Origin of the sequence: Sphingomicrobium sp. (assembly GCA_036563485.1) — a bacterium.
GTDB lineage: Bacteria > Pseudomonadota > Alphaproteobacteria > Sphingomonadales > Sphingomonadaceae > Sphingomicrobium.
On the sequence record DATCMI010000001.1, the window covers coordinates 54779 to 278407 of the forward strand.

At 65.1% G+C, this 223629-nt stretch carries 224 protein-coding genes, 6 tRNA genes and 2 pseudogenes (2 of these 232 only partly in view); 98 read left to right on the forward strand and 134 right to left on the reverse strand.

Going from position 1 to position 223629, the window contains the following annotated elements; genetic code table 11:
- Both VIL42_00325 and VIL42_00330 read right to left on the reverse strand, forming a co-directional pair.
- Positions 1-1370, reverse strand: the 5' portion of a protein-coding gene (locus tag VIL42_00325; GenBank protein ID HEY8591293.1) for a chemotaxis protein CheW. Its footprint begins 967 nt before the window's first position; the window shows 1370 of its 2337 coding nt (coding positions 1-1370); the start codon lies at positions 1368-1370; the stop codon falls past the left edge of the window.
- Positions 1371-1450: 80 nt separating this feature from the next.
- Entirely contained in the window at positions 1451-2086 is a 636-nt protein-coding gene (locus VIL42_00330) for a histidine phosphotransferase family protein (GenBank protein HEY8591294.1), read from the reverse strand.
- Positions 2087-2172: 86 nt separating this feature from the next.
- Here VIL42_00330 and VIL42_00335 point away from each other — a divergent pair, with 86 nt between their 5' ends.
- From VIL42_00335 to VIL42_00345, 3 genes are all read left to right on the forward strand, one after another.
- Positions 2173-3123, forward strand: coding sequence for an RluA family pseudouridine synthase (locus VIL42_00335; GenBank protein HEY8591295.1), 951 nt, complete (start codon positions 2173-2175; stop codon positions 3121-3123).
- A 47-nt stretch (positions 3124-3170) separates the two neighbouring features.
- On the forward strand, positions 3171-4079 hold the full coding sequence (gene rpoH / locus VIL42_00340) for an RNA polymerase sigma factor RpoH (GenBank protein HEY8591296.1): 909 nt from the start codon (positions 3171-3173) through the stop codon (positions 4077-4079).
- Positions 4080-4407: 328 nt separating this feature from the next.
- Positions 4408-4872, forward strand: coding sequence for an Lrp/AsnC family transcriptional regulator (locus VIL42_00345; GenBank protein ID HEY8591297.1), 465 nt, complete (start codon positions 4408-4410; stop codon positions 4870-4872).
- A 2-nt stretch (positions 4873-4874) separates the two neighbouring features.
- Here the strand turns inward: VIL42_00345 and VIL42_00350 are convergent, their stop codons facing one another.
- A complete protein-coding gene (locus VIL42_00350; protein HEY8591298.1) occupies positions 4875-5921 on the reverse strand; it encodes a YihY/virulence factor BrkB family protein in 1047 nt (348 codons plus the stop codon).
- 18 nt (positions 5922-5939) lie between these two features.
- On the reverse strand, positions 5940-7139 hold the full coding sequence (locus tag VIL42_00355; protein ID HEY8591299.1) for a YihY/virulence factor BrkB family protein: 1200 nt from the start codon (positions 7137-7139) through the stop codon (positions 5940-5942).
- A gap of 174 nt (positions 7140-7313) precedes the next feature.
- Between VIL42_00355 and VIL42_00360 the strand changes: the two genes are divergently transcribed.
- Positions 7314-9347, forward strand: coding sequence for an elongation factor G (locus tag VIL42_00360; protein HEY8591300.1), 2034 nt, complete (start codon positions 7314-7316; stop codon positions 9345-9347).
- Here VIL42_00360 and VIL42_00365 read toward each other — a convergent pair.
- The gene (locus VIL42_00365; protein HEY8591301.1) at positions 9344-10147 is read right to left on the reverse strand and encodes a TIGR01459 family HAD-type hydrolase; all 804 of its coding nucleotides are present in this window, start codon (positions 10145-10147) and stop codon (positions 9344-9346) included. The genes VIL42_00360 and VIL42_00365 overlap by 4 nt on opposite strands.
- Positions 10148-10240: 93 nt before the next feature.
- Between VIL42_00365 and VIL42_00370 the strand changes: the two genes are divergently transcribed.
- On the forward strand, positions 10241-11557 hold the full coding sequence (locus VIL42_00370) for a dicarboxylate/amino acid:cation symporter (GenBank protein HEY8591302.1): 1317 nt from the start codon (positions 10241-10243) through the stop codon (positions 11555-11557).
- Here the strand turns inward: VIL42_00370 and VIL42_00375 are convergent.
- Both VIL42_00375 and VIL42_00380 read right to left on the reverse strand, forming a co-directional pair.
- Positions 11554-12396, reverse strand: coding sequence for a methyltransferase domain-containing protein (locus VIL42_00375; protein HEY8591303.1), 843 nt, complete (start codon positions 12394-12396; stop codon positions 11554-11556). The genes VIL42_00370 and VIL42_00375 overlap by 4 nt on opposite strands.
- Positions 12393-13670 (reverse strand): Xaa-Pro peptidase family protein, encoded by a 1278-nt coding sequence (locus VIL42_00380; protein HEY8591304.1) that lies wholly within the window; start codon positions 13668-13670, stop codon positions 12393-12395. Before VIL42_00380 ends, VIL42_00375 begins: the two co-directional genes overlap by 4 nt.
- A gap of 41 nt (positions 13671-13711) precedes the next feature.
- Here VIL42_00380 and VIL42_00385 point away from each other — a divergent pair, with 41 nt between their 5' ends.
- On the forward strand, positions 13712-14974 hold the full coding sequence (locus tag VIL42_00385) for a multidrug effflux MFS transporter (protein ID HEY8591305.1): 1263 nt from the start codon (positions 13712-13714) through the stop codon (positions 14972-14974).
- A gap of 8 nt (positions 14975-14982) precedes the next feature.
- On the opposite strand, the gene recA is transcribed toward VIL42_00385, so the two are convergent.
- A complete protein-coding gene (gene recA, locus VIL42_00390) occupies positions 14983-16077 on the reverse strand; it encodes a recombinase RecA (protein ID HEY8591306.1) in 1095 nt (364 codons plus the stop codon).
- Between the two features lie 155 nt (positions 16078-16232).
- On the opposite strand from recA, the gene VIL42_00395 reads away from it, so the two are divergent.
- Positions 16233-16364 carry a hypothetical protein gene (locus VIL42_00395; GenBank protein HEY8591307.1) on the forward strand — a complete coding sequence of 44 codons (132 nt, stop codon included), beginning with the start codon at positions 16233-16235 and terminating at the stop codon, positions 16362-16364.
- A gap of 37 nt (positions 16365-16401) precedes the next feature.
- On the opposite strand, the gene VIL42_00400 is transcribed toward VIL42_00395, so the two are convergent.
- On the reverse strand, positions 16402-17682 hold the full coding sequence (locus VIL42_00400) for an amidohydrolase family protein (GenBank protein ID HEY8591308.1): 1281 nt from the start codon (positions 17680-17682) through the stop codon (positions 16402-16404).
- An 89-nt stretch (positions 17683-17771) separates the two neighbouring features.
- Between VIL42_00400 and VIL42_00405 the strand changes: the two genes are divergently transcribed.
- Positions 17772-20024 (forward strand): DPP IV N-terminal domain-containing protein, encoded by a 2253-nt coding sequence (locus VIL42_00405; GenBank protein HEY8591309.1) that lies wholly within the window; start codon positions 17772-17774, stop codon positions 20022-20024.
- A 27-nt stretch (positions 20025-20051) separates the two neighbouring features.
- On the opposite strand, the gene VIL42_00410 is transcribed toward VIL42_00405, so the two are convergent.
- From VIL42_00410 to VIL42_00430, 5 genes are all read right to left on the reverse strand, one after another.
- On the reverse strand, positions 20052-20234 hold the full coding sequence (locus tag VIL42_00410; GenBank protein ID HEY8591310.1) for a hypothetical protein: 183 nt from the start codon (positions 20232-20234) through the stop codon (positions 20052-20054).
- A gap of 189 nt (positions 20235-20423) precedes the next feature.
- Positions 20424-21080, reverse strand: a complete 657-nt coding sequence (gene clpP / locus VIL42_00415) for an ATP-dependent Clp endopeptidase proteolytic subunit ClpP (GenBank protein ID HEY8591311.1) — start codon at positions 21078-21080, stop codon at positions 20424-20426.
- Positions 21081-21136: 56 nt separating this feature from the next.
- Positions 21137-22078, reverse strand: coding sequence for a glycosyltransferase family 2 protein (locus tag VIL42_00420; GenBank protein ID HEY8591312.1), 942 nt, complete (start codon positions 22076-22078; stop codon positions 21137-21139).
- Between the two features lie 23 nt (positions 22079-22101).
- On the reverse strand, positions 22102-23739 hold the full coding sequence (gene tig / locus VIL42_00425) for a trigger factor (GenBank protein HEY8591313.1): 1638 nt from the start codon (positions 23737-23739) through the stop codon (positions 22102-22104).
- Between the two features lie 95 nt (positions 23740-23834).
- Positions 23835-23919 (reverse strand) — tRNA-Leu (locus tag VIL42_00430).
- Between the two features lie 96 nt (positions 23920-24015).
- Between VIL42_00430 and VIL42_00435 the strand changes: the two genes are divergently transcribed.
- Complete coding sequence (locus VIL42_00435) at positions 24016-24195, forward strand: hypothetical protein (protein HEY8591314.1); 180 nt, start codon at positions 24016-24018, stop codon at positions 24193-24195.
- On the opposite strand, the gene VIL42_00440 is transcribed toward VIL42_00435, so the two are convergent.
- The 7 genes from VIL42_00440 to gatC form a co-directional block, all read right to left on the reverse strand.
- Complete coding sequence (locus tag VIL42_00440) at positions 24192-24824, reverse strand: hypothetical protein (GenBank protein HEY8591315.1); 633 nt, start codon at positions 24822-24824, stop codon at positions 24192-24194. The two genes, VIL42_00435 and VIL42_00440, sit on opposite strands and share 4 nt — an antisense overlap.
- Positions 24825-24835: 11 nt before the next feature.
- Positions 24836-26068 (reverse strand): M48 family metalloprotease, encoded by a 1233-nt coding sequence (locus tag VIL42_00445; GenBank protein HEY8591316.1) that lies wholly within the window; start codon positions 26066-26068, stop codon positions 24836-24838.
- A complete protein-coding gene (locus VIL42_00450) occupies positions 26068-26844 on the reverse strand; it encodes a hypothetical protein (protein HEY8591317.1) in 777 nt (258 codons plus the stop codon). The genes VIL42_00445 and VIL42_00450 overlap by 1 nt, the downstream gene beginning before the upstream one ends.
- A 101-nt stretch (positions 26845-26945) precedes the next feature.
- Complete coding sequence (locus VIL42_00455; GenBank protein HEY8591318.1) at positions 26946-28565, reverse strand: alkaline phosphatase family protein; 1620 nt, start codon at positions 28563-28565, stop codon at positions 26946-26948.
- 89 nt (positions 28566-28654) lie between these two features.
- On the reverse strand, positions 28655-30121 hold the full coding sequence (gatB, locus tag VIL42_00460) for an Asp-tRNA(Asn)/Glu-tRNA(Gln) amidotransferase subunit GatB (protein ID HEY8591319.1): 1467 nt from the start codon (positions 30119-30121) through the stop codon (positions 28655-28657).
- Positions 30121-31596 carry an Asp-tRNA(Asn)/Glu-tRNA(Gln) amidotransferase subunit GatA gene (gene gatA / locus VIL42_00465; protein HEY8591320.1) on the reverse strand — a complete coding sequence of 492 codons (1476 nt, stop codon included), beginning with the start codon at positions 31594-31596 and terminating at the stop codon, positions 30121-30123. The genes gatB and gatA overlap by 1 nt, the downstream gene beginning before the upstream one ends.
- Complete coding sequence (gatC, locus tag VIL42_00470; protein ID HEY8591321.1) at positions 31596-31883, reverse strand: Asp-tRNA(Asn)/Glu-tRNA(Gln) amidotransferase subunit GatC; 288 nt, start codon at positions 31881-31883, stop codon at positions 31596-31598. The genes gatA and gatC overlap by 1 nt, the downstream gene beginning before the upstream one ends.
- Positions 31884-32181: 298 nt before the next feature.
- Here gatC and VIL42_00475 point away from each other — a divergent pair, with 298 nt between their 5' ends.
- The 4 genes from VIL42_00475 to VIL42_00490 all read left to right on the forward strand — a co-directional run bounded on the left by VIL42_00475 (position 32182) and on the right by VIL42_00490 (position 35339).
- Positions 32182-32727 carry a DUF4402 domain-containing protein gene (locus VIL42_00475; GenBank protein HEY8591322.1) on the forward strand — a complete coding sequence of 182 codons (546 nt, stop codon included), beginning with the start codon at positions 32182-32184 and terminating at the stop codon, positions 32725-32727.
- Between the two features lie 112 nt (positions 32728-32839).
- On the forward strand, positions 32840-33961 hold the full coding sequence (locus VIL42_00480) for a DUF3089 domain-containing protein (GenBank protein ID HEY8591323.1): 1122 nt from the start codon (positions 32840-32842) through the stop codon (positions 33959-33961).
- Positions 33958-34431, forward strand: coding sequence for a Holliday junction resolvase RuvX (ruvX, locus tag VIL42_00485; GenBank protein ID HEY8591324.1), 474 nt, complete (start codon positions 33958-33960; stop codon positions 34429-34431). Before VIL42_00480 ends, ruvX begins: the two co-directional genes overlap by 4 nt.
- Before the next feature lie 11 nt (positions 34432-34442).
- Positions 34443-35339, forward strand: a complete 897-nt coding sequence (locus VIL42_00490; protein ID HEY8591325.1) for an aspartate carbamoyltransferase catalytic subunit — start codon at positions 34443-34445, stop codon at positions 35337-35339.
- On the opposite strand, the gene VIL42_00495 is transcribed toward VIL42_00490, so the two are convergent.
- The 3 genes from VIL42_00495 to VIL42_00505 are packed head-to-tail and all read right to left on the reverse strand — an operon-like array spanning position 35336 to position 38103.
- On the reverse strand, positions 35336-36709 hold the full coding sequence (locus tag VIL42_00495) for an SPOR domain-containing protein (GenBank protein HEY8591326.1): 1374 nt from the start codon (positions 36707-36709) through the stop codon (positions 35336-35338). The genes VIL42_00490 and VIL42_00495 overlap by 4 nt on opposite strands.
- A gap of 5 nt (positions 36710-36714) precedes the next feature.
- On the reverse strand, positions 36715-37368 hold the full coding sequence (locus tag VIL42_00500) for a hypothetical protein (protein ID HEY8591327.1): 654 nt from the start codon (positions 37366-37368) through the stop codon (positions 36715-36717).
- A gap of 12 nt (positions 37369-37380) precedes the next feature.
- Positions 37381-38103, reverse strand: coding sequence for a ParA family protein (locus VIL42_00505; GenBank protein HEY8591328.1), 723 nt, complete (start codon positions 38101-38103; stop codon positions 37381-37383).
- Between the two features lie 136 nt (positions 38104-38239).
- On the opposite strand from VIL42_00505, the gene VIL42_00510 reads away from it, so the two are divergent.
- Positions 38240-39172, forward strand: a complete 933-nt coding sequence (locus VIL42_00510) for an SPOR domain-containing protein (protein HEY8591329.1) — start codon at positions 38240-38242, stop codon at positions 39170-39172.
- A gap of 1 nt (position 39173) precedes the next feature.
- Here the strand turns inward: VIL42_00510 and serB are convergent, their stop codons facing one another.
- A complete protein-coding gene (gene serB / locus VIL42_00515) occupies positions 39174-40016 on the reverse strand; it encodes a phosphoserine phosphatase SerB (GenBank protein HEY8591330.1) in 843 nt (280 codons plus the stop codon).
- A 31-nt stretch (positions 40017-40047) separates the two neighbouring features.
- Between serB and miaA the strand changes: the two genes are divergently transcribed.
- Together miaA and ilvC are read left to right on the forward strand one after the other, a co-directional pair.
- Positions 40048-40980, forward strand: a complete 933-nt coding sequence (miaA, locus tag VIL42_00520) for a tRNA (adenosine(37)-N6)-dimethylallyltransferase MiaA (protein ID HEY8591331.1) — start codon at positions 40048-40050, stop codon at positions 40978-40980.
- A gap of 9 nt (positions 40981-40989) precedes the next feature.
- Complete coding sequence (gene ilvC, locus VIL42_00525; GenBank protein HEY8591332.1) at positions 40990-41967, forward strand: ketol-acid reductoisomerase; 978 nt, start codon at positions 40990-40992, stop codon at positions 41965-41967.
- Here the strand turns inward: ilvC and ppa are convergent.
- The 3 genes from ppa to mutL are packed head-to-tail and all read right to left on the reverse strand — an operon-like array spanning position 41964 to position 44665.
- A complete protein-coding gene (gene ppa / locus VIL42_00530) occupies positions 41964-42497 on the reverse strand; it encodes an inorganic diphosphatase (protein ID HEY8591333.1) in 534 nt (177 codons plus the stop codon). The genes ilvC and ppa overlap by 4 nt on opposite strands.
- A complete protein-coding gene (gene crcB / locus VIL42_00535; protein HEY8591334.1) occupies positions 42494-42871 on the reverse strand; it encodes a fluoride efflux transporter CrcB in 378 nt (125 codons plus the stop codon). The genes ppa and crcB overlap by 4 nt, the downstream gene beginning before the upstream one ends.
- Positions 42872-42874: 3 nt before the next feature.
- Entirely contained in the window at positions 42875-44665 is a 1791-nt protein-coding gene (gene mutL / locus VIL42_00540) for a DNA mismatch repair endonuclease MutL (GenBank protein HEY8591335.1), read from the reverse strand.
- A gap of 137 nt (positions 44666-44802) precedes the next feature.
- On the opposite strand from mutL, the gene VIL42_00545 reads away from it, so the two are divergent.
- From VIL42_00545 to VIL42_00595, 11 genes are all read left to right on the forward strand, one after another.
- Positions 44803-45846 carry a rod shape-determining protein gene (locus VIL42_00545; GenBank protein ID HEY8591336.1) on the forward strand — a complete coding sequence of 348 codons (1044 nt, stop codon included), beginning with the start codon at positions 44803-44805 and terminating at the stop codon, positions 45844-45846.
- A 12-nt stretch (positions 45847-45858) separates the two neighbouring features.
- A complete protein-coding gene (gene mreC / locus VIL42_00550) occupies positions 45859-46731 on the forward strand; it encodes a rod shape-determining protein MreC (protein HEY8591337.1) in 873 nt (290 codons plus the stop codon).
- Positions 46731-47255, forward strand: a complete 525-nt coding sequence (gene mreD, locus VIL42_00555; GenBank protein HEY8591338.1) for a rod shape-determining protein MreD — start codon at positions 46731-46733, stop codon at positions 47253-47255. The genes mreC and mreD overlap by 1 nt, the downstream gene beginning before the upstream one ends.
- Complete coding sequence (mrdA, locus tag VIL42_00560; protein HEY8591339.1) at positions 47252-49138, forward strand: penicillin-binding protein 2; 1887 nt, start codon at positions 47252-47254, stop codon at positions 49136-49138. Before mreD ends, mrdA begins: the two co-directional genes overlap by 4 nt.
- The gene (gene rodA, locus VIL42_00565) at positions 49135-50247 is read left to right on the forward strand and encodes a rod shape-determining protein RodA (GenBank protein ID HEY8591340.1); all 1113 of its coding nucleotides are present in this window, start codon (positions 49135-49137) and stop codon (positions 50245-50247) included. The genes mrdA and rodA overlap by 4 nt, the downstream gene beginning before the upstream one ends.
- A 100-nt stretch (positions 50248-50347) precedes the next feature.
- Positions 50348-50423 (forward strand) — tRNA-Lys (locus tag VIL42_00570).
- Between the two features lie 1817 nt (positions 50424-52240).
- Positions 52241-54757, forward strand: a complete 2517-nt coding sequence (locus VIL42_00575) for an O-antigen ligase family protein (GenBank protein ID HEY8591341.1) — start codon at positions 52241-52243, stop codon at positions 54755-54757.
- 76 nt (positions 54758-54833) lie between these two features.
- Positions 54834-55541 (forward strand): polysaccharide biosynthesis/export family protein, encoded by a 708-nt coding sequence (locus tag VIL42_00580; protein ID HEY8591342.1) that lies wholly within the window; start codon positions 54834-54836, stop codon positions 55539-55541.
- Positions 55542-55565: 24 nt separating this feature from the next.
- Positions 55566-57818 (forward strand): polysaccharide biosynthesis tyrosine autokinase, encoded by a 2253-nt coding sequence (locus VIL42_00585; protein ID HEY8591343.1) that lies wholly within the window; start codon positions 55566-55568, stop codon positions 57816-57818.
- A gap of 89 nt (positions 57819-57907) precedes the next feature.
- Positions 57908-58699, forward strand: a complete 792-nt coding sequence (locus tag VIL42_00590) for a WecB/TagA/CpsF family glycosyltransferase (protein ID HEY8591344.1) — start codon at positions 57908-57910, stop codon at positions 58697-58699.
- Positions 58700-58781: 82 nt separating this feature from the next.
- Complete coding sequence (locus tag VIL42_00595) at positions 58782-60107, forward strand: hypothetical protein (protein ID HEY8591345.1); 1326 nt, start codon at positions 58782-58784, stop codon at positions 60105-60107.
- Here VIL42_00595 and VIL42_00600 read toward each other — a convergent pair.
- Positions 60059-61387 (reverse strand): hypothetical protein, encoded by a 1329-nt coding sequence (locus VIL42_00600; GenBank protein ID HEY8591346.1) that lies wholly within the window; start codon positions 61385-61387, stop codon positions 60059-60061. The genes VIL42_00595 and VIL42_00600 overlap by 49 nt on opposite strands.
- Before the next feature lie 335 nt (positions 61388-61722).
- Here VIL42_00600 and VIL42_00605 point away from each other — a divergent pair, with 335 nt between their 5' ends.
- Positions 61723-62607, forward strand: a complete 885-nt coding sequence (locus tag VIL42_00605; protein ID HEY8591347.1) for a ParB N-terminal domain-containing protein — start codon at positions 61723-61725, stop codon at positions 62605-62607.
- 40 nt (positions 62608-62647) lie between these two features.
- Here the strand turns inward: VIL42_00605 and VIL42_00610 are convergent, their stop codons facing one another.
- The gene (locus tag VIL42_00610) at positions 62648-63622 is read right to left on the reverse strand and encodes a glycosyltransferase family 2 protein (GenBank protein HEY8591348.1); all 975 of its coding nucleotides are present in this window, start codon (positions 63620-63622) and stop codon (positions 62648-62650) included.
- Positions 63623-63767: 145 nt separating this feature from the next.
- Here VIL42_00610 and VIL42_00615 point away from each other — a divergent pair, with 145 nt between their 5' ends.
- A complete protein-coding gene (locus VIL42_00615; GenBank protein HEY8591349.1) occupies positions 63768-64856 on the forward strand; it encodes a M48 family metallopeptidase in 1089 nt (362 codons plus the stop codon).
- A 376-nt stretch (positions 64857-65232) separates the two neighbouring features.
- Here VIL42_00615 and VIL42_00620 read toward each other — a convergent pair whose 3' ends face one another.
- Together VIL42_00620 and VIL42_00625 are read right to left on the reverse strand one after the other, a co-directional pair.
- The gene (locus VIL42_00620) at positions 65233-66096 is read right to left on the reverse strand and encodes a DnaJ domain-containing protein (protein HEY8591350.1); all 864 of its coding nucleotides are present in this window, start codon (positions 66094-66096) and stop codon (positions 65233-65235) included.
- Between the two features lie 107 nt (positions 66097-66203).
- Entirely contained in the window at positions 66204-67730 is a 1527-nt protein-coding gene (locus VIL42_00625) for an exopolysaccharide biosynthesis polyprenyl glycosylphosphotransferase (GenBank protein ID HEY8591351.1), read from the reverse strand.
- 120 nt (positions 67731-67850) lie between these two features.
- Between VIL42_00625 and VIL42_00630 the strand changes: the two genes are divergently transcribed.
- Positions 67851-68219, forward strand: coding sequence for a hypothetical protein (locus VIL42_00630; protein HEY8591352.1), 369 nt, complete (start codon positions 67851-67853; stop codon positions 68217-68219).
- 288 nt (positions 68220-68507) lie between these two features.
- On the opposite strand, the gene VIL42_00635 is transcribed toward VIL42_00630, so the two are convergent.
- The 4 genes from VIL42_00635 to VIL42_00650 all read right to left on the reverse strand — a co-directional run bounded on the left by VIL42_00635 (position 68508) and on the right by VIL42_00650 (position 72783).
- Entirely contained in the window at positions 68508-68996 is a 489-nt protein-coding gene (locus VIL42_00635) for a hypothetical protein (GenBank protein HEY8591353.1), read from the reverse strand.
- A gap of 357 nt (positions 68997-69353) precedes the next feature.
- Positions 69354-70361 (reverse strand): UDP-glucose 4-epimerase GalE, encoded by a 1008-nt coding sequence (gene galE / locus VIL42_00640; GenBank protein HEY8591354.1) that lies wholly within the window; start codon positions 70359-70361, stop codon positions 69354-69356.
- A gap of 500 nt (positions 70362-70861) precedes the next feature.
- Positions 70862-72163 (reverse strand): O-antigen ligase family protein, encoded by a 1302-nt coding sequence (locus tag VIL42_00645; GenBank protein HEY8591355.1) that lies wholly within the window; start codon positions 72161-72163, stop codon positions 70862-70864.
- 56 nt (positions 72164-72219) lie between these two features.
- On the reverse strand, positions 72220-72783 hold the full coding sequence (locus tag VIL42_00650; protein ID HEY8591356.1) for a hypothetical protein: 564 nt from the start codon (positions 72781-72783) through the stop codon (positions 72220-72222).
- Between the two features lie 735 nt (positions 72784-73518).
- On the opposite strand from VIL42_00650, the gene VIL42_00655 reads away from it, so the two are divergent.
- On the forward strand, positions 73519-74517 hold the full coding sequence (locus VIL42_00655) for an SDR family NAD(P)-dependent oxidoreductase (protein HEY8591357.1): 999 nt from the start codon (positions 73519-73521) through the stop codon (positions 74515-74517).
- The gene (locus VIL42_00660) at positions 74514-75476 is read left to right on the forward strand and encodes a nitronate monooxygenase family protein (GenBank protein ID HEY8591358.1); all 963 of its coding nucleotides are present in this window, start codon (positions 74514-74516) and stop codon (positions 75474-75476) included. The genes VIL42_00655 and VIL42_00660 overlap by 4 nt, the downstream gene beginning before the upstream one ends.
- On the opposite strand, the gene VIL42_00665 is transcribed toward VIL42_00660, so the two are convergent.
- Together VIL42_00665 and VIL42_00670 are read right to left on the reverse strand one after the other, a co-directional pair.
- Complete coding sequence (locus VIL42_00665) at positions 75473-75958, reverse strand: DUF1465 family protein (GenBank protein ID HEY8591359.1); 486 nt, start codon at positions 75956-75958, stop codon at positions 75473-75475. The two genes, VIL42_00660 and VIL42_00665, sit on opposite strands and share 4 nt — an antisense overlap.
- A gap of 98 nt (positions 75959-76056) precedes the next feature.
- Positions 76057-76251 carry a YdcH family protein gene (locus VIL42_00670; protein HEY8591360.1) on the reverse strand — a complete coding sequence of 65 codons (195 nt, stop codon included), beginning with the start codon at positions 76249-76251 and terminating at the stop codon, positions 76057-76059.
- A gap of 162 nt (positions 76252-76413) precedes the next feature.
- Between VIL42_00670 and VIL42_00675 the strand changes: the two genes are divergently transcribed.
- Positions 76414-76578, forward strand: coding sequence for a YdcH family protein (locus VIL42_00675; protein ID HEY8591361.1), 165 nt, complete (start codon positions 76414-76416; stop codon positions 76576-76578).
- Between the two features lie 50 nt (positions 76579-76628).
- On the opposite strand, the gene dksA is transcribed toward VIL42_00675, so the two are convergent.
- The gene (dksA, locus tag VIL42_00680; GenBank protein HEY8591362.1) at positions 76629-77093 is read right to left on the reverse strand and encodes an RNA polymerase-binding protein DksA; all 465 of its coding nucleotides are present in this window, start codon (positions 77091-77093) and stop codon (positions 76629-76631) included.
- 282 nt (positions 77094-77375) lie between these two features.
- Between dksA and surE the strand changes: the two genes are divergently transcribed.
- The 3 genes from surE (at position 77376) to aguB (ending at position 80158) form a co-directional block, all read left to right on the forward strand.
- Positions 77376-78149, forward strand: coding sequence for a 5'/3'-nucleotidase SurE (gene surE / locus VIL42_00685; GenBank protein ID HEY8591363.1), 774 nt, complete (start codon positions 77376-77378; stop codon positions 78147-78149).
- Between the two features lie 177 nt (positions 78150-78326).
- On the forward strand, positions 78327-79310 hold the full coding sequence (locus tag VIL42_00690; GenBank protein HEY8591364.1) for an agmatine deiminase family protein: 984 nt from the start codon (positions 78327-78329) through the stop codon (positions 79308-79310).
- The gene (aguB, locus tag VIL42_00695) at positions 79307-80158 is read left to right on the forward strand and encodes an N-carbamoylputrescine amidase (protein HEY8591365.1); all 852 of its coding nucleotides are present in this window, start codon (positions 79307-79309) and stop codon (positions 80156-80158) included. Before VIL42_00690 ends, aguB begins: the two co-directional genes overlap by 4 nt.
- A 1-nt stretch (position 80159) precedes the next feature.
- Here aguB and VIL42_00700 read toward each other — a convergent pair whose 3' ends face one another.
- Both VIL42_00700 and VIL42_00705 read right to left on the reverse strand, forming a co-directional pair.
- Complete coding sequence (locus VIL42_00700) at positions 80160-80651, reverse strand: GNAT family N-acetyltransferase (protein HEY8591366.1); 492 nt, start codon at positions 80649-80651, stop codon at positions 80160-80162.
- Entirely contained in the window at positions 80644-81318 is a 675-nt protein-coding gene (locus VIL42_00705) for a uracil-DNA glycosylase (GenBank protein ID HEY8591367.1), read from the reverse strand. The genes VIL42_00700 and VIL42_00705 overlap by 8 nt, the downstream gene beginning before the upstream one ends.
- Positions 81319-81341: 23 nt before the next feature.
- Between VIL42_00705 and folK the strand changes: the two genes are divergently transcribed.
- Together folK and VIL42_00715 are read left to right on the forward strand one after the other, a co-directional pair.
- On the forward strand, positions 81342-81830 hold the full coding sequence (gene folK, locus VIL42_00710; protein ID HEY8591368.1) for a 2-amino-4-hydroxy-6-hydroxymethyldihydropteridine diphosphokinase: 489 nt from the start codon (positions 81342-81344) through the stop codon (positions 81828-81830).
- Between the two features lie 15 nt (positions 81831-81845).
- A tRNA-Lys gene (locus tag VIL42_00715) sits at positions 81846-81921 on the forward strand.
- Between the two features lie 345 nt (positions 81922-82266).
- Here the strand turns inward: VIL42_00715 and VIL42_00720 are convergent.
- The 7 genes from VIL42_00720 to uvrC form a co-directional block, all read right to left on the reverse strand.
- Entirely contained in the window at positions 82267-82650 is a 384-nt protein-coding gene (locus tag VIL42_00720; protein HEY8591369.1) for a hypothetical protein, read from the reverse strand.
- A 2148-nt stretch (positions 82651-84798) separates the two neighbouring features.
- Positions 84799-85140 carry a hypothetical protein gene (locus tag VIL42_00725; protein ID HEY8591370.1) on the reverse strand — a complete coding sequence of 114 codons (342 nt, stop codon included), beginning with the start codon at positions 85138-85140 and terminating at the stop codon, positions 84799-84801.
- Between the two features lie 45 nt (positions 85141-85185).
- Positions 85186-85608, reverse strand: coding sequence for a hypothetical protein (locus VIL42_00730; GenBank protein HEY8591371.1), 423 nt, complete (start codon positions 85606-85608; stop codon positions 85186-85188).
- Positions 85518-86405, reverse strand: a complete 888-nt coding sequence (locus tag VIL42_00735; protein ID HEY8591372.1) for a metallophosphoesterase — start codon at positions 86403-86405, stop codon at positions 85518-85520. Before VIL42_00735 ends, VIL42_00730 begins: the two co-directional genes overlap by 91 nt.
- 102 nt (positions 86406-86507) lie before the next feature.
- Positions 86508-86888 carry a Co2+/Mg2+ efflux protein ApaG gene (gene apaG, locus VIL42_00740; protein HEY8591373.1) on the reverse strand — a complete coding sequence of 127 codons (381 nt, stop codon included), beginning with the start codon at positions 86886-86888 and terminating at the stop codon, positions 86508-86510.
- A 30-nt stretch (positions 86889-86918) separates the two neighbouring features.
- Complete coding sequence (recO, locus tag VIL42_00745; GenBank protein HEY8591374.1) at positions 86919-87656, reverse strand: DNA repair protein RecO; 738 nt, start codon at positions 87654-87656, stop codon at positions 86919-86921.
- Positions 87656-89593: an excinuclease ABC subunit UvrC gene (uvrC, locus tag VIL42_00750; protein HEY8591375.1), complete on the reverse strand. Its 1938-nt coding sequence runs from the start codon at positions 89591-89593 to the stop codon at positions 87656-87658. Before uvrC ends, recO begins: the two co-directional genes overlap by 1 nt.
- A 66-nt stretch (positions 89594-89659) precedes the next feature.
- On the opposite strand from uvrC, the gene VIL42_00755 reads away from it, so the two are divergent.
- On the forward strand, positions 89660-90364 hold the full coding sequence (locus tag VIL42_00755) for a hypothetical protein (GenBank protein ID HEY8591376.1): 705 nt from the start codon (positions 89660-89662) through the stop codon (positions 90362-90364).
- Positions 90365-90465: 101 nt separating this feature from the next.
- Positions 90466-90936, forward strand: a complete 471-nt coding sequence (locus VIL42_00760; GenBank protein HEY8591377.1) for a GreA/GreB family elongation factor — start codon at positions 90466-90468, stop codon at positions 90934-90936.
- Positions 90937-90944: 8 nt separating this feature from the next.
- Here VIL42_00760 and VIL42_00765 read toward each other — a convergent pair whose 3' ends face one another.
- Complete coding sequence (locus VIL42_00765; GenBank protein ID HEY8591378.1) at positions 90945-91661, reverse strand: amino acid racemase; 717 nt, start codon at positions 91659-91661, stop codon at positions 90945-90947.
- A 95-nt stretch (positions 91662-91756) separates the two neighbouring features.
- On the opposite strand from VIL42_00765, the gene VIL42_00770 reads away from it, so the two are divergent.
- Complete coding sequence (locus tag VIL42_00770; GenBank protein ID HEY8591379.1) at positions 91757-92701, forward strand: arginine deiminase-related protein; 945 nt, start codon at positions 91757-91759, stop codon at positions 92699-92701.
- Here the strand turns inward: VIL42_00770 and VIL42_00775 are convergent.
- Positions 92698-94128 carry an NAD(P)(+) transhydrogenase (Re/Si-specific) subunit beta gene (locus VIL42_00775; GenBank protein ID HEY8591380.1) on the reverse strand — a complete coding sequence of 477 codons (1431 nt, stop codon included), beginning with the start codon at positions 94126-94128 and terminating at the stop codon, positions 92698-92700. The two genes, VIL42_00770 and VIL42_00775, sit on opposite strands and share 4 nt — an antisense overlap.
- A 1-nt stretch (position 94129) precedes the next feature.
- Complete coding sequence (locus VIL42_00780; GenBank protein HEY8591381.1) at positions 94130-94411, reverse strand: proton-translocating transhydrogenase family protein; 282 nt, start codon at positions 94409-94411, stop codon at positions 94130-94132.
- A 122-nt stretch (positions 94412-94533) separates the two neighbouring features.
- Here VIL42_00780 and VIL42_00785 point away from each other — a divergent pair, with 122 nt between their 5' ends.
- From VIL42_00785 to VIL42_00795, 3 genes are all read left to right on the forward strand, one after another.
- Positions 94534-96822 (forward strand): EAL domain-containing protein, encoded by a 2289-nt coding sequence (locus tag VIL42_00785; GenBank protein HEY8591382.1) that lies wholly within the window; start codon positions 94534-94536, stop codon positions 96820-96822.
- A gap of 350 nt (positions 96823-97172) precedes the next feature.
- Positions 97173-97592, forward strand: coding sequence for a secondary thiamine-phosphate synthase enzyme YjbQ (locus VIL42_00790; GenBank protein HEY8591383.1), 420 nt, complete (start codon positions 97173-97175; stop codon positions 97590-97592).
- Positions 97589-98071 carry a YbaK/EbsC family protein gene (locus tag VIL42_00795; GenBank protein ID HEY8591384.1) on the forward strand — a complete coding sequence of 161 codons (483 nt, stop codon included), beginning with the start codon at positions 97589-97591 and terminating at the stop codon, positions 98069-98071. The genes VIL42_00790 and VIL42_00795 overlap by 4 nt, the downstream gene beginning before the upstream one ends.
- On the opposite strand, the gene VIL42_00800 is transcribed toward VIL42_00795, so the two are convergent.
- From VIL42_00800 to VIL42_00810, 3 genes are read right to left on the reverse strand one after another with little or no spacing between them, the layout of a single operon-like run.
- Positions 98036-99157 carry an FAD-dependent oxidoreductase gene (locus VIL42_00800; GenBank protein ID HEY8591385.1) on the reverse strand — a complete coding sequence of 374 codons (1122 nt, stop codon included), beginning with the start codon at positions 99155-99157 and terminating at the stop codon, positions 98036-98038. The genes VIL42_00795 and VIL42_00800 overlap by 36 nt on opposite strands.
- On the reverse strand, positions 99154-100281 hold the full coding sequence (locus VIL42_00805) for an NAD(P) transhydrogenase subunit alpha (GenBank protein ID HEY8591386.1): 1128 nt from the start codon (positions 100279-100281) through the stop codon (positions 99154-99156). The genes VIL42_00800 and VIL42_00805 overlap by 4 nt, the downstream gene beginning before the upstream one ends.
- A gap of 5 nt (positions 100282-100286) precedes the next feature.
- Entirely contained in the window at positions 100287-100436 is a 150-nt protein-coding gene (locus tag VIL42_00810) for an aa3-type cytochrome c oxidase subunit IV (GenBank protein ID HEY8591387.1), read from the reverse strand.
- Between the two features lie 134 nt (positions 100437-100570).
- On the opposite strand from VIL42_00810, the gene VIL42_00815 reads away from it, so the two are divergent.
- Together VIL42_00815 and VIL42_00820 are read left to right on the forward strand one after the other, a co-directional pair.
- Positions 100571-102007: a sigma-54 dependent transcriptional regulator gene (locus tag VIL42_00815; protein HEY8591388.1), complete on the forward strand. Its 1437-nt coding sequence runs from the start codon at positions 100571-100573 to the stop codon at positions 102005-102007.
- A gap of 59 nt (positions 102008-102066) precedes the next feature.
- Positions 102067-102837: a phosphodiester glycosidase family protein gene (locus tag VIL42_00820; protein HEY8591389.1), complete on the forward strand. Its 771-nt coding sequence runs from the start codon at positions 102067-102069 to the stop codon at positions 102835-102837.
- Between the two features lie 22 nt (positions 102838-102859).
- Here the strand turns inward: VIL42_00820 and VIL42_00825 are convergent, their stop codons facing one another.
- From VIL42_00825 to VIL42_00885, 13 genes are all read right to left on the reverse strand, one after another.
- Complete coding sequence (locus tag VIL42_00825; protein ID HEY8591390.1) at positions 102860-103615, reverse strand: Crp/Fnr family transcriptional regulator; 756 nt, start codon at positions 103613-103615, stop codon at positions 102860-102862.
- Positions 103616-103804: 189 nt separating this feature from the next.
- Positions 103805-104053 carry a hypothetical protein gene (locus VIL42_00830; protein ID HEY8591391.1) on the reverse strand — a complete coding sequence of 83 codons (249 nt, stop codon included), beginning with the start codon at positions 104051-104053 and terminating at the stop codon, positions 103805-103807.
- Positions 104054-104114: 61 nt separating this feature from the next.
- Positions 104115-104306, reverse strand: a complete 192-nt coding sequence (locus VIL42_00835) for a hypothetical protein (protein ID HEY8591392.1) — start codon at positions 104304-104306, stop codon at positions 104115-104117.
- A gap of 12 nt (positions 104307-104318) precedes the next feature.
- A complete protein-coding gene (locus VIL42_00840) occupies positions 104319-104516 on the reverse strand; it encodes a hypothetical protein (GenBank protein ID HEY8591393.1) in 198 nt (65 codons plus the stop codon).
- Between the two features lie 94 nt (positions 104517-104610).
- Positions 104611-105684 (reverse strand): dihydropteroate synthase, encoded by a 1074-nt coding sequence (gene folP / locus VIL42_00845; GenBank protein HEY8591394.1) that lies wholly within the window; start codon positions 105682-105684, stop codon positions 104611-104613.
- Positions 105685-105779: 95 nt separating this feature from the next.
- The gene (locus tag VIL42_00850) at positions 105780-106901 is read right to left on the reverse strand and encodes a site-specific DNA-methyltransferase (protein ID HEY8591395.1); all 1122 of its coding nucleotides are present in this window, start codon (positions 106899-106901) and stop codon (positions 105780-105782) included.
- Positions 106902-107036: 135 nt separating this feature from the next.
- Positions 107037-107732: a ribonuclease HII gene (locus VIL42_00855; protein HEY8591396.1), complete on the reverse strand. Its 696-nt coding sequence runs from the start codon at positions 107730-107732 to the stop codon at positions 107037-107039.
- Between the two features lie 49 nt (positions 107733-107781).
- The gene (gene thiD, locus VIL42_00860; protein ID HEY8591397.1) at positions 107782-109011 is read right to left on the reverse strand and encodes a bifunctional hydroxymethylpyrimidine kinase/phosphomethylpyrimidine kinase; all 1230 of its coding nucleotides are present in this window, start codon (positions 109009-109011) and stop codon (positions 107782-107784) included.
- Between the two features lie 43 nt (positions 109012-109054).
- Positions 109055-110395: a phosphoglucosamine mutase gene (glmM, locus tag VIL42_00865; GenBank protein HEY8591398.1), complete on the reverse strand. Its 1341-nt coding sequence runs from the start codon at positions 110393-110395 to the stop codon at positions 109055-109057.
- A gap of 18 nt (positions 110396-110413) precedes the next feature.
- Positions 110414-111070 carry an NnrU family protein gene (locus VIL42_00870; protein HEY8591399.1) on the reverse strand — a complete coding sequence of 219 codons (657 nt, stop codon included), beginning with the start codon at positions 111068-111070 and terminating at the stop codon, positions 110414-110416.
- Positions 111067-112449 carry an amidohydrolase family protein gene (locus VIL42_00875; protein ID HEY8591400.1) on the reverse strand — a complete coding sequence of 461 codons (1383 nt, stop codon included), beginning with the start codon at positions 112447-112449 and terminating at the stop codon, positions 111067-111069. The genes VIL42_00870 and VIL42_00875 overlap by 4 nt, the downstream gene beginning before the upstream one ends.
- Positions 112446-113843 (reverse strand): amidohydrolase, encoded by a 1398-nt coding sequence (locus VIL42_00880; protein HEY8591401.1) that lies wholly within the window; start codon positions 113841-113843, stop codon positions 112446-112448. The genes VIL42_00875 and VIL42_00880 overlap by 4 nt, the downstream gene beginning before the upstream one ends.
- Positions 113843-115483: a peptide MFS transporter gene (locus VIL42_00885; protein HEY8591402.1), complete on the reverse strand. Its 1641-nt coding sequence runs from the start codon at positions 115481-115483 to the stop codon at positions 113843-113845. The genes VIL42_00880 and VIL42_00885 overlap by 1 nt, the downstream gene beginning before the upstream one ends.
- Positions 115484-115590: 107 nt before the next feature.
- On the opposite strand from VIL42_00885, the gene VIL42_00890 reads away from it, so the two are divergent.
- Genes VIL42_00890 through VIL42_00900 form a run of 3 tightly spaced genes read left to right on the forward strand, consistent with a single transcriptional unit; the run spans position 115591 to position 117529 of the window.
- On the forward strand, positions 115591-116190 hold the full coding sequence (locus VIL42_00890; protein ID HEY8591403.1) for a nitroreductase: 600 nt from the start codon (positions 115591-115593) through the stop codon (positions 116188-116190).
- Positions 116191-116220: 30 nt separating this feature from the next.
- On the forward strand, positions 116221-116577 hold the full coding sequence (locus VIL42_00895; GenBank protein HEY8591404.1) for a GntR family transcriptional regulator: 357 nt from the start codon (positions 116221-116223) through the stop codon (positions 116575-116577).
- Positions 116578-116614: 37 nt separating this feature from the next.
- Positions 116615-117529 carry an L-threonylcarbamoyladenylate synthase gene (locus VIL42_00900; GenBank protein ID HEY8591405.1) on the forward strand — a complete coding sequence of 305 codons (915 nt, stop codon included), beginning with the start codon at positions 116615-116617 and terminating at the stop codon, positions 117527-117529.
- Here VIL42_00900 and msrA read toward each other — a convergent pair.
- Together msrA and VIL42_00910 are read right to left on the reverse strand one after the other, a co-directional pair.
- Positions 117519-118067: a peptide-methionine (S)-S-oxide reductase MsrA gene (gene msrA, locus VIL42_00905; protein HEY8591406.1), complete on the reverse strand. Its 549-nt coding sequence runs from the start codon at positions 118065-118067 to the stop codon at positions 117519-117521. The two genes, VIL42_00900 and msrA, sit on opposite strands and share 11 nt — an antisense overlap.
- Before the next feature lie 43 nt (positions 118068-118110).
- Positions 118111-118815 (reverse strand): PilZ domain-containing protein, encoded by a 705-nt coding sequence (locus VIL42_00910; GenBank protein HEY8591407.1) that lies wholly within the window; start codon positions 118813-118815, stop codon positions 118111-118113.
- A gap of 135 nt (positions 118816-118950) precedes the next feature.
- Between VIL42_00910 and VIL42_00915 the strand changes: the two genes are divergently transcribed.
- Positions 118951-119334: a response regulator gene (locus VIL42_00915; GenBank protein ID HEY8591408.1), complete on the forward strand. Its 384-nt coding sequence runs from the start codon at positions 118951-118953 to the stop codon at positions 119332-119334.
- Between the two features lie 2 nt (positions 119335-119336).
- On the forward strand, positions 119337-120191 hold the full coding sequence (locus VIL42_00920) for an EAL domain-containing protein (protein ID HEY8591409.1): 855 nt from the start codon (positions 119337-119339) through the stop codon (positions 120189-120191).
- Here the strand turns inward: VIL42_00920 and VIL42_00925 are convergent.
- Both VIL42_00925 and VIL42_00930 read right to left on the reverse strand, forming a co-directional pair.
- Positions 120150-121613 (reverse strand): aldehyde dehydrogenase family protein, encoded by a 1464-nt coding sequence (locus VIL42_00925; GenBank protein ID HEY8591410.1) that lies wholly within the window; start codon positions 121611-121613, stop codon positions 120150-120152. The genes VIL42_00920 and VIL42_00925 overlap by 42 nt on opposite strands.
- On the reverse strand, positions 121610-122764 hold the full coding sequence (locus VIL42_00930; protein ID HEY8591411.1) for an aminotransferase: 1155 nt from the start codon (positions 122762-122764) through the stop codon (positions 121610-121612). Before VIL42_00930 ends, VIL42_00925 begins: the two co-directional genes overlap by 4 nt.
- 102 nt (positions 122765-122866) lie before the next feature.
- Between VIL42_00930 and VIL42_00935 the strand changes: the two genes are divergently transcribed.
- Positions 122867-123121: a glutaredoxin domain-containing protein gene (locus VIL42_00935; GenBank protein ID HEY8591412.1), complete on the forward strand. Its 255-nt coding sequence runs from the start codon at positions 122867-122869 to the stop codon at positions 123119-123121.
- Here the strand turns inward: VIL42_00935 and VIL42_00940 are convergent.
- The 8 genes and pseudogenes from VIL42_00940 to VIL42_00975 all read right to left on the reverse strand — a co-directional run bounded on the left by VIL42_00940 (position 123118) and on the right by VIL42_00975 (position 135103).
- Positions 123118-123603 (reverse strand): PilZ domain-containing protein, encoded by a 486-nt coding sequence (locus tag VIL42_00940; GenBank protein HEY8591413.1) that lies wholly within the window; start codon positions 123601-123603, stop codon positions 123118-123120. The genes VIL42_00935 and VIL42_00940 overlap by 4 nt on opposite strands.
- A gap of 177 nt (positions 123604-123780) precedes the next feature.
- A pseudogene (locus VIL42_00945) lies at positions 123781-124191 on the reverse strand (UDP binding domain-containing protein).
- The gene (locus VIL42_00950; GenBank protein ID HEY8591414.1) at positions 124146-124949 is read right to left on the reverse strand and encodes a nucleotide sugar dehydrogenase; all 804 of its coding nucleotides are present in this window, start codon (positions 124947-124949) and stop codon (positions 124146-124148) included. The pseudogene VIL42_00945 and the gene VIL42_00950 overlap by 46 nt, the downstream one beginning before the upstream one ends.
- Positions 124950-125020: 71 nt before the next feature.
- A complete protein-coding gene (locus tag VIL42_00955) occupies positions 125021-127087 on the reverse strand; it encodes a glycoside hydrolase family 97 protein (protein HEY8591415.1) in 2067 nt (688 codons plus the stop codon).
- Positions 127084-128691, reverse strand: a complete 1608-nt coding sequence (locus VIL42_00960) for an alpha-glucosidase (GenBank protein HEY8591416.1) — start codon at positions 128689-128691, stop codon at positions 127084-127086. The genes VIL42_00955 and VIL42_00960 overlap by 4 nt, the downstream gene beginning before the upstream one ends.
- Positions 128681-130432 (reverse strand): alpha-amylase family glycosyl hydrolase, encoded by a 1752-nt coding sequence (locus VIL42_00965; protein ID HEY8591417.1) that lies wholly within the window; start codon positions 130430-130432, stop codon positions 128681-128683. Before VIL42_00965 ends, VIL42_00960 begins: the two co-directional genes overlap by 11 nt.
- A gap of 20 nt (positions 130433-130452) precedes the next feature.
- The gene (locus tag VIL42_00970; protein ID HEY8591418.1) at positions 130453-131979 is read right to left on the reverse strand and encodes a tryptophan halogenase family protein; all 1527 of its coding nucleotides are present in this window, start codon (positions 131977-131979) and stop codon (positions 130453-130455) included.
- Between the two features lie 103 nt (positions 131980-132082).
- The gene (locus tag VIL42_00975; GenBank protein HEY8591419.1) at positions 132083-135103 is read right to left on the reverse strand and encodes a TonB-dependent receptor; all 3021 of its coding nucleotides are present in this window, start codon (positions 135101-135103) and stop codon (positions 132083-132085) included.
- A 153-nt stretch (positions 135104-135256) separates the two neighbouring features.
- On the opposite strand from VIL42_00975, the gene VIL42_00980 reads away from it, so the two are divergent.
- Complete coding sequence (locus tag VIL42_00980) at positions 135257-136273, forward strand: LacI family DNA-binding transcriptional regulator (protein ID HEY8591420.1); 1017 nt, start codon at positions 135257-135259, stop codon at positions 136271-136273.
- Here VIL42_00980 and VIL42_00985 read toward each other — a convergent pair.
- Positions 136270-137595, reverse strand: coding sequence for a sugar MFS transporter (locus tag VIL42_00985; protein HEY8591421.1), 1326 nt, complete (start codon positions 137593-137595; stop codon positions 136270-136272). The two genes, VIL42_00980 and VIL42_00985, sit on opposite strands and share 4 nt — an antisense overlap.
- A 153-nt stretch (positions 137596-137748) precedes the next feature.
- On the opposite strand from VIL42_00985, the gene VIL42_00990 reads away from it, so the two are divergent.
- On the forward strand, positions 137749-139245 hold the full coding sequence (locus VIL42_00990; protein HEY8591422.1) for an MFS transporter: 1497 nt from the start codon (positions 137749-137751) through the stop codon (positions 139243-139245).
- Here the strand turns inward: VIL42_00990 and eda are convergent.
- From eda to VIL42_01065, 15 genes are all read right to left on the reverse strand, one after another.
- Positions 139242-139850 (reverse strand): bifunctional 4-hydroxy-2-oxoglutarate aldolase/2-dehydro-3-deoxy-phosphogluconate aldolase, encoded by a 609-nt coding sequence (eda, locus tag VIL42_00995; GenBank protein ID HEY8591423.1) that lies wholly within the window; start codon positions 139848-139850, stop codon positions 139242-139244. The two genes, VIL42_00990 and eda, sit on opposite strands and share 4 nt — an antisense overlap.
- Positions 139847-140818, reverse strand: a complete 972-nt coding sequence (gene glk / locus VIL42_01000; protein ID HEY8591424.1) for a glucokinase — start codon at positions 140816-140818, stop codon at positions 139847-139849. Before glk ends, eda begins: the two co-directional genes overlap by 4 nt.
- Positions 140815-142629 (reverse strand): phosphogluconate dehydratase, encoded by a 1815-nt coding sequence (gene edd, locus VIL42_01005; protein ID HEY8591425.1) that lies wholly within the window; start codon positions 142627-142629, stop codon positions 140815-140817. Before edd ends, glk begins: the two co-directional genes overlap by 4 nt.
- A gap of 23 nt (positions 142630-142652) precedes the next feature.
- Positions 142653-144110 carry a glucose-6-phosphate dehydrogenase gene (gene zwf / locus VIL42_01010; GenBank protein ID HEY8591426.1) on the reverse strand — a complete coding sequence of 486 codons (1458 nt, stop codon included), beginning with the start codon at positions 144108-144110 and terminating at the stop codon, positions 142653-142655.
- 60 nt (positions 144111-144170) lie between these two features.
- Positions 144171-145739 (reverse strand): MFS transporter, encoded by a 1569-nt coding sequence (locus VIL42_01015; GenBank protein HEY8591427.1) that lies wholly within the window; start codon positions 145737-145739, stop codon positions 144171-144173.
- Positions 145740-145840: 101 nt separating this feature from the next.
- A tRNA-Gln gene (locus tag VIL42_01020) sits at positions 145841-145915 on the reverse strand.
- A 76-nt stretch (positions 145916-145991) separates the two neighbouring features.
- Complete coding sequence (locus VIL42_01025; protein ID HEY8591428.1) at positions 145992-146888, reverse strand: branched-chain amino acid aminotransferase; 897 nt, start codon at positions 146886-146888, stop codon at positions 145992-145994.
- A 9-nt stretch (positions 146889-146897) separates the two neighbouring features.
- Positions 146898-147761, reverse strand: a complete 864-nt coding sequence (locus VIL42_01030; GenBank protein HEY8591429.1) for a pyrroline-5-carboxylate reductase dimerization domain-containing protein — start codon at positions 147759-147761, stop codon at positions 146898-146900.
- A gap of 12 nt (positions 147762-147773) precedes the next feature.
- Positions 147774-148283, reverse strand: a complete 510-nt coding sequence (locus VIL42_01035; protein HEY8591430.1) for a YbjN domain-containing protein — start codon at positions 148281-148283, stop codon at positions 147774-147776.
- A gap of 2 nt (positions 148284-148285) precedes the next feature.
- Positions 148286-148585, reverse strand: coding sequence for an accessory factor UbiK family protein (locus tag VIL42_01040; protein HEY8591431.1), 300 nt, complete (start codon positions 148583-148585; stop codon positions 148286-148288).
- A 100-nt stretch (positions 148586-148685) separates the two neighbouring features.
- Complete coding sequence (locus VIL42_01045) at positions 148686-149207, reverse strand: TspO/MBR family protein (GenBank protein HEY8591432.1); 522 nt, start codon at positions 149205-149207, stop codon at positions 148686-148688.
- On the reverse strand, positions 149200-149937 hold the full coding sequence (locus VIL42_01050; GenBank protein HEY8591433.1) for a TlyA family RNA methyltransferase: 738 nt from the start codon (positions 149935-149937) through the stop codon (positions 149200-149202). The genes VIL42_01045 and VIL42_01050 overlap by 8 nt, the downstream gene beginning before the upstream one ends.
- A complete protein-coding gene (dxs, locus tag VIL42_01055; protein ID HEY8591434.1) occupies positions 149934-151859 on the reverse strand; it encodes a 1-deoxy-D-xylulose-5-phosphate synthase in 1926 nt (641 codons plus the stop codon). The genes VIL42_01050 and dxs overlap by 4 nt, the downstream gene beginning before the upstream one ends.
- A 105-nt stretch (positions 151860-151964) precedes the next feature.
- A complete protein-coding gene (locus VIL42_01060; GenBank protein ID HEY8591435.1) occupies positions 151965-152426 on the reverse strand; it encodes a Fur family transcriptional regulator in 462 nt (153 codons plus the stop codon).
- 48 nt (positions 152427-152474) lie between these two features.
- Positions 152475-152843, reverse strand: a complete 369-nt coding sequence (locus VIL42_01065; GenBank protein HEY8591436.1) for a MerC domain-containing protein — start codon at positions 152841-152843, stop codon at positions 152475-152477.
- A 103-nt stretch (positions 152844-152946) separates the two neighbouring features.
- Here VIL42_01065 and VIL42_01070 point away from each other — a divergent pair, with 103 nt between their 5' ends.
- Positions 152947-154011, forward strand: coding sequence for a COX15/CtaA family protein (locus VIL42_01070; protein HEY8591437.1), 1065 nt, complete (start codon positions 152947-152949; stop codon positions 154009-154011).
- Complete coding sequence (gene cutA / locus VIL42_01075) at positions 154008-154322, forward strand: divalent-cation tolerance protein CutA (GenBank protein ID HEY8591438.1); 315 nt, start codon at positions 154008-154010, stop codon at positions 154320-154322. Before VIL42_01070 ends, cutA begins: the two co-directional genes overlap by 4 nt.
- Here the strand turns inward: cutA and VIL42_01080 are convergent.
- Entirely contained in the window at positions 154319-155038 is a 720-nt protein-coding gene (locus VIL42_01080; GenBank protein ID HEY8591439.1) for a Crp/Fnr family transcriptional regulator, read from the reverse strand. The two genes, cutA and VIL42_01080, sit on opposite strands and share 4 nt — an antisense overlap.
- A 176-nt stretch (positions 155039-155214) precedes the next feature.
- Here VIL42_01080 and VIL42_01085 point away from each other — a divergent pair, with 176 nt between their 5' ends.
- Complete coding sequence (locus tag VIL42_01085; GenBank protein HEY8591440.1) at positions 155215-155394, forward strand: hypothetical protein; 180 nt, start codon at positions 155215-155217, stop codon at positions 155392-155394.
- 6 nt (positions 155395-155400) lie between these two features.
- On the opposite strand, the gene VIL42_01090 is transcribed toward VIL42_01085, so the two are convergent.
- Positions 155401-155700 carry a hypothetical protein gene (locus tag VIL42_01090; protein HEY8591441.1) on the reverse strand — a complete coding sequence of 100 codons (300 nt, stop codon included), beginning with the start codon at positions 155698-155700 and terminating at the stop codon, positions 155401-155403.
- A 128-nt stretch (positions 155701-155828) separates the two neighbouring features.
- Positions 155829-156566 carry a Crp/Fnr family transcriptional regulator gene (locus VIL42_01095; protein ID HEY8591442.1) on the reverse strand — a complete coding sequence of 246 codons (738 nt, stop codon included), beginning with the start codon at positions 156564-156566 and terminating at the stop codon, positions 155829-155831.
- Between the two features lie 541 nt (positions 156567-157107).
- Between VIL42_01095 and rplM the strand changes: the two genes are divergently transcribed.
- The 3 genes from rplM to VIL42_01110 all read left to right on the forward strand — a co-directional run bounded on the left by rplM (position 157108) and on the right by VIL42_01110 (position 158973).
- On the forward strand, positions 157108-157587 hold the full coding sequence (gene rplM, locus VIL42_01100) for a 50S ribosomal protein L13 (protein HEY8591443.1): 480 nt from the start codon (positions 157108-157110) through the stop codon (positions 157585-157587).
- Entirely contained in the window at positions 157587-158165 is a 579-nt protein-coding gene (rpsI, locus tag VIL42_01105) for a 30S ribosomal protein S9 (protein HEY8591444.1), read from the forward strand. Before rplM ends, rpsI begins: the two co-directional genes overlap by 1 nt.
- 121 nt (positions 158166-158286) lie before the next feature.
- Positions 158287-158973, forward strand: a complete 687-nt coding sequence (locus VIL42_01110) for an FkbM family methyltransferase (protein ID HEY8591445.1) — start codon at positions 158287-158289, stop codon at positions 158971-158973.
- Here VIL42_01110 and VIL42_01115 read toward each other — a convergent pair.
- The 3 genes from VIL42_01115 to VIL42_01125 are packed head-to-tail and all read right to left on the reverse strand — an operon-like array spanning position 158955 to position 160307.
- The gene (locus tag VIL42_01115; protein HEY8591446.1) at positions 158955-159422 is read right to left on the reverse strand and encodes a TrmH family RNA methyltransferase; all 468 of its coding nucleotides are present in this window, start codon (positions 159420-159422) and stop codon (positions 158955-158957) included. The two genes, VIL42_01110 and VIL42_01115, sit on opposite strands and share 19 nt — an antisense overlap.
- Before the next feature lie 47 nt (positions 159423-159469).
- The gene (locus VIL42_01120) at positions 159470-159967 is read right to left on the reverse strand and encodes an SRPBCC family protein (protein HEY8591447.1); all 498 of its coding nucleotides are present in this window, start codon (positions 159965-159967) and stop codon (positions 159470-159472) included.
- Complete coding sequence (locus VIL42_01125; protein HEY8591448.1) at positions 159948-160307, reverse strand: helix-turn-helix domain-containing protein; 360 nt, start codon at positions 160305-160307, stop codon at positions 159948-159950. The genes VIL42_01120 and VIL42_01125 overlap by 20 nt, the downstream gene beginning before the upstream one ends.
- 80 nt (positions 160308-160387) lie before the next feature.
- On the opposite strand from VIL42_01125, the gene VIL42_01130 reads away from it, so the two are divergent.
- The gene (locus tag VIL42_01130; GenBank protein ID HEY8591449.1) at positions 160388-161695 is read left to right on the forward strand and encodes an amidohydrolase family protein; all 1308 of its coding nucleotides are present in this window, start codon (positions 160388-160390) and stop codon (positions 161693-161695) included.
- Here the strand turns inward: VIL42_01130 and VIL42_01135 are convergent.
- From VIL42_01135 to VIL42_01160, 6 genes are all read right to left on the reverse strand, one after another.
- The gene (locus VIL42_01135) at positions 161692-162687 is read right to left on the reverse strand and encodes an aldo/keto reductase (GenBank protein ID HEY8591450.1); all 996 of its coding nucleotides are present in this window, start codon (positions 162685-162687) and stop codon (positions 161692-161694) included. The genes VIL42_01130 and VIL42_01135 overlap by 4 nt on opposite strands.
- A 39-nt stretch (positions 162688-162726) precedes the next feature.
- Positions 162727-164277, reverse strand: a complete 1551-nt coding sequence (locus VIL42_01140) for a DHA2 family efflux MFS transporter permease subunit (protein ID HEY8591451.1) — start codon at positions 164275-164277, stop codon at positions 162727-162729.
- 11 nt (positions 164278-164288) lie between these two features.
- A complete protein-coding gene (locus VIL42_01145) occupies positions 164289-165347 on the reverse strand; it encodes an HlyD family secretion protein (GenBank protein HEY8591452.1) in 1059 nt (352 codons plus the stop codon).
- On the reverse strand, positions 165344-165787 hold the full coding sequence (locus VIL42_01150) for a MarR family transcriptional regulator (GenBank protein ID HEY8591453.1): 444 nt from the start codon (positions 165785-165787) through the stop codon (positions 165344-165346). The genes VIL42_01145 and VIL42_01150 overlap by 4 nt, the downstream gene beginning before the upstream one ends.
- 99 nt (positions 165788-165886) lie before the next feature.
- Positions 165887-165960, reverse strand: a tRNA-Gly gene (locus VIL42_01155).
- A gap of 59 nt (positions 165961-166019) precedes the next feature.
- On the reverse strand, positions 166020-166784 hold the full coding sequence (locus tag VIL42_01160) for a molybdopterin-binding protein (protein HEY8591454.1): 765 nt from the start codon (positions 166782-166784) through the stop codon (positions 166020-166022).
- Positions 166785-166829: 45 nt separating this feature from the next.
- Here VIL42_01160 and map point away from each other — a divergent pair, with 45 nt between their 5' ends.
- The gene (gene map / locus VIL42_01165; GenBank protein ID HEY8591455.1) at positions 166830-167660 is read left to right on the forward strand and encodes a type I methionyl aminopeptidase; all 831 of its coding nucleotides are present in this window, start codon (positions 166830-166832) and stop codon (positions 167658-167660) included.
- Here the strand turns inward: map and VIL42_01170 are convergent.
- Positions 167657-168784, reverse strand: coding sequence for a hypothetical protein (locus tag VIL42_01170; GenBank protein HEY8591456.1), 1128 nt, complete (start codon positions 168782-168784; stop codon positions 167657-167659). The two genes, map and VIL42_01170, sit on opposite strands and share 4 nt — an antisense overlap.
- The gene (locus VIL42_01175) at positions 168785-169546 is read right to left on the reverse strand and encodes a phosphocholine cytidylyltransferase family protein (GenBank protein ID HEY8591457.1); all 762 of its coding nucleotides are present in this window, start codon (positions 169544-169546) and stop codon (positions 168785-168787) included.
- 87 nt (positions 169547-169633) lie between these two features.
- Here VIL42_01175 and VIL42_01180 point away from each other — a divergent pair, with 87 nt between their 5' ends.
- The 5 genes from VIL42_01180 to VIL42_01200 all read left to right on the forward strand — a co-directional run bounded on the left by VIL42_01180 (position 169634) and on the right by VIL42_01200 (position 172138).
- On the forward strand, positions 169634-169972 hold the full coding sequence (locus tag VIL42_01180; protein HEY8591458.1) for a P-II family nitrogen regulator: 339 nt from the start codon (positions 169634-169636) through the stop codon (positions 169970-169972).
- A 119-nt stretch (positions 169973-170091) separates the two neighbouring features.
- A complete protein-coding gene (locus VIL42_01185) occupies positions 170092-170298 on the forward strand; it encodes a helix-turn-helix domain-containing protein (protein HEY8591459.1) in 207 nt (68 codons plus the stop codon).
- A gap of 108 nt (positions 170299-170406) precedes the next feature.
- Entirely contained in the window at positions 170407-170652 is a 246-nt protein-coding gene (locus VIL42_01190) for a hypothetical protein (GenBank protein HEY8591460.1), read from the forward strand.
- Between the two features lie 51 nt (positions 170653-170703).
- On the forward strand, positions 170704-171546 hold the full coding sequence (gene hemF, locus VIL42_01195) for an oxygen-dependent coproporphyrinogen oxidase (protein ID HEY8591461.1): 843 nt from the start codon (positions 170704-170706) through the stop codon (positions 171544-171546).
- A gap of 4 nt (positions 171547-171550) precedes the next feature.
- Positions 171551-172138, forward strand: coding sequence for a GNAT family N-acetyltransferase (locus VIL42_01200; protein ID HEY8591462.1), 588 nt, complete (start codon positions 171551-171553; stop codon positions 172136-172138).
- Here VIL42_01200 and VIL42_01205 read toward each other — a convergent pair.
- Positions 172108-172914, reverse strand: a complete 807-nt coding sequence (locus VIL42_01205; GenBank protein HEY8591463.1) for a hypothetical protein — start codon at positions 172912-172914, stop codon at positions 172108-172110. The genes VIL42_01200 and VIL42_01205 overlap by 31 nt on opposite strands.
- Positions 172915-173005: 91 nt before the next feature.
- Here VIL42_01205 and lipB point away from each other — a divergent pair, with 91 nt between their 5' ends.
- The 3 genes from lipB (at position 173006) to VIL42_01220 (ending at position 174439) form a co-directional block, all read left to right on the forward strand.
- On the forward strand, positions 173006-173671 hold the full coding sequence (lipB, locus tag VIL42_01210) for a lipoyl(octanoyl) transferase LipB (GenBank protein HEY8591464.1): 666 nt from the start codon (positions 173006-173008) through the stop codon (positions 173669-173671).
- Between the two features lie 85 nt (positions 173672-173756).
- Positions 173757-174014 carry a hypothetical protein gene (locus VIL42_01215; protein ID HEY8591465.1) on the forward strand — a complete coding sequence of 86 codons (258 nt, stop codon included), beginning with the start codon at positions 173757-173759 and terminating at the stop codon, positions 174012-174014.
- Positions 174015-174106: 92 nt separating this feature from the next.
- Positions 174107-174439: a hypothetical protein gene (locus VIL42_01220; GenBank protein ID HEY8591466.1), complete on the forward strand. Its 333-nt coding sequence runs from the start codon at positions 174107-174109 to the stop codon at positions 174437-174439.
- A 2-nt stretch (positions 174440-174441) separates the two neighbouring features.
- Here VIL42_01220 and queE read toward each other — a convergent pair whose 3' ends face one another.
- From queE to VIL42_01250, 6 genes and pseudogenes are all read right to left on the reverse strand, one after another.
- Positions 174442-175074, reverse strand: coding sequence for a 7-carboxy-7-deazaguanine synthase (gene queE / locus VIL42_01225; protein ID HEY8591467.1), 633 nt, complete (start codon positions 175072-175074; stop codon positions 174442-174444).
- On the reverse strand, positions 175071-175736 hold the full coding sequence (gene queC, locus VIL42_01230) for a 7-cyano-7-deazaguanine synthase QueC (GenBank protein HEY8591468.1): 666 nt from the start codon (positions 175734-175736) through the stop codon (positions 175071-175073). Before queC ends, queE begins: the two co-directional genes overlap by 4 nt.
- Positions 175733-176083 carry a DUF3147 family protein gene (locus tag VIL42_01235; protein HEY8591469.1) on the reverse strand — a complete coding sequence of 117 codons (351 nt, stop codon included), beginning with the start codon at positions 176081-176083 and terminating at the stop codon, positions 175733-175735. The genes queC and VIL42_01235 overlap by 4 nt, the downstream gene beginning before the upstream one ends.
- Before the next feature lie 151 nt (positions 176084-176234).
- The gene (locus VIL42_01240) at positions 176235-176642 is read right to left on the reverse strand and encodes a hypothetical protein (GenBank protein HEY8591470.1); all 408 of its coding nucleotides are present in this window, start codon (positions 176640-176642) and stop codon (positions 176235-176237) included.
- A 61-nt stretch (positions 176643-176703) separates the two neighbouring features.
- Complete coding sequence (locus VIL42_01245; GenBank protein HEY8591471.1) at positions 176704-177606, reverse strand: Hsp33 family molecular chaperone HslO; 903 nt, start codon at positions 177604-177606, stop codon at positions 176704-176706.
- Between the two features lie 48 nt (positions 177607-177654).
- Positions 177655-177771: pseudogene (locus tag VIL42_01250) on the reverse strand (SDR family oxidoreductase).
- Positions 177772-177785: 14 nt separating this feature from the next.
- Here VIL42_01250 and VIL42_01255 point away from each other — a divergent pair.
- Both VIL42_01255 and VIL42_01260 read left to right on the forward strand, forming a co-directional pair.
- Entirely contained in the window at positions 177786-178061 is a 276-nt protein-coding gene (locus VIL42_01255) for a hypothetical protein (GenBank protein ID HEY8591472.1), read from the forward strand.
- A 248-nt stretch (positions 178062-178309) separates the two neighbouring features.
- The gene (locus VIL42_01260; GenBank protein ID HEY8591473.1) at positions 178310-180472 is read left to right on the forward strand and encodes a primosomal protein N'; all 2163 of its coding nucleotides are present in this window, start codon (positions 178310-178312) and stop codon (positions 180470-180472) included.
- Here VIL42_01260 and VIL42_01265 read toward each other — a convergent pair.
- Positions 180469-181374 carry a CPBP family intramembrane glutamic endopeptidase gene (locus tag VIL42_01265; GenBank protein ID HEY8591474.1) on the reverse strand — a complete coding sequence of 302 codons (906 nt, stop codon included), beginning with the start codon at positions 181372-181374 and terminating at the stop codon, positions 180469-180471. The two genes, VIL42_01260 and VIL42_01265, sit on opposite strands and share 4 nt — an antisense overlap.
- Before the next feature lie 56 nt (positions 181375-181430).
- Positions 181431-182489 (reverse strand): methylated-DNA--[protein]-cysteine S-methyltransferase, encoded by a 1059-nt coding sequence (locus VIL42_01270; GenBank protein HEY8591475.1) that lies wholly within the window; start codon positions 182487-182489, stop codon positions 181431-181433.
- 194 nt (positions 182490-182683) lie between these two features.
- On the opposite strand from VIL42_01270, the gene VIL42_01275 reads away from it, so the two are divergent.
- The 18 genes from VIL42_01275 to VIL42_01360 all read left to right on the forward strand — a co-directional run bounded on the left by VIL42_01275 (position 182684) and on the right by VIL42_01360 (position 204797).
- The gene (locus tag VIL42_01275; protein ID HEY8591476.1) at positions 182684-183238 is read left to right on the forward strand and encodes a F0F1 ATP synthase subunit delta; all 555 of its coding nucleotides are present in this window, start codon (positions 182684-182686) and stop codon (positions 183236-183238) included.
- 8 nt (positions 183239-183246) lie between these two features.
- Positions 183247-184776, forward strand: a complete 1530-nt coding sequence (gene atpA / locus VIL42_01280) for a F0F1 ATP synthase subunit alpha (protein HEY8591477.1) — start codon at positions 183247-183249, stop codon at positions 184774-184776.
- A gap of 16 nt (positions 184777-184792) precedes the next feature.
- The gene (locus VIL42_01285) at positions 184793-185680 is read left to right on the forward strand and encodes a F0F1 ATP synthase subunit gamma (protein HEY8591478.1); all 888 of its coding nucleotides are present in this window, start codon (positions 184793-184795) and stop codon (positions 185678-185680) included.
- Positions 185681-185794: 114 nt separating this feature from the next.
- A complete protein-coding gene (gene atpD, locus VIL42_01290; GenBank protein HEY8591479.1) occupies positions 185795-187240 on the forward strand; it encodes a F0F1 ATP synthase subunit beta in 1446 nt (481 codons plus the stop codon).
- A gap of 3 nt (positions 187241-187243) precedes the next feature.
- A complete protein-coding gene (locus tag VIL42_01295; GenBank protein HEY8591480.1) occupies positions 187244-187429 on the forward strand; it encodes a glutathione S-transferase in 186 nt (61 codons plus the stop codon).
- Positions 187429-187686, forward strand: a complete 258-nt coding sequence (locus tag VIL42_01300; protein HEY8591481.1) for an ATP synthase F1 subunit epsilon — start codon at positions 187429-187431, stop codon at positions 187684-187686. The genes VIL42_01295 and VIL42_01300 overlap by 1 nt, the downstream gene beginning before the upstream one ends.
- Positions 187687-187756: 70 nt before the next feature.
- Complete coding sequence (locus VIL42_01305) at positions 187757-189316, forward strand: hypothetical protein (protein HEY8591482.1); 1560 nt, start codon at positions 187757-187759, stop codon at positions 189314-189316.
- Between the two features lie 2 nt (positions 189317-189318).
- On the forward strand, positions 189319-190848 hold the full coding sequence (locus tag VIL42_01310; GenBank protein ID HEY8591483.1) for a hypothetical protein: 1530 nt from the start codon (positions 189319-189321) through the stop codon (positions 190846-190848).
- 64 nt (positions 190849-190912) lie between these two features.
- Complete coding sequence (locus tag VIL42_01315; protein HEY8591484.1) at positions 190913-192436, forward strand: CpaF family protein; 1524 nt, start codon at positions 190913-190915, stop codon at positions 192434-192436.
- Between the two features lie 100 nt (positions 192437-192536).
- Positions 192537-193373 carry a methyltransferase domain-containing protein gene (locus tag VIL42_01320; GenBank protein HEY8591485.1) on the forward strand — a complete coding sequence of 279 codons (837 nt, stop codon included), beginning with the start codon at positions 192537-192539 and terminating at the stop codon, positions 193371-193373.
- Positions 193374-193445: 72 nt separating this feature from the next.
- On the forward strand, positions 193446-194516 hold the full coding sequence (locus tag VIL42_01325; protein HEY8591486.1) for a polysaccharide pyruvyl transferase family protein: 1071 nt from the start codon (positions 193446-193448) through the stop codon (positions 194514-194516).
- Positions 194500-195897, forward strand: a complete 1398-nt coding sequence (locus VIL42_01330; protein ID HEY8591487.1) for a Coenzyme F420 hydrogenase/dehydrogenase, beta subunit C-terminal domain — start codon at positions 194500-194502, stop codon at positions 195895-195897. The genes VIL42_01325 and VIL42_01330 overlap by 17 nt, the downstream gene beginning before the upstream one ends.
- A 61-nt stretch (positions 195898-195958) precedes the next feature.
- Positions 195959-197050, forward strand: coding sequence for a sn-glycerol-3-phosphate ABC transporter ATP-binding protein UgpC (ugpC, locus tag VIL42_01335; protein ID HEY8591488.1), 1092 nt, complete (start codon positions 195959-195961; stop codon positions 197048-197050).
- Positions 197047-197925, forward strand: a complete 879-nt coding sequence (locus tag VIL42_01340; GenBank protein ID HEY8591489.1) for a sugar ABC transporter permease — start codon at positions 197047-197049, stop codon at positions 197923-197925. The genes ugpC and VIL42_01340 overlap by 4 nt, the downstream gene beginning before the upstream one ends.
- On the forward strand, positions 197915-198751 hold the full coding sequence (locus VIL42_01345; protein HEY8591490.1) for a carbohydrate ABC transporter permease: 837 nt from the start codon (positions 197915-197917) through the stop codon (positions 198749-198751). The genes VIL42_01340 and VIL42_01345 overlap by 11 nt, the downstream gene beginning before the upstream one ends.
- Positions 198748-200055 carry an extracellular solute-binding protein gene (locus VIL42_01350; protein HEY8591491.1) on the forward strand — a complete coding sequence of 436 codons (1308 nt, stop codon included), beginning with the start codon at positions 198748-198750 and terminating at the stop codon, positions 200053-200055. The genes VIL42_01345 and VIL42_01350 overlap by 4 nt, the downstream gene beginning before the upstream one ends.
- Positions 200056-200179: 124 nt before the next feature.
- Complete coding sequence (locus VIL42_01355) at positions 200180-203176, forward strand: TonB-dependent receptor (GenBank protein HEY8591492.1); 2997 nt, start codon at positions 200180-200182, stop codon at positions 203174-203176.
- A 106-nt stretch (positions 203177-203282) separates the two neighbouring features.
- The gene (locus VIL42_01360; protein HEY8591493.1) at positions 203283-204797 is read left to right on the forward strand and encodes a tryptophan halogenase family protein; all 1515 of its coding nucleotides are present in this window, start codon (positions 203283-203285) and stop codon (positions 204795-204797) included.
- A gap of 11 nt (positions 204798-204808) precedes the next feature.
- On the opposite strand, the gene VIL42_01365 is transcribed toward VIL42_01360, so the two are convergent.
- Positions 204809-206095: a glycoside hydrolase family 172 protein gene (locus tag VIL42_01365; GenBank protein HEY8591494.1), complete on the reverse strand. Its 1287-nt coding sequence runs from the start codon at positions 206093-206095 to the stop codon at positions 204809-204811.
- Positions 206038-207090 (reverse strand): glycoside hydrolase family 43 protein, encoded by a 1053-nt coding sequence (locus VIL42_01370; protein HEY8591495.1) that lies wholly within the window; start codon positions 207088-207090, stop codon positions 206038-206040. Before VIL42_01370 ends, VIL42_01365 begins: the two co-directional genes overlap by 58 nt.
- Positions 207091-207174: 84 nt before the next feature.
- Between VIL42_01370 and VIL42_01375 the strand changes: the two genes are divergently transcribed.
- A complete protein-coding gene (locus tag VIL42_01375; protein ID HEY8591496.1) occupies positions 207175-208218 on the forward strand; it encodes a glycoside hydrolase family 43 protein in 1044 nt (347 codons plus the stop codon).
- A gap of 28 nt (positions 208219-208246) precedes the next feature.
- On the opposite strand, the gene VIL42_01380 is transcribed toward VIL42_01375, so the two are convergent.
- From VIL42_01380 to VIL42_01390, 3 genes are all read right to left on the reverse strand, one after another.
- Positions 208247-208321 (reverse strand) — tRNA-Val (locus VIL42_01380).
- Positions 208322-208431: 110 nt separating this feature from the next.
- Positions 208432-209157, reverse strand: a complete 726-nt coding sequence (locus tag VIL42_01385; protein ID HEY8591497.1) for an ABC transporter permease — start codon at positions 209155-209157, stop codon at positions 208432-208434.
- Positions 209158-209171: 14 nt separating this feature from the next.
- Positions 209172-210113 carry an ABC transporter ATP-binding protein gene (locus VIL42_01390; GenBank protein ID HEY8591498.1) on the reverse strand — a complete coding sequence of 314 codons (942 nt, stop codon included), beginning with the start codon at positions 210111-210113 and terminating at the stop codon, positions 209172-209174.
- A 90-nt stretch (positions 210114-210203) separates the two neighbouring features.
- Between VIL42_01390 and VIL42_01395 the strand changes: the two genes are divergently transcribed.
- Together VIL42_01395 and VIL42_01400 are read left to right on the forward strand one after the other, a co-directional pair.
- Positions 210204-210740, forward strand: coding sequence for a hypothetical protein (locus tag VIL42_01395; protein HEY8591499.1), 537 nt, complete (start codon positions 210204-210206; stop codon positions 210738-210740).
- Positions 210740-210982, forward strand: a complete 243-nt coding sequence (locus VIL42_01400) for a helix-turn-helix transcriptional regulator (GenBank protein ID HEY8591500.1) — start codon at positions 210740-210742, stop codon at positions 210980-210982. Before VIL42_01395 ends, VIL42_01400 begins: the two co-directional genes overlap by 1 nt.
- On the opposite strand, the gene VIL42_01405 is transcribed toward VIL42_01400, so the two are convergent.
- A complete protein-coding gene (locus tag VIL42_01405; GenBank protein ID HEY8591501.1) occupies positions 210979-211356 on the reverse strand; it encodes a response regulator in 378 nt (125 codons plus the stop codon). The two genes, VIL42_01400 and VIL42_01405, sit on opposite strands and share 4 nt — an antisense overlap.
- A 121-nt stretch (positions 211357-211477) precedes the next feature.
- On the opposite strand from VIL42_01405, the gene VIL42_01410 reads away from it, so the two are divergent.
- Positions 211478-212320 carry an N-formylglutamate amidohydrolase gene (locus VIL42_01410; protein ID HEY8591502.1) on the forward strand — a complete coding sequence of 281 codons (843 nt, stop codon included), beginning with the start codon at positions 211478-211480 and terminating at the stop codon, positions 212318-212320.
- Positions 212321-212326: 6 nt separating this feature from the next.
- Here the strand turns inward: VIL42_01410 and VIL42_01415 are convergent, their stop codons facing one another.
- Positions 212327-213118 (reverse strand): SapC family protein, encoded by a 792-nt coding sequence (locus VIL42_01415; protein HEY8591503.1) that lies wholly within the window; start codon positions 213116-213118, stop codon positions 212327-212329.
- Between the two features lie 194 nt (positions 213119-213312).
- Here VIL42_01415 and VIL42_01420 point away from each other — a divergent pair, with 194 nt between their 5' ends.
- From VIL42_01420 to yghU, 3 genes are all read left to right on the forward strand, one after another.
- The gene (locus VIL42_01420; GenBank protein ID HEY8591504.1) at positions 213313-213744 is read left to right on the forward strand and encodes a hypothetical protein; all 432 of its coding nucleotides are present in this window, start codon (positions 213313-213315) and stop codon (positions 213742-213744) included.
- A 123-nt stretch (positions 213745-213867) separates the two neighbouring features.
- Positions 213868-215199 (forward strand): DEAD/DEAH box helicase, encoded by a 1332-nt coding sequence (locus VIL42_01425; protein ID HEY8591505.1) that lies wholly within the window; start codon positions 213868-213870, stop codon positions 215197-215199.
- Positions 215200-215276: 77 nt separating this feature from the next.
- A complete protein-coding gene (yghU, locus tag VIL42_01430; GenBank protein ID HEY8591506.1) occupies positions 215277-216143 on the forward strand; it encodes a glutathione-dependent disulfide-bond oxidoreductase in 867 nt (288 codons plus the stop codon).
- On the opposite strand, the gene tgt is transcribed toward yghU, so the two are convergent.
- On the reverse strand, positions 216140-217261 hold the full coding sequence (gene tgt, locus VIL42_01435) for a tRNA guanosine(34) transglycosylase Tgt (GenBank protein ID HEY8591507.1): 1122 nt from the start codon (positions 217259-217261) through the stop codon (positions 216140-216142). The genes yghU and tgt overlap by 4 nt on opposite strands.
- Positions 217262-217323: 62 nt before the next feature.
- Between tgt and VIL42_01440 the strand changes: the two genes are divergently transcribed.
- A complete protein-coding gene (locus VIL42_01440) occupies positions 217324-218307 on the forward strand; it encodes a sulfotransferase (protein ID HEY8591508.1) in 984 nt (327 codons plus the stop codon).
- 18 nt (positions 218308-218325) lie between these two features.
- On the opposite strand, the gene VIL42_01445 is transcribed toward VIL42_01440, so the two are convergent.
- From VIL42_01445 to VIL42_01480, 8 genes are all read right to left on the reverse strand, one after another.
- The gene (locus tag VIL42_01445) at positions 218326-218799 is read right to left on the reverse strand and encodes a hypothetical protein (GenBank protein HEY8591509.1); all 474 of its coding nucleotides are present in this window, start codon (positions 218797-218799) and stop codon (positions 218326-218328) included.
- Between the two features lie 45 nt (positions 218800-218844).
- On the reverse strand, positions 218845-219873 hold the full coding sequence (gene queA, locus VIL42_01450) for a tRNA preQ1(34) S-adenosylmethionine ribosyltransferase-isomerase QueA (GenBank protein HEY8591510.1): 1029 nt from the start codon (positions 219871-219873) through the stop codon (positions 218845-218847).
- 10 nt (positions 219874-219883) lie between these two features.
- Complete coding sequence (locus VIL42_01455) at positions 219884-220408, reverse strand: peptidylprolyl isomerase (protein ID HEY8591511.1); 525 nt, start codon at positions 220406-220408, stop codon at positions 219884-219886.
- A 95-nt stretch (positions 220409-220503) separates the two neighbouring features.
- Positions 220504-220995 carry a pantetheine-phosphate adenylyltransferase gene (gene coaD, locus VIL42_01460; GenBank protein HEY8591512.1) on the reverse strand — a complete coding sequence of 164 codons (492 nt, stop codon included), beginning with the start codon at positions 220993-220995 and terminating at the stop codon, positions 220504-220506.
- Positions 220995-221909 carry a farnesyl diphosphate synthase gene (locus tag VIL42_01465; GenBank protein HEY8591513.1) on the reverse strand — a complete coding sequence of 305 codons (915 nt, stop codon included), beginning with the start codon at positions 221907-221909 and terminating at the stop codon, positions 220995-220997. Before VIL42_01465 ends, coaD begins: the two co-directional genes overlap by 1 nt.
- Complete coding sequence (locus VIL42_01470; protein ID HEY8591514.1) at positions 221899-222150, reverse strand: exodeoxyribonuclease VII small subunit; 252 nt, start codon at positions 222148-222150, stop codon at positions 221899-221901. Before VIL42_01470 ends, VIL42_01465 begins: the two co-directional genes overlap by 11 nt.
- 43 nt (positions 222151-222193) lie before the next feature.
- Entirely contained in the window at positions 222194-222883 is a 690-nt protein-coding gene (locus tag VIL42_01475; protein ID HEY8591515.1) for a DUF1013 domain-containing protein, read from the reverse strand.
- A 122-nt stretch (positions 222884-223005) separates the two neighbouring features.
- Positions 223006-223629, reverse strand: partial view of an NAD(P)H-quinone oxidoreductase gene (locus VIL42_01480; protein HEY8591516.1) — the 3' portion only. The gene runs 345 nt beyond the window's last position; 624 of the gene's 969 nt are visible here — the last part of the coding sequence; its start codon lies off the right edge, out of view; the stop codon is at positions 223006-223008.

The following is a 223629-nucleotide window of genomic DNA, read 5'->3' on the forward strand; positions in this document are numbered from 1 at the left end:
GGAATGCCGAGGATGTCGGCAAGCGACACTTCGGGCACGCGGCGGCCGCGGATCGTCGCAACGCCTGCACCGCCAAGGTGCTCGAGCGTAACGCTCTCGCCATTGGCGCGGACGATCTCCTCGATGGCCGAGCGCGGAATGGCAAAATGCTGGCCGGCAATCGACAGTGTCAGCGCGGGGATAATGGTCAGGGTCAACGGCACCCGCAGGGTCATGCGCGTGCCCTCGCCCAACCGGCTGTCGACCTCGACGACGCCGCCGATCCGCTCGATGTTCGAGCGGACGACGTCCATGCCGACACCGCGGCCGGAAATCTGCGTCACCTGCTGGGCGGTCGAGAGGCCTGCCTCGAAGATGAGGGCGAGCTGTTCGCGCGGGGAAAGCTGCGCCGCGTCGGCTTTCTCGATGATGGCGGCCGCGATGGCTTTCTCGACCAGTTTCTTGCCATCGATGCCGCGGCCGTCGTCCTGAATGTCGATCAGGATCTGGTTGCCCGACTGACGCGCCACGACCGAGAGGATACCGATTTCGCGCTTGCCGGCCTTCAGCCGGTCGGCAGGCTTTTCGATGCCATGGTCGACCGCATTGCGGATGATGTGCGTCAGCGGATCGCGGATCATCTCGATCATCTCGCGATCCAGCTCGACGTCGCCGCCTTCGATGTCGACCAGCACCTGCTTGCCGAGTTCGGCCGACAGGTCGCGGACCATGCGCGGAAGGCCGACGAACAAATTCTCGATCCGCTGCATGCGGGTGCGCGTGATCGCATCGCGCATGTCGGCGATGATCGCGGACAGGCGCTCGAAGGCGCCATCGACGGCGACGTCGGTCGGCGCTTCACGCAGGCGGCGGGCTAGCTCGTTGCGTGCCAGCACCATGTCGGAGACGGTGCTCATCACACGATCGAGAAGCTCGACGGAAAGGCGGATGGTGCGTGGGGCCGAGGTTGCCTTCGCCTGCCCTTCAGCAGCGGCGACGGCCACCGGAGCCGCGACGCTTTCGGCGCCGGGTGCAAGGGCATCGATGAGCGCGCTATCGTCGCCTGCCGGCATGTCTTCGCCGGCGTCGATCGCAGCGATCATTTCGCCAATTCGGTCGATGATTGCGAGGACCGCGCTGACCAGGTGGCCATCGGCTTGGCGGCGGCCGGCGCGGACATCGGCCAACGCGTCCTCGGCGGCATGGCTTAGTGCTTCAAGTCGGGGAAATTCGAAAAAGCCGCAATTGCCCTTCACGGTATGAACGAAGCGGAAGATGCTATCGAGACGGGCGCGGTCGTCGGGCTCGGCCTCCCAGGCGACGATCTCCCCGCCGAGGGCTTCGAGCATTTCGCGACATTCCGCGACGAAATCGGCAATCAAATCGTCCATCGACGGGTAAGCCCCCCAGCGCTGCGTGGAGAGGCTTATGCCGCCGAGGAGTTAACGCGGCGTTATCCCTGAAATTGCGCTCAGGCGCTCGGCAGGGTCGCGCCGATCAGGAGCACTTCGCTCGAGGGATCGCTGAGGCGGATCGTTCCGCCGCCTTCGGCTGCGAGGCTGTGGGCGAGCCAGGCACCGGCGGCACGGGGTTCGATGGTCCCCTGCCCGCCTGTGGCGAGCGTTTCGCGCAGAGCCGGGTCGAGGAGGATGCGCGGACCTTCGCCACGCACCGCGATTTCGATCGCGTCGTCCGTCCGCTCGGCGCCGACATCTAGGCGGCCGCCGCGAACCAGGGCATCGCCGGCCAGCAGTGCGAGGTTGAGCAGCAGCTTGATCGCGCCTTTGGGCAGCCTCTGCTCCTCGACCGCCCAGCCCACCTGCACCTTGCCCTCAGCCCCGAACAGGCCTTCGAGCACCTGCTGCGCTTCGCGGGCGTCGATCTCGTCGGCGAAGCCGCCGCCGGCGCCGAACGCCAGACGGAAGAACTTGAGTTTGTTGGCGGTCGCGCGGGCGCTGTCGGCAAGAAGCTCGAGGCACTTCTCGCGCATGTCGGGATCCGTCTCGTCGGCTAGCAGCTCGATGCCGTTGTTGAGCGCGCCGACCGGCGACATCAAATCGTGGCAGAGCCGCGAGCAAAGCAGGCTGGCGAGATCGACCGCATTCATCGCGGGCCTGATGAGCTAGAGTTTAACGAAGCGCAAGTTTTCGCGAGTTGAACGGAGCCGTACCGATTCCCATATTCCCTGCTCGGATGGGGGGAATTCAGACGATCGACGTGCGCCTCGAGCCCGCTCATGCCGGGTGGCGGCTCGATCGCGCGGTGGCGGCGGCCGTGCCGACGCTTTCGCGCGAACGGCTGAAGGCGCTGATCCGCGACGGCGCCCTCCTTGCGGGAGCGACCGCCGTTCGAGACCCGGCCACGAAGGTTAAAGGCGACGAGGCTTTCCGCCTGGAAGTGCCCGAGCCGCGCGAAGCGCACAACAAGGCGCAGGATATTCCGCTGGCGATCGCATTCGAGGACGAGCATCTCCTGGTCGTCGACAAGCCTGCGGGGCTGGTGGTGCATCCAGCAGCGGGAAATTCCGACGGCACCCTGGTCAATGCCCTTCTCCACCATTGCCGCGGGCAGTTGTCGGGGATCGGCGGCGTTGCCCGGCCGGGCATCGTCCACCGGATCGACAAGCATACGTCCGGGCTGCTGGTCGTTGCCAAGACCGATGTCGCGCACGAAGGCTTGGCGAAGCAGTTCGCCGCTCATTCGATCGACCGCCGCTACCTGGCGATCGTCAATGGCGTGCCGAGGGTTGCGGAAGGCACAGTCGACGCGCCGCTGGCCCGATCGGCAGCCAACCGGAAGAAGATTGCAATCGCCGACGAAGGCCGCGGCAAGCGCGCCGTGACTCACTGGCGGCGGCTTCAGCCGTTACGGGATTCAGCCCTGGTCGAGTGCCGGCTCGAGACCGGGCGCACTCACCAGGTCCGCGTCCACATGGCGTCGATTGGTCACCCGCTGCTCGGCGACCCGGTCTACGGCCGTTCCGGAAAGAGCCACGGCAAGCTGCTGAACGAACTGAATTTTCACCGGCAAGCGCTGCACGCGGCGGAGCTCGGCTTCATTCATCCGGTTACGAAGCACAGGCTGTCGTTTCAAAGTCCCATGCCGCCGGACATGCAGGAACTGTTCAACGCACTTGGTGTATAGGATTGAAAGGCGCTATCGCGCCCGCAAAGGGAGAAAGACGAGCATTTATGGCCGACAAAAAAGGGATCGTCTCGCTCCCCTCGTCCGGTGGGGAGGCCGGGCTCAACCGCTATCTGAGCGAAATCAAGAAATTCCCGATCCTCAGCCCTGAGGAGGAATTTATGCTCGCCAAGCGCTGGCGCGAGCATAACGACACCGAGGCTGCGGCGAAGCTGGTGAACTCGCACCTTCGGCTCGTGGCCAAGATCGCCATGGGCTATCGCGGCTACGGCCTGCCGGTCAGCGAGCTGATCAGCGAAGGCAATATCGGCCTGATGCAGGGCGTGAAGAAGTTCGAGCCGGATCGCGGCTTCCGCCTCGCGACCTACGCCATGTGGTGGATCAGGGCCTCAATCCAGGAATTCATCCTGCGCAGCTGGTCGCTCGTGAAGATGGGCACCACCGCGGCGCAGAAGAAATTGTTCTTCAACCTTCGCCGGATGAAGAACCAGATCGACGCGTTCGAGGAAGGCGACCTCAAGCCCGCCGACGTGACCAAGATCGCGACCGATCTCGGCGTCACCGAGGAAGAGGTCGTCTCGATGAACCGCCGCATGGGCATGGGCGGCGATACGTCGCTCAACGCCCCGCTGAAGGGCGACGAAGGCGCTGAAGGGCAGTGGCAGGATTTCCTGGTCGACAGCGGTCCGCTGCAGGACGAGCTGATTGCAGAAGACGAGGAAACGCAAGTGCGCCACGACCTGCTGGTCAGCGCGCTCGAAAGCCTCAACGATCGCGAAAAGCATATCCTGATGGAACGCCGTCTCGCGGACGAGCCGAAGACGCTCGAGGAGCTGAGCCAGGTCTATGGCGTGAGCCGCGAGCGTATCCGGCAGATTGAGGTCCGCGCGTTCGAGAAGCTGCAGGGCGCGCTGCTCCGCCTCGCCGGGGAGCGCCGTCTCCTTCCCGCAGCCTAGGCTGCCGTCGGTCCGAAAACAAAAAAGCGGCCCCTGCCGGGTGGCAGGAGCCGCTTCTTGGGCATAGCGGGCCGGTGGGTTGGGAGGGGAGGTTACCGGCCCGCCGAACTTTGAAACTTTTAGATCTGGGCAGCCATCACGCTGACGACGCCCGTGAACAGGCCGGCGGTGACGATCAGCGACCCGAACGCCTGCATGAGCTTCTGTTGCATCTTCATCTCCAATCTCGACTTGTTGAGTAGGGTATACCAGAACGGCCGCGTAATTTCCTTGCGATCTCCAACAATTCACCGCATCTTCAGCATAGATTATGCGCAGGAGCACGCAGGTGGAGCAAAGTCTTGATGAATTCGATTGCAAGATCCTCGGCGAGCTGCAGAAGGATGCGTCGCGTCCTGTAACGCAATTGGCCGAAGCGGTCGGCCTGTCCCATGCGCCGGCCTGGCGCCGCATCCAGCGCCTGCGGAGCGAAGGCTATATCGACCGCGAGGTCGCCATCCTCGATCGTGAGAAGCTCGGCTGGGACCTCGAGCTCTTCGTGCTCGTGAAGCTCAACGCCACCGCCCGCGCCGACATCAACCTGTTCGTGTCCGAAATCGTGAAGCACGACCAGGTGATCGGCTGCTTCTTGGTGCTCGGGAACGTCGACCTGGTGTTGCACGTGATCGCCCGTAACATCCGTGACTATGAACGCTTTTTCCTGGAGCATCTGAGCCAGGCCACCGGTGTTCATGAGGCGAATACGATCACTCTGTTGTCGCGGCTGAAGGACAGCACCGCGATCCCCCTGTGAACCTAGTCGTCCTTGTCGGCGATCTCCGGCGCGGCGGCGGTCAGCTTCTCCCCTTCCCGCGCCTCTTCGGGCCGATCCTCGACCTCGTCGCTGGTCGCGAGATTGTCCGCGGCCCAGGCGCCACGCTCGCCCATCGGCTGTGGTTCGCCGGTTGTGCTGTCATGCGCCGTCTGGTGTTCGATCTCGCTGTTGAGCTCGGCTCCGAAGCAGAAGGCGTAGGCTGACACATATAACCAGGTCAGCAGCGCGGCGACGGCGCCGAGCGAGCCGTAGGTGGCGCTGTAGCTGGTCAGGCGGCTGACGTAGAAGGTGAAGGCAAGGGTCAGTAGCAGCCAGGTGACTGCGGCGAACAGCGAGCCGGGCGTGATCCACGTCCAGCGCGCCCGCTCGCGCGAGGGGCCGAAGCGGTAGAGAATGGCCGCGATTGCCGACGCCACGAGGATCAGCACCGCATAGCCCACCAGCTTGCCTGCGAAGACCATCACGCTGGACGCTTGCGGCAGCTTCGCCTGCAGGAAGGCAACGGCGGCGCCTGCCGCAATCGCTGCCAGCGCGAGGCATAGCGCCGTTACAGTCATGCCGATCGCGATAAGGTAGAAACGGGCGAGGCTCCGCTTCTCCTTTTCTTCATAAGCGATGTTGAGCGCGGTCAGGATCGAAGCCGCGCCGTTGGTGCCGCCGTAGAGCGCACCGAGGATCGCAAGACCAATGCCGAAGCCCCGCGCTTCCTGCGATGCATGTACCGAGGTCAGCAATTGGTCGCCGACCAGCACGACCACGTCCGCCGGCAGGATCCCGATCAGCCGCCGCATATGTTGAACGACGGTCAGCGGATCGGCGACAATGCCGTAAGCCAAAACGATCAGCGCTAGGAGCGAAAGCAGCGCGAAGAAGCCGTAGAATGCGACACCGGCCGCGACCAGGCCGACATTGTCATCCCAGGTGCGCGTATAGGTCCGCGCGGCGATATCCTTCCACGCCTGCAGCGGCATCTGCCATGGCGAGGTCGCCATATGCCCCCGCGGATCGATGGTCTTGTGCTCGGTCATGCCGGCGCCAACGCGCAGCTAGTCCTTCCGCTTCAGCATCGACCAGCCCACCGCGGCTGCCGCGACGGCAACGCCGGCAATCACTTCGCCCTTCGACGACTGGGTCGGACCGGCATCCGTGCCGGTCGCCGGTTCGGAAGTGCGCTGGGGCTGATCGTGGTCTCGTGGCGGAGAAACACTCGTCTCATCCTGATGCGGCCCCGCATCTCTGCCGCTTCCGCTTTCGTCATCGTCGCCCGAAGCGACGTGGTCGGCAGACCATGCTTGGCGCCGACCGAGGGGATCGGGCGGGCCGGCAGTCGTGTCCTTCGCCGTCTGGTGCTCCAGCTCCGAATTGAGTTCGGCGCCGAACAGGAAGACGTAAGCGGACAGGTAAATCCAGGTGTTGAGGATGACGACCGTCGCCAGCGAGCCATAGGTCTTGTTGTAATTGCCGAAGTGCGAAACGTAGAAGCCAAAGCCGAACGTCAGCAGCACCCAGGTGAGCGCCGCGAACAGCGTCCCGGGCGTGATCCACTTCCACTGCGCTTTCTGGCGGTTCGGACCGTAGCGGTAGAGAGTCGCCGCTGCTGCTGCCGCACCAAGGAGCAACAGCACGTAGGTCAAAAGCTTACCGGCGACGAGGACGGCGTCCGGAGCGCCGGGGATAAGCTTTTCGAGATAGCCGAGGGCCGTAATGGCGAACATCGCGATGACTGCGACCACCACCGCACCCGCGGTAATCGCGAGGGCCAGAAGGTTCACCCGAACGAAGCCGCGGGTCTCTTTCTCCTCGTAGGCGATGTTCAGCGCAGTCACGAGCGATCCCGCTGCGTTGCGCGCGCCGAACAACGCGACCCCGATGGCGAGCAGCAGGCCAAAGCCTTTCTTGCCGCCGGATGTCTCGACAATGCTCATCAGCTGGTCGCCGATCAGCTTGGCGGCGTCCTCCGGCACGACGCTCGACAAGGATGTGACGTGGGCGACGACCGTCTGCGGATCGGCAACGATGCCATAGGTGAGCACGATGGCGCCGAGCAGCGGCACGAGCGCTAGGAAGCTGTAGAAAGCCACCCCCGCGGCAACCAAGCCGACATTGTCCTCGGACGATTGCTTCCAGGTGCGGACCGCAACCTCTTTCCAGCCCCGCGCCGGGATCTGCGCCGGCGAGTCGGCATCCCGGCCCTTTGCCGAATTGCTGTCCGTCGCCGCCGAATGCTGAACTGCCGCGTCTGCCACGTCCGCCTAACCAGCTGAAGCGACAGGCGTTCCCGCCAGCCCGCCGCCGGCCGCGCTAACGGCTCTTGCAACCGCGCGGAAACAGGCGGACGGTGGAAGCTTCGACATTCGGCGCTCGAGCGCCCCAAGCAAGCGACTCGCGCGCCCGTGACCCGGACGAAGGAGGCTTGCAACATGGTCGACACCAAGGCTGGAGAAGCAAAAGGCACCCGAGTTATCGCGCTGGTGGGACCCGCCGGCGCAGGAAAGACCAGCCTTGCCGAGGCCATGCTGTTCGCAGCCGGCGCCGCCGACCGTCTAGGGTCGACGGCCAACGGCTCCAGCATCGGCGATTTCAGCCCCGAGAGCCGGCAGCGCGGCGGCTCGACCGAACTCAACCTCTACCACTTCGATTATCTCGGTGAGTCCTTCGCGATCCTGGACTGTCCGGGATCCGTCGGCTTTGCCGCCGACGGGGCGAGAGCGCTGGCGGTCGCGGATGTCGCGATCGTCGTCGTCGATCCCGACCCTGCCCGAGCGCCGCTTGCCGCGCCGGCGCTCCGCGCCCTCGACGAACTCGGCATTCCGCACCTCGTCTTCGTCAACCGCATTGACCAGGCACATGGCCGCATTCACGACTTGCTGACGGCGCTGCAGCCGATGAGCGTGTCGCCTCTGATCGCGCGTCAGATTCCGATCTGGGACGGCGAGAAAGTCGGTGGGTTCATCGACCTCGCGCTCGAATATGCATTCAAATACCGGCCGGGACAGGAGTCCGAGCGGATCGACATTCCCGCGGACCTGAAGGACGACGAGGTCCGCGAGCGTACCCACATGCTCGAGCAACTCGCCGATCATGACGACGAACTGCTCGAACAACTGCTGATGGACGAACAGCCGCTGCGCGAAAAAGTGCTCCAGGATCTGGCGCGCGAGACCGGCGAAAGCCTCGGCGTCTCGGTGCTGTTCGGCTCGGCGAACAGCTCGTGGGGGGTGCGCCGCCTGCTCAAGGCCATGCGCCACGAAGCGCCGTCGCCGGAACGCGCCGCCAGCCGCCTCTCGGTCGCCTCCCCGTCCATGTACGTGTTCAAGGTCGTTCACGGTTCGATCGGCCGCCTGGCGATGGCGCGAGTGCTGGGCGGAAGCATATCCGAAGGCACCGACCTCAAGACCGTCGAGGGCCACGCCCGCGCCGGATCGCTGTTCAAGGTGCAGGGCGAAAAGACCAGCAAAATGGCAGCAGCGCGCAGCGGCGACGTCGTCGCCGTCGCGAAAGTCGACAATGTAACCGCCGGCCAATGGCTCTCGACAGGCGAGCTGCCGCCCTTGGTGGAGGTCGAATATCCGGCGCGCAATTGCGCATTCGCGATCGAGCCGGCCGACCGCAAGGACGACGTGAAGCTGTCCGGCGCGCTACATCGACTAAGCGAAGAAGATGGCGCCCTGATCGTCGAACATGACGAGGCCAATCACGAAATCCGCCTCCGCGGAATCAACGACGAACATCTCAACACGGTGATTGCGCGGCTGAAGCGGCGCTTCGGGGTGGAGGTGAAGAGCCATCCGCCGGCGATCGGCTACCGCGAATCGATCCGCAGGTCGGTGACTCAGAAGGGGCGCCACAAGAAGCAGTCGGGCGGCCACGGCCAGTTCGGCGACGTCATCATCGAAGTGAAGCCGCTGCCGCGCGGCTCCGGCTTCATATTCGAAGAGCGGATCCATGGCGGCTCGGTGCCGAAGCAGTGGATTCCGGCGGTCGAGGATGGTGTTCGCGAGGCGATGGCCAAGGGGCCGCTCGGCTTCGAAGTGGTCGATTGCCACGTGGCGCTCGTCGACGGCAGCTATCATAGCGTCGACAGCTCGGAACTGGCGTTTCGCCTGGCGGGACGGATCGCCATGCAGGAAGCGCTTGCCGCCGCGCAGCCGCACCTGCTCGAGCCGATGCACAAGCTGACGGTCGTCTGCCCGTCCAGCGCCACCAGCCGCATCACGTCGGCGGTTGCCGGCCGGCGCGGACAGATGCTCGGCATGGCGCCGCGCGACGGTTGGACCGGTTGGGACCGCGTCGAGGCGCTGATCCCGGAAGCCGAGCTGTCGGGCCTCGAGGCGGAGCTTCGCTCCCAGAGCCAGGGCCTGGCGACCTATGAAGCCGAGTTCGACCATCTGGCCGAGCTGAATGGCCCGCTCGCCGAGAAGGTGGTGCAGCAGCGGGTGCCGGAACCCGCTTAGGCGAGCCCGTCGACGACCGCCACCGGGCGCCAGTCGCCAAGTTGGTGCTCGGCCGCGAAGTCGTCCGGAAACTTCTCGCCGGCATGAATGCCGCCGGCGACGAAGACCGCGGCGAGCCCTGCCTTGGCGGCGCCGAGTATGTCTGTCTGCAGGCTGTCGCCGACTGCCAGCACTTGCTCGCGCGGTGGATTGCCGGCGCGGCTCAGCGCATGGGCATAGATCGCCGGGAACGGCTTGCCGTACCAGGTCACCTCCCCGCCGAGCGCTTCGTAAATGTCGGCCAGAGCGCCGGCGCAAGCCTCGCGCACCCCGCCGCGGACGACGACGCGATCGGGGTTCAGGCAATGCAGGCGCACGGACCGCGAGGCGAGCTGCCGCAGCTCGTCGCCGTAGCTTCGAGGGTCGAGCTGTCCTTCACGAAGGCCCGTGCAGCCGACGTCCGTGAACTGATCGTCTGCGGCGATGGCCACCCCCCTGCCCTCGAGCACCGCGCGGTCCGATGCCGTGCCGATAAAGCCGACCGGGCGCCCGAGTGCCTTTAGAGCGGTGATGCCGGCTTCGCCGCTGGTCGAGATTGCGTCCCAGCAATCTTCGGGGAGCCCGATGCGCTGCAACTGCTCACGTACTGCCTCGGCCGTCCGCGGTGCATTCGTCAGCAGCACGACGCACCGCCCCTGCCCGCGCCACTCGCGCAAGCGCTCCGAAGCGTTCGGATAGAGCTGCACGCCGTCGTGCACGACGCCCCAGATATCGCAGAGGATGACGCTGTAGCGCGCGTCGAGATTGTCCCAGAAGCTCATGGAGCCCGCCTAGGCGGAACCAGCCGCGAGGTGAAGGAATGGATTGCGCTCCCGCTGCTCACCCGCAATGAGTTGCCGCGGAGGAGAGCGGATTTGGCGAAGAAACTGACCAGGTACATCCTGTTCGCTTTGGTGCTGGGCGTGATCGCCGGCTGGGCGATCAACTATGGCATCGATGATGGGACGCCGGAGTCTGCGGAGCGGCTGAAGTCGATCGCGGGCTATCTCAGCATCGTCACCGCTTTGTTCCTGCGGCTGATCAAGATGATCATCGCGCCGCTGGTCTTTTCGACCCTGGTCGCCGGCATCGCCCATATGGGGGATGTCGCAGCGCTCGGGCGGGTCGGCATTCGGGCCATGGCCTGGTTCATCCTTGCCACGATCGTTTCGCTGACGCTCGGCCTGATCCTGGTGAACACGCTGCAGCCTGGCGTCGGGCTCAACCTTCCGCTTCCGCCAGTGAGCGCAGCGAGCGGCGTTGAAACCGCCGCGTTCAACCTCAAGGACTTCGTCACCCATTTGGTGCCGGCGTCGATCTTCGAGGCGATGAGTGGCAATGAGATCCTGCCGATCGTCGTCTTTTCGCTCTTCTTCGGTATCGCGCTGACCGCCATCGGCGAGCCCGGCCGGCCGATCGTTCGCGGCGTCGAGAGCCTGGTCAAGGTAATGCTCCAAGTCACCGACTATGTGATGCGCTTCGCCCCATTCGCGGTGTTCACCGCGGTCGCCAGCTCGATCGCCGAGCGGGGCCCGGAAATCATCCTCACCTTCGGCAAGTTCGTCGGCAGCTTCTACCTCGGCCTGGCGGTCCTCTGGTGCCTGCTGATCGGCGCCGCTTTCGTGCTGATCGGCGGCCGTACGCGGCACCTGGTCCGCTACATCCGCGATCCGATCGTTCTCGCCTTTTCGACGGCATCGAGCGAAGCGGCCTATCCGCGCACCCTCGAGGCGCTCGATCGCTTCGGAGTCCCGCCGCGGATCGCCAGCTTCGTCCTGCCGCTGGGCTATTCGTTCAACCTCGACGGCTCGATGATGTACATGACCTTCGCGACGATCTTCATCGCGCAGGCCTATGGCATCGACCTCACCATCGGCCAGGAAATCACCATGCTGCTGGTGATGATGGTGACGTCGAAGGGGATGGCTGGCGTTCCGCGCGCGAGCCTTGTCGTGATCGCGGCGACGCTCGGCATGTTCAAGATCCCGGAAGCCGGGCTGCTGCTGATCCTCGCCGTCGACCACTTCCTCGACATGGGGCGTTCAGCCACGAACGTGGTCGGCAACGCTGTCGCTTCGACCGTCGTCGCCCGGTGGGAAGGCCAGCTCGACCCGCCGGAGACGGCGGAAATCGACCCGCTGCCCGCCCCTGCTCACCGACCGGCACCGCCGCCCGGCGCGGAGCGTTTTTAAGGCGCGGTCGCCGTCCAGATCCAGGCTGCGGCGGGAAAGCTGACTGCTCCCGCCGCGCAATGCCGCTCCAGCACCGAGCGCATGCGCTCGGTCGCCCCGCGGCGGTCTTTCTCGTCCATCGCCGCCATAAGGCGCGCGGCCGGTCCGATTTCGCTGAAGAAGTCCAGCGCGTCCGCGACGGCGTTCCCGCCGTCCGCCGCAACATAAGTGAAGTCGATCGGCTGGGGCTCATGCGGCTCCCAGCCGGCCGCTTCGAGCAGCTCTCGAGCATAAGCCGGATCAGCGAAGGCGAAGCCGCTCGGCTCGCGACCAGGCGCCGGCACCTTTGTCCCCGCCACTGCGTCAGCGACCTCTACAGCCCAAGGGTTCAGCGACCAGTCGCGAAAACAGGAAAAAACAAGCGCTGCACCGCTGTTCGAGGCGGCGCGCAGCGCGGAGAACGCGCCGACCGGGTCGGCGAAGAACATGACGCCGTGGCGGGAGAAGACGAGGTCGAACGGCGCCTCGTCGGAAGCGCGCTCCGCGGCGTCGCCTATGACCACGCGGATGTTGCTTCTGCCGCCTGAGCGATCGCGGGCGATGGCGGCGAGGCTCGGCGAAATGTCGCAGGCGACGACGCTCGCTCGCGGACATGCGTCGGCGACATCGAGCGTGGTGGTGCCGGGGCCGCAGCCGACCTCGAATGCGTCGAAGTCCCTGTCCGGCGCGCACGCGACAATCGCGTCCACCAGTGGCTTCGAAAGGCCGCCGAGCCCGCGGTCCGTATCCCGCCAACGCCGTCCCCAGATGTCGCCGTTCGCCCTTGCCCAGTCGGGCGCAGCAAGCTTGGCTTCACTCATCCGAACGGCTGTTCGATGCTGCTTGGCGGCTGGGAGAAGAACTTCGGCCCCGCCGCCGTCATGTAGAAGCAATCCTCGAGGCGCACGCCGAACTTGCCGGGAATGTAAATGCCCGGCTCGTTCGAGAAGCACATCCCCGCCGCCAGCGGCGTCTTCTCGCCGCGAACGAGGTTGACCGGCTCATGGCCCTCCATGCCGATGCCGTGGCCCGTGCGGTGCGACAGCCCGGGCAGCTTGTAGCCGGGCCCATAGCCCCAGCTTTCGTAAGCACGGCGCACGGCCTCGTCGACAGCGCCGGCGGGAACGCCGATCCGTGCCGCTGCGAACGCGATCTGCTGGCCGCGGCGGACCTGGTCGAACACCTTGCGCTGTTCTGCGGTCGGCGCGCCGAAGGCAAAGGTGCGGGAAATGTCCGACTCATAGCCGTGGACGGAACAGCCGCAGTCCATCAGCACGACGTCGCCGCGCTTCAGCACCTGCGGCTTGCCGCTGCCGTGCGGGTAAGCGCTGGCTTCCCCGATCAGCACCAGTGCGAACTCCGGGCTGCCACCGAGCGCAACGGTCGCCGTATCGACCAGCTTGCCGAAGTCGCGCGGCGTCATGCCCGCCCTGGCGCCGCGCCAGGCGTGCCGCATCGCCCGCTGAGTGATGTCGTTGGCGGCTTGCATCAGGGCGATCTCGTGCGGCGTCTTGATCATCCTCAGCGCGCGAACGACCGGATTGGCGCTGACGATGCGGACGCCCGGGAGCTGCTGCAGCAGGCGATCCGCGATGAAGAAGCGGTTGGTCTCCTCGAACCCGATCGGCGACCTTGCGGCCCCGCGCTCCCGCAGGAAATCGGCGACGAGCTTCAGCGGCTCTTCGTCCTCGTTCCAGGTGCGGATCTCTGCCGGGATGCCGAGGCTTTCGGCCACCGAAGGCCGCTCGAAGAACGGCGTGACGATGATCGGGTCGCCGCTAACCGGGATCACCGCGGCGGTGAGCCGTTCCGACCGCCACCATTGGACACCCGTGAGATATTCGAGGCTGGGACCGGCTTCGACCACCACGGCGCCGATTCCCGCCTGTTGCATCAGCGCGCGAGCACGGGCGATGCGCTCGAGGCGCTCGGCAGCGGAGATCGGCGGCGGGAGCTTGATGGGCTTGAGCGAATCTCGTACGGCGGCAAGCGCATGGCTTCCCGCCAATGCGGCGGCAGCGGCGAGCGCGCCTGTTCCCTGCAGAAAATGTCGGCGTCGGATCATTCCATCCTCGTGGATCAGCGGCTGAGACACTGTTGCACGGCTTGGCGCAATCGGCCAGCAGGCGCGCTCCCATGTTCGAATCGGCTTTCAACGACGGCGTGAAGCGTCCCGGCACGCGCGAGATGACCGCGCTGCTCGCGGGGCTGATGGCGCTTAACGCCTTCGCAATCGACGCGATGATCCCGGCCTTGCCCGACATCGGCCGTTCGCTTCGCGTCCTTGACGCGAATGAGCGACAGCTGGTGGTCGTCGCCTACATGGCCGGCTTCGGCTCGACCCAGCTGATCTGGGGGCCGCTTGCCGACCGCTTCGGCCGCAAGCCGATCCTTGCCGCGGGCGTGACGCTCTATGCGATCTTCGCTCTGCTCTGCGGCTTCGCGTCGAGCTTTCCAATGCTGATCGCCGGACGCGTTGCGATGGGCGCCTCCGCCGCGGTGACCCGCGTCCTCGTGGTGGCGATGGTCCGCGACCTGTTCGAGGCCGAAGCGATGGCGCGGGTCATGAGCCTCGTCTTCATGGTCTTCATGCTGGTCCCGGTGCTTGCCCCCAATTTCGGCCAGGCGATCCTCCTCTTCGCGTCGTGGCGAGCGATCTTCTACGTCCTTGGCGCTTATGCGCTGATCATGTTCGTCTGGTCGTCGTGGCGGCTGCCGGAGACCCTGCATCCGGAATATCGCCGGTCCCTGAACTGGCGTGAGATCGGCGGTGCGGCGGTCGAGACGATGCGCGAGCCGCTTTCGCGCGGCTACACGCTGGCGCTGACCGTCACCTTCGCCTGCCTTGTCGCTTATATCTCGTCGATCCAGCAGATCGTCTTCGACGTGTTCAAGAAGCCGCAGCTGATCGGTGTCGTCTTCGCCGCGATCGCAGCGCCGATGGCGGTGGCGTCCTGGACCAATTCGCGGATCGTCGGCCGCTGCGGCCTGCGCCGGGTCGGGCATCTCGCGGCCGCTGCCCTGGTGGTCGTCACGGTCGTCCACGCCGTACTCGGGCTAAGCGGCTACGAAAGCCTCACTTTGTTCATCGTCATGCAGGCGCTGACCATGTGCTGCTTCGCGCTGACCTCGTCGAACCTCGGAACCCTGGCGATGGAGCATATGGCGCCAATCGCGGGCACCGCTTCGTCCGTCCAAGGCGTGGTCGGGACGCTCGGCGCCGCCTTCATCGGCTTCCTGATCGGCCAGCAGTTCGACGGCACCGTGGTGCCATTCCTGCTCGGCGTCGCCGCCTGCTCGATCGTCGCTTTCCTGATCATCGCCGCGACTGAGCCGAAGCAGCTGTTCGCGCGGATCCGTGTGGACAGCGAACAGCCGATCGCGACCGAAGCGGCCTAACCGCAACCCTATTCGGCGAGGTCGTCCTCGGCCCCGGGCCCGACCATCAGCGCCTCGCCGACTTCCTCGGTCTTGCCGCGAATGGCGTTCTCGATGCGCTGAGCCACGTCAGGGTTTTCCTTGAGATACTGCTTGGCATTCTCGCGGCCCTGGCCGATGCGGATGCTATCGTAGCTGAACCAGCTGCCCGACTTTTCGATCAGGCCGGCCTTGGCGCCCAGGTCGAGGATCTCGCCCATCTTGCTGACGCCTTCGCCGTACATGATGTCGAATTCGACCTGCTTGAACGGCGGCGCCACCTTGTTCTTGACGACCTTCACGCGCGTCGCGTTGCCGACGATATCGTCGCGGTCCTTGATCTGGCCGGTCCGGCGGATGTCGAGGCGAACGGACGCGTAGAATTTCAGCGCATTGCCGCCGGTCGTCGTTTCCGGATTGCCGTACATGACGCCGATCTTCATGCGCACCTGGTTGATGAAGATGACGGTGCAGCGTGAGCGGCTGATCGAGCCGGTCAATTTGCGCAGCGCCTGGCTCATTAGGCGCGCCTGGAGCCCGACGTGACTGTCGCCCATCTCGCCCTCGATCTCCGCGCGCGGGACCAAGGCAGCGACGGAGTCGATCACCAGCACGTCGATGGCGTTCGAGCGCACCAGCGTGTCGACGATCTCGAGCGCTTGTTCGCCCGTGTCCGGCTGCGACACGATCAGCTCGTCGATGTTCACGCCCAGCTTCTTGGCATAGACGGGATCGAGCGCATGCTCCGCATCGACAAAGGCAGCGGTGCCGCCGGTCTTCTGCGCTTCGGCGATCGCGTGCAGCGCAAGCGTGGTCTTGCCCGAGCTCTCGGGCCCGTAAATTTCGATGATGCGGCCGCGCGGCAAACCGCCGACGCCAAGCGCAATGTCGAGCCCGAGGCTTCCGGTCGAAACCGTCTCGATCTCGATCTTCTCACGGCTGCCGAGCTTCATCGCCGAGCCCTTGCCGAAAGCGCGGTCGATCTGCGCCAGCGCGGCTTCGAGCGCCTTTTGCCGGTCCGTGCCTGAAGTTGCCACTGTGCCCGATTCCAATCCGTTACCGATGACCTTGAGCTGCGCTGCCATGTCCCCTGCCTCCGTTCAAGCTGCAATCATCGACGGCCGAGCACCGCCTGTGGAGAAGTCATGTATCCTATTTGTTCTCGCGGAACAAGTAGGGAACGGAAACAGCCGTAGGAACTTGGCGGACGCCGCTGCGCTGTCGCTTCAGGAGGACCAACATGGCGCAGAAATCGGCAGGCGGTAATTCGGGCGGCATAGCGAAGAAGGGCGGCGACGAAGGCGCGCGCGGCGGCCGTGGCGGCGGCGGCAAGGGCGGGAGCGGCTCCGGCGGCGCGAAAAAAACCAAATAAGCCGCTCAAGTCGACGCCTCGTAAGCGCGCGACGAACTTATGGGGCGCGGGTGAACACCTTGCCCGCTCTCATCACGAACGCGATATTCCGCAGTGATCGGATGTCCTGCATTGGATCGCCGTGCACCGCGATAATGTCCGCGCTCTTACCGGGCTCGATCGAGCCAATCTCTTTCTCAAGCCCCAGCAGTTCAGCGGCCGTCGTGGTTCCGGCACGCAGCGCCTGTTCCGGCGTCATCCCGTACCGGACGAGCAGCTCCAGCTCCTCTGCATTCGTGCCGGGCAACTCGAACGTGTCGCTCCCAAAGACGATCTTCACGGGCGTGCGGAGGGCACGGCGAAACGTCGCGACATGCTCCCGAACGGTATTGCCGATCTGTTCACGGCGACTGGCCGGTACCGGCGCGAAGATCTTGTTGTCGCGCCAAAGCTCGTACACCAGCAGCGTTGGCACGTAGTAGATGCCGCGTTTCGCCATCAGCTGGAACGTCGGCTCGGTAAGATAGAGCCCGTGTTCAATGGAATCGACGCCGACATCGATCGCAAGTCGTGCCGCTTCATCGCTATAGGTGTGAGCTGCGACCTTCACATGCGCGCGGTGCGCCTCCTCGACGATGGCGGCGAGTTCCTCCCGTGAGTAGTTCATCGAGCCGGTCAGAATGTCTTTGCGAAGCTCGCGCTTCTCAAAGGATTCCATGTAGACCTTGATGACGTCAGCTCCCTGGAAAATCAGGGTGCGGATCGCCTTGCGCACTTCGGTCGGCCCATCCGCGCTTTGCGACAGCGGCGGCAACGTGACGTAGGGAGAATAGCCGACCAGCCCGTAGGCTCCGGTTGCTGTAACTGGCCTGATTGCTGCGACGATCCGCGGGCCGGGTACGATTCCCTTCTCGATCGCCTCACGCAATGCGATGTCGGCGAAACCGGAGCCCTCATTGCCGAGGTCGCGGATCGTCGTGACTCCTCCGGCAAGAGTCTTCGCCGCATTGGCGCTCGCATAGATGGCGCGGTACTCGGGCGTTTCACGCAATGTCTGGGCGTCGGAGTCCCCGGCGTGCAGCGCGATGTGGGTGTGCGCGTCGATCAGCCCCGGAAGCACCGTTTCACGGGAGAGATCGATGACCGTTGCCCCCGCCGGGATCGGCACGCTTGACCCAACCTCCGCGATGTCAGCGCCGCGCACGCGGATGACGACATTGCTTCTTGGCGGGTTTCGCCCGTCTATGAGGCGGCCAGCCTTGATGTAGATGTCAGATGGTGGCGCAGTCTGCGCCATCAGGGTCACGGCAGCGATCAAAGCGAACAGGATGCGAGTCATGTCGACAAGCTAATCGCTACTTCTCGGCTTGCCCATGCGCATCAACACGGTTTTGCTGAGAAACAAAGAAAGGCGATTCGAAAGTGTTCTTGCGTACCGCATACCTCGTTGCAGCCCTCGCCATAGCCGCGCCTGCAACGGCCAAAGATCTCACTCTTGACCGGGTGTTCCAAAGTCCATCGCTCGACGGCCCGGCACCGCGCCTTCCCCGCCTATCCCCCGACGGAAGAATCCTGGCGCTGCTCAGAAACCGTCCAGACGAACGCGACCGGTTCGACCTGTGGGCGATCGACACGACGACAGGCGCTGAGCGAATGCTTGTGGACTCCACCAAGCTCGGCGCTCCGGCCGCCTTGTCCGAAGCGGAGAAAATGCGTCGTGAACGACTGCGCATCGGCAACGTGCAAGGCATTGCCGATTTCGATTGGGCGCCGGACAGCCAATCCATCTTAGTGCCACTGAGCGGGGACCTGTATTTCGCGTCGGTGACCGGTACGACACGTCGTCTAACGAACACCGCCGAAACCGAGATGGAAGCGAACGTGTCGAGTCGCGGCCGCTATGTGTCGTTCGTCCGCGATCGCAATCTTCACGTGCTCGATCTGGCTAGCGGCAAGGAGCGTGCGGTCACGAGTGATGGCGGCGGCACCGTCACCTGGGGGACTGCGGAGTTCGTCGCTCAAGAGGAAATGGGTCGCTACCGCGGCACTTGGTGGGCACCCGACGACAGCCGGATTGCCGTCCAGCGCACCGACGACGCTCCGCTTCAGATTGTCACTCGGACGGCCATCGGCGCTGGCGGCGCGAGTTCGTTCGACCAGCGTTACCCGGTGGCCGGCACAGCCAATGCCGAAGTGCAACTTTGGTTGGTGGGGCCAGACGGATCAAACCCGGTGAAGGCAGACATCGCCGTCGGCCCCGAATCCTACCTCTCCCGCGTCGACTGGGCGCCCGATGCGTCCGCTCTCTACGTGCAGCGGCAGGACCGTCTTCAGACCCGTCTGGACATGCTGCGCGTCGATCCGCGCACCGGCGCCAGCCAGCTTGTCTTCAGCGAGCAGGCCAAGCCCCGCAGTTGGGTCAACCTTTCCGACGCCTTTCGTCCGCTCAATGACGGGAGCCTGATCTGGTGGTCGGAGCGTGATGGTCACGGCCATCTCTACCGCTGGCGCGGCGGCACTTGGACGCAGCTGACAACAGGTCCGTGGGAGGTCGCCGAACTGCTCGCCGTCGATGAACGGCAGCACCGCCTCTATTTTTCGGGAAACCGCGAAACGCCGCTTGAGCGGCAAATCTATTCGCTCGACTATGACAATCCCACCCAAGTCACTCGCCTGACGGAACAAGGCTGGTGGAACGCCGCCGTGATGGACCGCACGGGCCAACGGATGATCGTTACCCGCTCCAATCCTGACCAGCCGCCGCAAACCTACCTTGCCGATAATTCAGGAAAGCGCCTTCTGTGGGTCGAGCGGAATGAGTTGTCAGCGCGCCACCCCTATGCGTCTTATCTCAACAGCCATCGCCCAACCCGCTTCGGCACGATCAAGGCGGCAGACGGCAGTGAACTTTACTGGGAGATGATCACGCCTCCGCTGGTTCCCGGCAGAAAGTACCCGGTGTTCTTCCAGCATTACGGCGGGCCGACCGCCCAGCAGGTTCGTCGCGCCTGGATGGGCGCCCTTCCACAGTATCTCGTCGACCGCGGGTGGATATTCTTCCAGATCGACAATCGCGGCTCGGCAAATCGCGGAAAAGCTTTCGAGGATCAGATCTGGCGCCGCCTGGGCGGGGTCGAAGTCGAGGACCAGATCGCCGGGGCCAAGTGGCTGCAAAGCCAGAAGTTCGTCGATCCGCGTCGTATCGCGACGTACGGGTGGTCGTACGGCGGATTCATGACCCTGAAGATGCTGGAAGCTGCGCCGGGGCTTTTCGCCGCCGGCGTCTCCGGCGCGCCCGTAACAAGCTGGCGTCTCTACGACACCCACGCAACGGAACGTTATCTTGGCGATCCTCGGGCCGACACGGGTCCGTATCTTAAGACTGACCCGATCAACCACGTCAGCGCGATTTCAGACCCGCTGCTGCTGATCCACGGCATGTCCGACGACAATGTCGCGCTCGAACATTCGACCTCGTTGATGGCCAAGCTGCAGGAGTCCAAGATTCCGTTCGACGTGATGCTCTATCCCGGCATGACCCACCGGATCACCGGTGAAGGTCCGCAGGTCCATTTGTGGCGAACGATCGAAGAGTTCCTCGACGAAAACGTCAGGCAAAAGGACGCCGCCACTAAAGCTCGGCGGTGGCGGTCCCGAACGCAGGAATCGAGCCGTCGTTAGTGACGCCACTGTGTAATGCGAGGAGGATCAGAGCCAAGCGCGCTTGAGCGCGCAGACCGCGTGGCCGATCATCAGCAGCGAAGGCATCAGGGCCATCGTCAGCATGTTCGGCTGGGGAGCCGGCAGCGCGTCGGCGACGGCAGCGGCGCGGTCGATGAGGATGAGGACGAGGGCGGCGGCGAGCACCGGGTAAGCTAAGACGCGATACATGGGACGAAACCTTGGGTTGCGTTGGCAATGCTCGCCTATTGGGGCCCGATCGTTGCGCGGCGGTGCTCCGACTTCAGGAGAATTGTTGCGATTGTGACGGGGGCGCGGGGCGCCAAAAGAAAAGGGCCGCGCAAGGCGGCCCTTTTGCAATGACAGGTAGGAGGCCCCGGTTATCGCCGGGAACCAGCCTTATGCCGGGGTCACGTCCCCGGCACCGGTGCCGCCATCCTCGCCGGCTGCCGGGCGGGTGTCGAAAACCTCGTCGATGAGGCCGAACGCCTTGGCCTCGTCCGCTTCGAGGAACTTGTCGCGGTCCATCGCCTTCTCGATCTCCTCGAGCGGCTGGCCGGTATATTTGGCGTAGAGGGAATTGAGGCGGCTGCGCATGCGCAGGATCTCGCGCGCCTGGATCTCGATATCCGCGGCCATGCCCTGGGCGCCGCCCGAGGGCTGATGGATCATGATGCGGCTGTTGGTCAGCGCGACGCGCATCCCAGGTTCACCGGCGGCGAGCAGGAAGCTGCCCATCGAGGCGGCCTGACCGATGCAGACGGTGCTGATCTTCGGCCGGATGTACTGCATGGTGTCGTGGATCGCGAGACCGGCCGTCACCACGCCGCCCGGCGAGTTGATGTACATGAAGATGTCCTTCTTCGGGTTCTCGGACTCGAGGAAGAGCAGCTGGGCAGTGATCAGCGAGGACATATGGTCCTCGATCGGACCCGTGATGAAGACGATCCGCTCGCGCAGCAGCCGCGAATAGATGTCGAAGCTGCGTTCGCCCCGGTTCGACTGTTCGATGACGATAGGGACGAGCTGCGAAACGATGTCTTGGTGATCAATCACGGGAATGAAGTCCTCTTTTGCCTGTCACCACTACATCGGCGCGAACGCGCAAAGGTTCAAGCGGGCTCGCCGGGCGCGGGATGGGCGAGATAGGCCAGGCGTCGGACTTCGCGGCGCCCACGCGTGACGGTGTCGAGGATCAGGCCGGCGAAGAAGCATAGCACGGCGATGATGGTCATGCCGGTGACCAGGATGGCGGTCGGGAAGCGGGGAACGAGGCCCGTCCGCATGTAGGTGACGACGAGCGGCGCTGCCAGGATCAGCGCGGCGACGATCAGAAGCGCGCCGATGCTGCCGTAGAAAAGGGTCGGCCGCTCGATGCGGTACAATGTGCCAATCGTCTTGAGAATGCGCCAGCCGTCGCCGTAGGTCGACAGCTTCGAGTGCGACCCTTCGGGGCGCGCGGCATAGACGGTTTCGACCTCGCCGACGGGCATCCTGAGCTCGAGCGCGTGGACGCTCATCTCCGTCTCGATCTCGAAACCCTGGCTGAGCACCGGAAAGCTCTTCACGAAGCGGCGCGAGAAGACGCGGTAGCCGGAAAAGATGTCGTTGAAGCTGCGCCCGAACAGGCCGGAAAGAAGGCCGGTGAACAGCTTGTTCCCGATCACATGGCCGCCGCGATAAGCATCCTTGCGCTCGTGCCGCCGAGTGCCGACGACCATGTCGAGCTGGTCGGTCACGAGCATGTCCACCATGGCCGGGGCGGCGGCGGAATCGTAGGTCAGGTCGCCGTCGGCCATGATGTAGACGTCGGCGTCGATGTCGGCGAACATCCGGCGGACGACATGGCCCTTGCCCTGCTGCCGTTCCGTGCGGACCACGGCGCCCGCGGCGGCCGCGACCTCTCGGGTGCGATCGCGGCTGTTGTTGTCGTAAACGTAGACGGTGGCGCCTGGCAGCGCGGCGCGGAAGCCAGCTACCGTTTGGGCGATCGCCGCTTCCTCGTTGTAGCAGGGCAACAGGACGGCGACCCGCGTCTCTCCGGCGCTGGTCATCCCCCTGCCCGGCCCTACCCGGCTTACTTGCTCTTCTTCGCCGGAGCCTTCTTGGCTGCCGGCTTGTCGGAAGCCGTGGCCGCCGCCTTGTTCGCCGGCTCGCTCTTCAGCGGCTTGGCGGGCTTGGGCGCTTCGGAAGCCTCTTCGGTGAGCTTGACCTTGTCAGCGGCCGGTTTGCCCTTTGGGGCCTTAGCCGGCTTCGTGCCAACCTTGTCGCCAGCGTTGGCTTCGGGAGCCGGAGCTTCGTCAGCCTTGGCCTTCTTGCCGCCCGCCTTCTTGGCTTTCGCCGGAGCTGCATGGTCATGGCCGCAACCAGGGCCGTGGACGTGGCCTTCTTCGCTCTCGAGGTCGGCTTCAAGCTGCTCGCGCGTCGCTTCGCGATCGCTGATCTCGGCCTTGCCGAACAGGAAATCGACGACCTTGTCCTCGTAGAGCGGCGCGCGCAGCTGGGCTGCGAACATCGGCTCCTGCTGGACGAGCTGGAGGAAGCGCTTCTGGTCCTCGCCCTGATATTGCTGGGCGGCCTGCATGATCAGCCCGCGCATTTCCTGCTCGCTGACCTCGACACCATTGGCGGCGCCGATTTCGGAAAGCAGCAGTCCGAGCCGCACGCGGCGCTCGGCAATCTTGCGATAATCGCCCGATTCCTGCTCGATCTCGGCGAGCGCAGCCTGCGGGTCGTCTTCGTGGCTCGCCTCGTGGCGGAGCTGGTTGAGGATGTTCTCATATTCCGCATCGACCATCGATTCCGGCACCGGGAAGTCATGGCGCGCCGCGAGCTGGTCGAGCAGCTGGCGCTTCATGTGGGTGCGGGTCAGGCCGTTGAGCTCCTGCTCGAGCTGGCCGCGGATCAGGCCCTTCAGCTGCTCCAGGTCGTTGAGGCCGAGGTTTTTCGCGAAGTCATCGTCGACCTTGGTCTCACCCGCGGTCTTCACTGCCTTGACGGTGATCGCGAAGACCGCGTCCTTGCCCTTCAGGTTTTCGACGGGATAATCTTCGGGGAAGGTCACGTTCAGCTCGCGGCTTTCGCCGCCCTTGGCGCCGACCAACTGGTCTTCGAAGCCGGGGATTAGGCGGCCCGAACCGAGCTCGAGCGACATGTCCTCGCCCTTGCCGCCTTCGAACGGCGTGCCGCCGACGCTGCCTTCGAAATCGATGACGACGAGGTCGCCCATCTTCGCCGCGTACTTGGCCGGAGCGTCTTCCCAATTCTTGTTCTGGCTCGCGAGCTGCTCGACCTGTTGGTCGACGGCGCTCTCGTCCGGAGCGACGGTCAGCCGCTCGAGCTTGATGTCCTCGATCTGGGCGGTCGGAACTTCGGGCAGTGCTTCGAGGCTGACGCTGACTTCGGCGTCCTTGCCCGGCTCATAACCCTCTTCGAGCTTGACCTGCGGCTGCAGCGCCGGACGGACATTCTTCTCGGCGAGCAGCTGCTGGACGCTGTCCTGAACCGCGCCTTCGAGTGCCTGCTGCTGGAGTGCGTCGCCGTGCATCTTCTTGATCAGGTTCGGCGGCACCTTGCCGGGGCGGAAGCCGGGCATGCGGACCTGCGGCGCCAGCCGCTTCACTTCCTGTTCCACTCGCGCCTCGATGTCCTTGGCGGGAATGGTCAGCATGAAGCCGCGCTTCAGGCCCTCGTTCTGCGTCTCGACCGTCTTGATGCTCACGTGTCCTAATCCTGAAAAAGTCTGCGGTTCGGGTAGCTGTGCGTGGATTTCGTTCCTCGCCTGTCCCCCGGACAGGCTACGGAACGAAATGGTGCGCGCGAAGGGACTCGAACCCCCACATCTTTCGATACTGGAACCTAAATCCAGCGCGTCTACCAATTCCGCCACGCGCGCGCGGCCACCCGAAGGTGCGGCGGCCTATAACAGGCATGGCCGCGTGGGCAACTCTTCGCTTGAGGGAACGTTCGTCGGCGAAAGGAGAAACCCACGATGCAGCAGCTTCCCGAAGAGCCGACCACCAATCCCGCGCCCGACACGCCGGAGCCTTCGCAACCGGGCCAGCCGATCGAGCCGCCCGCCGAGGAGCCTGGGCAGATGCCGAACATCGACGTCCCCTCCCCGGCCTCGCCCGGCACTGCCCCGTCCGGGCCGATCTCTCCCGTCGGTTAGCTGCCGCGGAGGGCAGCTGAGGCGACGATCGCTTCGAAGTCGGGAAGCGCTGCTTCGTAATAATGCGAACGGGCGGCGTCGTAGAGGATCAGGTACAGACGGCCGTTGACCACGGCGCCGACCGCACGGCCCTTACGCCACAGTTCGTCGCCGTCGAGATGCTCATAGTCGAACTGGAAGCCGTTGGTGCCGAGGAACGGCCGCGGCTTAATCCCGAGAGTGCGGAACTCGAGGGCCCCGGCGCGGACCCGGAACAGGCTTTCGATCATCGCCGTGATTTCGGGCGGCGTCATGTCCGACCGGAAGACGGGCACCTGCTGGTCGTCGGAGCGGCGCTGGTAGACCACGGCCTGATTGTTCTTGAGTCCGCTGACGAACATGATGCCGTCGAGCACCGGCCCGTTGAGCGTCCAATCCTCGACCGCGCGGACGTCCCAGAAGCGGTTGGTGCGATAGCGGTTCCATGGCCGCGGCGCGACGACGGTCAGCGTATCGTCGCCCACGGACACGCGACGGACATTGACCGCGGAATATGAGCTGAAACCGTAGCCGCTGTCGCCACCGACGGTGGAGCAGGCGGAAAGGCTGACGGCGCTAAGCAGCAAGGCAGCCGAGAAAAGACGTTTCACTCTGATCCTCCTCAACCGACCATCTGCCGCACCCACGCCGCGTCGGGTGCGTTCGGGCTCATGGTAAGATATTTGGTGAAGGCCGCCTTCGCTTCTGCAGTCCGGCCCTTCTTCATCAGGAAGATGCCGTGCCAGCGCCAGGCGTCGGCGGGCGCGTCCGGATAGACGACGGCGGCGGCATAGCTTTGCGCGGCGCGGACGTCGTCGCCCTGGTGGACGCGGTTGCGCAGGCGCCAGACTTCGCCCTCGTAGAAGCGGAGCAGCCCGTTCCAGCCATCCTGGGCGAGCGTCTGGATCAGATATTGGCTGGCGCCCGGGTCGTTGAGCTTGACCTGGTCGTCAAGCAGGGTCTGCCGGATCGGCCCGATCGTCGAAAGATAGCGGGCGCGGCGATCGTCGTAGCGCTTGCCCGGCATCGTAACCTCGGCAGCGTCGGCGCGAAGGTCGGCCATCCGCGTTTCCGGCGCAGGGTGGGACGCGAACAGGTCGAAGCCGCGGTCGCGATACTTGCCGCGATAGCGCGCACTCGCCTGCTGCTCGCCGATCAGCTGCTGCCAGATGTTCGCCATCTCCACCGGCGGGTAACCGGCGTTTTCCAGAAGCTTGGCGCCCATCGCGTCCGCCTCCGCCTCCATGCCGCGGCTGTAGCGGAACAGCGACAGCAGGGTGCCGAGCTGCGCGAGCTGCACATAGTCGCCGAGATAGGCGCCGGCAGCGCCGCCGCCGATACCCGCGAGCATCGAGCCGACCGCGAAGATGTCGGTCTTGCGCTTCTGGTCGCGGTAGGAGCGGATGATGTGGCGGCGCAGGAAGTGGCCGGCTTCGTGGGCGATGACGCCCGCGAGCTGCGCTTCATTGCGCATGCGCAGAAGCAGGCCCGAAAAGACGATCGCGAAGCCCGTCGGGAACATCATCGCGTTGAATTCCGGCACGCGTGCCAGATAGATGCGGAAATCCTTCGCGGCTGGGCCGCCGACATCGCCGATCAGGTTCTGCAAATAGCCGGTGATCGCCGGATCCTTGATCAGCAGGTTGGAGCCGGAAATCTCTTCCTCGACCCGCTCCATCTCCTGCCACAGGCCGATCTCGTCCCGTTCGGTCGGCTTATAGTTCGGGCCGACCAGCGGGACCATCTCGGACGGACGTACGCGCGCCTGAGCGACGCCGGTGTGGAGAGTGGCCGCCGCGATGCCGCCGCCGATCAGCAGCGAACGGCGGCTGATTTCAGCGCAACGCATGCACATCAGCGGGCTCCCTGCGCGCGGCGCACCGCGTAGCCCGGCTTCATGCGGCCGAGCAGCCGGTCAACCATCTGGGCCGCGCCCTGCGGCGTCCGCAATTCGCCGAACTTGATCCCGGGGACCTGGCTGCCTGCCTGGACGACGTTGAACCACACGACTTCGCCGGTCTTCAAGTCGACCAGCGAGGCATAGTCGAGCTGCTCCTGCCCACCGACGTTCGGCGCGCAGAAGCCGACGAAACAGCCGGCAAGGCCGAGGACGCCGAGTGCGATGCGGCCGCCGGACGCAACCTGGTCCTCGGCGTGGAGGAAGAGCGCATAGTCATAGCCAGTCTTCTGGCCGAGCCGGACGGCGTCCTGGCCGAGCGTCCAGTCGAGACCGCGCCGCGACTTGGTCGGCAGATATTCGCCGAGATATTTGTGCTCGACGATCGCCTGGCCGACCGCGTAGTTCAGCCGTTCGACTTCGGCGAGCTCGTCCGCGGTGACGCCGGGAAGCTCGTTGCGCCGCTCAATGATCGTGACGTTGCCGCCGCGGGTCGCCTGCTGCGCGCGGATGGCGGCAATGATGTTCTTGCGGGCCTGCTCGGTCCAGTCGGCGCGCGGCTCGACCATGCCGCCCGTGGTCAGCGAACCGACGCTGACGTCCGGACGGAGGACGAGAAGCTTGTAATTGCCTTGCGGCGGCGTGAACTGGACATCGGCGAACTGGCGCGTCTGCACGCAAGCGCTCAGCGTGACGCTTGCCGCCAGCGCGAGCGCTGCACCCCGTTTGAACATCGGAACCCTCCATCGCGGGTGACGCGCACCCTTGCCCACGGCTGCCATTGCAGCTTCATGCCTGAACCGTGGATGAAAGAAAAGCCAGTCTTTTTAGATGCTTATGGGCGCGTGCAGAAGGCGGGCGTGGCTTCGAGACAGCGCCCGTCAGTGGCGCCCGCAGCAAGCGGCAGCTCGATAAGGGCAGCGAGGGTCGGCATGATGTCCGCCGTTTCGACAGCAGTCGCAGCGGTGGCGCCGCGGAAACCGGGTCGCCAGAAGATGATCGGAACGCGGCGGTCGTAATCCCACGGGCTACCGTGCGTGCCGACGCTGCCCTTCGAGCGGTTCGCCGAGGTGATTTGTGGCTTCAACACGACGTAAAGGTCGCCCGAGCGCTCGGCATCGAACGAAGCGCGGACGCGCTGAAGCAGCGGCCAGCGATCGGGCGAACCCGACGGAAGCGCCGCCGCGGCGATTTCCTCGCTGGTGAACACCGCTTCGACCTGCGGGTGCGCGCGGTAAAAAGCGGCGGCGGCGTCACGGGCGCGCGTCCGTTCCGGCCCGTTAAGCGCTTGGTCGAGATAGATATCGCCGAACGGCCCTTCCGCATGGACGATGCGCGCATGTGTGCCGAGACGCTTCCTTAGCGCCGAGTCAACCGCGTTCGGCTGGAGCGCCGGGTCAACCCAGTCGGCGGCAGCAACGCCGCGGTCGCGCAGCCGCTCGGGGAAGTCGAGCCCGCCGTGATCGGCGGTGAGCGCAACCGCATAATCGACGCCGCTCGCGTCGAGCACCTTCAGGAAGGCGCCGAGATCGCGGTCGAGGGAGGTGAGTTGCAGGCACATCTCCTGCCCGCCGGGGCCGTAGGTGTGGCCGACATAATCGGTGCCGGCGAGGCCGACCGACAGGAGGTCGGGGGAAGCGCCCGTGCCGAGCTTCATTTCCTGGACCAGCGCGGCCGCAAGCGCGAGCGTGGTGGCGTCGAACTGCGGGGTGGCACGGAACAACGGCGCCTCGCCGGGTGCGCGGCCCAGCGCGCCATTGCCGAACGGCGCAGCGCGGCCGGAGAGCGCATAGGGTTTCGCCTTGCCGGCGCAGAAGGGCGTGGCCGCGAGCGGCGAAGAGCCTGCTGCGATCAGCCTTGCTGCGGCGGCGTTGGCCCGGACGACGCTCTGTGGCGTGGCGGCAGTCTTCAGATCCGTCACGAAGGCCTTGCCGCTCCAGTACCAGCGCTGGTCGGCGACATGACCGCCCATCATCACCGCTGAGCGGTCTTTGCCGGCAACGGCGACGTTGCGGCTCGCCGGCCAGGCGCGTTTCATCAGCTCGCCGAGGGTGGGTACGCGCAGGTGAAGCGGCGAAACGGCGTAATTGCTCGAGGTGGTGCCGGGTACGCTTTCGTCCTCGGCGCAATAGACGCCCTTGCTCTCGCGCGGGGACTTCGGGTTCTGCCACCCATTGGCGACAATGCCCGTGCTGGCCGGGCGCCGCCCGGTGAGGATCGTCGAATGGCCGGGGCAGGTCTCGGTGCTGGCATGGCTCTGAAAGCCGTTGCGGAAGACGGTGCCAGTCGCGAGCCGTGCCAGGCCGCCGGTGAAGTGCGGGCGATATTCATCGAACAGGTCTGCCGACAGCTGGTCGACCGAGATGACGACGAGGAGCTTCGGGGGTTCCGGCTGCTGGGCGGCGGCGGGAGTGGCGATCGCCGCCGCTAGCAGGCAAAATATGGACTTACGCATCAAAGGCTCCCGTCATTGCGAGCAAAGCGAAGCAATCCAGCGCTTTGCCAGTGGATTGCCGCGTCGCTTCGCTCCTTGCAATGACAGCGCTACGATAGCTTCGCCCGAAGCCGTTCGTTGACCAGCTTTGGGTTCGCCTTGCCCTGCATCGCCTTCATGGTCTGTCCGACGAAGAAGCCGAACAACGCCTCCTTGCCAGCCTTATACTGCTCGACCTTATCGGCGTTCGCGGCGAGCACCTTGTCGATCTCGGCATCGATCGCGCCGGTGTCGCTGGTCTGCTTGAGCCCTTCGCGCTCGACGATGGCGTCTGCCGGGTCGCCGCTTTCCAGCATCTTCTCGAAGACGGTCTTGGCGATAGTGCCGCTGATCGTGCCGTCGGCGACGAGCCTCAACAGGCCTGCCGCATGGGCGGGCGAGACCGGGCTTTCCGCCATGGTTTCGCCGCGGCGGTTGAGCGCGCCGAACAGCTCGGCAACGACCCAGTTCGAGGCCTGCTTGGGGTCGACCTGGTTCGACAGCAAGGCATCAAACCAGCCGGCAGTCTCGACTTCGGCCGTCAGCACGCCGGCATTGTAGGGTGAAATGCCCATCATCTCGTAGCGCTTGCGCTTGGCGTCAGGCAGTTCCGGGATCGACTTGCGGCAATCCTCAAGGAACGCGTCGTCGAGCTCGAGCGGCAGCAGGTCCGGATCGGGGAAGTAGCGATAATCGTGCGCGTCTTCCTTCGAACGCAGCGGCCGTGTGACGTTTTTGTCGGGATCGTAGAGGCGGGTTTCCTGGACGACCTGGCCGCCCTCTTCGATCAGCTCCACCTGGCGGCGGGCTTCATGTTCGACCACGGCCATCACGAAGCGCACCGAGTTTACGTTCTTGGTCTCGGTACGGGTGCCGAACTCTTCGCCCGGCTTGCGCACGCTGACGTTGACGTCGGCGCGCATCGAGCCCTGGTCCATGTTGCCGTCGCATGAGCCGACATAGCGAAGGATCGACCGCAGTTTCGACAGATAAGCGCCGGCCTCCTGCGGAGAGCGCATGTCCGGCTTCGACACGATCTCCATCAGCGCGACGCCGCAGCGGTTGAGATCGACGTAGCTCATGGTCGGATGCTGGTCGTGCATCAACTTGCCGGCGTCCTGCTCGACGTGGATCCGCTCGATGCCGATGCGCTTGGTCGCGCCGTCGTCGAGGTGGACCTCGATCTCACCCTCGCCGACCACCGGGTGGTAGAGCTGGCTGATCTGATAGCCCTGCGGAAGGTCGGCGTAGAAATAGTTCTTGCGGTCGAAGCGCGACCATTTGTTGATCGTGGCATCGAGCGCCATGCCGGTGCGCACCGCCTGGCGGATGCACTCGCGGTTCGGCACCGGGAGCATGCCCGGCATCGCCGCGTCGACGAGGCTGACCTGCGTGTTCGGCTCCGCGCCGAACGCGGTTGCTGCGCCCGAGAAGAGTTTTGCGTGCGAGACGACCTGGGCATGGACCTCGAGGCCGATCACGACCTCCCACTCGCCAGTTTCGCCCTTGATGCGGAAAGGTGCGCCTGCGTCCGCCATTACCACCACTTCCCCGGGCGGGCGGTAAAGCCCGCGCGTTTTTCAATTGCGAGACCGGCGTTGAGCACGGTCTGCTCGTCGAGCTCATTGCCGATGATGTGAAGGCCGAGCGGGAGGCCCTGCGCGTCGAGGCCGCCGGGCACGCTCATCGCCGGAAGGCCTGCGAGGCTCGCCGGGACCGCGAACACGTCGTTCAGGTACATGGCGAGCGGGTCGGTCGTCTCGCCGATGCCGAAAGCCGCGCTTGGGGCCGTCGGCGTCAGGATCAGGTCGCACTGCTCGAACGCATTCCGGAAGTCCTGCTTGATCAGTGCGCGGACCTTCTGCGCCTTGGTGAAATAGGCGTCGTAGAAGCCGGCCGAGAGCACATAGGTACCGATCATGATGCGGCGCTTGACCTCGGCGCCGAACCCCTCGGCGCGGGTCGCGGCGTACATGTCGTCGAGCGACTTCACGCCTTCGACGCGCAGGCCGTAGCGGACGCCATCATAGCGGGCGAGGTTGGACGAGGCCTCCGCCGGCGCGATGATGTAATAAGTCGGCAGCGCATATTTGGTGTGCGGAAGGCTGATCTCGACCGGCGTGGCGCCCGCGTCCTTCAGCCATTCGATGCCGCGGTCCCAAAGCGCGTTGATCTCTTCTGGAACGCCGTCGATGCGATACTCGCGGGGAACGCCGACGCGCTTGCCCTTGAGGTCGCTCGACAAGTTCGCTTCCCACTGCGGGACCGGAACATCGAGCGACGTCGAGTCCTTGGGGTCGAAGCCGGCCATGGCTTCGAGCAGGATGGCGCAGTCCCGCACCGTCTTGGCCATCGGGCCCGCCTGGTCGAGCGAGCTGGCGAAGGAGACGATGCCCCAGCGCGAGCAGCGGCCGTAGGTGGGCTTAATGCCGCAGATGCCGACGAAAGCAGCGGGCTGGCGGATCGAGCCGCCGGTGTCGGTGCCGGTGACACCCGGCGCGATGTCCGCAGCGACGGCCGCGGCGGACCCGCCCGAGCTTCCGCCCGGAGTCAGCGACGCATTGCTTCCGTTGTTGCGCCGCCAGGGCGAGATCACGGGCCCGTAGGCGCTCGTCTCGTTGGACGAGCCCATGGCGAATTCGTCCATGTTGAGCTTGCCGAGCATGCCGGCGCCGGCGCGGCGCAGGTTGCCGCTGACCGTGCTCTCGTACGGCGGCTTGAAGCCCTTGAGGATCTTGCTGCCTGACGTGGTGTCGACGCCCTGCGTCGCGAACAAATCCTTGATGCCGAGCGGGATGCCGGCCAGCGGGCCAGTCTCGCCCCCTGCCCGCGCTTGGTCGGCAGCGTCCGCGGCGGCGAGTGCGTCCTCGGGCGTTTCGACAGTGTAGGCGTTGAGCGCACGCGCGGCGGCGACGGCGGCGTTGAACTGCTCGGCAATCTCGCGGGCCGTGAAATCGCCTGACCGGAAGCCGTCGCGCAGCTCGGCAATCGTCTTTGAGGTGAGCTCGCCCACTATTCGATTACCTTCGGCACGGCGAAGAAGCCGTGCTGGGCTTCGGGCGCATTGGCGAGGACGTTGTCGCGGATATCGCCGTCGTTGATGACATCGTCCCGGAGTCGCAGCTTCTGATCGATCACGGTTGCCAGCGGCTCGACGCCGTCGGTGTTGACCTCGCCGAGCTGCTCGACCCAGCCGAGGATGTTGTTGAGCTCGGGCGCCAGGCGCTCGACCTCTTCATCGGTCATGGCGATGCGCGCCAGCTTGGCGATGTGGCGCACCTGTTCAGTTGAAACGGACATGGTGGGGCCGATAGCGACGCCCCTTGGGAGCGGCAAGCGACAAGCCGATTCGCACGTGCTTGGCGCGCCGTTAAGCACCGCCGTTTGCCAGGCTCGGCAACGCTTCGCACGAAAAATGGCAAAGAGGCGCGGTTAGGGTCCGGGTAACCACGACAGGCTGCAGGAGCGGAGCGACGCCCTTGTCGCCCACCGCATGGCTGAAGATCGAGGTTAACTTTGGCGATACCTGGTCTCTTGAAGTTGTTTTGAAACCAGAACCGCATCCTGACCGCCTCAAATCACCAAGTGGGGAATTAAGATGCGCTTCAAACTTTGCCTCGCGGCGCTCGCCGCCACGGTTGCTGTCGCGACGCCGGCCGCTGCCCAGCAAGCTAGTGCTACGGCCAACGCGACCGCGAAGGGCGTCGTGCTGCTGCCGCTGACGCTGACCAAGAGCAGCGACCTCGACTTCGGCACGGTCGTCGCCAGCAGCACGGCCGGCACGGTCGCGATCAACGCTGACAGCGGTACCCGTAGCGTCACCGGCGGCGTCACTGGCGTCCCGAGCTTTCCGGGCGGCCGTGCGCTGTTCCAGGGCGCGGGTTCCGCTTCCCAGCAGGTCGTGCTGACGCTGAACGCGGCGAGCATCCTGACCAGCGGCGGCAACACCATCACGGTCAGCAGCATGACGTTCGACACGGGCGCTGCCAGCTCGACCAACCTTGCCGGCAACCTGACCACCACGCGGACGATCAACGGCACCGGCGCGTTTGCCGTCGGCGTCGGCGGCACCTTCGCCATCGCGGCCAACCAGCCGAACGGCGTCTATTCGGGGACCTTCTCGGTTACCGCTGATTATCAATAACCCACTGGTTCTCAGCGGTGAGGGCGGCTGTCCACGGACGGCCGCCCTCTCTTTTTGCGCGGACCAGGCGCGGCTTGCCGCTTGGCCCGCCCTCCCCTAACCGGCGCGGCCAATGTGCGCCCGCCGTTTCCTCTACGTCGTCTTCTTCCTGACCCTGCTCGCGGTCGCGGGAGCCTTCGCGATCTTCAAATATGGCGACCGCGTGCTGATCAAGCAGGCGGTGCCGCAAGGGCATTTCGAGAGGCCCGCGCCGGAGACCGGCCCTGACTATCGGAACAATGCCGCCTGGCTGACACGCCCTGGGGTCGACTGGCCTGACAATCCGACGCAATGGACCCCCGCCGGCATCACCGAGCCGGACACCGACGGCCCGCGCGCAGCGGTCTTCTACGTCCATCCGACCACATATCTGGAACGGGACCGCTGGAATGCGCCGCTGCAGCCCGCCGGTGCTTATTCCGATTTCCGCACCACCTTGTTCCTGCAGAGCCAGGCAAGCGCCTTCAACGGCGTCGGCGAGATCTGGGCGCCGCGCTACCGCCAGGCCGCATTCGGCGCCTTCCTGCTGCGGAGCGAGGATGCGCAAAAGGCACTCGACCTTGCCTATAGCGACGTCGCCGCAGCGTTCGACCGGTTCCTGGCCGAGAATGAGAGCGGTCCGATCATCCTTGCCGGTCACAGCCAGGGCGCGCTTCATCTCGAGCGGCTGCTTGCCGAGAAGGTCGCAGGCAAGCCGGTCGCGATGCGGATCGTCGCCGCTTACGTCGTCGGTTGGCCGATCAGCACCAGTGCCGACCTTCCGCGGCTCGGCCTCCCGGCGTGCGGCGCGCCCGACCAGCCCGGATGCATCCTGTCGTGGATGAGCTTCGGCGAGCCGGCCAATCCCGACCTGATCCTCGGCCAGTGGGAAGAAACAAAGGGCCTGACCGGCGGTGATCGGCGACGCAGCGACCTGCTGTGCGTCAATCCAATCAGCGGGACGGTAAACGGCAGTGCCGCCGCTCAGGACAATGCCGGTACGCTGGTGCCGACGGCGGATCTCAAGTCCGCCACCCTCCAGCGGGGCGTCGTCGGCGCGCGTTGCGAGGATGGGCTGCTGCTGATCGGCGGCATGGTGCCGTCGCTTGGCCCTTACGTCCTGCCCGGCAACAATTACCACGTCTATGATTATGCCCTGTTCTGGGGTGCGATCCGCGGCGACGCGTACCGCAGGCTCCAGGCATGGCGGCAATGATCAGCGCGCGCGCGGCGGAGTTCGCGGCGGCGCTGCCGCACGGCGGCAAGCTGCTTGGGCTAGACGTCGGCACCAAGACGGTGGGCGTCGCCGTCTGTGACGCGGGATGGCATTTCGCCGGTCCGTCAGAGACCATCCGACGCACCAAGTTCACGGCGGACCTTGCCGAGCTGCGGCGCATCTCCGACCGCGAGGCGGCGGTCGGGCTGGTGGTTGGGCTGCCGCTCAACATGGACGGCAGCGACAGTCCCCGCACGCAATCAGTGCGTGCGTTTGCGCGCAACCTCGCCCCGCTCGATCTTCCGATCCTGCTATGGGACGAGCGCTGGTCGACGCAGGCGGTCGAGCGGGCGATGATCGAGGCGGACGTCAGCCGTGCGCGGCGGGCGGAGAAGGTGGATGCGCTCGCCGCCGCGCACATCCTGCAGGGCGCCATCGACGCGCTGGCGAATCTTCCGCCTCGGCAATAAGCGCTGGGGCCGTGGACCTGCTTTCCATCGATTCGCTGAGCGACGCCCAGATCGAGCACGTCCTCGGCCAGGGCGAGCGGCTGTTCGAGGAGAACCGCTCGACGGCTTCCCGCCGGCACACGCTCGCCGGTCGCATCGTCTTCAACCTGTTCTACGAAAATTCAACGCGGACCTTGATGAGCTTCGCGACCGCCGCGCACCGGCTCGGCGCGTCGGTGATCACCCTGCCCGTCGAGCAATCGTCAGTGAAGAAGGGCGAGACTCTCGACGACACGGCCGCAACGCTGAACGCCATGCGTCCGGACGCGCTGGTGATCCGCCACGGCGAAAATGGCGCGCCGGCCGCTGTGGCCTCGATCATGGAAGCGCCGGTTCTGAACGCAGGCGACGGGACCAACGAGCATCCGACCCAGGCGCTGCTTGATGCAGCGACGATCCGGCACCGTCTTGGCCGCATCGAAGGCATGAAGGTCGCGATATGCGGCGATATCAAGCACAGCCGGGTCGCGCGGTCGAACGCGAAGCTGCTGTCGCGGCTTGGCGCCGAGGTGCGGCTCGCCGGGCCGCCAGAGCTGATGCCGCCCGAACTGCCCTCGCGGTCGGTGGACGAAGCAATCGACGGTGCTGACGTGGTGATGATGCTGCGGGTGCAGCGCGAGCGGCTGGACACCGAGTTCGGCGACGCACCCGGCGAGTTCTTGCAGCTTTACGGGCTTACGCCCGATCGCCTGCGCCGCGCCTCACCTGAAGCCGTCGTGATGCACCCGGGCCCGATGAACCGCGGAGTCGAGATCGACGGCGCGATCGCCGACGATCCTCAGCGGTCGCTGATCAATGTGCAGGTCGAAATGGGCGTGGCAGTGCGAATGGCCTGCCTTGAACTCGCGATCGGCGAGAGCCTCGCTTAGCGCGACGCCAGCCTGACCGGCGCGTCGCCGGCGAACGGACGGACGAAGCAATTGCCGCCGCGGCTCTTGAGCAGCTGGCAACGGGCAACCGCTTCCTGCTGGTTCGAGAAGCCCTGGATCGACAGGCGCCAGAAGGTGCCCTTCGGCGAGTTGAAGCGAGCGCGCAGCGGGAGGTAAGCGCGAAGCGCCGGGTAGCGCTGCGTCAGCTTGGCCCAGGCGGCATCGAGATATTCGGGCGAGCGATAGGCGCCGAGCTGGACGACGGTATCGCCGCGCTTGGGCGCGCGCTGCGCGACGGCAGCTTTGCGCGGCTTCGGCGCAACCGCGACGTGGCGGGCCTGCGGCTTCTTCTTCGGCATGAAGGCGAGGAAAGCCGAGGCGGCTTCGGGAGCGGCAGCAGCCATCATCGCCACCGACACGGGCGCCGGCGCAGGCGCCGCGGCCTGTTCGACGACAGGCGCGGGCTGCGGCTGAGGCGCATGGACGACCGCCTGCTCGAAGCGCGGCTCCGGCACTGCGGGCGCAACCGGCGGGGGCGCAGGGACATAGGTCAGTTCGGGTTGCGGTACCGGGGTAGCTTGCTGGACCTGGACCGGAGCCGGATTCGGCGCAGCCTGGGCGAGCATGGTGTCGCCTTTGACAAGCGCGAGACGAACCGGCTGGCCGGCGTCCGACGCGGCCGGCTTCACCCCGACAAGAGCGGCGACCTGGTCGCCGGGTGACTTGGGGCTGGCGAGCTGCATCCATTGCTGGATGCGCGCGTCGAGCTGGTCGGCCGGCACGTCCTGCGACGCGACCGTGCGCGCCTGCGTCCAATCGCCGGACAAAGCGTGGGCGAGCGCGAGATTCTGCCGGATAGTGGCATCGGCGCCGCGCTGCCGGGCAGCCGCGTCGAGCACCTGGACGGCGTCTCCCGGCCGGCCGGCAAGCGCCAGCGCAAGGCCATAATCGGAAGGATCGAGGACCGAGCGGCCCGCCTCAAGGAAGGCGATCGCCTGGCCGTTCTTCCCAAGCGCCGTTTCAATGAGCGCGAGCTTCAGGATGACCTTCGGCTGGTTCGAATAGAGGCTGAGCGAATCCTTGTAGGCGCCTTCGGCCGAGCGGAAGCGGCCTGCCCCAAAATAAGCATTGCCGAGCAGCGCGCGGTAACCGGCGTCGTTCGGGCTCTTTTCAACCGCGCGCTCGGCGAACTCGATCGCCGTGGCGAAGTTGTTGGCGTTCAGCGCCGCCGCGGCGCGGGTCGCAAGACCGACATTCTCGTCCAGCGACCCGCCGAAGTTGGTCGCCACTTTCGGCGTTGCGCATCCGGCGAGCGCGGAGGCGACGGCAATGGCCGAAATGGCGGACGCGATGCGGTTCGGCCTGGACATGAACATTACCCCTTGGGTTTGGCCTTTGCGGCCATGGCTTCGAGTTCCGGCATGCGCTCGAGCAGCTGGTCCAGCGCGTCGGTGACGAGCTGCTGGGCCGAGCGGCCGTCGACGGCGCACGCGAGGCGCAGCTTCAGGTGGCGGTCGGGATCGAGGCGGAGCGTAAACGCCGCCTTGGCCTTGCTGCCCGGAGCCGAACGAGTGCGCGGTGCACGGCGCGGACGCGGTGCAGCAGCCACCGGAGCCGCGACGAACGCCGGCGCTTCGACCGGTTCAGGCTGGGCAGCCACGACAGGAGCAGGCGCTTCCGGTTCGACTTCGGGCACGAACACTTCGGCAGTCTCGTCGCTGTCATCCTCTTCCGATTCGGTGAGGCGGTCGGCGAGTTCGGCCTGCTGATTGTGAACCGGCGATTGGACCGGCGTCAGGCCGGTCGGATGAGCGCGCGGGTGCTCGACGACTTCGCCGAATGCATCGTGCGAATCGTCGCGCGGAGCGATCGCCGGCTTGGGCGCTTCGAAGCCCATATCGTTCCAGCCGAGATCCTCGAGACCGGCACCGGCCTGGCCGAAGCCTTGCGGACGCATGGCCGGACGAGCCGCGCCCTTGCGGGCGAGGAGGCCGGAAGAGAGAGAGGCGAAAGGCTTGGCTTCAGCCACGGATCCGCCCTCCTACTGACCGACGACGCGGCGGCCGAAGCCACCGACCGGACGCGGACTGGCCGGGGCGATTCCGGGCGCCGCTCCGGGCGCCGCGAATACGGTCCGGCGGAAATTCTTCTCGAGGCGATCCGAAATATAGTCCCAAAGCTCGGTCACTTCCTTTGCGGAGCGGCCGTTCGGATCGATCTCCATCACCGTGCGGCCGTCGATCATCGAGGCCGCAAAGTCGGTGCGGTGGTGAAGGGTCACGGGAGCGACGGTGCCGTGCTGCGACAGCGCGACTGCGGCTTCGTAGGTGATCTTCGCCTTGGGCGTCGCCGCATTCACGACGAAGATCAACGGCTTGCCGGCACGATCGCAAAGATCGACGGTGGCGCCGACGGCGCGAAGGTCGTGCGGGCTCGGCCGGGTCGGGATGACGATCAGCTCGGCGACGGCGATGACGCTCTGGATCGCCATGGTGATCGCCGGCGGCGTATCGATGACGGCAAGGCGGAAGCCCTGCTGCCGAAGAACCTCAAGATCGGACGCAAGCCGGGCCACGGTGGTCTGGGCGAAGGCCGGCATGTCGGCTTCGCGCTCGTTCCACCAATCGGCAAGGCTGCCCTGCGGGTCGATATCGATCAGGCAGACCGGGCCTGCCCCCGCCAGTTGCGCCTGCACCGCCAAATGGCCGGACAGGGTCGTCTTGCCCGATCCGCCCTTCTGCGATGCCATAGCCAGGACGCGCATGCTTTTCCCCTCGCGTGAATGACGTCAATTCGAGGCTGGAGTGACACCAGAGGCTCTAAAATCTGGTTAACGGCCCTAAGACCCTGTTTGCTCTACCGCCGAGCTGGGCTAAGAGGGTGTGGGGGTGGTTTTGGCCATGACTTTCAAATACTTGCTTGCAGCCGCAGCAATCATCGGAATGGCAGTTCCGGTTTCGGCGCAATCGGTAAAAGCCGGCGTCGAAGCCTGGCAGCACGCCGATTATGCCGGCGCCGTCGCGGCATGGAGGCCGCTTGCCGAAGCCGGCGACGCCGACGCGCAGTTCAACCTCGCCCAGGCGTACCGCCTCGGCCGCGGCGTGCAGACCAACCTGTCAGCTGCCAAGACCTGGTTCGAACGCGCGGCGCGCCAGGGCCATGTCGATGCGCAGACCACACTTGGCCTGCTCCTGTTCCAGAACGGCGACCAGGCGAATGGCCTAACCTGGCTCAAGCAAGCGGCGGAAAAGGGCGAAGCGCGCGCGCTTCTGGTCTTCGGAACAGCGCTGGTGAACGGGGACGGTGTCACGCAAGACCCGGTGCGCGGCTATGCTTATGTCAGCCGCGCCGCGGCCCAGGGGCTCGCGCCCGCAAAGGAGACGCTGGCGCAGCTCGACACGTTGATCCCGCTTGCTGACCGCAAGCGCGGGGTGGCACTTGCCCGCCAACTTGCGAGGGCCACGCCTGCCCCGGCGGCGAAGGCAAAGGCGAAGCCGGCACAAGCTGCCGCGGCTGCAAAGTCCAAGGCCAAGCCGGCGGAGACGGTCCTGTCAGCCAAGCCGGCTCCCACCCCGCCGGCGGCAAAGGCAGCGCCGCTCAAAGCGATCAGCGGCAACTGGCGCGTCCAGCTCGGCGCCTTTTCGCAGCGCGGCTCGGCCGAAGCGCTGTACCAGAAGCTCTCGGGCAAGAGCGCGCTCTCGGGCCGGCGGCCCTTCTATATCGCTGCCGGCGCGGTGACCCGGCTCCAGGCAGGGCCGTTCGAAAGCAAGAGCGCGGCGGATGCCGCGTGCAGGTCGCTGGGTGTCCCCTGCTTCTCCGTTCCAGCGAAATAGCCTAGCGGCGGAACCAGTCTCGGCGGCGCACTCCTTGCACCCATAGTAGCGCGTCGAGGCCGTGGTGCTTGAGCTCCGCATCCGCGACTTCGACCAGCGCCGGCTTGGCGCGAAAGGCGATGCCGAGCCCAGCTTCCTCGATCATCAGCTTGTCGTTCGCCCCATCGCCGATCGCCAGCACGTCCGCACGGCCGATGCCGAGCTGCTCGCGCACCTCGATCAATGCTTCGCACTTGGCGATCGCGTCGACGATCGGATCGCCGACCTCGCCGCTCAGCTTGCCGCCGGCGAACACCAGGCGGTTGGCCTTGACGCGATCGAAGCCGACGGCGCGCGCCACGGGCTCGGCAAAGGACAGGAACCCGCCGGAGACCAGCATGCAGCTGGCGCCTCCGGCGCGCATCGTCTGGACCAATGTCTCGGCCCCCGAGGTCAGGTGCACGCGCTCGTCGAGGCAGCGGCGAAGCTCGCGCTCGTCGAGACCGGCGAGCAGCCTCACGCGCTCGCGAAGCGCGCCAGGGAAGTCGAGCTCGCCCTGCATCGCACGCTCTGTAATCCGCGCGACTTTGTCCTTCAGACCGGCATAATCGGCGAGCTCGTCGATGCACTCCTGGCCGATGATCGTCGAGTCCATGTCGGCGACGAGCAGCCGTTTCCAGCGCGGCTCGTCCGGCTGGACGACAATATCCAGTTCGAGCGCGTCGAGCGCCCAGCGCGCGGCCTTGCCATCGCCACTGAAGCGCAGGTCGGCAGCATCGCCTTCGTCGATCCAGCGCAGGAAGGCGGCCATCGGGTCGAGTTCGCGCAGGAGCCCGAGGGCCCGATCGACCAGCCTGTCACTCAACCGTCCTGCTGCTATCAATGTCGCCGTCGTCATGGTCGTTACGAACAAACCTCCTGTCGCCGTCATTGCCGGGCCGACCGCGAGCGGCAAGTCGGCGCTGGCGCTTGCTTATGCTCAGCAAATCGGCGGCGTCGTCGTCAACGCCGACAGCGCACAAATCTACCGCGACCTAAGGGTCGTCAGCGCCGCGCCGACCGAAGAGGAATGCGCCCTCGCCGAGCACCGGCTCTACGGCGTTCGCGATGGCGCCCTCCCCTGCTCGGCCGCCGATTGGGCGGCAATGGCGCAGCACGAGATCGCCGACGTGCATGCAAGTGGGCGAACGCCGATCCTGGTCGGCGGGACTGGGCTCTACTTAAGAACCCTGCTTCAGGGCATCGCCCCGGTGCCGACCATCGACCCCGCGATACGCGCAGAAGTGCGTGCTGCTGGCGTCGAGGAAAACCGATTGCGGCTGCGGAAACTGGATCCTGAAGCGGCGGCGCGGCTCAATGCCGGCGACACGGCGCGGATCGCGCGCGCGCTCGAAGTGGTGCTTTCGACCCGGCGAACGCTCGCCGAATGGCAAAGCGAGCGCGAGGGCGGGATAGGTGACACGGTCATGCTTCGGCCGCTCGTGCTGCTGCCGCCACGCGACTGGCTGTACGCGCGATGCGACGAGCGCTTTCGCCGCATGGTCGATGAAGGCGCAGTTGCCGAAGTCGAGCGGCTGCTTGCGCGCGGGCTCGACCCCGATTTGCCGGTGATGCGGGCCATCGGCGTGCCAGAGATCGTCGCCTATCTCCGCCGCGAATGGACGCTCGACGAAGCCATCGCCGCCGGCCAGCAGGCGACGCGGCGCTATGCCAAGCGGCAATATACCTGGTTCGCGCACCAGCCGCCGGCGGAGTGGCCCCGCTTTTGCGAGCCGCTCGACCTTGACGCGCTTCCGCGTGCGCTGGCACTGCTCGAGCCCAGCGGCTAGGCGGCGCTGATGGATTTGCTGCGCGACGCCGACATCGATCCTTCGCCGCTCGAGGGGAAGCGCCTCGGCATCGTCGGCTACGGCAATCAGGGGCGCGCCCAGGCCCTGAATCTGAAGGACAGCGGCGTCGATGTGGTCGTCGGCCTTCGCGGCGCCAGCGGCAGCGCCAGCGAGGCAGAGGCTGCGGGGCTTGAGGTCGCTTTGATCGAAGAGGCAGTCGCGTCCGCCGATGTGGTGATGCTGCTGGCGCCGGACGAGATCCATGAAGCGCTCTACGCCGAGATCGAGCCGCACCTGCGGCAAGGCGTCGCACTAGGCTTCAGTCACGGCCTGTCGGTGCGGTTCGGGTTCGTGAAGCCCCGCGCTGACCTGGACGTGTTCCTGCTTGCACCCAAAGGTCCAGGCACGGCGCTTCGGTCGCTCTACACGCAGGGCAAGGGGATGATCGGCCTGTGGGCCATCGAGCAGGATGCTAGCGGAAAAGCGCGCGGCATCGCCCTCGCCTATGGACGAGCGGTCGGTTGCGGGCGCGCGGGGCTGATCGCCTCGAGCTTCGCGGAAGAATCAGAAGCCGATTTGTTCAATGAGCAGGCCGTCGTCTGGGGCGGCGTGCCGGAGCTGCTGGTCGCGGGCTTCGACACATTGGTGGCCGGCGGCGTGTCGCCGGAAGTCGCCTATCTCGAATGTGTCAGCGAATTGCACCTGCTCGCCGAGCTGATCGAGGCGCGAGGGATTGCCGGCATGCGCGAGGCGATCTCCAACACGGCGGAGCTCGGCGCACTGGTGGGCGGACCCCGCATTGTCGACGATGCTATCCGCGCAAAGATGGCCGAGATCCTGACCGAGGTCCGCGCCGGCCGCTTCGCCGACGAACTCAGGCGGGAAGAAGCGAGCGGCTATGCGCGGCTCGAGGCCGCGCGCGAGCAATCCCGCAAACAGAATGTCGAGGCCGCCCGCCGTTCCGTAAAGGCGGCGGACGCCGGCTAAGCCGCCTCTTTCGCCCTTTCGATCGCCTCGATGACGATCCGGCGCGCATCGTCGGCATTGCCCCATTTGCCGACCCGCACCCACTTCTCCTTTTCGAGATCCTTATAGTGGGTGAAAAAATGCTCGATCTGCTGGAGCACGATCGACGGCAGGTCCTGCCGCTCCCCGACATCCGCATAATAAGGAAAGGTCGAATCAACCGGCACGCAGATCAATTTCTCGTCGCCGCCATGTTCGTCCTCCAGGTTGAGGACGCCGATCGGCCGGGCGCGGACCACACAGCCGGGCACGAAGGGCGAGCGGGCGATGACCAGCGCATCGAGCGGATCGCCGTCGGGCGACAAAGTATGCGGGATGAAGCCGTAATTGGCCGGATAGCGCATCGGCGTGTGGAGGATGCGGTCGACGAACAAGGCGCCGGACACCTTGTCGAACTCGTACTTCACGGGTTCGCCGCCGACCGGCACTTCGATGATGACGTTGACGTTTTCCGGCGGGTTGTCGCCGGTCGGGATGAGGTCGATGTTCATTGTGGCGCCGCCCTAGACAGGGCGAGGCCGATGAACAATGCCGCGATGCTCGCCACGACCGATCCCAAAACATAAGCGGCGGCAAGAGCATAAGCGTGGCGCTCGACGAGCAGCGCTGTGTCGAGCGAGAATGCCGAGAAAGTCGTGAAGCCGCCGAGGATGCCGGTGGTGAGGAACAGCCGCACAGGCTGCGCGATGCCGGGGCGGGCGAGGAAATAGCCGGCAGCCAGCCCCATCAGGAACGAGCCGACGATGTTCACGATCAGGGTTCCGGTGGGAAAACCGGTGCCGAACAGCCGCGCCGACGCTGCGTTGACGCCGTGCCGAAACGCACCGCCGATCCCTGCGCCGAGGAAGACGATCAGGTACGGCACCGGCTATTTCCGCCCGAACAGTTTCTCGATCTCGCCATGGCCGAGCTTCACCCAGGTGGGGCGGCCGTGATTGCACTGGCCGGATCGGGGCGTGACCTCCATCTCCCGCAGCAGCGCGTTCATTTCGGCGACGGACAGCACGCGCCCTGCCCTCACGGAACCATGACAGGCGATCGTGGCGGCGACCAAGTCGAGCTTGTCGCGCAAACTTAAAGGTCCGCCTAGTTCGGCGATTTCGGAAGCAAGGTCAGCGAGCAGCGCCGGGACGTCCGTCTTGCCGAGCGCCGCCGGAACCGCGCGGACGAGCATCGACGTCGCGCCGAAGCGCTCGATCTCCAGCCCCATGCCGGCGAGTTCCTCGGCGGCGCCTTCGAGGCGGTCGCAATCGGGTTCGTCGAGCTCGACAACTTCGGGGAGCAGAAGCGCCTGGCGGGCAATGGAGCCGCCCTCGCGTGCAGCCCGCATCCGCTCGAGCACGAGGCGCTCGTGGGCGGCGTGCTGGTCGACGATGACGAGACCGTCCTCGGCTTCGGCGACGATGTAGGTGGCGGCAACCTGCCCGCGGGCGACTCCGAGCGGAAAGCTCGGCACCGGCTCGACGGCGGGTTCGGCGCGGGCAGCGGGTGCGGGTTCGAAGAGCCGCTGCGTTTCCCTCAGGACGGTCACCCCGGCAAAAGCGGGCGTCTGCCTTTCTTCGTCGCTCCAAGACGGCAGATCCCCGCCTTCGCGCGGATGAGGAGTGAGGGCGGCGTCGTAGGTCGCGCTGCTGGTCCACATCACCGGCGCGGCGGCCTGTTCGCGCGCGGCGCTGCGCTGGCTATCCGCGTCGAGTGCGGCGCGCAGGCCGCCGACGATCAAGCCGCGCACGGCCGACGGATCGCGGAAGCGGACTTCAGTCTTGGCCGGGTGGACGTTGACGTCGACCTCCTCGAGCGGAACCTCGACGAACAAAGCGGCGATGGGGTGGCGGTCGCGCGGGATCATGTCGCGGTAGGCGGCGCGCAGCGCGCCGACGAGCAGGCGGTCCTTCACGGGGCGGCTGTTGACGAACAGGAATTGCTGGTCGGCCATGCCGCGGTTGAAGGTCGGAAGACTGACGACTCCTGTCAGCCGCAGCCCGTCACGGCCGCAGTCGATGCCGACCCCGTGGCGGTCGAGTTCGTGGGACAGGAGTTCGGCGACGCGGACGGGCGGCTCGGCGGGCGCGAGGGTCAGGATGCGGCGGCCGTCATGCTCTAGTGTGAAGCCGATGTCGCTGCGCGCCATGGCGAGCCGCTTCACCGCATCGAGGCAGGCGGCATATTCGGCGCGGGGCGAGCGCAGGAACTTGCGGCGCGCCGGCACCTTGTCGAACAGCCGTTCGACCTTGATCCGGGTGCCGGGCGGAAGCGCGGCTGGCCCCTCGCCCGCCGGGCTGCCATGGTCGATCTCGATCCGCCAGCCGTCCGTGCCTCGCGTCCGGCTTTCGAGCGTCAGCCGGGAGACGCTGGCGATTGACGGCAGCGCCTCGCCGCGAAAGCCGAAGCTGGTGACCTGATCGATCGCGTCGCTCGGCAGCTTCGACGTCGCATGGCGTTCGAGCGCTAGGCGCATCTCGTCCGGTGCCATGCCGCAGCCGTCGTCGGCGACCTCGATCAGCTCCAGCCCGCCGGCGTAGAGCCGAACGTCGACCCGGCTCGCCCCCGCGTCCAGCGCATTTTCCACCAGCTCTTTCAACGCGCTGGCGGGCCTTTCGACCACCTCACCCGCCGCGATGCGGTTGATCAGTTCCGGGGGCAGCCTTCTTATTGACATGAGGGGGGTCTTATCCCAATCCGACGCAGCCGGCGAAGCACTGTTTTTCCAAGAAATTCAGACCGCGTTCAACGGTCGGTGAGCAAACGGAATTTAGCGGCGAGATGCTCGGCGCGAAGGCGAGAGACGGGGTAGGAATGTTCTGGAATCGTTGGTTCAAATGGATGTCGCACGACATGGCGATCGATCTCGGCACCGCGAACACGCTCGTCTATGTCCGCGGTCGCGGAATTGTCCTGAATGAGCCGTCGGTGGTAGCGATCGAAACGATCAACGGCATCAAGAAGGTCAAGGCGGTCGGCGAAGACGCCAAGCTGATGATGGGCAAAACGCCCGACCAGATCGAAGCCATCCGCCCCTTACGCGACGGCGTGATCGCCGACATCGATGTGGCCGAGCAGATGATCAAACACTTCATTCACAAGGTGCATGGCGGCAAGATGCGCGCCTGGCGCTTTCCGGAGATCGTCATTTGCGTGCCGAGCGGTTCGACCTCGGTCGAACGCCGCGCGATCCGCGACGCGGCCTCGAACGCCGGCGCCAGCGCCGTCTACCTGATTGAAGAGCCGATGGCCGCCGCGATCGGCGCCGACATGCCGGTCACCGCGCCGATCGGTTCAATGGTCGTCGATATCGGCGGCGGCACGACGGAAGTCGCGGTGCTGTCGCTTCGCGGCCTCGCCTACACCACCTCGGTGCGGGTCGGCGGCGACAAGATGGACGAAGCCATCAGTTCCTACGTTCGCCGCAACCACAACCTGCTGATCGGCGAAGCGACGGCCGAGCGGATCAAGAAGGAAGTCGGGATCGCGAAGCCGCCTACCGACGGCATCGGCGAGACGGTCCACATCAAGGGCCGCGACCTCGTCAACGGCGTACCCAAGGAAATCTCGATCAATCAGGGTCAGATTGCGGAAGCGCTGTCGGAACCGGTTGGCACGATCGTGGAAGGCGTCCGCATCGCGCTCGAGAATACGGCGCCGGAACTGGCCGCCGACATCTGCGACCAGGGCATCGTTCTTACCGGCGGCGGCGCCCTGCTTCAGGGTCTCGACGAGGTGCTGCGCGACGAGACGGGGCTTCCGGTCACGGTCGCCGACGATCCGCTGACCTGCGTCGCGCTGGGCACGGGCCGCGCGCTCGAAGAAGAGCAGTTCCGCGGCGTCCTCCAGACCGCCTAAGGACATTTAAAGGTGGCGACCGCACGCCCCGGCTGGTCGCGTCGGGCCCAATATGGGCTCTTCTTCAGCCTGCTCGGCGTCATCGCCGGCGTGGTGATCGGCCTTGCGCTGCTGATCACGTCAATCGTTGCGCCGCGCGCCTTCGCGACCATCCGGGGCGCCGCGCTCGACATTACCGGGCCGATCTCCGCGGGCCTGAACGAGGTCACGACCACCGCGGGCGGGCTGGTCGGCGGGGCCGACGATTATTGGGACGCGGCGCGCCAGAACGGCGAGCTCAAGCGCCGCCAGCGGGCGATGCAGCAGCGGATGCTCGAAGCCAAGGCGATCGCGCTCGAGAACCGCGAATTGAAGGCGCTGCTTCGGCTGCGCGAGCAGTCCGCGAATATGATCGCGACCGGCCGGATCGTCGGCTCCTCCTTCAACAGCCCGCGGCGCTTCGCCATCATCTCCGCAGGCGGACGGGACGGCGTTGCCGAGGGCATGCCGGTCCGCTCGGCCGAGGGGCTGGTCGGCCGTATCGTCGATGCCGGCGCCTTGTCTTCGCGGGTGCTTCTGATCACCGACCGAACCAGCGTCGTCCCGGCCAGGCTCCTGCGCACAGGCGTCCCGGTGATTACCCAAGGGCGCGGTGACGGCACCGTCGATGTCCGCCCCCTCGAAGTGGGACGCAATCCGTTCAAGCCCGGCGACCTGATCATCAGTTCCGGGACCGGCGGACTTTATCCGCCCCTGGTGCCGGTCGCTCGGGTCGTGAAACTGAAGGACGACGGCGCAATCGGCATCCCCTTCGCAGATCCGTCCAAAAGCGCCTTCGCATTCGTCCAGGCGCCGTACGAGCCTGCCGCGGCGGCTCCGCCGCCCGAGCCCGACACCGCGCCCTGATGGTCCGCGCGGCACTTACCGGCCGGCACCGCTTCGGACGCGGCCCGAGCGCTTATGCGACGGTCGTCCCGGCGGTGACGGTGGTCGTTGCTTCCTTGCTGGCGGCGCTGCCGATCGTCTCCACCAGCGGCTGGTTTCCGGATTTCGGCTATCTCGCCTTCATCAGCTGGCGGCTGCTCCGCGCCGATCCCTGGCCCGCCTGGTGGGCCGCGCCGCTCGGCCTCGTCAACGACCTGTTCACCGGATATCCGATAGGCTTTTCAATAGCTTTGTGGAGCGCCACGATGCTGGCGCTCGACCTGATCGACCGCCGCACGATGTGGCGCGATTACTGGATCGAGTGGATTCTCGCAGCGGTGCTGATCACGATCGATGAATGGCTGCAGTGGCGGGTCGCGCGAGCGGCGGGCGCCGACCTGCCGTTCACCCGGATGCTGCCGCCGCTGCTGATTTCCGTCTGCGTCTTCCCGCTCAGCGCCTGGCTGATTTCGCGCATCGACCGCTGGAGGCTCGGCCGGCAGTGAAGCCGATCCGCCTCACCAACACGCACCAGTCGCTGACCTTTTCGCGACGCATGCTGCTGCTCGGCGGCGCCCAGGCCGCGGTCGGCGGCCTGCTGATCGGCCGCGTCGGCTGGCTCGCGGTCGCGCAGAACGAAAAATACCAGCTGCTCAGCGAGAATAACCGCGTCCAGCTGATCCCCGTCCCTCCACGGCGTGGCTGGATCATCGACCGCAACGGAAAGCCGATTGCGATCAACCGCGCGAGCTTCCGCGTCGACATCATTCCGCAGCAGCTCGAAAAGACCCGCGACGTGGTGCCGGAGCTGGCGCAGCTTTTGGCTCTCAACGAGGACGACGTCGAGCGGGTCCGCCGCGAGCTGGCGGAATCTCGAGGCTTCAAGCCGGTTCAGGTCGCCGAGAACGTCACTTACGACCAATATGCGGCCGTCACCGTGCGGCTGCCGGAACTGCCCGGCGTCCAAGCGACGCGCGGCTTTTCGCGTTTCTATCCGGACGGCCCGGCGGTGGCCCACCTGGTCGGCTATGTCGGCAGCGCCAATGCCAAGGAATATGACGCCGAGGACAAGAACCCGCTGCTGCTGATCCCCGGGTTCAAGATCGGCAAGCAAGGCCTCGAGAAGTCGCTCGAACCTTATCTTCGCGGAACGCCTGGCGGCCAGCGGGTCGAAGTCACGGCTCGCGGCAAGCTGGTGAAGGAACTGGATCCGAAGCCCGACCGCAGCGGCCAGACGGTCCAGCTGACGATCGACGAGGGGCTGCAGCAATATGCGGCCAGGCGCATGGGCGACCAGTCCGGCGCACTGGTCGCGATGGACGTGACGAGCGGCGACATGCTCGCCTTCGTCTCAATGCCCGCGTTCGACCCGAACAGCTTCAGCGAAGGGATCGGCCGCACCGAATGGAAGATGTTGTCGCAAGACGACCACATCCCCCTGCTCAACAAGGTCGCCCAGGGGCTCTACCCGTCAGGCTCCACGATCAAGCCGGCGATGGCGCTCGCCTTCCTGAAGCAAGGAGTGGATCCGAAGCGGCGCGTCCACTGCCCCGGCGGCCTGCGCATCGGCAATCGCTTCTTCAGCTGCGACGCGGTCCACGGCTCGGTCGACATGCACCAGGCGATCGAGAAGAGCTGCAACACTTATTTCTGGGCGACGGGCCTCATCACCGACCCGGAACAGACGACCGAGATGGTCAATTACCTCGGCTACGGGCAGGAGTTCGACCTGCCGATCCCGAGCCAGCGGTTCGGGACCATGCCGAGCCCCAAGTGGCTGATGAAGAAGTACAAGCGTGAGTGGCAGGGCTATGACTCGGCCAATACGTCGATCGGCCAGGGCTATGTGCTGGTCAATCCGCTGCAGCTGGCGGTGATGCCTGCTCGTTTGGCCTCGGGTAAGTTGCTTCAGCCGAGGCTGCTGATGGGCGGGCGGCGCAAGCCTATTGCCCCCGTCGATGCCGACCCCGAACATCTGGAAATCATCCGCAAGGCCATGGCGGCGGTCGTCAATGGAAGCGGCACCGCCGTCGCCTCCAAATTGCCGCTCGATGGCGTGCAGATGGCCGGCAAGACGGGCACCGCACAGGTGTACAGGCTCATCTCGCGCGGCCACCAGGGTAATTGGAACCTGCGCGACCACGCGCTCTTCATCGCCTTCGCGCCCGCCGACAAGCCGCGCTACGCGATCGGCTGCATCATCGAGCATGGCGGGTTCGGCGCCTCGGCGGCCGCGCCGATCGTCCGCGACTCCATGACTTACTTGTTCGACAAGCAGAAGGCGTGGGCAGCGCTCGAGCCGCTCGAGAAACAATGGGGCGGCAGCCTGGCCGAGCGCAATGCGCGGCAGCTTGCGGCGTTCAAGGCGGCGGCTCGGCCCACCGCATGATCACGTCGGCGATCATCCCGCGGCCGCTGGCGCGGCTGCCCTGGCGCTTGATCTTGCTGGTCGCGGCGATCGGCCTTGCCGGTCTGATCGTCCTCTATTCCGCTGCCGGCGGGTCGATGCGACCGTGGGCGCTGAAGCAAGGCATGATCTTCTTCGTCTTTCTCAGCATCGCCATCAGCATGTCGTGGATGAAGGAATCGACGATCAAGGCGCTGACGTTTCCGGTCTATGGCGCAACCTTGGTGATGCTGATCGGGGTGGAAATGCTGGGCTTCGTCGGCAAGGGCGCGCAGCGCTGGCTCGACCTCGGCCCGATCCGCCTGCAGCCGTCGGAGTTCATGAAACCGGCGATCGTCCTCACCCTCGCCCGCTTCTACGAACTGGTGCCCGCGGGCGAGATCCGCCGCTGGCGCGCGATGTGGCCGGCCTTCGCACTGCTCGGCGTGCCCGCCATCCTGATCCTCGTCCAGCCGGACCTCGGCACCTGCATCATGGTCGTGCTGTGCGGCGTGACGGTGATGTTCCTGGCCGGCCTGCCCTGGTGGATCTTCGCCGCGCCGGTTGCCGCTGTCGGGGTCGCGGCGCCGATCGTCTACCAGTTCCTCCACGGTTATCAGCGCAAGCGGATCGACACCTTCCTCGACCCGGAAAGCGATCCGCTCGGGTCCGGCTATCACATCGCCCAGTCGAAGATCGCGATCGGTTCGGGCGGCATCTGGGGCAAGGGCTATCTCCACGGGTCGCAGAGCCACTTGGACTATCTGCCCGAGGGTCACACCGACTTCGTCTTCGCGACCATGGCCGAGGAATGGGGCCTGGTCGGCGCTGTCCTCCTGATCTTCGCCTTCGCGATGGTGATCCGCTGGGGGATGAAGGTCAGCATGAATGCCAAGACCCGCTTCGCCCAGCTGGCCGCTGCGGGCCTCTCGGCCGCAATCTTCTTCTACGTGTCGATTAACCTGATGATGGTCACCGGCATGGCGCCAGTCGTCGGCGTTCCCCTGCCCCTGGTCAGCTATGGCGGGTCGGCCGTGATGACGGTGATGCTGTGCCTCGGACTGCTCATGGCGCTGGAGCGGCAGCAACGCTCGGGATCCAGCCTGCAATAGTTTGCGGAAGTGCGGGCATGGGCTGTTGCGCACCCCTTGAGCCCGTGCTACCGGCGCGCCGCTCAGCGCGGCAAACCAAGCCGGCGCATCCGAGAAAAGTGGACGCATAGCTCAGTTGGTAGAGCAGCTGACTCTTAATCAGCGGGTCCTAGGTTCGAGCCCTAGTGCGTCCACCACTTTCCTGGTCTAGTTGCGCACGATCCTGCCACGCAGCTTCGAGACGCCGAAAGCGTGCGGGACACCACCCAGAAATAGATGCCGCGCGAGTTTTCTTAAAGTCCGTGAACGCGCCTCAGCGACGCCTATTTCGTTTGATCCCCAATGGCACGCGACGAACCGGGCGATACTCCAGCCCAGGATTTCTGATGCAATTGTTGAAACCGACCCAATCAACGCGAGAATACCTTCGCGAGGCGTTGCGGTTGCACTGCTGAATGCGCCAGGTGTCTGGCCGAATCTTCGAAACATACTTGAGGGCATTCCGCATAGCCCGACTTTGTCGTTGCATGCACTGCGCCTCCCAACGACAGCTCAATCCTATGTTGAGCCGTGTCGGATCGTACAGCGGCGACGGACCGGCCACGTCCCCGGCAGCGATAAGGATGCTCGCAGCATGCAGGAACACTTCACAAGTTTCCTTTCAATGCCACTTGCATAGGCTTTCCAAACACGCGGGGAAACTGCGCTTCTGTCTTCATCTCTGGCCATCGCCATGGCCACTGATCAATGGTGCGCCAAAAGGCTCTTGTTCGGATTCAGACACCGCCACGACGCACTATCGGCATATTCCAATCCAGAGTTGTTTTGGGGGTCCGTAGCGCTACGGAACCGTCAATAGGTGGAAAACGGATGCACCGACCCACGCGGTCGCCACTGTTTTGGAGTGCACCCGCAGCACAGGCGGAGCGACAATGGTCATTCTGCCGTTAGGCTGCTTCTCCACCGGCGCCAGCTGCTGCTCGACCAAGCGCCATTAGAACAACAATCGCGATCAGAGTGGCAACAACTGCGTACGTGTAGAGGCCGGTCAAGCTGTCGCCCATGTTGAGCTTAGCAAGAGTTGCCTTGATCGCCTCATTCCAGGCTAAAGCAGCAACTAGCCATCGGCTGACAAATCGCCGAGCACAGCCTTACATGTCGAACCAGACGGCAACTCCACCAGCATGGGCATGTTTACCTTGACCCTCGGGCTCCGATTGCCGCGTTCCCGTGCGGCGATCGACTCAGCCATACCGGTAGGTGAACGCATTCGATTTCGCATGCTCCACATCTGCTGACAGGACACCAACGCCTGGTGAATCAATTTGGTTAACCGGGAGCGACAGCTTAACCGTCCCGATCGACATAGGGTGGTCTCCGAAGTTGCACGCGTAGGCTCGCGCGCGAGCGCCTCCTGTCCGTCGCCACCCGCTGCGGCAGGTTGTATCCTGCACTTTGGTCCGCCCCGCGCAGTCGGCTATCTCTTTAAGAGCATCCTTGAAGTTGCCGAACCGCATCTGTTGGCGTGATGCACTTCTCCGCAACACGAAGAACGTGCAGCGGGAGCTCGAAATTTCTGTGACGGTTTTTCTCTTTGGTGCAGCAATTCCGAAAGCGAGGTACCCGAACGCTTGATACGCGCGATGCTTCCCCTGCGGCGCCGGCGGAGGTTGCCTTCGGATTCGAGTCGTTTTTCTAATCCAACTCGGAGATTTATCCTACGCTCTTCGCTGCAACTTCAACGGGCGAGCACAGCAAAACAGCTGCCGTATTCTCGGCAGCTAATTATCTCGTCTGCCGTTATTCTCCCGCGCGGCGATTTCATGGAACGGCCTTTAACTGTGCGCTAACAGGAAATCGCACAACTAATCCGTTCAAGTGGGGAAGATTCCCGACCTCCCGATCGAAGCAGCGCGTGGGCGGCAAAATGCGATATTACCGGCGTCGATGAAGGCTTGGGGTCAGCCCCAAACGGCGGGGATCTGACGAGCCGATATCGTCAAGCGGGGGCAAGATGGCGAGAAGTAAAGAGTTCAAGCTGGTTGCCGTGATGCTCGGCCTTACACTCGCGTTGGGCGGAGCAGGCGCTTCGTTCCCGCTGCTCGCGATGTTGCTTCAGCTTTGCGGGCTGGGGCTGATTTTTTATCTCGTCCTGACACGGGGGGTGCACGCGGTTCAACCCGAAAGTAGGGTCGCAATCTTTCTTCTCTGTGCGACTCTAGCGTTGCCCCTGCTCCAGCTTGCTCCCCTGCCGCCAACCATCTGGCGGCTGCTCCCCGGGCGCCAGGTTCCGGCAGAACTCGACGCTCTCCTCGGTTGGTACCGTTGGCGCCCGCTGACCTTAGATGTCGAAGGTACGCTCCGTTCATTTCTGAACCTTCTTCCGGCGGCCGCTATCTTCTTAGGGTGCCTGCGTCTGCGCGCATCGGAGCGCGTTCAGCTTTTTTGGGTAGTCGTTACCTTCGCATTGGTGGGGGCGCTGCTGGGCACGATCCAGTCGGTAACCCGCGGATCCTTCACGCCCTACCCCTCGGCGCACCGCGGGTACGCGGTCGGCTTGTTCGTCAATCGCAATCACAATGCGACTTTGATCCTCTCTACGATGCCTTTAGTCAGTCTACTCGCAGCCCTGTACCTCTCCCGCGGCAAGGGGCTGCTCGTGACCACTCTTGGGGCGATCGCCGCCTTCGTGGTCTTTTCCGTCGCAATCCTCGGGACGACATCTCGCATGGCGTTGCTGTTGTTGCCGATCGGCCTCGCGCTGGCATCGCTGTTGCTGATCCAGCGTCAGCACGCGATAAAAGTCGCAGTGCCCGCCGGTCTGGCGCTTTCGGCAGTCGCCCTGATCCTCCTACTGAGTGGCGGCTTCGCGAAAACGCTGATGCGTTTTTCGTCACTTCCGGACGAGCGCCTCAACTACTGGTCGGATGTAGATTGGGCGTTCCATCGATACGGTCTATCGGGTACCGGATATGGAACATTCGTGCCGGTGTATCAGTCGGCGGAGAGCCTCGAATCGGTGTCTCCGCAAATCATTAATCACGCGCACAACGACTATTTTGAAATTCTGCTCGAAGGCGGCATCCCGGCAGCATTGCTGTTCGTGGCCGTCCTAGCTGTGCTCGGCCTCGCCCTCGTTCGGGCCCGAAAGCGGGGCGGGAGCACGGATCGATCTCTGGTGAATATCGCAGCGGCATCGTCGATCCTGTTGATCTTGTTGTTCAGCCTCGTCGACTACCCGTTGAGGATGCCGGCAATCTCCGGGACCTTTGCATTGCTCTGCGCCGCGATTCTGCCGACACAAACGGTGCGTTCGAGCGGAACTGAGGTCGCGCTCGCCCTTAGGCCGCGCTTTCCTCTAATGACTGTCACAGCGGTTCTGATGATCGCTTCGCCGGCGCTGCTCTCGATGCAGGCTGGACTCTCGGCACGCGCGCTTTGGCAGGGCTCTTACGCTTCTGCGAGCAAGCTCGCTCCTTGGTCCACGGCTGCACATCAAAAGGAAGCAAACAGGGCTTTTTTTCTGCAAAAGCCGAGGGTGGCCTCCGCGGAGGCGGCGCGGGCGGTTGCGCTGTCGCCGATAAACGCGCCCGCGATCCGCACCTTAGGGCTGGTCAGGTTGAGCAACGGTGAGACCGTGAGCGGCAATCGTCTGATGAGATTGGCCGCGGCCCTCGGGTGGCGCGACCTGCCTACGCAACTGTGGGCGATCGACGCGGCAAAAAAAACGGGCGAGCTCGAGAAAGCGGTTGATCGCGCCGAGGGTCTCTTGCGCCAACAAACGCTCGCGCCAGCTGCGGTGTTGCAGCTGCTCGACGCGCCTGATTGGACGACCATGCGCGCGCTGCTGGTGGAGCGGGTCGCTGAGCGCCCGGCATGGCGATCAACGTTCTTAGACGCTGGCAAGGATCTTCCCGCCGCTGAGCTCGATCGCTGGGCGGAGGTGATTCAAAGCGTAAGTGGAAACCGAGCCCCGCTGACGATTTCTGATTCCAGGACCGCCGTACAGACGCTGGTCGAGCGCGGACGACTGCGATCCGCTCAGTTGCTGTGGCAGCAAACCCACGGACGAAGCTTCGTCACGAATGGTAGCTTCGATGAAGTCGATGACAGTTCAGGCGCACCCAAGTACTGGAAGCTTGCTTCAGAGAACCTGGCCAACGTTGTCGTTGAGCAGCCGGAGTTTAGCCCCGGCGATCACGCGCTGCGCATCACGGCGAACGGAGAGTATCCCGGCGTGTGGCAGGACTTGATGCTCAAGCCAGGGAGTTATGACCTGAGCTTGCGCGCAGCTGCCGGAACGCCATCGGCCGCAACTGTTCAGTGGCAGTTGGTTTGCGATCGGTCATGGGTGGGCGATCGAAAGCCCTTGACGATCAGGCCCGGCAAAAACTGGGAGAAGGCGCGATTGTCCTTCACTGTCCCGGATCAGGACTGTCCTATCCAGAGACTAGAGATCGTGCGCGCACAAGCTATGCCCAGGGGCCCGATCTGGCTCGATGACATAGCACTCACGAAAGGGTTTCGTTAACAATTCTGAGTTTAATGATTGGAAAACAAGAACTTTGCGTTATTACAGCGCGAGTTCGTGTGAAGGGGCCCGATCTATGAAACACCTGCTGGTGGCTGCCATCGCCTGCCCATTGACAGCTTGCGCGTCTACGCCACCGCTTAGCCCGACGATCACCGGCGGGTCGGAGGCCTACTCGCTGATCCCGCCTGCAACAGCCTTCGGCGCTGGAGTGGCCGACTACCGAATCGGCCCGCTCGACAAAATTGACGTGACGGTTTTTCAAGAACCTGAAATCTCCTCCAAAGCCATCGAAGTGGATGCATCCGGCCGCATCGCTCTACCTCTAATCGGGACCGTCGAAGCGAAAGGTCGGACCGCATCGCAGTTGTCGAGTGAGCTCGAGAGGCTGTTCGGCGCCAAATATCTCCGCAATCCGCAAGTTACAGTCACTGTCGCGAGCTCGGTCTCGCAAAAGGTGTCAGTTCAGGGTGAGGTCGTAGAGCCTGGTGTTTACCCAATCACTGGACCAACGACGTTATTAGACGTCCTTGCCCTCGCGAAAGGTGAAACTGAGGTCGCCAAGCTCAACCAGGTGGTAGTCTTCAGAAACGTAAATGGCGCGCGCATGGGCGCAGTGTTCGACGTCGCGAGCATTCGCCGCGGCCTCGCTGCCGACCCGGTAATTCAAGGCAATGACACAGTCGTCGTCGGATATTCGGCAGCAAGCAGGGTTTGGCAGAACGTCGTTCGTGCGGCGCCCTTGCTGAACGTGTTCACCCGCATCGGGCCAATTGCCCCTTAAGCCGCCACACGGAGGCACTTCCCCATGAATCTCAGCCGCAACAACCTCGTGCAATCGGCGCACGCGCAACTGCCGATGCGCTCCGTCGAAGCAGCCATGCTCCACCCTGAGTTTGTTTTTGCAAACGAAGCACCGGAAAGCGGTTTCGACCTCGTCAAGCTGTGGTCGGTCATGTGGCGTAATCGCCTGTTGATCCTCGCAGTCCTGGCAGTCAGCCTCGCACTAGGCGTTGTAAGCCTGTTTATCTCGAGTCCCGTTTATCAGGCGACAGCAAGCATCGAGATCGAAAACCAACCCACGAAGGTTTTGGGAACGGAAGACTTCCAGCAATCCGCGAACCCGACGGACACTGATCGGCTGCTGCAGACGCAGATCGACATTTTGCGGAGCCGCGCCCTTGCGGAGCGGGTCGCCAGTGACCTCAATCTGTCGAGTAATGATCGATTTTTAGCCAGCCAAGGTGTCAAACCGCGGCCCGGTCTACGCCATGAGCAGGTGATCGAGACCCTCAGGGACTCCCTCCGCGTGTGGCTGCCCCGAAATACCCGCGTCGTTCCCGTGAGCTTTGATAGCAGTGATCCCGCTCTCGCTGCGCGGATTGCTAACCGTTACGTGGATGCACTGATTGAGGGCAACCTTCAGCGTCATTTCGATACGTCCCGCTATTCTAAAGAATTTCTTCAAGAGCAACTTGAACTTACCAAGGCGCGCCTTGAGCATTCCGAGGAAGCGCTTCTCGCCTATGCCCGCTCGGTTGGTATTGTGGACCCAAGCGCAGGCGCCGGCGACCCGAACAGCTCGACCAATAATGCGCCGCGATCGCTGACGAGTGCGAACCTCATCGATCTCAATCAGTCCCTTGCAGGCGTTAAAACCGCGCGCATTCAGGCCGAGGGCCGCTGGCGGCAAGCACTGGCGACGCCGGTGATGAGCCTCCCGGAGGTGCTCACAAATCCTGCTATTCAAGAAATGACACAGAGGCGTGCAGAACTAGAGGCGAGCTATCAACAAGATCTGCAGCATCGAAAAGCCGACCACCCGATGGTTCAGCAGCAAGCGGCGGCCATCCGCGAGCTCGATCGTCAGATTGGCACGTTGGCAAATAGCATACGTTCGTCGATCAAGAATCAATATCAAGCCGCGGTCAAGCAGGAGGCACAGCTCTCCGCGACGGTCGGACACCTCAAAGGCGCCACAATGGCGGAACAGCAGCTTGGGATCCGCTACAACATCCTCAAGCGGGAGGTTACCACCAACCGCGAGCTGTACGACGGACTTCTCCAGCGCTATAAAGAGGTGAGCGCCGAGGCCGGCGTCACGTCAAACAATATCTCTGTTGTAGATCGCGCCAGTTCTCCCTTGCTGCCGATTTCCCCACGGCCGTTGGTGAACATTGGACTCGCTCTTCTGTTCGGACTCGCGCTCTCATTCGGCGTCGTCGTGGCTCTCGAAACCTTCCGAGATGGCGTCCGCAGCCCCGACGAGGTGGAACAAAGGTTCGGCATACCGCTCCTTGGCCACACGCCACTGCTAGCCGCGGGCAGCGGAGCGACGGAACAGCTGATGGACCCGGGCTCGAACGTCTCGGAAGCTTACCAGGCTGTGCGCACGTCGGTGGAGTTATCAAGCGAATTGGGTACTCCCAAGACATTGCTCATAACCAGCAGCCGCGCGGGCGAAGGCAAATCCACGACCTCGCTCGCAATGGCGCGGGACGCTGCACGGAGCGGCCGTAAGGTCCTCTTGATTGACGCCGACATGCGGCGGCCGTCGCTCCACACCTTGTTGCGAACGGCGAAAGAACCCGGGCTCAGCAGCTTCCTAACTCAGCAGTTGCCGGCAGAACATGTCATTCAAGAAACGGATACGCCCGGTCTTTCTTTCATGCCGGCAGGACCCAAGCCGCCGAGCCCGGCTGAGCTCGTCTCGGGTATGGGAATGGGGGCGCTGCTGACTTACCTGAGCGACAAATACGATCAAATCATCATCGACAGCCCGCCGGTACTTGGCTTGGCCGACGTTCCGCGCCTGGCCTCGATCGTTCACGCGACCATCTTGGTGATCGAGGCGAACCGCTCTCATCGCCGAGGTATCGACAACGCCATTCGCCGTTTGAATGCTGCGCGGGCGCACATCATCGGCGCAGTGCTCGTCAAGTTCGATCCGGCGAAAGCCGATTTTGGGTACGACTATGCTGCCGACTATTATTCCTACGGGGAAGCCAGTGATGGAAAGGCGACTTTGATCCCGGCGGTCGGGGCGGCTGGGGGAGCATAACCCTGGCCATCGGCACCAGCCTTCCTGCCACGACGGCGAAACACGAGGACGACTTCGACGTCCCTTCCTGTTCCTCCGGCGCGCGCTCGGTGCTCCCGTTTACGGAGCGGGCCTCGGGCGGCGAAGTCGTTCGCACGTTCGTCGCTGGTGTTCCTGTCGACACAATCGGCCTCCGTGAGCTGATCGACCTGATGGTCGAGCGGGCTCCGATGGACCGCAGAGACGGGATCGCCACGCTCGTCTTCGACTGCAACGGTCATGCGCTGTCCTTGGCTGCGCGGGACGTTAGATATCGTTTGGATCTGCTGTCGGCCGACATCATCCACGCCGACGGCCAAGTGATCGTGGCGGCGTCCAGGCTCTACGGATCGTTCCTTATACCCGACCGGTCAGCAACTACTGACATGTTCATCGACAGCCTCGATGCGGCGAAGTCAGCTGGCGTTCGATATTTCCTGCTCGGGGGCACAGAGGAGGTCAATCACGCCTGTGCTGCTGAGTTGGACCGACGGGCGCCTGGGCTCGTCGTCGGTCGACACCACGGCTTTTGGTCGGAGGCCGCCGAGGCGGATCTGATCGACCAAATAAATGCAGCCCAGCCCGACGTCATCTGGGTTGGTCTTGGAAAGCCGCGCGAGCAGGCATTTTGCGTTCGACACCGCATGGACATCGCGGGCGGCTGGCTAGTGACCTGCGGCGGTCTCTTCAACTTCGTAACCGGCCATTATCCTCGTGCACCCAAATGGATGCAGACGGCCGGATTGGAGTGGCTGCACCGGGCAATCACCAATCCGCGGCTCCTCTGGCGTTATTTGGTAACCAACCCGCATGCGATGTGGCTGATTTGGAGGCACCGGAGAGGAAGCGATGCATCCCGCTGAAGCCCCACGGCAGGTCGGTGCGGCTCCTGTTCGAGTGTCCGTTCGGCTTCCTTTGAAGGCAACGAGGCTAGCGCGGCGATTTATGCTGTCCCTTCCGCTCGTCTGGTTGCTGGGAATCGGCCCTGCTGCGGGGGCGCTATTTGCAGTCACTTTCGCCCGCAACGGACGCCGACTTGCCGCACCCGAGTTCGCGCTGCTCGGCTTGGTGGCCGCGCTGGCGCTGTCGCTTGGTGTTGCTGGGTTCAGCGGAGAGCCCGTGCAGCGCCTCATCGCTGGCGCTTACAACATCGTCGTGCTGCTCTGTGGCTGCGCTGCATTCTCGTTCGGCCGGCGCTTCGACCTCGGCTTCTCGATGAGCCGAAAAGAGGCGCGTCGCATAGTTGCATTCTTCTTCGGTTATGCCGCTTTCGCCCTTGGTGCTTATCTGTTTGCAGGCAGGTCAGCGCCGGAGATCTCCTTCCGGTCGCTACTCACCGGACATGTCGCCCACGGCTTGCCCGGAATTCTTGGCTTGTACGAATTCTCGACGATCACCGGTGTCGATTGGGCTTCTGGGGATGCAGTGCCGCGTCCGCTTGCCTTCGGCATATACTCCAATGAGGGAGCATTAATGTTCACGCTCTGCGGCATCGCGGCGTTCGCCGCCAGCCGCCAAGCTTGGATGAAGCTAATGATTGTCGGCCTGATGGCGTTTGGGTTACTTGCGCTCGGCAGCCGGATCCTCATCTTCAGCTTTCTTGCGGCTGTCTTGATAGGGCTGGTTGCGCGAGCACGCCTGCCCAAGAACCTACGACCCATGGTGCTTGCGCTCAGCTTGGCATCCGCAATGGTACTTGTAGCCGTCCACCCCGGTGCCGTTCTCGGCGCTTGGGACAAGGTGCTCGCCGCACGCCAATCCTCGTCCGATGCGAGGTTCCTGTCCTACTCCACCGCACTGGCCGAAACTTGGCGTGAAAGTCCAATTATCGGCCAAGGGATCAAGCGCCGTGACGAGGCGGTGTTGGCGATACCTATCGGATCGCACTCAACGCCCGTCTCGATCTTCACGAAGGGCGGCATGGCAGCGCTTGCGGCACTGCTCCTGTTCATGGCCTTGGCTGTTCGAACTTCGCTTACGCTCTTGGCATCGCGGGAGCTGCGCGGACGTCATCGGGACACCCAGATTGCGCTTGGACTGTGCGGCGTCATTGTCCCCGCCTGGATGCTGTTCGAGGATATCGATGCGCCGATCTATGGAGCGATGATGGCGTTCATGTTCCTCGGCGCTGCAGAGGGTTTCCGGGTTCGGCTTTACCGGTACGTCAATCACAGACACGCGATCCTTCGTGCTGCTGCGCGCGGGAGCTCATTGGCGGTGGGTCAGGACCCGGCCAGGCGCTTTGCAGGCACTCGATCAGCGGGCCATTGACTGCGGCAGTTTCTTGAAAGCCGAGCGACCGAGTAGGTGTTGACCAGCTGGCCGGCAATCAGCCCAGCAACAGACCAGACAGGCGCGGCAAAGAGCAGTACTGTGCCGGTCACGAAAACAGATATCGCGGCGGCTTGCGCCTTGACGACCGCAGTTTCACGGAACAGACCGAGCGCTTGGAGCAGGCTCCAGTCGGGGCCTTGCAGCGCGCTCAATCCACTGACGCCCATCCACAATACGGCGCCGGCGAGTAGCGTGTTGAACCCATAGCTCCGCGGAAACAAAAGGTACGGATTGAGAGCGAACAGCACTGCGACGGCGAGAGCCGTAGCGAGCCACGCAAGCACGAGCGTTGCCCGCGCCCACGCCAGGCTCGTTTGCGCCTCTTTGAAGGACCTTTCTCGGATCAGTCCGGCGAGACGGGGCCGCTCCACATCCTGGACGGCAACGCTGGCGAAAAAGATTGGACGGATCAGAAGCCCGGTTGCCGCAATCGGAGCGTAAGCTGTGCCTCCAGCGACGATCGTAACCATGTACGCAGTCGCGTTGACGGCAAGCTCACCACATGTGACGGAGGCAAGCGACCAAGACGAGCGTGCGCCGGTAAGGCGGATCCACCGCCGGACCGGTCGTCGGCCAAGCTCTGCTGTGGAGACTTCCAGGAACTCGCGGCCAAAAGGGAAAAGCGCGACGAGTGCCGCCGCGCCCATCGAGCCATAAACGTAAGCGAGCGTAACCTCTCCCGAAGAAGCAAGGGCGAGGATGGACGCTGTTAGTGCTGACGCATAGACGATGTCAGATAAAAAGCTTCTGAGCTGCCGAGCATGAAGGTACGCATGTGCCCTCCCGAACCAGCGCAGCAGGGAAATGCAGGCAAAGGCGGCAAAGAAAGCCGCCGACGAATAATCGAGCCCTACCAGCAACGGGACTGCGGCAAACAACGGCAGCCCAAGGAGGGAGGCCGTGAGATTCCCAGACCCTGCAATACGCTCGACGAAACGCTGTCGGTGAGGTTTGACTGCATGCGTGCTGTGGGGGAGTGGCGCACAGAAAGTTGCCTGCCACGCCGTCCAGCAGAAAGCGACAAAGCTCAGCAAGAATGCATAGCCGCCAAACGCCGCATGCGACACGTGGTGAAGCAGCACCATGGACTGAATGAAATGTGCGCCGGCGACGCTCGCCGGGCCGACCATTGCAAGCGTTGAAATCGTCGCCCGAGCACGCCAAGTCATCCCGGAATTGACGGCAATGCGCTTGCGGGTGGTGGAGGCCCTATTCATCTGGCCGTGAATCCTCGGCACTGACTCACCTTGCACCGGACCAAGAACCCACGCTACCAATATTGGCGATAGCGTCCAATCCAAGATCGCTTCACCGCACAGCGGAGAGCCTGACGCGTGTTTCCAAAACCGAACACTGGCGTCACAATTGGCGAGAGGCTTGCGAGCATATCGGCCGATCGCAAGAATAGGTCGGCACCTCGCGGGGCTCAGACCCACTACGCTGGGTCCGCCACTGGAGTTGCGGCAACGAAACTTTATGGGCGCTCGTCTCGCTTAGCTGTGCCAGGCGCAACCCCATCGGTGAGCAGGTCTCGGGTGAGGAACCAGCGAGCGTGACCGTTGCCCGAGCGTACATCAAGCTGCTCCTGAACAAGATCGGGTACGAAGTGAGGCCGCTCGCGTCACCCGCTTCGCTGGAGATCGTTCCGGAGGGAGCAGATCCGGTCACTTACGAATACCACGCGAAAAGGCGTGGCCTTGCGCTTTTCGACGTTTGGCTGCGCGACGTCCGCAGCTTCAATACTCTCGCTCTCCCATTGACGGTGCAATGCAATCCTTTCGTCAGAGCGCTCGCGGCGGCACTGCATGCGCAGGACGAAAAAGGCGCCCGCACTCAGTTGGAAGCTGTCCTTTCTGAGTTTTACGAAAAGGTGCAGCCAAGCTGCGCCTTGGACTTGCTCGGAGTTCGCATCGACCAGGCGCCGGGTCTGCGAAGCGTTCCGCCCCGCGGCAGCGTGCCCCCTTGGTACTCCGACACGACTGCCGAATATGAGGACGGCTGGCGGCACGGCGGAGCGCTGGAAGCGCTACAAAATGGTTTGATATGGGCTCCCGATATCGGCACTACTCACTTTGGCCCGGCTCGACCGGAAAAGATTAGCCTTGAGGCCAAACGCCTCATGAGCCTACTCCGTTCGGTAAGGCGCCGAGGTTTCATTCACCATCAACCGCGCGCGCCGCTCCAGGTGAATGCTCACCGGCGCGACGGCGAATACCGGTGGGTTATTACTGGTGGCGAGCACCGGCTTGCGCTTGCCAAGGTTCTCGGCGTGGAGCACGTGCTTGCCATGGTAACTCGCGTCATTCGCCGGGAGGACTCGGCGTATTGGCCAAACGTCGCGAACGGGCTGTACACGCACGAAGGTGCTCTACGCGTGTTTGACCGCATATTTGACGGTGAGCCGGCGCCGATCTGCCAGCGATGGCTAAGCGGCTAGCAGGGAGTTGCAGCGCGTGCCGCTCCCCCGGACTATCGGACTACACGTTTCGTCCAAAACGCTTCGCGAAACGCACCACCGAATCATTGCGCACGAGCCCGGTACTGCATGCAAGCGCGAGGTAGGCGCGCTTCTCTTTGATATTGTGTCTAAGCGCTTTCCTGGCCCAGGACCGCGCCCGCGGATACTCACCAAGTCCGGCGTACGCGAAGGCGATCTGCCCCTGAATGCGTGCGAGCCCCCGAGGATGCTGGGAAAATCCGGGATGGCGATTCAGCACATAAAGCAGGCCGTCGATGATAACGCGCCACTGCTCAGTGTAGAATGAGTGAGAATGCCAGTAGATGCGCACGAGTGGCTCTGGCACACAACGAATGGGTGCAACGGCTGATGCGCGAAGCAGCCATTCGTAGTCTTCGGCGTAGCCGCCGGGGATCTCCTCATCAACCAACCCAATGCGATCCAAGATCAATTCGCGTCGCGACAGAACAGTGCACGGATTGACCTCCATGATCCGATCCTCGAGAAAATCGCCGTGATTCAGGGGCCGTCGGGGAGCGGGCCGCGTGCGATCGCGACCATTGAAGTGCACCAAAATTCCCGTGGCGACCACTGACGCGCCCGGGTGCTGATCCATCAGACTCAGCTGTGCAGCCAACTTGCCGGGGAGCCACTCGTCGTCGTCATCGCAGAAGCCCATGATGGGATTGGACGCGGCTAGGATCCCGCTGTTGCGTGCACCGGCAAGCCCCGGCTTTCGCGTATTTTTGACGGCCTTCACGGTACGGCCGGCAGGCAGGTCTGACCGAAGCGGAATTTCGTGCGGCTCCGACTGGTCGAATACGACCACGCATTCGATCGGCCCGTCATGATCTTGCGTCAGGATCGCCTCGACCGCACGCGCGAGCAGTTGTGGTCGGTCGCGGGTCGGAATCGTGACCGACACAGCATTGCTGGATTGCCGCTTTCGAGGAACGGTTCTCGCCAAAAGATCTTCTCGCATCAAGGTGATCACGCGGCGAACACAACCGCATTAGCGGTATAGCAGCGCGGTGCGGGATCCTTCCAGCAGTAAGTGCTGAGGCAACCACCATCCCGGGAAGCTAACCTGATGGTAACGATTAGGGAGCGACAAGTGGGCTTCAATGCGGAGCACACTGATGCGCCTTCAACTCGCACGTCCTCTCATTGCGGCTGCAAGTCTGCTTGCTGCAGTTGCGGTGTCAGCGTCGGCAACCGCCGCTCCCGTTTCACTGCGAGCCTTCGCCGCCGAGCAGATGCGCCTTGAAGCGATCGGCTATCGCATAGGGGTCGGAAGCGCGGCCATGTGCTCCGAACGTGAGATGTACACGGGTATGGTGGTGCACGACCTCAGCCAATATGATCTTTCGGTCAGGCCAGCGGTTGCGCACGCCTTTTCCCTTGGCGCTGGCGTGGGTGTCATCCAGATTGTCCCCGGAAGTGCCGCAAGCCGGTCCGGCCTGCGCATCGACGACGAGATATTGGCCGTCGATAGCCGGAGCGTTCTCAATGAAGCAGCGACGGTTCAACGGCAGAAGTCGTACGCACGGATCCAGCAGTTCAAGGCTCTCCTCAAGACCGCGCTGCTAGGTGGCCCGGCGGACCTTCTAGTGCGTCGCAGCGGCACCTTGCTCCGCGTGCAGCTGGCAGGGGAGCCCGGTTGCGGCGGCCAGCTCTCGCTGATTGATTCGCGGGAAGCCAACGGCTGGTCCGACGGAAGTAATGTGATCGTCACGACGGGCATGTCGCAGCTTGCCAAAAGTGATGATGAAATCGCGTTCGTGGTCGCGCATGAAATGGCCCACAATATCCTGGCCCATGCACGCTCCTCCTCGCCTCAGCTGTTCGGGCTGAGCCTCGGCGTTGGCAAAGTGCGAAAATCGGAATTAGACGCCGATCGTCTGGCCGTCACGCTGATGCGCCATGGCGGCTACAGGGCGGAGGCGGGTGTCAGCGTCCTGCAAGTTGCAAGTCGTCGATACTGGTGGGCGGTTTCGCTGGACCACCCCGGGTTTGGCAGGCGCATCCGGGAGGTGAATGCCGCGATCGCCGATATGCCGAGCTATGGCAGAGACCCGGTTAACGTCGCGCAGAGCGGGCGGCCGGTCACACCAGTCCTCGCCCTAAGCGCAGCTGCGGTGCAGGTTGCGGCAAGCGGCCTCGATGCCTCCCGCAACATTCAGATACTGGAAAGTCCGCCCGCGCGATTGCGCCGGCCTACATCATGACGGGGACGATGAACTGCGGCTTTTAGGCCGGGCTGACATTCGATGGGCCGTCGTTGCCACCGCCGGCGAGGGCTGCGACGCCTCCCGCCGCAAGAAGCGCCGGCAGCAGGAATGGCAGGCCCAAAAAGCGCCTCTTCGCTGCAACGGTGGGAGAGGCGGGTTCAGTAACGACATCCTGCGGCACTGCGGCGGCCACTCGGTCGACTACGGGGAGCACCGGTCGGCAATCCTGAGGACGCACCTGCGCGAAAGCCGGGGTGGCGAGGAGCGCTAAACCAACGGCGAGCGAAATCGGCTTTCTCATAGTTCCTCCACTCGAATCAGCGTGTCGTAGTTCATTTTGTGTTAAATGCAAATCTGTCAGATCGTTCCGTCATTAGTCATTGTCCAGCTTTGGCACGGTGGTGAGCTCTTGGCCTTTCCACGCCGGCAGCGGAACCCCGGGCTGGACTGTGTCCGTCGCGGTCACGTCTGAAAGCAATGCCTGAAACGCTCGATTCCGAAGATATCGAAGCCCCTCGTCGCTTCTGTCTCCAGGCTGCGAGAGGGCGGCCGCATGTCGTGCGTGGGCTAGCTCGTCGTTGAAGTAGATTGGCATGGAATGAACGTCGCCCGGTCCCTTGCGCCAAAAAAGGAACGCGTAATCAAATATGATGCATAGCTTCGCTGCTTCGAGACTAGCTTTGGCGCGAGCGGCCTGGAAACAGTGCTGGCTCCGCGTGACGGCAGATTGGGTCGAAAGCACTCTCGCGGCCCGCGCCTCGCTTTGTATCAGCGCTTCCGCCGGCGCGACAAACACGGGACCGTCGCCCGGCGCATGAACTGCTGACCAGAGCGGTCCGGCCAAGGTTTCTGAGGGCGCATCCGGGCTTTCGACCCAGAAATGACCTGCAAGCGCGATCGCGATTAGCCCCGTCGCCGCGGTCATTGCGACGGCAAGCGCCGAACGGCCACGCCGACGCGGCGGGAGCGCTCGTCCCGGCGACGGTGAACTAACCAAGCGGAGCACCGCGGCACGCGGAAGCCGCGCATCGTAGGCAGCCCGCTTCTGCGGGTCCCGCAGCACTGCGTAGCCGCGGTTGAGCAGTGGCACGAGGTCGGGTTTCGAAGCCGCACCTCCGGCACGGGCGAGGTCCGGATGATGCTTCTTCACGAGGCGCAGGTAGGCTTCTCGGATCTGGTGCGCCGACGCCTTTTCCGCGACACCCAACAACTCATAGTAGGTCGGCTCGCCGGTCATCAAATTACGGCTCGCGCGGACGGAAACGCCCCGCGACTGCAGCTGCCGCGCTTGGATCGAATCCCTGCAGGCCGAGTTGCCTCATCTAACTTGGCTCATTGGCACCGTCAGAATGCGTTCGGGTGAATAAGAACCCTGAACGTCACGAAAATGATCTTCAAGTCGCGCCAAATGCTCCAGCCGACGACATATTCAAGGTCCGATTTCAGCCTCGACGTGACATCGGTTCGGCGGGCGGTCGCTCCGCGGAAGCCGCGAACCTGGGCAAGGCCGGTGATCCCCGGCTTTATCGCATGTCGGTCAAAATAACCCGGGTCGATCTGCCAGAACAGCAGGTTCTCGGCGGTCGAGCCAAGAGCGTGCGGCCGCGGACCGACAATGCTCATGTGGCCCATGAGAACGTTGAACAGCTGCGGCAATTCGTCGATGCTCGTCTTGCGGATGAATCGGCCAACTCGGGTCACCCGATCATCGTCGACGCTCGCCGACCGATCGCCTTGCGAGTCAGTGCACTCGACCTTCATGCTCCTGAATTTCAGGACGTAAAAAATCCGATTGTTCTGACCGAGCCTTCGCTGCCGGAAGAAAATCGATCCAGGCGACTCCACAGCAATCGCTACTGCAACCGCAAGCATCAGCGGTCCAACAAGGATGAGCGCCGCAAGCGCACCAACGAGATCGAGCGCTCGTTTGAGCACGCGGTCGCGGAGGCTCAGTCGTCCTGAGTTAACCAGGAGTGTCAGGTCGCCCTGAAATCGGCCAACCGCCATGCCGCCCATCGCGCCGAGCTCCGGCATCGCAATCTCGACGTTCAGGTTTGTACCCCTGAGCGTGCTTATCCACGCTGCCCGCCGCTGCGGCGGGCAGAGGATGATCAGCCGGTCGCAGTTTGTGAGGAGACGCGCCAGCCTGTCCAGCATCATAGGATTGTTGGACAGCGGCTGAATTCCGAGGTCGAGCGGATTGAGTACCAGTTCCCCGCGGTTCGCGTTGACGTGAATGCCGTCGGCGAGGACCAACTCGTTTGAAAAACGCCACTTGTACGCCTTGCATAGCGCCCGGCCCAGCGCGATGCGCCCGGTGACGGTGAGCGCCAGGGCGGTGATGGTACCGATGGCGAATAGGAGGCGGGAGAATTGCACACCAATTTTCAAGAAGAACAGCAATGCTAGAGCGACACCTGTGGCGCAGAGGAGCGCTTCGAGCGCTCTGCGCGCGCCTAAGGTCGGGCGCTTCAATGCTTCGATAGAATAGGCTCGGTTGTTCAGCGCGATGGGGATAAATGTCGGCAAGACAATCGCGAGTGTTCGCCACCCGTCGAGCCCGAAGATCGACCCAAGGCGGACGCGCTCGGCGAACTGAAAAGCGACGACGATGCAGAGGACGTCCAGCAGGAGCAGTGCGGAAAAGAGTGCAAGCCTCAGCTGGCCTTTTCCATGTGGGAACAGAGGCGCGGCTAAGCTTGACCGTTCCGCTTCCGTCTTCATGATCATGAAGCCTTCGGCAGGTGAAGCACAGCCTTCAGCTTGAACCAGACTCATACCAGCCGTTAACTCATTGTTTCCACAAGCAGCTATACGCGCGTAGTTAACAAGGCAAGCACGGGCCTCATCAAGGTTGGCCGCATGTCGCATTCTGGGACAGGAAACCGGTACAAGCGCCACCCGCTGAGGTGGCGCTTGACTCTCGAGAGTTCCGGAACAACAGCTGCACAATCCAGTTTGTTTACCCGCAAATTAACCGGGAGAATGCTTATGCTCGCCAGATGTGCAGCGGCGGTGGCGGCCTTGTCGATTGCCTCGGCAGCGGCAGCTCAGTGGAAACCCGGGATGGAGATCGTCGGGCAGCAGGTGCAGGTGCAGACCAACGGCATCCTGAACACAATAACCTTCGACGCGGGAGGTACGGCTCACATCAGCTCCCCGTCGGGAGCGACGGTGGTTGACGCGACTTGGACGGCGAACGCCGGCAAGCTTTGCCTGCAGACAGCCAGCACATTCGACTGCTATCCTTATCGCGCGCCGTTCACAGCCCGCGCGCCTGTGGACCTCATCAGCGATTGCGGAGTGAGGTCCACCTGGACTGTCATGACGACTGCGGTGGCGCCATTCGAGCGCGGCTAAGCCGCATTTTGTCCTGAACAGGCCGGCGCATTTGTCGCAATAGACAACGAGTGGGCTCTTGTTTCTTTAACGCCGCAATCACTGCCGACTTGCGCTCGCAATTGGTGTAGGCGGGCTGATCCGCCTGCCTCTGGGTGGCCGCTGGCGCTCGCACCAGGCGCGGAACGAAGCCCTGAAGCCTCGGATGACGGTCCGCTCCCGTTCGACGTCGAGCAGTCGCTCTAGGAATTAACGTGCTGCTACACGATCAAGCGTCTAGTCTGGTCCATTCCGGGACCCTGAATTGCGCTACCGGCAGATGCTGTCGAAAAGCTTTTCCGCGACGCTTCCGGGATTGATCACCATTGGCCCAGTCTCTTTGTACCGGGCAAGGACACGACCGGTCGCGGCCATCTCCACCCTGAACTTTTCAACAAACGTTCGATCGTCGCAATTGATGGTCCAAAGCAGGCGCGCGTGCTTGGGCCCGCTGCCTGGCACGCGCGAATAATCGGCGCGAATCAGGGCACTGGTGCCGCCGTGCGAGCGGCGGGCGGATGCCGCGTTGTAGGAATATAGCCGTTCCTGCCCAGGGTCGCCGCAGCTCGCGAAATGCGTCCAGCTCGCAGCCACAGCTTCCGGGGAACCCGCGAGCAGCAGCCCTGCGAGCGCAAGCCGCGCCGCAAGAGCGGGGTTCAAAACGGACCTCCGCCGGCTGGCCAGCCCGTGTTCCGAAGCATCATGTTGCTCCCACCCTGTTCGAGATGCCATCTTGCGTAAAGCGCCGCTTGGCACCAATCGGTCGCTCCGTCTACAGACGTCGGACGGCAACGCGGCCGGTTCAACCAACGAGGACCTGCCGTCGCAGCTGATAGCGGCCAGTCGGACGCTAAGGGTTGCTCCGCGAACCGCGGCGCCAATTACGATCCACGGGGCGCTTGGCTCCCATACTGAATTGCGCAGATCTTTGTTATTTGCGTGCAGACGCCACTCAACGCACATTCGCGGGAGCGTCCGCCATGAACCACGGGGTTGCGCCCTTTGCCGGCCGGTAAGCTGTTCACCGTCGCTCCGCGGTGCTGCCGTTGACGATCTTGTACTGCGCAGCTGGCCCCCGACGAGGCCGCGCCGTTGAAAGCTTTTCTGACGCGGAGACTAGCTTGCGGATCTTGATTCCCAGCGCAACGCGTCGCGCAAGATCGTGTCTAGGTCATCATATTGAGGGCGCCAATTCAGTTCGGACTGCGCGAGCGAGGGATCAGCAATCACTGCCGGCGGATCTCCAGCCCGAGCCGGGCATAAACGGACGTTCAATCGCGTCCCCCCTACTCTCTCCGCCGCCTCAATCACCTGCTTGACAGAGAATCCTCGCCCGTATCCGCAGTTTGCGACGATGCAATGCCCGCCAGCGAGTAACCGTTTCAGTGCGAGCACGTGAACGTCGGCAAGGTCCGATACGTGGATGTAGTCGCGTACCCCTGTGCCATCTGGCGTTGGAAACTCAGTGCCAAATATCTCCACGACATTCCTGCGGCCAACCACTTGTTCGACCACGGCTTTTATCAAATGAGTGGCACCTGCGGTGCGTTGCCCTGCGCGTCCCTGAGGGTCAGCGCCTGCCACATTGAAGTATCGCAGAGCTGCAAACCGGAATGGAAATGCAGCGGCGACGTCACGAAGCATCCATTCGATAACGAGCTTGGAGGCACCATAGGGATTGATCGGATTGGGTATCGCCGCTTCGGTGATCGGCAATTCTTCCGGTATCCCGTAGATGGCTGCCGTCGACGAGAAGACGAAGTTGCACACTCCGGTGATGATCATTGCTTCAAGAAGTGCGCGGGTGCTGCAAGAGTTGTTGCTGTAGTATTTGAGCGGGTTCGCCACCGATTCGGGTACGGTTAGAGACGCAGCAAAGTGCATGACCGCGTCGAACGAACCGTCGCGGAGGAGCTTCACTACGAAGTCGAGGTCACCAACCTCTCCGAGGACAAATGCAGCTTTAACCGGAACTGCCGAGCGAAAGCCCGTAGAAAGATTATCCACTACCGTTACGCGATATCCGGCATCGCAGAGCGCAAGAACAACGTGGCTTCCAATGTAACCGGCACCACCGGTCACTAGGATATGCTCTTTCCCGTTCTTTCGCGAGATGTTCGCCATGAATTCGCTACTCCCAGGTACGTGGCGGAGTCAATCTCGCGGTAAGCCGGCAAAAGCTAATAAATGAGACTATCATATGGTCTTACCTACCCGCGTCGTAGGTATGGTTCTCTTGCGTTGCGGTCCGCAGCGATCTGGCGATCGCTTTGCAGGTTTTTATAGGGTCAATGAGGAGTTCGCTGCTTCACCATTTTCCGGCGCACGAATTCCCTCTTCTGCAGCGGACAATTCCCTGTTCGACAAAGCCCGCGTTCGCTGTTCTGCACTGTAACGAATTCAGCTAAAAACACTGAATTAGTTCGACTAATCAGCAGCTTGCGCGATAATTATAGTTGTCGGTCGGGCGCCACGCGCAGCCCCAAACGGCGCACTTGTCACCTTGCCGTCCCGTGAATCCGAAAGTTGTCACTTGCGAGCAGATCAGAGACGAACGCCTCGGCTGCCGACAATTGCCTCGTTGGTTCACACTGAACGAACGGCTGGTAGTCCCTTCGTTCAGCTCATCGGATTACGGCGTGCCGCATAGCCCTCAGGTCCCCGCTTGAAGCGCGAGAGGGGGCGGATCGTTCGTCTGAACGCTGCAACACGAGCACGAGACAGTAGCAGAAGATCACGGAAAGCGCGGTCGTTCGCAACGGGTAGTCTACGAGGCTGTGAATCAGCATGGCGGCTGTCGCGATGCTCCCCGCTCGAGCCACGATCGGGCCGCTTGTCCATGCGCGCCAGGTATGAAAGCCCCACCAGGCGATAAATCCCGCAACTAACACAAGGGCGAGAAGACCACCCTCCACGAACATTTCAATGAAATCGTTATGAGCGTGGTTCACGTAAGTGCTTGAAACGAACTGAGGTTGCTCCTCAAGCGTGTAAACCGCCGAGAATGACCCACATCCGCTGCCCACCGGGAAGACCGAAGTGCCCGCCATCACTGCGGAAGCCCAAATTTCTTGTCGACCGATGATAGACGCCTTCTCGGCTCCAGTTAGTTTACCTTGAACAGGGCTGTTCGCGAGAAATGGGGTGACGGCCAAAGCAACTAGAGCGGCGACGGTCAGTGCCGCAACGGCTAAACGGCGGCTCTTCCAAGCCAAGGACGCACTAGCAAGCAGCACAGGAATGGCGATCAAAATCGTTGCGAGAGAGCCGTTCATTGCGATTGCGAGAAGTACGACAATGGCACTTGAACCACCGAAAAGGACGGCCGGCAAAGATTTCTTGAGCTCGCCGGACCGTGCGGAAATGACCAAGACGGCAATGCACGGGATGCTAATCAAGAGCAGCGTGCCAATGTGATTTCGGTTTGCGAAAAACCCTACGGCAGAGCCCACGTTTGTCATGTCGTATAGGTAGGCAGTGGAGGAGCCACTGATCACCTGCGCATAGCCTAAGATCGCGCTCAGGAGGGTCGCGCCTACGATCGCAGCCAGCGCCCAGGTGTCCTTAAGGTTGTTATTGCCGGTGGCAGCCAACACGACGGCTATCGGCGGAACAAGGGCCAAGCCGCAAGACAGAGTGTCGAAAGGAGCCATTGAGAGCGGCAGATTAGGAAGCGGCTCCCGAAGCAAACTATACCCTTCGATCAGGGTCGATCGTCCGGGCAGATTTGTCCAAATTGCCGGCGGTAGCGGGATCAACTGCAAGATGATCAATGCCAAACCCGCGGCAAGAAATAGCAGCAGATGTCGCTCGGGGCGTTTGAGCGGACCCGAACCTGTAATTGCAAACCATCCAATCATTAGAAGACCGGCGATCTGCAGTAGAAAATTGCCCCAGATCGCTTGAGCACTCCCGCCAAGGACCACGCATGCGACTAGGTAACCCGGGAGAGCGATACGCCGGAATTGGTTCGCGCGACGGATCACAGTTTCCGCAGGCGGAGGCTTGATAAAGAGGCCGCAACTTCCGCAGGATACATTTGCGACAGTCCCTTAAGCTCTAGCCGCTCCGCCTCGCAGTCGGGCTGCACTTGAAATTGGAACGAGCCTACTCCCGCGCGAGTGTTTAAAGGCGCCTCCGCAAGCACTCGGCCGGCGGGCAAGCAGGTCAGTATCCAGTGGATTCCGGATGCGCCGGACGTTGCAGAGTCCACCTGGAAGCTGACCTGGTAAGATCCTGCAGGCAGTATCAGCAACTTGGACGCAAGTGCGATTTCGACTCGACCAAAATGTTCAAGTTGCAGCTGCCGCCCGTTGATCGTTGCCGCGCCTTCAGCTGATTCCGTCAGCCTCCAGTGAAATGGAGAACCTTTAACACGGCGAAAATTACCGAAAAGCACTTCTTTTTCTTTGGAGAAGCGCTTCCACAACTCGAAGGCCTCTCTCGAACGGCTTTTCTTAACCATAGCTGACAACAGCGTTCGTTGCCACGGCGCAAGCGCCCCGCCAGAGTTCTCAGAAGGTGAGATGGAGAGGATCAGGCGCACGTTTCGAGGATCCGCGGCCAAGGCAGAAAAAACCCAACTTTTTTGCGTATTCCGCTCCCTACGGGCTCGCCTGCCGCCGCCGTCCGCGCCAGATCCATCATCAACTCAGCTTTCAGAACTTCCGGGTGGTCAGGCCATAAACGAGGCGTCAGAGACCGGCGCGAGTCGCTCTCATACTGAACGACGGCAATCCGGAATGCGGTGAAGCTCAGGAGAAGCACGCAAGCAAGCACCAGCGTGGTTCGAAGCAACGATGGTCCGTCAGCGCGTGTGAGCTTCACCCGCGCCCCACTAGGAAGCACCAGATGCGCTGGTGTCCCGCGAATCCAAGGGCCGAGCTGATGTGGTCGCGGAAAATCGCAGTTCAGTCTCGATCGACGAAATGTACCTTTCCACTTGCGCGAGAGTGAGTGCGCCTGGCAACTCGAGCGTCCCTCGCCCAACATCAACTAGTATGTAGGTATTTTCTAGCTCGCTACCGAGCCAGCTGAACACTCGGGAGCGCATGAGCAGGAGGTCATGTGCGCGTGCCCGTCTCCTAAGGCGTGCCTCGAGGACTTTGTCGGGCCGGTGCTTACCGATCACGTTTTTACATATGTCGGCTGCAAGCAGTCAGGACAAGTCGACGTCTGCTCATAGACTGGTGATACGACGTCTGTGCCAAGCTCGGTCGGCCCCAAATGCGAAGTGCGCAGCCAAGTTTGACGCGGGCGTGCCACCCCCTATGGGGCTGCCATGGCTGTTCTTGTCACCGGGGCTGCGGGGTTCATCGGCGCGGCGACATCGCGCGTGCTGGTGGAGCGCGGCGACGAGGTCGTCGGCATCGACAATCTCAACGATTATTATGACCCCAGCCTCAAGCAGGCGCGGCTTGAACGGCTGACCCAAGAGTTCGGCGAACGCTTCAGGTTCGTTAAGGCCGACTTCTCCGACAATGAAGCGCTACGCAGCGTTGCCGACGGCATGGAGCTGGACTCGATCGTCCACCTCGGCGCCCAGGCCGGCGTGCGCTACAGCCTGGAAAACCCGGGCGCCTATATCCAGTCGAACCTGGTCGGCCATGCGAATATGCTGGAGCTCGCCCGGCACCGGAAGCCGCGGCACATGGTCTACGCCTCCTCATCCTCGGTCTACGGCGGAAACAAGAGCCTGCCGTTCCGCGTCGAGGATCGCGTCGATCATCCGCTCTCGCTCTATGCAGCGACGAAGAAGGCGGACGAGCTGCTCAGTGAAAGCTATGCGAGCCTCTACCGCACGCCGCTGACGGGCCTTCGCTTCTTCACCGTCTACGGGCCGTGGGGACGCCCCGACATGGCGATGTGGATCTTCACCAAGGCGCTTTACGCCGGAGAGCCCCTGCCCCTGTTCAACGGCGGCAAGATGCGCCGAGACTTCACCTTCGTCGACGATATCGTACGCGGCGTCGTCGCCTGCCTCGACGGTCCGCCTGCGGACGACGGCGAGACCAAGGCCGGCGGGTCGAGCGCCCCCCATGCGCTTTACAATATCGGCAACAGCCGGAGCGAAGACCTGATGCGCGTGGTCGACCTGCTCGAGCAGGAAACCGGGCGCAAGGCGCTTCTCGACCCCAAGCCGATGCAGGTCGGCGACGTGAAGGAAACCTTCGCCGACATCAGCGCGATTGAACGCGACCATGGCTTCCAGCCGAGCACCTCGATCGACGAGGGCGTGCCGCGGTTCGTCGGCTGGTACAAGGAGTATCACGGGCTTTGAGCCTGCCGCTTATCCTTCAGCGCCTGCGCATTCCGGTCGTCGGCGCGCCCTTGTTCATCGTCTCCAACCCGAAGCTGGTGATTGCCCAATGCACCGCCGGGATCGTCGGCAGCTTTCCCGCGCTCAACGCGCGACCGGCGTCGCTGCTCGACGAATGGCTGCACGAGATTACCGAAGCTTTGGCGGCGTGGAACCGAGACAATCCGGACCGGCCGTCCGCGCCGTTCGCGGTCAACCAGATCGTCCACCGGTCCAACGACCGGCTCGAGCACGACATGCAGGTCTGCGCCAAGTGGAAGGTGCCGATCGTCATCAGCTCGCTCGGCGCCCGCCCGGAGATCAACGACGCGGTGCACTCATGGGGCGGGATTACGCTCCACGACGTCATCGACGACCGCTTCGCGCGGAAGGCAGTGGAGAAAGGCGCGGACGGGGTGATCGCAGTGGCCGCCGGCGCGGGCGGTCACGCCGGTCGCTGGTCGCCGTTCGCCCTGGTGCAGGAAATCCGCGCCTGGTTCGACGGGCCACTGATCCTTTCCGGGTCGATCGCGAACGGGGGCGCGGTGCTGGCGGCCCAGGCGGCTGGTGCCGACCTCGCTTATATCGGCTCGCCGTTCATCGCGACGGAAGAGGCGAATGCGACCGACGCCTACAAGCAGGGTATCGTCGAAGCCGCGGCGGCGGACATCGTCTACACGAGCCTGTTCACCGGCGTTCACGGCAATTACCTGCGCTCCTCGATCGTCGCAGCGGGCCTCGACCCGGACAATCTCGAAGGCAGCGATCCGACAGCGATGAAGTTCGGTTCCGAAGGGTCAAACAAGTCGAAGGCGTGGCGCGACATCTGGGGGTCGGGCCAGGGGATCGGCGCAATCGACCAGGTGCGGCCGGCGCGTGACTATGTCGACTTGCTTGCCGACCAATATGCCGCGGCGAAAACGCGGCTGTGCGGAGCCTAGAAGGAGCCGCCGCCTAGGCCGCGCTCAAGGCGGCCCATCAGCGCGCGCGCCGGGCTCTGCGGCACTTCCGCTTCGACCGTCCCCTCGTCGAGCCGCCTCACGCGTGCATAAAGGTCGGCGCTCGCGTTGATCAGGCGCTGCGCAGCCTCAGGCAGTTGCACGACAACCGCATCGTCCGTGTCCTGTGCGTGGCCGAGCCGCCGCTCGGGGCGCCGCCCGTCACGATCCGGTATCTCGCCTGATTCGATCGCCCGCTGCGTCAGCAGCCAGGCAACGATGTGCATGATGCGGGTGGTAACCTTCAAAGACTCGCAGGCGAAGCCGACGCGGGCGAAGGGCTCGAGCTCGGCGCGGTCGCCGCGCCCTGCGACGTCGAAATAGGAACGCGCCTCGTCCGCCAGCAGCATCGCCTCGGTATAAAGCGAGTCGATCAGCCGCGACGTGATGCGCGTTTCGCGGTTGGGCAGTTCCGATTCGTCCATTGTGCTCAGTTTGCCATTGTTGCCGCGTGACGAAAACGCCCAAGCGGGGCGGATGCGAAGCGTGCGTTTGATGCTGTCCCGCTGCGGCACAGCCTAGGTCAGGCGATGATATCCGGCGTCATGGTGTCGAGGATGCGCTGGATCTGATCCTTGAGGATCAGCTTGCGCCGCTTGAGTCGCGCGATCTCGAGCTGGTCGCCGACCGGCTCCGACGTCAGTAGCTGGATGCGCTCGTCGAGTTGGCGATGCTCGGCGCGAAGCGCCTCCAGTTCGCCGTCATTGTCGTGGTTCATGTTGCACCCTGCCTAGCGCAACGAAGAAGCAGCCGGAACCACCCTGTTAGCGGCGACCCGACGGGCGCCGGGGGCCAGCCGTTCAAAGGCTCAAGACAAAGAGTTCGAAACGTGATTTATTGCTCGGCGGTGACACTCGCTTTGCGGAAAGGACAGGCACCGATGAACAATGTCATGGCGGAGGAACTCGAATCCAAGCACGCCGCTCTTCACGCCCTCATCGAGGAAGAAGAGCATCGCAGCCATCCGGACGAAGACCTTCTCCACCGCCTGAAGAAAGAAAAGCTCAGACTGAAGGACGAATTGGCCGGCCACCTCACACACTGAGGCGGCCTTTTTTGTGCGCGGCGCCTTAAGAGCGCCGCGCCACAATTCACTTAGTCGTCGCGGGAGACGCGCTCGATGCGCTCGTGCCGCTCCTGCGCTTCAAGAGTCATCGTCGCAACCGGACGCGCCTCAAGCCGCGCGAGCGAGATCGGCTCGCCGGTCACTTCGCAATAGCCATATTCGCCTTCGTAGAGGCGGCGAACGGCGCTATCGATCTTGGCAATCAGCTTGCGCTGACGGTCGCGGGTGCGAAGCTCGATGCCCCAATCCGTTTCGCTCGACGCGCGGTCGGCAAGATCCGGCTCGCGCAGTGAGTCGACCTGGAGCTGGGCCATGGTCGCGCGCGATTCCTCGACCACCGCTTCTTTCCACGCCTTGAGCTTGCGAAGGAAGTAAGCGCGATGCTTCGCGCACATGAATTCTTCGTCTTCCGAAGGCCGATAGCCTTCGGGAAGGATGATCCTGTCAAAAGGTTCGAAGTCGTCGCCGTAAAGGTCGACAAGTGCAGTCGCCATAAGTCCCCTCCCCGCACCAGAGCCCTCGTCGAGAGCCCATAACGCCGCCGCCTGGCTGCGGCCGGCCCACCGGTGCAGCCGGAGGCAATATTCGCTGACTTATCCGGGACTTACCCAGTCAAGTCGGCTATCCCCACGCCGCCTATAAATAGAGCAGCCAGGCTTAACAAGGACTGACCGGACCGCAGTGAAGAAATCGCCAAGCTGTTGCGAATATGGCGCAATTTCTTCTGCTCTTGTTCGCGGTTGCAGCAATGCCGGTGCTCCCGCATAGCGACCGGCATGCGCATTCTCCTGACCAACGACGACGGCGTGAACGCGCGCGGGCTGCGCCTGCTGGAGACGGTCGCGCGCAAGTTCACCGACGATGTCTGGATCGTCGCCCCGGCGGAAGAGCAGTCGGGCGCCGGGCATTCGCTGACGCTGACGACGCCGGTGCGGCTGCGGCGGCATGACGATCGGCGCTACTCGGTCACCGGCACGCCGACGGACTCGGTGATGCTTGCTCTTGCTCACGTCATGAAGGACTCGCCGCCCGACGTGATCTTGTCGGGCATCAACCGCGGCGCGAATCTGGCTGAGGACGTCACTTACTCGGGCACCGTCTCCGCGGCGATGGAAGGCGCGCTGGCAGGCGTTCCGTCGATCGCGCTTAGCCAGGCCTACTCACGCGAAGGCATGGGCGACACCGTGCCCTTCGCCCCGGCTGAAGCCTGGGCCGAACGCGTGCTCGGACCCCTGCTTGAAATGGCGATGGAGCCGCGGACGCTGATCAACGTCAACTTCCCCGCGCTTCCGCCGGAGATGGTGAAAGGGATCCGCACCTGCCGGCAGGGCTTGCGCGACTATGGCCGCCTGCGGATCATCGAGCGCACCGACCCGCGCGGCTATGATTATTATTGGTTCGGGCTCGCCCCGGTCATCGAGACTCCGGGCCATTCTACCGATCTCGAGGTAATCGCCGACGGCTACGTCTCCGTCACCCCATTGCACCTCGACCTGACGCATGAGCCGTCGCTCGACGCCCTCCACAAACGATTTGCGGCCGCGCCATAGGGCGCCGATGGCCATTCTGGTGCGCTCTCGTCCAATGCGCTGAGGGGAGCTTAGCCCAATTTTATCTAGGTATTCAGCTAATGAAGGCTGCTTCGCTTCGTACACCAAACACCCAAGCCAGATCAGCTTTTTAGCCGTGACTTGGCGCAACGCCGCGCGGCTGTTAGCCGAATCCGCATGGTTGCAAGCTCCGCTCCTCCGCTGCCCGAATGGGCCCCGCACGCCTCCGTCTGGATTGGCTTCCCGAGCGACCCTGACCTGTGGCTCGCGGACCTGAAGCAGGCCGAGCGTGAGGTCGGCGCCTTTGCCGAGGCCGTACATGCCGGCGGCCGGGGCGAGCAGGTCTACCTGGTGGCGGCTCACGAAGACGCCGCGACTGCCGCGCGGGAACTAGCGCCTTTCGCAAAAGTGATCGTTCAGCGCTTCGGTGACATCTGGCTACGCGACACCGGGCCGATCGTCTTGGGTGCGGGCAAGGATCGCAGCGCCCGCTGCTTCCGCTTCAACGGCTGGGGCGGGAAGTACGACCTGGAGGGCGATCAGGACATTGGCGAGCGGCTGGCAGGCGAGGCGGCGTTGCCGAGCAGCAAGGCAGACTGGATCCTAGAAGGCGGTGCGATCGACGGCGACGGCACCGGAACCGTCGTCACCACCGAGCAATGCCTGCTCAACCCCAACCGCAACAGCCTGACCCGTGAACAAGTCGAAGATCGGCTGAAGCGCGATCTCGGCTTTTCGAAAGTGGTGTGGCTCGGCTCGGGCCTCCTCAACGACCACACCGACGGGCATGTCGACAATCTCGCCCGCTTCGTCGCTCCAGCGCGAGTGGCAATCCCGACAGCAACCGACGACGATCCCAACGAGGCTGTCTATGCCGATGCCGCGCGGCGGCTCGCCGATGCCGATCTCGACGTCGTCACCCTTCCCTCGCCCGGACGGATCGAGAGCGAGGAAGGCGATATCATCCCCGCCAGCTACATGAACTTCTACATCGGCAATGCCGCGGTGGTGGTGCCGCAATATGGGGCAGCGAACGACGCCGCCGCCGTAGAAGCGGTGCAGGCCCTGTTCCCGGACCGCGTTGCAATCGGGCTCCGCGCCGACCACATCCTGACCGGCGGCGGAAGCTTCCACTGCATTTCCCAACAGGTGCCGGCATGACGAAGTTGACGGTCGCTGCGCTGCAGCTTGGCTTTTCCGAAGACACAGAGGCGAACATCCGCGCCGTCGGCGAGCTCGTCCGTGAAGCCGCCGGCAAGGGCGCCGAAGTCGTGCTGCCGCCCGAGCTGTTCGAGGGTCCCTACTTCTGCCGTGTGGAAGACGAGAGCCTGTTCGCGACCGCCAAGCCGACGGCCGAGCATCCGTCCGTCGTTGCCATGCAAGGCCTTGCGGAAGAGCTCGGCATCTGGATCCCAACCAGCTTTTTCGAGGCGGACGGGCCGCATCACTACAACAGCCTGGCGATGATCGGACCCGACGGGAAGATCGCCGGCGTCTATCGCAAGAGCCACATTCCCGACGGGCCGGGCTATGAGGAGAAATTCTACTTCCGGCCCGGCAACACCGGCTTCAAGGTTTGGCAGGGCCCCGAGAAGTCGACCATCGGCGTCGGGGTATGTTGGGACCAATGGTATCCGGAGACCGCGCGAGCGATGATGCTGATGGGCGCGGACATCCTCTTCTATCCGACCGCGATCGGCTCCGAACCGCACGATCCGGATCTCGACACGTCGCGTCTGTGGCGCCGCGCGATGGTCGGCCATGCCGTCAGCAATGTCGTGCCGGTTGTCGCCGCCAACCGCATCGGCACCGAATGCGGCCAGCGCTTCTACGGCCACAGCTTCATCTGCGACGAGCGCGGCGACATGCTCGCCGAATTCGGCGCAGAGGAGACGGGCGTTCTGGTCGCCACCCTGGACCTCGCCCAGGCGAAGAAGCACCGCGCTGCCTTCGGTTTCTTCCGCGACCGCAGGCCTGAACTCTACGGCCGGCTGGCGGAAGACGTCTAAGCTAAAGGTCGAGCCGCAGGTACACGCTGTCGCGCCATGTGCCGCCGATGTTCCAGGTGCGCTCTTCCCGATGCGTTTCCTTGAACCCGCACCTTGTCAGCAGCCGCAGCGCCGCTACGTTGTCGGGGTCAACGTCGGCGGTGAGTTCGCTCGACCCTAAGCCTCTCCGCCGATCGATGAACGCCATCATCGCCTCACGCGCATAACCGCGGCCCCAATGCGCCGGGTCGATCATGAACCCGACCTCCGGCAAGCGCCAGCAGCCGAGCTTGCCGATCAACTCGCCGTCGAGTGTCATGACGAAATCGTCGCTCCCCGCCGGCGGCGCGTCGACCGCCGATTGAACCCAGGCGCGGGTCTGCTCCAGGTCCTCGTGCGGCAGCGACGACCAGAAGCGCATCGCTTCCGGATTGCGCATCAGTCGGTGCATCGCCGGCGCATCCTCGAGCGTGAAGCGGCGCATCAGCAGCCGCTCGCTGCGGATCTCATCCACCGCCGCGCAGCTCCAGCGCCCGGGCGAACACGCTCTCGAACATCGCTGCGTCGAGCAGCCTAGTGTTCTGATTGTATCGCGAACAATGATAGCTCGACAGCAGGACCCGCCCGCCCGGCGCCTGCCATTCGCCGCCATGCGCGAACTTGCAGGGCCCTGGCTTGAGACCGAGCCCCCGGCACGCAGCGACATGAGCGATCTGCCCGAGCGCGATGAGCACGCGGACGCTCGGCAGCGCGGCAAGCGCCGCTTCGAAATAGTTGCGGCAGGTGGCGATCTCCTCGGGCAGCGGCTTGTTCGCCGGAGGCAGACATTTGACGGCGTTGAGGATGATCGCGCCGCGCAGCTCCAGGCCGTCGCGGGGGTCGGCGCGATATTCCCCTTCCGCGAGACCGAACTTGAGCAAGGTCGCGTAGAGAAGGTCGCCGGCATAGTCGCCGGTGAACGGCCGACCGGTGCGATTGGCGCCATGCTTGCCCGGCGCCAGGCCGACGATCGCCAGCCAGGCGTTCGGATCGCCGAACGCCGGCACCGGCGCATTCCACCAGTCCGGGAATTCCGCCCGGCATTCGTGGCGGAAGCGCACCAGCCGCGGGCACAAGGGACAGTCGCGCGGCGCTTCGGCCTGCGGGATCGGCGACAGAGCAGCGGGGCTGGCGAAGTCCATGCCGCTCACCTAGGCGCTCGTCCGTGGCGGGCGCAACGCACCTCTATGCAATCGCAATCGGGTCTAACCGGCCGCACGGGCGGCATGGCAAGCCGACCGGCGTGGCCGAAGCGGCGGTCGCCCGCCTGGACCGCGAGTTCGGCTTGTTCGATGCGTCGCCGATCATCATCAACGCCGCTCACGGCGGCGCGGGTCGCGATTTCGCCAACGCCGTGGCAATCGTCGAAAGCAACCTTGATCCCACGGCGATGCTCCGCCGCCTCAAGGCTATCGAGCGCGAATTCGGTCGAAGGCCCGGACGTCGCTGGGGCCCGCGCGTGCTCGATCTCGACCTCGTGCTGTGGAGCGGCGGCACCTTCCGCTCGCGCGGCCTCACCATCCCGCACCGTTCCCTCGGCGAGCGCGGCTTCGTCCTGCAGCCCCTGGCAGCGATCGCACCCAATTGGCCGATTGGCCGGCTTCGTGTCCGCCATCTCGCCGCGCGCCTTGCCCGACGCACCCCGCGCCGCTAGTCGCGGCATTGCGGTGGGCCCTTAGCTCAGTCGGTAGAGCAACTGACTTTTAATCAGTAGGTCGCTGGTTCGAATCCAGCAGGGCTCACCAGCATGTAGGTCAATTCGATACCTAAATGGTCGACAGGAACAATCACCCGGTAATCACGGGTGGCATCACCGGCCAAGATTCCCACGGCATCGTTGTCCTAATTGCGGGATTGTTCCGGCAATGCGGCGCTTAGATACCGGCCCTCACGTCCATTCCGGATCGATGCTCAACATACGAGTAAGCAATCAGCACGTATTCAGTTGGTGCACGCCCACCCCCACTTGGACGTGCGCAGATTGAGGAGGGCTCGTCGGTTAAGCTGGCGAGCCCTTTTCAACAACAGGGCCGAGGTGCGAGTTCTGCAGAAACTGGTTGCCTCCTACGAAGATCGAGCGCTGGCGAACCTTAGCTGATCGCGACGAAGGCCGAGGCCCAACGGTTAGCCAAACGGTCCATGCGTTCGGCACCAGAGCTGCTTAGAGTGATCACTCGATCATCGTCGCCGATGTCTGCCGGTTCAATGAGGCCCCGCTCCACTAGAAGGGCAATCCAACGCTTCGTAATTGCAAGAGGTGCCTGGATAGTGGTTGCAAGCTCCGTTGCAGACATGCTGCGCCTAGCAAGCTCGGCCCCAAACAGTTCTAACAGAATGTCCCATGCCGGGTCCGAAAAGAGGTTTTCCCCAAAAATCTCGCGGCGGGCACGCCTGACAAACAGAACTGACATTATGTGGTCTTCGGTGAGCGAAACTGGGCGCGCTTCGAGCCAAGGGGCTCCTCTGTCGATCACGAGCTATCTCCATGCGAGTCCGCTCGGCACCGCGATCGCGCGAGGGACCTTAGCATTCAGTCCCTGCTGGGTAATTAGAAAACGACGGCGGGTTGCCCGCCGCAGTCGATCCGGTCCGCTGATGCGAGCTAGTTTACGACGCCACACCTCAGCAAGAAAATGGCTTTAACGCGCCGAGCGCAGCCGCTCGCAGTAGAAGCGGTCCGGCGCAATCAAGATTGAAGCTGAACAGCCCTCTGGTTAAAACGCGCCCAATGTCGAGCAGAAGGCTGCGGCTCCGCACAAGCGGAGCAATGGGCGGGCTACTGGTGTTACAATCTAGCGTGAAAAGATCGCCTTCGCTCAATTTCGAAATTGAGCCAGTGGCGGCAGGGGTTCCCGGAGGCAACTTTGATGAGTGCTATTTGGAACGACGCTCTGGTGTCCATGCGCACAGCGTTGAAGATACTCGACCAATCAGGAGCTCCCCTGGACGTCGGAGCTCACCTTGATCTGGCGATCGCCAGGCTTGAGGAGGTTATCGCAACCGCGAAGGAGGGCAGTGCGCCTGATGCGGTGAAATGGCCGCCGCGCTCAAGCGATGAGCTAGACCACTGATCGTGCACGTACTCCGCTAAAGTAGCTGCGCATTGCCTCAGTTCCAGCGTCGCTTAGATCGATCCACCAACGCCGTGCGTCTAACGGATCGTTTTCTCTGTGGACGAGCCCCTCAGCTTCCAGCTTGGCAATCCAGCGAAGTGCCGTCGTCTGTGGCACGCCTCCACAAAGGCACAGCTTCGAAACAGAAACACGCCGCTGCTTGAGCTGTAGGGCGTAGAGCTGGAGCAACATGTCCCACGCAGGGTCGGCAAATAGCTCTACGGGGAAAAAGTCACCGCGTTGGCGGCGAGCTGCGAGGATCGCCTCAACCTCTTGGTGCGTCACCGCCCCTGATGTGGCCGCTGCCGAGCGACAGTCGTCATCTGATCCAGCATGAAGCTGAAAGTCCGAGTTACGCGCAAGGTTCGACCCAAGCACCTCCCAAGGCACATCAACCGAGCACCTCCAAATTAAACAAGAAAGTTAATTAATCACTTCAATCTGAAGCAGATGTGCTGCCCGCCGACTGAGCTCGCCACCAATTTGATCCATGTTGGATCTTCAGCAAAAAGTTAATTTCTTCTGTTCATGCTGCTGCCCTGTGTCGGAACAAGCAGATATGGCCTCAGACGGAGCAATGTATCAGATCGTTGATAAGCGACTTGCGCTTCGATCGAGCCTGTTCCTCGGAGCGGTTCTCCACTGGAACGGCTGTTGCACGCCAGCCCGTGTCCGGAACATGTCGGAAACGGGCGCGCTCGTTGAGGCCGCAGTTCTACCACTAGTGGACTCTGCAGTTCAGTTGGTGCGCGGAGCGCTTATGACTCACGCACGAGTGATCTGGTCAGATGGAGGTCGGTGCGGGCTCAAGTTCTCAGGCGCTGTTGATGTGCAGCGATGGCAAGAGGCATCCGCAAACAGTGAGCAGAAGCGGGTCGACGAGGTGGTGAGATCGTTCAAAGCTTCCGCGAGTTCAGGTGCAGCGTGCTTACGTGACGAGCCTATCTCGGCGGCACTCGAGAATAACCGGGATTCGAACATCACCACAGACCTCCGCCGAGTAGTCGCGTTACTAGACAATCTCGGCGACCTGCTGGCCGACGATGATGAATTGCTCTCGCGCTACGGTAGTGCGCTTCAAAAGATTGATATAGCAAGACAGTTGATCGTCGCCCATGCTGATCCAAGCAACGCTACTCAGCAGTCGGATGGGCTTGCCGGGCTCCGCCGGAGCGCAGATCAGGCACTCCTCGTCTCAGGCGCTCTATTGCGATAGGCTGTTCCGGCGAACGGTTTTCCATTGGCTTGATCTGTTAGATCCAACCGCGTCGGCCCTTTGAAGCCTGGTCAAGTGGCTAACGGGAGCGCGATGCGCGCAACAGGCCTGCGGAGGGAAGGACGAGACATTGTTTCCGGAGCGTCTTCCCGGCAGATCGGCGCGGGAACCAAAGCTCCGACTTCGGCGTGGTTCGTCAGGTGAGCAGTTCGAGTGCGGTGCGAACCCGCACTTAGTAGCTGGCGGTCGCTGTTTCGAATCCAGCAGGGCTCACCACCGTTCCGCAGCAGCCGTTAGTTGCTCGTTACCACATCGCCGAGCTTGAAGCCGGCGAGCTTGGTGGTGAAGTGGCATTCGAAGGAGCGGCGGTGCTGCTGCGCATCTGTGACCGAACCCCAGACGATGATGCGGTCGGCCCGGCGCTGTTCGACATCGACGATGAACACCGACCCATGCTGGGCCGCCTGCGCAGTGCAGGCCTGCACGGCCTTGGGCCGCAGGTGCGAGTTGCTGGGGCCTTCCTGCACCGGCATGTTCTGGATCAAGTCGCTGGCGAGCATCGCCGCCTGAAGCGCGCAGCCGCCGAGGGCCGTCGTCGCGAACGCAAGTAGCCCCAATGCGAGTTTCCGTGCCATTTCCTAGACTTAGCACAATAAGTGCCGGGAGGAAGTGCGTTTCCGCTAGCGGAACTCGGCGTGGCGACGGCGCCTCAATTCCTTTTTCTCCTTCGGCGGCGCGGCGCGGCGATCGGCAAGCAGCGCCAGGCACATGGCGAAACAGGCGGCGATGGCGGCGGTGCGGAGCGGGAAATCCACGAAGCTGTGGATCAGGACCGCGCCGGACGCGATCGCCGCCGCTCTGGCGAACGGCCCCGCTTCGGCAGTCCGCCACACGCGCCACACCGCGGCCGCCCACCAAAGCAGGAACAAGGCGATCATTGCAATGCCGGCGAGGCCCAGCTCGAGGATCAGCTCGGCATAATCATTGTGCGCATGGATGACGAACACCGGCGTCACCTGTGCCGGCTGCTCGTAAAGCGCATAGACATCCTTAAACGAGCCCAGGCCCGAGCCGAACGGCATGAAGTCCGCGATTGCGCGCACGGTCGTGGCGAGGATGGCGCCGCGGGACTGGACTCCGCTTGCCTGACGTCGCTCCGGGTGTCGAGGAACCACGTCTCGGCACCCTCGATGGCAAGGGCGGTAAGCACCCCCGATCGATAAGCCCCGGTATCGATGCCGATGCGGTTCGGCAGGACTTCGACATCGGGTCGGATGGTGTGGCCGTGGACGACGACGAAGCCATGGTCCGTTTCGTCGAACAGGAATGGTTCGCGGATCCAGCGCAGGTCGGACTGCTTCTGCTGGTCGATCTCGACCCCCGGGCGGATGCCGGCATGGACGAACAGATAATCGCCGAACCGGCAGCTGTCGTGGCAGTCCTCTAGGAACTCCACGTGGCTTTTCGGGATCGCCTTGCGGATCGCCCCAAGGGCCTCCTGATCGTCCATCGCAGCGAGCTTCGACGTGTCGACGCCATAGCTTTTCAGGCATTCGGTGCCGCCGAAGGTGCACCATTTGGCGATCAGGTCCGCTTCGCCCTGGATGACGCGCAGCAGCACTTCTTCGTGGTTGCCAAGCAGGAACATCGTCTGCACCCCAGGGTGGCTGTAGGTGCGCAGCCGCTCCACCACCTGCGCCGAGGCTGGGCCGCGGTCGATCAGATCGCCGACGAAGACGAGCAGGACCTTGCGCGCCGGCCGCCGCGTCAGGTCCGCATGGATTTTGTCGAGAAGTTGATCGAGCAGGTCGAGGCGGCCGTGGATGTCGCCGACGTCATAGGCACGCCAGCCTTTGGCCCCAACGGGTCCGGCCGGTTTTCGAGACGCGAAATTGAACATGCAGCCCCTCTAAGCCCGAAACAGCTGCCGTCTGGCAAGACGGTCCAGAGCGGACCAGTATCGGTCCGCGTCATAAACCCGCCCTGAATGGGTTGATAAAGATCAGGCGCTAAGCAGTTGAAAGCGCGGGATCTCGGCGTCGAAGGCGCTGCCCTGCTCGTCGACCATTCGATAGCTGCCGCTCATTTCCCCGGTTGGCGTATCGAGCGGGCAGCCGGAGACATAGTCGAAGCTGGCGCCCGGAGCGATCAGCGGCATTTCACCGACGACCCCTTCGCCGACGACCTCGTGCACCGTTCCGCGCGCATCGACGATGGTCCAGCTGCGCGACAGCAGCTGGACGGCCAGGTCGGAGCCGTTCTCGATCCGCACATGGTAGGACCAGAACCAGCGGTTGGTGGCAGGGTCCGACTGTTCGGCCAGATAGCTGACCGCAACGCGGACCGTCACTCCGCGGCTGGTCGCGACGTTCGGGAACAGCATGGCAAGGGCGTCAATGGTCACGCGGCGAACCTAGGCGAGACCGCCCGCGCGGCGCAACCGGTCGACGAGGCGGTTACGCGCTTCCGCGACGAGCAGAGACCGTTCGGTGATCACGTCCCGCAGCAGGAAATGGCCGGTCAGTTGCAGCCCCTGTGCAATCTCTTCCCAGCTGCCGCGACCGCCTTCGCGAACGAACGGCGGAAGCGGCAGCAGCCGGCCGGCATAAGGCTCGGCCTCGGCAGCGCTGATTGCCCTGCCCGACTTCGGGCTGACCGCGACCAGGCCGTCGTTGCTGCCAGTCACCGCACAGCGGTCGAGGTCGAGGCCGAAGCCTAGCTCGCCGAGCAGCAGCAGCTCGTAACGGACGAGGCCCGTCCCCCACCCGCTGGCCGAAGGCGCCGCTTCGATCGCGTCGAGCAGCGCTTCCAGCGCCTCGTACAGCAAAGGATAAGGCTGCCCCTCCGGCAGCGCGGTCGCGGTCAGCACCGTCACCCAGTCGATCGCCGCGGTCGGCAAGGGTTCGGCGAGAAGCGGGCCGCGGCTGTGGACCAGCTCGACGCTAGCCTGGGGCAGCTGGGCGTCAGTGCGGCTGCTGAGCTGCGCTTCGACGACATTGCCGGGGATCAGCACCGGTCGCATCCGCCGCCCACGCGCGCCGCGGACATAGGCAGCCTGCAACCCGTGCTGCGGAGTCATCAACCGGACGATCGCCCCATGTTCGCCGTGGGTGCGGAGCGCGCAGACAATTGCCGGCGTGTCGGCCCGCATCAGCCGGCCGGGTGGAAATAGTCGAACAGCTGCCGAGCGGTCGCCTTGCTGATGCCGGGCGCCTTCTCGAGGTCCTCGAGCGCGGCGCCCTTGACCGCGCGGGCCGTGCCGAAGTGCATCAGCAGCGCCCGCTTCCGCGTCGGGCCGATCCCCGGCACCTCGTCCAGCGTAGAGGTGGTGAGGCTCTTCGCGCGCTTGGCTCGGTGCGTGCCGATGGCAAAGCGGTGTGCCTCGTCGCGCAGCCGCTGAAGGTAGAAGAGCAAAGCCGAATTAACGGGCAGCGTGATCTCCCGTCCGCCGGGCAAGTGGAAGACCTCCCTGCCCTCGCGGCCGTGGTGCGGACCTTTGGCAACGCCGACCACCGGAACGTCATGGACGCCCATATCTTCCATGGCTTCGCACACCGCCGACAGCTGGCCCTTGCCGCCGTCGATCAGCACCAGGTCCGGCCATTCGCCGCTCTGCCTGTCCGGATCCTCTTTCTCGAGGCGGCCGAAGCGCCGTTCGAGCACTTCGCGCATCATCGCGAAATCGTCGTTGGTCTGCGCGCTCTTGATGTTGAACTTGCGGTAGCTGTTCTTGCGGAAGCCCTCCGGCCCCGCGACGACCATCGCCCCGGTCGCATTCGTGCCTTGAATGTGGCTGTTGTCGTAGACCTCGATGCGCTTCGGCACCTCGGCCAGCTCGAACGTGTCGGCGAGCTCGCGCAGGATCTTGCCCTGGGTGGTGGTCTCCGCGAGCCGCCGGTCAAGCGCCTCCTCGGCATTGCGCGTCGCCTGCTCCATCAGCTTGCGACGCGGGCCGCGCTGCGGAACTTCGAGGGCGACCTTGTAGCCGGCGCGCTCGGCTAATGCTTCTTCGAGCAACTCGCGATCAGCTAACTCTCGGTCGACGAGGATCCGCTTCGGCGGCGGCATGTCTTCGTAGAACTGCACGAGAAAGCTCGACAGGACATCGGCTTCGGGCACGTCGCTGGTGTGCGCCGGGAAGAAAGCGCGATGCCCCCAATTCTGGCCGCCGCGGATGAAGAACGCCTGGATCGACACGGTCCCGCCCTTGCAGGCGAGCGCGAAAATGTCGGCGTCACCGAGCCCCTCCGCATGCACCGTCTGGCTGCCCTGGATGTAGGTCAGCGCGCGCAGCCGGTCGCGGTACACGGCGGCGAGCTCGTAATCGTGCCGCTCGGCCGCTTCGGCCATCTGCTTGCTCAGGCGCGCCTGCACGCCCGTTGACTTGCCAGCGAGGAAGGCCTTGGCGTCGTCGACCAGCTCATCATAGTCCTGGACGCCGATCCGCCCGACGCAAGGGGCCGAGCAGCGCTTGATCTGGTACAGCAGGCACGGCCGCGAGCGGTTCTCGAAATAGCTGTCGGAACAGCTTCTTAGGAGGAACAGCTTCTGGAGCGCGTTAAGCGTCCGGGTGACCGACCCGGCGCTGGCGAACGGGCCGTAATATTGCCCCTTGATGCGCCTCGCCCCGCGATGCTTCTGCACCCGTGGAAAGGCATGGTCCTCACGCAGCAGGATGAAGGGAAAGCTCTTATCGTCCCGCAGGAGGACGTTGTAGGCGGGCCGGAAGCGCTTGATCAGCTGCGCTTCTAGGAGCAGCGCCTCCGCTTCCGTCCGCGTGGTCACTATGGTCATCGACCGCGTCTGTGCAACCATGCGCTGCAGCCGCTTCGGAAGCTTGTTGACCTGGGTGTAATTGGTGACGCGGTTCCGAAGCGCCCGCGCCTTGCCGACGTAGAGCACGTCGCCGCGCGCATCCTGCATCCGGTAGACGCCCGGCCGGCGGGGGAGTGTCTTCAGTACTTCGCGGATCGCGGCGACGCCCTGGTCGAGGTCCGGCTGGTCCGAACCCTGCACGGCATAGGTCGCCCGCTCCTCATTGAAGCGGTCGGCGGCACCAGGATGGTCGGGACGGTCAGCCTTGCTCACAGCACCCATCTAGGAGCTTGGTGCCGAGCCTGCGAGGTCTCGTAGATGCTCAAAGCTACCCGGTTGATGCGTGTGCCGCAGCGGGTCGAATTGCGGCTGCCCCGTGCATACATGACCGACATGCGTCTCCTCCTGATCGCCGTTTTTCTGCTCGCGGCCGGCTGCCGGCAAGCCGACCAAAGCGACCGACGCACAGACGCAACTCAGCCGTCCCGCCCGAGTGCAGCCCAGCTGATCCAGCAAAACGACCCGGACGCCTGCAAGCACCCGGACGTTCAGCAGCGGATTTTGTCTGAGTTGGCCCCAAGGGCCTTGAAGCCGTTCGGCATCGTGACTGCCGACGACCTCGAAGCCGCGCAGGCGGAACTGGGTGACTTCGCACTTAGCCAGATCGAGGCCGTCGACGGTAATCGGAAGGATGGAACGGTCCGGTGTCGCGTCAGACTTACCGCTGAGGAGGACTATGGCGTCTATACCTACTCGCTTCAGGGGTTAGGCGGCGGCGCGCCGGCCTTTTCGTTGACCCCGGGAGCCTTCGTCGCTCCGATGTTCAAGCATCGCGGGCAGATCGTGAGCCGCGCACTCGAGGTGGCGCAACAACGCTCGCCACTTCGCCCATCGGATCCGCCCATCGGGAGTCCACCTCCGCAATATGCCCCGCGCGCGGAGCCCCCGCCGCGCAGTTTCGAACCCGAGTCCAATGTTCCGTCAGGTGATCCGCTGGCGCCGCTCCCGTCGAATGACGCCGCGGCTCCTGAGACGGAGGACTAAGGCCGCACGGATATGGCAAACGTCCAGCAAACTCGGACTCATGCGAGCCTCGCATGCTGTGGTAACCTAACAGCCATGTCATCGGTAACCGTGGTTCGATCATGAGCGTCGCCTTTCGCCGCGAGAGCGATGAGGAGCATCTGGAGCCCAAGTTCGCTTTGCCGATCCCGCCGGGGCCGAACCTGGTGACGCCCCGCGGCTTTGCAATGATCCAGGAGCGGCATGACGCGCTTGAGGCGAGGCTTGCGACCGAGCTGCCCGAAGACGAGCGCAAGAGCGTGCTGCGCGAAGCGCAATATTGGCGGAGCCGCCTGACCAGCGCGCAACTGGCGCCCGCCCCGGCCGGTGATCAGGTGGCGATCGGCACACGCGTGACGATCGAGCGGGATGGGCGGGAGCAGACGCTGGATATCGTCGGGCACGACGAAAGCGACCCTGGCGCCGGCCGTATCTCCTTCGCTTCGCCGCTAGGGCGCGCACTGCTTGGAGCCGAAGCGGGTGATGACGTCGAGCTTGCAGGGTCCGGCGACCCGATCGCCATCGTGTCGATCGAAGCCGCCTCGGAAGGCTGACATAAGCTCTAAGCCGCGGCCCGGGCTTCCTCTTCCTCGCTGAGCATCCATTCGACGCAGGCGCGGGCGTGGATGGCAGTCGTGTCGTAGACGGGGAGCACGTTCGCCCGGACGTCCACCGCCAAGACAAGCTCCGTGCAGCCGAGGACCACCGCCTGCACCTTCTGCTTGGCGAGCTCCGTGATCAGTGTCTTGAGCTTGCGCTGGCTGTCGCGAACGACGCGTCCCGCTGCCAGCTCTTCGAAAATGATGCGGTCGATTTCCTGCATCCACTCGGCGCTGACCGGCGCGAGCGCGATGCCCCGGCTTTCGAGGCGGCTGCGGACGTGCGGCTCGCCCATGGTGAAGCGGGTGCCGAGCAAGGCGACGCGGGTGCGGCCGTCGGCCACGAGCCGGTCGGCGGTCGCTTCGGCGATGTGGAGCATGGGGACGCCGATCTTCGGCGCCACGGCATCATAAACCTTGTGGCCGGTGTTCGACGTGATGATCACGCCTTGCGCGCCGCTCGCCTCCAGCTTCCTGGCCGCGTCCAGTGTCTCGGCCGCGACGCCTTCCCAGTCACCCGACAGCTCCATCGCCGCGAACGGCGCGAGGTCGAGGCTCTCGATCGACAGGCGGGCGCTGTGCAAGCCACCGAGGCGCTGTGCGATTCCGCGGTTGATATGCTCGTAATAAAGCGCGGTCGACGACCAGCTGGTGCCGCCGATGATCCCGAGTTTGCGCAAGTGCGTCCTCCCCTACCCGCCCGGACTCTCCCGCATCTCCGCCCTAGCGGCAAGAGGTAACAGGCTGATTTATCGTGGATTGAATCGGCTTTGCGATGAGCGGTTCGTCGTGCATCAGCGGCGGCATGGGCGAGGAAGAACAGACCAGCGGAACGGTGCTGATGGTGCGGCCGGCGGCGTTCGGTTTCCATGCGGAAGCGGCGCGATCGAACGCCTTCGCTCGGCCTGCGGAGGTCGATGCGGGCGCCGCGCTCCGCGAGTTCGAGGGGCTGGCGGAGGGGCTCGATCGGGCGGGCATCGAGGTGCTCGTGCTCGAAGACAAGCCCGGCCCGGCAAAGCCGGACGCGGTGTTCCCCAACAATTGGGTGAGCTTTCACGGCGACGGAACCATGGTCCTCTATCCGATGGCGACGGACGCGCGGCGGCTTGAGCGTGACGTGCCAGGCGTGCGCGCGCTGCTGGAGGCGAGCGGGTTTGCAATACGCCGGACAGTCGACCTCAGCGGCATGGAGGCGGACGGCCGCTTCCTCGAAGGCACAGGCAGCCTGATCCTCGATCGGCCGCGACGTCGGGCCTTTGCCAACGTGAGCGCGCGCACGGACCCACTGGCGGTTGCCGGGTTCGACGAGCAGCTCGGCTTTTCAACCTTCCTGTTCGACGCGCGGGACCGATCGGGCCAGCCGATCTATCACACCAATGTGCTGCTGAGCCTCGGCACGGAGTTCGCGGTGCTGTGCACGGATGTGGTCCCCGAGGATCAGCGCGCACGGCTTAAAGCGGCATTGCAGGAGGACCGCATGCTCATCGAAGTCGATCATGAGCAAATGCGGCAATTCGCCTGTAATATCATCCAGCTGAAGGGCCGCGGCGGGCCGGTCCTCGCCATGTCCTCGGCAGCGCGGCGCAGCTACCGGCCGGAGCAGCGACGGATGCTCGAGCGGTTCGGCGAGCTTGGCGACGCCGATATCCCGACCATCGAGCAGATCGGCGGCGGCAGCGTCCGCTGCATGATCGCCGACGTGCATCTGCCCCGGCGCTAGCCGAGGCTTTTTACGATCTCTTCGACCATCTTCTTCGCGTCGGCGAGCAGCATCATCGTGTTGTCGCGGTAGAAGAGCTCGTTATCGACGCCGGCATAGCCCACACCGCCCATCGAGCGCTTCACGAACAGCACCGTGCGCGCCTTCTCCACGTCGAGGACCGGCATGCCGTAGATCGGCGAGCTCTTGTCGGTCTTGGCCGCGGGATTGGTGACGTCGTTGGCGCCGATCACGAATGCGACGTCCGTCTGTGCGAACTCGCTGTTGATGTCCTCGAGCTCGAACACCTCGTCATAGGGGACGTTCGCTTCCGCCAGCAGCACGTTCATGTGCCCGGGCATGCGCCCCGCGACCGGGTGGATCGCATATTTCACGCGCACCCCTTTCGCCTTTAGGATGTCGCCCATTTCACGGAGCGCGTGCTGCGCCTGGCTGACCGCCATGCCGTAGCCCGGGACGATGATGACCTGGTCGGCCTGCGCCATCAGGAAGGCGGCGTCCTCGGCCGAGCCGCGCTTGTACGGCCGATCGATCGCTGCAGCATCGCCGCTGCTCGCGACCGCGCCGAACCCGCCGGCGATCACCGAGATGAAGCTGCGGTTCATCGCCCGGCACATGATGTAGCTGAGGATCGCGCCGGAGCTGCCGACCAGCGCCCCGGTGATGATCATCGCGCTGTTGTGCAGCGTAAAGCCCATCGCCGCCGCGGCCCAGCCGGAATAGCTATTTAGCATCGAGATCACGACCGGCATGTCGGCGCCGCCGATCGGGATGATCAGCAGGAAGCCGATGATGAAGCTGAGGATCATGATCGTGGCGAACACCCAGGGCGACTGGTCCTGCGTGAAGTAGGCGATGAGCCCCAGGATCGCGGCGAGGGTCGCCAGGTTGATGACGTGCCGGGCGGGCAGCAGGATCGGTGCGCCCGACATGTTGCCGTTGAGCTTGAGGAAGGCGATCACCGAGCCTGAGAAGGTGATTGCGCCGATGGCGACGCCGAGGCCCATCTCGATGCGGCTGACCGGCAGGATCGAGATGATCGAGGGTCCCAAGATCGGCGTGATCCGCTGGGCAATGCCGAAGGCTTCGGGGTTGAGGTATGCGGCGGCGCCGACCAGCACCGCGGCAAGGCCAACGAGGCTGTGGAAGGCGGCGACCAGCTGCGGCATTGCCGTCATCTGGATCTTGCGTGCGGTGACCAGGCCGATGCCGCCGCCGATCGCCATGGCGGCGAGAATCTCGGGCAGCGATGCGATTTCGTGAATGGCCAGCGTCGTCGCGACCGCGATCGCCATGCCGAGCATGCCGGCGCGGTTGCCGCGCTGGCTGCTTTCCGGGCTCGACAGCCCTCGAAGCGCGAGGATGAAGCAGACGCCGGAAATCAGGTAGGCGATCAGCACCCAGGCGGGCGTGTCATGCGCCTCCACCTTAGCGTTCCTTCTTCTTGTACATCGCCAGCATCCGGGCGGTGACCGCGAACCCGCCGAAGATGTTGATGCTGGCAAGCACCACGCCGGCAAGGCCGAGCCACTTGGCCGACGGGCTTCCCGCCGCCGCCGCGGCGATCAGCGCGCCGACGATGATCACCGAGGAAATGGCGTTGGTCACGCTCATCAGCGGCGTGTGAAGCGCGGGCGTCACCGACCAGACGACATAATAGCCGACGAAGCAGGCGAGAACGAAGATCGAGAGGATCGAAACGAAGTCCATCTGCCCTCCGCGTGAATGGCGGACGCATTGATGGCCGCTCGTTCATGCGCTGTCGAGGGGCGGCGCGGTTAATCGGCCCGCGGTTATCGAAATGCTAACCTTTCCGCGCGCATGCGTGACGCGTGTCGACGAAGAACCAGACCCAGAGTGAAGCCAAGCCGTGGAAGCTGCTTCTGTGGACGGCGGTGGCCGGCCTGGTGTTCGGCCTGATCGGCTTCGGCGAAATTGCCGAGGACTGGCTCCGCGTTGCCCGCAACAAGCTGCACACGCACAGCGCCAGCGGCGACATCGTCTTCGTCCAGATCGACGACAAGACGCTGCGGGAAGTCGGCCGCTGGCCCTGGCCGCGCCGCGACATGGCGAAGCTGACCGACAAGCTGACCGAAGCCGGCGCCAAGCGCATCTTCTACGACATCACCTTCTACGACCGCACCAATCCGGTGGACGATGCGATCCTCGCCGACGCGCTCAAGCGTTCGGGCCGGGTCCATCTCGCGGTTCGGACGCGCTTCGGCCCCAATGGCGGACCTACCGCATCCGGCTCAACGCCGACCGAGTTCGCACAGCATGCGACGCTCGGGAACATCAGTGCGAAGTATAATTATCAGAACGCGCTATGGCACCTGCCCTATGCCGTTCAGGAAGGTCAGAGGACTTTCGTGACCTTTGCGGTGCAGCTCGCAAACCGGAGCGGCGCGCCGGGCGCCTCGTTCATGCCCGACTATTCGATCGACCCGAAATCCATCCCGGTCGCGAAGGCGGAGGATTTCCTAAGCGGCAAGTACAGGCCAGACGCCTTCGCAGGCAAAGACCTCTTCGTCGGCTGGAACACAGAAACGCTTGGAGATCAGCTGTTCATCCCCGGCACCGGGAAGACCGCGGGTGCGTACGTCCACATCATCGGCGGCGAGACTCTTAAAGCTGGGACGCCGATCTACCTCGGGTGGGTGCCGCTCTTTGTTCTAACGCTGGCGCTTTCGGCCTTCGCCTTGGCCCGCCGCAGCCCGAAAGTCCGAATTGCTACCCTGGGAACAGGAGCGATTTTCCTTCTCTTCGTCCCCGCAGCACTCGAGGCGCGCCTGATCACGTTCGACATCACGCCTGCTCTCTTTGTGTTGATCGTCATTGGGACTGCGCTCGCATGGCGCCGCTATCGCGCGCAGGGTCTCGTCAACACCGTAACGAACCTGCCGAACCTCAACGCTCTGCGGCTCAACCGCGAGGGGGGACAGCGCCCCCTCGTTGCCGCGCGTGTGCTGAATTACGAAGAGATCGTCGCCAGCCTCCCGACGGATGCCGAACGCCAGCTGGTCGATCAGATCGTCGCGCGGCTGAATGTCGGATCGCCCCAGCGGGTCCTTTATCAAGGCGACGGCGGCATCTTTGCCTGGTTCGACGAGACACGAGAGCCGTTCGGCAACCAGCTCGAAGCGCTTCATGCGATGTTCCGCACGCCCGCCCGGATCGCCGACCGGTCGATCGACCTGTCGATCGCGTTCGGCGCGGAGATCGGCAGCGGCCGCTCGCTCGCCAACCGGCTTGCCAGTGCGCTCGTCGCTGCTGACGAGGCGGCTCATCAGGGCCTCAAGTGGAAGTATCACGATCCCGAGACGCTCCAGGACGCAAGCTGGAAACTGTCGATCCTCAGCCAGCTCGACGAAGCGATCGATCGAGGCGAAGTCTGGGTCGCCTTCCAGCCGAAGGTGGACGTGGCGACGCGGCAGGTCATCGGCGCCGAAGCGCTCGCGCGGTGGACCCACCCGGAGAAAGGCCCCATCGCCGCGTCCGAGTTCGTCGCGGCGGCGGAGCAGCACGACCGCATCGCCAAGCTTACGGACTTCGTCCTTGAGAAGGCAGTTGCGGCGGCTGCCCAGATCAACAAGCGCGGCGCCGACTTCCACGTGGCGGTCAATCTGTCCGCGCGCCTTCTCGCCGACAAAGGCCTGACGCTTCGGCTGGCGGCGATGCTGGCCCGCCACGGGCTCGCCCCGCACCTGCTCACGCTGGAGCTGACCGAAACCGCGCCGCTTACCGACAGCGGCGGAGGGCTCGAGATGATGGGCCGCCTCCGCGAACTCGGGGTGTCGATTGCCATCGACGATTACGGCACGGGCCAGTCGACACTCGAATATCTCAAGAAGATCCCGGCGGCCGAGATCAAGATCGACCAGAGCTTCGTCAAAGGCATTGTCGAAAATCGAAGCGACCGTTTGATGGTCCAGTCCACCATCAGCCTCGCCCACTCGCTCGGCCGCAAGGTCGTTGCCGAAGGCGTGGAGCAGCGCGAGATCCTCGACGTGCTCACCGAGCTCGGTTGCGACGTCGCCCAGGGCTTCGCGATCGGCCGCCCGATGAGCTTCGACTCGCTGGTGAAACGCGTCGGTTCCGGCCGCCGCCGCAGCGCAGCCTAACACTTCCAAGCACAGCCATAATCCAGCCGCTCGCTTGAAGAAGCGAGCGCTTTCACTTGCCAATTTCGCGCGTCCTCACGCGAAACATGGTGAATCGTTTGTCAACCATATCGATTAAGGTTAATATGCCCCCAACTGCCGGATCGCAGTCAAACAAAGGGGCTGAGACATGAAGAAGGTCAGCAAAGGTCGTGGTTTCTGGACGTGGCTCATGGGCGGCGGCTGGACCGGAGCCGGCGGCGGCGGCGCTTAATTCCGCCACTTCAATGATTTAGAAAGCGCTCGCCTCACGGCGGGCGCTTTTCTTTTGTGCGGTGGAAGCGGCAGCCGAAGGGCGCTAGTCGGCACTGATGCTGAGGCAAGAAACGGCGAGAATCGCGATTCGCGCGAGTCGCCCCGGACTCCACGAATTCACCGACCGAGCGCGCGATTTCGTCAACCATAGCGGCATCAGCGAGGGTCTATTGACCCTTTTTTGCCGCCACACGTCGGCGTCGCTGGTGATCCAGGAAAATGCCGCGCCCGCGGCGCGCCGCGATCTCGAAGCTTATTTCGCCCGCCTGGCGCCGGAGAGCGCCATCTATGACCATGACGAAGAGGGTCCGGACGACATGCCGGCGCATCTGCGGACGGCGCTGACGGCGACGCAGCTGTCGGTGCCGGTGATCGGCGGCGAACTTGCGCTCGGCACCTGGCAGGGCATCTTCCTGTTCGAGCATCGCCGCGCGACGCCCGAGCGCGAGATCGTCCTTCACCTGGTCGGCGAATGAGCCTTCAGTCCGTCCAGGCCTGGCTGGCGGCCGAGGCGCCGGACCTGCGCCTGATCGAGACCCAGGAAAGCACGGCGACGGTCGAGAGTGCTGCGGCGGCGCTCGGCGTCGAGCCCGGCCGTATTGCCAAGACCCTCGCAGTGCGCGCCGGCGACCTCCTCTTTCTCCTCTGCACGGGGGGAGACGTCCGCCTCGACAACCGCAAGTGCAAGGATGTGCTGGGCGCGCGCCCGCGCATGCTTGGGCCCGACGAAACGCTCGAGCTTACCGGCCATCCCGTCGGCGGCGTCTGCCCGTTCGGTCTCGCTACGCCCCTGCCCGTCTATCTCGACGTGTCGCTGCAGGCGTTCGACATCGTCTATCCGGCGGGCGGGTCGCTGAACACCTCGGTCGAAGTGTCGACGGAGCGGCTGTTCGACCTCGTCGCCGAACGCTGGGTGGACCTATGCAAGCTCCCCGAGGAACCGGCTGGGACTTAGCGAGGCGGCATCGACGTCCGCCACGGGCCACGGTGTTCCTACGACCAGCGATTCGACCATTGCCGCCATCGCCGGGCTGGTCTGCAGCCCAAACCCGCCCTGCCCCGCCAGCCAAAAGAAGCCCTCGGCATCGGGCGCGAAGCCGACTGCGGGATGACGGTCCGGCGTGAAGCTCCTTAGCCCCGCCCATCGGCTGTGGATGTGCCGCACCTCGACAGTCGTGCGCTCCTCCATGCGGTGAGCAGCGAGCGCGACCTCATATTCGTCGGGCTGCGCGTCGCACGGGTCGCTCGGCACTTCGTCCATTGGCGAGGCGAACAGCCGGCGGCTCTCCGGCGCGAAGTAGAGTTCGTCGCCGACGGTCTTGGTGAAGGGCAGCGCGTCGACATCTATGCCGGCGGGAGCATCGAAGGTGATGATTGTCCGGCGCTTCGGTACGAGACCGATTGGCCGCACGCCCGCAAGCATCGCCACAGCATCGGCCCAGGCGCCCGCGGCGTTGACCAGAACCGGCGCGCTGAACCGCTCGGCCGCCTCGCTCGTGACGCTCCACGCGCCACCGTTCCGCTTGATCCCCGCCACACGAACCCCGGTGCGCAGCTCGCCCCCGAGCCTGCGCAGCCGCCGCAAATTGCCCTGAAGCAGGGCGTGCGGATCGAGCCGGACGCCGTTGCGGTCGGCAATGCCGCTGACCGCATCCGCTCTCAGGATCGGGCACAAAGCGTGCACGCCGGTCGCATCCAGCCGCTCCAGCGACGCGAAAGCCGAAAGGTCCGCTTCCACCGCGTCGAGGGCCGCAATCTCGTGCTCGCGCGCATGGACCAGCACCGGCATGCGCCGCCCCAGCGGCACATCGGTAAAATCGTCCGGCGGATCGTCGAAGAACGGACGGCTGGCGAGCGTCAGGGCGCGGACCAGCCGATCACCGAGCGCGTAATGGAGCATGGTCGCGCTTCGGCCAGACGCGTGGAAGCCCACCTGCTCCTCCGCCTCGAGCACCGTGACGCGGCCATGCTTCGCCAGCGCCGCGGCCGCGGAGAGCCCCGCGATGCCGCCGCCGATGACGAGAATGTCGGAGGAGTTCACGCGGCCGTGAGCCGCTCGCTCACAACCTTGTTGTTCTGCGTCAGCCGTATGCCTTTGACGATCTCGTCGTCGTCGGGGAGCACCGGCCGCCCCTGCTCCTTGTCCCAGAAGGCGCTCAGGAAATTGTAGAGGTTGCGCGCGAACAAGGCCGAGGCGTCGGCGGCAAGGCTGCGCGCGAGATTGGATGCACCAATGATCGTGACGCCATGCTTCTCGGCGCGTTCGCCGGGGACGGTGCCCTCGACATTCCCGCCCGCTTCGGCCGCGAGGTCGACGATGACGCTGCCGGGCCGCATCGTCGCGATCTGCACGTCGCTGATCAGGCGCGGCGCCGGCCTGCCGGGAATCAGTGCCGTGGTGATGACGATGTCCTGCTTGGCGATATGGCTGGACACCAGCTCCGCCTGCGCTTGCTTATATTCCTCGGACATTTCCGTCGCATAGCCGCCCGAACCTTCGCCCTCGATGCCGGCGACATTCTCGACGAAGATCGGCTTGGCGCCCAGCGACTGGATCTGCTCCTTCGTCGCGGAGCGAACGTCCGTGGCGCTGACCTGCGCTCCGAGACGCCGCGCGGTCGCAATCGCCTGAAGCCCAGCGACGCCGACGCCCATCACGAAGACCTTGGCCGGGCTGACCGTCCCCGCCGCCGTCATCATCATCGGGAAGGCGCGGCCGTAAGCAGCGGCGCCGTCGACGACCGCCTTGTAGCCTGCGAGGTTCGACTGCGAGGAGAGGATGTCCATCGACTGGGCGCGAGTGATGCGCGGCATCCACTCCATCGCCAGCGCCTCGACGCCTGCCGCGGCATAACCGTCGACCCGCTGCCGCTCGCGCACGGGATCGAGCGCGCCGACCAGCAGCGCGCCGGGTTCAGCGCCGCCGATCGACGCCGGGTCGGGACCGTTGATGCACAGGATCACGCCCGCGCCCGCAAGCACGTCCGCGCGGCCTCCGACCGTCGCGCCAGCGGCTTCGAGGTCGGCATCGCGGATCGATGCCGCCTCGCCTGCTCCCCGCTCGACGGCCACGTCGGCACCGAGCGCGACAAACTTCTTCACGGTCTCGGGAATCGCCGCGCAGCGCGTCTCGCCCGGCGCTTCCTTGAGGACCGCGATCTTCATGCCGCTCAGGTGATGATCAGCAGGACGAGGGCGGCGGCGATGGCGGCGAGGATCGCGCCCCACTTCACCATCTTCGTGAAGCGGCTGTAATCCGCGACATGGGCTGCAGCATCCTGCGTCGGCGGACTGCTGAGCACCGGCTCCTGTTCGGCCATCATCTTCCCCTTTTGATAAGCAAGCTTTGCGCTTCCCATAACAAGCCATGCCGCGCTGCCCAACCCCCGCCGCGCCGCTCTTTAAGCCGTCCTTTACTCCCCGCGCCTTAGGCTGGCGTCGAAAAGGCGGACCCATGCGCGAACAACCGACACGCTCGCTGATGCTGCTCGATGCCGATGCCGGCGAACGTCGGCTCATTTCGGCCATCGCTGCGCGCGCCGGCTGGAGCGTCCTTGGCGCCGCGGATCCGGAAATGGCCCTGGCGCTGCTGCAAGGGCCGCACGGACGCGAAGTGCAGGCCGCGATCCTCGGCAGCTGGGATGCCGAGCACGGTCCGCGGCTGATCGAGGCACTGCGGCGTGACCGGCCGAACCTGCCAGTCATCGTCCTCCCCCACGGCAATACTGTGTCGATCGCCGTCGAAGCGATGCGCGCCGGCGCGTCCGATTTCCTCGTCCGGCCCGTCGCGCCCGAACGCCTGCTCGACGCCCTTGCCGCGAACGCCGACCGCCGCCGCGCCGCCGGCGAACTTGCGCCGCTGTCGGAGAAGCTCGCCCCCCTGCTCGAGCTCGAGCAGATGGTCGGCGCGGCCCCCGAGTTTAGAACAGCCCTTGCCGTCGCAGCGAAGTCGGCGCGCAATCGCCTGCCCGTCCTGATCGTCGGCGAGCCCGGCACCGGCAAGGAAAGCGTCGCGCGCGCGATCCATGCGGCGAGCCTGCGTGCGCGCGGGCCGCTGCTCGCCATCGACTGCAAGGCGGTCTCGGCGAACATCATCGACAGCGAATTGTTCGGCCATGAAGCCGGCGCTTTCCCCGGCGCATTCGCAGCAAAGACCGGCCGCTTCGTCGCCGCCGACGGCGGGACATTGATCCTGTACGAGATCGCGGCCCTTCCGGCGCACACCCAGGAGGTGCTCGACCGAGTGCTCGCAACCGGCGAGGTGCGTCCCGTCGGCCTCAACGGCAGCCATTCCGTCGACGTGCGCCTGATCGCCACCAGCAGCCGCGAACTCCCTGACGATTTCCACGCCGCCCTGGCCGAACGGATCGGCGCGACGACCGTCATGCTCCCCCCGCTCCGGGAGCGCAGCAGCGACATCCCGGCCCTGGCCCGGCACCTGCTGGGCCGCGTCGCGCAGCAGGTCGGGCTCCCGCCTTTGTCGATCGGCGACGATGCGCTGAAAGTGCTGATGCGCTACGGCTGGCCGGGCAACGTCCGCCAGCTCGCCGGCGTGATCTTCCGCGCCGCGCTTCAGTGCGAGCGCAATCTGCTCACCGCGCAGGATTTCCCCCACATTGCGGTGCAATCGCAATTCACCGGCCGCCGCACCGATTTCGCGCCGTCGATCAGCAGGACGCACCGGGAGGAAGCGATCGGCGCCGCACCAGGCGTCACCCTCTACACCGACGATGGCCATCTCCGCCCGCTCGAAGAGATTGAGTCCGACATTATCCGCCTGGCGATCGGCCACTATCGCGGGCGGATGAGCGAAGTCGCCCGACGGCTCGGCATCGGCCGCTCCACGCTCTATCGAAAGCTCGGCGGCTTAGGCATCGACACGGCGGCTTAGGCGGCTGGACCCGCCGTAAAGAGTCGCCGTGTGCAGCCTGAGCGACTAGCGTAGCGGCGATGCCGCGCATCCTGTTGCTTTCCATCCTGCTCCTTGCCGCCTGTCAGCAGAGCGCGCCGGCCGAGTTCGCGCCTTCGGCTTGCGAGACCAAGCACTTCGAGGGCAGCGGCTTTGTCGCCTGCGCGGTCGAGGGCGGCGCGGTCGAGCTGCACACGTTCGACAAGGCCGGTGCGCCGATGCGGAGCTTTTCCAACCTCCAGGCCAGCCTCGGAAAGCGCGCGCCGAATGTCGCCTTCGCGATGAACGCCGGCATGTTCGATGACGAGGGGCGGCCCATTGGCTTGCTGATTGAAGGTGGCGAGCAGAAGCACGCGATCAATCTCCGCAAGGGCGGCGGCAACTTCCACCTGCTCCCCAACGGCGTGTTCCTGGTGCGCAAGAGCGGCAAGGCGGAGGTGGTGCCGAGCACCGCTTATGAGCCGTCAAAGGATATCGCCTTCGCAACCCAATCCGGGCCGATGCTGCTGATCGACGGCAAGTTGCACCCGAAGTTCGACCAGGACGGTCCGTCGCAGAACATCCGCAACGGGGTCGGCATCGCGCCGGACGGGACGGCGGTGTTCGTCATCAGCCAGGATCCGGTCTCGTTCGGCAGGTTCGCCCGCTTCTTCCGCGACCGGGTCAGGGCCAGGAACGCGCTCTACTTCGACGGCGTGGTCAGCTCGCTTTGGGATCCCGCCGGCCACAGGATGGACTCGCATACCGAGATCGGGCCGATGGCAGTCGTGTTCGTTGCGCCTCGGCCCGCGTCCGCTCGCCGGAAGCAGTAGACGTCAAACGGCGAGCCACTTCCTAGCGAAGCGCCGGCTCGTCTTCCCGCAAGTGCAGGTAATTGCTGTCGAAGTCGCCGGCATCGGCAAGCTTGCGCCAGTCGCCGACGAAGATTGACCGTGGGTTTGAACGCTGAATCAGGCCGTCGCGCTCGAGCGACTTGATCGTGCGGTTGACGTGCACGGACGTCAAACCGGTCGCGTCGGCAAGCTGCTCCTGCGTCATCGGCAGTTCGTACTGGTTCTCATGCCCAAGGCCCGCAACCTTCAGCCGCAGCGAAAATTCGCAAAGCAGGTGGGCGATGCGGGTCCGCGCGTCGCGGCGGCCGACATTGGTGATCCACTCGCGGAAAATGGAGCCGTCGACGAGCGTGTCGAGCCACATTGCGTGACCGATCCTCGGCCGCTCTCGCGTGAGTGCGATCACCGCTTCGCGAGGCACGGCAGCGATCTTGCCCGGCGTCAGCATCTGCACGCTGTGATCGGCAATCTCGAGCATCGAATTCTGAAGGTCGACCACTTCTCCCTTCATATGCACGGAGAGGATTTGGCGACCGCCCGTGGCAACCAGCTTGGAACGGATGGCGTAGCCGGAAAGGAGGACCGTGGAATGGGTCGCGCGCTCGCGCTCGCGAACCAGGAAGTGGCTCCGCTCGATGCGCTTGAGGTTGAATGGCAGCGCGCGGATCGCGGCCTGGTCGTCGGCATCGAGCGGCAGCCGGTAGGACAGCTTCTCTACAAAAGGTTCGAGCGTCGACGAACTGGTGTTCTGCTGCACAAAAATTGCTCCCGGTATAAGGGCGGGAGCACAAATCGGTCTCTCAGCCGCCAGAGCCCCTATAGTCGGTCCGACGATGAGCCTTCTTTATGACAGTTATGCGCAACGCGCCTTGATTTATGTTTGGGTATTGTTCGACGCTTGAAGGCTGGCACGGCAGGCGGCAGGCGGGATCCGCTGCACAGCCGCCTAGTCCTTGAGCGGTGTGGCTCCGACCGAGACGACATATCGGCCGATCAGCCTGTTCCCCTCCTCAAGCCTGACTTCCGCGCCGAAGAACGGGTTCCCGTGGGAAACCTGCTCCTGGCCGATGGCGATCGCGCCGGCGATGGCCGACTGCCACGCTTTCACAACGTCTGGAGACTCCTGATCGCCGGTCTCGGAGAAATGTTCGTTCACGACGGTAACACGGTAAGTCGGCATCGAACGGCGATACACGGCGGCCGCAATGCCGCTTCTAAAGTAGGTTAGCGAAAAGCATGATGCGGCGATCCGACGGTCAGTCGCGCAGCATGAACGGCTCGGTCCTTCCAAAGCGGCACACGATGCGCATGTCCTGCCGAAGCTCGCCGGCACCGGAAACCAGCATCCGCCGCGCCTTCTTCAGCGCTTCGCTATCCGTCGCCGCGTCGAGGTCGCCAGCCTTCGCGAAAACGCCGCACGCCCTTGTTTCGAAGACAGAGTAGAGCATTGCGACGCGGGGTTAGCCGATCGTGCCGATGGGACGCCGCCGCGAACCCGGGCCAATATAGGGCATCTCCGCTTCACCGCGCGCGAGCGCGGCATAGTTCTGCGCCAGTTCGTGATGAACCCGCCGCGCATCCGGGCACGCCGCGCTTTTCGCCGCCGCCCGTTCGCTCAATTCGCGCTGCCGATAATATTCCTGGTCTCGGTCATCCATCGTCCGCCCCTCGAACTGATAAGCCACTGTATTTGAGGCCAATTACGGGCGACGCGACATAAACTGCATCAAGAGGCGCGTGGAATTTTCAATTCTATAGCCGAGGCGTGAGCGCCTGGTCGCGCAAGCCCCGCCAGACCTTCAGGGCCTGCACCGTGTCGTACACGTCGTGCACACGGAGCACATGCGCCCCCTGCTCCGCGGCCTTGAGCGCAAGCGCGATACTGCCGCCGAGGCGCTTGTCGGCGGGGGCTTCACCGGACAATGCACCGATGGTCCGCTTGCGGCTCGCGCCGACGACGAGCGGGCAGCCGAGCGAATGCAACAGCGCCAGGCCGTTCATCAGCTCAAGATTGTGGGCGACATTCTTGCCGAAGCCGAAGCCCGGATCGATCAGGATCTTGTCCCGCGCAATCCCGGCCTGCTCCGCCGCCGCAACGCGCTCCTCGAGCCACAGATACACTTCGACGAGCACGTCGTCGTAGCGCGGGTCCTGCTGCATCGTCTCCGGCGCACCCTGGTGATGCATCAGGATCACCGGGACCCCTGCCGCCGCGACCGTTGCGGCGGAGCGCTCGTCGTAAGTCAGTGCCGACACGTCGTTGATGAGGCGTGCGCCCGCTTCCAGCGCTGCCGTCATGACGTCGGCCTTGCGCGTGTCGATCGACACGGCCGCGCCGCCCTTGGCAAGCTGGCGAATCACCGGGATTGCCCGTTCGATCTCGTCGCCTTCCCACACCGGTTTCGCGCCGGGGCGGGTGGATTCCCCACCGACATCGACGATTGCCGCGCCCTCGCCGCCCATGTCGCCGCCGGCGATTGCCGCAGCCGCGGCGTCGGCGAACTGGCCGCCGTCGGAGAAGCTGTCCGGCGTCACATTGACGATGCCCATCACCTGCGGCTGGTCGAGGCGGATCGTGCGGCCGCCGAGCTGCAGCGGCGCGCGCGGCGATGTCAGCGCCTGCCATTGCTGCGCCATCGCGTCGTCGAAGCGCTCTTCGATCCCGGCGACGGGCAGCAGCTCGGCCGAAACGCGATTGTGACCTTCGACGCGGATCAGCTCGACGACGGAGAACCAGTTCAGCCCCCCGGCAAGCCGCGCGACCTTGCCGTCATGGCCGAACGGGGAATCGACGAAGCCCGTGGGGCGGATGAGGGTTCTGGTCATAAAGCTCCGTTCGGGCTGAGCCTGTCGAAGCCCTGCCGTTCACTTGTTGGGGTAAGAAGAAGGCAGCCCTTCGACAAGCTCAGGGCGAACGGATGCTAAAGGGAGCTCAAATGCTGCTGCCGCAACGCATCGAGCGGCTCGTCGCCGGCGTGCCAGAAGGTCCATCCGTTGCACGACGGTGCGCCCTGCAGCGCCGCGCCGACCTTGTGAATGGAACCGACATGCGGGCCGCAGGCAATCGAGCCGTCGGCCTGGACGCTCGCGCTCCAGCGGCGCTTGGCGTCCGTCAGCAACGTCCCGGGCGGGACGAGCCCGCTTTCGACCAGCACGCCGAACGCGACGCGCGGCGCCGATCGTTTGTCAGGCACCGTCTTCATCGCGCTTTCGTCGAGCGGCAGGGTCGATGCGATCCGTTCGCTTGCGACCTTCACATAAGCGGTTTCGCGCTCGATCCCGATCCAACGGCGGCCGAGGCGGCGAGCGACCGCGCCGGTCGTGCCGGTGCCGAAGAACGGATCGAGCACCACGTCGCCCGGCTTCGTGCAGGCGAGCAGGATGCGGTACAGCAAGGCTTCGGGCTTCTGCGTCGGATGCGCCTTCGACCCGTCGGCGCCTTTCACCCGCTCCGCGCCGGCGCAGATCGGGAACGACCAGTCGGAGCGCATCTGCAGATCGTCGTTCAGCGCCTTCATGGCGCGATAGTTGAAGGTGTAGCGCGCCTTTTCGTCCTTCGCGCACCACAGCAACGTCTCATGCGCGTTGGTGAAGCGGGTGCCGCGGAAGTTCGGCATCGGGTTGGTCTTGCGCCAGACGATGTCGTTCAAGATCCAGAAGTCGGCGTCCTGCAGCAGCGAGCCGACGCGGTAGATATTGTGATAGCTGCCGATCACCCAGATGGTGCCGTCGTCCTTGAGGATCCGCCGCGCCTGGTCGAGCCAGTCACGGGTGAAGCCGTCATAGGCGGCGAGGCTGTCGAACTTGTCCCATTCGTCATCCACCGCATCCACGCGGCCGCCCTCGGGACGGAACAGGTCGCCGCCAAGCTGCAGATTGTACGGCGGGTCGGCGAAGATCATGTCGACGGACTTGTCCGGAAGGCGTGCCATCATGGCGATGCAGTCGCCCTGCAGGATGGTGTCGAGCGGCAGCTCCCGCTTGCCCGTTTTCGCCGGACGAAAGCTCGTCGGCTGCTCCGCGATGCGGGCGATCAGGTTCATCTCGCTCGTGCCCCTAGGTTGAACGTGCGAGGGTGAGTCAGGCCGGACTCGCGGTCAACAATGAAGAGGTTAACGGCGGTTCTTGAGACAGGAGAACGGAACGAGTCCGTACCGACCTGAACACAAGATATTGAGTCAGGCGGCCTTGGCGGGACTCAATGGCTGGTGGTGTGGCACCGAGGACTCTCCGCTCGAGATTTCTTCCAGCACCAGCTCCGGCTGCATGGTTTGCGCGATCATCTGCTTCACCAGGCCGAAGCTGCGGCGGTGCAGCGGGGTGGGCCCGAGCTCGCGCAGCGCCCTGCGATGATCGGGCGTCGGATAGCCGCGATTATGCTCCCAGCCGTAGCCGGGATGCTGCAGCGCATAGTCGGCCATGATCCGGTCGCGCGTGACCTTGGCGATGATCGACGCGGCGGCGATGGACCGGCACTTGGCGTCGCCGTCGACGATGGCCTTGGACGGCCGCTCCCAGCGCGGGCAGGCATTGCCGTCGACCAGCACCCATGCGGGTTCGAGGCCGAGCGCTTCGACCGCGCGACTCATCGCCAGCATGCGCGCCCAATAGATGTTGATCGTGTCGATCTCTTCGACCGACGCCATGCCGACGCCCCAGGCGACGCATTGCTTCGTGATCCGCCCGTAGAGGCTCTCGCGCTTGTCGATCGGCAAATTCTTGCTGTCGTCGATGCCGTACGGAAATTTGTCGCGGTCCAGGATGCAGGCCGCAGCGACCACCGGCCCGGCCAGCGGCGCGCAGCCCGCTTCGTCGACGCCGGCAAGCGGCTGCGGAAATCCGATCTCGAGCTTGAAGGAACAGCGCCGCGGCATCCGTGCAAGCCTAGCCGATGATCAGCGAGTCGCCAGTACCTGCTTCAAATTATTGTGGATTGCCGACCCGCCACGGCGGGAAGCGGCGGTTTTCGCCGGCTTTGTAGAAGAAGATGATATTGCCGTCGGGATCGCGCAGGCGCGCTTCGCGCCACATCCACGGCTGGTTGCGCGGGCCATGCTCGAAAGCGATCCCGCTGCGCGCGAGTTGTTCGACGCGCTGGTCGAGATCGTCGCACTCGAGGTAGATAGCCGTCGTGGCGGCAATCGTTTCTTCAGGATCAATCTGGACCGAGAAAGTCATGCCACCGGCCAGCTCGAAGCGGGCATAGCCGTTGTCGGGGCTGTCGACGATCTGCCGCAGCCCGAGCTTGCGGTAGAAATCAACCGAACGCCGGTAATCGGTGCCGGTCACCGTCACCTGGTTGAGCCGCGGCCCGTCGCCAACGTCGAGGCGGACCGAGGACTGGCCGATCGGGCCCGACCCCTGCCCCAGCCCCGGGGCCTCGTGAAGCGCGACGCGGACGAACTCGCGCGCGCGGCCGACAGCGTCCGACAGGCTCGCGCCCTTGGCAAGGAAAAGTGTGATCGCGCTTGCGAGCGTGCAGCCGGTGCCGTGCGTGCTGGTGGTGTCGATCCGGCGCCCTTGCCAGCTGGTCATATTGTCGGTTTCAATGAGCGCGTCGGCGAGCGCCTCGCCTTCCTCGTGCCCGCCCTTGATCAGCACCGCGCAGCCATGCTCACCGACGAGGTGGAGCGCGGCGGCGACAGGGTCTTCCTCGGACGTCAGCCGCTTGAGTTCCGGCAGGTTGGGCGTGGCGATCGTCGCGACCTTCATCAACCGCGCGAACGCCGCGACCGTGGCGTCGTCGGCAAGGACCCCGCCGCTCGTTGCGACCATCACAGGATCGAACACGATCGGCAGCCCGGGCTGGACGGCTTTCAGCTGTTCGAGACGATCGGCGACGAGTCCCGCGGTGAAGGCGCTGCCGATCATGCCGATCTTCACGGCATCGATGCCGATATCCTCGGCGACCGCGTCGATCTGCGCAAGGACGGTTTCCGTCGGCACCGGATGGATGGCGGTGACGCCGACCGTGTTCTGGGCGGTGATCGCGGTGATCGCCGTCATCGGGTGGCCGCCGAGCATCGCGATGGTCTTGATGTCAGCCTGAATCCCTGCGCCGCCCCCGCTGTCGGAGCCCGCGATGACGAGAATTCGCGCCGTCGGCGTTACGCTACCCGCCTTCGACCCGGCGTTGGGGGCGAAGTTGTCCATGTGCACGATGTGGCGGTTAGCGCCGCAAATACCAAGAAATGGTTCACGCGGCCGCCTGGACTGCTTCGCAAATGTCGTCGACAACCCGTTTAACCGTCGCAGGATCGTCGCCTTCGGCCATCACGCGGATCAGCGGCTCCGTCCCCGACTTGCGGATCACCAGGCGGCCCTTGCCTTCCAGTTCGGCTTCCGCGGCGGCGATGCGCTTGCGGACGCTGTCCGTTTCCAGCGGATCGACGCCCCCGTTGAAGCGGACATTCTTGAGCAGCTGCGGCAGCGGTTCGAACTGGCGCAGCAGGCTGCTGGCCGGCTTGCCGCCCTCGACCAGCGCCGCGAGCACCTGCAGCCCGGCGACGAGGCCGTCGCCGGTCGTCGCATGATCGGTGAGGATGATGTGCCCCGACTGCTCGCCGCCGACATTGCAGCCGGACTTGCGCATCTCCTCGAGCACATAGCGGTCGCCGACTTTGGTGCGGACGGTCTTGAGCCCGGCTTCCTCGAGCTTCCGCTCAAGGCCGAGGTTGGACATGACGGTCGCCACGACTGCGTCGCCCTTGAGCTCACCGCGCGCCTGAAGACCGAGCGCGATCAGCGCCATCAATTGGTCCCCGTCGACGAGCCGTCCCTGCTCGTCGCAGACGATCAGCCGGTCGGCGTCGCCATCCAGCGCAAGGCCGATGTCGGCGCCGCTCGCGACCACGGCTTCCTGCATGGTCTCTGGATGGGTCGAGCCGCATTTGTCGTTGATGTTGAGGCCGTTGGGCGCGACGCCGAGCGGGATCACTTCGGCCCCAAGCTCCCACAGCGCATCGGGCGCGACGTGGTAAGCGGCGCCGTTGGCGCAATCGACGACCACCTTCAGCCCGTCGAGCCGCAGATGCTCAGGGAAAGTATCCTTCGCGAATTGGACGTAGCGGCCGCGCGCGTCGTCGATCCGCCGCGCCCGGCCGATCAGTTCCGATTTGGCGAGCTGCGGCTTGTCGCCGAACCGCTTTTCGATGGCTTGCTCGGCATCATCGCTGAGCTTGTAGCCGTCGGGCCCGAACAGCTTGATCCCGTTGTCGGCAAACGGATTGTGCGACGCGCTGATCATGACGCCGAGGTCGGCGCGCATCGATCGCGTCAGCATCGCTACCGCCGGCGTCGGCATCGGCCCGAGAAGCACGACGTCCATCCCGACGCTGGTGAACCCAGCGACCATCGCCGATTCCATCATGTAGCCCGACAGGCGCGTGTCCTTGCCGATCACGACGCGGTGGCGGTGGTCGCCGCGCATGAAGTGAGCGCCCGCCGCCATGCCGACGGCAAGCGCCGTCTGCGCCGTCATCGGCTCCGCATTGGTGGTGCCGCGAATGCCGTCAGTGCCAAAGAATTTCCGTGCCATCAGCGGCCCTTAGCGCGGTCAGCCGATCCAGCGCCAGAACCCGACAGGGATCGGGTGCGCCCACGTCGCGATCAGGAACAGGATGGTGCCGCCGATCAGTGCGACGAGGCCCGGGTTTGCAAGCCCGCGCGTGAAGGGCACGAAGGCGGTCTGCGCGGTCCAGTCGTGCCAGTCCTCACCCATGGCCGCGGCCTTCTTGCGGTCCTGCATCGCCGCACCCGCGAGCGCGAGCAGGAGGATGGCGGCGTCCAGCACCAGCGCCTTCGGCATGGCGATGAGCGCGAGGTGGACCACCGCCCAGATCGCGAAGCTCCACATCATCGGGTGGCGGGTGAGGCGCAGCACGCCACGCGGGCCGCCGCGCGGACCCGGTGCGCCGGGAAGCGCCGGATTGCCGGTGAACGAGCCGGCGAAGAGGATACAGGCGAACCACATCAGCACCGCGGCGACGATCCACATCCATTCTTCAGTCGCCCACAACGGCGGCTCGCGCCCGATCGCATGATAGAAATAGATCATCGCGCCGAACGTGATCAGCGATACCAGCGAATAGACGCCGCGGAACGGCCCTTCGCCCATGGCCCGCACCATCGGCCCGCGAAGCGGGTGCGACATCAGGAAGTGCGTGCCGACGAATGCGATCGCCGACAGCAAAAGGCCCATCTGCAAGGTCAATGCCGGTATGCCTCCGGAAGATCGCGCCGCTGAAGGTCGCGATAGCGTTGGAGCAGGCGCGTCTGGCGCGTCTCGAGTGGCTGGCGAACGCCGTCGATGTAAACCTGCTCGGCCGCGCTCGAGCCTTCGAGCGGATCGCCCGACCAGATGACGACATCGGCGCGCCGCCCGGGCGCCAGGCTGCCCAGCTCATTGCCGAGGCCGATCACTTCTGCGGGGCGCGAGGTGATCATCGCCAAGGCCTCGCCCCAGCTGACGCCGGCGGCGCCGGGCACCCGCTGAAGGCCGACGAGGTTGCCGGCATATTGGCGCTGCCAGAAGATATTGCGGGTATCATCCCCGTTGATCGTGCCGAGCGCGACCTGAACGCCGGCAGCGCGCAGGCGGCCGACATTCGACTGGGTCGCCGCAAGCTCCTCGAACGAGGCCGGCAGATCGTTCAGCGGAGCGGCAATGACCGGCACGCCGGCGCTGCGGATGCGGTCAGCGACCGTCCAGCCTTCGCTCGCCCCGACCAGCACTAGCTTCAGGCCCGGATACTCGCGTTTGAGGTTGAGAACGTTGAGGATGTCGCGGGCTTGCTCGACGTGGACAAGCAGCTGCTGCCGCCCTTGCAGCACCGGAACGAGCGCCGTGGCGTCATAGCGGGTCAGAAGAACGTCGCTGTTACGCTGCCGATCGTAGAGGCGGGATTCGTTCGGGTTACGCACCACGGGCCGGTCGCGTTCGTCCTGCCGTTCCGCCGTCCCGCTGCTCACGGGCGCCGCATAGCGGCCGAGCTGCGAGGCTTCGCGCAAGGCGTTGCGGAACAAGGCAAAGGCCGAGGACCGGGAACCGCCGGCATTGTCGGCGCCGCTCTCGCCAAGTTCGACATATTGGAAGCGGCGGGCGGCGGTGATCGGGTCCATGTCGGCGCCGGTGTCGATCACCGCCCCCTGCCCGGCAAAAATGCTCTTGCCGGCGCCGGGCGCGACGACGGCGCGCGTGATTCCGTCGGCACGGTTCACGGCGATCGTCGAGGCGCGCGGATTGACCGACGGCACCACATCGATGGCGGCGCTGAACGGCCCATTGGCGCTGACGTCCTCCGATCCTTCAGCGGACAGGTCGACCTCCGACAAGCCGAGGCGGGAAAAGCCGGCGACGATCCCCGGCGCCACCCATTTGCCGGTGGCATCGATCACCTGCGTATCCGCGGGCAACTTCATGCGGATGTCGCCCGCGGCGACGACCCTGCCGTTGCGAACGACGACCATGCCGCCAGGGATCGGTTCCGAGCCGTCGCCCTTGGCAACAGTGCCGTTGACGATCGCGAAGGTTTGGGCGGCGGCTGGAACGCTCGTCGTGACCAGCAATGCGGCAAGCAGCGCGCGGATCATTTCACGTCTCCTTCGCCCGGCTGGCCCAGCTCGAAGTCGCTGACCGGCCGCCGCTTCGGATCGTTCATGTCATACATGAGCGCGCCGTCGATCCACACGCGTTCCGGCCGCGCATAGACGCTGAACGGATTGCCGTTCCACAGCACCACGTCCGCCATCTTGCCCGGCGTCAGCGTGCCGGTCCTGTTGAGGATGCCGAGCGCCTGGGCCGGGTTGCGGCTGAGCCACGTCCAGGCAACGGCGTCGCTGACGTCGATCCCGGCACGGCGTCCGTCGGCAAGCGCTTTGGCCGCTTCCTGGTTCAGGCGCTGGATGCCGTTCGGGTCGTCGGAATGGACGATGGCACAGGCGCCCGCATTGTGAACCAGCGGGATATTCTCCTTCACCGCGTCATAGGCTTCCATCTTGAAGCCGTACCAGTCCGCCCACATCGCCGAGCAGATGCCTTCGCGAGCGAGGATGTCGGCGATCTTGTAGCTTTCGACCGCGTGGTGAAAGGCCGTGACCTTGTAGCCGAACTCATGGGCCATATCGATCATCTGGGCCATTTCGTCGGCGCGGTAGCAATGGTTGTGGATCAGGATCTTGCCGTCGAGCACGCCCATCAGCGTGTCCTTGGCAAGGTCGCGGTCGGGCATGTCGCCGCCGTCTGCAGTATAAGCGTCCCACTTGCGCTTGTACGCCTGGGCATCGATCCAGGTCTGACGCGTGACGGCGATATTGCCCATCCGCGTCTGCGGCATGTTGCCCTTCGACCCGTAAACCCGCTTCGGATTTTCGCCGCACGCCATCTTGAGGCCGTAGGGAGCGCCGGGGAACTTCATCCCCTGCACCGTCCGCGCCGGCACGTTCTTCACCGTCACCGAGCGGCCGCCGAACAGGTTCGCTGAGCCCGGCAGGATCTGCAGCGTGGTCACGCCGCCATTGGCAAGCGCCCGGCTGAAGCCCGGGTCCTGCGGCCAGACGCTATGTTCCGCCCACACTTCGGGCCGCGCGGGGGACGTCGCTTCGTTGCCGTCCGACAGCGCTTCCACGCCGGGCGACGGATAATCGCCGAGGTGGCTGTGCACGTCGATGATGCCGGGGGTCACGAACTTGCCGGTACCGTCGATCTCCACCGCGCCCACGGGCGTCGCCAGTGCCGGTCCGCGGACCGCCTGAATCGCGCCATCGGCGAAGATCACCGTGCCCCCGTCGATGCGGCGGCCGTCGCCGTCGAACACGGTCGCGTTGCGGATCACCGTCGGCGCGCCCGCGTAGCGGGCATAGGTCGACGGATAGGGATCTTCGTTGATCCGGACCGCCGCCGCATCCTTCGCCGGCGGGTTGAGCGCGGCGCACGCGGTCAATCCCGCGCCTGCCGCCACCAAGATGATCGCCCCCCCGAGCCGCATCAGACGCCTTTGGGGCTGCGCCCCTCCACGTCCTCGCGCTGCGGGAACATGCCGGGTCCTTGGTTCTCGGCCAGTTCCGCACGGCCCGCCAGGTCCTCGTCCTTCAGCGTGTCGAGGTGCATGAGGCGCTTGATCAAGGGCGAAACCGCGAGCACCAGCACACCGCAGCCGACCGCGATCCAGCCGATCTCATTATAGATCGACAAGGTCAGGTCCCTCGACATTTCGCCGCTTTCGCCGCCCGTCGCCTCGCCGATCTTGCCGGCGACGAAGTTACCGACGGCGGTCATGTAGAACCATGCGCCCATGATCAGCGATGCCATGAACCTCGGTGCGAGACGGTTCATCGCGCTGAGGCCGACGGGCGACAGGCACAGCTCGCCGGTCGTCTGAAGGAAGTAGAGCGCGAAGACGAAGAACACCGGGGTCAGCGCGTCTCCGCTGAGGTTCGCACCCAGGACGAACACCAGGAATGCCGCACCGACCTGCATCAGCGCGAGGCCGAACTTGGCGGGTGCCGAAGGCTCCAGGTTCCTCTTGCCGAGATACTGCCAAAGGGCCGCGAACAAAGGCGCGAGCAGAATGATGTAGATGGAGTTCACCGACTGGAAGACCGAGGCGGGGATGTTCCCGCGGTCGACATAGCGGTCGGTGTACAGGTTGAAGCTGCCGCCCGCCTGTTCGAACAGGCCCCAGAACAGCGGGTTGAGGGCGATCAGGAACAGGATCGCGAAGATGCGGTGGCGCGGCTCGCGGTCCAGCTTGAAGGCTTCGTAGAGCACGTAGGCGAGCAGCGCGATGCCGGAGATGATCAGCAGCATCTGAATGACGTTTTGGTACTGGATGAGGCCCCACATCACCGCCACGGCGGCGAGGCCGACCCCGTAGAGCGTCAGTTCGCGGCCCTTGGGAAGCGATGCCGGCGGCTCGCCAGCGCCGTTGAGAACGCCCTTGCCGATCACGAAGACGGCAAGGCCGGCGAGCATGCCGATGCCGGCAAGCCCGAAGCCATAGCCCCAGCCGATCGTCTCGCCGAGGTAGCCGACGAGGATCGAGCCTGCGGCGGCGCCGAGGTTAATGCCCATGTAGAAGATGGTGTAGGCGGCGTCGCGGCGGGTGTCCGTCAGCCGGTAGAGCTGGCCCACCATCACCGAGATGTTCGCTTTGAGGAATCCGGAGCCGACGATGATCAGCGCAAGCGCCAGCCAGAAGACGTTGATCGTCGCATCTTCCTGGCCGCCTGTGCCTTCGATCGCCATCGCCCCGTGGCCGAGCGCGAGCAGGATGCCGCCGAATAGCACTGCCTTGCGCTGGCCGAGGTAGCGATCGGCGAGATAGCCGCCGAGCACCGGCGTGATGTACACCAGGCTCGTGTAGGCGCCGTAGATGAGGTTCGACTTGTCGTCGGCGAACAGCCAATGCTTGGTCAGGTAGAAGATCAGCAGCGCCCGCATGCCGTAGTAGGAGAAGCGCTCCCACATTTCGGCGAAGAAGAGCATGAACAGGCCCTTCGGGTGGCCGATCACCTCCTGCTTGCGGCTGAGGCCGATGGCCAAGCCAATGGCGAGGAAGGCTGCAAGGATGAGGGTCGCAATCGCGGCGATCCAGTCACCCTCATTCCAGGTTTGCATCGGCTTCACTAACAGTCTCCCCAGACCTCAACTCGATTTGTCGCGCACCGTAACGACGCAAAGCGCGTTGTGAAGCGCATTGTTGCATGCTGCGGGCCACCCTATGTGCCCCGTCGATGCTGAATGACCGTTCGTCGACGCTGTCGCTTCTCGAGACCCGCCGCTCCGCCAAGCCGCGCGAACTGATCGGCGACGGGCCGACCGCGGAGGAGATGCAGCGTATCCTGACCATTGCCGCGCGCACGCCCGACCACGGCAAGCTGCACCCCTGGCGGTTCGTGACCGTCGGCGCGGACCAGCGCGACCGGTTCGAGGCACTGCTTCGCGAAGCGCTGGCCGAGCACGATCCTTGCGCCAGCATCGCCCACCACCAGAAGGAGCATGATTTCGCTCATTATGCCGGCCAGCTGGTCGTGGTCGTCTCGGCGCCGGTTCCCAATCACAAGATCCCGGTGTGGGAGCAGGAGCTGTCTTGCGGGGCGGCGGCGATGAACCTTCTCCATGCCGCTCATGCGCTCGGCTATGTCGCCGGCTGGGTCACGGGGTGGCGGACCTATTCGGAGCGCGTGCGCAGCGCTTTCTGCGGCGATGGCGAGCGGATCGCCGGCTTCATCTTCATCGGTCAGCCTGGCCGCGAGATCGAAGAGCGGCCGCGGCCTTCGCTTGCGGAAGTGGTCAGCGCCTGGGCCTCGCCGCAAGTCCAAGATTCAGATTGAACTTTCCGCGCGGCGCTGTATTATGACAGCATGACGCTTCGCACCCAGCATGAAAAACCGGTCTACGTCCGCCTCCGCGAAGTGATTGCCGACGCGATCCTCGCCGGCAAGTACAAGGACGGGGATCCGCTTCCTTCGGTGCGGGCGCTCGCCGCCGAGGAACAGGCCAACCCGCTGACGGTCGCCAAGGCCTATCAGGGCTTCCAGGACGAAGGGCTGATCGTCGTCAAGCGCGGCGTCGGCATGTTCGTCGCGCCGGGCGCGCGCCAGCGGCTCAGTGAATCCGAACGCACTCGCTTCCTCAAGGAAGAATGGCCGGAGATCCGGGCGCGCATGAGCCGGCTCGGGATCGACGCCAGCGAACTGCTGCAGCGGGAAACCGCCTGAACTTCCGCCCGGCGCGCTAATCCTCTAGCCGCAACGGGTGCAGACCCGGCTCCTCACCGATGACGAAAACGGCATAGCCGAAGCCGCGCGGCTGATCCTTGCCGGGCAGCCGGTCGCTGTGCCGACCGAGACCGTCTACGGCCTCGCCGCGGACGCGACCAACGGCGACGCCGTCGCGCGCATCTACGAGGCGAAAGGCCGGCCGAGCTTCAATCCGCTGATCGTCCATGTGCCGGACCTCGCGGCCGCCCAGGTCATCGGCGAGTTCGGCAATGACGCGCTGGCGCTGGCGCGCGAGCACTGGCCTGGACCGCTGACGCTCGTCGTTCCGCTGCGCGCCGACAGCGGTATCGCCTCGCTGGTCACCGCGGGCCTCGACACGATCGGGCTTCGGGTGCCGGACCATCCCGCGATGCAGGCGCTTCTGCGCAAGTGCGGACGCCCGCTCGCGGCGCCATCGGCAAATGCTAGCGGCTCGATCAGCCCGACGCGAGCCGAGCATGTCCTGAAGAGCCTCGAAGGCCGCATTGCGGCTGTCATCGACGGCGGCGCGACCAGGCGCGGCATCGAGTCCACGATCGTCGCAGCAACCGGCGGCACGCTCCGCCTGCTGCGCAAAGGGCCGGTCGAGGTGGACGCCCCCCTGGAGAGCAGCGGCAAGATCGAAGCGCCGGGTCAGCTCGCGAGCCACTATGCCCCCGCCAAGCCGCTGCGGCTCGACGCCGAGCGAGCCGACGCGGACGAATATCTAATTGGCTTCGGGCCAATCGCCGGCAACGCGAGCCTCAGCGCATCGGGCGACCTGGTCGAGGCCGCGCGGCGCCTGTTCGACCTGCTTCACCAGGCGGACGCCTCGCCAAAGCCGCGCATCGCGGTCGCCCCGGTCCCGAACGACGGGCTCGGCTCGGCCATCAACGATCGCCTGAGCCGCGCCGCCGCGCCTAGGCCGTAGCCGAAGCGCTCTTCGTGCGTGCCTGGAAGCTCTTGCGGAGCTTCTGAAGCTTGGGCGGGATCACCGCCATGCAATAAGGGTTCCGCTGCCCCTCGCCCGACCAATAGTCCTGGTGATAATCCTCGGCCGGATACCATTCGGCCATCGGCTCGATCGTCGTGACGATCCGCCCGCCATGATCGGCATTGTTGCGCTCGATCGCTGCGTCCGCTTGCTGCGCCTGCTCATCCGTCTGCGGGAAAATTGCGGAGCGATATTGCGTGCCGATGTCGTTGCCCTGGCGGTTGAGCTGCGTCGGGTCGTGCGTCGCAAAGAAGATGTCGAGCAGGTCGTCGTAGCTCAGCTGCTCATTGTCGAAGGTGATCCGGATCGCTTCGGCATGGCCGGTATTGCCGCCGCACACCTCCTTGTAGGTCGGGTTCACCGTGTGGCCGCCGGTGTAGCCGCTCTCGACGGATTTCACTCCGACCACGTCCAGGAACACCGCTTCGGTGCACCAGAAGCACCCGCCTGCAAGAACCGCGACTTCGTCGGCCATATTCCACTCCTGTCTGCTGTTGCAGCGGAGATAGGAAGAGCAGCTACTTTTGGTAAGACGCCTTGAGGCTGGCGAGTTCGAGCCTTTTGCCGACCCATTCGGCGAGCTCGTCGAACTCAAGCGGCTTGTCGAAGACGATGCCCGCCACTCGGTCGGAAAACCAGCGCACCTCGCCCTTCACCGGACGGAGGCTTTCGATCACGACGACGACCTTCTTGCCGACGCAATATTCCTCGATCGGCTCGACCTTCATGCCCCCGAGCGAGATGTCGTGGACGTCGACGGTGTAATAGATTTTGCCGACCTTGACCGACGCCTTGCAGGCGATCTGCAGGCGCGGCGGCCGCGGGCGGAAGCCCAGGCGCTGCTTGCGTCCGGCCAGCAGCTCGCCGAGGTCGACGCTCTGGTCGAACTTGACGCCGACCAGATCGTCGCGAGTCCAGACTACCGAGGACGGGATCTTCTGCCCCGAGACCTCGATATCGACCGGGTCGCCGACGTTCGGCAGGCGCGACACGATGGCCATGATCCCGCCGGCGGACATGTTCTTGACCTTGATCAGCTGCTGGTGGCCGGAAGCGTCGATCATCTTGCCGACCCGGAGCATCGCTGGCACACGGTCGTCATCGCGGCGTTCGACCGGGCGGGGTACGTTCGTCGACAGTGAAACGGTCGTTGATTCGAAGGCCGCGTCGGTTTGCGATACCGGCTGGCCTGACCATTTCCTGCGGATCAGCGTTGCAAACATGCGTTCGACGCCCCTTTCACGCGCGCGTTTCGCGCCAAAATGGGACTTTATCGCTCGCGTAGTTAAAAGTGCGTTGCGCCGGTTGAAATGCGGCATGGATGATGTCTACCCGCGACAAAAGGAGAATGACCTCGAATGCCCGGACCGCGCCTGCTGCTGATCGATGACGAGGAGGCGCTGGCCGAATTCCTCGCAACAGCCGCGGAAGAGGCCGGGTTCCAGCCGGTCATCACCCGCCGCGACGAGGAGTTCCGCGAAGCCTTCCTTGCCGACCGGCCCGACATGGTTGCCCTCGACCTCGGCATGCCCGGCATGGATGGCGTCGAACTGATCCGTTTCCTCGCCGACAATCAGTGTGAGGCGCCGGTATTGATCGTCAGCGGATTCGACCGCCGCGTGCTCGAATCCGCCTACCGGCTCGGGGAGGCGATGGGCCTGCGCATGGTGGGACCGCTGGAAAAGCCGGTTCGGTTCGAGGTCCTTCAGGAGCTGCTGGCAAGCGTCAGGGCAACGCTCTAGCCGTGGCCTCCCCAACCGCCGCACAGCTGGTCCGCAAGCTTCCCGAAGCACTGCGCCAGCAGCAGCTGAGGATGCTCTACCAACCGCAGGTGCAGATGCGCGATGGCAAGCTCGTCTGTGTCGAAGCGCTGGTCCGCTGGGAAGATCCCGATTTCGGCCCGATCGAGCCGAGCCGCTTCGTGCCGCTCGCCGAAGAGCATGGGCTGATCGAAGATCTGACACAGTGGGGGCTGCGGCGGATCCTGCGCCAGTGGATCGAGTGGCGCGATGCCGGGATCGATACGTCGATCGCCTTCAATATTTCGGCGCTCAGCCTCAAGCATCTCGATTTCCCCGACCTGGTCGAGCGGATGTGCCGGGCCCTCGGCGTCCCTGCCGACCGCCTGGTGCTCGAATTGACCGAGGGCGCGACTCAACCTTTGGTCAAGCTGATGGACACGCTGACCCGCTTTCGGATCAAGGGCATCGGCTTGGCCATCGACGATTTCGGCACCGGCTATTCCTCGCTGATGCAGCTTCGCCAGCTGCCATTCACCGAAGTGAAGATCGACCGCGAGTTCGTCGGCGACCTGGAGAACTCGCGCGATTCAGCCCTCATCGTCAAAAGTATCGCCGAGCTGGCGCGCGGCCTCGGCCTGCTGTGCTGCGCCGAGGGTGTCGAAACTGCCGAGCAACTGCGCATCCTCCACGAGATCGGCTGCGACCGCGTCCAGGGGTATCTCGTCTCCCCGCCGCTGGAGCCGGAGCGTCTCGGCAGCTGGCTCGCCGACTTCCGCCGCAGTTGGCCGACCCTCATCGGCGGCGCATCCCTCGAACTATGGGGCGATGTCGAACCGGATGCCTTGGGCAAGCGGTAGCTCGCTGCCGTAATTCACCGTGTTGGTCTGCCGCCGCATATAGGCGCGCCACGAATCCGAGCCGCTCTCACGTCCGCCGCCGGTTTCCTTTTCGCCGCCGAATGCGCCGCCGATCTCCGCGCCCGATGGGCCGATGTTCACATTGGCGATGCCGCAGTCGGACCCCGCCGCGGCCATGAAGCGCTCCGCCTCGCGCACGTCGTTGGTGAATATGGATGAGGACAGCCCCTGCGGCACCGCATTGTTGAGCGCGATCGCCTCCTCAAGCTCGCGGTACCGGAGCACGTACAGGATGGGCGCGAAGGTTTCCTGCACCACCGAGCCTTCCTGCCGGTCCACCTCGACGATCGCCGGCCGGACATAGAAGCCGCCGGGCACCGCATTCACGCGGTCAATCCCCTCGCCGAGCACCGCGCGCATCGCTTCGAACGCGCCTTCATCGATCAGCGGCCCGATCAGCGTGTCGGGATCCCGCGGATCGCCGATCTTCACCGCACCGAGCAGCTGCCGCAGCCGCGCCACCAGCTGGTCCGCGATGCTCTCGTGAACGATCAGGCGGCGAAGGGTCGTGCAGCGCTGCCCCGCCGTCCCCACTGCCGAGAAAAGGACCGCGCGCTCGGTGAGGTCGAGGTCGGCCGACGGGCAGACGATCGCGGCATTATTGCCGCCGAGTTCCAGCAGCACCCGGCCCAACCGTTCGGCCACGACCGGCGCCACCATCCGCCCCATGCGCGTCGATCCCGTTGCGGACACCAAGGCGATGCGGGCGTCGCGCACCAAAGCCTCGCCGGTCGCGCGTTCGCCCTGCACCAGCTGGACGAGGCCGTCCGGCGCAGCGCCGAAGCGCTCCAGCGCGCGCTCGACAAGCTTCATCACCAGCTCGGCGCACAGCGGCGTCTTCTCGCTGGGCTTCCAGATCACGGGGTTTCCGCACACCAGCGCCAGCGCGGCATTCCACGCCCACACCGCCACGGGGAAATTGAAAGCGCTGATCACCAGCACGGGTCCGAGCGGATGCCATTGCTCCATCATCCGGTGGTTGGGCCGCTCGCTGGCGATGGCGAGGCCGTAGAGCTGGCGCGACAGGCCGACGGCGAAGTCGCAGATGTCGATCATCTCCTGCACTTCGCCCAGGCTCTCGGCCATGATCTTACCCGCTTCGAGCGTGACCATGCGTGCGAGCGGCTCCTTGGCGCCGCGCAGCTCTTCGCCGAGTAGCCGGACCAGCTCGCCGCGCTGCGGCGCCGGGACCGAGCGCCAGATCGCGAAAGCATCCACCGCGCGGGCGCACGCCTCACCAGGATCGCCAGGCGCAACGCGGCCGATCTCTGTGCCGTCTATCGGCGAATGGCTCGCCAGCGTTCCGGCCGAGCGGACGCCGAAACGTTCGAGCAGCTGTGCAGCATCTTCAGCTGGCGTCACGCAAGCAACTCCTTCGCCTTCTTCATCGCGGCAATGCCCGCCTCGATCGTCTCATCCTTCTTGCCGAAGCACAGGCGCACCAGGTGCCGCGGCGGGTCCTGCTCGGCGAAGGCGGACAGCGGCACCACGGCAATACCGGCCTCCTTCACGGCAAGGTCGGCGAACCTCTCATCTTCGACCTCAAGCCCGGACGCCTTCAGGTCGACGCACATGAAATAGGTCGAGCCGGCGGGAAGCGCCGCATAACCGGCCTGTTCGAGTCCTTGCGTCATCAGGTCGCGCGAGCGCTGGAAACGGTCGCGCATCGGCTGGATCCAGGGATCGCCGTGGTTGAGGCCGAACGCGACCGCCGCCTGCAGGTTCGGGGCCGTCGAGAAGGTCAGGAACTGATGCGCGCGGGCGACGACCGGCGCCAGCTCCGGCGCGGCGACCATCCAGCCGACCTTCCAACCGGTCAGCGAGAAGATCTTGCCTGCCGAGCCGATCTTGATCGTCCGCTCCGCCATGCCGGGCAGCGTCGCCAGCGGCGTGAACTGCCGTCCGTCGAGGACGATATGCTCCCAGACCTCGTCGCTGATGAGGATCAGGTCATGCTGCCGCGATACGGCGGCGAGCCCCTCCAGCTCCTCCCGGCCGTAAAGGCGCCCCGTGGGGTTGTGCGGATTGTTGAACAGGATCGCCCGCGTGCGTGGCGTGATGGCCTGCTCCAGCGCCTCGCGGTCGATATCCCACAACGGCGGCTTGAGCGCGATCTCGACGGGGGTCCCCCCTGCCCGCCTGATCATCGGCGCATAACTGTCGTAAGCCGGCGTGAAGATGATGACTTCATCGCCCGGCTGGACGGTCGCCAGGATTGCGGCGCCCAAGGCTTCGGTCGCGCCGCTGGTGACGCACACCTGGACGGCGTCGATCTGCTGGCCGAAGAGGCGGTTGTAATGAGCCGCAATGGCTTCGCGCAGCGGCACGATCCCGCGCGAGGGCGCATATTGGTTCGAGCCGTGCTTCAGCGCCCTTGCCGCCTCGTCGAGGATCTCCTCCGGCCAGCCGAAATCCGGAAAGCCCTGGCCGAGGTTCACTGCGCCATGCTCCACCGCGAGGCCGGACATAAGCTCGAAGACGCTGGTCTTCATCTGTTCGTAGATCGGGTTCATCGCCGTTCGCATAGCGCGGACCTCGGTTCACCGCGAGTGAGGCAACTTTGTATGCCCGCGGCGCATTCCTTCGGCCTGACCCTCTTGCAGGAAAGAAGCGACATGGCCGACCGCGAAGTCATCCTCCACCGAATGAAGCTCCCCGACCACGAATGCCCCTACGGGCTGCTCGCCAAGCGCATGCTCGACGATGCCGGCATGGCGTATGACGAGCATTTGCTGACCTCACGCGACGAGGTCGACGCGTTCAAGGAGGAGCATGGCGTGCGCACCACGCCCTTGGTGTTCATCGACGGCGAGCCGATCGGCGGCAGCCAGGAACTCGCGGCCTATCTCGAAAAGGAAGGCGCCGCCTAACCCAGCACGCGGGCGACCGCGGCAAGCGGCCTTGCGAGCGCCTGCCCGACCATCAGGAAGGTGCCCGCGGCGAGTACCAGAGCAATACCGGCGACCCCGGCGAACTCGATGGCTCGGCCACGCAGGCGCTCCTGCTCCTGGCTTCGCGGCTGCCGCCGCCGCTCACCCGCGATCGGGCGGACGCTGGTGCCCACCTCGTTGGCAGCGATCTCCTCGACGGGAATCCGCTCGTCGGCCTTGAGCCCGGCGCGAGCCCCCTTCGACCAGATCACCTGCGCGTTGATCACCAGCTCGCCGCGGCGCAGCTCGACCCGGCTGCCGGGTTCGAGATGGCGGCCGGTATGGATCTGCAGCCCGCGCGAGGAGATGTTGAGGATCGACGCGTCGCTCCAGCCGCTCGCCTGGCGCAGCCGCGCGGCCGCGACGACGCGGCGTCGAAGTTCGCGCGGCTTGTGCGCGCTTCGTGAGGTCCCCCCGGACATGAACGCCGGGGTAGTTGGTCACCCTCACCGAGGTCTGAAGCTTTCTTCCGTTATGGACCCGATGCCGGGCCGGCGCGCCTAAAGGCTCCAATAAGCAATATCACCGCGAAGCGTGCCGGGATCGATCAGCGACCGCACGTCGGCAATGGCCCCGCCGTTCGCAACCATGTCGCTGAGCTTGCCTTGGAGCGGCCGGTAAGCATCGTGCCCGACAGCGAAGATCAGCGCGTCGAGGTCAGTGAAGGCTTCGAGCGGGCTCAGCTCGACCCCATATGCTTTACGGACGAGCTCCGGATCGGCGAGCGGATCGTGAACCAGCGGCTTGATCCCGAACTCAGTCAGCTCGCGATAGGTGTCGATGACCTTGGAATTGCGGACGTCCGGAACATTCTCCTTGAAGGTGAAGCCAAGGATGCCGACCCGCGCATTGACGATCCCGCTCCGGCCGCCGCGATCAGCTTCACCACCTTCTGCGCCAGATAGGCGCCCATGCCGTCGTTGATCCGCCGCGCGGAGAGGATGACTTCCGGCTGGTAGCCGAGCTACTCGGCCTTGGCGGTCAGATAATAAGGATCGACGCCGATGCAGTGGCCGCCGACCAGGCCCGGATAGAACTTAAGAAAGTTCCACTTTGTCCCGGCGGCGGCGAGCACGTCGGTGGTGCGGTTGCCGAGGAGGTGGCAGATTTTCGCGATCTCGTTCATCAGCGCGATGTTGAGGTCGCGCTGCGTATTCTCGATGACCTTGGCCGCTTCGGCGACTTTGATTGACGGCGCGCGGTGGATGCCCGCCTCGATCACCGACACATAGATCTCTGCGAGCGTGTTGAGCGTCGCCTCGTCCTCGCCGGACACGATCTTGGTGATCTTCTCGAGCGGACGCTCCTTGTCGCCGGGGTTGATCCGCTCCGGACTGTAGCGGAGCTTGAAGTCGCTGCCGGCCTTGAGCCCCGACGAGCGTTCGAGGGCGGGCGCGCAAATCTCTTCCGTCACACCCGGATAGACGGTGCTTTCGAAAACGATGATCGCGCCTTTGGCGATGACGGGGCCGAGCAGCTCGCAGGCACGCAAGATCGGCTCGAAATCCGGACGGTTGGCGGCGTCGATCGGCGTCGGGACGGTGACGATGAAGACCTCGCAGCCTCTCATGTCGTCGGCACGGTCGGTGATCGTCAGCGTGGCCGAGCGTAGCGCTTCGGCACTGACCTCTTGCGTGGAATCATTGCCCTCGCGCAGCGCCGCGACGCGAGGGCCGCTGATGTCGAAGCCGACGACGTCATGTTTGCGCGCCAGCGCGATGGCGAGCGGCAGGCCGACATAGCCGAGGCCAACGACTGCGATGTTCACCTGCACCCCTCCCGTATCGCGGCTGCCGTAACCGCGCCCGGGAAAGGGTGCAATTCGGACCGAACCTGGCGCTAGCGGCTCTTCGCGGCGAGCGGCACCAGGCGAACCGCGGCGCCGCCGCCGGGCGCGAGACGGATAGCCAGCCGGTCGCCGGCGGTGACGACCCTTGATTCGACGGCGATGGCCCGCGGGTTGGTGCGGTAGTCGGCATCGTCTCCGTCGCGATAGATTTCCGCTTTGTAGCGCGTGCCGGCATCGAGGAAGTCGAGCGGCACGTCGAAGCGGCGCTCCTGCTCATCGCCAACGGCGCCGATGAACCAGGCCGCGGCGCCGCGCTGCTTGCGCGCGAAGACCGCGAGGTCGCCCACTTCGCCTGCAATCAGGCGGCTGTCGTCCCAGTCGACCGCCACATCCTTGATGAACTGGAAGGCGCGCGGATTGGCGCGATAGTTTTCCGGCAGGTCCGCCGCCATCTGGATCGGCGAATAGATGACGACGTACAGCGCCAGCTGCTTGGCGAGCGTCGACGGGATCGGTGTATCGCCCCTGCCCGTCAGGCTGAGCACGCCGGGCGTAAAGTCCATCGGCCCCGACAGCATCCGCGTGAACACCAGGTTCGCCTCGTGCTCCGGCGGGTTCTTCGGCGCGCCCCAGGCATTATATTCCATGCCGCGCTGCCCTTCGCGGCTCACCCAGTTCGGATAGGTGCGCCGCAGCCCCGTATCCTTAACCGGCTCATGCGGGTTGACCGCGATGCGCCGTTCCGCGGCTTCCTTCACGACTTTCAGATGATGGTTCACCATCACCTGGCCCTGGTGCCATTCGAACCGCGTCTTCCCGTCCGGCCCGGCGGCCTGGATGCCTCCGGCGTCGGCAACATAGCCGGTCTTCACCGCGTGGATGCCCAGCCGCGCGTACAGGTCTAGCGCCGGCTCGAGCTGCTTTTCGTAGTGGGCGATGTTCCCCGCAGTCTCATGATGGCCGATGATTCCGACGCCTTTCTTGCGCGCATAAGCGGCAAGTGCCGGCAGGTCGAAGTCCGGATATGGCTCGGTGAAGCTGAAGTCCCAGCCGGTCGCGAACCAGTCGCCGTCCCAGCCCTTGTTCCAGCCTTCGACCAGCACGCCGCCGAAGCCGTTGTTCGCGGCGAAATCGATCATCCGCTTGGTGTTGGCGGTCGTCGCACCGTGCTTCGGCCCGGAACCCCAGGTCTGGGTGTCGAGGTGCATGCCCCACCAAATGCCGACATATTTCATCGGCTTGAACCAGCTGACATCGCCCAGCTTGTTCGGTTCGTTCAGGTTGAGGATGATCTGCGCGGACTTGTAGAGCGCCGGCGCGTCGGGCGCGATCATGATCACCCGCCACGGGGTCGCCAGCGGCAGGTCGCGGCTGACCTTCGCACCGCTCGAGGAAGGCATGAGCGTCGCCTTCAACACCCGGTCCGCAACGCGGCGGAGGTCCATGCCCGAATAATCGACCAGGGCCGCTTCGTGGATCGACAGGTGGAGCCCGCTTGCGGTGCGGATCGTCAGCGGCGTCTGGGCCATGCCGATCTCGTCCACCGGCGTCGTCCGGTAGAGATATTCCTCGCGGTTCCACTCCTGTGCGTCATCCCACCAGGCGGTGCCCGGCTCGGCGATGGTGAACTCGGTCAGTTCCTCGGCGATGTTCGCATGGGTGAAATTTGGTCCGCTCGGCAGCTCGTAGCGGAAGCCGATGCCGTCATCGAACAAGCGGAAGACGATCGTCATCCGCCGCTTCATCCAGTTCTTCTCGTCGAAGCTGAGGGTCAGCTCGTTATGGCGGTCGCGGATCGTGCGATACTCGCCCCACGGCTGCTCCCAGCTCTCATCGGCCGCACGGGTCGACTTGGAGGCGAGCGTGAAGTTGCGCAGCATCTGCGGCGCATCGGTGAACAGGAAGCCGAGGCGGCTTTCCGCGATCACCGGCTTGCCTTGGCGCGAGACGATATAGCCGACGCGGCCTTCGCCGTTCAGCGTCACGTCGAGGTGGATCAGGCCGCCGGGCGAATCCGCGCTGGCCACGATCTCCGCCCCGCTCGGCGCCTGCTCGGCCGCCGCCGGCACCGCGAACAGCAACAGGATCAACGCGGCAAGCAGGCGGAACAGGCTCATCTTATCTCCTCGACGATCGACGCGAAGGGGCCGAGCCGCTCAGCCGAGACGCTGCCGCATTGCAGCAGGCTGGTACCGGCGGGCGCGAACGACGCATCACGGTTCGACAGATTGAAGGTGCAGCGGAGGCGCTCGCCGCCGCCGGCGCGCTCGAATACCAGCTTCTGCTCGCCGGCTTCCAACATGCGGATCGCGCCGCTGCGGAGTGCCGGTCGATCGTGGCGGAGCGCAAGGCAGCGGCGGGTGAAGGCGAGCAGCGAAGAGTGATCGGCCTGCTGCCGGTCGATGGCGAGCGGGCGGTGAGCGTCGCCGGTCGGAAGCCATGGAGCCGCGGACGAAAAGCCGAGGTTCGGCGCATCCGCGACCCACGGCATCGGCGTGCGTGCGCCGTCGCGGCTGAGGGTCTGCGGCCAGTTGGCGATCGCTTCCGGGTCCTGGAGGCGATCGAACGGAACGTCGACCTGGGGCAGTCCCAGCTCTTCGCCCTGGTAGAGGATGATCGAGCCGCGAAGGCAGCTGAGCAGCAGCATCTTCGTCCGCGCGAACAGATCTGCGTCGGCGCCGCCCGCCCAGCGCGAGATTGCGCGGGGGGCATCATGGTTTTCGAAGGCCCAGGTCGGCCAGCCCCCATCTTCCGGCCAGTCCGCAACGACGTTCGCGACCAGCGCTGGCGTCAGGCGCTCGGCATAGAGGAAGTCGAAGCCATAAGCGCTGTTGAGCCGCTCCTGGCCCTTGGTGAAGGCCTGCATCTCGGCAAGCGGCTCGGGCCCGCCGACCTCCGCAAGCGTGAAGCGGTCGCCATAGCTGTCGATGACGTCGCGCAGCCGTTCCAGGAACCGCACGATGTCCGGGTGCGACTGGTTGTAAATGTGCTGCTGGAAGTCGAACGGGCGCGTCCGCTTGCCGCCATCCGCTGCCGGCGGATTATCGCGCAGCTGCGGGTCGTGCATCGCGAAGTTGATCGCATCGATACGGAAGCCGTCGACGCCCCGGTCGAGCCAGAAACGTGCAACGTCGAGCAACGCCTGCTGGACGGCCGGATTGTGGACGTTGAGGTCCGGCTGCTCAGGCAGGAAATTGTGCAGATAATATTGGCCGCGGCGCGCGTCCCACTGCCAGGCCGGACCGCCGAACACCGCCTGCCAGTTGTTGGGCGGCGACCCGTCGGGCTTCGCGTCCGCCCAGACGTACCAGTCGGCCTTGCCATTGGTCCGGCTCGAGCGGCTTTCCGCAAACCATGGGTGCTGGTCCGAGCTGTGCGAATAGACCTGGTCGATGATGACCTTGAGCTTCAGCGCATGGGCACGCGCGAGAAGCGCGTCGAAGTCTGCAAGCGTGCCGAACACCGGATCGACATCGCAATAGTCCGAAACGTCGTAACCGAAATCGCGCATCGGCGAGGTGAAGAAGGGCGACAGCCAAATGCCGTCGACGCCGAGATCGGCGACATAGTCGAGGTGCTCGGTAATGCCGCGCAGGTCACCGATGCCGTTGCCGTCCGAATCCGCGAAGCTGCGCGGATAGATCTGGTAGATGGCGGCACCGCGCCACCATTCGGTGACGGCACTGGCTTTGAGGTCGCGTGAAGGAGCGTCAGCGAGCACGGCACACCGCATAGCCGAGCGGCGCCAGCTCGACGCGCACGCTGCCGGGCGCCGAGGCTTGGCCCGGGCACGATCCCGCAAGCGTTGTGAAGGCACGCGAGTCCACATCGACCGTCACGTTCGCCGTAACCGGGGCCGTGGACGTGTTCAGGACGACCAGCACTTCCTGGCCGCCGAGGATGCGCGAGAAAGCGAGCAGGCCCGGCGCGTCGCCCGTCGCCGTACGAAAGACGGTACTTCCCCGGCGCAGCGCCGGTTCGCGCGACCGCACCTCCGAGAGTTGGGCGATAAGCTTGTACAGCGGGTGCTCGCCGTCGAAATTGCTTTGCGCCGTTGTCGCGGCGGACCCCACCAGCTTGTTGTCGTTGTACACCGAGGTCGCCGACGGGAACATGTCCTCGCGCGCGTCCTGATCGCCGCCGTCGCCGGCAAAGCCCTGTTCGTCGCCGTAATAGACGGTCGGCACGCCGCGCGCTGTCAGCATCAGCACATGGCCGAGCATCACCCGCTTCAGCACTTCCTCGTCGCTGGCATTCGGAAAGGCCTTGCGGACGTAGAATCCGAAGCGGCCCTGGTCGTGATTGCCGAGGAAGGTCGGAAGCCGCCGCGCCGCGGCCTCGCCGCCTTCGTAGAGCACGTCCTGGTTGAAGAAGTCGCGGAAGATGTCCGGTGCCGAGGTGCCGGCGATGGCGCGCAACGCGCCCTGCTTGAACGCGAAGTCGAGCACGGCCGGCAGCTTGTCGCGCCGCGAATGCTGGGCGAGCATGCCGGGCTGGAAATCGTCGTTCGCGACTTCGCCGAAGATGTGGAAGTTGGGAATGCCGCGCGCCTTGGCTCGCTTCAGCATCGCCGGGACAAAGGCTTGCCAGAACTCCGGGTTCACGTGGCGCGCCGTGTCGATGCGGAAACCGTCGATGCCGAAGCGGTCGATCCAGCTGCCGAACACGTCGATCATCCCGGCGACCACTTTCGGGTTCTCGGTGAACAGATCGTCCAGGCCGACGAAGTCGCCCATGGTGCTGGATTCGCCCTGGAAGATGCTGTCGCCGCGATTGTGATAATAGATCGGGTCGTTGAGCCAGGCTGGGACCTTCACGTCGCGCTCGGCCGGCGGCACTCGGACCGAATAAGCGTAGTTCGGGTCCTTGAGCTTCGCGAAGTTCGCCGCGCTGCGGGCCCGCTCGCCGGCGAAGCCGGAATTGATCGGCTTGCCCGTGACGCCACCCTGCCTTTGATAGGGATAATCGGCGATGCTGCGGTACGGGCACGCGCCCATCGCCTCGCATTCCGTGAACTTGATTACGTCCGCGGTGTGGTTGGTGATGATGTCCATGTAGACCTTCATGCCGCGCGCGTGCGCCGCGTCGACGAAGGCCTTGAAGTCGGCATTGCTCCCGAAATGCGGGTCGACCTGGGTGAAGTCGGTCACCCAATAGCCGTGATAGCCGGCGCTTTCCTGACCCGCCGGCCCCTGCACGGGCTTGTTCTTGAAGACGGGCGCCAGCCACACGGCGGTCGCGCCCAGCTTCTGGATATAATCGAGCCTCTGGGTCAGCCCCTTGAGGTCACCGCCGTGATAGAAACCCTTTTGCGCAGGGTCGAAGCCGGTCGTCAGTCGGTCCCCCGGCAAGCCGCCGCGGTCGTTGCTCGTGTCGCCATTCTCGAAGCGGTCGGGGAGCAGGAAATAGATGACCTCGTCCTCGGGAAGCCGATGGACGTACGACGGGCTAGCCGCCGCCATTGCTAGCGCAGCAAGCGCAATCATTGGACCGGGCTCGCGACGGCACGCGTTTCGCCGCTCATGACCTTGGCCAGCCAGTCCTCGTGGGTCGGGAGCGAAAGCGCGCGCTGCTGATAGGCCTTGGCAAGGCTCGCCAGAAAGTCGCGGAGCTCATCGCCGTCGATCGTCGCGGTGAGCGGCGTATGCGAACGCGGTTCCATGCCCTGGCCGATCATCACCTGCGCCCAGCCTTCCTCGGTGAACAACTCGCCCTCCTCCTTCACGATGACGCCGGACTGTTCGAAGAGGCGCAGCTTCTCGACCAAGGTGTCGGGCAGCGCCATATTCCTGCACTGGTCCCAGAACGGATCGCCTTGGCGGCCGTTGACCGTGTAGTGAAGGATCAGGAAGTCGCGGATCTGCTCCCATTCTGTCGCGATCTGGCGGTTGAAGATCTTGCGTCCCTGGTCCTCGCCTGGCGAGCCCGGGATGAACTTCATGAACCGCGCGATCGCTGTTTGCACCAGGTGAAGGCTGGTCGATTCCAGTGGCTCCATGAATCCGGCGGCAAGCCCAAGCGCGAGGCAGTTGTGCGACCAGGCGTCGGTCCGCCGGCCAGTCGTGAAACGGATCGGCCGCGGGTCGGCCTGTGCCTCGCCGTCGAGGTTCGACAGCAGGATCGACGCAGCCTCGTCGTCGCTGATGTGCGCGCTGCAATACACATGGCCGTTGCCGGTCCGGTGCTGCAACGGGATCCGCCACTGCCAGCCCGCCTTGCGCGTCGTCGCACCCGTGTAGGGTTGCAACGGTCCTTCCATGCGAGCGCATGGAACGGCGAGAGCCCGGTCGCACGCCAACCAATGCGACCAGTCGTCGAACGGCACGCCCAGCGTGCTCCCCAACAACAATGAGCGGAAGCCGGTGCAATCGATGAAGAAGTCGCCGTCGATCCGGCGCTCGCCGTTCAGCTTCAGCGCCTTGATGTCGCCGCTTTCGCCGTCACGCTCGACGGCCTCGATCATCCCTTCGAGGCGGACGACCCCGTTCGCCTCCGACAGTTTCCGGAGGTAAGCGGCGTAGAGGCTCGCATCGAAATGATAGGCGTAGACGAGGTCGCGCACGTTGCTCGGCGAGTGTCCGAGCCCGATCATGCGATTGGCCCGCGCGGCGACTTCGTTGAAATTGTAGAGCCCGAGGTCGCCCGCGACCCCCGCGAACTTCGCACGCAGCCAAAGGTCGCGGAACGGGTGGACGCCGACAGCCCGGCCTAACAGCCCGAACCCGTGCATGTAGCGATGGTCGCGGTCGCGCCAGCCTGCGAATTCGATCCCGAGCTTGAACGTTGCGTTCGTCTCGCGGAGGAAATCGGCCTCCGCGATTCCTAGCGCGTTGTTGAAATGATGGATCTGCGGGATCGTCGCTTCACCGACGCCGACCGTGCCGATCGCTTCGGATTCGACGAGCGTGATCTTCGCTGCCTGGCCGAGGAAGCGCGACAAAGCGGCGGCGGCCATCCAGCCGGCCGAGCCGCCGCCTGCGATGACGATCGAGATGGTTGGGGCGTTCATCGGCTCGACCTGATCGGCTGAATCTTCCGGCTGCAACTAGTTTCCGAACGCGCCCCTGCTCCGCCCCCGGGAACGATCGGTTCGTTCCCGGGGGCTCGGCGCATCAGGAGCCGCGCTCTGGAGCCGGCGCGGGCGGCGGCGGCGGGGGCGGCGGAACCGGGCACACGTCCGTGGCCAGGATCTGCGTCCCGTCGCTGCAGGTTTGCGTCGCCGGCGGCGCTACCACGGGGGGCGGCGGAGGCGGCGGCGGCGGAGGCGGCAACGGCGCTTCCGCACCGAACTTGTACGTCGCGCCCGCGACAAACCTGCGCCCGAACGTCTGGTAGCGCAGGAAGGCAATATCGTTGTCAGAGGCCTTCGGGTCGACGGTAGCAAGAGGCTCGTTGGTCAGGTTCTGGCCCTGCAGGTAAAGCGACAGGCCGCCGAACCGCGACGTGTTCGGGAAGTCATAGCCGACCTGCGCATCGAACACGGTCTCCGCGAGCACGAACTGGGGCGAATCGTCGCCCTTGTAGTCGCGGAACTCACCCTTGAACCCGCCGCGGTACCGCATGCTGCCGCGAACGTTGAACCCGCTGTTTTCGTAGAAGGCGGTGAGGTTCCCGACCCACTTCGAATAACCGGGGATGACGTCCTTTTCGCCCGCGAAGTTGCGGACGCTGGTCTTGGTGTAGCTGATGCCGCCGGTGATGCCGAAGCCGGACAGCGCCGGCGTCAGCACTTCGAACGGCAACGTACCGGCGAGTTCGAACCCGTAGAGCTTGCCGCCCTTCGTGTTGGCCAGCGTGTTCAGCGTGCCCTGATCGCTGACCGGCGGAATGCCGGTTGGCGGCGGAAGATCGCTGTAATCGAACGGGATCACGCCCCTCGAAATGTAACGCGTGATCTTCTTGTAGTAGGTCTGAAGCGAGATGTAGCCGCTGTTGCCGAAATACTTCTCGATGTTGAAGTCGAACGCAGTGGCCATGTACGGCTTGATGTACGGGTTCCCGCCGCTTCCGGTGATGATGTAGCCCTGCTGCGCGTTGGTCCCGTAGTCGATGTTCGACGCCATGTCCGGCAGGCGCGCGCGCATCATCTGGCGAGCCGCCGCGAAGCGGAACACCAGCCCGCTCGGTTGGCGAAGCGCGAGGTTCAGGCTCGGCAGCCACTCCCAATATTTGATCCCGACCTTGGTCGGTGTCGCGACCCCGTTCGGAAAGGCGACGCCTTCGGAGGTCTGGTCGGTGTGGACGGCCTGGATGCCGACATTGCCGGTGAGGTCGCCAGCACCGACCTGGCCGTTGATCTTGGCCATCACGAACGGGGTGAAGACCCTTTCGGTGACCTTGTACGGACGCTTGAGCACCGCATTGTCGAAGTTCTGCTGGAAAACCAGCGTCCCGTTGTCGAGCAGGATGCGCGGATCGTAGGCGACGATCGGCCCGATGCCCCGCATGAAGTCAATCGTGCCGACAAGCGCTTCCTGCGGGATGGCGATCGAACAAGGGGTGTTCGCCGTTCCGACGCTGGGGTCGCCGACTGGGCAGGTCCCGGTACCGCCCGGCACGAGGAAACCTTCGATGACGTTGAGCTTCTTGGACCGGTTCGAAACGGTGACACCGGCCTTGATCGAGTCGATGAACCCGCCGCCGATCTCGCGCTCCAGTTCGGCGCGCGCCTGCTTGATATCGTCGCGGGTGGTCCGGACAGCGTCATAGCCGGCCTGGACGCGCGACCAGCCCCAGCCCTGGGTGTCGGTCAGCACGAGCTGCGACGGATCGCCGAAATCGACTGGTCCGTTGAGCGTGAATTCCGGCCCGTGGTCGGTCCACACATAGTCGATGTTCGTCGCCGGACCGGCGCCCGCATAGCCGGTGCCGATCGTCGATTCGAGACGCTCGTCGGTACGGTCGGTGCGCGACCATGCAAGGTCGATCATCCCGCGCCAGCCATTGTGGCCGTCGTACTTCGTGTTCCAGCCGACCGAGTAGAGCTTCGCATCGCGATCGTTGGCATAGCCTTCGACGATCGGATGGATGCCGTTGAACGTGCCGGCAGTCAGGAACCCGTTATCGCTGTCCGTGCCAACGAGATTGTTGCCCTGAAACTCGATGCCGCGCTGGTTCACAAAGTCTTTGAAGTGGGAATAGAAGCCGTCCCACGTCATCGTCAGCGAATCCGAGACCTTCGCCTGAACGGTGCCCATGAGGCCGAGACGCTTCAGCGAGCTGGCTTCGAACCACTGCTTGATGCCGTCCGGCTTGTAGGTGTTGGCGTCGTAGTTGCTGAAGCCCCACGCCTGGAAGTCCTTCGTCTGATACGGCTCGTCCGTGTAGGAGGCCGACAGCGCGACGCCGATCGTGTCGTTGGCAAGCTGGTCGACGTAGGTCGCGAACCCGCGCCAGCCCTTGTTGCTGGCGTCCGGCATCAGCCTTTCGCCGACATACGTACCGCGCGCACCAACGGCGATCACGCGCTTGCCGGAATCGAGCGGCCGCACCGTGCGCAGGTCGACCGTGCCGACGAGGCCCTGCGGCGCGAGGTCCGCCGACGAGCTCTTGTACACGACGACCTGGTTCATGACTTCCGACGGGAACTGGTCGAATTCCACAGTCCGGCTGTCGTTGGTGGTGGTTTGCTCACGCCCGTTCAGCGTCGTGACGGAGAAGTCCGGGCCGAAGCCGCGGATGGAGATGATGCTGGCGCGGCCCTGGGTGCGCTGGGCGGCGAGGCCCGGCAGGCGCGCGATGGATTCCGCGATGCTGTTGTCGGGCAGCTTACCGATATCCTCGGCATTGACCGCTTCGATGATCTGGTCCTGCCGCTTCTTGGTGGCGGTCGCGTTGCGGAGAGCCGCACGGAAGCCGGTGACCACAATCGAGTCGTTCGCGTCCGCCGTCGGCTGGGTGCCGGTCGGCTGATCGTCCGAGGTCGCCTGCGCCGCAGCCTGAGCAGCAGTGGAAGCAGTCGCGGCAGCCGCCGTAGCTTCGCCCGCTTGAACATTAGCCGCCTGAGCCGCCGTCGCAGCCTGCTGGGCCGCGTCCGCCGTGGCGTCCTGCGCGAATGCCGGCGTCGCGATGAGCGCAAGCGCCAGCGGGCTGACCGCAGCGCACAGACGCCAACGTGAAGATGTTCTGATCATCCGAATTCCCCCTCAGGCCGGCCGATGCCGGACAGACATGATCGAGGCCTTCGAAAGCCCCTCTCCCGACGTTGAGGAATATCAGACGCTTGGGCGAGCGGAAGCGGCGGAACAGCTATACATACGTATTCAAGTCGCTAAGATTTCACCTTCATGACGCAGAGGCGGCCGACCTCCTTCGACATCGCTGCGCTCGCCGGCGTTTCCCAGCCGACGGTGTCGCGCGCGCTATCGGGCAGTTCATCGGTCAGCGAACCGACGCGTCAGCGGGTGCTCGAAGCCGCGGAACGGCTCAACTACAAAGTCGACCGAAATGCCTCGGCGCTGCGGCGCCAGCAGGCGCGGACGCTTGCTTTGCTGTTCTTCGAAGAGCTGCCCGACGGTTCGGAGATCAACCCTTTCTACCTCTCGCTGCTCGGGCCGATGGTGCGCCGCTGCGCCGACCGCGGATACGACCTGCTCATCTCCTTCCAGCAATTGTCGTCCGACTGGCACGTCGATTACGAAGACAGCCGGAAGGCCGACGGGATCATCCTGCTCGGCTATGGCGACTATGTTCAGTATCGCCCGCGGCTGGAGCAGCTGGTGGCGCGCGGCACGCATTTCGTGCGCTGGGGATGTTCCGCCAATGGTGGCGACATCGGCGCCACGGTGTCGTGCGACAATGAGCAGGGCGGCTATGAAGCGACGCGCCACCTGCTGGAGCGCGGCAAGCGGCGGATCGCATTCGTCGGCACCGGCGGGCCTGGCTTCCCCGAAGTCGAGGAACGATGGCGCGGCTATTGCCGTGCGCTTCATGCAGCGGGCATCGACCCCGCCGACCAGCCGCGCGCCGAAGCCGCGCCGAGCGAAGCGGAAGGACGCGCCGCCGTTGCCGAGATGCTTGGCCGGGGCGCCGACTTCGACGCCATCTTCGCGGCCAGCGACGTCGCTGCGATCGGTGCGCTCCATGCGCTGCAGCATGCCGGGCGAAGCGTTCCGGAAACCAGCGTCGTCGGTTTCGACGACATCCCCGCGGCATCGCTCGCAAGCCCGCCGCTGACTACCATTACGCAGGACGTGCGCGCCGCCGCGGAAGCGCTGATCGACACGGTCATCGAAGCCGTGGAACTTGGCGCAGCGACGGACCGGGTCCTGCCGGTCCGCCTGACGGTGCGCGAGTCGAGCTAGCCGGCGAGCGGCTGCATTACCGGCCCTTCGGCCGGCCGCCGCGCGTAAATCCCGAACGCCGCGATCACTGCATAGCAAAGCGCCGGCAGCAGCAGCGCGAACTTGAGGCTGCCCGACGTGTCGGCAAGCATGCCGGTCAGCAGCGGAACCACCGCGCCGCCGAAGATGGCGATGTTGATGATGCCCGAACCGTCAGCCGCCCGCGGTCCGAGTTTCTCGCACGCCAGGCTGAAGATCGTCGGGAACATGATCGAGTTCATCAGCCCGATCGCAAGCAGGCTCCAGGCCGACACCGAGCCGGTAGTGTTCGCGGAAAGTGCGATCAGCACGATTGCGCCGATCGCGACGAAGGCGAGGATCTTGCCCGGGCTCATGATGCGCAGGAACCAGGAGCCGATGAACCGGCCGACCATCGCGCCGCCCCAATAATACATGATCAGCTTGCCGGCCGCGGCGTCGGTCAGGCCGAGCACGTCCTGCTGCATCAGATAATTGACGATCAGCGAGCCGATCGAAACCTCGGCGCCGACATAAAGGAAGATGCACAAGGCGCCGAAGCCGAAGCGGGTGCGCTTGATCAGCGAGAAGCCGGCGAGCGGCGAGCTGCGGTCGTGCTTCTCGCCCGGCAATTTGTCGCGGAAAGCCCAAACGACCGCGGCAATGACGGCAAGCGCGACCGCCAGGCCGATATAGGTGTGGACGATCGCCTGCGTTTCCGCGGTGCGATATTCGTCGAGCGCAGCGCCCGACAATTGCGCCGCCGAGACGCCGGCAAGGCCGCCGAGGATCAGCGCCGAACCGACGCGCGGAAAGATGGTGGTGCCAAGGCTGTTGAACGCCTGCGCGAAGGTCAGGCGGCTATGCACCGTCCGCGCCGGGCCGAGCAGGCTGATCAGCGGATTGGACACGACCTGGACGACGACGACGCCGCTTGCGAGCACGAACAAGGCAAGCAGGAACAGCCCGTAGGTGGCGGTGGACGACGCCGGGATGAAAAGCAGGCAGCCGACCATCATGATCAGCAGGCCGGCCGCGGCGCCGCGCATATAGCCGATCTTCTTGACCAGCTGGGCGCCGGGAATGCCGATCACCAGATAAGCGGTGAAGAAGCAGAACTGCACCAGCATCGCCTGGGTGTAGTTGAGCGTGAACAGCTCCTTCAGCTTCGGGATGATCACGTCGTTGAGGCTGGTGATGCCGCCGAAGATGAAAAACAGCGCGAACACGAAATAGCGAAGGCTCGGCGCATCGACGCCGCCGTCGGGAAGCTCGAGCGAGGATGAATTGGCTTCGCCTTCAGTTGCTGCCGTCGGAATCACCATCGCCACTGCCCCCTGCCCTTCGATCCATGGCTATCGCGAAGCCGGTGGCTCGTCACCCCTTCACAGCCTGCATACGAATACACGCCGTTGTCATGCCCGCGAAGCTCTGCCAGCCTTCTTACCGGGTCAGCTGTGGGGGACAAGCCGATGGACATGGCGGCGCAGGCGCAGAAGCCGCGGCAATCGCTAGCCGGGCTGTGGAATATCTCGTTCGGCTTCTTCGGCATCCAGATCGGCTTCGCGCTGCAGAATGCGAACATGAGCCGCATCTTCCAGTCGCTCGGCTCGAGCCTCGACGACTTGCCTGCCTTGTGGGTCGCCGCGCCGCTGACCGGGCTCCTCGTCCAGCCCATCATCGGCCACATGTCCGACCGTACCTGGCTCGGCAGATTGGGCCGCCGCCGCCCCTATTTCGTCGCCGGCGCAATACTGGCTGGACTGTCGCTGTTCCTGATGCCCTTGTCGCAGCAGCTGCTGTTCGCCGCCATGCTGCTGTGGATGCTCGACGCCAGCCTCAACATTTCGATGGAGCCGTTCCGCGCATTCGTCGGCGACATGCTGCGCAAGGACCAGCACACCGCCGGCTACGCGGTGCAGACCGCCTTCATCGGCGCCGGCGCCGTGGTCGGTTCGATCTTCCCCTGGCTGCTCGACCATTTCGGCGTGTCGAACGTCGCTGCCGACGGCGCCATCCCGGATACGGTCAAGTTCAGCTTCTGGTTCGGCGGCGCAGCCTTGCTTCTCGCGGTCTTGTGGACCGTGCTCAGCACGCGCGAATATTCGCCGGCGGAAATGGCCGCGTTCGGCGAGGATGCCGAAGCGGGTGAAGACACGACCGTGCGCGCGCTCGCCGCGCGCAGTTTCACGACCAGCGGCCTGTGGATCGCGGCCGGTGCGCTGGTGGTATTCGCCGTCGCCGAGCTGGGGCTGGAAAAGGAAGTCTATCTGCTCGGCGGTCTGCTGATCGCTTACGGCGTCGCCAGCGCCGCCGGCATCGCCTTCGCGCGGCGCGGCGCCACGTCGAACATGCTCGCCAGCATGGTCGGCGATTTCGCCGGCATGCCGCCGGTCATGAAGCGCCTCGCCCTCGTCCAGTTCTTCAGCTGGTCGGCCTTGTTCATCATGTGGATCAACACCACGCCGGTGGTCGCGCGCAATTTCTACGGCTCCGCCGACGCGGCGAGCGCCGCTTATCAGGAAGCCGGCAATTGGGTCGGCGTCCTGTTCGCCGTCTACAATGGTGTCGCCGCCATCGCGGCTCTTGCCCTCCTTCCGGTTCTTGCGAGAACGATCGGCAAGGCGCGCACGCATATGGTCTGCCTGCTCTGCGGCGCCGCCGGCTACGCGAGCTTCTTCGTAATCCGGGACCCGCAGATGCTGGTGGTTTCAGAGGTCGGGATCGGCATCGCCTGGGCGTCGATCCTTGCCATGCCCTACGCGATCCTCGCCAGCAGCCTGCCGCAGCGCAAGCTCGGCATCTACATGGGCCTGTTCAACATCTTCATCGTCGTGCCACAGCTGCTCGTCGCAACCGTGATGGGCTCGATCATGAAGGCCTTTTTCCCGGACCAGCCGATCTGGACGATGCTCGCCGCCGCAGTCGTGATGGCGATTGCTGCGCTCGCCATGCTGCGGGTGAAGGAGCGCTAGCGGGCCAGCCCAGCGGCCGCAGCGGCGCGTTCTGCGACCGTTTCCATGCTGTCACCCGCCGCATAGAACCAGGTCCCGCCGACGCACAGCACGGGGTCGATCGCGAGCCAGTCGCCCGCCGTATTCGGACGAATGCCGCCGGTCGGGCAAAATCGCACCTGGCCGAATGGACCTGCGAGTGCCTTCAGCGCGGCAATGCCGCCGGATGCTTCGGCCGGGAAGAACTTGAACCGGTCGAGCCCGACATCGAGCCCGCGCATGATGTCGCCCGGCGTCGCTACTCCCGGCAGGAAGGGAATGCCCGACCCGGCAACGGCGCGCGCCAGCGGCTCCGTGAGGCCCGGCGACACGATGAACTGAGCGCCGGCTTCGGCTGCATCGTCGAGCTGGCGCTCGTCGAGCACCGTCCCCGCCCCGACGATCGCTCCGGGAATTTCGCGCATCCGCCGCAGCGCGCCCAATGCTTGCGGCGTGCGCAGCGTGACCTCGAGGACGGGGAGGCCCGCGTCGACGAAGCTTTGCGCAAGCGCCGCCCAATCCTGCTCGCCGTCGAGCACGAGCACGGGGATCACCGGCGCGGTGCGCATGATCTGATCGATGGTCATCCATGCTCCTTCGCAAAGGCCGCTGCAGCGCCGATCAGCCCGGGTTGCGGATGGGTGATCAGCTTGACCGGCATGTCACTCATCCGCCGTTCGAACCGCCCCTTGGCGGTGAAGCGGTCGTAGAATCCGGAGCGGGCAAGATGGTCGGCGAGGCGCAACCCGACCCCGCCCGCGATGACGACGGCCGACGCGCCCTGTGCGAGCGCGAGGTCCCCCGCCACTGCGCCGAGCGTCAGGCACAGCCGGTCGAGCGCCGCATTGGCGAGGCTGTCGGTGCCGGCGAGAGCCGCGCTCCACAGCGCCTTGTCGTCGTGGAAAGTCAGGTCATGGTTCTCGATCGCACCCAAGGCTTCGTAGAGGTTCCAAAGCCCCTGCCCCGACGCGACCCGCTCGATCGAGACGCGACGGAAGTGCCGGCGAAGCTCGGCAAGGATCCGGTCTTCGAGCACGTCCAGGGGCGCGAAGTCGATATGGCCGCCTTCCGTTTCGACGACATTGTATCCACCGTCCGTCCTTAGCAGGGCGGCGACCCCAAGCCCCGTGCCCGGGCCGACGATGCTGATCATGCCGCTGTCCGGCAGCGGCCGATCCGGCCCGAAAAGGTGACGGAAATCGTCGCCGCCAAGCGTCGCCACCGCATGCCCCACCGCGCCGAAGTCGTTTACGATCGTATAGCGGTCGACGCCGAGCCGCTCCTTGATCAGCGCCGGCCGGATCACCCACGGATTGTTCGTAAGCTTCAGCACCTCGCCGGCCACGGGCCCGGCAAATGCGATCGCCAGCTCGTTCGGCAGGTCGCCGCCGCAGCGCCGGCCGAACTCCTGCCACGCCAGTTGGAAGCTGCCATGCTCGTTCGTCTTGAGCGTCACCGGTTCGTCCAGTGCCGTGACGCGCCCGCTCTCGATCTCGGCAAGCGCGAACCGCGCATGCGTGCCGCCGATGTCCGAGACGGCGATGCGCCGCGTCATGCGCCCTCTGCGTCCATCGCGGCGAGCATCGCCGAAGCGCCGGCCTCTGCATCGTCGCATGCCATGCGCATCATCGCGAACAGCTCGCGCCCGGTGCCGACAGGCGGAGGCGGCGAGTTTGCCGGCGCCCGCGACGCGATGTCGACCCCGACGGCTTCGAGCACGCCTTCGCGAGCGTCGAGGCGCACGATGTCGCCGTCGCGGATCCGCGCGAGCGGACCATCGGGCAGCGCTTCCGGCGAGCAATGGATGCCCGCGAGCACCTTGCCGCTGGCGCCGGACATCCGGCCGTCGGTGACCAGCGCCACCTTGAACCCGCGGTCCTGGATGACGCCGAGCGCCGGGGTGAGCTTGTGCAGCTCCGGCATGCCGTTCGCGCGCGGACCCTGGAACCGCACCACGACGACCACGTCGCGGTCGAGTTCCCCCGCCTTGAACGCCTCGAGCACTTCATTCTGGTCGGAAAAGCAGCGGGCCGGCGCCTCGACGACCCAGCGATCCGGTTCGACGGCGCTGACCTTGGCAGTTGCGCGGCCGAGATTGCCCTGGACGAGGCGCATGCCGCCCTCCGGCTGGAAAGCCTGGGAGACTGGCCGCAGCATGTCGAGGTCGGTGCTGTCCTCCACCGGCCTCCACACCAAAGCGTCGCCGTCGAGTTCCGGATTGCCCGTCCAGGCGTCCATCGATTCCGCACCCGCTGTCAGCACATCACTGTGCATCAGGCCCTCGGAACCGAGCGTCTGGCGCACGAACGCCATGCCGCCGGCACGGTGGAAGTCGTTCACGTCCTTCGCGCCGTTCGGATAGACGCGCGCGATCAGCGGCACGGCTCCTGACAGTTCGGCAAAATCTTCCCAGTCGATGCGGATCCCGGCGGCGCGCGCAATCGCCGGCAAATGGATTGCGTGGTTGGTCGACCCGCCGGTCGCGAGCAGCCCGGCCATCGCGTTGACGACCGCCCGCTCGTCCACAACTTCGGCCAGCGGCCGCTCGCCGCTTCGGCCGAGCTCCGCAAGCCGGTGGACCGCCGCGCGGGTCAGCGCCTGGCGCAGCGGGGTGCCCGGGTTGACGAAGGCCGCGTTGGGGATGTGCAGCCCCATCAGTTCCATCATCATCTGGTTTGAATTGGCCGTGCCGTAAAAGGTGCAGGTGCCGGACGTGTGGTATGACGCCGCCTCGGCCTTCAGCAGCTCCTCCTTGCCGACCTTCCCTTCGGCATAGAGCTGGCGGACGCGCTGCTTCTCCTTGTTCGGCAGCCCGGACGGCATCGGCCCCCCCGGCACCAGCAGCATCGGCAAATGGCCGAAGCGCAGCGCGCCGATCAGCAGCCCCGGCACGATCTTGTCGCAAATGCCGAGCAGGGCCGCGGCCTCGAACATGCCGTGGCTGAGCGCGACCGCGGTGCTCATCGCAATCACGTCGCGGCTGAACAGCGACAGGTCCATGCCCGCCTGCCCCTGCGTCACGCCGTCGCACATTGCCGGGACGCCACCCGCGACCTGAGCCGTCGCGCCGACTTCGCGCGCGAAAATCTTCATCTGCGCCGGATAGTTTCCGTACGGCGCGTGCGCCGACAGCATGTCGTTATAGGCGGTGACGATGCCGATGTTCGGCCCGCGCAAGTCGCGGATCGCGGACTGGTCCTCGCCCGAGCCGGCAAAGCCATGCGCGAAATTGCCGCAGCTGAGGCGCGGGCGGTTGATCCCGCGCTCCTTCTGCTCGGCCATTAGTTCGAGATAGCGGCGGCGGCTGGGCTTGGACCGCTCAATGATGCGGTCCGTGACTCTTGCGATGGTGGGATTGAGGGCCATGGCGCTGATGTGGGCCTTCGATCCTATTCGTGCCAGCTAATGCCGTCGCGCTCGGTCAGCGCGATGGCGGCGGACGGGCCCCAGGTTCCCGCCGCATAGGGGCGCGGCGTCATGCCCTTTTCGGACCAGGCGGCGCGGATGCGGTCGATCCACGCCCATTGCGCCTCCACCTCGTCGCGGCGGACGAACAGCGTCGGGTCGCCTTCGATGAGGTCGAGGAGCAGCCGTTCATAGGCGATGCGCCGGCGGTACTCGCTGAAGGCATTGGCGAGCCCGATATCCAGCGGGATCTCGCGCAGCCGCACGCCCTGCCGGTCGAGCCCCGGAGTCTTCGCCATCAGGTGCAGGCTGATCGTTTCTTCCGGCTGCAGTCCGATGATCAGCCTGTTGGGCTTGGTCGTCGCGCCGCGGGACGCGAAAATTGAATAAGGCACGTCGCGAAACTGGATTAGGATTTCGGTATCGCGCCGCGGCATCCGCTTTCCGGTGCGCAGGTAGAATGGGACGCCCTTCCACCGCCAATTGTCGATGTGGGCCTTGAGCGCGACGAACGTCTCCGTGTCGCTGGCGCGGCCGAGTTCGTCGGCATAGCCGGGCACCGTCTCACCATCGATCGCGCCGCGCCCATATTGGCCGATAACGCTATTCGCTTCGACGCCGTCGGCAGTGATCGGGCGAAGCGCGCGCAGCACCTTCACCTTCTCGTCGCGAACGGCCGCGGCATTGAAGTCGGTCGGCGGCTCCATCGCCACAAGGGCGAGCAGCTGGAGCATATGGTTCTGCACCATGTCACGAAGCGCGCCGCTCGATTCATAATAATCGCCGCGGCCTTCCAGCCCCACCGTCTCGGCGACGGTGATCTGGACATGGTCGATGTGCGTGCTGTTCCACAGCGGCTCGAACATCGCATTGGCGAAGCGAAGCGCGAGGACGTTCTGGACCGTCTCCTTGCCGAGGTAATGGTCGATCCGGAACGTGCGCTCTTCCGGAAACGCGGCGGCGACCGCGTCGTTGATCTCGCGGCTGGACTCGAGGTCGTTGCCGAGCGGCTTCTCGAGCGCCATCCGCACCGTCGGGCAGGCAAGCCCGGCCGCGGCGAGGCCGTCGATCGTCGCCTTGAACAAGGACGGCGCCGTCGACAGGAAAATCGCGACGCCATGGCAGGGATCGCCGACGGTTTCCGCCAGCCGCCGGAACCCGGCTTCGTCCTTGATATCGAGCGGCACGTAGCGGAGCCGGCGCAGGAACCGGCCCGCGACCTCATCCTTGTAGAAGCCGTCGGGCAGGTGCTCGCGCAGCGCCTCGTCCGCGCGCTGCTGGAAACCGCTGTCGTCAATCTCGGTCCGGGCGGTACCGATGATCCGCAGATCCTCCGGCAGCAGGCCGTCGGCGTCGAGGCCGTAGAGCGACGGCAGCAACATGCGCCTGGCGAGGTCGCCGGTGGCGCCGAACATCAGGAGCGTCGAGGATTTCGCGGCCATGCTCCTGCTATACGGGCCGTTTCGCGCCCGCAAAGAACGAATACGTATCCGTAGCCCGCCTTATAGCCCGCTGCCGGCGAAGGTCTGGCCGTCGGGATCGAGGTCGCGAAGGTCGCGGCCGCGCGTTTCCTTCCCGAACATGGCGACGAGCGCGAGTGCCGCCACGGTCGGGACGATGATGATGATCGTCACGATCGCCAGCGGCGGCACCAGCGCAAGGATGGCGAGCAGCTGCGCGAACACGCCCCCGGCCTTGCTGCACGCCGCAACCGTGCCGGTCGTCCGCCCGCGGATGCGCAGCGGAAAGCTCTCGGCCGCATAAGGAAGAAGCATGGCGATCAAGGCGTTGGTCCCGACGATCAGCAGCGCCACGGGAAGAACGGGGCTGCCGCGACCGGTGAACTCGAGGTTTAGGACGCCGAGCAGGCCGGCGATGGTCACCGCCAGCGATCCGACGACCGACCATTTCGCGCTCCACCTGCTGTAGGTGAAGGCGACGAAGAAGGTCGTCGGCAGCGCGATCAGCGCGGATTCGGCGAGCAGCTTACTCGTCAGCTCGACGCTATAGCCCTTCGACACCAGGTCGGACGGGAGCCACAGCAGAAGCCCGAAATAGATCAGGCCGAAGCAGATCGCCGCGAGGCTGAGCGCGACCAGCTTGCCCGCAAAAGCCCGGCCCGTCAGAGCCGCACCAGACGCTCGGGCGACGCGCGGCTCTGGCTCGGGCCGGCTCTTGTGGGCCTTCGATCCGAACCGCTCCATCACGCGCGCCGCTTCCTCGCTCCGCCCCCGGGCCAGCAGGAACTTGGCGGATTCAGGGATCAATCCGCCGAGAAGGACAAGCGCGATCCCGGTCGGCAGGTTGAGCAGCCACAGAATCCGCCAGCTGAAGATTGGCTGCAGGAGCGCGGAAAACCCGCTCGCCGCGACATAGCCGAGCGCTGCGCCAAGGCCGCCGACCAGCACCAGGCTCCAGCCGCGGTGACGGCTCGGCATCATCTCGGCGAGCAGCGCGTAAGTGACGGGAAGCATGCCGCCGGCCGCCATGCCCATCATGAAGCACATGCCGACATTCCACGCGAGCGAAGGCATGGCGCCGCAGATCGACGTGCCGACGAACATCACCGCGGACAGCAGGATGGTCGCCTTGCGCCCGTAAATGTCCGCCAGCGTGCCCCAGATCACCGACCCAAGCACGGTCCCGACCAACGCCGCGAACGGCACCAGCGACACCGTGGCGCGCGGCTGCTCATATTCGGCAAGCATGCCGGGGATGGTGAAGCCGAGGCTTGCCGGCTTCATGATGTCGATCGCCAGCGCGAGGACGAGGACGATCATCAGCCGCCAGTGCGCCCAGCCGAGCGGCGCGTCCTCCGGCGGCGAGACGACGATCTCCTGCCCCGCCGCGCGCTGTTCGACGATGCGAGTCGGCAGCAGGCCGTAAGCGGCAAGGAGGACGCCGGCGACGATCAGCGCCATGCCGCCGACCATGGCCCCGTCCATCGCCATGCCGGTCAGGCGGTAGTCCATGGTCCGCGCCATCGCGAACATTGGCATGTGCAGCAGCACGCCGGCAACCACCGCTATTACGCCCAGCGCAAGCGCCCATCCGCCACGCCGCTCCGCCATCCTGTTGCTGCTGCTTGTCATCGCGAGGCGCACCATCGGGCTATCGGCGCCGACGTCAACCAGGGTTCCGGATTAGGTTGCCCTAACCTCGAGATAAATGCTGGCTGGGGCGGCAGGATTCGAACCTGCGAATGCCGGTACCAAAAACCGGTGCCTTACCACTTGGCGACGCCCCAGCAGCGCGCCCGCTTGTGCGGGAGAAGGCGCGCTTATAGCGGCCGCTGGCCCGCTGCAAAGGGGCCAGAGCCGCGCTTATTCGTTCGGTATGCGGCCGTTGACGAGGTCGTCGTAATCCTTGGCGAGCTGCCGCGTCAGGTCGCCGACCTCGAACTTCCAGGGACCGATCGACTGCACCGGCGTCACTTCGGCGGCGCTTCCGGTCAGGAAGCATTGCTCGAAGCTTTCGAGCTCTTCCGGCCAGATCGTCCGCTCGATCACGTCGACTCCGCGGTTGCGGGCGAGATCCATGACCGTTCGGCGCGTAATCCCGTCGAGGAAGCAGTCGGGCGTCGGCGTATGAAGCGAACCGTCGCGCACGAAGAAGACGTTGGCGCCGGTCGCCTCGGCCACCTGCCCGCGCCAGTCGAGCATCAGCGCATCGTCAAAGCCGCGGCTGTCGGCATGCTGCTTTGACAAGGTGCAGATCATGTAGAGGCCCGCCGCCTTGGACTCCGTCGGTGCGGTGTAAGGCGCAGGCCGCCGCCACGGGGCGATGTCGAGGCGGATGCCGTTCTTCGCGAGTTCGGGATCGAAATATTTGCCCCAGTCCCACGCGGCGATCGCCAGGTGCGGCTTGGTGCTGCCGGCGGCGACCCCCATCGATTCCGACCCGCGCCACGCGACCGGGCGCATATAGGCGTCGGTCATGCCGTTGGCCTCGAGCACTTCGTTGCACGCGGCATCGATCTGCTCGACGCTCCACGGCAGCTCGAACCCGAGCAGCTCGGCGCTGCGCCGCAGCCGGCGGCTATGCTCGGTCAGCTTGAAGATCACGCCGTTGTAGGCGCGCTGCCCTTCGAACACCGACGACGCATAATGAAGCGCGTGGGTGAGGACATGGACGCGCGCGTCGCGCCATTGCACGAGCTCGCCGTCGAACCAGATCCAGCCGTCGCGGTCGTCGAACGGCGCTTGTGGTGGTGGTGCCATGAGGCGCGCCTAGTGCAGGCGCCCGCCCTCTTCAAGCGAACCCTCTTCAAGCGACGGGACCCGCGCCTCCGAAGCAAGCACGGCGCCGCGCCGCGACGCGGCTTCGATCGTCTCCCCGACCAGCCGGTCCAATGCACCGTCACGGTCGAGCACCGCTAAGCCTGCCTCGGTCGTGCCCTTGGGGCTTGCGACGCGCTGCGCCAGCGCGCCCATGTCCTCGCGGGTCGTTGCACCCAGCCATGCGGTCCCGAGCACGGTCTCGCGCGCGATCGCTGCCGCAATGTCGTGCGTAAGGCCACGCTGGACGCCAGCCTTCGTCAGTGCGGCGATGAAGCGCGCGACATAGGCCGGGCCGGCGCCGGCGACGGAGCCGAGCGCGGCAAGCTTCGCTTCGTCGGCCATCCACATGGCAAAGCCGAGCGCGGCGAACATGTTGCCGACGTCCTGCCGCGCATCGTCCGGCGCATCCGCGGTGTAGAGGCCGATCACGCCGCGGCGGATCGCAACGGGAAGGTTCGGCAATGCCCGAACGATCGATCCGGCATTGGGCAGCCTGGCGCGCAGGCTCGCAACTTCGACGCCGGCAAGCAGCGACACGACGACGCTGTTGTCGAGCAGGAAGTCGTTCAACTCAGGGGCAACAGCGTCGAGCTGTTGCGGCTTGAAGCCGAGCACGACGAGGCGCGGCGGCGAGGCGGAGTCCGGCAAGCGGCTGATCGTGTTGGTGCCCTCGACGGGCCTGCCGCTCGGCCGGATGACCGTCACGCCGGAGACGTCGAGGCCGCCGAGCCGCCAGCCGTCGATGATCGCCTGGCCCATGTTGCCGCAGCCGACGAACCAGGTCGGCTCCGGTAGCTTCAAAAGATCGCTCATTCCTCGCCTGCTCTAGGCTTCGCCATGCGTGTCGATCAGCGCGGCGGAAATCGCCTCGGTCGGCGCCTTGCCGCCCCACAGCACGAACTGGAACACCGGATAGAAGCGCTCGCACTCCTCGACCGCGGCTTCGGCGATCGCCTCGGCCTGCTCGAAGCTCAGCCCTTCATTTTCGCGCGCGTCGAGGATGGTCGAGTGGCGGAACACGACGAGGCCGGACGTCGACCACATCTCGAAATGGCCGAGCCATAATTGCTCGTTGATCAGGCTCAGCGATTCATAGATCGCCGAGCGCTTTTCCGACGCCACCTTGATGTCGGGGAAAGCGAGGAACTGGAGGACCTGGTCTTCCGGGCGCCACACGCCGCGCAGCTCATAGGTTGCCCAGCTGCCCGTCGCCGACGCGATGATCTCGCCTTCGCCGGTCCGCTCGCAGGCCCAGCCGCGCGCCTCGAAATATTGCTCGAGAACCTCGATCGGCGCGCCGTCGTCGCGCTCGTCCTGAATCTCTTCCTCGCTCAGGTTCACGCCTCCGGGCTCGCCTTCGCGCCGCCGCTCTTCTTCGTGCCGGCCGCTGGCCCCGCGACCTTCGCTTCAAGCGCGGCGATGCGGGCCTTGAGGATTTCGTTCTCGTCGCGCGCGGCGCTCGCCATCGCCTTGATGGCCTCGAACTCGTCGCGGCCGACGAAGTCGGTGCCGGCAAGCCACTCGCGGAACTTCTCCCGCGCGCCGGATTCCGCTTCGCGGCTCATGCCGGCGAAGGTGCCGGCGACGCCGTTCACCATCTTCACGAAATCGTCGAACAGCCTGTTTTCGGATTGCATTTCAGCTCTCCCTTTCGGTCGCGGAAATAGGCACTTGGCCGCAAATCCGCCACCCCGGCCTCAAAACCTATCCCCAACTGGCTGAGACTATCCCCAGTTTTCAGATGCCGAGCAGCGATGTCCCGGCGTTCGGATTGAGCTTGGCGATGCTGCCGTTCAGCGTCGCCGCGAACACCAGCCAGCACAGATACGGCACCATCAGCAGCCCCGCGGCCCGGCGGATGCGGTAGAACTGGCCGGCGGTGATCGCGGCGACGATGATCATGGTGATGATCACCGCCTGGGCGAGCTCGATGTCATGGGCGGCGAAGAAGATCGGCGACCAAGCGAAATTGAGCGCCAGCTGCGCGAAGAAGAAGGTGACCGCGATCCTGCGGCGGTCGGATTCCGGCTCGGCAAGCACCATCGCCAGCGCGACGCCGAGCATCGCGTAGAGGATCGGCCAGACGACCCCGAACGCCCAGCCCGGCGGCATGAAGCTCGGCTTGTCCAGCCGCGCGAACCAGCCGTTGTCGTAGCCGGAATTGGACAGCCAGCCGCTGATCCCGCCGCCGACCTCGATCAGCAGGACGCAGACCAGCGCCAGGTTCCACATGCTGCGCTTGCGGGTCGCTTCAGCCATTCTTCTCCGCTCCCATCAGGAACTCGACATTGCCTTCCGGCCCGGTGATCGGGCTCGGCACGATCCCGAGTACGGTCCAGCCCTGGGTTTCAATCCATGCTTTCGCTTCTGCGCAAACCCGCTCGTGCACCTGCGGGTCCCGGACGACACCACCTTTCCCGACTTCCTCACGTCCCGCTTCGAACTGCGGCTTGATCAGCGCGACCAGCTTCGCGCCCGCTTTCGCGAGTCTGAGCGGCGCTTCAAGCACCTTGGCGAGGCTGATGAAGCTCGCGTCGCACACGACCACGTCGACCGCGTCCGGGACGGTGCTGCTGTCGAGCGTCCGGGCGTTGGTCTGCTCGTGGACGACCACCCGCGGGTCCTGCCGAAGCTTCCATGCCAGCTGGTTAGTGCCGACGTCGATCGCATAGACCTTCCCCGCGCCGCGCGAGAGCAGCACGTCGGTAAAGCCGCCGGTGGAGCTGCCGATATCGAGGCCGATCGCCCCGCTCACATCGAAACCGAAATGCGTCAGCCCATGATCGAGCTTGATCCCGCCGCGCGAGACCCACGGATGGTCCTTCCCCCGAACCTCTAGCGGCGCATCTTCAGCAAGCATGTCGCCGGCTTTCCCCAGCTTCCGCTCACCCGAAAACACCGCCCCAGCCATGATCAGCGCCTGCGCCCGCGACCGGCTCTCCGCCAGACCTCGCGAGACGAGCAACTGGTCCGCGCGGACCTTGGCTATGCGCGAACCTCTTCGACGCCGGCGCTGTTCACGCGCAGGGCCTTCAGCACCATTTCGACGATGTGCGGCGCGTTGAGGCGCGCCTGGTCGTACTGCTTGTCGGGCTTGTCGTGGTCCTGGAAGACGTCCGGCAGCCGCATGGTGCGGATCTTCAGGCCGGCGTCGGTCAGCCCCTCGTCGCTCGCCAGCGTCAGCACATGGGCGCCAAGCCCGCCGATCGCCGCTTCCTCGACGGTCACGACGACCTCATGGGTCGCCATCAGCCGCCGGATCAGCTCGCTGTCGAGCGGCTTGGCGAAGCGCAGGTCGGCGATGGTCGTCGACAGGCCCTTGGCGTCGAGTTGGTCGGCCGCCTTCTCCGCTTCCGCCAACCGCGTCCCGAGCGAGAGGATCGCGACCTTCTTGCCCTCGCGCACGACGCGACCCTTGCCGATCTCCAGCACCTGCGGCTCCGCGGGCAGCGCCACTCCCCGTCCCTCGCCGCGCGGGTAGCGCACCGCGATCGGGCCGCTGTCATGCTCGGCCATGGTCTTCACCATGTGCGCAAGCTCGGCCTCGTCCGATGGCGCCATGATCACGAAGTTGGGCAGCGTGCAGAGATAAGCGAGGTCGAACGAGCCGGCGTGGGTCGCGCCGTCGGCACCGACCAGCCCGGCGCGGTCCATCGCGAAGCGGACCGGCAGGTTCTGGATGGCAACGTCGTGGACGACCTGGTCGTACGCGCGTTGCAGGAACGTCGAGTAAATGGCGACGAACGGCCGATAGCCCTGCGCCGCCATGCCGGCCGCGAAGGTCACCGCATGCTGCTCGGCAATGCCGACGTCGAACGCGCGGTCCGGATGGGCTTGCGCGAACTTGTCGACGCCGGTGCCCGACGGCATCGCCGCGGTAATGGCGACGATCCGCGCGTCATTGTCGGCGAGCTTGGCAAGGCTTTCGCCGAACACGTTCTGGTATGAAGGCGGTCCGCCGCCGGGGCCCTTGTCCTGCTTGCCCGACACGACATCGAACTTGACGACCCCGTGATATTTGTCGGCGCTGTTTTCCGCCGGGCCGTAGCCCTTCCCCTTCTGGGTGACGACATGGACCAGCATCGGGCCCATGTCGGCGTCGCGGACATTCTCCAGCACTTCGACCAACGCGTTCACGTCGTGCCCGTCGACCGGACCGACATAATAGAAGCCGAGCTCGTCGAAGAGCGTGCCGCCGGTCACCAGCCCGCGCGCATATTCCTCCATCCGCTTGGCAGCGACGTGCAGCGGCTGCGGCATCGCCCGGGCGAGCCTCTGCGCCAGCTTGCGCGGTGCCAGATATTTGCCGGAGCTGACCAGCCGCGCGAGCGAGTTGCGCAACGACCCGACCGGCGGTGCGATCGACATGTCGTTGTCGTTGAGAATGACGACCAGCCGGTTTCCGGCGGCGGCGGCATTGTTCATCGCCTCATAGGCCATGCCGGCCGACATCGCGCCGTCGCCGATCACCGCGACTGCTTTGCCCGGCGCGCCCGACAGCTTGTTGGCAATGGCGAAGCCGAGCGCTGCCGAGATGGATGTCGAACTGTGGGCGGCGCCGAACGGGTCGTACTCGCTCTCGCTGCGCTTGGTGAAGCCGCTAAGCCCGCCGCCCTGGCGAAGCGTGCGAATGCGATCGCGCCGTCCGGTGATGATCTTGTGCGGATAGGCCTGGTGGCCGACGTCCCAGATCAGCTTGTCGTTCGGGGTGTCGAACACATAATGGGCCGCGACCGTCAGCTCGACGACGCCGAGCCCCGCGCCCAAATGCCCGCCAGTCACCGACACGGCCGAGATCATCTCCTGCCGAAGTTCGTCGGCAAGCTGGGGAAGCTGATCCTTGCTCAGCTGCCGGAGGTCGGCCGGATATTGGACCTGGTCCAGCAGCGGCGTTTGCGGGCGATCGCTCATTCGGGGCGCCTTACGCGCAACTCACACGAGTGTCATCACGGGCTAAAGGGCTGCCACGGCCTTTGCGGCCGATTTCAGCGAATGCTCAGCTGTGCCTCAGGCGGCTCAGGTGTCGCAGTCGCCGCACGTGCCGCGAACCTCGATGACCGGGCGCGGCGCGGAAAAGCCGGCTCCTGCCGCGGCCTTGCGGATGCTCCCCGACAAGCTGTCGTCGTCGATGTGCACCGTCTGTCCGCATTCGTCGCAGATCAGGAAGATGCAGTCGTGCAGGCATTCCGGATGCTGGTTCGCGATGTAAGCGTTGGCGCTTTCGACCCGCCGCGCGAGGTTGGCGCCCACGAACAGGTCGAGGATGCGGTAGACGCTGTTGGCGGCGACCCGGCGGCCTTCGCTCTTGGAGAGCGCTTCGGCCACGTCATAGGCGCTCGCCGGCTTGTCGAAGCTGGCGAGCACGTCGAAGACCGCTTCGCGCATCCCGGTCCATTGTTCGCCAGCATCGGTCAGCCGCTGGCGCGCAGCGGCCTTCAGCGATTCGCCCTCATGGAGCTTGTGATCGTGACGGCTCATGGCTGACCTCTTGGGTAGCGTTCGCTGCACCGAGGAGCAAGCGAACGGCTATTCGGCGGCAAGCGCGTTGAGGCGATGGCCGAGGGCCAGGATCAGCACCCCGGCGATGGTGAAGACGGGCTCATAGCCGGTCTCGTGAAGGGTCAGCGCGAAGCCCATGATGACGAGCCCCGCGGCGCCGACCAGGCTCGGCAGCACGAAGCCATGGTCGCGGATGCCGCGTCCGAGTGCGACGGCGCCAAGGATCATCGCCAGCCCGAGGCCGACTTCATGGATGATCGGCTTGCCGAGCAACCCGCCGGCCGAGGCGACAACCGCCAGAAGCACCGCAGTGGCGACGCAATGGACCGTGCAAAGGGCCGAAAGGCCGATTGCAAGACGGTCGAGACGACCGACAGAGATGGGCTGCGATGCCATGGCCGAATGTACATAGGCCGACACTTCGCCCGATACAATATATCATGCGTCGCTTTTCACCACTTGTTTGTCGGTCCGCCGCACGCAAATAGGCACTCGTCTCATGAGCACCGCCGCAATCTCCTCGCCCGCCACCGAGCGCGGCAGCCGCGCCCGCCCGCTCGCGCTGTCGAACCTGCTGCTGTTCGTTGCATTCCTCGTCTTCGGCATGGTCGTGGTCGGCGGCATCACGCGGCTGACCGAAAGCGGCCTGTCGATCACCGAGTGGAAGCCGATTACCGGCGCCGTGCCGCCGCTCACTCAGGCGGACTGGAACCACGCGTTCGACCTCTACCGGCAAACGCCTGAATATCGCGAGATCAACGGCCCCGCCGGCATGGGCCTCGCCGAGTTCAAGCAGATCTTCTTCTGGGAGTTTATCCATCGCCAGCTCGGGCGGCTGATCGGCCTGGTGTTCGGCCTCGGCCTTCTCTGGTTCGCGGTTAAGCGCGCGATCCCCCGCGGCTATGGCTGGAAGATGGTGGGCCTGCTGGTGCTCGGCGGCGCCCAGGGCGCCCTCGGCTGGTACATGGTCGTCTCCGGCCTCGCGGACCGCACCGACGTCAGCCATTTCCGCCTCTCGGCGCACCTCCTCCTGGCACTCACCATCATGGGCGCGCTGATCTGGGTCGCGCTCGACCTCAGGCGCCTTGCACGGACCGGCACCGACAACCCGTCGCGCCTGAAGCCGTTCGCGGTTGCCACGATCGGCGTCCTGTTCGTGCAATTGCTCTACGGGGCCTGGGTTGCCGGCCTCAACGCCGGACAGGTGGCGCCGACCTGGCCCGACATGCAGGGCCGCCTGGTGCCCGAAGGCATCGACTGGAGCCGCGGCGCCGGCTGGGCGCTGACCCACGACCCCTTCCTCCTGCACTTCATCCACCGCTGGTGGGCGTGGGTCGTCGTTGCCTTCATGGTCCTGTTCGCCCGCAAGATCCGCAAGCTCGAAGGCGCCCGCCGCGCTTCGATCGCCATCCACAGCGCCTTCGGCACGCAAGTGCTGCTCGGCATCTTCACGGTGCTGTCCGGCGTCGCCATCTGGCTTGCCGTTCTCCATCAGGCCACCGGCGCGCTGCTCGTCGCCGCGACGGTCTGGGGAGCGCATGAGCTGGGACGCCGCCCGGCGTGAGCGTCGTTTCGGTCTACGCCATCTTCGCGGATGCCGAGGAAGCGGCGCGCATCGGCCGCACCGTGATCGAAGAGCGGCTGGCCGCCTGCATCAACATCTTGGCGCCGGTTACCTCGATCTACCGCTGGAAAGGCGAGGTGGAAGAAGCCCAGGAAGTCGCCGCTATCCTCAAGACCTCGAGCGGCAGCGTCGACCGGCTGATCACCCGGATCGCCGGCCTGCACAGCTATGACGTGCCGTGCATCGTCACCTGGCCGATCGACAAGGTGTTGAGCAGCTACGCTGCATGGGTCGAAGACAGCGCCGGCTAGAAGTCGTGCTTGTCGAGGTAGAGGTAGCCGGGATCGAATTCCGCCACCCCTTCGAGACCCTTGCGATCCAGAATGGTCAGGCGGCGGTTCTCAAGCTCGATCAGGCCGCGCCGCCTCAGTTCCTGGATGGTGCGATTGGCATGGACCACCGTCAGGCCCAGGCATTCCGACAGCTCGCGCTGGGTCAGAGGGAAATCGTAGCCGTTGTCTTTGACGGCATCGACCATGTCGAGCCGTACGTTCATTTCGCAGAAGAGATGCGCCATGCGCGCGATCGCCGACCGCTGGCCTAGCGAGAGCGCCAGTTCGCCGCGGATCGCCCCATCGATGTTGGTGAGGAACCAATAAGCCCGCGCGAGCCGAGGATAACGCTCGATCATGTCGCGCAACCGATCGTGCGGGACCACCGCGATCGAGCAGTCGGTCATCGCCACGACATCATGGTCTAGGTGCTTCAGCGTGAAGCCGTGAAGATCGGGGAAGTCGCCCGCGACGTGCAATTCGATCACCTGCCGCTCGCCGCTCCGCAGGTCCTTGCTTCGCGCCATCCAGCCGTCTTCGAGCGCGAAGCTGGAGCCGAGAGGCTCGCCGGCGCGAACGACCACGTCGTCCGCGCTGACCGTCCGCATCTCGCTGACCAGGCCACAAATCACCCGCTCTTCCTCTGAGCTGATGTCGATCCGTCTTTTGAGTTTTTTGAGGTGAGCTCCAAGCATACGCCACGCCTTGTGCAACGCACCGAGGAAAATAGGCTTAACCTAAGTTACACATCCGATACAATTAAAAAACACATTTGTTTTCAATAGTTAACAGCCGTGCGGCGATGTAACCTAGGTGAATAGCCGTCCGTTGGACACATGGTAGTCCGACCGTACTTCGCGTGGGGGAATGCTTGCCGAACTATCGCCTGTACCGGCTCGACGGGGCTGGCCGCATCAGCGGTGCCGACTGGATCGAGGCGGCCGACGATGTCGACGCGTCGAACAAGGCGCGCGAGCGTGCGGCGGGTTCACGCTATGAGCTGTGGCAGCAGGACCGGCTGATCGAGCGGATCGCCGCCAAGGGCAAATAGCCGCGCTCAGGCGTCCTTCGCCTCGCCGGCGCTGAACGGCACGTCGTCGAGCTGCCGGCGGAGCGCCTCAATGTCCTTATTTGCCTCGCCGCCGCCATATTTGGATTCGAGCTCGGCTTCGTCCGACGTCTGCTCGCGCCAATAGGTAATGGTCAGGCGCCGCCCGAACACCTCGTCGCCACGGATCTTCATTTCCGCCTGGTGCTCGGCAGGCAGATTGTCGCGGATCGTCTCGAGATAGCGGATCAGGTCGTCGAGCGAGGTATATTCGCTGATATCAATGAAGTCTTTTACGCGTCTCGGCACGGGCGCTTGCTCTCCGGCGTGAATTGAACGGGGGGGCGCTAAACTCTGGTCAGCGCCAACTAAGGCTCATCCCCGACCGAAGCAACGCGCAAGCGCGCGGATTCATCCAATAGCGGTCCGCCAGTGCATCAGGCGGTCGTGGAGGCCTTGGCGTCGAGGTGCCGGCGGTCACGCTCCAGGTGCAGATAGTTCGGGTTGAACATCGCGGCCTCGATCATCCGCGGCAGGTCGAGAATTTGCAACCGCCTGCGTTCCAGCTCGATCAGCTTGTCGCGGCGGAGATCCTGAAGCGTACGATTGACGTGCACCGGGGTAAGCCCCGCCGCATCCGCAAGGTCGCTTTGTGTCAGCGGGAAATCGCAGCAACCATCATGCGCCCTGCCCACCGCTTCCAGGCGCATGTACAGCTCGATCAGAAGATGGGCGAGGCGCTCGTAAGCACTGCGTTGGCCAAGGTTCAGCGTCCATTCCCGCTGGATGGCCATCGCGACGAGCTCGTGCCGCCAAAGCGCCTCGGTGATCCGCGGTCGATCGTGGGTCAGCTCCTCCATTTCGTCAGGCGTGATCGCCGCCACCTTGAGCCGGGTGATGGCGCCGACGCTGTGGTCCATATGCTTGAGGAGAAAGACGTTCACGTCGCAAAAATCGCCGGTAAGGAACATGCTGACGATCTGCCGCTTGCCATCCGGCAATTGCTTGTAGCGGCACGCCCAGCCGTCGAGCACCAGGTGCACGTGGGTTGGCGTGTCCCCTTCCGAGATCAGGTCGCGGCCAGCATCCGCGGTCTTCACGGTTCGGCAAACCCGTGCCAGCGCAGACCGGTCACCGGCGGACAATCTGGTGAAGGCTTCGAGCTTCGAGGCCACTGCGGACGCTCGATCAGGGTGAACTCCCCCTCGAACCTCCGTAAGCAGCGGCATGAAGCTTCATCCTTATCTATGTTAGGGTTTCAACGCCCGGCGACCGGAAAGGACGCATAGCTATCCCTGAGAAGCGAAGTCGGCGCGGTCGGCGGCCATCCCGTGGCACGCAGAAATGCCGCGCATCGAATGCTTTCGACCCGCGGCACTCCTTAATTGATGGCGCAGCTAAGCTGCGCGGATCTCGATGCTGAAGCTTAGATAACGCCGAGCAGCCACAGGATCAGGATCAGAAGCAAAAGTCCGCCAAGACCGATGTACATGGCCGTTCCTCCTGGTTGGTTTTGCAGCTGAAACGATAGTCTGCCCGTCATCGTTCCGGTCGTTTCGTTCCCGTCAGGAACTCTCATGGGTATGATTTTACCCGTCCGCAAAGTGCCGGATTTGCTTGACTTATCGGCGCTCCGACGCGAATAGCGCCTCCACGGCGGTGCCATCCGACAAGGTTGAGGCGCCGCTTTTCTCGTTTGATAAGAGGTCTAACGCCATGAAGGCGCTGATGAAGACGACCAAGTCGGCAAAGCCGGCCGAGGTCGAGAAGAAGTGGCATCTGATCGATGCCGACGGCCTGGTGGTCGGTCGCGTCGCGACGATCATCGCCAACCTGCTGCGCGGCAAGCACAAGCCGAGCTTCACGCCGCACGTCGATTGCGGCGATCACGTCGTCGTCATCAACGCCGACAAGGTGCGCTTCACTGGCCGCAAGCTCGACCAGAAGACGTACTACAAGCACACCGGCTATGCTGGCGGCCTCAAGGAAATCACCGCGGGCAAGGTGCTCGACGGCCGGTTCCCCGAGCGCGTGCTCGAAAAGGCGGTTGAGCGCATGATCCCGCGCGGCCCGCTCGGCCGCGAGCAGATGCGCAGCCTGCACCTCTACAACGGCACCGAGCATCCGCATGCCGGCCAGAACCCCGAAGTCCTCGACGTCGCGTCGATGAACCGCAAGAACAAGGTGGGCGCCTAATGTCCGACAATCGTGAATCCATTGCCGACCAGCTGAGCGCGGGCACGGCGCCCGCCCCGGCGGCCCCGGCTCCAGACGCTCCGGCCGCTGCCGCGGGTGACAATGCCGACGCCGTCGCCGGCGACGATAATGGCGTCTCCACGCAGGGTCCGCAGATCGAGGCCGTCCTTCGCGAGCAGCAGCTCGACAAATACGGCCGCGCTTATGCGACCGGCCGCCGCAAGGACGCCATCGCGCGCGTCTGGCTGAAGCCGGGCTCGGGCAAGATCACCATCAACGGCCGCGAGCAGGAAGTCTATTTCGCCCGCCCGACGCTTCGTCTCGTCATCAACCAGCCGTTCGGTATTACCGACCGCGCTGGCCAGTATGACGTCGTCGCGACCGTCGTCGGCGGTGGTCTGTCGGGCCAGGCCGGCGCCGTCCTGCACGGCATTGCCCAGGCGCTGACCCGCTACGAGCCGGCGCTGCGGACGACGGTCAAGCAGGCCGGTTTCCTGACCCGCGACCCGCGCGTCGTCGAGCGCAAGAAGTACGGCCGCGCCAAGGCCCGCCGCAGCTTCCAGTTCTCGAAGCGCTAAGCGAAAGCTCAGTTCGTTACGCGAGGGGCGGTCCGGACATCCGGGCCGCCCTTTCGCATTTCGGGGAGCGCGAACCGGCAACCGAGTTGCATCGCCCTCCAGGCGTCGGCATGGGCGCGCCATGCTCAAGGTCGGCAACCTATTCTTCCCGGACGGGGAAACGCACTTCACCTCGCTTGGCGATCAGGTCCTCAAATATGGGAAGTACGACCGCCTCGCCGCCTACAAATATGTGAAGGACTGGCGGCTCGCGATCGACATCGGCGCCAATGTCGGGATCTTCTCGTGGGACTTCTCGCACCGCTTCAAGAAAGTGCTGGCGTTCGAACCGATGCCGGCCACGCGCGAATGCCTTGAGCAGAATGTCCGCAAGAACGTCCGCGTCATGCCCTATGCCTTGAGCGATGCGCCGGCGACCCTCGAAATGTATCAGACCGACACTTCAGGCGCGTCCTTCGTGACCAGCCATCCCGGCGTCGCCGTGCCGTTCGGCGACCTCGACCCCGGCAAGGTCGTCAAGGTGAAGGCGCGCACGCTCGACAGCTTCACCTTCGAAGCCGTCGACCTCATCAAGATCGACATCCAGGGCGCCGAATATCCGGCACTGCTCGGCGCCCGCGAGACGATCCTGCGCCACCGGCCCGTGCTCATGGTCGAGGAGAAAGCCGCGAGCATCGACAAGGTCGGCCCGGAGGTGCACGCCGCCCAGGCCGAGGCGATCGCGAGGACGGCCGACCTGCTCCGCTCCTACGGAATGACGCCCAAGGAGAAAGCCCAGTCCGACCGGATCTACGTATTCGACGACTGATGGGGCAGCTGCCCGGTCTGGCGTAGCGCCTCGCCAAGCGCCAGCGCCGCGGCAGTCGCGACGTTCAATGACCGCACCTCGGCGCGGATCGGCACCCGCACCTTTTCGTCGCAGGCATCGGCGATCTTTTGCGGCACGCCGGCGCTTTCCTTGCCGAACAGCAGGACGTCGTCACGGTCGAACAGAAAGTCATAGGCCGATCGCTGGCTCTTGGTCGTGAACAGCACCAGCCGCTTGCCACCGATCGACTGCCGAAAGGCGGCGAAGTCCGGATGCCGGACGACAGTGACGTGGTCGATATAGTCCATCGCGGTCCGCCGCACCCGGCGATCGTCCCAAGCGAAGCCCATCGGCTCGATGAGGTCCACGGCGACGCCCATGCAGGCCGCCAGCCGCATCACGGTGCCGACGTTGCCGGCGATCTCAGGCTCGAACATCGCGAGGCGCATGGCGGCACCGCTAGCGCAGCGCCGCCCCTTCGCGCCACCCGCGGGTCTCAGGCAGCGAGTTGCGGCAACAATTCCTCGAGCTGGTCGAGCTGCTGCGGCAGGCCGGCAGCCGCGCCCTGCATCGCTTCTTCGAGCGCGTCGCTGTTCGGATAGGTTTCGTGGAAGGTCAGCAGGGTCTTGCCGCCGACATCCTGGAAGGTGACGGTCGTGACCGCGCCGTCCGCCTCTTCCTCATTGGTCGAGACGATCCGCTCATTGGGGACGACTTCGATATATTTGCCGTAGAAGGCCATGGTCTGCCCGCCGGCGCCGAACTCCAGCCGGTACGTACCGCCCGTGCGCACGTCCATCTCGCATGCGACCAGCGTCCTCGGCGCACCCTTGGGCACCCACCATTGACGGAACAGCTCGGCCTCGCTCCAGGCCCTGAACACCAAATGCGCGGGCGCGTCGAAGGTGCGGGTCACGACCAGCTCCCGGTCGCCTTTGCGTTCGATCGCGGTGCGGTTTTGCGCCGCCTCCTGGTTAGTCGCCTGCTGGTCCATCTCTTTCCTCCTGTTTCATGTCGTTGAGAAGCTCGTCGAGGGCATCGAACCGCGCCTCGAAAAGCTTGCGATAGTCTTCGATCCACTGCGCTTCGGCCTCGAGGGACCCGTGCCCGAGCTTGCATGTCCGCACGCGCCCGACCTTCTTCGTCGTGACCAGCCCTGCCCGCTCGAGCACGGCGACGTGCTTCTTCATGCCCGTCAGCGTCATGTGGAACTTGTCGGCCAGGCTGGAAATCGAGGCGTCGGCCCGGCCGAGCTGCTCGAGCACGCCGCGCCGCGTCGCATCGGACAGCGCCGCGAAGGAGAGATCGAGAGCGGGACTCGCATACTGAACCATATAGTTCAGTATTGGCAGGCTCCCGGCATGGACGCAAGAGGCCCTTTCCTGCCGCTTCCTTCTATGGTCCACTCGCCCCTATGATCAGCCGCCTTCACCAACTCATCCGCTCGCCCGCCGCCCGCCGTCGGGCTGCTGCAATCGCTGCTTTTCACGCGCTCGCCCTGGCCGCCTCACCGGCCGCTGCGGACCCGCTCCTGCTGCGGCCGGCGCGCGTATTCGACGGCGTCGACCCGAGGCCGCACGAAGGCTGGCAGGTGCTGGTCGACGGCGACAAGATCGTGGCCACAGGACCGAACCTCGCGCCCCCTGCGGGTGCCAGGATCATCGACCTTCCCGGCACGACGCTGATGCCCGGCATGATCGAGGGCCATTCGCACCTGTTCCTCCACCCCTATGACGAGACGCTTTGGGATGATCAGGTTCTGCACGAGCCGCTTGCCCTGCGCACGGCGCGCGCGGTCGTTCAGGCGCAACGGACGCTGAAAGCCGGCTTCACTACGGAGCGGGACCTTGGCACCGAGGGTGCGGGTTTCGCGGATGTCGGCTTGGAACAGGCGATCGACGAAGGCATCGTCCCGGGGCCGCGCCTGCTCGTCGCAACCAGGGCGATCGTCGCTCGCGGAGCTTACGGCCCCAAGGGCTTCGAGCCGGGTGTTGAGGTGCCGCAAGGCGCGCAGGAAGTCAGCGGCGTCGAGGAGACCGTTCGCGCCGTTCGCGACCAGATCGCCGCCGGCGCCGACCTCGTGAAATTTTATGCCGACTATCGCCACGGCAAAGGCGAGCCGAGCCGCCCGACATTATCGCAGGCGGAGCTCGACGCCGGCGTCGCCGCGGCCCATGACGCGGGCCGCGAGGTCGCCGTTCACGCCAGCACGCCCGAGGGCATGATGCGGGCAGTCCGCGCCGGCGCCGACACCATTGAGCACGGCTATGGCGGCACCGCGGAAGTGTTCAAGGCAATGGCCGCAAGACGGATCGCACTTTGCCCTACCCTCGCCGCCTCGGAGTCCACTGCCCGCTACTTCGCCAAGTGGAACGGCCAGGAGCCGGCGCCTGAAAGCGTCCAGCAGAACCGCCGCGCCTTTCGCGCCGCGATGCAGGCAGGCGTGCCCATCTGCATGGGCGGCGACGTCGGCGTTTATACGCACGGCAAGAACTGGCTCGAGATGGAGGCCATGCAGCGCGCCGGAATGCCCGCCGCCCAGGTGCTGATCGCCGCCACCTCCGGCAATGCGCGCATCTTCAAGCTCAAGGACCGCGGCGCCGTCCGCCCGGGCCTCCTCGCCGACCTTGTCGCCGTGGACGGTGATCCGACGCACGACATCTCGGCCGTGCGCCAGGTCCGCCTCGTGGTCAAAGGGGGGAAGCTGGTCGTCGCGCCTTAGCGGTTGACGGTCGCCATGCCCTGCGCGTGGTAGCGCTCGCCCGCCGCCGCTCCCGGCGGCAGGATCGCGTCGAGGCGCTTTAGCTCCTCGTCATCGAGCCGCACCTCGAGCGCGCCGATATTCTGGTCGAGGTAGCGGACGCGCTTGGTACCGGGGATCGGCACGATATCCTCGCCCTGCGCCAGCACCCAGGCGAGCGCCAGCTGCGCCGTCGTGCAGCCCTTCGCCTCGGCCATCGCCTCGACTTCGCGGACCAGCTGGATGTTCTTCTCGAAATTCTCGCCCTGGAAGCGCGGATGGTTCTTGCGGAAGTCGCCTTCCGGGAAATCGTCCGGCGTCTTGAACTCGCCCGTCAGGAAACCGCGGCCGAGCGGCGAATAAGCGACATAGCCGATGCCGAGCTCGCGCACCGTCGGAAGCACGTCCGCCTCCGCATCGCGGCTCCACAGCGACAGCTCGGTCTGCACCGCGCTGATCGGGCTTACCGCATGCGCCTTGCGGATCGTCTCCGGCGCTGCTTCGGAAAGGCCGAGGAAGCGGATCTTCCCCTCCTCCTTCAGCCGCGCCATCTCGCCGACCGTGTCCTCGATCGGCACCTTGGTGTCGACGCGGTGCTGATAATAGAGGTCGATCGTCTCGACATTCAGCCGCTTGAGGCTCGCCTCGCAGGCGGAGCGGACATAATCGGGGTCGCCGCGCACGCCCAGGAACTCGCCGTTGGGCCCACGGACATTGCCGAACTTGGTCGCGAGGAACACGTCGCCGCGGCGGTCGGCGATCGCACGCCCGACCAGCTCCTCGTTCGCGCCCCAGCCGTACATGTCGGCGGTGTCGAGGAAGGTGACGCCGCGCTCGATCGCATGGTGGATGGTCGCGATCGATTCCGCTTCGCTGCCGCCGACGTAAAATTCGCTCATGCCCATGCAACCGAGGCCGATGGCCGACACTTCGGGTCCGTCGCGGCCGAGCCGCCTCTTTGCGATTCCGAACATCCTTGTTCCTCCTTTTAGCTGCCGAGCCGCCGCCGCAGATCAATCCATGGCCACATGGGGCGCGCCGCCGGCCTGCCCGCCACGCTTCATCAGCAGCAGCAGCGGAAGCACGGCGAACGTCACGATCATCATCAGCTTGAAGTCGTCGAGATAAGCGATGAACAAGGCCTGCTTGGTGACGATGCCGTTGATGTAGGCGAGCGCCGCCGGCCCGGCGACCGGCGCGATCGTCTGCAGCATTTCGGGGTTCGCCGTCGGGATCGTCTGCTGAGTGATGTTCTGGGCAAGGTCCGCGTGGCTGATCTGGGTCATCCGCACCAGCTGCGTGCTGACGATCGAAATACCGATCGATCCGCCGATGTTGCGCGACAGGTTGAGCAGCGCGGCGCCGGTGGTCCGCAGCCGCGCCGACAAAGTCTCGAACGCGAGCGTCTGGAGCGGCACGAAGATCAGGCCGAGGCCGAGGCCCTGGACGATGCCGCTGACGATCACCGGCCGCGCCGGCTGGTCGATCGCAAAACCGGTCATCATGTAGAGCGACACGCCCATCAGAACGACGCCGATGCCCACGAGAAGCCGCGAGTCCACCTTGCCCGTCAGGCGCCCGGCCAGCAGCATCGAGATGAGCGTCCCGACGCCGCGCGGCGCAGTCAGGAAGCCCGACTGGAGCACCGAATAGCCGTACATGTTCTGCAAGAGCGGCGGCAGCAGTGCCAGGCCGGCGAGCAGCAGCACGCCGGTCACCACCATGAACAGCAGGCTGGTCGCGAAATTGCGATCGGTGAATAGCTGGCGGTCGAACAAGGGGTTCTTCGCCGTCACCATGTGGACGGTGAACATCCACGCCGCGCCGATGGCGAGCCCCGCTTCGACGATGATCTCCCAGCTTTCGAACCAGTCCTTCTGCTCGCCGCGGTCCAGGAACATCTGCAGAGCGCCGAGCGCCAGCGCCAGGAGCGCGAAGCCGAGCATGTCGAAGTTGCGCCGGATCGTCTCCGTCTTGGGCATGTAGCGGAGCATCAGCAAGGTGCAGACGATGCCCACCGGCAGGTTGACCAGGAACACCCATCGCCAATTGTAATTGTCGGTTAGCCAGCCGCCGAGCACCGGGCCCAGGATCGGCCCGATCATCACGCCGCCGCCGAACAGGGCCATCGCCTGGCCGTGCTTTTCCTTCGGGTTGATGTCGAACAGGGTCGCCTGGGCGAGCGGCACGATGAAGGCGCCGCTGACGCCCTGGAAGGCGCGGAACAGCACCATTTCGGTCAGCGACGTGGCGGTCGCACACAGCACCGAAGCGATGGTGAACCCGACCACGGAGATCAGCAGCAGCCGCTTGCGTCCGACGCGGTCGGCGAGCCAGCCGCTGATCGGAAGGGCGATTGCCGATGCGACGATATAGCTCGTCAGCACCCAGTTGATCGTGTCCTGGGTCGCGCTGAGGCTCGCCTGCATGTGCGGCAGCGCCACGTTGGCGATGGTGGTGTCGAGCACCTGCAGCAGCACCGCCATCATCACCCCGATGGTGACGATGATCCGCTGCCCCGCAGGAAGCGGGTGCGCTGCGATCTGGCCCGGGACTTCGGCCATCGGGCTCGCCGCTACTTCTTCGCCGGGTCGAGGAAGATGGTCGCGTTGACCGACAGGCCGGCGATCATCGGCTTGCTCGGCTTGCCGTCGAACACGATCCGGACCGGTACCCGCTGCGTGACCTTCACCCAATTGCCGTTGGCGTTCTGCGCCGGAAGCAGCGAGAATTCGCTTCCCGTGCCCGCGCCGATGCTCTGGACATGAGCGTCGAACTCCTGGCCGGGATAAGCGTCGACCTCGATCTTCGCCTTCTGCCCCGGCACCATCTTGCCGACGTCCTTCTCCTTGAAGTTCGCCTCGACCCAGGCCGCCGTGCTGCGCACCAAGCTCAGCATGCCGACGCCCGACACTGCCATCTGGCCGATCTGCAGATTGTCGGCATTTTCAACGACGCCATCCATCGGCGCCCGAACTTCAGTCCGCGAAAGGTCGAGCCGCGCCTTGTCGACCGCCGCCTGGGCCTGGGCGATCGACGGCTGCTCGCCCGGCGCGATCGCGGCGTTCGCATTGGCGGCGCGAGCGCGTGCATCGGCAAGCTGGGTCTCGGCCGAGCGCACCTCGTTGAGGGCGTCCTCATAATCGGCGCGCGTCGTGAAGCCCTGCTTCAGCAGCGCCTGCTGCCGGCCGAGCGCATTGCGCTTGATCGCGAGGTTCGCCTGCGCCCCGGTGATGTCGGCGCCGGTGCCGGCCGCCTGCGTCTGCAGCTGCGTCGTCTGCAGCCGCGCGGCAGCAAGCTGGGCCTGCGCCTGCTCGAGCGCCACCCGATAAGGCGCCGGGTCGATCTTGAAGAGCAGCTGCCCGCGCTTCACCCGGCTGCCATTCTCAACGAAGACCTGCGCGACAGGCCCATTCACCTGCGGGCTGACGGCGACGATATCCTGCTTCACCTGGGCATTGTCGGTCGCGACCGTCTCGCCGCCGGTCAGCCAATAATAGCCGCCGGCGAGAAGCAGCAGCACGGGCACGATCAGCATGGCGAACGTCTTCACTGCGCCGCGGCGCTTGCGCTCGACGACGATCGTCTCTTCACTTTCAGTGCCGGTCAGCGGTTCGCTATTCATCTTGTTCATTCGTTCGACGCCTTGCTGAAAGCCGCATTGCGGCTGACATTTTCACGCACTCGCGCCAGCACCCGGCGCATGGTCTCGATGTCCTCGCGACCGACGCCCTCAAACGCGTCGCCGGTCATCTCCTCGGCCACGGCGCGCAGTCGCTTGACCAGCGGCTCGGCCTTTTTCGTCACGTAGAGCCGCCAGGCCCGCCGGTCCGCCGGGTCGGCCCGACGCTCGACCAGCTCGGCCTCGGCAAGCCGGTCGATGATCCGCGACAAGGTGATCGGCTCGATGTCGAGCATGTCGGCGAGCTCGATCTGCCGCAGCCCGGGCTGGCGGGTCAGCCGGAACAGCACTTTCCATTGGGCGCGCGTGACTCCCATGCCGGCGGCCCGCCGGTCGAAAGCTTTGCGCATCGCGTGCGCCGTTTCGGCGATCTCGAAGGGAATGGTTTCCATTTGCTACGGATATAGTAAGCTTGCTTATATTAAGCAATGCACAAAGCGCAGCCGAGTTCCTGCTGCCGCGCGTTCCGCACCTGTGAAATGGGGATCGGCTGGAGCGGGTAGCGGGAATCGAACCCGCGCGTTCAGCTTGGGAAGCTGACAGGCTACCATTACATCATACCCGCGGCGCCGGCGCTCGAATTAGGTGCGCACCCTCGGCCCGTCAACGCCGCCGAGCGTCGGCTTACAGGCCGCCCATCACCGGGTCGAAGCCGGCCTCGCCCAGCTTGTCGGCCAGCGCTTCGCCGGTCCGCTGCGCAAGGTCTCCGTCTTCCGACCGGATCACGAAATTCGCGCCATATTTTCCGTCCTTGAAGAACGGATAGCTGCCGATCGCGACCCCGGGGTTCGCTTCCTCGGTCTCGCGCAACAGCTCGGCGACGTCGCTCTCCGGCGCCCGCGCGCCGACCGTCACCGACACGATCGGCTTCCCGCCCTCGATCTTGCCGGTGAGCCCATGGAGCATCGCCGCGGCAATCCCCGGCACGCCGGCAAGGATGAAGACATTCTCGATCCGCACTCCGGGCGCGCCTGAGCTCGGATTGTCGATCAGCTCCGCACCTTCCGGCACCCGCGCCATCCTCAGACGCGCTTCGGTCACCCCGCCCGGCCGGTCCTTGTACCAGCCCTCGAGGATCGCACGCGCTTCCGGGTGGATGACCACAGGCACGCCGAAAGCCGCGGCGATCGCATCGATGGTGATGTCATCATGGGTGGGCCCGATGCCGCCTGTCGTGAACAGATAGTCGTAAGTGGTGCGAAGCGTGTTCACCGCATCGCCGATCCGCTCCGTCACGTCCGGCACCACGCGAACTTCGGCAAGCCGGATCCCTTGCTCGTTCAGCCAGGTCGCGACCTGCGCGATATTCTTGTCCTGGGTCCGCCCCGACAGGATCTCGTCGCCGATCACCAGCAGCGCCGCAGTCCAGCTTTTCGATTCTGCGCTCACGGGACCTCCGGTGACATCGCGGGCGGGAATGCCTATCTATGGCGCATGACTCAATACATCACCGTTGCCGCCGACGATCGCGCCGAAGCGCGCAACGGCGTCATCAAGCTGCACGGCCCCGAAGGCTTCGCCGGCATGCGCAAGGCCGGCCGCCTCGCCGCAGAGATTCTCGACGCCCTTGCCCCGCACGTCGTGCCCGGCGTCACCACGCAGGAACTGGACGATATCGTCTACAGGATGATGCTCGACGGCGGCGGCATCCCGGCGACGCTCGGCTATCGCGGCTATACCAAGAGCAGCTGCATCTCGATCAACCATGTCGTCTGCCACGGCATCCCGGGCGACAAGGCGCTGAAGAACGGCGACATCGTCAACATCGACGTGACGCCGATCGTCGACGGCTGGCACGGCGACACCAGCCGCATGTTCCTCGTCGGCGACGTGCCGCTGCGCGCCCGCAAGCTGGTCGACATCACCTACGAATGTTTGATGCTCGGCCTCGAGCAGGCGCGGCCCGGCAATCACTTGGGCGACATTTCGAACGCCATCCAGCGCCACGCGGAATCGCACCGCTACAGCGTCGTTCGCGATTTCTGCGGCCATGGCGTCGGCCGTCTGTTCCACGACAGCCCCGAAGTCATCCACGCCGGACGGCCGGGCACTGGCCCGGAGCTCAAGCCCGGCATGATCTTCACCGTTGAGCCGATGATCAACCTCGGCCGCCCGGACGTGAAGGTGCTCGACGACGGCTGGACGGCGGTCACCCGCGATCGCTCGCTTTCGGCCCAGTTCGAACACTCGATCGGGATCACGGAAGACGGCTGCGAGATCTTCACGAAGAGCCCGACCGGGCGCGACAAGCCGCCCTACGCTTAAAGCGCGGCGATGATCGCTGCGGCGGCCCGGTGCGCAGCCGCCGGGCTCGCGTCGCCCAAAGCATCGGCAGCAAAGCTGCGCTGTAGCTCTTTGTAACGGCCATGCTCGTCCGGCGCGCGCTCCAACGCAGCCATGAGCTGCGAAAGCTCGTCGATGACCTCGCCGCACTCCCAGAAGCCGTGATCGTCCGTGGCTTGCCAGTCGAGCTTGTCGGGGTTGAGGAACACGCAGGGCCGCGGCCGCATCAGGAACTCGACCACCTGGCTCGAGGTGTCCCCCAAATAGATGTCGGCGGCAGCCATGTATGTCCCGTCGACCATCGAAAAGCTGTCGGTGTCGACATGCACGTGGGGAAGCGCCGCGACGCCGGCCAGCACGTCCCTCACGTCCGGCGCCTTCTCGACCAGCCGCTGATGCGGGGCGAGGATGACGTTGAAGCGCTCCTGGCCTCCAAGCATCGCAACGATCTCGCGCCCCCACGCCCACCAGGACGAACGATGGCGCTGCCAGTGCGGCGCATAGACGACGACTGGCCTGTCGTCGGCGAACAGCCGCCGCGGCTCCGCAAGCGCGCGGAAGCCCGCCTTCACATAGCCGGTGACGACGACCTGCTCGTCCCCGAAGCCGCGGACCAGATAAGTGTCCTTCTCGCGCTGGCTCGGCACCAGCATGCGGTAGGCGGCGCGGCGGCGCGCATCGTCGCGCGCGCTCATCGAACCGACGCCATGCGACGTCTTGATGAAGCGCCGCCTCAAGAACGGCAGCATGCGCGGCAGCCACAGGCTGGTCTGCTCGGCGCAGACGATAAGCCGCGCGCGCATCAGGTGCGGCAGCAGCCGGAGCAGAGTCGGGATTTTCGGCGGCAACGCCGGGTTCTCGCCCCGCTTCAGCTCGGGGAGGCTCAGGAAGCCCGGCACACGCCGCACGCGCACCCGCTCCTTAAGCCCCGCCTCGGCGAGCCAGCCGCCGATCAGCCCTTCATGGACCGACGTCGCGACCCAGCAGTCGATGGGAAGGTTCGGCGCGTCGGCCGCCAGTGCTTCGACGATCGGGTAAAGGTGTGGGATTAGGAGCGTTTCGCCGAGGAACAGGAAGGCGACCGGCGCGCCGCTCGGGCGTGGCATTTAAAAGCCGGCGGCTTTGCTCGCTTCGCCGCTGTCTGCCGCCGCGGGGCCGCCCCATTGGGCAATGTCCTCAGGGCGGTCGATCTCCGTCCACTGCCCGCCTTCGAAGCTGACCGCGTGAACACCCTCTTCGCGGGCGATGCGATCGACCACGGCATGGTGGAAAGCCTGGCTGCCGTCGACCTCGCCGATCACCGACTGAAGCACTGCCGAATAACGCGCCGCCCCTTCGCCGCGCCAGGCGATGAAGCCAAGGCTGCGATGATGCGCGAGTAGCGGGCTCAGATCCTTGCCGACCGCGACGACCCGGTCCCCGGCGATGCGCACCAGCATGTCGTCCACCGCTACGCTCGACACCGGCTCGACGAACAGGTTGAGGCCCGGCTCGAGCCGCCGCAGCCCGTCAGCTACGAGCTTCGGATCATAGACCGTATCGCCGTTGAGCAGGCAGAATTCGCCTTCAAGGCGATGCCGCGCGGCCCACACACTGCCGATGCTGCTCGACACCGCATAGAAGGGGTTGAACACCAGTTCCGGCCGCTCCTCGACCGCCCAACGTTCCTCGACGAACGCCTGCAGCTTGTCGAAGCGATACCCGCCGACGATCGTGATTCCGCGCACGCCCGCGGCCCGCAGCGCCTCGACCTGGTGCTCCAGGATCGTGCGCCCGCCGACTTCGATCAGGCACTTGGGCCGATCGGCCGTCAGCGGCAGCAGGCGCGAGCCCAGCCCGGCGGCTAAAAGGATGGCACGGTCGATCATCTCGGCGGCCCTCTCCCGGAAAACTGTGGCATTGCTGCGGCAAGCTCTTTTATGGGTCGAACGAAGACCGCAAAGGGGTGCGCAGGCGTGAAAAAGGTCGAAGCGATCATCAAGCCGTTCAAGCTCGACGACGTGAAGGACGCGCTTCACGACGTCGGCGTCTCCGGCATCACCGTCAGCGAAGTGAAGGGCTTCGGCCGCCAGAAGGGCCACACCGAGCTCTACCGCGGCGCCGAATATGTCATCGACTTCCTGCCCAAGGTGAAGATCGAGGTGGTGGTCGAAGACAGCCTTGCCGACAATGTCGTCGAAGCGATCGAAAATGCCGCTCGCACAGGGCGCATCGGCGACGGCAAGATCTTCGTCCTCGACGTCGACCAGGCGATCCGCATCCGCACAGGCGACCGCGGGCATGATGCACTTTGATGTTAAGGCGTCACCCCGGCCTTGAGCCGGGGTCTGCCTTTACCTAGAGCTGCCCGCATGCAGGCACGCAGGCGGATGCCGGATCAAGTCCGGCATGACGAATTGGGCATCTGATCCAGATGGACGAACGCCTCGCCTCAATGTCGCCGGACGAGCTGCGCGGGGCCATGCGGACGCTCGGCTACCGCACCCAGAACGACCTCGCCCAGGCGATCGGCGTATCCCGCTCCGCAGTCAGCCTGTGGCTTGAAGGCAAGGTCGGTGTCCCCCGTCCAATCGCCATGCTCTTGCGCATGCTCGTGTCCGCCCAGCGGCGGATTTATTGATCGTCGCGAGCCCTCATTAACCTTCGTTAAAGACTTGAAATCGCGGCTCTTTATTGAATAGTGCTTGAGCGCATCATCGCGGGGCAAAGCGCTCGGGGGAGCAGTCAGATGGGAGTCGAGCGGGGGAGTGGGCCGCAGCCAAGTCCGGCTGTTGAACCTCAACGCAACCAGTACCGGCTCTATTTCCTCCAGGGCCTCGGCGGTCGCATCCTCCACAGCCACGAGTTCGAAGCCGAGAGCGACGAGCGCGCGCTCGGCCTCGCGCAGGGCTGGCGCGAGGGCCGCCGGACCGAGCTTTGGACCGGCGCTCGCAAGCTCGGCGCCTGGCCCGCCGACGAGACGCCGTCGGCTTAAGTATTTGCCCGCGGTTGCATCCGCGGGGGCTCAGCCGCAATGAGCGGCGCCATGCTCACCCTCGACAACCAACAGCAATCCGCCCGCACCTGGTTCGAATCGCTGCGCGACCGCATCTGCGCCGCCTTCGAAGAGATCGAGCGCGAGGCGGGCTCCGACGCCTCCTTCACCTACACGCCGTGGGACCGCACCGATGCTAGCGGCGGCACGGGCGGCGGCGGCGTGCGCGGGCAGATGGCCGGCAAGGTGTTCGAGAAGGTCGGCGTCAACGTCTCGACCGTCGGCGGGCAGTTCAGCCCCGATTTCGCCAAGAGCATTCCCGGCGCCGCGGAGGACCCGAGCTTCTTCGCCACCGGCATCAGCCTCGTCGCCCACATGGCCAACCCGCACGTCCCCGCCGTGCACATGAACACCCGCTTCCTGTGCACGACCAAGCGCTGGTTCGGCGGCGGCGCCGACCTCAATCCGGCTATCCCCTATGAAGAGGACACCGAAGCCTTCCACGCGCGCTTCCGCGCCGCCTGCGCAGCCCACGACCCGACCTTCTATCCACGCTTTTCCAAGTGGGCGGAGGAATATTTCTGGCTCCCTCACCGCAATGTGTCGCGCGGCGTCGGCGGCATCTTCTACGATTATCTTGAAGACCATTTCGACGAGCATTTCGCCTTCACCAAAGACGTCGGCGAAGCGTTCCTCGACATCGTCCCGCAGATCGTCCGCAAGCGCATGGACATGCCGTTCACCGACGAGGACATGGACCGCCTCCTCGAGTTCCGCGGCCGCTACGTCGAGTTCAACCTCCTCTACGACCGCGGCACTTTGTTCGGCCTCAAGACCGGCGGCAACGTCGACGCCATCCTCATGAGCCTCCCCCCGCTCGCCAAGTGGAAGTAAGAGCGTGAGCCTTAACGAGCTGCCGCCGAACGAGCTTGCCGCGGTCGTCACCTATCTTGAGATGCGCGAGCGGCCATCGGCCGAGGTTCCCTCGTCCACGCTGCAGCTCCGCCGCGTCGCCGAGCCTGGCGCCGAGCAGTATCGCGCCCTGTTCCGCAAAGTCGGCGAGCCATGGCTGTGGTTCTCCCGCCTGGTCCTCGACGACAACAAGCTCGAGGCCATCATCCGCGACCCCGCCGTCGAGCTGTTCGAAGTCGCTGCCGTGGAAGCCGTCGTCGGCATGGTCGAGCTGGACTTCCGGCAGCCCGGCGAGTGCGAGCTCGCCTTCATCGGCCTGGTCCCGGAACTGAGCGGCCAAGGCTACGGCAAATGGCTGCTTGCCCGCGCCCTGCGCCTCGCCTGGCGCGAGGGCATAAGCCGCGTCCACGTCCATACCTGTTCGCTCGACCATCCGGCGGCGCTGTCGGCCTATCGACGCGCGGGCTTCACGCCTTACAAACGAGCGGTCGAGCGCTTCCCCGACCCGCGACTGCTCGGGATTTTACCGAAGGACTGCGCGCCTCAGATTCCGCTGCTCGGCACCGAAGCCTGAACCTCGCCGCGGCCCGCAAGCTGGGTGTAGATCCGCGCCAGCATCACCGCGAACACGACTGTAAACAGTGCCTGGATCGCCGCGGCGACCAGCGAGATCAGCAGCGCCGACAGGCTTAGCTGGTCCGGCGGCCCGAGCGCTGCCGCGATGATCGAGCCGATCACCAGCTGCCCGGCGAGGAGCACGATCATCAGGCCGATGAACATCATGGCGACGAAACCAAGCAGCCGCAGGTAATTGCCCTTGGCCAGGCGCCAGCTGCGCTTGAGCAGGTGGAGGGGCCCACCGTCCTCCGCAGCCGCGGCGGGCACGGCGAGCTGGAACACCGCATAGGAAAGCGCGACCGCGAGAAGGATGATCAGGACGACGGCCGGCGACGCCTCGGTGCTGGACGTGCCGCTCACCATACCGAGAAGGCTGAGCACCAGGACGATCGGAATGAGGATGATGAACAAGGCGATCATCATCAGCAGGAAGGCGCCGAGCAGCGCCGGCATCCGCGAAACCCCGCGCATGATCGCCGCGCCGACCGTCGTCGACGGGCCGATGCCCAGCCGGTTGATCGCCACTTGGGCGATGAACCCGAACAGCAGGCTCGCCAGCAGCAGTCCGAACGCCAGGCCGAAGTTCTTGGCCGGCGATTGCGGCGTGAACAGGCCGATCACCGTCTGCGGCAGGACGACGATCGCCAGCGCCACTGCGGCGATCAGGCGTCCGTCCCGCGATAGCACCTGGCGGGTCTCGTCCCAGGCACGCGACAGCGACAATTTCGGCATCAACCCTCCCCTTTTGCCGACCTTATGCTGGCGCAGCGCCGCTTGCGCAACGGCGCTTGCTCGAAGCGCGCGGCAACGCCATCTCCCACGCGTGACCGAGTTCATCGACGGCATCGAGTGGCGGACGAGCGACGGGCTCGTCCCCTATGAGGAGGCGCTCCGCTTCATGGAGGAGCGGGCGGCGGCGATCCGCGCCGGGACCGCGCCGGAATGCGTGTGGCTGCTCGAACACCCGCCTCTGTTCACCGCCGGCACCAGCGCCGACCCGGCCGAGCTGTTCAACCCGCATGGCTTTCCGGTCTACGAGGCCGGCCGCGGCGGCCGCTATACCTATCATGGCCCAGGGCAGCGGGTCGGCTATCTGATGCTCGACCTCGAAAAGCGCGGAAAGGACATCCGCCGCTTCGTCCACTCCCTGGAAGGCTGGATGATCGACACCCTGGCCGAGGTCGGCGTCGCAGCGCACCGCGCCCCCGGCCGCATCGGCATCTGGGTCGGCGAAGGCGCGCGCGAGGCCAAGATCGCGGCGCTCGGCGTCCGGGTGAAGCGCTGGGTCACGCTTCACGGCTTTTCCATCAACGTCGCGCCCGATCTGTCGCATTTCGGGGGCATCGTTCCCTGCGGCATCAGCGAATTCGGGGTCACCAGCCTGGCGCAGGAAGGGAAACAAATAGGGCTCACGCGTGTTGATGCCGCCTTGAAGCGTAGTTTTCAGCGGTTTCTCAACAGTTTGGACCATCAGTGCAAAGAGTCTTGAAGGAACCTTGCGCTTCAGACTATGGTTCGCGCGATTTGCGCCGGGGGTTCACCCTCTGCAGATCGCAATAAATAGGGAGTCTTGAATGCGTGCTCTTATCCTGGTCGCTGGTGCGGCCCTGGCGGTTGCCGCTTGCAGCAGCAACGACAACGCCAACAACACCATGAACGTCGATGAGAACCTCACGACCGACATGAACACGATGGACATGAACGCGACGGACATGAACGCGACCGACATGAACGGCGCCGACGTGAACCTCACCGCGGGCAACGTCACGGTTGTCGAGAATGGCACCGACGCGAACGCGACGGCCAACGCCACGACCAACAACGCGATGTAATTGTCGCACCCCGGCTTGCCGGGGTGTTGGCTTTTCAAGAGGCTGCCGGGGTTCTACTTCGGCAGCCTCTTTTTTTGTCTTCGGAGTTTTCGATGCGCGCGCTGATCCTCGTTTCCGCAGTCTTCGTCCTCGCCGCCTGCTCGAACAACGACCAGCGCGACAACAGCATGAACGTGGACGAGAACCTGACGGCCGAGAATATCGTCTCGAACGACGTGACGGCGATCGATGCCGTGACCGGCGACGCCGCCAATCTCGCCGAAGCGGCCGAGATCAACGATATCGGCCCGGCGGTGGACAGCGCGGACCTCAACGCGGCGTCCCCGGCGAAGCCCGGCTCTTCAAAGCCGGCGGCGAAGAAGGCAGCTGACAAGCCCGCTGCCGCGCCGAAGCCGGCGGGGGCGACGAGCAACAGCTCGGAATAAGCTTAAGCCAGCCCCACGACCTTGTGCGCCTGCAGCGTCAGGCGCCACTTCGGCCGCTCCATCGCCAGCCGCACCGCCGCTTCGATGGCGCTTTCTCGATCCGCGCAATCCATCGGCTGCACGAGGAAATGGTCGAAGCTCCAGGCTTCCAGCTCTTCCGGATCGATACCGTCCTGCGGCCAGACAAGCTTCAGCTCGTTGCCGGACCGCTGCACGACCTTCGTGCCGGCCTTTGGGCTGACGCAGATCCAGTCGAGCCCCGGCGTAGCGGCAAGCGTCCCATTGGTCTCCGCCGCCACCTCGAACCCGCGCGCGTGCAGCGCATCGATGAGCGCGGTGTCGAGCTGCAGCATCGGCTCGCCGCCCGTCACGACCACCAGCCGCCGCTCGGCGCCCTCGCCCCATAGCCGCTCGACCTGACTGGCAAGCGCGTCGGCATCGCCGAACTTGCCGCCGCCCTCCCCATCCGTGCCCACGAAGTCCGTGTCGCAGAAGCGGCATTCGGCAATTGCCCGGTCCTGTTCCCGCCCCGACCACAAGTTGCAGCCGGCAAAGCGCAGGAACACAGCCCGCCGGCCCGCCTGAACGCCCTCCCCCTGCAGCGTCAGGAAGCATTCCTTGACCGCATAGCTCATGCGTAAGCCGTCGGATCCGCGATCCCGGCCTCGCCAAAACCCTTCGCCCTCAAGCGGCACGCGTCGCATTCGCCGCAGTGCCTGCCGTCCGGCAGCGGGTCGTAGCAACTGTGGCTGATCCCGGCATCGAGCCCCAGCCGCTGCGCCTCGCGCGCAATCTCGGCCTTGGTCATGTCCTGCAGCGGCGCGTGGATGGTGAAGCCTTCGCCCTCCACGCCAGCCTTCGTCGCCACGTCGGCGAGGCTTTGGAACGAACGGATGAATTCGGGCCGGCAATCGGGGTAGCCCGAATAATCGAGCGCGTTGACGCCGATGAAGATGTCGGATGCGCCGCTCGCCTCCGCGAGCCCCACCGCAAGGCTGAGGAAGATGAGGTTGCGCGCCGGCACGTAAGTCACGGGAATCCCCTCGCCGACGCCCTCCTTCGGCACCGCAATGTCACTGGTCAGCGCCGATCCGCCGAATGCCCGGAGGTCGAGCGGCAGGACGATATGGCGGTCCGCGAGCTCAGCCGCGATCCGCCGCGCCGCGTCCAGCTCGACCCTGTGCCGCTGGTTATAATCCACCGTCAACGCAACCACAGAAAAGCCCTGCTCGCGCGCAAGTGCCGCGCAGACCATGGAATCCAGGCCCCCGGACAGCAGGACGATGGCCGGCTTCACAGCTTGATCCCGACTTTGGGGGCCGCCCAGAACATCAGCGCGTAGAGCGCCAGCGTTCCCGCCACCCCGATCGCCAGCGTCAGCCAGAAACTCATGCCGGACCGCAGCATCGCCGGCACCGCCAGGAACAAGGGCAGCGACGGCAGGATGAACCAGAAGACGCTGCCGGTCAGCGCGGCGACCTTCTCCGGGTCATGGCTGTCGCGCCACAGCCAGACCATCGCCAGCAGCGACGTCAGCGGAAGCGACGCCAACAGCCCGCCCCAACCGGGGTAGCGCCGGGCAACCTCCGAAACGGCGGCGACGATCACGCCCGACAGCGCGGCCTTGATGACGAGATAGAGCACGGCACGCGCCCTTAGGGGCTCGGCGCCGCTAAAAGAAGGGCCGCCCGTCTTTCGAGGGGCGGCCCAGGTATCGGGCGCTTGCCCGATTGGGAGGAAAGCGTGCCGAATCCGGCACAACCGCATTGCTATCCCAAGATGGTTAAACGCCGGCTTAATGGCGTGAAGATGAAGCGCTTTTTCCGCAATCGCCGACGCGGTGCGCCTGCAGCACATAAGCGAATGGCAGCTGGTTCGAGATGCCTTGCGTATCGATCCTCAGCGACCGGGGCGTGATCACGTCGATCCGGCTGTGCCCGAACCCCGCCCCGCCGCAGCTATAGTTGATCACGGTGGAACCGGCGGTGTTGCCGACCACCGTCCGCTTGCAGTCGCCGCCGCGGTGCTCGAACTGCGCCAGCATCAAGGCCTGGCCGACGCAGACCCGCACCGGCGCGCGCGCACCCGGCGCCCCGCTCACTTCCCAAAGCCCGCCCGCGACCTGCGTAAGCGCGCTCGGCTGCGCCACCGCAACGGCGGCGGGCACGACAAGGACGGACAAGACGATCAGCGGCCTGCGCATGACCGCTGATTACCACGTCTAAGTTGCAATTTGGAGACGGAATGACGGCAAGCCGACATTCCTAGCCGAGTTCGTTCGGCGCGATCGGAAAGCTCGACGAGCAGAAGGCGCAGTCGACCCGGATGAAGCCGTCCTCGCCGACCATGTCGGCCCGCTCGTCCGCCGGGAAGCGGGCGATGACGGATCGGACATAGTCGGGATCGCAGCGGCAGCCGCGGCTGAGCGGGATCGCCGCGAGCGTCCGCACCTCGTCCTCTTCGTGGAACAGCCGCCAGATCAGGTTGTCCAGCGGCAGCTCCGGATTGGTCAGCTCATCGGGCTTCACCGATCCGCCAAGGATTGCGACATGGGGCCAGTCAGGATGGTCGAGCCGCGTGTGCAGCCGCTCGCGCCCTTCCTCGCCCTCCGGCAAATGCTGGAGCAGCAGACCGCCCGCGAACCAGTGGCCGCCGCGCTTCTCCGCCGCCAGCCGCACCAGACTGGGGATCTGCTCCGACTGCGCGAAATAGCTTTGCGCCGCATCGCCCAGGCTCTTGCCCTCCAGCGGGACGATGCCCTGGTAGCGCTCGTTGGCGACCGGCTGGTCGAACGTGATCGCCAGATAGCCCTTGCCGAACAGCTCCTGCAGCGTCGGCTTCTCGGGCAGGCCGTGAAGCCGCTCGGGATCGTGGCGGACATAGCCGCGCAGCTCGCCGCTCTTATAATCGCAGACCATCAGGTCGATGAGCCCGCCTTCGGTCTGCGCCTGAAGCGTCAGCTGGCCCTGCGGCTCCTTGAGCAGCGAACCGAGCAGCGCCGTCAGCGTCAGCGCCTCGGCAAGGAGCTTCTCGAGCACCGGCGGATATTTGTGGCTGGCAAGCACGGCGTCGACCACCGGCCCGAGCCGGGCGATGCGCCCGCGGGCATTGCGCGACGGGATGGCGACGCCAAGCGCGGCGTCGGAATTCAGCTGAACTGTAGGCATTGCAGGTAGATGGTTGTGCCCGCCGGAAATCGCAACCTTTGCCGCGGCCTAGCCCGGCGACGCCGCCGATCCGGCGAGCAGGCCGCCGTCAATGTCGAACTCGGATCCGGTGATATAGGGCGCTTCGTCCGACGCCAGGAACACGACCAGCGCCGCGACCTCCTCTGCACGGCGAGCTGATGCCGCTCCTCTCCAGCCGGATCCTCGCGCTCGAATGGCAGCTGACGCCGGAACTCGAGGTGTCGAAGCTTCCTGTCGATTGCCCGAGATGGGGGCCGATCGGCGGGTTCGGGCTGATGAGCCGGGTGCCGGAGCTCTGGGCAAGGCTCGGCGAGCTCGGTCCCCCCGCGGACAAGATCGTCGCCGCGTTCATCGACGAGGTCGGCGAACGGCCGATGCTCGTCACGGCACGGGACCGCATCGCGGAGCGGCTCGGGGGGCTGCCGCGCGGGTAAGTTTTCGTGGCCGCCCGGCGGAAATGCCCGGGTCGCGCCTCTTAGCTCTGTCCTACTGCGCCGCCTCTGTGCTTAAGCGGCGGCGATGATCGCAACCGGTCCGTCTTCAGCTGCTTTCCCGACATACTGCCATCAGCGGGCCCGTGCGCGCGTAGGGCTGCTGCAATCGCTGCGTTTCGCGCCGGGGACCGATTATTGCGCGCACACGCGTAAGACTGCTGCAATCGCTGGGTTTCGCGCCGACTGACATGCCGCGCGCCCGTGTCGTCACCATGAATGCCGCGCTCGGGCCGCTCGATTACCGGGTGCCGGACGGCATGCAGGTCGAACCCGGCTCGGTCGTCGTCGCCCCGCTTGGCCCACGCCAATTGCTCGGTGTCGCCTGGGAAGCGGAGCGCCTGCCGACCAGCGAAGTGCCTGACGAGCGCTTGCGTCCGCTTGCGCGTGTTCTCGACGTGCGGCCGATCGCCACGCCGCTTCGCCGCCTCTGCGAATGGACAGCGGATTATTATCTGTCGCCGCTCGCCTCGGTGCTGCGGATGGTCCTGCCCTCCTCGGCCGCGCTCGACGGCCCCCGCCAGCTCACCGAATATAGACCGACCGTCCTCGTCCCCGACCGTCTGACCCCGCAGCGCGAGAAGGCGCTGGCCTCGATCCAGGGCCGCCAAGGCACGGTGCGCGAATTGGCCGACCACGCCGGTGTCAGCGACTCCGTGATGCGCGGCCTGGTGAATGCGGGCGCGCTGGAAGCGGTCGCCGTCACTGCCGACCGGCCGCTCGACTGCCCGGACCCGGACCACGCCCCGCCCGATCTCAATGAAGATCAGCAGGACGCCGCCGCGAGCCTCGCCGCCGCCATCGGCAAAGGCTTCGACCCGGTCCTGCTCGACGGCGTCACGGGATCCGGAAAGACCGAAGTCTATTTCGAAGCGATCGCGGAATGCCTGCGCCAGGGCAGACAGGCCCTCGTCCTCCTGCCGGAAATCGCGCTCACGGAGCCGTTCCTCAAGCGCTTCGAGGCCCGCTTCGGCTGCGCGCCCGCCGCGTGGCACTCCGACCTTCGCTCGTCGCAGCGGCGGCGGACCTGGCGCGGCATTGCCAGCGGCGAGGCCGCGGTCACGGTCGGCGCTCGCTCGGCCCTGTTCCTGCCCTATTCCAACCTCGGCCTCATCGTCGTCGACGAGGCGCACGAACCGACCTTCAAGCAGGAAGAAGGCGTTCAGTATCACGCCCGCGACTGCGCGGTGATGCGTGCGCGTTTCGAGGACATTCCGGTGATCCTCTCCTCCGCCACGCCGGCGATCGAGAGCCGCCACATGGTCGAGATCGGCCGCTACCGCGAAGTCAGCCTCCCTCAGCGTTTCGCCGGCGCGTCCTTGCCGGAGATCCGCGCCATCGACCTGACGCAGGACCCGCCGCCGCGCGGCCGCTGGCTCGCGCCCGAGCTGGTCAACGAGCTCGAAGCGAACCTCGACCGCGGCGAGCAGTCGTTGCTGTTCCTCAACCGCCGCGGCTTCGCGCCGCTCACCTTGTGCCGGCACTGCGGTCACCGCTTCCAGTGCCCGAACTGCACCGCATGGATGGTCGAGCACCGCCTAATGCACCGCCTCGCCTGCCACCATTGCGGCCATGTCATGCCGCCGCCCAAGGAATGCCCGGAGTGCGGCACCGAAGACAGCCTGGTCGCCTGCGGACCGGGCGTCGAGCGCATCGCCGATGAAGTCGCGGCACTGTTTCCCGAGGCCCGAACTGCAGTCGTAACGTCCGACACGATCTGGTCGCCGATCCGCGCCGCCGAGTTCGTCGGCGCGATGGAAGCGGGCGCCATCGACGTCGTCGTCGGCACGCAGCTGATCACCAAAGGCTATCACTTCCCGAACCTCACCCTCGTCGGCGTCGTCGATGCGGACCTCGGCCTGGCCGGGGGCGACCTCCGTGCGGCCGAACGCAGCTTTCAGCAGATCCAGCAAGTCGCGGGCCGCGCGGGCCGAGGCGACAAGCCCGGCCGAGTTCTGGTGCAGACCCACGACCCGGACGCTCCGGTCATCGCTGCGCTCATCTCCGGAGATGTCGCGGGTTTCTACGCCGCAGAGACCGAGGCCCGCCACGAAGCAGCGATGCCGCCCTTCGGACGCCTCGCGGCCATCGTCATCTCTTCCGAAGACGCGGGAGAAGCCGAAAGCGTCGCTCGCCGCATCGGCCATTCGGCGCCGCAGGTCGAAGGAATGGCGGTGTTCGGGCCGGCCCCCGCGCCGCTTGCGATGCTCCGCGGCCGCCACCGCCAGCGCATCCTCGTCCACGCCAGCCGCAGCCTCGACGTCCAGGACGTCATCCGCGACTGGCTCGCGGCCAACGAATGGAGCTCGAAGGTTCGCGTCAGCGTCGACGTGGATCCGTACAGCTTCCTCTAGGCGGGCAGCGGTTCGGCGGGCCGGTTCGAACGGGACCACATGGGGCCGACCAGGTGCCCGCGACGGACCGCGAGTACGATCATGTACGCTCCTGCGGCAGTCGCCAGCAGCAAGGCGATGATCGAAGCCTCAAGGCCGAATTGGCCGCCCGACAGCAGTTCCGGGCCGCTCATCTGCGCTTCCACAAAACCCTTCTGGTCGATGCCGGACACGTTGACGTCGAAAATCTGTCCTTGCGTGAAATTCCACCCGGCATGGAGCCCCATCGCAAGCCAGAGATTGCGCGTCAGCATATAAGCGCCGCCGAGCAGCACGCCCGCTTCGACGGCAATTGCGAACGAGGAGAACCAAGTCGCGTTCGGGTTCAGGATGTGGGCAAGCCCGAACAAGGCGGAGGTCACCGCAAGCGCTGCCCAGCTGCCGGCGAATTCCTCGATGAAGCGGAACAGGATACCGCGGAACAGCAGCTCTTCGGTAAAGGCCGGCATGATCGCCGCGCCCACCAATGCGGGGATCAGGTAGCTGGCATCGCCGGGCCCGACGATCCGGTAAACGCCCGCAATGGCTGCAATGCCGACGGCTGCCGCCATGATCCCGAACCCGATCAGCAGTCCAAGGCCGAGATCGCGAAGCGCGTGCGGACCGCGCAGATCGTCGCGAGGATGTTCGCCAAGCCGGGTGATGAACAGCTTGTAGACAAGCAGGACCAGCAGGAACGTCACTGCACTCGCCACCACCAGCTGCAGGTTTTGCGGCTGGAGCTTCAGAAAGGAATTCGTCCCGATCGCCCCTGCGGCGGACGCCAGCATGAACGCGATCGTCGCGATGACCATCGCCACGAGCGGAAAATCCACGATCCGCCGCCACAGCGGCCGGTCGCGCACGGTTGCAGTCTGTTCCATTGTGCCCCTCCCCTTTTGCGGCTGTTGAGCCTCAAGGCAGGGTCGGAGGCAAGCGCTTATTCGACCAGCGGCAGTTCCGGCGCTGCAAGGCTGTGCCCTTCGGCGGCCAACAGCTTCTTCTTGTTATCCAGCCCGCCGCCGTAGCCGCCCAGGCTGCCGTCGGAACGGATCACCCGATGGCAGGGGACGATCACCGAGACGGGGTTCGACCCGTTGGCAGTGCCGACCGCCCGAACCGCTCCTGGCTTGCCGACGGCAGCCGCAATGTCCGCATAGCTCCGCGTCTCGCCGACCGGGATGTTGCGCAGCTCGCGCCACACCGCTTCCTGGAAAGCGGTGCCGCGGACGTCGACCGGGATTTCAGGAGCTTCCGCGGGCGCCTGGATTGCCTTGAGAGCCGCGTCGACCCAGGGCGCGATGGTGCCGTCATCCGGAAGGACGGTCGCATTGGGGAAGCGCCGTTCCAACGCCGACTGGTCTTCGCCGAAGGTCAGCCGGCAGATGCCCTTAGTGGTCGCCGCAATCAGCAGCGGCCCTAGGGGGCTGTTCGCAATTACGTAGCGGATCGTCTCACCCCTGCCGCCATCGCGCCAAGCCGAGGGTGTCATGCCCAGTCTCTCCTTTGCATCGCTGTAAAATCCGCTGGGGCTCTGATAGCCCGCGTCATAGACGGCGTCGGTCACGCGCTCGCTCCCGTCCAGCGCCTGCTCGGCCCTCCGGCTCCGCAGTCCCCTCGCATATTCCGCCGGCGACACGCCAAGGTCGCGCTTGAATAGCCTCTGGAAATGGTGGGGAGCATAGCCGACCGCTGCTGCCAGTTCGGCAAGGTTCGACGGCTCTTCCGCAGCTTCGATGATTCGGACCGCGCGCGCCACGGCTTCGCGGTCGCGCCCGACCTCGTCCGGCTTGCAGCGCAGGCAGGCGCGGAACCCCGCCGCCCGCGCGCTTTCCGCATCGGCGAAGAAGCGGACGTTCTCGCGTTTCGGCCGGCGTGCCGGGCAACTCGGCTTGCAATAGATGCCGGTCGTCAGGACGGCGCCGATCACTCGCCCGTCCCAACCGCGGTCCCGGCGCTCGAAGGCCGCCCAAGCTTGGTCCGTATCGTTCGCGCGCATCAGCATGCCGCTCTTATAGGCGCCCGCGGGGCTGCGAGCATCCCGAACCTTGCGTTCAAACCGCATGCTCGCGGTTGCATCCCCGGCCACCCCTTGCTAGGGGCGCGCGCAACCCATGGGGGCGTGCGGCCAACCGGCTGCGACAGCGCCCTTTTTCGCATGGGGGCAATTCCAGTTCTGGAGCTTACAAGCGCGTGGAGACATCCGGCGGCATTCGGGCCAGCTTAGCGGGGCGCTACGCGTCAGCGCTATTCGACCTTGCCCGCGAGCAAAAGCAGATCGACGCCGTCAGCCGCAGCCTCGAGGCGCTTCGGCAGGCACTCGCCGATTCGAAGGATTTCGCCGACCTGGTGGAGAGCCCGCTGGTCTCCCGCGATGAATCGGGCAAGGCGTTTGCAGCGCTTGCGCCGCAGCTCGGCCTCGATCCGATCACGACTAATTTCGTTGGCGTCCTCGCCCGCAACGGCCGCAAGGGCCAGCTTTCGGCGGTGATCCGCTCGTTCCGCCGCCTGGCATCGGAGCATCGGGGCGAATCGACTGCCGAAGTGATCACCGCCCGGCCGCTGAACGACGACCAGATCGCACAGCTCAAGGCTCAGCTTCGCGCCCGCGCCGGCCGCGACGTCAATATCGAAGCTGAAGTCGATCCCGCCATTCTCGGGGGCATCGTCGTCAAGCTGGGCAGCCAGCAGATCGACGCTTCCATCCGCACCAAACTCAACCGTCTCGCATCCGCGATGAAAGGCTAAGAAGACCCATGGACATCCGCGCCGCTGAAATTTCCCGCGTCATCCGCGACCAGATCGAGAACTTCTCGGCCGACGCCGAGGTCTCGGAAGTCGGCACCGTCCTGTCGGTCGGCGACGGCATTGCTCGCATCTACGGCCTCGACAACGTCCAGGCCGGTGAGATGGTCGAGTTCGGCAACGGCACCAAGGGCATGGCCCTCAACCTCGAGGCCGACAATGTCGGCGTCGTGATTTTCGGCTCCGACGCCGAAATCCAGGAAGGCTCGACCGTCCGCCGCACCGGCACCATCGTCGACGTGCCGATCGGCAAGGGCCTCCTCGGCCGCGTTGTCGACGCGCTTGGCAACCCGATCGACGGCAAGGGCCCGATCGAATTCACCGAGCGCCGCCGCGTCGAGGTGAAGGCGCCGGGCATCATCCCGCGCAAGTCGGTGCACGAGCCGGTGCAGACCGGCCTCAAGGCGCTGGACGCGCTCGTTCCGGTTGGCCGCGGCCAGCGCGAGCTGATCATCGGCGACCGCCAGACCGGTAAGACCGCCGTCGCGCTCGACACCTTCATCAACCAGAAGCAGGCGAACGCCGGCAACGACGAGAGCCAGAAGCTTTACTGCATCTACGTCGCCGTCGGTCAGAAGCGTTCGACCGTCGCGCAGATCGTCCGCGCGCTCGAAGAAAATGGCGCGATGGAATATTCGATCGTCGTCGCCGCGACCGCGTCCGAGCCGGCGCCGCTGCAGTTCCTCGCACCGTACACCGGCTGCGCGATGGGCGAATTTTTCCGGGACAACGGCATGCACGCCGTCATCGTTTACGACGACCTCTCCAAGCAGGCCGTCGCTTACCGCCAGATGTCGCTCCTCCTGCGCCGCCCGCCGGGCCGCGAAGCCTATCCCGGCGACGTCTTCTATCTTCACAGCCGCCTGCTCGAGCGCGCCGCCAAGATGAACGAGGCGAACGGCGCCGGGTCGCTGACCGCGCTCCCGGTCATCGAGACGCAGGCAGGCGACGTGTCGGCCTACATTCCGACCAACGTGATCTCGATCACGGACGGCCAGATCTTCCTCGAGACCGACCTCTTCTACCAGGGCATTCGCCCGGCGATTAACGTCGGCCTTTCGGTCAGCCGCGTCGGTTCCGCCGCGCAGACCAAGGCGATGAAGAAGGTCGCCGGCTCGATTAAGCTGGAGCTCGCGCAGTATCGCGAGATGGCCGCCTTCGCGCAGTTCGGTTCGGACCTCGACGCCTCGACCCAGCGCCTGCTGGCCCGCGGCGCCCGCCTGACCGAGCTCCTGAAGCAGCCGCAGTACAGCCCGATGCCGGTCGAAGACCAAGTCGCGTCGATCTATGCGGGAACCCAGGGCTTCCTCGACACTGTCGATGTGAAGGACGTCACCCGGTACGAAGCCGCGATGCTGAGCTACCTTCGCTCGGAAAAGCCCGAGATTCTCGCCAAGATCCGCGACACCAAGGCGCTCGACGACGACACCGCCGCCGCGCTCAAGGGCGCGCTCGGCGAGTTCGGCAAGCAGTTCGCGTAAGGGCAGCTAGACCGCAATGGCCAGCCTCAAGGCACTCAAGCTTCGCATCGGCACCGTCAAGTCGACGCAGAAGATCACCAAGGCGATGAAGATGGTCGCCGCGGCGAAGCTGCGCCGTGCGCAGCAGAATGCCGAGGCCGGCCGTCCCTATTCGACTCGCCTCGCCGACGTCGTGGGCTCTCTCGCCAGCCGTGTCGCGGTCGGTCCGCAGAGTCCGAAGCTGCTTGCCGGCACCGGCAAGGACGACACCCACCTGATCGTCGTCGCGACCAGCGACCGCGGTCTCGCCGGTGCGTTCAACACCAACATCGTGCGCGCGGTGCGCCGCCGTGCCGACGAGCTGACGGCGCAGGGCAAGACGGTCCTGTTCTACATCGTCGGCCGCAAGGGCCGCCCGGTCATTCAGCGCCTCTATCCCAATGCGATCATCGCCCAGTACGACACCAGCGGCATGAAGGCGCCGGCCTATGCGGACGCACAGGCGATCGCGAAGGACATCATCGATCGCTACACGACCAACGGCATCGACGTCGTCCACCTCGCTTATGCGAACTTCCGTTCGACCCTGGTGCAGGAACCAACGATCGACCAGATCGTCCCCGTCGCGCCGCGTGCGGCAAACGACGCTGGCTCTGGCTCCACCTCGCTCGCCGCCGTGGAATATGAGCCGGACGAGGAGGAAATCCTCGCCGACCTGCTTCCGCGCAACGTCGCGGTGCAGATCTACCGTGCGATGCTCGAAAACCAGGCCGGCTTCTACGGATCGCAGATGACCGCGATGGACAACGCCACGCGCAACGCCGGCGACATGATCAACAAGCTGTCGATCATGTACAACCGTCAGCGCCAGGCCGCCATCACCACCGAGCTCGTCGAAATCATCTCGGGCGCCGAAGCGCTCTAACGAACACCCCAGGAAGGCAAGGAAGACGCCATGGCCACCGCCGCCACCGAAACCAAGACCCGCTCCCGCAAGACCGGCCAGAGCCAAGGCTCCGCCACCGGCTCCGGCCCGGCGATGCAGGGCACCAGCAACCTGACCGGCCGCGTTGCCCAGGTCATCGGCGCCGTCGTCGACGTCGCGTTCGAAGGCGAGCTTCCGCCGATCCTTTCCGCGCTTGAGACCGACAATGGCGGCAACCGCCTCGTTCTCGAGGTCGCACAGCACCTCGGCGAGAATCTGGTCCGTACCATCGCCATGGACTCGACCGACGGCCTTACCCGTGGCCAGGTCGTCAACGCGACCGGCAGCCAGATCAGCGTCCCCGTCGGACCGAAGACGCTCGGCCGGATCATGAACGTCATCGGCGAGCCGATCGACGAGCGCGGCCCGATCGGTGCCGATCAGACGGCTCCCATCCATGCTTCGGCGCCGGAGTTCGTCGACCAGTCGACCGAAACCAGCATTCTCGTCACCGGCATCAAGGTCATCGACCTGCTCGCGCCTTACGCGAAGGGCGGCAAGATCGGCCTGTTCGGCGGCGCCGGCGTCGGCAAAACCGTGCTGATTCAGGAGCTGATCAACAACATCGCCAAGGGCCACGGCGGCACTTCCGTGTTCGCCGGCGTCGGCGAGCGTACCCGCGAGGGCAACGACCTTTACCACGAGTTCCTCGAGGCGGGCGTCATCGCCACCGACGCGGACGGCAATCCGACCAGCGAAGGCTCCAAGGTCGCCCTCGTGTTCGGCCAGATGAACGAGCCGCCGGGAGCGCGCGCCCGCGTCGCTCTGTCGGGTCTGACCATCGCCGAATATTTCCGCGACCAGGAAGGCCAGGACGTTCTGTTCTTCGTCGACAACATCTTCCGCTTCACCCAGGCGGGTTCGGAAGTGTCGGCACTCCTCGGCCGTATTCCTTCGGCCGTGGGCTATCAGCCGACGCTGTCGACCGACATGGGCGCGCTGCAGGAGCGCATCACCTCGACCAACAAGGGCTCGATCACCTCGGTGCAGGCCATCTACGTCCCGGCCGACGACTTGACAGACCCGGCGCCGGCGACGTCCTTCGCTCACTTGGACGCGACGACCGTGCTTAGCCGCGCGATCTCGGAGCTCGGCATCTACCCCGCCGTCGACCCGCTCGACTCCACGTCGCGCGTGCTGACCCCGTCGGTTGTCGGCCAGGAGCACTATGAAGTCGCCCGCGCGGTCCAGGAGACTCTGCAGCGCTACAAGTCGCTTCAGGACATCATCGCGATCCTCGGCATGGACGAGCTTTCCGAAGAGGATAAGCTGGTCGTCAGCCGCGCGCGGAAGATCCAGCGCTTCCTCAGCCAGCCGTTCCACGTCGCCGAAGTCTTCACCGGCATCCCCGGCAAGTTCGTCGCGGTCGAGGACACGGTCCGCTCGTTCAAGGCGGTCGTGGATGGCGAATACGATCACCTTCCCGAAGCCGCTTTCTACATGGTCGGCGGCATCGAGGAAGCGGTCGCCAAGGCCGAGAAGCTGGCGCAGGAAGCCTAAGCAATGGCCGCCGCGCTTCGCCTCGAGGATTGCGTCAATCAGGTCTGTCCGTGGTCCGGGAAACCGGTCAGCGCGGACAGCCTGACGCTCTATCGGGGCAAGGTCGTCGGCTTCTGCAACACCGGGTGCCGGGACAAATTCGAGAGCGCGGCATCCGCGTTCGACAGCGCGATTGAAGGCAAGAGATAATGGCCGATCTGCATTTCGAACTCGTCACGCCGGAGAAGCTGGTCTCGTCCGGCGAGGCCTACATGGTCGTCGTCCCCGGCGCGGAAGGCGAAAGCGGCATCATGGCGGGCCACGCGCCTTACATGACCACTCTCCGGGATGGCGAGATTGCGGTTTACCGCAGCGCCGGCGCCCAGCCGGAGAGGATACGGGTGACCGGCGGCTTCGCGGAAGTCAGCGACCGCGGCCTGACCGTACTTGCGGAGAGCGCGGGCTAAGCCCTGCGGCATAGTTAACACGACTTTAGGGAAGCACGGTTAGCAATCCTCCCGCCTGAGCGGGGGAAGAATGCAACACGAGCCGGCGGCCCAGTTTCGCGCGCACGAGGTCCGCTCGGGCTCGACCCTGCTTGCGCGGACGATCCCGAGCCGGTGGCTGATCGCTGGCCTGCTCGCCTATCTCAGCCTTGGCCAACTGCTGCTCTGGCGCTTCCTCGACATGGCGCCGGCCGCCGCTTTCGCCGTCGCCGCACCCCTGGTGGCGCTGGTCTGCTGGTCCGCCACAAGGCCGCAAGATGAACGCTCCTCTCCAGACCCGCGGCTGGCGGCATTCCTGATAGCTCTTGCCGCCTCCACGGCCTTGTTCCTGCTCGGCGGCGAAGGGCGGGTCTTCTATTCCAATATCGACTGGCAGGTCCGCGATGCCGTGCTGCGGGACATGGCGGTAAACCCGTGGTCGTTCGCCTACGAGGCCGGTAGCGAACTGGAGGTCCTACGGGCGCCGCTCGGCATGTATTTCGTGCCGGCGCTGGCGTGGAAAGCTTTCGGCCCCGTCGCCGGCGACTGGGCGATGCTCGTCCAGAACAGCGTCCTCCTCGCCACGCTGCTGACACTCGCGAGCACGCTTTTCAGCAATATGCGCGAGCGGCTGACCGGACTTGCGGTCTTCATTCTCTTCAGCGGCCTCGATGCGCTGGGCGCCCTCGCGACCGGGCGGTGGGCCGACCACCTCGATGCGTGGGCGGGGACCGAATTCTCCTCGACCATCACCCTGGCCTTCTGGGTTCCGCACCACGCGCTCGCCGGCTGGTCAGGAGCGCTCGCCTTCCTGCTGTGGAGCAAGGGCGGGCAATCGATCCGCTTCCTCGTGGCTCTCCCGCCCCTCCTCGCTCTCTGGTCTCCCTTCGCCCTGATCGGAACCTTGCCGTTCGCCGGTGTCGCGGTCGCAGGTGCGATGCATCGCAAGCAGCTGCACGCGCGCGACCTGCTCGCTCCCGCCCTCACGCTCGCCCTTGCGGCCCCCAGCCTCGTCTATCTTAGCGCGGCCTCGCCGTCGGTAGGCGCCGGGCTCAGCGACCTGACCGTGGTGCAATTCCTCTTCTTCGAGGCCGTCGAGACGCTGCCCTATCTCGTGCCAATCGCTCTCCTCGCCGCACGTTGCCGCGAGCACCGCGCCGCGCTCTGCGTTCCAGCCCTGTGCCTGCTCGTAGCTCCGTGGTTTCGGATCGGCACGTCGATGGACTTCGCGGCACGCGCCACGATCCCGGCACTCGCGATCCTAGCTTTACTAACCGCCGACGCCCTCGCCCGGCGCCGCGACGGTGCGCCTCGAGGCGTCCGCATCTGGCTGTGCATGGCGTTGGGCATCGGCACGATCACAGGTGCCGCCGAAGTCACCCGCGCCGCCGTCCACCGGCCCGCGCCACGGCAGGATTGCTCGTTTATCGACGCCTGGAATCTCAGCTTCGGCCGTTTCCCCAAGGACGCCTATCTGGGGCGGCTAAACGACATGCCGCCGCTCCTCCGCCCGACGAGCCCCTCGGCGGCCAAACCGTCCGGTCCGGGACCTTGCTCGTTCGACGGCTGGTACCGCCCCCTCCCGCCTGACTTCTCGAAATCGCGAGACTAGGGATGGCCGACCTCGCCCGAACTCCTGCTCGGTTCGAAGCCGAACCGCTGCGAATCGGCGTCGCCACACTGCTCGATAGGCAGGGTGTCTGGTTCGCCGCCATCGCCTGCCTCGCGCTCTTGCAAGCCGCGTTGATCTTCACGCACGAGCCGTGGCTCGACGAATGGCAGGCGCTGCAGATGGCCTTGCAGTCGCCGACGTTGCCAGACCTGCTCGCGAACCTCCGCTACGAGGGACATCCGCCGCTCTGGTACCTGATCCTGCGCGCGATCGGATCCCTCGTACCGCCGGCCTGGGTGCTGGCGGCAGCCCTCGCACCCATCGCGCTCGTGACGAGCGGCGTCATCCTGTTCGCCTCCCCATTCAGCCGCTGGCAGAAGCTCTGCCTCGTCACCGGCGAGCTCATCCTGTTCGAATATCTGACAATCTCGCGCAGCCTCAGCCTGGGCGTCTGCCTCGTGCTGGTTGCCTTCGCCGCGCGGCGGAGCCGCTGGGCTTGGCTGGCCATCGCGCTCCTGCCGATGTGCGACTTCCTCTTCGGAGTCCTTTCGCTGGCGCTGGTCGTCATCATGTGGCGTGAACGGCGACTCTACCTTCCCGGCGTGGCGCTCTGGATCGCGTCGGGGCTGCTCGCCGCCTTATCCGTTGCACCACCCAGCGACGCAGCGCCGGCGCTCGGGCCCGGTTCTCCGCTGGCCGAAACCTATCACTGGATCACGCGCCTCGGCCTGCTCCTCCTTCCTTTCCCCGTGGGCGCCAACAACGTGCCGCAATGGAGCGCCGACGTGCCGTTCGGGCTTGGCATCTTGTTAGGCCCGCTGTTCCTTCTGTTCGCATTCAACCAGCTTCGCGAGGACCGGCTGCACATGCTGCTCTTCGCCGGCTTCCTTGCGGTCACTCTCGTCTTCACGAGCGCGGTATACCCGCTCCACGTCCGGCATCTCAGCCTCGCGGCGCTCTTGCTCATTCTTCTCAAATGGCGGGACGTGGAGCGCGGCAGTCGAGCGAACGCGGCCTTCGACATCTGGCTCGTCGTCGGCGCGGCCTGCGGCCTCGCGGTAGCGGCCATCAATCTTAGCCAGCCCTTCGACACAGCCGCGTTCGCCGCCCGCGACATTCACCGCCTCGGCCTTCAGGAGAAGCATTGGCTCGCTTATCCCGGGTCGCGCGCCTCCGGGGTCAGCGCACTGACCGGCATCGAGTTCGAACCGGTAGGCCGCGGCTGCCGCCAGAGCTTCGTCCGCTGGGACCGCCAGACCGGCGTCGATCCGGCGCAACTCGAAACGTTTTTTCGCCAAGCAATCGCGCGCTACGGCCGCTTCTATCTGCTGACCGACCGTCCCTTGGCGATGCCGTCCGACCTGATGCGGCTCCTCTCGTTCGTGCCTGGGGGGTACGAGGGCCAGGAATATCACCTTTATGTCGTCGGTCCGGCTCTCGCCGAGCGCGCCGTGACAGTCCCGCCGTGCAGGCCTGCGAACCGCCTTCCGCTCATCGTGGACCCCGCCTTTGCCGCCCCATCCGACGGTTAGAATTTCTTTAGGCATATTCGGCTACTGCCGAGCCACAGTGAAATAGAAACGAGCGGCTGCAGGCATGAGCGCATTCGGAAAGCGTGGTGGAATCGGTGGTGGGCGTCCGAGCTTCGGCGTCGCACGGCCGATGAAGAGCGGACCCGGCGGCGCTCCGGTGGAAGCCGAGCTGCCGTCCGGTGGCGATCAATTCCCGCCCATCGAAGACCTGGGCGCCGGCGGCGACACTCCGTCGGGCGACGCGATCGGCCAGGGCGGTGCGATGGACCGCCTGACCGCGCGGCAGAACGCCAGCGGCGAGGCCGGCAGCAGCAAGGTCGAAGGCTTTGAAGCGGCGGTCCACCGGATCAAGGAACAGGTTCTCCCGCGCCTTCTGGAGCGCGTCGACCCCGAAGCCGCGGCGACGCTCAACAAGGATGAGTTGGCCGAGGAATTCCGGCCGATCATCGGGGAGGTCCTCGCCGAGCTGAAGATCACGCTCAACCGGCGTGAGCAGTTCGCGCTTGAGAAAGTGCTCGTCGACGAGCTTCTCGGGCTCGGGCCGCTGGAAGAATTGCTTGCAGACCCGGCCGTCAGCGACATCATGGTCAACGGCCCCGACCAGACCTACATCGAACGCAAGGGCAAGCTCGAGCTCGCCCAGATCCAGTTCCGCGACGAAGAGCATCTGTTCCAGATCGCCCAGCGGATCGTGAACAAGGTCGGCCGCCGCGTCGACCAGACGACCCCGCTCGCCGATGCCCGCCTTCAGGACGGCAGCCGCGTCAACGTCATCATCCCGCCGCTGTCCCTTCGCGGCACCGCCATCTCGATCCGCAAATTTTCCGAAAAGCCGATCACGCTCGACATGATGAAGGGCTTCGGGTCGATGTCGGACAAGATGGCGACGGTGCTGAAGATCGCCGGCGCATCCCGCATGAACGTCATCATCTCGGGCGGTACCGGCTCGGGTAAGACGACGATGCTCAACGCATTGTCAAAGATGATCGACCCGGGCGAGCGTGTGATCACGATCGAAGACGCGGCCGAACTCCGGCTTCAGCAGCCGCACTGGCTGCCGCTCGAAACGCGTCCGCCCAACCTCGAAGGCCAGGGCGCGATCAGCATCGGCGATCTCGTCATCAACGCGCTGCGTATGCGTCCCGACCGCATCATCCTCGGCGAAATTCGCGGCAAGGAGTGTTTCGACCTTCTTGCAGCCATGAACACCGGCCACGACGGATCGATGGCCACGCTCCACTCCAACTCCCCGCGCGAATGCCTCGCGCGTATGGAGAACATGGTGATGATGGGCGACATCAAGATCCCGAAGGAAGCCATCAGCCGCCAGATCGCAGACTCGGTCGACCTCATCGTCCAGGTGAAGCGCCTTCGCGACGGTTCGCGCCGCACCACCAACATCACCGAAGTGATCGGCATGGAAGGCGACGTCATCGTCACCCAGGAGCTGTTCAAGTTCGAGTATCTCGACGAGACGGCCGACGGTAAGATCATCGGCGAATATCGCTCGATGGGCCTGCGCCCCTACACGCTGGAAAAGGCCAAGCAGTTCGGCTTCGACCAGCCGTACCTTGAGGCCTGCCTCTAGGTTCAACGAACAGCCGCCTGGAGGCTCGCCTCTAAGCGGCTATTGCTCCCATCGTCCCGGGCCTCCATTGCGGAGGAACAACGATCGTGGAGCTTCGCGCATGAGACTGACCGCCGCACTCGCCTTCGCTTCTACGGCTGTCTTGTCACTGGCAGCCTGCCAGACGGCGGCACCAGTCGCACTCGCGCCAGCTCACAACGCAGCACTGATCGCCGCAGTGGCGGCGCCGACGCGCACACCGGCGAACCTCGCCCGAGACGTTTACCGGCACCCGGTGGAAACGCTCAGCTTCTTCGGCGTCCGGCCTGGCGACACGGTTGTCGAGATCTGGCCAGGCGGGGGCTGGTACACCGAGATCCTTGCGCGCTACCTTGCGAGTGGCGGCGGCAGGCTCGTCCTCGGAACCCTCGACGGCCAGCTCGGCGGCGTCGCCAAGCTGCGCGAGGCCAACCCGGCGCTCTATGCCAATGTCACCGCAGCCACTTTCCCGGCACTCGACGCAGGCGCCGCGCGCGTGCCCGATGGCAGCGCGGACGTCGTTCTCACCTTTCGCAACGTCCACAATTGGCGAATGGGTTTCCAGCGCCCGAACAAGCAGGATTATAGCGCCGAAGCGTTCCGCCAGATGTATGCAATGCTGAAGCCCGGCGGTGTGCTCGGAGTGGTCGACCATCGCCTACCGGAAAGCGCCAGCGAAGAGCGCGAACGCAGCAGCGGCTACATGAAGGTATCGACCGTTCGCCGCCTCGCCGAACAGGCCGGCTTCCGCCTTGCCGCCTCCTCGGAAATCAACGCCAACCCCCGTGACACCGCCGACTGGCCTGACGGAGTCTGGACGCTGCCGCCCTCGCTGCGGCTGAAGGACAAGGACCGCGAGCGCTACCTGGCAGTCGGCGAAAGCGACCGCATGACGCTGAAGTTCGTCAAGCCGCGCTGACGGTCGGCGGCGAGCCGCAATTTAGGCTCTTTGTAGAACGGAACTGCGCTCGTGCGGGGGCATTTCGCCTGCATGAGCAGTGGGCAGAAGATCGGCGTCCTCACCTTTCACAAGTGCATCAACTACGGCTCCTACTGGCAGGCGCGCTGCCTCGCAGAAGGCCTGCGCGCGCGAGGCCATGACGTCGAACTTCTCGATCACGACTGCGAAGCGGTGCGCCGCGCCGAGATCCGCTGTGCGCTTCAGCCGACCCTGCCTGAGCGGACGCCGCGCGACCAAGTGAAGGCCTATGCCGCCAAGACGCGGCGGTTCGTGCGCGCCATATCCGGCCTCCCGCTGTCGAAAAGCTTCCCGCTTCACCAGCCGGAACGCGCCGGCGAATATGATGCAATCGTGGTCGGCAGCGACGAGGTCTGGAACTTCCGCCACCCCTGGTACGGCAGCAAGCCACTGTTCTTCGGCGAAGGGGTGAAGGCGAAACGCTTGCTTTCCTACGCCGCAAGCTTCGGCAACCACAGCGCCTGGGACGGAATCGATCCGGGCTGGGCCCGCAAGCTCGACCGCTTTTCCGCGATTTCCGTCCGCGACAGCAACAGCTGGCACCTTGTCCGCAACGGCACGCAACGCGAACCGGACATGGTTCTCGATCCGGTCCTGCAATTCTCAAGCGCGCTGCCCGCGCATTCCGCCGATGAAGGGGAACCCTACGCGCTCGTCTACGGCCACGGCTTCCCCGACTGGCTGAAGCACAAGGTGCGCCAATGGGCCGACGACCGCGGCATTCGCCTGATCAGCGTCGGCTATTCCAATGAGTTCGCCGACGAACAGCGCATCGACGCGGACCCCCACGAGTTCGCGCGGCTGATGGCGGGATCGTCCGCGGTCATCACCAACTTCTTCCACGGCTGCGTCTTCGCTTTGGTCAACGGCAAGCCCTGGGCATCCGCCCCGAGCGATTACCGATCGATCAAGATTCCCGACCTCGCATCGAGCCTCGGCGCCGAGCACCGGCTGATCGACCAGGAAACCTCCGCGACCAAGCTCGCCGATCTCCTCGAGATGCCGGTCATTCCCGCGGTCGTCGCAAACATCCAGCAAGCCCGCGCCCGCTCCAACGCTTTCCTCGATGCGGCACTTTCCTGAGCCGCGGCCGGACGGGGCCAACCGCCTCGTCAGCCCGGACGAGATCGTCCGGTCGGGTCTCTGCATCGGCTGCGGCAGCTGCGCGGCGACGCAAGGCGGCGCGATGCAATGGGACCGCGACGGCTTCTTGAAGCCGCAGCTGCCCTCGCCTCGCGAACCGTCCGAAACCTTCTCGCATCAATGCCCCTTCTCGCCCGCTGCGGCCAATGAAGACCAGATCGCCGGCGAGCGCTTCCCCGCTCCTGCAGAAATCGATCCACGCATCGGCCGCTTCGTCGCCGCTTATGTCGGTCATGCCGTCGAGGACCCGTTCCGCCGCAACGGCAGCTCCGGTGGCCTGACCAGCTGGGTTGCCGCCGAGCTTCTGCGCAGCGGCGCGGTGGACGGCGTTGCGCACGTCGCGCCAACCGATCCTGCGAACGAAGGCTTCTTCGCCTACCGCATCTCGCGGAACCTCGAAGACCTCAGCCGGGGCGCGAAGTCGCGCTACTATCCGGTCGAACTATCCTCGGTGCTGCGCGAAATCCGCGACACGCCGGGACGCTACGCCGTGGTCGGCGTCCCCTGCTTCATCAAGGCGATCCACTTGCTTCGCCGCCTCGACCCGGTAATTCGCGAGCGCGTCACGCATACGCTTGGGCTGTTCTGCGGCCACCAGAAGAGCGCGGCGATGGTCGAAAGCTTCGCCTGGCAGCTCGGCACGGAAGTGCAACGCGTCCGCGCGCTCGATTACCGGATCAAGGACGAAAGCCGCCCTGCCAATTGGTATCGCGCGCACCTCGAGCTGGACGATGGCGGCGTGGCCGAACAGGATTGGTGGCACTTAGCGGACGGCGATTGGGGCGCCGGTTTCTTCCAAAACCCGGCATGCAATTGGTGCGACGACGTCGTCGGCGAAACTGCGGACGTCAGCTTCGGTGACGCTTGGGTCCAGCCTTATTCGTCGGACGGGCGCGGCACCAATGTCATGATCGTGCGCTCCGCCGAAGTCGCCGAGTTGGTCGATGCCGCGCGACTCGACGGGCGTCTCCAGCTCGAACCCGTAAACGCGGATTTCATCGCCGGGACGCAAGCGGCCGGCCTGCGCCACCGGCGCGACGGGCTGGCCTACCGCCTGACCTGGCGCAAGCGCGGCATCAAGCCGCCAAAACGCGTCGCGCCCAGCGCCGACCTGCCGCTCCGGCGCAAGCTGGTTTACCGCCTCCGCTTCGCGATCGCAGCGCGCAGCCACCAGATGCTGCGCCTTGCCCGCCGCCTCGGCCGCCCGGGCCTGTATACCCGCTGGGCGCGGGCATCGCTGCACCTTTACCAGTCGGTGACCTGGTCGCAAGGTCGGCTGGGCAAGTTGCTCGATCGCATCCTGCCGCAACCGGAGCGCTGACAAACGGCCATTGCGGCGAACGCTTCTTCTTGTATCGTGAGCAGCTCACGAGGAGAGCGGCGTGGCGAGCCTTGAACTGAAGGGCATCTCGAAATCGTTCGGCGCAACGCCGATCCTCGACCATGTCGACCTGTCGATCGACGCGCGCGAGTTCATCGCTTTCCTCGGTCCGTCGGGCTCCGGCAAATCGACGCTGCTGCGCATCATTGCCGGTCTCGAGACGGCAGACAGCGGCGAAGTCTGGCTCGAAGGCCAGCGCATCGACCAGCTTCCTCCGGGCAAGCGCGGCGTCGCGATGGTCTTCCAGCATTATGCGCTCTACCCGCACATGAGCGTGCGCGAGAACATGGCGTTCGGGCTCAAGAACGCGCGGGTCGCTCAGGACGAGATCGAGCGCCGGATCCTGGATGCGGCGCGGGTGCTCGAAATCGAACCATTGCTCGATCGCAAGCCTGCCGAGATGTCCGGAGGCCAGCGTCAACGCGTCGCCATCGGCCGCGCGCTGGTCAAGGAACCCAAGCTGTTCCTGCTCGACGAACCGCTGTCGAACCTGGACGCCGCGCTTCGCCTGCGCACCCGCGTCGAGCTTGCTCAGCTCAAACAGCGCGTGGACGCCGCCGTGATCATGGTCACGCACGACCAGGCGGAAGCCATGACTCTCGCGGACCGCATCATCGTCATGAACGACCGTCGCATCCAGCAGGTCGGAGCGCCAATGGAAATCTACAGCAAGCCGGCCAACACCTTCGTCGCGCAGTTCGTCGGCTCGCCGGCGATGACCCTGATCCCCGCGGCACCGAAGGCCGCTGACGGTGAGTTCGCGACTCTCGAGCTCGGCGACGGCACGGTCGTCGACACCAAGGTGCCCCGTGCCGAACTGAAGAACGGCGACCTGCGTGTCGGGCTTCGCCCCGAGGCCGTGCGCGTTGGCGGCCGCGGCAAGGGCGTCACGAAGGCGAAGGTCGACCTTGTAGAGCGCCTCGGCGAACGCACGCTGATCTACGCCCGGCTCGGCAATGGCCAGGCCATCACCGCGGAGGACGAAGGCTATAGCCGCGTGAAGATGGGCGACGAAGTCCCACTGAAAATCGACGGCAGCGCCGCCCATGTGTTCGACGCCGACGGCAACGGCTATCACGGGACTGCCGCATGACCAGTGAGCGGGATTGGCGCGGCTTCCTGTTCGTCGCGCCGTTTCTGTTCCTCTATTCCGTCATCCTGATCTTCCCGCTGCTGCGCGGCATCTGGCTCAGCCTCAACCAGGTCGACCTGTTCGGCGACGGCCATTTCGTCGGCTTCGGCAATTACTTGCGGCTGCTCGAAGACCCGATCTTCGGCCAGTCGCTGATCAACACCTTTGTCGTCACCTTGATGATCGTGCCGCCACTGACGATCATTGCCCTTGCCTTGGCGATGGCGCTCAACCGCGCGACCAGGGGCGCGGCGATCTTCCGCGGGATCTTCTTTTCATCGGCCGTGCTGTCCGTGACCATCGTCACGCTGATCTGGCGCTTCATGCTTGCACCAGACGCAGGTTTCCTCGGCTTCGTCGCGACGTCCGTCGGCGCGCAGCCGCTGCCGTTCCTCAGCGACGTCGACCTGGCGCTCCCCGCGATCGCGATCACGACCATCTGGTGGTCCGTTGGCTTCCCGATGCTTCTGTTCCTCGCCGGGCTTCAGCAAATTCCGGAGGACATGTACGAGGCCGCGGCGCTCGACCAGGCGAACCGCTGGACGACCTTCTTCCGCATCACTTTGCCGTCGCTCCGCCGCACGGTCGTGCTCGTCGTGATGCTGCAGACGGCGGCCCAGCTGCAGCTGTTCGGCCAGTCTCAATTGCTGACCGCCGGCGGTCCGAGCGGCGCGTCGCGCACCGCCGTGCTGTTCCTGTTCGAAACCGCGTTTGGACGCTGGGAGCTCGGCTATGCGAGCGCGGCGGCGGAGATCCTGTTTCTGATCATCCTTGCCGTGACTCTCACCCAATATTGGCTGACCGGCCGAGCGACGGGAGCGGCCGTTGAGCGCTGATGTCCGCCGCGGCCGCCTGACGCCGCTCGGCTGGGCCGGGCTGATCCTCGGCGCCATCATCATGCTCGCGCCGCTAATCTGGACGGTGCTGCTGTCGCTCAAGGCGAATGCGGATCTCGTCGGGCACAGCGAAGCGGCGCTCAAGCCGCCGTACACGCTGCAGAATTACGTCGCGATTTTCGGCAACAGCCTGACGACGCGCTGGCTGCTCAACAGCGCCATCGTTGCGCTCGGCCAGACCGCCGGCGTGCTGATCCTTGCCAGCCTCGCGGGCTACGGCTTCTCGCGCCTCGACTTCCCGTTCCGCCGCACCCTCTTCATCTTCGTGCTCGTCGGCCTCGCAATCCCCAGCCAGGCGGTGATCCTCGTCCAGCACCAGCTGTTCGCCTGGCTTCACCTCCACAACAGCTATCCCGGCCTCATCCTTCCAGGATTGATCGCGCCTTTCGGCGTCTTCTTCATGACCACCTATATGCGGGGCATCCCGCGCGAGCTCGACGAAGCCGCGATGCTCGACGGCGCGTCGCGGTGGCGGATCTTCTGGAAAGTGATCCTGCCGCTGACGATCCCCGCGCAATCGACGCTCGCGGTCTTCACCTTCCTCGGCGCCTGGAACGATTATTGGTGGCCGCTGATCAGCGCGACGCGCAGCGACATGTACACGCTCACGGTCGGTCTCGCTGCGGCGCAGATGAACTATGCACAGACCAGCGGGCTCGGCTATTTGATGGCGCAGGCCGTGTTCGCCTCGATCCCGATCTTCATCGTCTACATCATTTTCCAGAAGCAGATCGTCCGCGCGATGGCCGGGACGGCGGTACGATGAAGCGTGCACTGCTGGCCATGTTGTGCGCGCTGTCACTCGGCAGCTGCGCCAAGTCCGACGACAAGACGCACATCTACCTGCAGCGCTTCTTCGGCGAGTGCGGTGCCGAATATGGCGGCAGCACCGACGTCTCCAAGGCGGAGGGCGAATGCGGGATCATCACGACGATGATCGACAAGTTCAACGCCGAGAACCCTGATGTCCGCATCGACGTCAACGTCGTTGCCTGGCCCGGCTATCCGCAGCTCACCGCCCAGGTAGCCGCGCGCGACCCGCCCGATCTGGTGACGATGCATTCAGGCGTGATCGGCGACTATGCCACGAAGGGGCTGGTCGAACCGGTCGAACCCTATCTCGCCGCCGCCGGCATTCCTGCCGACGGCTTCACGGAAGCGGCGCGCCAGGGCGTGACGATCGGCGGCCATGTCTACGGACTTCCGTGGGACACGCACGGCGGGCTCTTTCATGTGAACACTGCGCTGTTCGCGAAAGCCGGGCTGATGCGCGGCGGCAAGCCGATTCTTCCAACCTCGGCTGACGAGTTGATCGCGCAAGCCAAGCAGTTCCAGGAGCGGACCGGCAAGCCGTACCTGATTCAGAGCAACGTCGGCGACACCGCTTATGCCGCGCGCAACCTGTGGACCTATATGATGGCCAATGGCGCGGTGCTGTTTCCCGATGCCAAGCACACCCGCCTCAACACGCCGCTCGGCCTCAAGGTCGCGACCTTCTTCAAGCGCATCAATGACGAGCGGCTCGGCACCTTGAACATGGATACGCCGGCGGCGATCGCCGCGTTCATCAACGGCGAAGGCGGCATTTACCCGACCGGCACGTGGATGATCGGCTCGTTCCAGAAGGAGGCCGAAACGCCGGGGCGTCCGCTGCACAACAGCTACGCCGTATTTCCTTATCCGCGGCTGTGGGGACAGCATGTCGAGTTCGTTTCCGGCCACGCGTGGGTCGTCCCGGCGCGGGAGCGGACGCAGCGGCAGCGGGACGCGATCGCGCGTTTCTTCAAGTTCATGGCCGCGCACAATTTCGATTGGGCGCGCACGGGTCACATCCCTGCGTTCAAGGCGGTGCTTCAGGATCCGCGTTTCAAGGCGCTCCCGCACCGCAGCGACATTGCGCCGCTCGCCGACATCGGCCGTCCGCTGCCCGGCACCGTGCTGCGCCAGAATGCGATCGAGGGGATTGTCGGCGAAGAAGCGGTTGCGGGCTTCACCGGCCAGAAGCCGCTGCCCTACGCGCTGTCGCAAGCCGAAAGACGCGTGAACCTGCTGCTGGCGCAGGCGGAGTAATCGCACCCGTACAACATGCGTTAGTGTTGCTTCTTTGCCGCTTGTAAGTTCGCGCAACAGCGTCATAAAAACACAACACAAACCGGCTGACGTGGTCGGCATTGTCGCTGAGGGGGACTCATTTATGCGGCGCACTCATTCCTTGCTTTGGTCTACCACTGGGCTGACGGCGATGTTCGCCGCCGCCGCGCCTGCCCTTGCGCAGGAAGTTGTCGTTCCACCGAACCCGGGAGCGGAGGCGCAGCAAAGCCCTGCCGATCCGATCCAGAGCCCGGACGCGCCGCAGAGCCCGCAGGCCGCGGCTCCGGGCGAGGACACTGCGATCGTCGTGACCGGTCTTCGCCGTTCGCTGCAGTCCGCACGCAACATCAAGCGCAACAGCGACCAGGTCGTCGATGCGGTTGTCGCCGAAGACATCGGCAAGCTGCCGGACATCACCGTGTCCGACACCGCCGCCCGCATCCCGGGCGTGCAGGTCGAGCGCGCACGCGGTGAGGCCGGGCGCGTACTGCTTCGCGGCCTCGACAACACTTATTACACGACGACCTATAACGGTCGTGAGATCTTCACGGCGGAAACGCGTTCCGTCGCGCTGCAGGACTTCCCCGCCGGCGGCATCGCAGCCTTGGAAGCGTTCAAGACCTCGACCGCAAATCTCGTCGAGCCGGGCATCGCCGGGCTGATCAACGTCCGTTCGCGGCGGCCGTTCGACTTCAGCGGCTTCGAAGTGGCGGGCTCCGTCTGGGCCAATTACCCGCGCCAGTCGCGCGAGCTGAAGCCGAATGCACAGCTTCTGCTCACCAACCGTTGGGAGCTCGGGAACGGTCAGGAAATCGGCGCGCTGATCAACTTCTCCTACACGCGCCTTGCGTACCAGGACTCGATCCGCCGTCATGGCTTCTTCATCGCCAACCTCGCCGGCGCGCGGTCGCCGGACTGGCCTGAAATCCACTACGACCAAGCCGATCGCTGGCGTCCGTCGGTCAATGGCGCGCTGCAGTGGCGTCCGTCGTCCGACCTGGAACTCTACGCCGAAGGCCTGTGGCAAGGATATCGGGAAGAAAATACCGACGCCATGTGGTCGCAGCCGCTCTGGGGCGCAGCGCCGGAGAACTACCAGAACATCGTTCTCGACGGAAACAGCAACCGGATCGTCAGCGGTACGGTCATCAGTCCGCGCCGTGCGGAAGGTTTCCAGGGCGCCACCAAGCGCCGCACCAACACCTACCAGTTCGCCGTCGGCGGCCGTTACGACGCAGGGCCGCTGCGCCTGACCGCGGACCTCGCCCGCACCAGCAGCGAATTCAACCTGCGTACCGAAAGCGTCGATTTCTACATCAACCGGAATGATTATTCGGTCGACTGGTTCACGGGCACGATCGGCAGCGAAGGCCCGACCTTTGCGGTCAACGGCCTCGATTTCTCCGATCCCGGCAATTACGCCTATCGCGGCTTCTTCGAAGATTATCTGACCGCCAAGGGCGACGACTGGCAAGGCCGGCTCGACGCCGAATACAAGCCTGCCGGCATTGATTGGTTGCCGGTCATCCAGGCCGGTGTCCGCTACACCAACCGCGACGCGAGCCGGTCCGGTGGCGCTCGGTACTGGAACGCCAACGACATGGGCATTCCGATCACCGACGTGCCGCTCGACTACCGTATGCTCCACTCGGCATTCCGCGGCGACCCGCTGAAGCCGACGCCGCTGAGCTGGCTTGCACCCACGTTCGACAGCGTCTGGTCGAACCTTGAAGCGCTGCGGCAGTTCAACGTCGACCGTGGCGTGCCGATCGATCCGAACCGCGATCGTGCGCAGAACAACGACGCCAACCCGCCGGTCCCGGTGCCGACTCGCAACTTCTCGATCAACGAGAAGACGCTCGCCGGCTACGGCCAGATCAAGTTCAACTTCGACGGCAGTCTGCCGGTCGACGGTATCATCGGCGTGCGCGTCGTTCGTACCGAGGACGACATCAAAGGCTTCAGGGCGGATCCGGGTGCTGCGGCGCTGCCCGTCGGTGTGAAGAACAATTACACCACCGTGCTGCCCAACCTGAACGTCAATATCGGGCTCAGCGATGACCTGAAGCTGCGCCTTGCAGCGACCAAGACGATCACCCGCCCGCAGTTCGAGCAGCTCAACCCGGGCCTCGTGCTCGACACGGCGCCGACCTGCACTCCCGCCCAGGCAAACTGCATTCGGACGGGTCGGGGCGGCAACCCGTTCCTCGATCCGCTGCGGTCGCGGAACTACGACGCGAGCCTCGAATATTACTTCTCGCGTACGGGCTTTGCCTCGGTCGCTGCGTTCCGCCGCGACATGAAGGGCTTCATCGTCAATCGCGCGGTGACCTATCCGGAGCCTGACGAAGCCACCGGCTTGCCGATCCAGATCACTGGTCCGGTCAACACCAACAATGGCCGCATCCAGGGCCTCGAAGCGCAGGTCAGCACCTTCTTCGATTATGATTTTGTGCCGACATGGGCGCGGTCGTTCGGCGTTCAGGCGAACGCTACCTATATCGACGCGAAGATCGACTTCCCGCTGTTCTGCGCTCCCACGGCGGCGGAATGCGTACCCGGACCAGCGGGCGCGAATGCGACGGTCGTGCGGACTCGTATTCCGGACGTATCGAAGTGGACCTTCAACCTTGTCGGCATGTACGAGAACGGGCCGCTCAGCGCTCGTCTCTCCTACAACCACCGCACCAGCTATCCGGAAGGCACGCTCGACCCGCGCGACGGCTTCTTCACCCTGCAGGGCCGCGGGCGCGGCACCGGCCGCCTCGACTGGTCGAGCAGCTACAATATCCGCGACAACCTGACCGTGTTCTTCGACTGGACCAACATCCTCAATGTCCCGTTCCGCTCGGATATCGTGCGCGTCGATTATGCCGCGGGCGTGCCGACCGGGCGCGAAGAATTCCCGATGGTGGTCCGGTACAACGAATCGGTGATCTCGGGCGGTATCCGCTTCCGCTTCGGCGGGCGGAAGGCCGCGCCGCCGCCGCCGATGCAGGTTGCGCCTCCTCCCCCGCCGCCGGTGGTGGAGCAGCCGGCTCCGCCGCCGCCTCCCCCGCCGCCGCCGGCGCCGGTGGAGCGCGGAGAGCGCGGCAACTAAGTTCTCTAATCAAGGAAAGGAGCGGCCACTGCGCCGCTTCTTTTTTTTGTGCCCGCGCGAGTGCCGACCGCTTGCCTAAGCAAGGCCCGCATGCAGGAATGGCCGGATGAACGAACATGCGGTCCGGAAAGTCGTGATCGTCGGCGGAGGCACCGCCGGCTGGATGGCGGCAGCAGCTTTCTCGGCGCTGCTCGACCCGCATGCGATCGACATCTGCCTAATCGAATCCGACGAAATCGGCACAGTGGGAGTCGGCGAGGCCACAATCCCGCCGCTGATCGCCTTCAACAATATGGTCGGCATCAACGAGGATGAGTTCCTCGCCTCTTGCCAAGGCACGTTCAAGCTCGGCATCGAGTTCATCGACTGGGGCGCGAAGGGCGAACGTTACTTCCACCCATTCGGGCCGCACGGACAGGATTTCCGCGGCGTCCATTTCCACCAATTGTACCTTCGCGAAGCGCAGCGCAGGCCGATCCAGGACATCCGCTACTGGTCGATGAGCGGCGCCGCGGCCGAGCTTGGCCGCTTTGCCCGGCCTGGGCCGGATGCGCGCCTGCCGCTGTCGCAGCTGGTTTACGCCTTCCACTTCGACGCCGGTCTCTATGGCCAATTCCTGCGCCGCCACTCCGAAGCGCGCGGAGTCCAGCGTGTCGAAGGCAAGATCGTCGACGTCTCCCTCGATCCCGACAGCGGCAATGTCGCTGCCGTCACGCTCGCCAGCGGCAAACGGATCGACGGCGACCTCTTCATCGACTGCTCGGGCTTTCGCGGGCTCCTTATCGAGCAGAAGCTCGCGACCGGCTACGAGGATTGGAGCCACTGGCTGCCGTGCGATCGCGCCTGCGCCGTGCAGAGCAAGCTCGCGGGCCCGCCCGAGCCCTTCACCCGCTCGACTGCACGTGAGGCCGGCTGGCAGTGGCGCATCCCGCTCCAGCACCGAATGGGCAATGGCCTCGTCTATTCGAGTGCGCACCTCGAGAAGGCCGCCGCGGAGGACTTGCTGCTCGCGAACCTCGAAGCGGAGCCGCTGACCCAGCCGCGCCACCTTGGGTTCACCGCCGGGCGCCGGCGGCTCGCCTGGAACGCCAATGTGGTGTCGCTCGGTCTCGCCAGCGGGTTCGTCGAGCCGCTAGAATCGACGAGTATCCACCTCGTGCAGGTCGGCTTGTCGAAGTTGCTCGCGCTGTTTCCGGACCGCCGCTTCAACCCCGCCGAACGCGACGAATATAATCGGCAGATTCGGGACCTCTTCGAAGACATCCGCGACTTCATCGTGCTTCACTACAAAGCGACGCGCCGCGACGATTCCGAATTCTGGAACTACTGCCGGACCATGGAAGTGCCGGACAAACTCGCAACGAAGATCGAGCTCTGGCGGTCAAAGGGTCGCGTGTTCCGCGAAGGCGCCGAACTATTCGGCACCGCGAGCTGGGTTGCCGTCCTGCTCGGCCAAGGGATCGTCCCAGAAGCGCCGGAGCCCGCGGTCGGTGCCATCGATGCGGACTATGCCGCGGATGCGCTGGAGAAGATGCGGCTCAGCTATCTTCGCATGGCGGAGCACATGCCGACGCATGCCGATTTCATCGCCCAGGCCTGCCGCGCCGAAGCGGCGGCATAGCGGCGAGAGCCTTATTTCTTTTCGGCTGGTTTCCTGATCGCGGCCATCCGCTCTGCGGCCGGCTGGATCGGAGGAAGCTGCCCATCCGGCCGATCGAGGTAGAAATAAGCGACGGCCGCTACGTCATCGCTGCGATGATAATTCGTATGCCCATCGGGCAGCGCCGGATCGTCGAGCCGCTTGCCGCTCTCCAGCAGCTTCTGGAAATTGTTTCTCGAGCCCGGGTCGATGGTCACCGGAATCATCGGCGCACCCTTCGCGAGCAGGCCCTGGACGATGTTCTTCCGCGCGCCGCCGATCATCTGCAGCGACACCTGGACATCCTTGTGAAACCAGATTGGGTCGGGGACGTGGAAGCGGTAGAAGGTCCACCGTCCCTCATCGTCCCAGGTGGCAATCGGCGCGCCCTGGTAGCGGTTGATGGAGGCACCCTGGCCCCAGGCGGTGCCGATATAATCTTCGGTGCCGGTGCCGACGAGCGACGGCGCGTTGCTGCGGTCGCCGTCGAGCGCAATCTTGACCTCGCCCTCGCCCCACCAGGTCTTTTCATAGACCGGGTTCGTGAGCACGGTGACACTTGCGCCCAGGAAGCGGCCCCTGCCGCTGACCCGAGGCAGGATGGCGAAATCCTGTCCAAGCTTCGTCGCGCGGTCGCGGTGCCACCAGGCATGGAAGTAGAGCGTGTCCGGCGCCTGCGCCCGGACCGCACGGTAATTCACATCGAAGAAGATCAGGTTGACCGGTTTCAGCGACTCGTTCGTGATCACGATCCGCGCCCCCGTTCGAAACGGCATCGGCACGTAGGATACAAACGAGCGGCCCTCGGGACTGGCAAAGAGGGCGGTTTCCATCGCCACCATCTCGCCGGCGCCGTGAAGGAAGAAGTCGCCGAGCGGTACCGACACGGCCGGCGTGCGCGCGCCGTCCCAGAACATCTCGAGCTTGAGACCCCGCAATGCCTCCGGCGACCGGTCTTCGATGGTCATCCACATCCGGTCGATCGTGCCTGCACCGCGGATGTCCGCGATGACGTAGGACCCGCCGACAGCAATCGTGTCGAACGCATGGCCCTTTGCGCCCTTGTTCTCGAGCCCACCCGCACCTTTCGCCCCGGACCGGTTTTCGGGGCTGATCCAGCGCGTCTGCTCGCCGGCGCGGTAACGGCTGAGGTCGGATAGGTCCTGGGCTCCCGCCGCCCCGCTGATGAGCGCCGCGGCCGCGACCAAAGCTCGGAGCGGCCTCACCCGCGTTCGCCCCTCCGCGCCGCCGTCGGGCGCATGCTCGGGCCGATCACCCATTTGCCGTCCTTCCAGAACAAGGGCGCGACATAGAGATAGCGGGCGTCCTCGCCCTTGCGGCACGACGCCGTCGCGGCCCAGGCGTGGAAGCTCATGAAGGTGCGGTTCCCGACCGTGAAGATGCTCTGGTGCCCGGGCCCGCTGAGGCAGCCGGCGCCACGGTCTTTGAAGCTGTGCAGGATCGGGTTCTCGCGAAACGGGGTGCACGGCCCCAGCGGCCCCGAGCAGCTCGCATAACCCAGCGCGTAGGGCGACAGCCCACCCTCGTCCGGGTTCCAGCCGAAGAAGCCGCCCGAATAGAACATGCTGTAGCCGCCCGGGCCGCGGACCATGGTCGGCGCCTCGATCACCCGCTCCTGCCACTTTTCATTGTCCTTGAGCAGCTCGACCGGCTCGCCGACGAGGCGCAGGCCGTCCGGGGTCAGCGCCTGCCCCCACAAGCTGGTCCGCGCGCGCACCCGGTTCCCGTCATTCTTGAAGTAGAGGTAGAGCTTGCCGTCGGCATCGCGGAAAGGATTGGCGTCGATCGTCCCACCGAGCTTCGTCTGGCAAACGATCGGGTCGGCATTGCTGTCGACGAACGGACCGAGCGGATCGGACGCGACCGCCACGCCGATGCACTGGGCGTCGCGCTTGCGATCACTGGCTGTATAGTAAAGCAGGTACTTGCCGTTGAGCTCGAGCACTTCAGGGGCCCAGGTGAACCCTTCCTTCGCCCAGCTGCCGAGCTTCGGCATCGCATCATGTTTCTTCTTGGGGTCAGTGCGATCGGCGACGAGGGCCCAGTTCTTCAGGTCGCGTGACGTGGCGACCGGCACATTGGCACCGTCGTTGGTCGCATAAGCGATGAAGTCGCCCCCTCGCTGCAGCACGAACGCGTCGGGGAAATTCGTCTCCAGGACCGGAACGAAGGACGGGTCCGCAGCTGGCGCGGCGGCGACGAGGAACAGGCTTGCCGCGGCTGCGAACGCCCTTGCCAACACGCGCGAGGTCATCCGACGTCTCCTTGAGAACTGGCCGGTGAAGGTAGCAAGTGCGTGCCGCTTCCGCAAAGGACCTCGAGCGCTTATGGTGGGCGCGTGCGTTTTGTGATCGCCATCGCCGCCGCCATCGCGCTTCAAAGCTGCGCGCCGGCGCCGCGCGCCGCCACAGCCGCCAGCTTCGCCAATCCGGTGCTCGACGCCGACTTCCCGGACCCGACGGTCATCAGGGCGCCCGACGGGCAGTTCTACGCTTATGCGACGCAGAGCGAACGCGCGGGCAAGATGGTCAACATCCAGGTCGCTCGCTCGCCCGACCTCGTCCACTGGACCTATTTGGGCGATGCACTTCCGGCCAAGCCGGGCTGGGCCTCGACGACTCAGGACTTCTGGGCGCCCCATGTCGAGCGCGATGGCGGCCGCTACATCATGTATTATTCGGCCAAGCCCGACAATGCCGACGACAAGCGCGGGCTGTGCCTTGCGATCGCAACCGCGAGCTCGCCGGCGGGCCCATTCACCGACATCGGCCATCCGCTTCAGTGCGGCGAAGGCTTCGTCAACATCGACCCGATGAGCTTCGACGATCCCGCCACCGGCAAGCGCCTCCTGTACTGGGGCTCAGGCTTCAAGCCGATCAAGGTGCAGGAACTCGGCCCCGATCGGATCTCGTTCGCACCCAGCAGCAAGGCGATCGATCTCGTCTGGCCAAACCCGGTCAAGGACGCGTTCCCGGCCCTTGTCGAGGGCGCGTGGGTCGTGCGCCGCAACGGCTATTATTACCTCTTTTATTCAGGCGACAATTGCTGCGGGGCAAAGGCGAATTACGCGGTGATGGTCGCGCGCTCGCGAAGCGCGACGGGACCGTTCGAAACTCTGGAACAGGCGACCGGCAAGCCGCACAGCATCATTCTCGAAAAGCGCGGCCATTGGTTCGCGCCGGGCCACAATTCGATCGTAACCGACGCTGCCGGCCAGGACTGGATCGCCTATCACGCGGTCGACACGGCCAAACCGCGCGAGAAAGCCAGCGACGATATCAACACCCGCCGCATCATGCTGATCGACAAGATCAAATGGGTCGACGGCTGGCCGGTGGTGGAAGGCCCCACCGAAACAGCTCAGGCGGCGCCCGCGCTCTAATTCAAGTCGCTGATCGAAAGAGGAAAAATGGTGGGCGTGGCAAGGATTGAACTTGCGACCCCTGCGATGTCAACACAGTGCTCTACCACTGAGCTACACGCCCACCCGGCCGTCCGCAGCCGCCTCGGGCCGCGTTCGGAGAGCGGCATTTAGGTGGGCAGGCGACGGCACGCAAGCCCGAAGCGTGTGCCGCCTGCCCCTGCCATTCGCGCCTTAGGCGAAGCTCTTGCGGTTGAGGTCCAGGACCATGAGCGCCAGCGCCGCAATGCCGCCCCACAGGCCGAGCTGAATCGCGAATTCACCACGCGCCGGGTCGGAGGCGAGCGCGTTCGTCGGGATCAGCCACGGGAACCACACGCCCTGCTTGGCGCCGGTCGCAACCACCGCGACGAACGTCCCGCCGATGCCGATCACCAGCGGCGGCACGAAGCTCCGAAACCTCAGGGCCGCCCACAGCTGAACGGCGATCAGCAGCAACGAACCCTTGAACATCGTCGCGAGCAGTTCGACGAACTGCCACATATCCAGCGTGCCGGTCAGCTGCTGACCCGATGCCAGCGCTTCGCCGAGCCGCCCGGCAAGCGGCATCAGGATCGCAAGCCCCGCCATCATCGCGGCGACAAGCAGCACCACCACCAACGCCTTGGCCATGAAGATCCGCCAGCGGGGCACCGGCAGCGCGAGCAAATGGTTCCAGAAGCGCGGACCGTGCTCCATCTGCGCAATCAGCACCGTCAGTGCGGTCACCGTCATCGGCAGCATGAAGAACGACCACAGGCCGGTGCTTCCGATGGCGAAGGTCTGCCAGTCGGACGGCTTGTCGCGGTCCATCAGCATCACGGTTGCAAGGATCGCAACCATGCTCGGTGCGGCGACGCACAGCAGCAGCGCAAGCGAGCGGCGGAGCTTGATGATCTCGGTGGTGAAAGCGGCAATCATGTCCAGTCGCTCCTTCAGGCCGCGATCGCGAGTTCGGGCGCGGCCGGCTCCGCGCCGACTACGGAGACGAACAATTGCTCGAGGCTCGGTTTGATAAGCTCGACGCCGCTGACCGCCAGTCCGCCGCCGACGAGCAAGGCGTTGAGCCGCGCCGCTACGGTGCCGCTCAACACTTCGCCAGAAGGAAGGACGGTCACGAAGCCGCCCTCGCGCTCGGCGCGGACACCGGCAGCCGAGAGCAGGGAGAGCGCCGCTTCGAGCCGGTCGACTTCGAAGCGGATGGTCCTCGCCTGCCGCGCCTTGAGCTCGCCGATCGTCCCTTGGGTCAATAGCCGCCCACGATGCATGAGGCCGAGATGGGTCGCGAACTGCTCGACTTCGGCCAGCACATGGCTGGAGACGAGGACGGTCACGCCTTCGCGCTGCGGCAGGCCGGCGATCAACGAGCGCATATCGCGAATGCCGTTCGGATCGAGGCCGTTGGTCGGCTCGTCGAGGATCAGAACCTTCGGCCGCCCGAGCAGTGCCCGAGCAACGCCGAGCCGCTGGCGCATGCCGAGCGAATAGCCGCCGACGCCGCGATCGGCCGCTGCCGCGAGGTCCACGATTTCGAGCACGCGGTCGATCTCCGCCTGCTCGCAGCCGAGCAGGCGGCGCGTCACGTCCAGGTTTTCGCGCCCGGTCAGGTGATCGTAATGCGATGGCGTCTCGACCAGCGCCCCGACCAGCCGCGCCGCCTGCCGCCGCTCACGGGCGACGTCGTGGCGGAAGATCGCCGCCGTCCCGGCGGTCGGCTTCAACAGCCCCAGCAGCAGCCGGATCGTGGTCGTCTTCCCCGCGCCATTCTCGCCGAGGAAGCCGTAGACACTGCATTCCGGCACCGCGATGTCGACGCCGTCCACCGCCCACTGATCCTTGAACCTGCGCTTCAGCCCGTGAGTCTCAATCGCGTTCATCATGCACGTCCTTCTTGCGCAACGTTCGATTCGGTTTAAGTTAGACCTAAATTCTATTTAAGTGCAAGTTAAACGTCTGGAGGTCCGCAGATGGTCGATATCGAGCGTCTTCGGCGGCAAAGCCGCTGGTTCGCGCAGCTTACGCTGACCCTGCTCGTCCTGACCGCGTTGGTCATCGTCGTGCCAACCGCTATCGGGCTGGCCGTGCTGGAGCGCCGCGGCGGCCCCTCGATGCAGCTCCTCGCCTGGTCGCTGCTCACCTGGGCGCCCTCCGTTTTCTACCTCTATGGGCTCGCGGCAATCCGGGGCGCATTCGCCAGCTTCGCCGCGGGCGGTGTTTTCGGCCCGGCCATCGCCAGTGGCTGCACCCGGGCGGGCGCCGCCGTGGCGGCCGGCGCGACCATGAGCGCGGTCGGCGTGCCGAACCTCTACCGCATCCTCGACCTGCGCGGCATGCCCGGCGGCTCGATGCAGCATGTCGGCAGCGTCCTCCACTTCGACACAGCCTATCTCGCGGTGGGCGTGGTCGGCCTCGCGCTGATTCTGCTCGGGCGACTGCTGGCGCGTGCAGCCGAGCTGCAGGGTGAAGCCGCTCGCCTCAAGGGCGAGCTGGACGAGATCTTCTAATGGGGATGATCGTCACGCTCGACGAAGTGCTGGCCAGACGCCGAATGAAGGCCAAGGACCTCGCGCAGCGGATGGGGATCAGCGAGACGCAGCTGTCCCTGTTCCGCACGGGAAAGGTGAAGGGCATCCGCTTTTCGACGCTGGCCGCCATGTGCCGCGTGCTCGACTGCCAGCCAGGAGAATTGCTCGCGTTCGACCCGGACTCAGACGAGCCGGAAGAGGAGGGAGCCGGCGCCGCTTAGAGGCGGCCGTGCTGGTCCTCGGTCTGGAAGATCCGGTCCACTTCCATGACCAGGTCCTTCAGGTGGAACGGCTTCGACAGAAGCTTGGCTTCCGGCGCCGTGCGGCCGCCCTGCAAGGCCACGGCGGCAAAGCCGGTGATGAACATCACGCGGATCGACGGGTCGATGGCGCTCGCCTTCTGCGCCAGCTCGATCCCGTCCATTTCCGGCATGACGATATCGGTCAGCAGCAGATCGAACTGCTGCGATTCCAAGAGCGGCATCGCCTCGGTGCCGCAGCCGACCGACTCCACCTCATAGCCGACGCGCTGAAGCGCGCGCTGGAGGTACTCGCGCATCGACGTATCGTCTTCAGCCAGCAGGATTCTCGCCATCGTCTTTCTATGCTCTCACCGAGGTTCTTTTTCTAGAAGCGATTATTGGCGTCGCGCGTTGCAGCTCTTCAGTGCCAGTCCTAAACTGGCACAAGTATCAGGATCGGCCCGCATCAGACACGTGACGGCACTCGCCTCCCCAATCGTCCATCCGCTGCGCGGTTCCTTGCCCGTCCTGCTGTCGGTCCCGCACGCGGGCCGCGATTATCCCGACTGGCTGGTCGACAATGCGCCGGCGGGCAAAGCGGCGCTCCGTTCGCTCGAAGACCCGCTCGTCGACAGGCTGGTGTGGCGCGCGCTCCAGCGCGGCTGCGGCGCTGTGGTCGCAAGGACTCCGAGGGCGGCGATCGACTGCAACCGCGGCGAAGAGGATGTCGACCCTTCCGTCGTCGACGGTGCGCCACGCGGCCGTGTTACGGCGCGTGCGCGCGGCGGCCTCGGCATCGTCCCCGCCCGCACTCAGCAGCATGGCTATCTGTGGCGGCGCCCGATCACCTCACTCCAGCTCGATGAGCGGCTCGATCAGGCGCATCGCCCCTATCATCGCGCAATTGCTGAGCTCCTTTCGGAAACAGTCGACCGCTTCGGTTGCGCGCTGCTGCTCGACTGCCACTCGATGCCGCCGCCTCCGAAAGGGGTGGCGCCGATCGTGTTCGGGGACTGCCGGGGACGAACCGCCGACGGATGGATCGTCCGTGAAGCGGTCGCGATCGCGCAGAGTTGCGGGTTCGAAGCTGCCGTCAACGACCCGTTTGCCGGCGGTCATGTGGTCGCCCGCCACGGCGCCCCCGCACAGGGCGTCCACGCCTTGCAGATCGAGGTCGACCGCCGCTGCTATCTAGACGACAGCATGCACGAGCCCGGTCCAGGGTTCGACCGCGTCGCGGCCTTCCTCGACCGCCTGGCGCTCGAGCTTGGTGAAGCCCTGCTAGACCGCGACGGTTACGCAACCGCGGCGGAATAAGCCTCTTTAGGCGTTCACCGGCGCCGGCTGCTGGACCTGAGCCGGGCCCTTGCCCTGCTGCATTTGGCGGCCGAACACGTTCCGCATCTCGCTGAGCGAGAAGAGGTGCGCGTAGATCAGCGGCAGCATGCCGTTCTGGTTCATCTTGCGCAGTTCGTCGCCGCGCAGGTTCCGCAGCTTCTCTTCGTCGATCATGCGGAAACCGCGATAGATGAAGGGCTGCTCGGCGCCTTCGGGCTGGATGGCGACTTCGCCCTCCATCAGCAGTTCGGACTTGTTCAGCTCGTCCATGAAGCTGCCGGTCCGCTGTCCCGCCGTTTCGAACTGCTCGCAGAATTCGAGGATAGCCTTGGTCGCCTCACTCGGCTTGTCACCATCGAACAGCGGCTCGCCGTCCTCGAAGTCGCCGACGGCTTTCGATGTCGGATCGAAGCATAGCGACAATTCGTCGCTGTCGGGCCGCAGACGGGCCAGGAGGAACGGGTATCGGCGCAGGTAGGCCGGGATGTAGACATTGGGATCGAGCGGCCGGCCCTGATCGTCCAGGAACACGTTCACGCCCTCGTTGAGGCCCATGAGCGCGAGCGGCACGGAATTTTCGCCGACCGAGAACACGATCGGATAGTGCCGCTGGACCAGCGGAAATTCATCCACGGTCAGCGGGATCGCATGTGTACGTGCCACTTGCGACATGTCCTCCACCGCGCGAACGTGCATGCTGCCATGCTCACTCGTGCTGAGCGGCTGGAGCTCCTTGTAGAACATCGGCAAGTTCTGGCTCGGCGCGGCAGTCGCCATCCTGGTCTTCTCCTGGGGTGCGGACGTCCGGGGGATCCCCAAGAACGGCCAATATCTGGGTGGTCGGGCCTCTATTGCCGTCCGCCGGATTAGGCAAGCCGGGGCGCGGCAAGCACCGGCTGGAGAGCGGCTAGTTCATTGAACATTCAACGCTTTGCTGCAAGGCAGCTCCCCATGCGAGCGATCAGCAGCCAATGATGCCTGGTGCCGTCTTCGGCCTGATCCCGCTGATGCTCGGCCTGTTCGCAGCGCACGGCGGACTGATCGGCCAGTCCGTGACGCGGCTGACCGTCCAAGACCAGGTCATCCTGCGGGTCCCGGTACAGCCGCGCACCTCTGCGCCGAGGGTCGAGTGGATCGAGCGGAAGGGACCGAAATGCCTGCCGGTCGGGGCCATTCACCGGGCGATGCTTTCGGGCGATGACCAGGTCGACTTCATCGTCGCAGGCCGTGGGCGCGTCCGTGCGGAGCTCGACGAGGACTGCCCGGCGCTCGATTTCTACGGCGGCTTTTACCTGCAGTTGCGGGACGACCGGATCTGCGCCGACCGCGACGAAATTCACTCCCGCGAGGGCGGAAGCTGCCGGATTCACCGTTTCCGACAGCTCGTCCCTAAGGAACGCTAGGCGCTCGGCAACTTGTAACCAGGCGCCCGAAAGCCCACATTTCTTGACAAGACAAGGGCGTTCGCACACCCATTTTCCTGCGCCGGCGCGTTACGCCGCAGCCCACCCCAACCGGAAGAATTTATGCCTTTTGCCGATCTCGGCCTTTCCGATGAATTGCTCCGCGCCGTCGCGGACAGCGGCTATGACGAGCCGACGCCGATCCAGCGCGCCGCCATTCCGCCGGTGCTGATGGGCCGTGACCTCATCGGCATCGCCCAGACCGGCACCGGCAAGACCGCCGGTTTCGTGCTGCCGATGATCGACGTGCTGCACCAGGGGCGCAGCCGCGCCCGCATGCCGCGCTCGCTGATTCTTGAACCGACGCGCGAACTGGCGATGCAGGTTGCCGAAAATTTCGAGAAATACGGCAAGTACCACCCGCTCTCGATGGCGCTGCTGATGGGCGGCGTGCAGATGGGCGACCAGGTGAAGGCGCTTGAAAAGGGCGTCGACGTCCTGATCGCGACGCCGGGCCGGCTGATGGACCTGTTCGCCCGCGGCAAGATCATGCTTAATGACTGCAAGCTGCTGGTCATCGACGAAGCCGATCGCATGCTCGACATGGGCTTCATCCCGGACATCGAGGATATCTGCTCGAAGCTTCCGCGCGACCGCCAGACCTTGCTCTTCTCGGCGACCATGCCGCCGCCGATCCAGAAGCTCGCGTCCAAGTTCCTCACCGATCCCAAGAGGGTCGAAGTCGCGCGCCCAGCGACGGCCAACACCAATATCGAACAGCGGCTTGTCGAGGTCTCGTCGGCCAAGAAGAAGGATGCGCTGCGCGACATCCTCGGCCACGAAGGCTTCCGCAATGCGATCGTCTTCGCCAACCGCAAGACCACCGTTCGCGACCTCGCCAGCAGCCTCAAGCGCGCAGGCTTCAAGGCCGGGCAGATCCAAGGCGACATGGAGCAATCCGAGCGCATCGCCGAATTAGACCGCTTCAAGAATGACGAGATCACCGTGCTCGTCGCGTCCGACGTCGCCGCTCGCGGGCTCGACGTCAAAGGCGTCAGCCATGTCGTCAACTTCGATGTGCCGTGGCAGCCGGACGATTATGTCCACCGCATCGGCCGGACAGGCCGCGCGGGCGCCAAGGGTATCGCGATTACCCTCGCCACGAAGGAAGACGCAGAAGCGGTCGACCGGATCGAAAAGCTGATCGGCCAGAAGATCGATCGCGTCGGCGGCCCGAAGCCTGTCCAAGCGGCCGAGCCGAAGGCCGAAGCGCCGGAGAAGGCAGAGGCGAAGCCCGCCAAGCGCGAACGCAAGCCGGCCAAGCCGAAAGCCGAGCGCGAAGCTGCTCCGGTCGCGGAGCGCGACGAGCGCGAAGAGCGCTCCCCGGTGGTCGAAGACATCCAGTCCGACTGGAATGGCCCTTTGCCAAGCTTCCTCTCCGTCAGCGCCGGCTAACGGGCACACGCCTGACACTGGAAAGCCGCTCGGGCGGTTCCTAGCTCGCCTGCCTAACGCGACGCGAGGATAGCCACATGAGCGAGTACGTACTCCCGAAGGTTTGGACTTGGGAACAGCCGAGCGGCGGCCAGTTCGCCAGCATCAACCGCCCGATCGCCGGCCCGACTCACGACAAGGGCTTGCCCGTCGGCAACCACCCGTTCCAGCTCTACTCGCTTGCCACTCCAAACGGCCAGAAGGTGACGATCCTGTTCGAGGAGCTTCTCGAAAAGGGCCACAAGGACGCCGAATATGACGCCTGGCCGATCCGCATCGGCGAAGGCGACCAGTTCGGCAGCGGTTTCGTCGACATCAATCCCAATTCGAAAATCCCGGCGTTGGTCGACCGCAGCGGGGCGGAGCCGGTACGCATCTTCGAAAGCGGCGCCATCCTCATCCATCTGGCCGAAAAGTTCGGCGAGTTCCTCCCCGCCTCAGGCCCGGCACGCGCGGAAACCCTGTCATGGCTGATGTGGCAGATGGGCAGCGCACCCTTTCTCGGCGGCGGCTTCGGCCACTTCTTCGCCTACGCGCCGGAGAAGTTCGAATATCCGATCAACCGCTACGCGATGGAGGCCAAGCGCCAGCTCGACGTGCTCAACCGCCGTCTCGCGGATAACGAATATGTTGCCGGTGCGGATTACTCCATCGCCGACATGGCGATTTGGCCCTGGTACGGCGGCGTTGCGCTGGGCCGTTCCTATCCGGGCGCTGACGATTTCCTGGCCGCGCACGAATATGAGCATGTGATGCGCTGGGCGAGGCAGCTGGATGCGCGGCCGGCAGTCGGCCGCGGTCGCATCGTCAACAAGCTGACCGGCGACCCGTCAGAACAGCTTCACGAGCGCCACGACGCCAGCGACTTCGAACTGCGCACCCAGGACAAGCTGGAGACGGCCTAGCGCCGGTAGCGCTGCAGGAATTCATTGGCGAAGGCCTGCAGCCGCTGCTCCGCAATCGCGTTGCGAAGCCCATCCATCAGCCGCTGGTAGAACGAGATATTGTGCTGCGTCATCAGCATCGCGCCGAGGATCTCGCCCGACTTCACCAAATGGTGAACGTAGGCGCGGCTGTACGTCGTGCAGGCCGGACACGGGCAGCCCGGTTCGATTGGCTCCCGATCCTCGGCGAAGCGGGCGTTGCGAAGGTTTAGCGGTCCTTCGGCGGTGAACGCCTGGCCCGTGCGCCCTGATCGCGTCGGCAGCACGCAATCGAACATGTCGATGCCGCGCACCACTGCCTCGACGATGTCGTCCGGCTTGCCGACGCCCATCAAGTAGCGCGGCTTGTCGGCGGGCAGCATGCCGGCCGCGAAGTCGAGGCAGGCGAGCATCGCTTCCTGCCCCTCGCCCACCGCAAGCCCGCCGACTGCATAGCCGTCGAAGCCGATGTCGATCAGCCCCTCGGCCGACGCGCGGCGCATATTTTCATCGAGCGCACCCTGCTGGATGCCGAAGATCGCCGCCCGCGCCGCATGTTCGCCGCCGCGGTCGAACTCTTCCCGCGACCGCTTCGCCCAGCGGATCGACCGCTCCATCGCCTCGCGCTGCTGCTCCACGCTCGACGTCGTCGGCACCAGCTGGTCGAACTGCATGACGATGTCCGACCCTAAAAGCCGCTGCACCTCGATCGAACGTTCTGGGCTCAGCATGTGCCGCGATCCGTCGAGGTGGCTCGCGAAGGACACGCCTTCTTCCGTCACCTTGGTCAGCTCCGACAGGCTCATCACCTGGTATCCGCCGCTGTCGGTCAGGATCGGGCGCTCCCAGCCCATGAAGCCGTGCAGGCCGCCGAGCCTCGCAACCCGCTCGGCGCCGGGGCGGAGCATCAGATGGTAAGTGTTGCCGAGGATGATGTCGGCGCCGGCCGCACGCACCTCCTCCGGCCGCATCGCCTTCACCGTCGCGGCGGTGCCGACCGGCATGAACGCCGGCGTGCGGATCTCGCCGCGCTGCATCGTGATGGCGCCGGTGCGCGCGGCGCCGTCGGTGGCGGCGATGGAAAAGGAGAAGCGGGTCACGCAGCGCCGCTTAGCGCCTAGTGCGCTTCCCCCCAAGGTCGGCTGTGCTAGGAACCGCCGCAATGCCGAGCATCGCCGACATCGACCGCTTCATCTTCGTCGTCGGCGGCCCCCGCTGCGGCACCACGACCATGGCGCGAATGCTGCAAGCGCACCCGCAGGTGTTGTTCCCCTTCGTCAAGGAACCGCACTTCTTCAGCCAGCATGACCTGCGCAGCCTGCATGGCGACGCGCTTCGCTCGCGCATCCAGCACGACTATCTCGACCATTTCTTCTTCAATGCCCCTCCGGAGCGAACCGTCGCCTTCGACGGTTCGATTTCCTACCTCTACGTTCCGGACCAGCTGAAGCCGGCGCTGGAGCTATGGCCGGACTCGCGCTTCGTCGTCGGGGTACGCGACCCGCTCACCTTCCTGCCATCGCTGCACAAGCGCCTGATCTTCACGGGCGACGAGAACATCCGCCGGTTTCAGGATGCCTGGGCTGCTATTCCCGACCGTGCAGCGGGCCGCCGCATCCCTTGGAGCACCATCGACCCGCGTTGGCTCCGCTATGACGAAGCGGCGCGCTTCGGCACCTATGTCGAGCGACTGTTCGACGCGGTCGGCAAGGAGCGCTGCCTGGTGATGGTCTTCGATGACCTGACGAGCGACCCCGCCGCCCGGCACAAGCGCCTGCTCGACTTCGCGGGCCTCGACCCCGCCCCTTACCCGAACACGGGAACGCAGCGCAGCGCCCGCGGCGTGCGGCACATCTTCCTTCAGCAACTTCTCCAGCGGCCGCCGCGCTTCCTGCTCCCCTATCTGGCTAGCATCCATCACCAGCGCCGCTTCGACAAAGCGCTCGCCAAGAGCAGCGGCGGTGGCGCGAAGTCCCCGTCGCTTCGAAAGCGCCTCCGCAACTGGAATGAAATGCCGGACGAAAAGCGCCCGGTCCCGCTCGCCGTCCAGCGTGAGATCAAGGACCGCTTCCAGGGCGAGGTGGACAAGCTCGGCAAATTGATCGGCCGCGACCTCAGCCACTGGCTCCAGCCGAAAGAGGCTTAGTGCACGCCCAGGATCGTTCTAATCCTTCTCGTCATTCCTGATCCGGATGCCGGCCTCTGCGCCGAGTGCGCTCAATTTTCCTTCGTCGAAATTCTTTCCGAGCGTTTCCAATTCAGCGTCGACTTGCGGTGACTGGAACATCTGCCGGGCAGCCGCTTGACCGAGTTGATTGAAGGTCCCGAACGTCGCACTTGTGCCTTCCGCCTTTAATGAGGCCACTGTCTCCTTGCGGCAGTCCACGAGCAGAAGACGCTGGAATACCCCTGCGGCAGCTTTGCCGATTTGATCTCGCTTCGCGCGGTCCAACGTACTGAACTGTTGGAGCCTTGGATCGGCAGAGATCGCCGAAAACATCCACGCCATGAAGGCATGATGATCGCTGTCGGTCGCCTTTGTTACCAGGCACCTGCTGAGATCGTCCGCGATGACTCCCGCTTGTAACGGCGCCGCGACTCCTGCCGCCGATATCGCCGCAATGATGTGAAAACGCATCTGCTCCCCTTCTTCCCCGAGCAGACCGTTTACAACAGCCAGAACTTACCTCGGCAACAGCAAACTGGAATCGCCGTAGCTATAGAAACGGTAGCCCCGCTCGATCGCGTGTGCGTACGCCGCTTTCATCACCTCGAGGCCCATTAGGGCACTGACCAGCATGAAGAGCGTCGACTTGGGCAGGTGGAAGTTGGTGACCAGCCCGTCGACCGCCTTGAACCGGTAACCAGGCGTGATGAAGATCGCCGTATCGCCCTCGAACGGCTCGATCCTGCCATCCTCGCGAGCCGCGCTTTCCAGCAGGCGCAGGCTCGTGGTGCCGACGGCGATCAGGCGTCCGCCCGCCTTGCGCACGGCGTTCAAGCGCTCAGCCGTCGCCGCGTCGATGCGGCCCCATTCGGCATGCATCTTGTGCTCGGCCACTTGCTCGCTCTTGATCGGCAGGAAGGTGCCGGCGCCGACGTGAAGCGTCAGCGTCTCGCGAGCGATGCCGCGTGCGTCGAGCGCCTCCAAAAGCCTCGGCGTAAAGTGCAGCGCCGCGGTCGGCGCCGCGACTGCGCCCTCCTCGCGGGCGAACATCGTCTGGTAATCGTCGCGATCGGCTTCATCGACGCCGCGCTTGGACGCGATGTAGGGCGGCAGCGGCATTCGTCCGGCTTTCTCAAGCAACAGCTCGAGCGCCTCGCTGCCGTGGAACTGGAGCAGGACCGAGCCGTCGTCCGCCTTCTCGACGGCGGACGCGGCAACGCCTTCGCCGAAGTGGATCGTGTCGCCGGCGCGGACACGCTTGGCATTGCGCAGGAAGGCTCTCCACTCGCGCGGTCCCTCCCGCTTGTGCAGCGTCGCGCCGATGCTCGCCTCTCCGCGGCGCCCCTCGAGCTGCGCCGGGATAACCTTGGTGTCGTTGAAGACCAGCACGTCGCCGGGCTGCAGAAGCTCCGGCAAATCGAGCACAGCCCGGTCCGAAAGCTCGCCCCCGCGGACCAACAACAGTCGCGCACTGTCGCGCGGCCGCGCCGGGCGCAGGGCGATCCGCTCGGGCGGAAGCTCGAAATCGAAGTCGGCGACACGCATCAGCGGCCGCTTAGCCGCCGAGGCGCGCCCTCACAATTTTGGTCGGCTCGGCGGGCGGTTCGCCGGGCGCGATCGCGTCCACGGCGTCCATGCCTTTCACCACACGGCCGATCGCCGTGTACCGTTTGTCCAGGCTGGCCGTCCAATCGTACATGATGAAAAACTGGCTGTTGGCGCTGTTCAGGTTGTTCGCCCGGGCAGCGCCTACGACGCCCCGCAGGAAGGGCACGGACGTGAATTCGGCAGTGAGGTTCGGCAGATCGGACCCGCCCTCGCCGGTCCCTTGCGGGTCGCCGCCCTGCGCCATGAATCCAGGGATCACGCGGTGGAACTTCAGCCCGTCGTAGAAGCCGCGACGGACCAGTGTTTGGATCCGCTCGACATGGCTAGGCGCGAGATCTGGGCGCAGGACGATCTCGACCGTGCCGCCGTTCGAAAGCTCAAGGAACAAATGGTTCGCCGGGTTCGCGGCGATCTCCGCCGGCGCAACCAGGCTCGGCTTCGCGACCGGCGCCGGCGCCGGTGCAGCGGCCATCAACAGAGCGGCAAAAGGCAACGCCGCCAAAGCTTTGATCAACATGTTCCTCCCCGCAAAATCACTCCGCCCGTGCCGTACGACGGCTGAGCGGCTCATGAACCCCGTTCCAGATGGCGCCGCACGTCCTCGGCCACGGCCGGCGTCACGAAGCGGTCGATGCAACCGCCGTAGCGCGCGATCTCCTTGACCAGCTTCGACGCGATCGGCTGCAGCGACACGTCTGCCATCAGGAAGACGGTCTCAATGTCGTCATTCAGCTGCTGGTTCATCCCGGCCATCTGGAACTCATATTCGAAATCGGCGACCGCGCGCAGTCCGCGCAGGATCATCGACGCACCCTGCGCTTCGGCGAAGTTCATCAGCAGAGAATCGAATTCGACGACCTCGATATTGCCGCTCAGGCCGGCAACTTCGCGCCGCACCATCTCCATCCGCTCGGCGACCGAGAACATCGGCTCCTTGGACGGATTGGTGGTGACGCCCACGACCAGCCGGTCGACCAGGTGCGCGCCGCGCCGAACGATATCGAGGTGCCCCAGCGTCATCGGGTCGAAGGTCCCGGGATAGACGGCGATTCTCTTCATCAATGGTTTCTCTCGATCGCGAAGCGGGCGATGGCGCGCAGCAGGTCGGCTTCGCGGCCATGGTCCGACAGATGCTCGACCGCCTGCTCGACCAGGAACCGCGCCTGCTGCCGCGCCCGTTCCTCGCCGAGCAGCGACACGAAGGTCGCCTTGCCGGCATCCGCATCGCGCCCAGTCGGCTTGCCCGCGGCACCCGCGTCGCCGCTATGGTCGATCAAATCGTCGGCAATCTGGAACGCCAAGCCGATGTTGCGCGCATATCCGCGATAGGGCGTGCGCGCCTCGACCGGCTTTTTGGCCATGATGCAGGCCGCCTCAACCGCATATTCAATCAACGCGCCGGTCTTCAGCTGTTGCAACCTGGTAATCGCGGGCAGGTCGAGTTGCTCGTTCTCGGCCGCAAGGTCCATCATCTGCCCGCCCGCCATGCCGTTCGGCCCGGCGGCGCGCGCCAGCTGAAGCACCAGGTCGGACCGAACCCAGGGATCCTCATGAGTTGAAGGGTGGGCGAGGATGTCGAACGCCATCGCGTGAAGGCTGTCGCCGGCGAGCACCGCGGTGGCCTCGTCAAAGGCCTTGTGAACGCTCGGCTTGCCGCGGCGAAGCTCGGCATCATCCATGCACGGCAGGTCGTCGTGGATCAGCGAGTAGACGTGGATCGCCTCGATCGCGCAGCCGACCCGCACCGCGCGCTCCGGATCGATCGCGAACAGGCGCGCCGCGGCCACGGTCAGCAGCGGCCGGAGCCGCTTGCCGCCGCCGATCGCGGCATGGCGCATCGCTTGGTAATAAGGGTCGCGGCTATCGCCGGGCAGCGTCAGCAGCGCGTCAAAGAAATCGTCGACCTCGGCGGCGACGGCTTTCGCCGCCACCTCCAGCTCCTCGCTCAGGCGATCAAGCGTCTCAACCGGCATCGAATGGCTTAAGGCCTGCGGGCTTGCCGTTGCTGCCGAAGGCGATCTGGTCGATGCGCGCCTGCGCGTCCCTCAGCCGCCCTTCACAGTGGCGGCGCAGCCGGTCACCCTCCTGGTAAAGCTCGATCGACCTATCGAGCGGCGCTTCGCCCTTCTCGAGCGTGCGCACGATCTCCTCGAGCCGCCGCAGCGCGTCCTCGAAGCTCAGCTGCTCGACGGCACTCGTGTCCCCATCTGCCATGGCGCGATTGTGACCCTCGACCGGGTTCAACGCAAGCGAGCGGCTATTCGATCGGGCGGTTGGTGAACGGGTCGCGGATGCCCGGCACGACCTCATCGCGCAGCGCCTCGTCGCCCGCTTGGGCAAGCGCCGCCTCGGCGTCGCGCACATGCTGCTCGCGCTCGCGGCGCAGCTCTTCGATCAACGCCTCGCGGTCGCCTTCGAAGCGCGTGTCGGTCGGCGCCTGAATGCCCGCGGCCTTCGCGGCCTTGGCGACCGCCGCGTCGAGCTCGCGCTGCGTCGTCAGGCCCAGCGTCACCGGATCCTTCGGCGTAATGTTCGCCATGTTCCAGTGCGACCGGTCGCGGATCGCCGCGATGGTCGTCCGGGTCGTGCCGATCAGCTTGCTGATCTGGCCGTCGCTGACTTCCGGATGGTTCTTGATGATCCAGGCGATGCCGTCCGGCTTGTCCTGTCGCTTGCTGACCGGCGTGTAGCGCGGGCCCTTGGTGCGGCGCACAGCTTCGGGCGCCTTATGCATCTGCAGCACATAATCAGGGTCGTTCTGGCCCTTCTCGATTTCCTCGTGCGTCAGCTCGCCGGCGCGGATCGGGTCGCGGCCCGTCAGCTTCGTCGCTGCCGTATCGTCGGCGATCGCCTGGACTTCGAGGATGTGAAGGCCGCAGAATTCGGCGATCTGGTCGAAGCTGAGCGACGTATTGTCGACCAGCCAGGCGGCGGTCGCATGGGGCATCAGGGGCTGGGCGGCAGCGGCCACGGGCACTTCTCCGAACTTACAAATGAATAGGGCCGCCCCTCACGGAGCGGCCGGTCTGCCGGGCGATGTAAACCCGCGGCCCCCGCGGGGCAAGCCGGTTAGGAACCGGCCTCCAGAACGATCTTGCCGACATGCTCGCCGCCTTCCATCCGCTCGTGCGCGGCCGCGGCCTCGGCAAGCGGGAAGATGCTGTCGATCACCGGTTTCAGCCGCCCGCCCTGCACATAGGGCCAGACCGTCCTCGCGATCTCGTCGGCGACCATCGTCTTGAACTGCACCGAACGCGGCCGGAGAGTCGACCCGGTCAGCGTCAGCCGCCGCCGCATGATGTCGAAGATCTGCACTTCGGCGCTGGCGCCCCGCTGCACCGCGATCGATACGTGGCGCCCTTCCTCGGCGAGGCAGGCGAGGTTACGCGGCACATAGTCGCCGCCGACCATGTCGACGACGACGTCTACCCCCCGGCGTCCGGTCACCCGGTGCACTTCGCCGACGAAATCCTGCTCGCGATAGTTGATCGCCGCCTCGGCGCCGAGCTCCAGCGCCCGCGCGCACTTCTCGTCGCTTCCGCAAGTGACAATCGTCTTGAGCCCGAACAGCTTGCCCAGCGCGATCGACATGGTGCCGATGCCGCTGGTGCCGCCATGGACCAGCGCCCAGTCGCCGTCCGCCGCGAAGCCGCGCTCGAACAAATTCACCCAGACCGTGAACAAAGTCTCCGG

Excerpts from the sequence above, each read along its gene's own strand:
- ruvX (HEY8591324.1), top strand. The coding sequence starts at position 33,958 with ATGATCAGCGCGCGCGCGGCGGAGTTCGCGGCGGCGCTGCCGCACGGC.
- map (HEY8591455.1), top strand. The coding sequence starts at position 166,830 with ATGACTCAATACATCACCGTTGCCGCCGACGATCGCGCCGAAGCGCGC.
- VIL42_01395 (HEY8591499.1), top strand. The coding sequence starts at position 210,204 with ATGGTCGATATCGAGCGTCTTCGGCGGCAAAGCCGCTGGTTCGCGCAG.
- atpD (HEY8591479.1), top strand. The coding sequence starts at position 185,795 with ATGCAGGGCACCAGCAACCTGACCGGCCGCGTTGCCCAGGTCATCGGC.
- VIL42_01385 (HEY8591497.1), bottom strand. The coding sequence starts at position 209,157 with ATGATTGCCGCTTTCACCACCGAGATCATCAAGCTCCGCCGCTCGCTT.
- thiD (HEY8591397.1), bottom strand. The coding sequence starts at position 109,011 with ATGGACAACTTCGCCCCCAACGCCGGGTCGAAGGCGGGTAGCGTAACG.
- VIL42_00625 (HEY8591351.1), bottom strand. The coding sequence starts at position 67,730 with ATGCGACATGCGGCCAACCTTGATGAGGCCCGTGCTTGCCTTGTTAAC.
- VIL42_00880 (HEY8591401.1), bottom strand. The coding sequence starts at position 113,843 with ATGCGGCTCGGGGGGGCGATCATCTTGGTGGCGGCAGGCGCGGGATTG.
- VIL42_01455 (HEY8591511.1), bottom strand. The coding sequence starts at position 220,408 with ATGGCCGCTGCACCGGCGCCGGCGCCGGTCGCGAAGCCGAGCCTGGTT.
- VIL42_00510 (HEY8591329.1), top strand. The coding sequence starts at position 38,240 with ATGACTTTCAAATACTTGCTTGCAGCCGCAGCAATCATCGGAATGGCA.
- surE (HEY8591363.1), top strand. The coding sequence starts at position 77,376 with ATGCGCATTCTCCTGACCAACGACGACGGCGTGAACGCGCGCGGGCTG.
- VIL42_01285 (HEY8591478.1), top strand. The coding sequence starts at position 184,793 with ATGGCCAGCCTCAAGGCACTCAAGCTTCGCATCGGCACCGTCAAGTCG.
- VIL42_00360 (HEY8591300.1), top strand. The coding sequence starts at position 7,314 with ATGGTCGACACCAAGGCTGGAGAAGCAAAAGGCACCCGAGTTATCGCG.
- VIL42_01320 (HEY8591485.1), top strand. The coding sequence starts at position 192,537 with ATGAGACTGACCGCCGCACTCGCCTTCGCTTCTACGGCTGTCTTGTCA.
- VIL42_00980 (HEY8591420.1), top strand. The coding sequence starts at position 135,257 with ATGACGCAGAGGCGGCCGACCTCCTTCGACATCGCTGCGCTCGCCGGC.
- VIL42_00875 (HEY8591400.1), bottom strand. The coding sequence starts at position 112,449 with ATGATCCGCGCGCTGCTTGCCGCATTGCTGGTCACGACGAGCGTTCCA.
- VIL42_00855 (HEY8591396.1), bottom strand. The coding sequence starts at position 107,732 with ATGCCGCGGCGCTGTTCCTTCAAGCTCGAGATCGGATTTCCGCAGCCG.
- VIL42_00505 (HEY8591328.1), bottom strand. The coding sequence starts at position 38,103 with ATGCGCGTCCTGGCTATGGCATCGCAGAAGGGCGGATCGGGCAAGACG.
- VIL42_01365 (HEY8591494.1), bottom strand. The coding sequence starts at position 206,095 with ATGGGTGATCGGCCCGAGCATGCGCCCGACGGCGGCGCGGAGGGGCGA.
- mreD (HEY8591338.1), top strand. The coding sequence starts at position 46,731 with ATGGTCCGCGCGGCACTTACCGGCCGGCACCGCTTCGGACGCGGCCCG.
- VIL42_01060 (HEY8591435.1), bottom strand. The coding sequence starts at position 152,426 with ATGAGCCGTCACGATCACAAGCTCCATGAGGGCGAATCGCTGAAGGCC.
- galE (HEY8591354.1), bottom strand. The coding sequence starts at position 70,361 with ATGGCGAACATCTCGCGAAAGAACGGGAAAGAGCATATCCTAGTGACC.
- VIL42_01265 (HEY8591474.1), bottom strand. The coding sequence starts at position 181,374 with ATGGAACAGACTGCAACCGTGCGCGACCGGCCGCTGTGGCGGCGGATC.
- VIL42_00725 (HEY8591370.1), bottom strand. The coding sequence starts at position 85,140 with ATGGCACGGAAACTCGCATTGGGGCTACTTGCGTTCGCGACGACGGCC.
- VIL42_00545 (HEY8591336.1), top strand. The coding sequence starts at position 44,803 with ATGTTCTGGAATCGTTGGTTCAAATGGATGTCGCACGACATGGCGATC.
- VIL42_00365 (HEY8591301.1), bottom strand. The coding sequence starts at position 10,147 with ATGAGCTTCTGGGACAATCTCGACGCGCGCTACAGCGTCATCCTCTGC.
- VIL42_00600 (HEY8591346.1), bottom strand. The coding sequence starts at position 61,387 with ATGAATAGGGCCTCCACCACCCGCAAGCGCATTGCCGTCAATTCCGGG.
- recO (HEY8591374.1), bottom strand. The coding sequence starts at position 87,656 with ATGCGGGCCGACACGCCGGCAATTGTCTGCGCGCTCCGCACCCACGGC.
- glmM (HEY8591398.1), bottom strand. The coding sequence starts at position 110,395 with ATGGCACGGAAATTCTTTGGCACTGACGGCATTCGCGGCACCACCAAT.
- VIL42_01300 (HEY8591481.1), top strand. The coding sequence starts at position 187,429 with ATGGCCGATCTGCATTTCGAACTCGTCACGCCGGAGAAGCTGGTCTCG.
- VIL42_00815 (HEY8591388.1), top strand. The coding sequence starts at position 100,571 with ATGCGCGAACAACCGACACGCTCGCTGATGCTGCTCGATGCCGATGCC.
- VIL42_01080 (HEY8591439.1), bottom strand. The coding sequence starts at position 155,038 with ATGCTTGGAGCTCACCTCAAAAAACTCAAAAGACGGATCGACATCAGC.
- VIL42_01425 (HEY8591505.1), top strand. The coding sequence starts at position 213,868 with ATGCCTTTTGCCGATCTCGGCCTTTCCGATGAATTGCTCCGCGCCGTC.
- VIL42_01115 (HEY8591446.1), bottom strand. The coding sequence starts at position 159,422 with ATGCGCCTCGCGATGTTCGAGCCTGAGATCGCCGGCAACGTCGGCACC.
- VIL42_00810 (HEY8591387.1), bottom strand. The coding sequence starts at position 100,436 with ATGGCCGAACAGGAGCCGGTGCTCAGCAGTCCGCCGACGCAGGATGCT.
- VIL42_01140 (HEY8591451.1), bottom strand. The coding sequence starts at position 164,277 with ATGGCCGAAGTCCCGGGCCAGATCGCAGCGCACCCGCTTCCTGCGGGG.
- VIL42_01400 (HEY8591500.1), top strand. The coding sequence starts at position 210,740 with ATGGGGATGATCGTCACGCTCGACGAAGTGCTGGCCAGACGCCGAATG.
- VIL42_01245 (HEY8591471.1), bottom strand. The coding sequence starts at position 177,606 with ATGCCTACAGTTCAGCTGAATTCCGACGCCGCGCTTGGCGTCGCCATC.
- apaG (HEY8591373.1), bottom strand. The coding sequence starts at position 86,888 with ATGCTGTTCCCGAACGTCGCGACCAGCCGCGGAGTGACGGTCCGCGTT.
- VIL42_01325 (HEY8591486.1), top strand. The coding sequence starts at position 193,446 with ATGAGCAGTGGGCAGAAGATCGGCGTCCTCACCTTTCACAAGTGCATC.
- VIL42_00595 (HEY8591345.1), top strand. The coding sequence starts at position 58,782 with ATGCTGTCCCTTCCGCTCGTCTGGTTGCTGGGAATCGGCCCTGCTGCG.
- VIL42_01045 (HEY8591432.1), bottom strand. The coding sequence starts at position 149,207 with ATGGCTGAAGCGACCCGCAAGCGCAGCATGTGGAACCTGGCGCTGGTC.
- gatB (HEY8591319.1), bottom strand. The coding sequence starts at position 30,121 with ATGGCGGACGCAGGCGCACCTTTCCGCATCAAGGGCGAAACTGGCGAG.
- edd (HEY8591425.1), bottom strand. The coding sequence starts at position 142,629 with ATGGCCCTCAATCCCACCATCGCAAGAGTCACGGACCGCATCATTGAG.
- VIL42_00400 (HEY8591308.1), bottom strand. The coding sequence starts at position 17,682 with ATGACTCGCATCCTGTTCGCTTTGATCGCTGCCGTGACCCTGATGGCG.
- VIL42_00835 (HEY8591392.1), bottom strand. The coding sequence starts at position 104,306 with ATGCTCTACTCTGTCTTCGAAACAAGGGCGTGCGGCGTTTTCGCGAAG.
- VIL42_01240 (HEY8591470.1), bottom strand. The coding sequence starts at position 176,642 with ATGCGCAGGCCGCTGATCGTCTTGTCCGTCCTTGTCGTGCCCGCCGCC.
- VIL42_00970 (HEY8591418.1), bottom strand. The coding sequence starts at position 131,979 with ATGAACGCCCCAACCATCTCGATCGTCATCGCAGGCGGCGGCTCGGCC.
- dksA (HEY8591362.1), bottom strand. The coding sequence starts at position 77,093 with ATGGCGACTGCACTTGTCGACCTTTACGGCGACGACTTCGAACCTTTT.
- VIL42_00375 (HEY8591303.1), bottom strand. The coding sequence starts at position 12,396 with ATGAGTGAAGCCAAGCTTGCTGCGCCCGACTGGGCAAGGGCGAACGGC.
- VIL42_01025 (HEY8591428.1), bottom strand. The coding sequence starts at position 146,888 with ATGGCACCACCACCACAAGCGCCGTTCGACGACCGCGACGGCTGGATC.
- VIL42_00335 (HEY8591295.1), top strand. The coding sequence starts at position 2,173 with ATGGGGGGAATTCAGACGATCGACGTGCGCCTCGAGCCCGCTCATGCC.
- VIL42_01015 (HEY8591427.1), bottom strand. The coding sequence starts at position 145,739 with ATGGCGGAGCGGCGTGGCGGATGGGCGCTTGCGCTGGGCGTAATAGCG.
- VIL42_01150 (HEY8591453.1), bottom strand. The coding sequence starts at position 165,787 with ATGGAAACCATTCCCTTCGAGATCGCCGAAACGGCGCACGCGATGCGC.
- VIL42_00940 (HEY8591413.1), bottom strand. The coding sequence starts at position 123,603 with ATGTCCGGGGGGACCTCACGAAGCGCGCACAAGCCGCGCGAACTTCGA.
- VIL42_00475 (HEY8591322.1), top strand. The coding sequence starts at position 32,182 with ATGCGCTTCAAACTTTGCCTCGCGGCGCTCGCCGCCACGGTTGCTGTC.
- VIL42_01440 (HEY8591508.1), top strand. The coding sequence starts at position 217,324 with ATGCCGAGCATCGCCGACATCGACCGCTTCATCTTCGTCGTCGGCGGC.
- VIL42_00410 (HEY8591310.1), bottom strand. The coding sequence starts at position 20,234 with ATGTATCGCGTCTTAGCTTACCCGGTGCTCGCCGCCGCCCTCGTCCTC.
- ppa (HEY8591333.1), bottom strand. The coding sequence starts at position 42,497 with ATGAACATCGACCTCATCCCGACCGGCGACAACCCGCCGGAAAACGTC.
- rpsI (HEY8591444.1), top strand. The coding sequence starts at position 157,587 with ATGTCCGACAATCGTGAATCCATTGCCGACCAGCTGAGCGCGGGCACG.
- VIL42_01145 (HEY8591452.1), bottom strand. The coding sequence starts at position 165,347 with ATGAACAAGATGAATAGCGAACCGCTGACCGGCACTGAAAGTGAAGAG.
- VIL42_00495 (HEY8591326.1), bottom strand. The coding sequence starts at position 36,709 with ATGTCCAGGCCGAACCGCATCGCGTCCGCCATTTCGGCCATTGCCGTC.
- VIL42_00665 (HEY8591359.1), bottom strand. The coding sequence starts at position 75,958 with ATGGACGAATCGGAACTGCCCAACCGCGAAACGCGCATCACGTCGCGG.
- VIL42_00915 (HEY8591408.1), top strand. The coding sequence starts at position 118,951 with ATGCCCGGACCGCGCCTGCTGCTGATCGATGACGAGGAGGCGCTGGCC.
- VIL42_00890 (HEY8591403.1), top strand. The coding sequence starts at position 115,591 with ATGCTGAATGACCGTTCGTCGACGCTGTCGCTTCTCGAGACCCGCCGC.
- VIL42_00910 (HEY8591407.1), bottom strand. The coding sequence starts at position 118,815 with ATGTTTGCAACGCTGATCCGCAGGAAATGGTCAGGCCAGCCGGTATCG.
- queA (HEY8591510.1), bottom strand. The coding sequence starts at position 219,873 with ATGCGTGTCGCCGACTTCGATTTCGAGCTTCCGCCCGAGCGGATCGCC.
- VIL42_00620 (HEY8591350.1), bottom strand. The coding sequence starts at position 66,096 with ATGACCGGCGAGCCGACCTACTATGAGTTGTTGGGTGTCGCGGAAAAG.
- mutL (HEY8591335.1), bottom strand. The coding sequence starts at position 44,665 with ATGTCAATAAGAAGGCTGCCCCCGGAACTGATCAACCGCATCGCGGCG.
- VIL42_01255 (HEY8591472.1), top strand. The coding sequence starts at position 177,786 with ATGCCGCTCCTCTCCAGCCGGATCCTCGCGCTCGAATGGCAGCTGACG.
- atpA (HEY8591477.1), top strand. The coding sequence starts at position 183,247 with ATGGACATCCGCGCCGCTGAAATTTCCCGCGTCATCCGCGACCAGATC.
- rpoH (HEY8591296.1), top strand. The coding sequence starts at position 3,171 with ATGGCCGACAAAAAAGGGATCGTCTCGCTCCCCTCGTCCGGTGGGGAG.
- VIL42_00385 (HEY8591305.1), top strand. The coding sequence starts at position 13,712 with ATGTTCGAATCGGCTTTCAACGACGGCGTGAAGCGTCCCGGCACGCGC.
- VIL42_00770 (HEY8591379.1), top strand. The coding sequence starts at position 91,757 with ATGAGCGGTTCGTCGTGCATCAGCGGCGGCATGGGCGAGGAAGAACAG.
- VIL42_00585 (HEY8591343.1), top strand. The coding sequence starts at position 55,566 with ATGAATCTCAGCCGCAACAACCTCGTGCAATCGGCGCACGCGCAACTG.
- VIL42_00690 (HEY8591364.1), top strand. The coding sequence starts at position 78,327 with ATGGTTGCAAGCTCCGCTCCTCCGCTGCCCGAATGGGCCCCGCACGCC.
- rplM (HEY8591443.1), top strand. The coding sequence starts at position 157,108 with ATGAAGGCGCTGATGAAGACGACCAAGTCGGCAAAGCCGGCCGAGGTC.
- VIL42_00975 (HEY8591419.1), bottom strand. The coding sequence starts at position 135,103 with ATGATCAGAACATCTTCACGTTGGCGTCTGTGCGCTGCGGTCAGCCCG.
- VIL42_00670 (HEY8591360.1), bottom strand. The coding sequence starts at position 76,251 with ATGAACCACGACAATGACGGCGAACTGGAGGCGCTTCGCGCCGAGCAT.
- VIL42_01355 (HEY8591492.1), top strand. The coding sequence starts at position 200,180 with ATGCGGCGCACTCATTCCTTGCTTTGGTCTACCACTGGGCTGACGGCG.
- VIL42_00580 (HEY8591342.1), top strand. The coding sequence starts at position 54,834 with ATGAAACACCTGCTGGTGGCTGCCATCGCCTGCCCATTGACAGCTTGC.
- VIL42_00445 (HEY8591316.1), bottom strand. The coding sequence starts at position 26,068 with ATGTGCATGCGTTGCGCTGAAATCAGCCGCCGTTCGCTGCTGATCGGC.
- VIL42_01465 (HEY8591513.1), bottom strand. The coding sequence starts at position 221,909 with ATGCCGGTTGAGACGCTTGATCGCCTGAGCGAGGAGCTGGAGGTGGCG.
- coaD (HEY8591512.1), bottom strand. The coding sequence starts at position 220,995 with ATGAAGAGAATCGCCGTCTATCCCGGGACCTTCGACCCGATGACGCTG.
- VIL42_00630 (HEY8591352.1), top strand. The coding sequence starts at position 67,851 with ATGCTCGCCAGATGTGCAGCGGCGGTGGCGGCCTTGTCGATTGCCTCG.
- VIL42_00935 (HEY8591412.1), top strand. The coding sequence starts at position 122,867 with ATGGCCGACCGCGAAGTCATCCTCCACCGAATGAAGCTCCCCGACCAC.
- VIL42_00985 (HEY8591421.1), bottom strand. The coding sequence starts at position 137,595 with ATGGTGATTCCGACGGCAGCAACTGAAGGCGAAGCCAATTCATCCTCG.
- VIL42_01185 (HEY8591459.1), top strand. The coding sequence starts at position 170,092 with ATGGACGAACGCCTCGCCTCAATGTCGCCGGACGAGCTGCGCGGGGCC.
- dxs (HEY8591434.1), bottom strand. The coding sequence starts at position 151,859 with ATGAGCGATCGCCCGCAAACGCCGCTGCTGGACCAGGTCCAATATCCG.
- VIL42_01190 (HEY8591460.1), top strand. The coding sequence starts at position 170,407 with ATGGGAGTCGAGCGGGGGAGTGGGCCGCAGCCAAGTCCGGCTGTTGAA.
- VIL42_00435 (HEY8591314.1), top strand. The coding sequence starts at position 24,016 with ATGCAGCAGCTTCCCGAAGAGCCGACCACCAATCCCGCGCCCGACACG.
- VIL42_01445 (HEY8591509.1), bottom strand. The coding sequence starts at position 218,799 with ATGCGTTTTCACATCATTGCGGCGATATCGGCGGCAGGAGTCGCGGCG.
- VIL42_01340 (HEY8591489.1), top strand. The coding sequence starts at position 197,047 with ATGACCAGTGAGCGGGATTGGCGCGGCTTCCTGTTCGTCGCGCCGTTT.
- VIL42_01220 (HEY8591466.1), top strand. The coding sequence starts at position 174,107 with ATGCGCGCGCTGATCCTCGTTTCCGCAGTCTTCGTCCTCGCCGCCTGC.
- VIL42_01470 (HEY8591514.1), bottom strand. The coding sequence starts at position 222,150 with ATGGCAGATGGGGACACGAGTGCCGTCGAGCAGCTGAGCTTCGAGGAC.
- VIL42_00615 (HEY8591349.1), top strand. The coding sequence starts at position 63,768 with ATGCGCCTTCAACTCGCACGTCCTCTCATTGCGGCTGCAAGTCTGCTT.
- VIL42_01270 (HEY8591475.1), bottom strand. The coding sequence starts at position 182,489 with ATGCGCGCGAACGATACGGACCAAGCTTGGGCGGCCTTCGAGCGCCGG.
- VIL42_01475 (HEY8591515.1), bottom strand. The coding sequence starts at position 222,883 with ATGCCCCATGCGACCGCCGCCTGGCTGGTCGACAATACGTCGCTCAGC.
- folP (HEY8591394.1), bottom strand. The coding sequence starts at position 105,684 with ATGACCAGAACCCTCATCCGCCCCACGGGCTTCGTCGATTCCCCGTTC.
- VIL42_01260 (HEY8591473.1), top strand. The coding sequence starts at position 178,310 with ATGCCGCGCGCCCGTGTCGTCACCATGAATGCCGCGCTCGGGCCGCTC.
- VIL42_00705 (HEY8591367.1), bottom strand. The coding sequence starts at position 81,318 with ATGGACTTCGCCAGCCCCGCTGCTCTGTCGCCGATCCCGCAGGCCGAA.
- eda (HEY8591423.1), bottom strand. The coding sequence starts at position 139,850 with ATGACCATCGATCAGATCATGCGCACCGCGCCGGTGATCCCCGTGCTC.
- VIL42_01315 (HEY8591484.1), top strand. The coding sequence starts at position 190,913 with ATGAGCGCATTCGGAAAGCGTGGTGGAATCGGTGGTGGGCGTCCGAGC.
- hemF (HEY8591461.1), top strand. The coding sequence starts at position 170,704 with ATGCTCACCCTCGACAACCAACAGCAATCCGCCCGCACCTGGTTCGAA.
- VIL42_00840 (HEY8591393.1), bottom strand. The coding sequence starts at position 104,516 with ATGGATGACCGAGACCAGGAATATTATCGGCAGCGCGAATTGAGCGAA.
- queE (HEY8591467.1), bottom strand. The coding sequence starts at position 175,074 with ATGAGCTATGCGGTCAAGGAATGCTTCCTGACGCTGCAGGGGGAGGGC.
- VIL42_01350 (HEY8591491.1), top strand. The coding sequence starts at position 198,748 with ATGAAGCGTGCACTGCTGGCCATGTTGTGCGCGCTGTCACTCGGCAGC.
- VIL42_01330 (HEY8591487.1), top strand. The coding sequence starts at position 194,500 with ATGCGGCACTTTCCTGAGCCGCGGCCGGACGGGGCCAACCGCCTCGTC.
- rodA (HEY8591340.1), top strand. The coding sequence starts at position 49,135 with ATGATCACGTCGGCGATCATCCCGCGGCCGCTGGCGCGGCTGCCCTGG.
- yghU (HEY8591506.1), top strand. The coding sequence starts at position 215,277 with ATGAGCGAGTACGTACTCCCGAAGGTTTGGACTTGGGAACAGCCGAGC.
- VIL42_01130 (HEY8591449.1), top strand. The coding sequence starts at position 160,388 with ATGATCAGCCGCCTTCACCAACTCATCCGCTCGCCCGCCGCCCGCCGT.
- zwf (HEY8591426.1), bottom strand. The coding sequence starts at position 144,110 with ATGGCCGCGAAATCCTCGACGCTCCTGATGTTCGGCGCCACCGGCGAC.
- VIL42_00420 (HEY8591312.1), bottom strand. The coding sequence starts at position 22,078 with ATGACCAGCGCCGGAGAGACGCGGGTCGCCGTCCTGTTGCCCTGCTAC.
- VIL42_01310 (HEY8591483.1), top strand. The coding sequence starts at position 189,319 with ATGGCCGACCTCGCCCGAACTCCTGCTCGGTTCGAAGCCGAACCGCTG.
- recA (HEY8591306.1), bottom strand. The coding sequence starts at position 16,077 with ATGGCAGCGCAGCTCAAGGTCATCGGTAACGGATTGGAATCGGGCACA.
- VIL42_00850 (HEY8591395.1), bottom strand. The coding sequence starts at position 106,901 with ATGAACCTGATCGCCCGCATCGCGGAGCAGCCGACGAGCTTTCGTCCG.
- VIL42_01125 (HEY8591448.1), bottom strand. The coding sequence starts at position 160,307 with ATGGTTCAGTATGCGAGTCCCGCTCTCGATCTCTCCTTCGCGGCGCTG.
- VIL42_00450 (HEY8591317.1), bottom strand. The coding sequence starts at position 26,844 with ATGTTCAAACGGGGTGCAGCGCTCGCGCTGGCGGCAAGCGTCACGCTG.
- VIL42_01030 (HEY8591429.1), bottom strand. The coding sequence starts at position 147,761 with ATGAGCGATCTTTTGAAGCTACCGGAGCCGACCTGGTTCGTCGGCTGC.
- VIL42_00395 (HEY8591307.1), top strand. The coding sequence starts at position 16,233 with ATGGCGCAGAAATCGGCAGGCGGTAATTCGGGCGGCATAGCGAAGAAG.
- VIL42_01040 (HEY8591431.1), bottom strand. The coding sequence starts at position 148,585 with ATGCAATCCGAAAACAGGCTGTTCGACGATTTCGTGAAGATGGTGAAC.
- VIL42_01215 (HEY8591465.1), top strand. The coding sequence starts at position 173,757 with ATGCGTGCTCTTATCCTGGTCGCTGGTGCGGCCCTGGCGGTTGCCGCT.
- VIL42_01070 (HEY8591437.1), top strand. The coding sequence starts at position 152,947 with ATGAGCACCGCCGCAATCTCCTCGCCCGCCACCGAGCGCGGCAGCCGC.
- VIL42_00575 (HEY8591341.1), top strand. The coding sequence starts at position 52,241 with ATGGCGAGAAGTAAAGAGTTCAAGCTGGTTGCCGTGATGCTCGGCCTT.
- glk (HEY8591424.1), bottom strand. The coding sequence starts at position 140,818 with ATGACGCGGCGCATCGCCGTCTCGGACATCGGCGGCACGCATGCGCGG.
- VIL42_01405 (HEY8591501.1), bottom strand. The coding sequence starts at position 211,356 with ATGGCGAGAATCCTGCTGGCTGAAGACGATACGTCGATGCGCGAGTAC.
- VIL42_01110 (HEY8591445.1), top strand. The coding sequence starts at position 158,287 with ATGCTCAAGGTCGGCAACCTATTCTTCCCGGACGGGGAAACGCACTTC.
- VIL42_01370 (HEY8591495.1), bottom strand. The coding sequence starts at position 207,090 with ATGACCTCGCGCGTGTTGGCAAGGGCGTTCGCAGCCGCGGCAAGCCTG.
- miaA (HEY8591331.1), top strand. The coding sequence starts at position 40,048 with ATGGTCGTTACGAACAAACCTCCTGTCGCCGTCATTGCCGGGCCGACC.
- VIL42_01360 (HEY8591493.1), top strand. The coding sequence starts at position 203,283 with ATGAACGAACATGCGGTCCGGAAAGTCGTGATCGTCGGCGGAGGCACC.
- VIL42_01135 (HEY8591450.1), bottom strand. The coding sequence starts at position 162,687 with ATGTTCGGAATCGCAAAGAGGCGGCTCGGCCGCGACGGACCCGAAGTG.
- VIL42_00795 (HEY8591384.1), top strand. The coding sequence starts at position 97,589 with ATGAGCCTTCAGTCCGTCCAGGCCTGGCTGGCGGCCGAGGCGCCGGAC.
- VIL42_00330 (HEY8591294.1), bottom strand. The coding sequence starts at position 2,086 with ATGAATGCGGTCGATCTCGCCAGCCTGCTTTGCTCGCGGCTCTGCCAC.
- VIL42_01065 (HEY8591436.1), bottom strand. The coding sequence starts at position 152,843 with ATGGCATCGCAGCCCATCTCTGTCGGTCGTCTCGACCGTCTTGCAATC.
- VIL42_00930 (HEY8591411.1), bottom strand. The coding sequence starts at position 122,764 with ATGAACCCGATCTACGAACAGATGAAGACCAGCGTCTTCGAGCTTATG.
- VIL42_01415 (HEY8591503.1), bottom strand. The coding sequence starts at position 213,118 with ATGGCGACTGCCGCGCCGAGCCAGAACTTGCCGATGTTCTACAAGGAG.
- ilvC (HEY8591332.1), top strand. The coding sequence starts at position 40,990 with ATGGATTTGCTGCGCGACGCCGACATCGATCCTTCGCCGCTCGAGGGG.
- VIL42_01295 (HEY8591480.1), top strand. The coding sequence starts at position 187,244 with ATGGCCGCCGCGCTTCGCCTCGAGGATTGCGTCAATCAGGTCTGTCCG.
- VIL42_00805 (HEY8591386.1), bottom strand. The coding sequence starts at position 100,281 with ATGAAGATCGCGGTCCTCAAGGAAGCGCCGGGCGAGACGCGCTGCGCG.
- VIL42_00790 (HEY8591383.1), top strand. The coding sequence starts at position 97,173 with ATGCTGAGGCAAGAAACGGCGAGAATCGCGATTCGCGCGAGTCGCCCC.
- VIL42_00955 (HEY8591415.1), bottom strand. The coding sequence starts at position 127,087 with ATGAGCCTGTTCCGCCTGCTTGCCGCGTTGATCCTGTTGCTGTTCGCG.
- gatC (HEY8591321.1), bottom strand. The coding sequence starts at position 31,883 with ATGTCCGTTTCAACTGAACAGGTGCGCCACATCGCCAAGCTGGCGCGC.
- VIL42_00655 (HEY8591357.1), top strand. The coding sequence starts at position 73,519 with ATGGCTGTTCTTGTCACCGGGGCTGCGGGGTTCATCGGCGCGGCGACA.
- VIL42_00990 (HEY8591422.1), top strand. The coding sequence starts at position 137,749 with ATGGCGGCGCAGGCGCAGAAGCCGCGGCAATCGCTAGCCGGGCTGTGG.
- VIL42_00480 (HEY8591323.1), top strand. The coding sequence starts at position 32,840 with ATGTGCGCCCGCCGTTTCCTCTACGTCGTCTTCTTCCTGACCCTGCTC.
- VIL42_00965 (HEY8591417.1), bottom strand. The coding sequence starts at position 130,432 with ATGGCGGCGGCTAGCCCGTCGTACGTCCATCGGCTTCCCGAGGACGAG.
- VIL42_00780 (HEY8591381.1), bottom strand. The coding sequence starts at position 94,411 with ATGGACTTCGTTTCGATCCTCTCGATCTTCGTTCTCGCCTGCTTCGTC.
- aguB (HEY8591365.1), top strand. The coding sequence starts at position 79,307 with ATGACGAAGTTGACGGTCGCTGCGCTGCAGCTTGGCTTTTCCGAAGAC.
- VIL42_00675 (HEY8591361.1), top strand. The coding sequence starts at position 76,414 with ATGAACAATGTCATGGCGGAGGAACTCGAATCCAAGCACGCCGCTCTT.
- msrA (HEY8591406.1), bottom strand. The coding sequence starts at position 118,067 with ATGGCCGACGAAGTCGCGGTTCTTGCAGGCGGGTGCTTCTGGTGCACC.
- VIL42_01205 (HEY8591463.1), bottom strand. The coding sequence starts at position 172,914 with ATGCCGAAATTGTCGCTGTCGCGTGCCTGGGACGAGACCCGCCAGGTG.
- VIL42_00455 (HEY8591318.1), bottom strand. The coding sequence starts at position 28,565 with ATGCGTAAGTCCATATTTTGCCTGCTAGCGGCGGCGATCGCCACTCCC.
- VIL42_01390 (HEY8591498.1), bottom strand. The coding sequence starts at position 210,113 with ATGAACGCGATTGAGACTCACGGGCTGAAGCGCAGGTTCAAGGATCAG.
- VIL42_00350 (HEY8591298.1), bottom strand. The coding sequence starts at position 5,921 with ATGACCGAGCACAAGACCATCGATCCGCGGGGGCATATGGCGACCTCG.
- VIL42_00760 (HEY8591377.1), top strand. The coding sequence starts at position 90,466 with ATGAGCGTCGCCTTTCGCCGCGAGAGCGATGAGGAGCATCTGGAGCCC.
- VIL42_00755 (HEY8591376.1), top strand. The coding sequence starts at position 89,660 with ATGCGTGTGCCGCAGCGGGTCGAATTGCGGCTGCCCCGTGCATACATG.
- VIL42_00735 (HEY8591372.1), bottom strand. The coding sequence starts at position 86,405 with ATGTTCAATTTCGCGTCTCGAAAACCGGCCGGACCCGTTGGGGCCAAA.
- VIL42_01305 (HEY8591482.1), top strand. The coding sequence starts at position 187,757 with ATGCAACACGAGCCGGCGGCCCAGTTTCGCGCGCACGAGGTCCGCTCG.
- VIL42_01420 (HEY8591504.1), top strand. The coding sequence starts at position 213,313 with ATGATGCCTGGTGCCGTCTTCGGCCTGATCCCGCTGATGCTCGGCCTG.
- VIL42_01170 (HEY8591456.1), bottom strand. The coding sequence starts at position 168,784 with ATGCCACGCCCGAGCGGCGCGCCGGTCGCCTTCCTGTTCCTCGGCGAA.
- VIL42_01120 (HEY8591447.1), bottom strand. The coding sequence starts at position 159,967 with ATGGACCAGCAGGCGACTAACCAGGAGGCGGCGCAAAACCGCACCGCG.
- VIL42_00820 (HEY8591389.1), top strand. The coding sequence starts at position 102,067 with ATGCCGCGCATCCTGTTGCTTTCCATCCTGCTCCTTGCCGCCTGTCAG.
- VIL42_01175 (HEY8591457.1), bottom strand. The coding sequence starts at position 169,546 with ATGATCGACCGTGCCATCCTTTTAGCCGCCGGGCTGGGCTCGCGCCTG.
- VIL42_00895 (HEY8591404.1), top strand. The coding sequence starts at position 116,221 with ATGACGCTTCGCACCCAGCATGAAAAACCGGTCTACGTCCGCCTCCGC.